We start from the raw sequence: 186,078 nt of genomic DNA on the forward strand, positions 1-186,078 counted from the left end.
GCAACAAGGACTTCTCCTGCCTGAAGGGATTCTGCCCCAGCTTCGTCACGATCGAGGGCGGCGGTGTTCGCCGCGCGCCCAAGCCGGACCTCAAGGTCGTCGGCGCGGAGGCCGATCCCTTCGCCGGCCTGCCCGAGCCCGAGCGGCGGGAGCTGACCGAGCCCTACAGCATTCTGGTCACCGGCATCGGCGGTACGGGCGTGATTACCGTCGGCGCGCTGATCGCCATGGCCGCCCATGTGGAGGGCCGCGGTGCGACCGCGCTCGACTTCACCGGTCTGGCGCAGAAGAACGGCGCGGTGATGAGCCATGTCCGCCTGGCGCCGGAGCCCGAGGACATCCATGCCGTCCGCATCGCCGCGGGCGGCGCCGACGTGATCCTCGGCTGCGACATGGTGGTCGCGGCCAGCCCCAAGGCCATCGGCACGATGGAGCAAGGTGTCACCCGCGCGGTGCTCAACAGCGCCGTGCAGCCGACCGCCGCCTTCGTGCAGAACAACGACATCGATCTGGGCGAAGCCGAATCGGCCGACCGTATCCGCGAGGCTCTGGGCGACGACCACGCGGACTTCATCGACGCCACCAGCCTGGCGGGCCAGATCATGGGCGACACGATCTCCTCCAATCCCTTCCTCCTCGGCTTCGCCTGGCAGAAGGGTCTGATCCCGCTCAGCCTGGAGGCCATCGAGCGGGCCATCGAGATCAACGGCATCGCCGTCGAGGCCAACAAGCAGGCTCTCTCCTGGGGCCGCCTGGCGGCTCACGACCCGGACGCGGTGCGCGCCGCCGCCGAGCCCAGCCAGACTGCGCCGAAGAAGCGGCCGCAGGGCTTCGAAGAGATCGTCGCCGACCGCGTGCGCCGGCTCACCGACTACCAGGACGCGGCCTACGCCGCGCGCTACCGCACCTTCGTGGAGCGCGTCGCCGCCGCCGAGAAGGCGAAGGCGCCGGGCCGGACCGATCTGGCCGAAGCGGTCGCCCGGTCGCTTTTCAGGCTGATGGCCTACAAGGACGAATACGAGGTCGCCCGGCTCTATACGGACCCGACTTTCATGGCCAAGGTGCGCCGCCAGTTCGCCGGCAATTACCGCCTGAAGTTCCATCTTGCGCCGCCCATCGCTTCGGCGCGCGATCCGGAGACGGGCGAGCTGCAGAAGCGTGAATACGGCCCCTGGATGATCCATGTCTTCCGCGTGCTGGCGAAACTGAAGGGGCTGCGGGGCACGCGCTTCGACATCTTCGGCCGCACGGAGGAGCGCCGCATGGAACGGCAGCTCATCGCCGACTACATGGCGACGATCGAGAACGTGCTGAGCGAACTTGGCGCTGGCAACCACGGGCTGGCGGTCCAGATCGCCGAGGTGCCCGATGAGATGCGCGGCTTCGGGCACGTCAAGGAACGCAACGTGGCGAAGGCGAAGCGCAAGGAGCAGGCGCTGCTCGCCGGCTTCCGTGAACCGTCTGCCGGCGTTCAGGCAGCAGAGTAGCCTCGGCCTATCCGGTGGGGGTGTCGGAGGGTTCCGGCCTGGCGCGTCCCGCTTCGCCGAGGCGGATGAGCGTCAGCCGTGTGACGATCGGCCCGAGCAGTTCGAAGACCACCGTTGTCGCCACCGTCACTGCCGTCACGGTCACTGCGTGTTCGGGGACGGCCACGCTGGCGACCAGCGCCATGCCGAGCGCCACGCCGGCCTGGGGCAGCAGGGTCAGCCCCATCATCCGCGCCTGAGAGTCCGGCATTCCGCCCAGCCGGCCGCCCAGCCAGCCGCCGCCGACGCGACCGCCCAATCGCAGCAGCAGGAAGGCGAGGCCGAGGGGGCCGGCGATGATCACCGAGGAGAGGTCGACGGCTGCGCCGGCGAGGACGAAGAAAAGCACCAGAACCGGGCCGCTGATATGCTCGATCTCGTGGAAGGCGAAGTTGTGATGGCGGGCCAGGTTCACGATGACCGCTCCCGTGGTCATGCCTGTCAGCAGGAACGAGATCTCCAGCCAGAGCGACATGCCCGCACAAAGCAGAACCAGCCCCAGCGCTTCGGCCAGGGTCGGTTCTCCCGGCCTGACCCGTCCCGTCAACAGCGCCGCCGGGAGGCCGATCGCGAGGCCGAGGCCTATCGCTCCGAAGACCTCGACCAGTCCGTCGCCGAGCCCGTCGACGATGCCGCCGGGACCGACGAAGCCGAGCACGACGCTGAACACGATCACGCCCCAGGCGTCGTCGATCGCCACGACCCCCAGCAGTGTCGTCGTTGCCGGTCCGTCGGCGCGGATCTCCCGCACCACCTCGCGGGTTGCGGCGGGGTCGGTCGCCAGCGCGATGCCGGCCAGCAGCAGCGCGAGAACCGGCGGCGCGCCGGCGAACGTCAGTCCGGCGGCCATGACCGCGAAGGAGACGGTCATGACCGAGAGCGAGACGGCGAGAATCGCCCTGCCATGGGTCCTGAGCGATGCCCAGGCCAGTTCGCCGCCCAGCAGGAAGGCGATCATCGTCAGCGCCAGAACCGAAATCGTGTCCAGCCAGCCCTCCGCGCTGACGGGCAGGATGTCCAGCGCCGACGGACCGATGACGAGTCCGAACAGCACCAGCAGCGTGATGCGCGGCAGCCTGGTCAGCCGCCCCAGGGCGTCGAGCGCCAGCCCCACAAGAAGGAGCAGTCCGAAGGTGACGAGTGGTGTCGCCAGTTCCATGCCGTGCCGCGCCCTTCCCGTTTCGGGTTTCAGCCCGAGAGACGGTCCCTGAATGGGGCCAGCAGCGCGCGACTGATCACCACGTTCTGGATCTCGGTCGAGCCGTCCATGGTCTTGGCGATCTTGGCCGCCGCGAACAGCCGCGGCAGGGGCGTGTCGTGCTTCAGGCCGTTGGAGCCCATTTGGCCCATGCAGATGTCCAGGCCCTCCATGGCCGCACGGGTGGCGAACTTCTTCGCGTGCGCCGCTTCGACCGAGGCCTTGCCCTCGGCCTCCAGCCGGGCGGCGGCGTCATAGGTCATCAGCCGCGCGGCGTGCAGGTCGGTGGCGACCTCCGCGAGTTGCCACTGCATGCCCTGGAACTGCGCCACCTCGGCGCCGAAGGCGCGCCGCTGCGTGGTGTAATCCAGCGCGGTCTCCAGGCCCACGGCGAGCGCGCCGCAGCACATGGCCGCGACGTTGATCCGAGCCATGTCGATGGCCGAAAGCGCAGCCCGAAGCCCCTCGCCGGGCGGCACCACCATCCGCTCCGGCGCCAGGGCGACGTCCCGGAACGTGACGTCGGCGATAGAGGCGACATGACCGCTCAGCATGTCGTAGGGGCGGCCCACCTCGACGCCGTCGGCCTCGCGCGGCACCAGGAAGCCGGCGATGCCCTTCGCTCCGCTGCCCGGTTCGGTCTGGGCGAAGACGAAATACTCGTCGATATGCGGGGCGTTGGTGACCCAGGCCTTGGCGCCGTTCATCACCCAGCCGCCGGCGTCCTTCGCCGCCGTGGTGGTCATGGCGGTAGCGTCGGAACCGGCCGCTGGCTCTGTCAACAGGAAGCCGGTCGAGACCTCCGCCGCCATCAGTCGCTTCAGCATCTCCTCATGCCAGGGATGGTGGCCATAGCGGTCGATCGCCGCCATGCAGTATTCCTGCGGCACGAAGGTCAGCGCCGCGATGGGGTCGGCGCGGCCGAGAACTTCGGACATGCTGGCCATCACCGTGGCGCGGACGGCGAGGCCGCCCTTTTCCTCCGGCACCAGCATGCCCTTGAGCCCGGCTTCGGCATAGGCCTGCCAGACTTCCCGCGGCGGCCGTCGGCCGGTTTCGCAGTCGCCGGCGACCCTGGCCGCCACCTCTGCGACCTTCTCGTTCGCGGCCAGCAGCTTCTGTTCTCCGTCGGTGAATACTTCGCTCATGCCTCTCCCCCCAAACGATGATCGTGTCAGCGGCCCGCGCCGCCATCTCCCCGGGTCAGTAATCGTATGCCCTCCGGCAAGTTGCGGCCAGCGCGGAGCCGCATTCCCGGGCGCGGCGTCCCGCCGCTCCGCCTCAGGGTTGCCATCCGGGGCCGGACGATCCAGAACACCGCCAGTGATTTTGGCGTCCGGCCAGGTTTGGCCGATCCGGGTTGATCGGGACGCCGTCAGGAGGATTGGGATGATGCTGAAAACCCTCGCGCCGGCGGCGCTCGCCGCCCTCTTGCTCGCCGCAGGTCCGGCCCTTGCCGAAGGCGACCCGGCCGCCGGGGAGAAGGTCTACAAGAAGTGCAAGGTCTGCCACATGGTCGGCGAAGGCGCGAAGAACCGCGTCGGGCCGCCGCTCAACGACATCATCGGCCGGCAGGCAGGAACCCTGGGGGGCTTCAACTACTCGCCGGCGATGAAGAAGGCCGGCGAGGAAGGGCTGGTCTGGACCGAGGAGGCGATGGCCGAATACCTCGAGGCGCCGCGCAAATATGTGAAGGGCACCAAGATGGCCTTCCCGGGCCTGAAGAAGGAACAGGAAATCGCCGACGTCATCGCCTATCTGAAGCAGTTCTCCGAATAGCCGCGGACCGGCCGGGCCCGGTTCAGGCGGCGTTCGCGGCGAACCACCGCCCCAGCCGCTCCCGGCCGTCCTCGTCGAGGTGGAGCGCCAGCTTCGTGCGCCGGTAGAGCACGTCCTCGGCCGATCGCGCCCATTCCCTCTCCACCAGATAGCGGAGTTCGGCTTCCGTCAGTCCGGCGCCGAAATCCTCGCCGAGCGCGTCCGCGGTTTTCGCCTGACCGAGAATCGTCCGGCTCCCGGTTCCATAGGTGTGCACCAGCCGCGCCGCCGCCGCCTGCGTCAGGAAGGGGTGGGCGGCCGACAGTTCCGCGATCAGCCGCTCGACGCCGTCCACGCCCATGTCGCCGCCGGGAAGCGTCGCGCCGGCCGTCCATGCGCTGGTGCGCCGGCCGCTGAGATCGTCGACCCTGTCCGCCACTTCCTCCGCCAGGCGGCGGTAGGTGGTGATCTTGCCGCCGAAGACGTTGATCAGTCCCGCGCCTTCGATCTTCTCCGAGGTCAGAACGTAGTCACGAGTCGCTTCCTGAGCGCTGGAAGCGCCGTCGTCATAGAGCGGCCGCACCGCCGAATAGGTCCAGGCGATATCGTCCGTCGTCACCGGCCGGGAGAAGTACTCGCTCGCGGCCTCGACCAGATAGCGCTTTTCCTCCTCGCTGATCTCGATGGAGGCCGGATCGCCTTCGTAGTCGCGGTCGGTGGTGCCGATCAGGGTGTAGTCGCCCTCATAGGGTATGGCGAAGACGATGCGGCCATCGGCGTTCTGGAAGATGTAGCAGCGGTCGTGGTCGAACAGCTTGCGCACCACGATGTGGCTGCCCTGGACCAGGCGAACGTTATGCACCGCATTGCGGCCCAGCACGCCGGCCAGCACCCGGTCCACCCAGGGTCCGGCGGCGTTGACCAGGACGCCCGCCGACAGGCGCTCCCGCGCGCCGCCGGCGCGGTTCTCGGTTTCGATGGTCCAGCGCCTGTCCGCGCCGGGCCGCGCCGAGACCACTTCCGTGCGGGTGCGGATGTCGGCGCCGCGGTCCGCTGCGTCGCGGGCATTGAGCACCACCAGCCGCGCGTCGTCGACCCAGCAGTCGGAATACTCGAAGCCCTTCACGAAGACCGGTTTCAGGGGCGCGCCGGCGGGATCGTTCCTGAGGTCGAGCGTGCGCGCCGCCGGCAGGCGCTTCCGGCCGCCCAGATGGTCGTAGAGGAACAGGCCCAGGCGCAGCATCCAGGCCGGGCGCAGCCCGCCGTGATGCGGCAGCACGAACCGCAGGGGCCAGATGATGTGCGGCGCCATGGCCCAGAGCCGCTCGCGCTCGATCAGCGATTCCCGGACCAGACGGAACTCGTAGTGCTCCAGATAGCGCAGGCCGCCGTGGATCAGCTTGGTGGAGCCCGAAGACGTGCCCTGGGCCAGGTCCGCCATCTCGGCCAGGGCGACCGTGTAGCCGCGGCCGGTCAGGTCGCGCGCGACCCCGCAGCCGTTGATGCCGCCGCCGATGACGAATACGTCGACCTCCCGCACGGCGGCGCTCAGGCCACGCCGATCGCAGCCAGCGGCGCGATCCGCAGCTGCACGCCGCAGGTGGCGCAGCACTCGACGATGTCCGCGGGCGGCTGGCGGTCGGTGACGAAGACGTCGATGTCGGACAGATGGCCGATGCGCACCGGCGCGCTGCGCTGGAACTTCATGTGGTCGGCGACGAGTATGGTGCGCCGGGCATGGCCGATGATCGCCTGGGCGACGCGGACCTCGCGGTAGTCGAAATCCAGCAGCGTGCCGTCGGCGTCGATGGCGGAGGCGCCCACGACGGCAAAATCCACCTTGAACTGGCTGATCAGATCGATGGTGGCCTCGCCCACGATGCCGCCGTCGGAGGCGCGCACCACGCCGCCGGCGATGATGACTTCCGCGGCCGGGGCCTCGCGCAGGATGTTGGCGACGTTGAGGTTGTTGGTGATCGCCATGATGCCGCGGTGCTGGCGCAGGGCGACCGCGACCTGTTCGGTCGTGGTGCCGATGTTCAGCATGATGGAGGAATTGTCGGGAATGAGCGCCGCCGCCGCCGCGCCGATGCGCGTCTTTGCCTCGGCCGCCAGCACCCTGCGTGAATCATAGGCGAAGTTGGTGACGTTGGATGGATAGACGGCCCCGCCGTGAACGCGCTGCAGCAGGCCGCGCTCGCTGAGCTCGTTGATGTCCTTGCGGATGGTCTGGGGCGTCACCTCGAACAGCGCGGCGAGGTCATCGACGTCGACGCGCCCGCTCTCGCGCGCCCGGGCCAGGATATCGGACTGGCGGGGGGTCATCTTGAGAAGTTCGATTTCTTTCATTTTGGTTCGCAATTGCGAGACGCGCCCGCAACATCCGATTGGCAACGCAATTTTCCATCATATCCATGCGAATAGGCAAGCATGGAATTTCGTTCTGGTTCGTATTGACTTTCGATTTGCTTCATTTGATGATCGGAACGTTCGCCACTAGGGAGGGTTGAATCAATGAAAAGGAACCTGCTCGCCGCTGTCGCGGCCGGCGCGCTTCTCGCAACATCCGGGCCGGCTTTCGCCGGTATGGAGGAGGCGAAGAAGTGGATCGACAACGAGTTCCAGCCATCGACGCTGACCAAGGAAGAGCAGCAGGCGGAGTTGGAATGGTTCATCAAGGCCGCGGAGCCTTTCAAGGGCATGGAGATCAACGTGCTGTCGGAAACCATTCCGACACACGAATATGAATCGAAAGTGCTCACGAAGGCGTTCGAGGAAATAACCGGTATCAAGGTCAATCACCAGCTTCTGGGCGAGGGCGAGGTCGTGCAGGCCGTGCAGACCCAGATGCAGACCAACCGCAACCTCTACGACGCCTACATCAACGATTCGGATCTGATCGGCACGCACTCCAGACTGCAGCTCGCCGTCAACCTCACCGACTGGATGGCCGGCGACGGCAAGGACGTGACCCTGCCGACGCTGGACATCGACGATTTCATCGGCAAGTCGTTCACCACCGGCCCGGACGGCAAGCTCTACCAGCTTCCCGACCAGCAGTTCGCCAACCTCTACTGGTTCCGCAAGGACTGGTTCGACCGTCCGGAACTGCAGAAGCAGTTCAAGGAGATGTACGGCTACGACCTGGGCGTTCCGGTCAACTGGTCGGCCTATGAGGACATCGCCGAGTTCTTCTCCGAGCACGTCAAGGAGATCGACGGCGTCCGCGTCTATGGCCACATGGACTATGGCAAGCGCGCGCCGGATCTCGGCTGGCGCATGACCGACGCCTGGCTGTCGATGGCCGGCGCCGGCTCCAAGGGCCTGCCCAACGGCCAGCCCATCGACGAATGGGGCATCCGCATGGAGGAAGGCTCGTGCAATCCGGAAGGCGCCTCGGTCAGCCGCGGCGGCGGCGCGAACGGCCCTGCGGCCGTCTACGCCATCCGCAAGTGGGACGAATGGCTGCGGAAGTACGCGCCTCCGGGCGCCGCCGACTACGACTTCTACCAGTCGCTGCCGGCGCTGAGCCAGGGTAACGTGGCCCAGCAGATCTTCTGGTACACGGCCTTCACCGCCTCCATGGTCGCGCCGAAGTCGGAGGGCAACAACACCGTCGACGATGAGGGCAAGCCGCTCTGGCGGATGGCGCCGTCGCCGCACGGACCCTACTGGGAGGAAGGTCAGAAGCTGGGCTATCAGGACGCGGGTTCCTGGACCCTGTTCAAGTCGACCCCGGTCGACCGCCGCAAGGCCGCCTGGCTCTACGCCCAGTTCACCGTCGCCAAGACGACCTCGCTGAAGAAGAGCCACGTCGGTCTGACGATCATCCGCGACAGCGACATCAACCATCAGTCCTTCACCGACCGCGCGCCGAAACTGGGCGGCCTGGTGGAGTTCTACCGTTCGCCCGATCGCGTTCTCTGGTCGCCGACCGGCGTCAACGTGCCCGACTATCCGAAACTGGCCCAGATCTGGTGGCAGCAGATCGGTGACGTGAACTCCGGCGCCTTCACGCCGCAGGAGGCCATGGACCGGCTGGCTCAGGAGATGGACACGACCATGGCCCGCATGGAGCGTGCGGACAAGGCGAACAACACCTATGGCGGTTGTGGCCCTCGTCTCAACGAGCCCAAGGATCCTTCCGAGTGGATCGGCAAGGGCGGCGCCAAGGCAAAGCTCCCCAACGAGAAGCCGCAGGGCGAGACCATCGCCTATGACGAGCTGATCAAGCGCTGGCAGGCCAACTGAGGTCTGTCGGAAACTGAACCCGGCGCGTCCCCCGGGGCGCGCCGGGCATTTCCGCCCCGCCCCGGGGCGTTTCTTTTGAGTATATTCACGAGATGGCGCTGGAACTTAAATCTGTGGGCAAGCGCGTCGAGGGCGTGACGCATATCCACCCGACGGACCTGACGCTGGAGCCGGGCAGCTTCAACGTGCTGCTGGGCACGACCCTCGCAGGCAAGACCACGCTGATGCAGCTCATGGCCGGTCTGGAGCGGCCGACGGAAGGCGAGATCCATTTCGACGGCCGGGACGTCACCGGCGTGTCGGTCCAGAAGCGCAACGTCTCTATGGTCTATCAGCAATTCATCAACTATCCGAACTTCTCCGTCTACGACAACATCGCCAGCCCGCTGAAGCTGGCCCGGATGGCGAAGGCGGAAATCGACCGCCGGGTTCACGAGATGGCGGAGCTGATGCGGCTGACGCCGTTCCTGAAGCGCCGTCCCTCGGAACTCTCCGGCGGTCAGCAGCAGCGTACGGCCATGGCCAGGGCATTGGTGAAGGACGCGAATCTCGTCCTGCTCGACGAGCCGCTGGCCAATCTCGACTTCAAGCTGCGCGAGGAACTGCGCGACGAACTGCCGAAGCTGTTCGCGGACCGCAACTGCATCGCCGTCTACGCCACCACGGAACCCATGGAGGCGCTGCTGTTCGGGGGCAACACCGCGACGCTGCACGAAGGCCGGGTGACCCAGTTCGGCCCGACCATGGAAATCTACAAGTGGCCGATAGATCTGGTCAGCGCCCAGGTCTTCTCCGAACCGCCGATGAACGAGGCGCCGGTGCAGAAGGCGGGCCGCCGCTTCAGCCTGGGCGATCTGGCCTGGGACGCCGATCCGGCCCTGGACGACATGCCCGACGGCGAGTACCGCCTGGGCATCCGGCCGCACCGCGTCACCATCGAGCCGCGCGGCGACCAGCCCGTGGCGGTGACCGGCGCCGTCAAGATCGCCGAGCTGAGCGGCTCCGAAAGCACGGTGCATTTCGTGCTGCAGGGCAATGACTGGGTTTCGCTCAGTCACGGCGTGCACGATTTCGAGATCGGCGCGCCGGCGACATTCCACGTCGACATGTCCCGGGCGATGTACTTCGACGCCGACGGCCACATGGCCGGCGCGGCCGGCGACAGGGCGGGCTGAGCATGGCGCGGATCACGCTCGACGGCCTCGGCCATGCCTACGCGCCCGACCCGCAGACGCCCGAGGACTGGGCGCTGAAGCAGCTCGATTTCGAGTTCGCCGACGGCGGGGCCTACGCCCTGCTGGGGCCGTCCGGCTGCGGCAAGACCACGCTGCTCAACATCATCCCCGGCCTGCTGACGCCCAGCCGGGGCCGGGTGCTGTTCGACGGCGAGGACGTGGCGGGCAGGGGACCGGCGGAGCGCAACATCGCCCAGGTGTTCCAGTTTCCGGTGATCTACGACACCATGACCGTGCGCCAGAATCTGGCCTTCCCGCTGCGCAACCGCGGCGTGCCGGCCGCCGAGATCGCCGCCAGGGTGGCCGAGATCGCGGACATGACCGACCTGACGGAGATGCTGGACCGCCGTGCATCCGGGCTGACCGCCGACGGCAAGCAGAAGATCTCGCTGGGGCGCGGGCTGGTCCGCGACGACGTCAATGTCATCATGTTCGACGAGCCGCTGACGGTGATCGATCCGCATCTGAAATGGCTGCTGCGCTCCAAGCTGAAGGAGCTGCACAGGCGCATCGACCGGACCATGATCTACGTCACCCACGACCAGGTCGAGGCGCTGACCTTCGCCGACCAGGTGGTGCTGATGAAGGATGGCGAGGTGGTCCAGATCGGCACGCCGGTCGACCTGTTCGAACGCCCCGCCCACACCTTCGTCGGCCATTTCATCGGCTCGCCCGGCATGAACCTGCTGCCATGCGCCATGGACGGCGGCCGGGCCGTGGTCTGCGGCGCGCCGGTGGAGGCGGAGAATGTCACGGCGGTCACCGCCAACTCAGGCCTGGAACTGGGTGTCCGCCCGGAGTTCGTACGTTTTGCGGACAGCGGCCTGCCCGTGCGGGTGACCCGGGTCATGGAAACCGGCCGCTACCGTGTGGTGGAGACGGCGACGCGTGAGGGGCAGACGGTCAAGCTGCTGGTTTCCAACGAGGAGCCGCTGCCTTCCGAGGAAGCGCATCTGGCGTTCGAGCCCGCGCGCACCCGTATCTACGAGAACGGCTGGCTTGCCGGCGGGAGGGCGGCGTCATGAGAAAGACGGTCAACCAGCGCGCCTGGTTCTTCGTGCTGCCGGTCCTCGTACTGGTGGCCTTCAACGCGATCGTGCCGCTGATGACGGTGGTCAACTATTCGGTGCAGGAGACCTTCGGCAACAACGAGTTCTTCTGGGCCGGCATGATCTGGTTCGAGCAGGTGATCAGTTCGCCGCGCTTCCACGATTCGCTGACGCGGCAGATGATCTTCACCTTCTCCATCCTGGCCATCGAGGTGCCGCTGGGCGTCGTCATCGCGCTGGCCATGCCGCGGCGCGGCTTCTGGGTCTCGGTCTGCCTGGTGCTGATGGCGCTGCCGCTGCTCATACCTTGGAACGTCGTCGGCGCGATGTGGAACATCTTCGCCCTGCCCGAGATCGGCCTGATGGGCTGGGGGCTCAACGAGCTCGGCTTCGACTACAACTACACCCGCCAGCCGACCGCGGCGTGGTTCACGCTGCTGCTGATGGACGTCTGGCACTGGACCTCGCTGGTGGTGCTGCTGGCCTATGCCGGCCTCGTCTCGATACCCGACGCCTACTATCAGGCCGCCCGCATCGACGGCGCCAGCTCCTGGGCCATCTTCCGCTATATCCAGCTGCCCAAGATAAGCGCGTGCTGACCATCGCGGTGCTGCTGCGGTTCATGGACAGCTTCAACATCTATACCGAGCCGGTGGTGCTGACCGGCGGCGGCCCGGGCAACTCGACGACGCTGCTTTCCATCGACCTGGTGAAGATCGCGCTGGGGCAGTTCGACCTCGGCCCTGCGGCGGCCATGTCGCTGATCTACTTCGTCATCATCCTGCTGCTGAGCTGGGTCTTCTACACCCTGATGATGCGGAACGAGGAGTAATGCGATGCGCACGCGCTGGCTGATTCCGACTGTCTACATCGTCTTTCTGATGCTGCCGATCTACTGGCTGCTGAACATGTCGTTCAAGACCACGAACGAGATCCTGGGCGGGCTGACGCTCTGGCCCGAGACCTTCACGCTGGACAACTACCGGGCCATCTTCTCCGATCCGACCTGGTACATGGGCTATGTGAACTCGCTGGCCTATGTCTCGATGAACACGGTGATCTCTGTCGCCGTGGCGCTGCCGGCGGCCTACGCCTTCTCCCGCTACCGCTTCCTCGGCGACAAGCACCTGTTCTTCTGGCTGCTGACCAACCGCATGGCGCCGGCCGCCGTCTTCGCGCTGCCGTTCTTCCAGCTCTATTCGGCGGTCGGGCTGTTCGACACCCACATCGCCGTGGCCTTGGCCCACACCCTGTTCAACATCCCGCTGGCCGTCTGGATCCTGGAAGGCTTCATGTCCGGCGTGCCGAAGGAACTGGACGAGACCGCCTATATCGACGGTCACAGCTTCTGGAGCTTCTTCACCCGCATCTTCATGCCCACGATCGCCGCCGGCATCGGCGTCGCCATGTTCTTCTGCTTCATGTTCTCGTGGGTGGAACTGCTGCTGGCCAAGACGCTGACCTCCGTGGAAGCCAAGCCGATCGCGGCGGTCATGACGCGGACGGCCTCGACCTCGGGCTACGAGCTCGGCCTGCTGGCCGCGGCCGGCGTGCTCACCATCGTGCCCGGCGCCTTCGTGATCTATTTCGTCCGCAACTACATCGCCAAGGGCTTCGCCCTGGGGAGGGTCTGATATGGGCCTGTCGTGGATGGCCTGGACGTGGCCGACCGCCGCCTTCTTCGTCTTCATCGCGCTGGCCATCGCGGCGATGGGCGTGTGGGAGTATTACTCGCCCGGCGGCGCGCCGCGGCGCGGCGTCTTCGGCCTGGACACCACCCGCGGCGACCGGCTGTTCATGACGCTGCTGGGCAGCGCCTTCATCTTCATCGGCTGGATGGCGTTTCAGGGCACGCCGCTGTGGGGCGGACTGGCGATCGCCATCGCCTGGGCGCTGTTCGTGTTCTGGAAGGTCTGAACGCGCACCGGAATTCGGCGCCGCATTTGAGATAGGTCAAAAGGCCCCGCAGCGGGACATGCTGGACTCGCGTCCGAAAGATCAAGGAGCGAGGCCCCAGACATCATGTCCGCGAACCGAACGGAGCTCATTCTCGCGCACGCCGACAAGCGAATTCCGCGCTATACGAGCTATCCCACCGCACCTCATTTCGGCCCCGGGGTCACGCAGGACACATACAGGACCTGGCTCTCCGGGATCCGGCCGGGCACCCCGGTATCGCTCTACGTCCACGTGCCGTTCTGCCGGACGATGTGCTGGTACTGCGGCTGCAACACCAGGGCGACGCTGCGCAACGAGCCGCTGGAGCGCTATCTCGACACGCTGGAAATGGAACTCAACCTGCTCGCCCGCGCGCTGCCGTCGGTGCTGCCGCTGAAGCATCTGCACTGGGGCGGCGGCAGCCCCAGCCTCGTCCGCGCGGCACGGTTCCGGGGGATCATGCAGCGCATTCGCCGCAGCTTCGCCTTCAAGCGCGACGCGGAGGTCGCTCTCGAGGTCGATCCGCGCCACCTTTGCGATGAACTGGTCGACGCCATGGCCGAGACCGGTGTCAACCGCGTCAGCCTTGGGGTCCAGACCTTCGACGAGAAGGTCCAGCGGGCGATCAACCGCGTGCAGCCCTTCGAGGTGGTCGCCGACGCATTCGCGCGGCTGCGGGCGGGCGGCATCGAGGGTGTGAACGCCGATCTGCTCTACGGTCTGCCGCTGCAGACTGTCGACGGCGTGATCGAGACCACGGACCGGCTGCTCGAGCTTGCGCCGGAGCGCATCTCGGTTTTCGGCTATGCTCATGTGCCGCACATGAAGCCGCATCAGCGGATGATCCGCGAGGAAGACCTGCCGGACGCCGCCGGGCGGCTGGCACAGGCCGACGCCATTGCGGAACGCCTGGTTTCCGGCGGTTACCGGCAGATCGGACTGGACCATTTCGCCCGCGCCGATGACCCGATGGCCCGGGCGCTGGAGAGCGGCCGCCTCAGGCGCAACTTCCAGGGCTACACGACGGACGAAGCGCCCGTGCTGCTCGGCGTTGGCGCGTCCGCCATCGGCAGTCTGCCCGAGGGCTACGTTCAGAACGAGGCCGCGACCGAGAACTGGCGCCGGGAGATCGTCGACGGGCGTTTCGCCATCGCGCGCGGCGTCGCCCTCGATGACGATGACCGCATGCGCCGGGAGATCATCGAGCGGATCATGTGCGATCTGACGGTGGATCTGGCCGCGCTCGCCGCGGCTCATGGCCGCCCTGCGCCGGAGGCGGACCTCGGCGCTCTCGAGGCCGACGGGATCGTCAGGCGTGACGGCGACCGCATCGTCGTCGCCGAGGCGTTCCGCCCGCTCAGCCGGGTCGTCGCGGCCGCCTTCGACGCCCGTCTGAACCTGGGCCCGGCCCGGCACGCCGTCGCCGTCTGAACACCCCGGACGTCGCCGCCCGTCCGGATCGAGGTGGCAATCTCCCCCCGCCCTGCCTACCTGCCCGGGTACGGCCGGAAAGTCGCGGATGGAGAAGAAGACGGCGTGCGGGCTGCGGACATGGAAGGATCGGATGGAACCGCCGGCGCGGCGACGGGAGATGTGGTCTCGTGATCGATCTTGCCGGTCTCTCCGTGCCGCTGATCCTCACCGCCTTCGCGGCGGCGGGGATCGTGGTGCTGCTGGCCGGCGCGCGGCTGACGCGGCTGGCCGACCGCTTTGCCGATGTCAGCGGCATCGGGGAGGCGCTGACCGGCGCGGTCTTTCTCGGCCTCATCACCTCGCTCTCGGGCAGCGTCACGTCGGTCTGGACGGCGGCCACGGGGCACCCGGAGCTGTCGCTCTCCAACGCGCTGGGCGGCATCACCGCGCAGACCGCCTTCCTGGTGGTCGCCGACCTGTCCTACCGGCGCGCCAATCTGGAACACGCGGCCGCCTCGCTGCCCACAATGGTCAGCGGCGCAGTGCTGATCGTGCTGCTGACCATGCTGCTGGCGGCCGAGGCACTGCCGCCGGTGTCCATCCTGGGGGTGCATCCGGTGACGCCGCTGCTGCTCATCGTCTACGGCCTTGGAATGCGCATCGCCGCAGAAGCGGGCGCCCGGCCGATGTGGGGACCGGCGCAGACTGCCCTCACCAATCTGGACGAGCCTGACGAACCCGAGCGCGGCGGGGAATCCGTGCTTCGCCTTGGCGGCTGGATCCTGCTGCTCGGCGCGCTGGTCGGCGTGGCAGGACTGCTGATCGCGGAGGCCGGCATCGCCATGGTCGAGAAGGCAGGGGTGCGCGAGGGCGTCGTCGGCGCGCTGATGACCGCTATCGCTACCTCGACGCCCGAACTGGTGACGACGGTGGCGGCCGTTCGCCGGGGCGCGCTGACGCTCGCCGTCAGCGGTATTCTTGGCGGCAACGCCTTCGACGTCCTGTTCGCGGCGTTTTCCGATGTCGCCTACCGCCCGGGGTCGATCTACCACGCCATGGCGCAGGATCAGCGTCTCATCGTCCTGGTCGCGATCCTGATGACCGCGGTTCTGCTGATCGGCATGCTGCGGCGGGAGCGCTATGGCCTGGCCAATGTCGGCTTCGAGAGCGTCACCATGCTGGGTCTCTATGTCGCCAGCGTGGCGGCCCTGATCTGGCTGTTCTGAGGAGAGGAGAGGTGCACGGACCGGCCTTCCAGGAGGGACATCGCGTACAGCCCCTGATCGAGGCGGAGGAGACCTACGCTGCGATCGAGACGGCGATCGACCGCGCTGAGGACGAGGTACTGATGGCCTACTGGACGCTTACGCCGGACCTGGACCTGGTGACCGACAGGGCCGAGAACTGGGAGGCTCTGCTCAGCCGCGCCGTGGGTAGGGGCGTCCGTTTCCGCGTCCTGCTGGCCGATTTCGATCCCGTCTTCACACCCACGCTTCACCGCAGCGCCTGGCGGACCTACCGGCGTCTGATGGACCTGTCGGGTCCGTCGAACCGCGCGGAGGCGACGCTCCAGGTAATGTGCTCGCAGAATCCCGTCCGGCCCGGCCTGCCCGAGATTGTTGCCGGCAACGTTGCCGCGCAATTCAGGATCGGAAGACTCATCGAGCGCCTGGCGGCGAGCGCGGAGGAGGGCGGCGGCGGCGGCGACGCGGCGCGCCGCGCCTTCGCGACCGCGCCCGGACTCTGGCGGCACATCGTCCGCCGCGGGGACCGTTTCGTGCGCCGCCAGCCGCGGCCGGCGAACCTGTTGCCCGGCACCCATCACGAAAAGCTCTGCATTGTCGACCGGCGGACGGCTTTCGTGGGCGGACTGGATATCGGAGAGCGCCGCTACGACACGCTCCGCCATGACCGCGAGACGCCCTGGCACGATCTCGCCTGCCGGCTCGAGGGCCCGGCCGTCGCCCTGCTCACGCATCATTTCGTCGACCGCTGGAACGTCGAGCTGGAGGCCTTCAGGGACTTCATGGACGACTTGCCGGATTTCGAGGAGAAGGCCGACGTCAGGCCGGCCGAGCTTCGTCCGATGACCGACGGCGCCGAAGCGGCCGGCGGGACCGGCGCCGAGGGCGAGGTGGCCGTGGCGACCTCCCGCTCCGGCGGCGAGAGCCCCGCCGCGCTGGACGTTGACCGGCGCATCACCTCGATTTCGGCGGCGATCGAAGAGATTGTCGGCGCGGCGCGGCGCTTTCTCTACATCGAGACGCAGTATCTCCGCGCACGAAGCGTGACGGACCGGCTGATCCGGGCGGCCCGGGAGAACCCCGAACTGGAGATCATTCTTCTGCTGCCGCTGGCGCCGGACCGGCTGGATCCGGATGCCGGCTGGAGTACGCCCACGCGTCACGGCCACTGGCTGCAGTACCGCAACATCCGCCGTCTGCGCCGGGCGCTGGGCGAACGTGTCGGCGTCTTCACTCTGGTCAGCCGACAGCCGGCCGGCGATGACGACGCGCCCGAGGATACCGTCCTTGGCGCCAGGGGAATCTACGTTCATGCCAAGACGATCGTCGCCGACGACCGTATCGCCATGGTCGGGTCGGCCAACCTCAACGGGCGCAGCCTGGCGCTCGATACGGAGGCCGCGATCCTCTGGCGGCAGCCTGCGGCGGTGCGTGAGTTCCGGCAACGGCTCTGGCATCACCATCTGGGCTTCGCCATGCCCGACGACTTCGACCCCGCCCGTCATTCTGCGCTGGCGCTGTGGAACAGGGCGGCTGCGGTAAACATGCGCGCGGGGATTACCGCACGGCCCGGCTTCGCCATCGCCTTGGAGAACGGCCGGGCGCGGCGCAAGGCGCGGCCATCGCCGTTCGTACGCAGCCGCTATGTGTGACGCGGGCGCGTCAGAATAACGCTGACATGGGCCGCCGCCACGGCCTTGCGCGCGGTCGGCGGCTCGCCATCTGCGAGGCTGAAAAGAACGGCAAAGAACCAGGCGAGAGAACCATGGACATCCTGCGAATAATCCTGGCCATCATCCTGCCGCCCCTCGGCGTTTTCCTGCAGGTCGGCCTCGGCCTTCACTTCTGGCTCAACATCCTGCTGACCCTGCTCGGCTATATCCCGGGGATCATCCACGCCATCTGGATCATCGCCACGAGATAGCCGCCGCCGTCAGGCCGCGTCCGGCGGATCGGGCGAATCGAATGCCTGGAACTCGGCGCAGGGAATGCGCAGCATGTCGTCCCATACCGGCCGGATGAGATCCCGGTCGGTCTGGCTGACGCTGTAGAGGCTGATGCCGATCGTGTGGTCGACGATATCGATCGCGGTCGCCAGCGGCAGCACCAGCCGCTCGGCGACCGGGCGGCCGTCGGCGTCTTGCCGTTCGGGGCCTATGGCGCCGTAGAGAATGCAGGGCGTCTCGATCACGCCCCGCCAGCGGCGGATGGCGGCATCCCTGTGGGTGGGGCCCACCACGTCGCTCAGCATCCGCCCTTTCAGCCGGCCGCCCCAGGCTTCGTTGACGTTCTCTCCGGCCAGCTTGCAGACGAAGTCGTCCCTGTCCGGCAGGTACTGGTAGAGCCAGACATGACGCAGCAGTCTGGGCGCCTGGAAGGGATCGAGTTCGCGCCGGAGCGGCACCAGGGCGCCATGACGGGAACGGTTCCAGAGTTCGAGGAATTCCACGACGGGCTGGCTGGCGCCGCCAAAGCGCGCGCGTATCGGCTCCGGCAATTGCGGCGTGGCTGGCAGCATTGTCCCGCACCACCCCCTTGAATCGTGTCCCGCCGATTATCCGCTGGCGCGCGGTTTCACGCCACCCCTTCCGCATCCGGATCGTACCGGGGGCAATGCCCCTTCGATTCGGCGGCTACGCATCGGGCACCGAGCGGCGCAGTTCCTCCAGCCACACGGTGGCCTTGGCGTCCGAAGGCGCGCGCCAGTCGCCGCGGGGCGAAAGCGCCCCGCCGGAGGAGATCTTGGGCCCGTTGGGCAGCGCCGAGCGCTTGAACTGGCTGAACTCGAAAAAACGCCACAGAAAGCTTTCCAGCCACTTGCGGATGGCCGCCAGGTCGTACTGGTTGCGCGCATCGTCGGGAAAGCCGATGGGCCAGAGTCCCTGTGTCACGTCGCGCCAGGCGTGAAACGCCAGGAAGGCGACCTTGGAGGGCGGCTGGCCGTAGCGGATCGTGTGATAGAGGAAGAAGTCGTGCAGCTCGTAGGGACCGATCTTGTCCTGCGTGCTCTGCAGTTCCTCTTCCTCGCCCGTGGGGACCAGTTCCGGCGAGATCTCCGTATCCAGGATGGCGTCAAGCACCGCATTCGCCGCCTCGTCGAACTGGCTGGTGCGCTCGGTCCAGCGGATCAGGTACTGGATCAGCGTCTTCGGCACGCCGGCGTTGACGTTGTAGTGGCTCATCTGGTCGCCCACGCCGTAGGTGCACCAGCCCAGCGCCAGTTCCGAGAGGTCGCCCGTGCCGATGACAAAGCCGCCGCGCTGGTTGGCGAGCCGGAACAGATAGTCCGTCCTGAGTCCGGCCTGGACGTTCTCGAAGGCGATGTCATAGACCGGCTCCCCTTGCGAGAAGGGATGGCCCATGTCCTTGAGCATCTGCTCGGCGGCGGGCCGGATGTCGATCTCCTCGGCCGTCACGCCCAGGGCGTCCATCAGCTTCCAGGCGTTGCTTCTGGTGCGTGTGCTGGTGGCGAAACCGGGCAGGGTGAATCCCAGGATCTTCTTGCGCGGAACCTCCAGCCGGTCGCAGGCCTTGGCCGCGACGATCAGCGCATGGGTCGAATCGAGCCCGCCCGAGACGCCGATCACCATGCTGCCGCCCCCGGTAGCCTGAAAGCGCCGGCACAGACCTTCCACCTGGATGTTGAAGGCCTCGTAGCAGTCCTGATCGAGGTGGCTCTGGCGGTTGGGCACGAAGGGGAAGCGGCGGATCGGGCGGATCAGCCCGATGTCGCGGTAGCAGGGCCGATGCGTGAAGGCGATGCGGCGGAATTCGCGTTCGGGGCGGTGCTGGTCGTTGGCCGAATCGTTGAAGGTCTGGTGCCGCATCCGCTCGCCCAGGATGCGGGCGGTGTCGATGTCGGCGATACAGAGCTGCGGTTCGGTGGGAAAGCGCTCGGACTCGGCCATCAGGTCGCCCAGCTCGTAGATCATGCCCTGGCCGTCCCAGGCCAGATCCGTGGTGCTCTCGCCCGGCCCGGCGGCGGAATAGGCGTAGGCCGCGACCGCGCGCGCCGACTGCGACTTGCACAGCATGTGGCGCTCGTCGGACTTGCCGATGGTGATGTTGGAGGCCGACAGGTTGGTCAGGATCGTCGCGCCCGCGAGGGCGGCGGCCGAGGACGGTGGCACGGCGGCCCAGAAGTCCTCGCAGATCTCGATGTGGAAGAAGAATCCTGCCAGATCCTCGGCCTCGAAGATCAGGTCGCTGCCGAACGGCGCCTCGACGCCGCCGGCCCGGATGGTCTCGTTCCGGATGTTCCGGCCATGGGCGAACCAGCGCTTCTCGTAATATTCGCGGTAGTTCGGCAGGAAGGACTTGGGCGCCACGCCGAGCAGCCGGCCGCGCGAGATGGCCAGGCCGCAGTTGTAGAGCCGACCGCGATGGCGCAGCGGCGCACCGATCAGCAGCACGGGCGACAGCTCCGCGCTCGCCGAGATGATCTCGGCGATGGCGTCCTCGACCGTGTCGAGCAGCGCCGTCTGGAGGTGCAGGTCGTCGAGCGCGTAGGAGGAGACGCAGAGTTCTGGGTAGATCAGCAGGTCGACGTTCGCCGCGTCGGCCCGCCGGGCTTCAGCCAGTATTGCGTCGCGGTTGAAGCCGACATCGGCGGTCAGCACGCGCGGCGTGCTGGTCGCCACCCGCACGAAACCGTGGCGGTGCATGGCATGGAAATGATCGGGGCCGGTCCGCTCTCTGCTCATTTCAGCATCTCGCTCATCATCGCAATCGCAATCTCTATACACGCCACGCGCACCTGTCCGCGACCGATCGGTCCGAAGTGCTCCTCGCGATGGCGGGTCTCGCGCCCCTTCCGCGCGCAGGCGAAATGCACCAGTCCCTCCTCGTCGTCCACCCCCGCCGGGCCGGCGAACCCCGTCACCGCCATGGCGATGTCGGCCGCGGTCCGACGCAGCGCCCCCTCGGCCATGGCGATGGCGGTCGCCTCGGCCACGGCGCCGTGACGCTCAAGGACCGCCGCCGGCACGGCCAGGATGTCGCGTTTCGCCTTGTCGGTATACACCACCAGACCGCACTCGAAGGCATGGGAGGAGCCCTCGATGTCGGTCAGCAGCGATGCAAGGAGACCGCCGGTGCAGCTTTCGGCGGTCGCTACCTGAAGCCCCTGGTCGCAGGCAGCGTCCAGGAACTCGTGCACCGCCGCCTCGATGCGGTCGGGCAGGTGGATGGCGAGGATACTGCTCATGGGCCTGTTTCCGGCTCTTCGTTCCCGCCTACTTGGTCACGGCGGGCCCGACCGCACAAGCCCCGAGGTTCGGGCGGCAGAGAGACGCGGAAGTCCGGCGCTTCGGCGTCCTCTGCCGCCGCCGTTGAGGTGGCCGGGCCTCAGGAACGGGGTGCGGCGACCTCGATCTCGTCTCGCACCCACACCGCCCCGCCTTCCCAGGCGTTCTCGATCGCGGCCTGACGCGCACGCACGGAATTGACGGTTCCACCAAGCGTCGCCCGGCCGTCCTGCACGACGATCTCCACGTTCTCCGCAAGCACGAAGGGACTCCACGAGAGCTCATCCCGAATGGCCGCGGCGATTTCGGCGTCGCTCTTCATCGTCCGCGGCTCCCGGTAGCCGGACCACCAGTCATAGCTCTCGTAGCGGACGTTGTCGGCGTAGAGGTCGCTGACGAAGGGCCTGACATTGTCCCGCACATCCATGTGGTTCTCGACCCGCGCGACGCCGCCCACGCGGCTCGCCGCCTTGTAGGCCTGCGACTGTTCGAAAAAGCTGTCCACGTTGCCGTAGAGACTGACGACGCCGTTGCGGACCTTCACCACGAAATCGCTGGCCTCGACGTCCGGATGCCGGATGAACGCGTTGACGATGTCCTGTTCGAGTTCCGGGTCGCTCATCGGTTTCGAGCGGTTGACGTGCATGCGGTTCTCGACCCGTTCGACGCCGATGATCTTGCCCGCGGCATCGCCCGCGGCCTCCTTGGCCGCGAGATTGTCGACCCCGCCCCGCAGCGTCACGACCCCGTCGTCGACGAAGGTCTCGGTGCCGCCCCGGTCGACGCGGGGATTCGTCATCAGCGCGGACTGGACGGCCTGACGTATCGCCGCATCGTCCCGCGGCCGGCCCGGCTCCGCCTTCGCCGGCGCGCGCCCGTTCTCGGCGAATGCGACCTTCAGCCCGCTCGCGTCGACCCCGGTCACGCCCCGCACATGGGCCTCCGAGACGGCGCGCGCCCGTTCCGCTGCACTGAAGACGTCGCCGCTCAGATGCACGACGCCGTCGGCCACCGCAACGTCGATGTACTCGTCACCGATCAGGGCCGACCAGTCGAGGCGGGCAGCGACATCCTCGCGGATCTCGCTGTCGGACCGGGTCACTGCCGGTTCGATGGTCAGCGCATTGGTCACCCCGGTGACGCCGGCGACGCTCATGGCGACGCGTTCGGCCAGACGCGCTTCAGCGCCGGACTGAACCTTGCCGGACAGGGTGACATGGCCTTCACTGTCGGTCTCGACTTCGATTTCCCAGCTCTCCGTGGCCGGATCGGCGGCCAGCGCTGCGACGACCATGGTCCCGACCCGGTCGGGCTGCAGATCGTCCGGCGGATTCACTGTCAGTTCGTTCTCCACCGCCTTCACGCCCAGGACCGTTCCCGCGATGGTCTCGGCGCGGCGCTTCGCCAGCAGATCCTGAACGGTCCCCGAGAGAGTCACTACGCCATCCTCCGCGGTCGCCTGGATGGTGCTGCTCTCGACGCCCTGCTCGTGGGCGATCTCGTCGGCCACGGCATCGGCCAGGTTGGGATCGTCGATTTCCGCGGCGCTCTGCGGCGCAGATGTTGCGCCGCCCGACAGCATCGTGGCTGACAGGGCTGTAACGATCAGAGCGGTGCGCGCGCCGCTGAATGTCGGGATCGTTCTCACGGGATCCTCCCAGTGTTCTTCTTCGAATGCGTTCTACCTGGCGCGGCTGTCATCTGCAGGACGCCGCAGGGGCGGCCGATAGTTCCCGCCGCCTGTAACAATCCGCGACATAACTCCACGAAATCGGCAAACAAGGGCGACACGAGGTCGCCAGATTGATGACAGGCGGCGCGATCCGCCGGACCCATCAACGGAAAGGACCCGAGATGAAGAAATCGATCATTCTGGCCGGCGCGGCGGCGATGCTGCTGACCGGCTCGCTGGCCGCCCAGGCCGGCGGCAAGTTCCCTGCAGACGCCGACGGCGACGGCAATCTGACCCGCGAGGAGATGACGGCCAGCGTCGAGAAGCACTTCGCACGGCTGGACACCGATGGCGACGGCCTGATCTCCGGCGAGGAGATGAAGGCGGCCTGGAGCCGGCATGCGGAGAAGCGCGGCGACGGCCATGGCGGCAAGCATGGCAAGATGGACCCGGACGGCGACGGCACGATCTCGCGTGCCGAGTTCGACGCCCGCGCCGACGACAGGTTCGCCCGCATGGACGACAATGGCGATGGCGTCATCGCTTCTGACGAGATGACGGGCCGCCATGGCAAGCGTGGCGCCAGGATGGACAGCGACGGCGATGGCTCGGTCACCCGCGGCGAGTTCGACGCGGCCCGCGCCGAGAAGTTCGCCCGGCTCGATGCCGACGGCGACGGCGCCGTCAGCCGGGAGGAGATCAAGGCCGCCTGGGCCGAGCATCACGGCGAGCGGAGCGGCAAGGGCGGCCACGGCAAGCGAGGCATGATGGATTCCGACGGCGACGGCCGTGTGTCCAAATCGGAGTTCGAGGGCCGCGTGCTGGGCTTCTTCGACAGGATGGACGCCGACAATGACGGCGTCGTCACCGAAGCCGAACGCCAGAGCGCGCGCGAGAACTGGAAGAAGCAGCACCGTCAGTAGGCGCGGCCGGTAAACGGGGGCGGCGGCGCGCCGTCGCCCCCGGACACTGGATTTCCCCCCGGCGGCGACCGATCTGATGACAAGCGATAGACCATGCCGTGCCGGGAGCGCATGAACGACGCCAAGCCGCATATCCTGCTGGTCGATGACGAGCGCGCCATCCGCGAACCGCTCGCCGCGTTCCTGTCGCGCAACGGTTTCCGTGTCACCCAGGCGGCGGATGCGGGCGCGGCGCGGGCGCGGCTTGCCGCTTACGCGGTCGATCTTGTCGTGCTGGACATCATGATGCCGGGCGAGGACGGCCTCAGCCTCTGCCGCCACATCCGGGTCAACGGCGAACTGCCCGTGGTCCTGCTGACGGCGCGCAGCGACGAGACGGACCGTATCGTCGGCCTGGAGATGGGCGCCGACGACTATGTGGTGAAGCCTTTCAATCCCCGCGAGCTGGTGGCGCGCATCCGCGGCATATTGCGCCGCGCCGGTGGCGGGCCACGGCTGCAGCGGGCGCCGGAGACGGCGAGCTACCGTTTCGGCAGCTGGGTGCTGAAGGCGGGCGAGCGGGCGCTGGTCGACCGCGACGGCGTCTCCGTGGCGCTGTCGACCGGCGAATTCAATCTGCTGCTCGCGCTGGTCACGCGCCCGCGCCAGGTGCTGTCGCGCGACCACCTCCTCGATATCACCCAAGGCCGTGAGGCCGGCGCGTTCGACCGCGCCGTCGACAATCAGGTCAGCCGTCTGCGTCGCAAGATCGAGGCGGACCCCCGCAATCCAGAGCTGATCCGTACCGTCCGCGGGGGCGGTTACTCGCTGGCCGCCGAGGTGGAGCGGCTGTGAGACTCGCCCGCCCCAGGACGCTGGCCGCCCAGCTTGCACTGCTGGTCGCCGCGGCGCTGTTCGTGGCTCAGGCGATCAACTTCGCCCTGCTCTATGGCGAGTGGCGGGAGCGCAGCCTGAACGCGATAAGCGCGCCTGCCATCGCCCGTATACATGACGCGGCCGAACGTCTGCAGCAGGGCGTCGGGGAGCGGCGGGGACCATTCGGCCGACGCGTCCGGATCAGCGCCGAAAGCGCGGTCGACGCCGGCGCGCCGCGGGAGCCGGCGCTGGAGGCGCGCATCGCTGACGGGCTGGGCGCGCTTGGCGCGGACATTGCCGAGGTCCACGTGACCCGGGCCGGTGAATGGCGGGGCAATCCGCGCCGACAGCCGCCCGGGCCGGATGGTGAGCCGGAACCCCGTCAGCTCTATCTGGTCTCGGCGAAGGCCGGACCGGAACTCTGGATCAACGTGCCAACGATCGCGCCGCGCGAGGATGACTGGCTGCTGGGGCGGCTGCTGGTGCAGACGGCGGTCATCTATGCCGTTGTGCTGCTGGCGGTGCTCTGGCTCGGCCGCCGCGCAGCCCGCTCCCTGGACCGGTTGACCGATGCGGCCGCCGGGTTCGGCGCCAGTGTCGGCGGCGGTCGGGAACTGCATGTGGAAGGTCCGGCGGATGTCCGCCGGCTGACCGAGGCGTTCAACGGCATGCAGCGCCGGATCGCGGCCATGCTCACCGAGAAGGACCGCATGCTCGGCGCCATCGGCCACGACCTGCGCACGCCACTCGCCTCGCTCCGCCTGCGCGCGGAGGGCGTCGAGGATCCGGAAGAGCGCGAACGCATGATCGCCACCTGCGAGGAGATGAGCGCGACGCTGCATGACATCCTTACCCTGGCCCGCGTCCACCAGTCGGCGGAAGCACCGACGACCGTCGATCTCTCGGCGCTGGCGGACGCCGTGGCAGACGATTTCGCCGAACTCGGCGCCGATGTCGTCTTCGAGCCGTCGCCACGCGTGATCATCTCGCTCCGACCTGTACTGACGCGCCGTGCGATCCGCAATCTCGTCGAGAACGCGGTCAAATATGGCGGTGGCGCGCGGCTGCGCGTCGCCGCCGGGGCGGACGCCGCCGTGGTCGAGGTGGATGATGACGGGCCGGGCTTGCCGGAGTCGCGGCTGGAGGAGATGTTCGGCGATTTCGCGCGTCTCGAAGGTTCGCGCAGCCGCGCCACCGGTGGCGCGGGACTGGGGCTCGCCATCGCCCGCGAGATTGCGCGGGGGCAGGGCGGCGACATCGTGCTGCAGAATCGGCAGGGCGGCGGCCTGACGGCGACTCTCCGCCTGCCGGCGGCCTGAGCTCCCTTGCGCAGGGGAAAGGTCTGGCGCGGCGCGGATTCGACCGGTTCTCGCCGATCGTGAATGTAACCCCTTTGCAAATTATCCTACCCGCGAGTATCTTCCGCTCCGGCGGTCTGATCTTGGGGAGGAGAGGGGCGCGTATCGCTGGGCGCACGTCGGGGCCTCTGGCCCGGCGTGCGCCCCCCGACGCACCCGACGAATTTTCCCGGAACGGATTGCTCCACGGCCCTGCTAGGATATCCACGGGCCGTCGGGATACGGTCAAACAGGGAGGAAAACAAAGATGAAGCACATCCGGAACATGATCATGGCGGCGGCGGGCGCAGCCATGCTGGGCGGCGTCGCGACGGCGCAGGCTCAGGATCTGAAGATCGCGGTGGGCTTTCCGCCGGGCAGCGCCGCGTTCTACGCGCTGGACAACCTGGCGAAGAACATCGAGGCGAACAGCGACATGAAGGCGAAGGTCTTCGCGCTTTCGCTGCTGAACCTGAAGGAGACGCCGCCGGGCATCCGTGACGGCATCGCCGACATGGGCTTCGTTCTTCCGCCATATTACCCTGCGGAATACGCGGAAACCAATCTGGCGGCCAATCTTTCCATGCTGGCGACCACCGGCGAGCAGATCGAGAGCCCCGGGACGGCCATGGGCGCAGCCATGACGGAATATGTCTTCCTGCATTGCCCCGAATGCCTCACCGAGCACAAGCGGATGAACCAGGTCTATCTGGGCACCGGCACCAGCCCGACCTACATCCTCCATTGCACGACGCCGATCCGCACGATGGCGGATCTGAAGAACAAGAAATACCGTTCCGGCGCGGCCAATTTCGGCCGCTGGGCCGAGGCGGTCGGCGGCACCAAGGTCTCGGTGCCGGGCAACGATATCTACGAAGCGATGGCCCAGGGCGTCGTGGACTGCGGCATGTTCTCGGCGACCGAGCTGACCAACCTGCAGCTCTTCGACGTGACCAAGTACATCACCACGAAGATTCCCGGCGGCGTCTTCGCCGGCGTTGCGACCAACAACATCAACCGTGACACCTGGGCCGATCTGACGCCCGAACAGCGCGAGGTGATCTTCAAGGCCTCGGCGCGCTCGAACGCCGACGTGACCTGGAAGTACTACGCCGACGCGAAGCGCAACCTCAATGACGCGCCGGACAAGGGCATCGAGATCATCGAGCCGACCGAGGAGATGGTGAAGTTCTCCAATGACTTCGTGGAGAGCGATCTGAAGGTGATCGCCGAACAGTTCACCAATGACTACGGCGTCGACAACGCCCAGGCGAAGATCGAAAAGGTCGCGGAACTCGTCGACAAGTACAAGAAGCTGACCAAGGACATGGCCGACGATCCTGAGGCCCTGGCCCAGCTCTACTGGGACGAGATCATGTCGAAGGTCGACCTCACGACCTACGGCCTGGACTGAGGCAGTCCGGCAGGGACGGCGGCCGAGGCCGCCGTCCCTGCCGCCGACCTGTCAGAACGTCACGAATTCCGGAACCGCAACATGTCTTTCATCGATAGGTGGCTCGCCAGGGCCACGAATCTGACGACGGTCATAGGCGCGATCGCCGTGGTCCTGATGATGGTCCACATCACGGTCGACGTGGTGGGCAAGTTCATCCTGTTCCTGCCCGTGCCGGCGACGATCACGCTTGTCTCCAACTACTACATGGTCGTGGTGGCGTTCCTGCCGCTGGCGTTGGCCGAACGGCGGAACTCGCACATTTCCGTCGAGGTGCTGACCGAACAGTTCTCGCCGGGCGTGCAGCGCCACATTCACGGCTGGACCTGCCTCTATTCGGCGGTGATCTTCAGCCTGCTGACCTATCGCAGCTTTCTGGACGCCGTCGACAAGTACGAACTCGGCTCCTTCATCATGGAGCAGAGCACCAAGGTGCCGATCTGGCCCGGCCACTTCCTGCTGCCGCTGGGCGCGGGGCTGATGGTCCTGATGCTGCTGCTCCGTTTCGCCAACTATCTTTCCGGCCGCCCGCAGCCTGGCGGATCCGGCACTGTCGCCGAATAGGAGGCCGCCCTGTCTGACGTACAGATCGGATTCGCCGGAATCGGCATCCTGCTTGCTCTCATCGCCCTGCGTGTGCCCATCGGGGTCTCGCTGATCGGCGTATCTTTCTTCGGTATCTGGGTCCTGGTCGGCGATCGCGCGGCCTGGGGTTCGCTGGGGGTCATTCCCTACAGTTTCGCCGCGTCCTGGCATCTCAGCTCGGTGCCGATGTTCCTGCTGATGGGCTTTCTCTGCTACCATGCCGGCCTGACCAAGGGCATGTTCGACGCCGCCCGGATGTGGCTGTCGCGGTTGCCCGGCGGTCTCGCCATCGCCACTGTCTTCGGCGCCGCCGGCTTCGCCGCGGTCACCGGTTCCTCGGTCGCCTGCGCCGCCGCCATGGGCCGGATCGCGGTGCCGGAGATGATGCGTCACCGCTACGCGCCGTCGCTGGCCACGGGCACGGTGGCCGCCGCCGGCACCATCGGTGCGCTGATTCCGCCATCGATCCTGATGATCCTCTACGGCATCATCGCCGAAGTGCCGATCAGCCAGCTCTTCCTCGGCGGCGTCGGCGCCGGCCTGCTCACGACCTTCGGCTATATCGCGGTGATCGTGATCCGCGCCAAGCTGAACCCCGAACTCGCGCCGCCGCTCCACGAGGAAGTCACCTTCCGCGACAAGGTTCTGGCGTTGCGTGAAACCTGGCCGGTGTTCCTGCTGATGCTCGGCGTTTTCGGGGGCCTGTTCTCCGGCGCCTTCACGCCCAGCGAGGCCGGCGCCGTCGGCGCGGCGCTGGCGACCATCATCGCCGCGGTGAAGGGCTCGCTCACCTGGGCGAGTTTCCGCGACGCGCTGGTGGAGACGCTGCTGACCTCGGCGTCGCTGTTCATCATCGCCATCGGCGCCTCCATGCTGACGCGGTTCCTGGCGTTCTCCGGCGCCGGCGACTATCTGTCGGACAGCGTCTCGGCCATCGGCGCGGATCCGCTGATGCTGCTGATCGGCATTTCGCTGATCTATCTCCTGCTGGGGATGTTCCTGGAGCCGATCGGCGCCATGCTGCTGACCCTGCCGATCCTGCTGCCGATCCTGGACACGGCCGGGTTCAGCCTGATCTGGTTCGGTGTGCTGCTCACCAAGTTCCTGGAGATCGGGATGATCACGCCGCCAATCGGCCTGAACGTCTTCGTCATCAAGGGAGTGGTGGGCGACCTGGCGTCCACGGGGCTGATCTTCCGCGGCATCGCGTGGTTCCTGGTGGCGGATCTGTTCGTCGTGGTCGCCCTGATCGCTTTTCCGCAGATCATTCTCTACCTGCCGAACCTGCTGGGCTGAGAAGGGGAGAATGGACATGCGGATATCGAGCGCACGCGTGGGAGAGAAGCTCGGAACGATCGAGACCGAGCTGACGCCGAGGCGTCTCCTGGCCTATTCGGCCGGACTGGAACTGGGCGACGATTGCTATCTGGACGACGCCCGGCCCGGCGGGGCGGAGATGATGCCGGCCATGTGTGCGGCCGTCGAATGGCCGCTGGCCGATGGCGTCCGCATCTCCGAACTGATCGGCGTGACCCTGGCCCAGTATCGAAAGGTCGGTGTCCATGCCGAGCAGGACAGCCGCTATCACCGTCCGCCCCGAATGGGCGAGACCCTTACGACCACGGGCTGGCTGGAGGTGCTGCGCCAGACTCGGGCGGGCGTGCTGATGACCTGCCGCTACGACACCGTGGACCGGGAGGGTGCGCCGGTCTTCACCAGCTACAATTCGGGCATGTTGCGCGGCTGGGAACTGGACCGCCCCCGGGCCGGCGACTCCGACGCCGGCGCGCTGCAGCCGGTCGCTCTCGATGAAGGTCAGGCGGCGAAGACCGATGTGCCCGTCGCCCGCCATCTGCCGCACATCTACTCGGAGGGCGGACCGATCTGGAACCCGATCCATACCGAGCGGCTGGTTGCGCTGGCCGCCGACCTGCCTGATATCATCCTGCACGGGTCGGCCACCTGGGCGCTGGCGATGGACCGGGTGATCCGGGCTCATGCCGGCGGCGATCCCAGGCGGCTGAAGCGCTTCGCCTGCCGGTTCACGGGCATGGTGATCCCCGGAGAGACGATCACCGTCCGCCACCGCGCAGCGGGCGACGGAATAGAGTTCGACACGGTCAACGCCGACGGCCGCCCGGTGCTCTCCTGCGGCGTCGCGGAACTGCATTCCGTCTGAGCGCCGCCCGTCCGACAATCACTGGAGCAGATTGACGATGAGCATCGACATCCAGACCGAGCCGGTCGAGGCGTCGCCGGAGACCGCCGATCCACGCATCCCGCCGCGCGACGATGTCGTCGTGCGCAACCTGATCGAGCGCTGGAACCGCGAATGCCCCGACAAGGCCTTCGTGGTGTTCGAGGACGGCGCGAACTGGACCTATGCCGAACTCCGCGAGAAGGTGCTGCAGACGGCGCTCGGGCTGCAGCAGATGGGTGTGGGCCAAGGCGATCACGTCATCGTCTGGCTGCCCAACTCGCCCGAGAACCTCCGTGTCTTCCTGGCGTTGAACTATCTCGGGGCGGTCTATGTCGGCATCAACACCAGCTATCGCGGCAACCTGCTGGCCCATGTCGTCAACATCTCCGACGCCCGGCTGATCGTCGCCCACGCGGACCTGGCGCCGCGGCTGGCGGAAATCGACACGGCGAAGCTGGAGCGGCTGATCGGCGTCGCAGGGACGGCGGAGATCGAAGGGTTGGACTGCCGCGCCTATGCGGACGTTCTGCTGCCGGAGAAGGGGACGATTGCGGCGCCCGAGCGCACCATCGAACCCTGGGATCCGCATCAGATCATCTTCACGTCGGGCACCACCGGACCATCGAAGGCAGTGCTGTGCTCCTATCTGCATCTCTATTCCAACGCGGGACCGGAGAGCTGGCCCTGCGTCACCGGCGAGGACCGCTATCTGGTGAACCTCCCGATGTTCCACATCGGCGGTTCCGGCATCACCTACAACATGCTGGTGCGCGGTGGCTCGATCACGCTGGTGGACCGTTTCGATACCGCCTCCTTCTGGGAAGTGATCCGGAAGACGGAGACGACGGCGACCTTCCTGCTTGGCGTCATGGCGCAGTTCATCGAGAAGCTGCCCGAGACTGCGAGCGACGCCGACAACCCGTTGCGCGTGATGTTCATGGTGCCGCTGGCCGGCGACATCAGGAAGTTCGCCGCGCGCTTCGGCGTCGAGGTCTATACGATCTTCAACATGACCGAGGTCTCCACGCCGATCTTTTCGGAGCCGAACCCCGAGATCCGCGGCACCTGCGGCAAGGCCCGCGCGGGCGTCGAGGTCCGGCTGGTCGATGACAACGACTGCGAGGTGCCGGTCGGCGAGATCGGCGAGATGATGGTCCGCACCGACCGGCCATGGGCCATGAACTCGGGCTACTACAACAACGCGGAGGCGACGGCGAAGGCCTGGCGGAACGGCTGGTTCCACACCGGCGATGCCTTCCGCATGGACGGCGAGGGGAACTTCTACTTCGTCGACCGCATGAAGGACGCCATCCGCCGGCGCGGCGAAAACATCTCCTCGTTCGAGGTCGAGGCCGAGGTCGGCGCCCACCCGGCCGTGCGGGAGGTGGCGGCGATCGCCGTGCCCAACGAGATGAGCGAGGACGAGGTCATGGTGGTCTGCGCGCCCGTCGAGGGCCGGGAGATCGACCCGGTCGACCTGATCGAGTTCCTGAAACCGCGCATGGCCCACTTCATGGTCCCGCGCTATGTGCGCGTGGTCGCCGAACTGCCCAAGACGCCGACGGCCAAGGTCCAGAAGGCGGAATTGCGCAAGGAAGGCGTCACCGACGACACCTGGGACCGGGAGGCCGCCGGCATCCGGCTGAAGGGCGACCGGTTGGCGCGCGCGTGCTGATTACCACATGGTGAAACTTCAGCCGCCTTCCTGACGCCCCAGGTCCGTCACGATCCGGTGGCATGAAGGCGCCGGCGGGCGATCCCGTCCGTCGCGCAACCGATGGAGCGAGCCATGTTGTTATCGACATTGAGAGCGGGCGCCGCCGGCGTCGGGCTGATCGTGCTGACCCTTGCCCCGGCCGCGATGGCGCAGCCTCAGGAGCGGGAGCCCGGCCAACTGCATATCTCCGTCGAGGGTACGGCCAGCGCCATACCCGACATTGCCCGGGTCTCCGCCGGCGTGGTGGCGGAGGCCAACAGCGCCAGCGAGGCGATGACGGAGCAGCGCGCGCGGATGAACCGCATCATCGCGACGGTTCGGGATTCGGGCGTCGACGAACGCGATATCCAGACCGCCGGCATCAGCCTGTCGCCGATCTACCATCGCAATCCCGAGCGCAGCAGCCCGCGGATCAACGGTTATCGCGCCTCGAACAGGGTGAACATCACGGTGCGTGACCTGAAAAAGGTCGGTGCGGCGCTCGACGCCCTGGTGGCCGCGGGCGCCAATGACATCGGCAACATCTCCTTCGCCTTCAGCGAACAGGAGCAACTGCTGACCGAGGCACGTACGAACGCCGTCGCGGCGCTGGAGGCGCGCCGGGATTTCTACGCCCGCACGGCCGGGCTGAAGATCGGCCGGCTGCTCAGCCTCTCCGAATCGGGCGGCATGCGTCCGCCGCGGCCGATGGAGTACGCGATGCGCGCCGAGGCGATGGATTCGGCGCCGACACCTGTCTCGCCGGGCGAATCCGAAGTCAGCGTCGGTCTGAGCGCGGTCTACGAGATCAAGGAATAGCGGAGCCGTGGGGGCGCGGCCGGCGGCTTCGCGAGCCGCCCCCCACAGCGAGCCCGTCAACTGAGCTGCTGGCGCAGCTTGTACTTCAGGATCTTGCCGCCGACGGTGGTCGGGAACTCCTTGACCGGGACAATCCGTTTCGGCGTCTCGAAGCCGGCGAGCCGCTCACGGCAGAACGCGATTACCGCCTTCTCGTCCATGTCCTGGCCGTCGGCCACGATGACGCAGGCCGTGACGGCCTCGCCCCAGCGGTCGTCGGGCAGGCCGATCACGGCCGCGCGTTCGATCGCCGGATGCTGCTGCAGCACCGATTCGACGCGGATCGAGGAGACGTTCTCGCCGCCGGACTTCACGATGTCCTTGTAGCGGTCGACCATGATCCGCAGTTCGTCGGTCTCGTCGAATGCGAAGCTGTCGCCGGAGCGGAACCAGCCGAACTTCAGCGATTCCCGGGTGGCTTCCTCGTCCTTGTAGTAGCCCGAGAAGATGGCCGGTGAGCGGTAGACCGCTTCGCCCGCCACGCCCGGCTGACCGCGCAGATCGTTGCCTTCCTCGTCCATGATCGTGGAGGCCAGAACCGGCGACGGCAGGCCCACGTGATTGACGGCTGGCGCGTTGCGCATGAAGACGTCCAGGTGCCGGTCGATGAAGAAACGGTGGCAGGGCACGCATTCCGTCTGGCCGATGATCTCGAAGAACGAGGCGTTGGGTGCGCACAGCTTGCGGAATGCGGCGAGAGATCCCGGCGCAAGGGGCGCCCAGCCGTAGTACATCACCGTCAGCGAGGAGAGGTCGTAGGACTTCGGGTTCTCATGGCAGGCCCGGATGAGATCCTCGACGAATTGCGGCGAGCCGCCGAACAGGCAGGTAATCCGTTCCCTGGTGATTGCGCTCGCCATGTTGTGGCCCTCAGGCTTGCGGCCCATGACCACGGTGCCGCCGCAGACCAGCGGCGCGAAGATGCAGATCTGGTCGCCGATGTGATAGGTCATCGGCGTGAAGACGCCCTGGCGCAGGTCGGATTCGTGCGCCAGACCGCGGGTGATCGGCAGCGCGTAGCTGTAGGCGGCCATGTAGGTGTAGGTGTGGGAAATCATCACCGCCTTGGGCGCCGCCGTGGTCCCGGAGGTGAACAGGATCTGCCAGATGTCGTCGCCGTGGATCCGGACGTCCGGCTCCTCGGCGGTCTGCTTCTCGATGAACTGATCGAAGTTCGGGACGTCCCCGTCCTCCGGGCCGCCGACCAGCATGACCGGCTTCACGCCGGCAGCATCGAAGGCGCCGGAGAGTTTCTCCCAGAGGGTGGCGTCGGCGATGGCGCACGCCGCGCCGACCCGTCCCAGCGCGTCGGTGATCACGTCGGGCGCCATCATGGCGTTGACCGGTGCGGCGACCATGCCTGCCTTGCCGATCGCCACCTTGGACAACCAGGCCTCATTGGAGTTGTCGCAGAGCAGGGCGACGACCGTGCCGCGCTTCAGGTTCAGCGACAGCAGGCCGTTGGAGATCCTGTTCATCAGGTCGTTCGCCTGACGGTAGCTGAGGCGCGCATGCGCCGGATTGATGGTCGCGTCCAGCGTGGCGATGAGGGCGGTCTTGTCCGGCTCGTTCCAGGTGAAGCGCTCCAGGACGTCACCTACCGAGACGCGGTTCCAGCGCTGATCGTTGCGGCGGTTGTGGAAGTTCTCGACATCGATTTCCAGGGATTTCAAAGGGTTCATCGGATTCATCGGGGCCAGTGCCTCCTTGGTCTGCGCCACTTGCCGGCATCATCTGAGGCCAGCGTGCGGCGTTGGTTCAGCGGTTGCTGTAGGCGTCGTGCAGGGCGAGAACCTGCTGCGCCTGCTTCAGGTGCGGGATGTCCAGCATCTTGCCGTCGAGACCGACCGTCCCGGCATCCGGTTGCGCCGCGAAGGCGTCCACCACGCGGCGGGCGAAGTCGACGTCCTCGGTATCGGGCGTGAAGCTCTCGTTGATCGGCGCGACCTGGGCGGGATGGATGGCCATGCGGCCGGTAAAGCCCTCGCGCTGGGCCTCCCGGGAGGAGCGGCGCAGCGCCTCCTCGTCGCGGAAATCGGTAGCGACCGTCTCCAGCGCCTGCACACCTGCCGCCTTCGCGGCCAGCAGGCAGAGCGAACGGATGGTGCGGTAGGTCAGCGCCCAGCGACCGTCCGGCGCCATATTCGTGGTGGCGCCGATGGCCGTCGAGATATCCTCCGCGCCCCAGGTCAGACCCAGCAGGCGGGTGAGACCCGCGTCGGCGAAGTCGCCCAGCGTGAAGGGTGCCCGCGCCGTCTCGGTGGCCACCGGAATGATCCGGATGGAACCGCGTTCGGTGCCGTCCCGGGCCTCCAGCGCGTCCAGGTAGTGGCCAAGCTGGCGGACATCCGCCGGGCCGTTGGTCTTGGGCGCGATGATGCCGTCCGGCCTGCCCTTCACGATGGCCGCAAGGTCGTCGAGCACGAACTCCGTGTCCAGCGGGTTGATGCGGACCCAGAGTTCCGGGCCTTCCGGCCGGCGCTGGGCCAGCATTTCCAGCACGGTGTCCCGCGCGCCCGGCTTCTTCGCGGGCGAGACCGAGTCCTCCAGGTCCAGGATCAGCGCGTCGGCGCCGATATCCATCGCCTTGGCGAACTTCTTCTCGCTGTCGCCGGGGACGAACAGCATGGAGCGGAGCGGCGCCTCCGTCATGACGGCTTCTTCAGCATCATGCCGGCGCGCTTGCAGTGGGCGACCAGGGTGCCGTCCTGCTTGTAGGCGCGGTGCAGGAAGGTGACGATGCCGCGGTCGTCCTTGGACTTGCTCTCGCGCATGTCCACGATCTCGGTTTCGACACGGATGGTGTCACCGTGAAACAGCGGTGCGGGAAAGCGCACTTCGTCCCAGCCGAGATTGGCCGCGGTCGTCCCCAGCGTCGTGTCGCCCACCGAGATGCCCACCATCAGCGCCAGCGTGAAGCCGGAATTGACGATGCGCTGACCGTATTCCGTGTGCTCCCGGCAATACTCTTCGTCGAGATGCAGCAGCGCCGGATTGTGCGTGATCGCCGTGAACCAGACATTGTCCGTTTCGGTGATCGTGCGGCGGATCGGGTGCTGGAACACCATCCCGATCTCGAACTCGTCGTACCAGAGTCCAGCCATCGTCTCCTACCTCCCCAGATCAAGACGCGATTTCAGATGGGAAGGAAAACAAGCACAAACTCCGGCGCAACGCCAGCCGATCCGGCGCTCATCCCACCAGATGGGTGTTGAAAAAGGCGATGGTGCGCCGCCACGCCAGCTCGGCGGCCGCCGGATCGTAACGGGGCGTGGTGTCGTTATGGAAGCCGTGGTTCACGTCCGGATAGAAGTGGACCGAGAATTCCTTGCCGTGCTCGATCAGCGCTGCCTCGTAGGCGGACCAGCCCGCGTTGATGCGTTCGTCCAGACCGGCGTAGTGGATCATCAGCGGCGCCTCGATCGCCGGCACGTCCCCGGCGGCCGCCTGGCGGCCATAGAAGGGGACGGAAGCGCCGAGCCCTGGATAGGCCACGGCCAGCGCGTTGCAGACCCCGCCGCCATAGCAGAAGCCGACGGCGCCCACGCGGCCGGTCGCGTCCGGATGGCCGGCCAGGAATTCGTAGGCGGCGAAGAAGTCCTCCATCAGTTTCGCCGCGTCCAGTGTGCGCTGCATCTCCCGGCCCTCGTCGTCATTGCCCGGATAGCCGCCGAGCGGCGAGAGCCCGTCCGGGCCGAGGGCCAGGAAGCCGGCCTTCGCCGTCCGCCGCACCACGTCCTGGATGTAGGGGTTCAGGCCCCGGTTCTCGTGCACCACCAGCACCGCAGGCAGCTTTCCGGCCGCCTCCGCCGGCCGCGCGGCATAGGCGCGGATCGTGCCGTGGCCTTCCGGCGATGGGTACTCGATCCATTCGGTGACGATGACGGGATCGTCCGCTGCGACCTGTTGCGCCAGGGCGTAGTCCGGCTTGAGACTTTCCAGCATGGCCACGGCGGCGGCGCCGGTGACGGCGTACTTCGCCGCGGCGTCGATGAAGCCGCGCCGGCTGAGCTCGCCATGCACGTAGCCGTCATAGAGTTCCAGGATACGCTGGTCGAAATCGCGGGCGCGCTTGCGTTGCATGGCTGGCCTCCGGTCCTGCGGGTTATGGTTTACCTTAGGTTAACCACGAGGGCGTCGGGCTGGCGTTCACATTCGCGCGCGGCGCGTTGCCGGGCGGGCGCTTGCCGCCCACCTTCAGGCGGAGCGTTCCGTCGGAGCAATGGAGATCGATCATGAAACGGATTCTCGCCGCCGCCGTCCTGGCGCTCGGCCTCTTCTGGCAGACCGGGGCCGCGATCGCCCATCATGGCTGGGCCTGGACGACGGGCGGCAACATCGATCTGACCGGCGTGATCACCGAGGCCGAGCTTGGCAACCCGCACGGCGTGCTCACGGTCGAGGTCGACGGCGAGACCTGGACGCTGGAAGTCGGCCAGCCCTGGCGCAACGAACGCGCCGGCGTGAGGGACGGCGATCTGGCGCCGGGCGTCGAGATCCGCGCCATTGGCGAACCGGCGGCCGACAAGTCGGAGAAGTTGATGAAGGTGGAGCGCTTCTGGCTCGGGGACCGGGAGTATGTCCTCTACCAGGGCCGCGACTGACCGCGCGTGGAGGCGGCGCTCCAGGCGCTCGAGGGCGCCGGCTTCGCGCAGTACTTCCGGTCGGCGCGCTGGGGCTACGCGGCGCTGAACGCAGGCCACATCCTCGGCTTCGCACTGCTGGTGGGCGCGATTGTGCCGCTCGACCTGCGCCTGCTCGGATTCTGGCGGTCCGTCGAGCGCGCTTCGCTGGTCCGCGTGCTGGTTCCCGCCGCCGCGGCAGGACTGGCCCTGGCTGTCGTCGCCGGCTTCCTGCTCCTTTCCGTCCGGGCGGGCGAGTATGCCGGCCTGGCCGTTTTCCGCGTCAAGCTTGCGCTGATCCTGGCCGGCGTCATCGCGGCGCTGCTCGCCCATCTCCGCCACGGCTTTCTCCTGCAGGATGCGTCCGAGGCGACGCTCCGCCGTCATGCGCTGCTGTCGTTGGTCTGCTGGCTGGGCGCTCTGATCTGCGGGCGGCTGATCGCCTTCATGGGCGACTGAACTCCGACTGGCTGGACGCGGGCCCGTGCGCCTGTTCCAATCGGCGGCGCAGATCGCAAGGGGGAGGGCAGACGACATGCGTCTCGACAGGCCGCGGATCGAACCGCTGAAGGACGAGGAATTCACCGAGGAGCACAAGGACGCTCTCGGTTATTTCCTGAAACAGGGCTGGGTGCTGAACATCTTCCGTACGCTGGTGCGCGCGCCGCGGGCCTTCAAGCGCTTCAATGTCTGGGGCGGCTATGTCCTGTCGGAGCGCAACGACCTGCCGCCCAGGGCGCGCGAACTGATCATCCTGCGCACCGGCTGGCTCTGCAAGGCGGGCTATGAATGGGGCCAGCATGTCGAGATCGGCCGCGACTGCGGTCTGACCGACGCTGAGATCGAACGCATCAAGCAGGGGCCCGACGCGCGGGAATGGACGCCGCTGGAGCGGGCGCTGCTGCAGGCCACCGACGAACTGGTCACCGACCACTTCATCACCGACGCGACGTGGCAGGCGCTGTCCGGACTGACCGAGAAGCAGCGCATGGACGTGGTCTTCACCGTCGGCCAGTACACCCAGGTCTCCATGATCCTCAACAGCTTCGGGATCCAGCTCGACGCGGGCATGGAACTGGATCCGGACCTGAGGAAGCGATGAGCGTCGCCGGCCGTCTGGAGGGCCGGACGGCAATCGTCGTCGGCGCCGGGCAGACGCCGGGCGAGACCATCGGCAATGGCCGCGCCATCGCCGTCCTGTTCGCCCGCGCCGGCGCCGAGGTGCTCTGTGCCGACCTCCACCTTGACCGGGCCGAGGAGACCGCGGCGCAGATTCGCGAAGAAGGCGGCAAGGCAGCGGCGGCCACCGTCGACGTGCGCGACCGCCAGTCCTGCGCGGCGTTGATCGCGGACGCGGCGGCGCGCTGGGAGAGGATCGACATTCTGGTCAACAATGTGGGCATCGGCGGCGGTGGCGACGCCCCGGCCCACCGCGCCGATCCGGAGGCGCTTGACCGCATCATCGACGTCAATCTGAAGGGCGCATGGCGGGCCATTGCCGCGGTCGTGCCGGCGATGCGGGAGAAGGGCGGCGGCGCCATCGTCAATATCTCCTCGCTGGCCGCCCGGGCCGGCGGGAACATGGTCGCCTACGAGATGTCGAAGGCCGGCCTCGACCGGCTGACCGCCCATGTCGCGCTTTCCAACGCGAAATACGGCATACGCTGCAACGCCGTGGCGCCCGGCCTGATGGACACGCCCATGGCGATCGTGGGAACGGCGGCGGCGCTGGGCATCCCGGCCGAGGAGGTGCGCCGGGCCCGGAATGCCCGCGTGCCGCTCGGCGGGCGCATGGGCACGGCCTGGGACACCGCCCATGCGGTGTTGTTCCTGGCTTCCGACCAGGCGCGCTTTGTCACCGGTGCGGTGCTGCCGGTCGACGGCGGCGGGGGGCTGCGCGCCACCTGAGGCCGGAACGGAAAGGGCCCCGCCGGGCGAACCCGGCGAGGCCCAGTGTCCTGACCCGATCAGGTGGCGGTTACGCCGCCTGCGGGAGGCTCTTCTGCTTGCCGCCGTTGATCTCGATCTGCCGGGGCTTCTCGGCCTCCGGGATCTCGTTGACCAGATCGATGTGCAGCAGGCCGTTCTCCATCTTGGCGCCGGTCACCCTGACGGTGTCGGCCAGATGGAAGCGACGGGTGAAGGCACGGCGGGCGATGCCGCGATAGAGGAACGAGGTCTGCTCGCTCTCCTCCTGGCGTTCCTCCACCTTGCCGCTGACGGTCAGCGTGCGGCCTTCCTGGGTAATGTCGATATCGTCTTCGTCATAGCCGGCCACGGCCAGGCTGATGCGGTAGTCGTCGTCGCCGGACTTCACAATGTCATAGGCCGGGAAGGCCGGACCTTCGTTGGAATTGAAGGCGACGTCGAACAGCCGGTCGAACCGGTCGAAGCCGACGGAATTGCGGAAAAGGGGGGTAAGATCAAAGGTGCGCATATCACATCCTCCATTCGAAGCAATGCGTCTCAGCACGACACCCCGGCTCTCGGGGTGACCAGTCTGTCCACCGGCCCGGATGCTCCGGCGCCGGCAGGGTTCGGGAAGGATTCCCGTGGCGGGACATCGCTTCCGGAAGCGGATATGTGGTGGCTTCGCCGGGGTTCAAGAGGTTTGGGCGCACAAAAAAACCCGCCGGTGCGGACCGGCGGGCTTCTCTCGCAACCCCTTGGCAGGGCTGAATGATTTGAAGGCTACTTGATGCCGAAATTGGCGTAGCGGGCGCGGAACTTGGCGACCTGGCCCTTGTCGAGGACGCGCTGCTGACCGCCGGTCCAGGCGGCATGGCTGGAGGGATCGATCTCCAGCACCATGGTGTCGCCCTCGCTGCCCCAGGTGGAGCGGGTCTTGTAGGTCTCGCCGTTGGTCAGCTGGACCGTGATCTCGTGGTAGTCGGGATGGATATCGGGCTTCATCGCTGGGCCTCGGTTTCTCTGCCGCCGCAGCGGCGCGGCGCATGCTCGGTTGTTCGGGAGCGGGGCTTATAGCGAAGCCGCGGCAACGGAGCAAGTGGGCAATGTCCTCGCCGTTCGCTCTCCCTTGAAGGGCGCGGTCTGTTCGCTATGATCCGCCGGCCCTGCCCCAGTGGCGGAATCGGTAGACGCGACAGACTCAAAATCTGTTTCCGGCAACGGAGTGCCCGTTCGAGTCGGGCCTGGGGCACCAACATCCTCGCCCGCGCGGTTGCGGCGGGCGGCGCGGGAGGCAGACATGATCGTCGGCACGCCGAGGGAGATCAAGAATCACGAATACCGCGTCGGCCTGACGCCCGAGAGCGCGGCCGAGCTGGTCAGGCACGGCCACCGGGTGCTGATCGAGCGCGGCGCCGGCGAGGGGATCGGCGCCCACGACGCCGAGTACGAGGCCGCGGGCGCCGCGCTGGTCGCCGACGCGGCGCAGATCTTCGCCGAGGCCGACATGATCGTGAAGGTGAAGGAGCCGCAGCCGGCGGAGCGGGCCATGCTGCGCGGCGGCCAGATCCTGTTCACTTATCTCCATCTCGCCCCCGACGCCGATCAGACCCGCGACCTCGTGGCCTCCGGCGCCATCTGCATCGCCTATGAAACCGTCACCGACCGCCATGGCGGGCTGCCGCTGCTGAAGCCGATGAGCCAGGTCGCGGGCCGCATGTCCGTGCACGCCGGCGCGAACGCGCTGGAAAAGGCCCATGGCGGCCGCGGCGTCCTGCTGGGCGGCGTGCCGGGCGTCATGCCCGGCAAGGTCGCGATCATCGGCGGCGGTGTGGTGGGCTTCAACGCCGCGCAGATGGCAGCCGGCCTGGGCGCGGACGTCACCATTCTGGACCGCAGCCCCGAGGTGCTGGAGCGCCTCGGCATCCATTTCGAGAATCGGGCCAAGACCCGCTTCTCCAACGCCCACAATCTGCACGAATGCGTCACGGAGGCCGATCTTGTGATCGGCGCGGTACTGATTCCCGGCGCGGCGGCGCCGAAACTGGTGACCCGCGAGATGCTGGGCGACATGAAGCGCGGCGCGGTGCTGGTGGACGTCGCCATCGACCAGGGTGGCTGCTTCGAGACGTCGCGCCCCACGACCCACGCCGATCCGACCTACGTGATCGACGAGGTAGTTCATTACTGCGTGGCCAACATGCCCGGCGCGGTGGCGCGCACGTCCACCTACGCGCTGAACAACGTCACCCTGCCGCACACGCTCAGGATTGCCGACGACGGCTGGAAGCAGGCGCTGAGCGACGATCCCTGCCTGGCCGAGGGTCTGAACGTCTGGAACAACCAGGTTACCTGCCAGCCGGTCGCCGAGAACCTCGGCTATCGGCACGTGCCGGTGACGCGCGCCCTCAACGCCTGATTCCGCGGCCTGTCGGGCGAGCTGGCGAGATTGCGTCTTGATATTGCGAATTGTTTGCAATAAACACTTGCCAGCAAGTCGTATGAAAGGCGTGAGGGAGAGCAGTCATGTTCATCGCAATGAACCGCTTCAAGATCGTCAAGGGCGAGGAAGAAGCCTTCGAGCAGGTCTGGCGTGAGCGGGACCGGCACCTTGACCAAGTGCCTGGCTACAAGGAGTTCCAGCTTCTGAAGGGACCGGAGGAGGAAGATCACACCCTCTATGCCTCCCACACTGTCTGGACCTCGCGCGAGGCGTTCGAGGCATGGACCAAGTCCGAGGCGTTCCGCAAGGCGCACGCCGGCGCCGGTGATCGGCGCGGTCTCTATATCGGCCACCCGATGTTCGAGGGCTTCGAGGTGGTGCTGGATGGCTGACCCTGTCGCGCCCTGCCAGCGTCCGCCGACAGGCGGGCCCGGCGCCCAGGGGCGGCCGCGCTTCCGCAGCGAGGAGCTGCTGGGCGACGCCAGCGAGATCGAGATCGACCATGGCGGCGAGGTCTACCGCCTGCGCCGCACCCACAGCGGGAAGCTGATACTGACAAAATAGACCGCGGGGCGCGCCTGTCCCCGACGCAACCGGATCCACGCCAGCCACCAAGGCCGACCGCCCAGGCAGCCAGCTTCAGGGATTCCGTCTCAAGACACTTGAGAGGAACCAGACATGCTGCCGAGACTATCATCCCTTGTTTTGCTTGCCGCGCTGACGCCCGCCGCCGTCCTGGCCCAGGAAAAGCCGACCGAAGCGCCGGAATCGACCGAGAGCGAGAAGGCCGGGAGCGCGGAAGGACAGAGCGAACTGGTGTTGCCGCCGATCTCGGTCACCGCGACCCGGACCCCGATCGAGGCGTTCGAGTATCCGGGCATGGTGACCGTCATGCCGCAGGAGGAGATCGACCTGCGCCAGGCCTCCTCGCCGGACGATCTGCTGAACTTCATACCCAATGTCGAGTTCACCGGCGGGCCGCGGCGGACCGGCGAGACGCCGAGCATCCGCGGCTTCTCGGGCAGCGACATCGTGGTCCTGATCGACGGCGCGCGCCAGAACCTCAACGCCGGCCATGACGGCCGCTTCTTCATCGACCCGATGATGCTGCGGGAGGTCGAGGTCCTGCGCGGGCCCGCCTCGGCGCTCTACGGCTCGGGCGGCACGGGCGGCGTCATCGCCTTCCGCACACTGAGGGCCGAGGACGTGCTGGAGCATGGCGAAACCGCCGCGCTCCGGCTCACGGCGGGCTACCAGGACGTCGATGATGAGGAACTGTTCGGCGTCGCCGGCTTCACCCGACCGACCGAGAACTGGGATCTGACCGCCAGACTGGTGTACCGCGATCCGGGGACCATCCGCCTGGGCGACGGCAGCGAGCTGAGGCGCGCGGACGACGACATTCTGAGCGGCCTGTTCCGGTCGTCCTACGAGGCGGGCGGCGGCCATGAGCTGGAACTCTCCCTGCTGCATTTCCGCAATGACGCCACCGAGCCCAATGTCGGCCAGGGCGCGGCCGGCACCGACGAAGTCGACAAGGACATCACCAACGACACCGCCCGTCTGAGCTGGCGCTACGACGCGCCGGACGATCCGCTGATCGATCTGGACGCGCAGATCTACTACACCCGTTTCCGCATCGACGAGACGCGCCTGGACAACGCCGGCGCCGGCGCCCAGGGCGACGAACTGAAGCGCGACGTCGACACGCTCGGCTTCCGAGCCGACAACCGCTCGGCGCTCGACTGGATCGACGACGGCGCGGTGACCTTCGTCTACGGACTGGAGGGATATCGCGACGTCCAGGACGGCGCGGAGAACGGCGGCGAGCGCGACGGCGTGCCCGACTCGACGAATCTGTTCGGCGGCGTCTTCGGGCAGGCGGAGTTCCGCTTCTACGAACCCTTCGGGGCGGGCACGGGGGATTTCGTCCTGCTGCCCGGCATGCGCTTCGACTATTTCCGCACCACCAGCGCGATCTCCAGCGACGTCACCGATGTCGCGCTGTCGCCGCGCTTCGGCGCGACCTGGTTCCCGACACCCTGGGCCATGGTCTTCGGCAACTATTCCCGTGCCTTCCGCGCCCCCAGCTTCGACGAGGCCTTCCTGGACGGCGTGCATTTCGAGATCCCGGTCGGCGCCGGCGTCGTCAACCGCTTCGTCCCCAATCCCGACCTGCAGTCGCAGCGCACTTCCACGGTGGAGATCGGCTTCGGACTGGAGTTCACCAGCGTGCTCGCACAGGGCGACCGCGTCGAGTTCAAGGCGACGCGCTTCCGCACCCGGGCCGACGACTTCATCGACCTGCAGGTGAACCAGCCGACGCCCTTCGTCGACTGCAATCCCTTCATCCCCGGGGCATGCGACGGCACCACCCAGGCGGTCAACATTCCCGAGGCCCTGCTGGAGGGCAACGAGATCGAGGCGCGCTATGACAGCCGCCGCGCCCGCGTCGCCTTCGGCTTCGGCAATCTCGACGGCGACGACCTGACCAACGGCGGCAAGCTGGGCGTACTGACGCCGGCGCAGGTGACCCTGGACCTCGGCGTCAAGTTCCCCGAGTTCGGCGCTATCGCCGGCGTGCGCACCCTGGGGGCCTTCGACTTCGACAAGGTCGACGCAGCCGCCGACGAGCGTGCGGGCTACGTCGTCCACGACCTCTACTTCGCCTGGGCGCGGAATCTGGCGGAGGACACCGAGCTCCGCGTCGATCTCGGGATCGATAACGTCACCGACCGCGCCTATTCCCGCGTCTTCAACGACGCCTTCGAACCCGGCCGCAACGTCAAGGGTCGCGTGACCCTGACCCGGCGCTGGTAGCCCGACAAGGAGAACTTGCATGCCACTCCACGCCGCACGCACCGGACGGATCCTTCTTGCCCTCGGATTGCTGTTCGGCAGCGTGGCATCGGCAGTGGCCGAGCCCCGGCGCATCGTTTCCGCCGGTGGCTCGGTCACCGAAATCGTCCATGCGCTGGGCGCGGGCGACCGGCTGGTGGGCGTGGATTCGACCAGCTTCCATCCGCCGGAAGTCCGCAACCTGCCCGATGTCGGCTATCTGCGCGCCCTGTCGGCGGAACCGGTGCTCTCACTCTCCCCCGACATGGTGCTGGCAGAGGCCGACGCCGGTCCGCCCGAGGCGCTGACCCAGCTTCGCGCCGCCGGCGTCGAGGTGGTGACCGCGCCGGACAAGCCCGACATCGAGGGCGTTGCGGCCAAGATCGAGACCGTCGCCGCTGCGCTGGGCCGGGAGGCGGCGGGCGAAGCGTTGAAGAGCGAAATACTGGCGCGCTGGGCCGAGGTTCGTGAAGCCGTTGCCGCGACCGGAGAAAGGCCGCGGGTGCTGTTCGTGCTGTCGACCGGGTCCGGCGCCCCGCTGGTCGCGGGGCTGGAGACCTCCGCCGCCGGCATCATCGAAATGGCCGGCGGCGGGAATGCGATCCGTGATTTCACCAATTTTCGCCCACTCACACCCGAAGCCGGCGTGGCGCTGGCGCCCGACGTGATCCTGGTGACGCGGCGCACGGTCGACATGCTGGGCGGGGAGGCCGCCCTGCTGGCGCTGCCCGGCCTCGCGGCGACGCCGGCGGCCGAGGCGGGACGTGTGGTGGCCATGGACGGATTGCTGCTGCTCGGCTTCGGCCCGCGCACGCCGGAGGCGGCGGCGCGGCTCGCCCGCGCGCTGCATCCGGATATCGAGCTCCCGGCCGGTCCCTGGGACGCGGAATGAGCGGCGTGGCCGGCGTGGCGCGGGGCGGCTTCGATCTGGCCGAACGGGCGCGCGGCCGCGCCCGCGTCCGCCGCCTCTGGATCGCGGGATTCGCAGCGGCGCTCGCGGTGGTGGCGCTCGGCGCCGCCGGGACCGGCGCCATCGACGTGCCGGCGGTCCACATCCTGGCCATCCTCGCGGATCGGCTGCTGGGACTGGATCTCGGCATCCCGTATGAAGGGCGCGAGGAAGCGGTCCTCATGGCAATCCGTCTGCCGCGACTGGTCCTCGGTCTCTGCGTGGGCGCGGCGCTCGCCGTATCCGGGGCGGTACTGCAGGGCATGTTCCGCAATCCCCTGGCCGACCCGGCGCTGATCGGCGTCTCCAGCGGCGCCTCCATGGGCGCGGTGATGATGATCGTGCTGGGCGGGCCGCTGCTGACCGGCGCGGCGGCGGGCCTGTCAGCCTACGCGATCCCCTTCGCCGCATTCCTCGGCGGACTGCTGATCGTCACCCTGGTCTACGGCATTGCCCAGCGCGGCGGCGGTACGGATGTCGCCACGCTGCTGCTCGCCGGCATCGCGCTCAACGCGCTCGCTGCCGCCGTGGTCGGGCTGATGATGTTCCTGAGTGACGACCGGGAACTGCGCGACCTGAACTTCTGGCTGCTGGGGTCCATCGCCTCGGCCACCTGGCAGAAGGTGACGATCCTGCTGCCCTGCGTGGCCATCGGGCTTGTCGGGCTGCAGCGGCTGACGCGCTTTCTCAACGCCATCGCGCTCGGCGAATCGGAGGCGCGGCATCTCGGCATCGGCGTCGAGGCGGCCAAGCGTTGGGCAATTGTGCTCGTCGCGCTGGCGACCGGGGCGGCGGTCGCCATGTCCGGCGTCGTCGCCTTCGTCGGCCTGACGGTGCCGCACCTCGTGCGCCTGATGATCGGGCCCGACCACCGCTACCTGCTGCCGGCCTCGGCGCTGCTGGGCGCGCTGGTCATCACCCTGGCCGATACCGTGGCCCGTACCGCCGCCTCGCCGGCCGATCTGCCCATCGGCGTGGTCATGAGCCTGATCGGCGGACCCTTCTTCATCTGGCTGCTCTACCGCCGCCGGCAAGCGGGCTTCTAGGTCATGCTCACGGCCCGAGATATCACCGTCGTTCGTCAGAACCGGAAGCTGCTGGACGGCGTTTCGCTCCGTCTCGACGGCGGCAGCCTGCTCGCCGTCGTCGGCCCCAACGGCGCCGGCAAGTCGACCCTGATCCGCTGCCTGAGCGGCGACATGAGCCCCGAGGACGGCGTCGCCGAACTGGATGGCCGGCCGATCGGCAGCTACGCCGCCGCAGACCTCGCCCGCCGCCGCGCCGTCGTCGGGCAGGAGCAGCATCTGGCCTTCGGTTTCAGCGTAATGGAAGTCGTGCTGCTGGGCCGCATCGCCCATGCCGGGCGCTCGGGCCGCGACGATGATCTGTCGGCCGCTGCAGCGGCGATCGGCGCCATGGGGCTGGAGGCGCTCGCCGAACGCGACTTCCGCACCCTCTCGGGCGGCGAGAAGCAGCGCTGCCATCTGGCACGCGCCCTGGCGCAGCTCTGGCCCTTCGCCGGAGCGGCGGCCGAAGGCAAGGTGCTGGTGCTGGACGAGCCGACGAACAACCTCGACCTGCGGCATCAATACAGCCTGATGGATCAGGTCCGGCGCATGGCCGACAGCGGGCTCGGCGTCATCGCCGTGCTGCACGACCTCAATCTCGCGCTGCGCTATGCCGACCGGGTCGCGGTGCTCTGCGATGGCCGGCTGGCCGGATGGGGCCCCCCGTCGGAGGCGATGTCGGGCGCGTTGCTGAGCGAGGTCTTCGGGCTGGAACTCAGGCGTGTCGAGTCGCCGGACGGGCCGCCGCTGATCGTCCCGGCCGCGCAGTTCGCCGACGCGGTGTGACCGCTACCCCTTCTTCACGCCGAAGCAGTGTTCGGGGCCGGGGAAGCGCCGCGCGCGCACGTCCTCTCCATAGGCGCTCACCGCCTCGCGGATCGTCGCCGAGGTCTCGGCGTAGCGCTTGACGAATTTCGGCATGTAGTCGCTGGCCAGGCCCAGCAGGTCGTTGATCACCAGGATCTGGCCGTCGCAGGCCGGCGAGGCGCCGATGCCGATGGTGGGGATGGCGATCTTTTCCGTGATCTCGCGCGCCAGCGGCTCCACCGTGCCCTCGATCACCGTGGCGAATGCGCCGGCGGCGGAAACCGCTTCGGCGTCCCGCATAACCTTGTCGGCCAGTTCCGTGTTGCGGCCCTGGGTCCTGAACCCGCCCATCATTGCGACCTTCTGCGGCATCAGGCCGACATGGGCGAGCACCGGCACACCGCGCTCGGTCATGAAGCGGATGGTCCGTTCCATTTCGGTCCCGCCTTCCAGCTTGACCGCGCTGCATCCCGTCTCCCGCATCAGCCACATGGCGTTGCGGATCGCCGCTTCCGGGCTTTCCTCGTAGCTGCCGAAGGGCATGTCGACCACGACGAGGGCGCGCTTCGCCCCGCGCATCACGGCCTTGCCGTGCATCGCCATCATCTCCAGCGTCACGCCCTGGGTCGTCGGCAGGCCGTGCACCACCATGCCCAGCGAGTCGCCGACCAGGATGAAATCGACCAGATCGTCGATGGCCTGGGCTGTGGGGTAGTCGTAGGCGGTCAGCGAGACGATGGGTGTTCCGCCCTTGCGGGCGCGGATCGCGGGTACGGTGACGGGACCGGCGGACATCGGATCGGGGCTCCCCTGGTTCTGGTTCAGCAGCCGGCGGCGCTTTCCGCCGGCACGACGTCAAAGGCGCTCCGTCCTTAGCACGGTGCGGGGACGCAGTGTCACCCCGATCGCCGCATGCGCCTCAGCACCGCTCCGTATAGCCGCCGGAATAGCCTTCGCAGGCGGGGTTGGTGTCGCTGGCCGGCAAGGGCTCGTGCCCGGCGCAGGCCGCCAGGGCAGTCATCAGGACCGCCGCCGCGAGCCGGCGGCATCCACGGACGCCGCCGCGCCGTATACTCTTGATGATATCCCGCATCGGTTGCTCCCGTTTCGCGACCGATACGCCACGGAACCCGGAGAGGATTACCCCATGAAGCTGAAAGGCCCCTGGTCGAGAACGGAGATCGAGGATCATCTGGCGCGGACTGCCCTGCCGCTGCGCCTTTCCGCCGCCGGGGCCACCGGCTGGCCGATGGTCGTCTCGGTCTGGTACCTGTGGCGGGACGGCGCGCTCTGGTGCGCATCGGCCCGCTCCGCCGCCATCGTGCGGGCGTTGGAATCCAACCCCCGCTGCGGCTTCGAGATCGCCGGCGACGCGCCGCCCTATTTCGGCGTCCGCGGGCAGGGCCGGGCGGAGATCCTGCCCGATGGCGGGCCGCTGCTGCGGGAACTCTATGGCCGTTACGGCGGCGACGAGGATCACGCCTTCGGCCGCTGGCTGCTTGGCAGGGACGCCGAGGAGGCGCGAATCCGCATCACGCCGGAGCGGATGATGAGCTGGGATTACCGCGTCAGGATGGCCGGCGCCTTCGGCTGAGCGGCGTAATTTGCTGCACCGCGACGAAATCAAGCACCCGCCGTCGCTTTCGGACCCTTCTAATATGCACCCGGCACCGTATATTCGCGCGGTTTGTTTCATGGAGGGGCCGTCCGCATGGCAATGAAGATCGGCGTTCCGAAGGAAGTGCACGACGGTGAGCGGCGTGTGGCGCTGACGCCGTCCGTCGCGCGGCAGATCGCGAAGCTCGGCTACAGCCTCGCCGTCGAGAGCGGCGCAGGCGAACATGCCGACTTCTCCGACGAGGCCTATCGCGAAGCCGGGGTCGAGGTGCTGGAGAGCGCCCGCGACGTCTGGGCCAGTTCCGACATCGTCCTGAAGGTGCGCGCGCCCGAGCAGCATCCGTCCGGCGTCCACGAGACCGAGATGCTGCGCGAGGGCCAGACCCTGATGAGCTTCGTCTGGCCGGCGCAGAATCCGGAACTGATGGAGAAGATGGCGGCCCGCAAGGCGAGCGTGATCGCCATGGACGCCGTGCCGCGCATCAGCCGGGCGCAGAAGCTGGACGCCCTGAGTTCGATGGCCAACATCGCCGGCTATCGCGCCGTCGTCGAGGCCGCCAACCATTTCGGCCGCTTCTTCACCGGCCAGATCACCGCCGCGGGCAAGGTGCCGCCGGCCAAGGTCATGGTCATCGGCGCCGGCGTCGCCGGTCTCGCCGCGATCGGCGCAGCGCGCGGCCTGGGCGCGGTCGTCCGCGCCTTCGACACCCGCCCCGAAGTCAGGGAGCAGATCGAAAGCATGGGCGCGGAGTTTCTCGAACTCGACTTCGAGGAGGAAGGCTCCGGTCAGGGCGGTTACGCCAAGGAAATGTCGAAGGAGTTCATTGACGCCGAGATGGCGCTGTTCCGCGAGCAGTGCGCCGACGTCGATATCGTCATCACCACCGCCCTGATCCCGGGCAAGCCGGCGCCGAAGCTGATCCTTGCCGACATGGTGGAAACCCTGAAGCCGGGCTCGGTCATCGTCGATCTGGCCGCCGAGCAGGGCGGAAACTGCGAACTGACGGAACCGGGTCAGGTGGTGGTCCGTCATGGCGTCACCATCATCGGTCTGGTCGATCTGCCCAGCCGTCTGGCGGCGCAGTCGAGCCAGCTCTACGCCTCCAACCTGCGGCACTTCCTGGACGACCTGACGCCGGCGAAGGACGGGCAGCCCAACCACAACATGGACGACGTGGTCATCCGCGGCGCGACCGTGATCAAGGACGGCGAGATCACCTGGCCGCCGCCGGCCGTCGAGGTCGCGGCGAAACCGAAGGCTGCGGCGCCATTGCCGAAACCGGAGGCCAAACCCGAGAAGAAGCGGCCGGGGGCGGGATCGCTTGTCGCCATGGCGGCGGGCGCCCTCGCGCTGCTCGGACTGGGGACCGTGGCGCCGGCCGACTTCATGGCCCATCTCACGGTCTTCGTGCTGGCCTGTTTCGTCGGCTATCAGGTGATCTGGAACGTCACACCGGCGCTGCACACGCCGCTGATGTCGGTCACCAACGCCATCAGCGGCATCATCGTCATCGGCGCCCTGCTCCAGGTTTCCAGCCCGTCATGGATCGTGACGGCGCTGGCCTTCGTCGCGGTGCTGATCGCCACCATCAACATCTGCGGCGGGTTCTGGGTAACCCAGCGCATGCTCGGCATGTTCCGCAAGGACGAGGCGAAGGAGTAGAGACCCATGGCTCAAGGGCTCGTTACCGTCGCCTATATCGCGGCGAGCATCCTGTTCATCCTCGCGCTGGGGGGCCTGTCGAAGCAGGAAACCGCGCGCCGGGGCAACATCTACGGCATCGTCGGCATGGCGATCGCCATCATCGCAACCATCGCCGCGCCGCAGGTCGCGAACTACGCGGTGATCGCGCCGGCAATGATCATCGGCGCGATCATCGGCGTCTACGTCGCCCGCCGCGTCGCCATGACCGGCATGCCGCAGCTGGTCGCCATGCTGCACAGCTTCGTCGGTCTCGCCGCCGTGCTGGTGGGCATCGGCAGCTATATCGATCCGAACAACGTCTTCATCGGCGTCGAGAAGACCATCCACGAGGTGGAGATCTTCGTCGGCGTCTTCATCGGCGCGATAACGTTCACCGGATCGATCATCGCCTACGGCAAGCTGGATGGCCGGATATCCGGCAAGCCGCTGATGCTGCCATTCCGCCACGGGCTGAACCTGATCGCCGTACTGATCTGCATCTGGCTGGGCTACATGTTCCTGGGCGTCGAGGATCATGGCGGGGTCTGGGCGCTGCTGATCATGGCCGTAATCGCCTTCATCGTCGGCGCGCACCTGATCATGGGCATCGGCGGGGCCGACATGCCCGTCGTCGTCTCCATGCTGAACAGCTATTCCGGCTGGGCTGCGGCGGCGACCGGCTTCATGCTGGGCAACGACCTGCTGATCGTCACCGGCGCGCTGGTGGGCTCCTCGGGCGCGATCCTGTCGTACATCATGTGCCGGGCGATGAACCGTCACTTCGTTTCGGTCATCCTGGGCGGCTTCGGCACCGCGGGCGGCGCGTCCGCCGACGTCGAGGGCGAGACGGTGGCGACCAGCCACGACAACGTCGCCGAGATGCTGACAGAAGCCAACGAAGTCATCATCATCCCGGGCTACGGCATGGCCGTGGCGCAGGCGCAGGGCACGGTCTCCGAGATCACCCGGCGGCTGCGGGCGAAGAACGTCAACGTGCGCTTCGCCATCCACCCGGTCGCGGGCCGTCTGCCCGGCCACATGAACGTGCTGCTGGCCGAGGCCAAGGTGCCCTACGACATCGTGCTGGAGATGGACGAGATCAACGAGGACTTCCCGAAGACGGACGTCGTTCTGGTGATCGGCGCCAATGACATCGTCAACCCGGCCGCCCAGGACGATCCCAACAGCCCCATCGCCGGCATGCCGGTGCTGGAATGCTGGAAGGCGCGGACCACGGTGGTGCTGAAGCGCTCCATGGCCACCGGCTATGCCGGCGTCGACAACCCGCTGTTCTACAAGGACAACACGCGGATGCTGTTCGGCGACGCCAAGGAGAGCCTCGACATGGTGCTGTCCAGGCTGGAGAGCTGATCAGACGCGGCCCATCCGGATCGTGACCCGGAGGCCCCCCAGCGGCGAGGGCGTCAGTTCCAGCGAGCCGCCATAGCTCTGCACGATGTCCTGGGCCAGGGTCAGACCCAGCCCCGTCAGTCCCGGCGCGCCGTCGAGGCTCTGGCCGCGCGACAGCGCCTGGCGGACCTGTGCGGGCTTGAGGCCCGGCCCGTCGTCGTCGACCTGGACGACGTCCCCGGTCCCGTTGGCGAAGGCGCTGACGTGGATCGAGCGCTCGGCGTGGCGCGCGGCGTTGTCCAGCAGGTTGCCCAGAACGTCGTAGAGATCGGCCTCCTCGAGCGGCAGGCGGAAGGCGTCCGGAGCGGAAATTTCCAGCGCGACACCGGCTTCGTCGAGCCGGGGACCCAGTACCCGCGCGATCCCGTCGAGCACCGGGCCGACCTCGGTGGCGGCGTTGCGGTGGGCGCCCCCGGCGGACCGGGCCAGGGCGAGGTGCAGGTTGACCTGCCGCAGCGCCTGGTCGGCCTGGGTCCGGACCAGTTCGGACGGCACCCGGTCGTCGCTCTCGGCGGCCTGGATCATCACGGCCAGCGGGGTCTTCAGCGAATGGGCCAGTCCCGCCGCCTGGTCGCGCGCGCGTGCGAGAAGCCGGTTCTGCGCCGCCTTGAGGGCGTTGACCTCCTGCGCCGCGGGGGCGATCTCGGCCGGCACTTCCTCGCTCAGCTCCTCGCGCTCCCCATTGCGCAGCGCCTTGATTTCGCCGGCGAAGCGCCGCATCGAGCGCAGGCTCATGAAGCCCAGCACCGAGACCGCGAGCACCGCAAGCACACCCTCGGCGATCATGGCGCCGGTGGCGAGACGGGTCATCAGCCGGCCGATCCGGTCGTAGTCGGCGGTGTCGGTGGCCACCTGCACCAGAAAGTCACCCTCGGGCCGGCTCACACGGCCGATCCAGATCCTGAGGCGCTGGTCCAGCGGGCCGGTGGCGAAGCCGAAGCCCGACGCTCCGTCGGGTACCGCTGCCGCAGGCAGCGCGGTGTCCCACAAGGAACGCGAGCGCAGCGGCTCACCGTCGCCGGCGAGCGGGCGCACCTGCCAGTAGGCGCCAGAGAAGATCTCGGCGAACTGGGGTGGACCGATACTCTCGCCCGCTCGGATGGCGGCGAGATCCTGCTCGCGCAGATCGTGGACGATGTGATCGGCGAGACGGCCGAGTTCCCGGTCCCTGAGGCCGTCCAGTTCCCGTTCCAGCAGACGGGCGCCGATCCAGGCCGACACCGCGGTGACCAGCAGCACCCCGGCGACCGAAAGCAGGATCATGCGCCGGGTGAGGGACGGCCGGCGGGCCGCTGCCGTCATTCGGCCGGTCCGGGATCGGGGCGGAAGGAATATCCCAGGCCGCGGATGGTCTCGATCCAGTGACGGCCGATCTTGCGCCGGATGCGGCTGATCAGGACCTCGGCGCCGTTGGAGGTTGTCTCCGAGTTCTCGTCCTGGACGTGATCGATGATCTGCGACTGGGACATGACGCGTCCGGCATTGTGGGCCAGGTAGCTCAGGATCTTGTATTCCTGACCGGTCAGCCGGACGTCCTGGCCACCGATGAAGACGCGTTGTGCGGTGGTGTCGATCTCGAGGTCGCCGAAGGTGAGGACGGAAACGCCCTTGCCGGCGGCGCGGCGGATTTGCGCGCGGATCCGCGCCAGCAGTTCTTCCTGATGGAACGGCTTGGTGACGTAGTCGTCGGCCCCGGCGTCCATGCCGGCTACCTTCTCGCGCCAGCCGTCCCGCGCGGTCAGCAGCAACACCGGCGTCGTCACCCCCTTCCGCCGCCAGTTCTTCAGCAGGCTGACGCCGTCCAGGCCAGGCAGGTTCACGTCCAGCAGCACCAGGTCATAGGGCGCGACATCCATGCGGATATCGGCCTCGTCGGCGTCTTCGGCGGTATCGACGGCATAGGCGACGCGCTGCAGGGTCGACTTCAGCCCCTCCCTGAGGGAGGCCTCGTCCTCGACGACAAGTATCCGCATGGTCCTACCTTCCCTGGCTCACACGTCCGGTCCGGGCGTCGGCGATCAGCCGTTGCAGCCGGCCGTCCGGATAGCGCCACATGATGACATAGCGGCCGTCCGCGTACTGGATCTGCTCGGCCTGCCCGCCCTCGCTCTGCTGGATGCGCCGGAGTATCTGAGACAGCGGCAGTTCGTCCGCCTTCCGCCGGCCGTTCTCGGCGCGCCGCTCCCAGGGGTTGCCGCCGCCGCGCCGTTCGGGCTCGGCGAAGCGCTCCGCGAACCCCCGTGCGGGCGAATGGCGGCCGTCGTCAGGCTTCGCGAACCCGGTCCCGCCCGCCGCGAGGGCGGCGAGCAAGGCCAGCGCGAATGTGAGACTGCGGTGCAATGTACGCCTCTCTCTTCGTCAGGGTCCGACGTCGCGCGGATTCTCGCGGCGGCGTTCGTCGCCTCGCCGCCGGTCGTCGTCATCGTCGCTGTTCCGGACGATAATATCCAGTCCGCCCCTGCGCCTTTCAAGGTGGTCGGCGTCCCGGTCCCGGTGGCCGAAGCGGGAGCCATGAGGCCCGCGGGCGTAGTCGACATCCTCGATGCGGCCCGTGAAGCGGTCGACCTTGACCGTGACGGGGCCGTGCGCTCGGCTGAAGCCCCGGACCTCGTAGACGCGGCCGCGCGGCGCGATGGCGTTGACCCGCATGGGCAGCCGGGCGGTGGCGATGTCGGCGGCGCGCCCGGCCGAGATACCCCGGTGGCGACGTGCCCGGCGGTCGTGGCCGAAGTCGACGTCGATGATCTTGCCTGTGAAGCGGTGCACCGACACGGAAACGGGACCCCGTCGGGTCATGCCGTGAACGACGAAGGCGCGGCCGGTGCGGTCGACGGAGCGGACCCGCATCGGCACGCGGGCGTTGGCGATGCGGACGGCGCGGCGCGGCGTGATCAGGCGGCGGTCGGTGCGGTCGTCGTGGCGCTCCAGACCCGGAATGCCGAGGCGGATTTCGAAGTCGACTTCCGCGGCCTCGGCCAGGGCCGGTACGGGAGGGGGCTGCGATGGTGCGGCGGACGCGCCGCCGGCGAGGCCGAGACCCAGAAGGATCGCGAGGGACTTCAGCGGTTTCATGGCGAATTCTCCTTCTTCCCGTCTTGTCGGCAGGGAGAATGGCCATCGCGCCTGAACCCCCTTCCAACCGACGGTTCATTCTCGGTTCAGACGGGGCTCAGAACTCGGCCGACGGCTGGCTGCATGGCCGCCGTGCCCGCCGGCGCAAGGCGGGTTCCCTATTCGCTGCGGCCGATCTAGGTTTCGCAGCGAAACGTGATCCGAGACGGCAACCGGGAGGATATCGCCATGGCCGAAGCTTTCGTCTGCGAGGCGGCGCGCACGCCGTTCGGCAGGTTCGGCGGGGCGCTGAAGTCGGTCCGGGCGGACGATCTGGCTGCGCATCCGATCGCGACGCTGGTGCAGCGGAATGCTGGCGTCGACTGGGAGGCGCTGGACGACGTGATCTACGGCTGCGCCAATCAGGCCGGCGAGGACAACCGCAACGTGGCCCGCATGGCGCTGCTGCTGGCCGGACTGCCCCAGTCCGTGCCGGGCTCCACGGTCAACCGGCTCTGCGGTTCCTCAATGGACGCCGTCGGCACCGCCGCCCGAGCCATCAAGGCCGGCGACGCCGGTTTCATGATCGCCGGCGGCGTCGAGAGCATGACCCGTGCGCCCTTCGTCATGGGCAAGGCGGAGACGGCCTTTTCGCGCTCGGCGGACATCTACGACACGACGATCGGCTGGCGCTTCGTCAATCCGAAGATGAAGAAGCAGTTCGGCATCGATTCCATGCCGGAGACGGCCGAGAACGTCGCCGAGGAATTTCAGGTCAAGCGCAAGGACCAGGACGCCTTCGCCGCCCGCAGCCAGCAGCGCGCCGCGAAGGCGCAGAAGGATGGGATTTTCGCCGAGGAAATCGCGCCGGTCACGATCCCGCAGCGCAAGGGCGACGCCATCGTTGTCGAGCATGACGAGCATATCCGCGGCGAAACCACGGTCGAGAGCCTGGCGAAACTGCCGACGCCGTTCCGCGAAGGCGGCACCGTCACCGCCGGCAACGCCTCCGGCGTCAATGACGGCGCCTGCGCCATGTTCGTGGCCAGCGAGGCGGCGGCGGCGAAGCACGGGCTGACGCCCCGGGCGCGCATCCTGGGCATGGCGACCGCTGGCGTCGCGCCGCGGATCATGGGCATCGGTCCGGCCCCGGCGTCGCAGAAGGTGCTGGAGAAGGTCGGCCTGAGCATTGCCGACATGGACGTGATAGAGCTGAACGAGGCCTTCGCCGCGCAGGCGCTGGCGGTGACGCGCCAGCTCGGCCTGCCCGACGACGCCGATCACGTGAATCCCCATGGCGGCGCCATTGCGCTGGGCCATCCGCTCGGCGCCTCCGGTTCGCGGCTGGTGCTGACCGCGGTGAATCAGCTTCACCGCACCGGCGGGCGTTACGCGCTCTGCACCATGTGCATCGGCGTCGGCCAGGGCATCGCCGTGGTGCTGGAACGCGTGTGACCTGATTGCCCCTGCGGCGACGCGGGTTGCGCCGGGCGAGTCTTTCGGCTCAAAATCCTTCCAACGAGACGCGGTCGAACAAAAGAACCGCCTCAGGGAGGTAACGATGATGTCCAGGGCTGGTCCGGCCGCGCGCCGAACCAACGGGGCGGGTACGTGAACTTCGTCGCGCGCAAGCTGCTGCGCCTTGTCGGCGTGGTGTTCGCCGTCTCCGTCCTGACATTCCTGATGATCAGCCTGCTGCCCGGCGACGTGGCCTATGCCATCGCCGGCGAGGACGCGACCCTGGAAGAGATCAATCAGATCCGCGAGGAACTGGGCCTCAACGATCCGCTGCCGATCCGCTATCTGGAATGGATCGGCAATTGCCTCACCGGCGATTTCGGCGCGAGCATCCGCACCGGCGAGCCGGTGCTGGAAGCAATCTTCGCCCGCCTGCCGGTGACGCTGGAACTGATGGTCCTGTCGCAGATCATCGCCGTTCTGCTGGCGATACCGCTGGGACTCTACTCGGCGTACCGGGCCAACACCGCACGGGACAAGGCGATCACAACGATCGGCTTCGTCTTCGTCTCTGTGCCGAATTTCGTCTTCGGTCTGATCCTGATCTATGTCTTCGCCCTGCAACTCGATCTGCTGCCGGCCACCGATTATCAGCGCATCTCCGACGGCCTGTGGGCGAACCTGCGTTCGATGATCCTGCCGGCGCTGGCCATCGCGGCCGCCGAATGGGTGGTGCTGATGCGGGTGCTGCGCTCCGACATGATCGGCGTGCTGCGCGAGGACTACATCGCCATGGCGCGCTCCAAGGGCCTGCCGCCGGCGAGCGTGCTGTTCCGCCATGCGCTCCGGCCGGCCTCCTTCACCCTGCTGACGATCCTCGGGCTGCAGGTCGCCAACGTGATGAGCGGCGCGCTGGTCATCGAGACGCTGTTCGCGCTGCCCGGGCTGGGGCGGCTGCTGGTGGAGAACATCTTCGCGCGCGACTTCATGATGGTGCAGGGCTGCGTGCTGTTCATCGCGGTGTTCTACACGGTGATCAACTTCACCGTGGACATGCTCTACGCTGCCATAGATCCGCGCGTCAGGGTCGAGCGCGGTCATGGCTGAGGCCGTCGAGGAAGTCGCCCTGCGGCCGCGGCGACGGCGCCTTGGCCTCGCCTTCTGGCTTTCGGTGGTCTGGCTGAGCCTGATGTGTCTCGGCGCCCTGACGGCGGATTTCCTTCCCGTGGCGCAGCACGACAGCATGGATTTTCTCTCGCCTGCCGCGCCGCCGGGCGCCGTCGGCGAACAGGCGCTTCAGGGCTCGGAGGAATTCGTCGAATACACCTACTGGCTGGGCGCGGACAATCTCGGCCGGGACATTCTCTCGCGCCTGCTGAAGGGCAGCCAGACCTCGCTGATGATCGGCCTGCTGGCGCCGCTGATCGGCCTGCTGATCGGCGGCACGCTGGGCATGACCGCCGGTTACTACCGGGGCTGGATCGAGGCCGCGGTCGTCGCCGGCATCGACGTCATCCTTGCCTTTCCGGCGCTGGTGCTGCTGACCGCCGTGATCTTCTACGCCGGGGCGACGATCCCCAACGTCATCATATCGCTGGGCTTTCTGTCGGTGCCGGCCTTCACCCGCGTCGCCCGCGCAACGACGCTCTCCTTCGCCCAGCGCGAGTTCGTGCTGGCCGCCCGGGCCAGCGGGGCCAGCGACCTGCGCATCCTGGTGCGCGAACTGCTGCCCAACGTGCTGGTCCCGATGCTGGTCTATGGTCTGCTGGTGACGGCGGTGCTGATCGTGGTGGAGGGCGTGCTGAGCTTCCTGGGCCTCAGCGTCCAGGCGCCGGCCGTGTCCTGGGGCAATCTGATCGAATCGGGGCGCGACTATCTGCAGGAGGCGCCGCACATCACCTTCATCCCCGCCGGCGTGATGTGCCTGACGGTCCTGTCCTTCAACCTGATCGGCGATCAGCTCCGCAATCTGGGCGACACCCGGGAGAGCCGGCTTTGAGCGCGCCGCTGCTGTCGCTGGAGAATGTCAGCGTCCATTTCGAGACCCCGATGGGCCGGCTCAGGGCCGTCGACGGCGTCGACCTGGAGCTTGGCCACGGCCGCACCGTCGGCATCGTCGGCGAATCGGGCTGCGGCAAGTCGGTGCTGTCGCGGACGATCATGGGGCTGTGGCCGTCGAATGCGCGGATTGGCCGTGACAGCCGCATCGTGCTGGACGGCCGCAACCTGCTGGAAATGCGGGAGCGGGACCTGCGGCGGATCAGGGGGCCGGAGGTCGCGATGATCTTCCAGGATCCGATGTCCTCGCTGAACCCGGTGATGACCGTCGGCCGGCAGATCTCCGAAGGGCCGATCCGGCATCTCGGCATGTCGAAGTCCGCGGCCCGCAATCTGGCGGTCGACCTTCTTCAGGCGGTGGGCATCCCGCAGCCCGAGGAGCGCGTCCACGCCTATCCGCACCAGCTCTCGGGGGGCATGCGCCAGCGCGTCGCCATCGCCATGGCGCTGGCCTGCCAGCCCAAGCTGCTGATCGCCGACGAGCCGACGACCGCTCTCGATGTCACCGTGCAGGCGGAGATCCTCGACCTGCTGGCGCGGCAGTCCCGCGAGCGGCAGATGGCGATGATCCTGATCACTCACGATCTGGGCGTGGTCGCCGGACGGACCGACGACGTCGCGGTGATGTATGCCGGCCGGGTGGTGGAGCGGGCCGCGACGTCGGAACTGTTCGCCGACATGCGCATGCCCTACACCGAAGCCTTGCTGCGCTCGATTCCCCGGCTGGAGGATCCGCCTCACAAGCGCCTGGAGACCGTCGGCGGCCGGCCGCCTAATCTCATCGCGCCGCCGCCCGGCTGCCGCTTCGCGCCGCGCTGTCCCTATGCCGATGAGGTCTGCCGCCAGTCGGAACCCCGGCTGGAGCGCGTCTCCAACGATCCGAACCACATGTTCGCCTGTTTCAAGCCCCTGAAGCAGGAGGCGCCGGCATGACGGAGACCATGCTGGAGGTCGAGGACCTGGTGGTCGAATTCGGTCCGGTTCAGGCCGTCTCGGGGGTGAGTTTCACGCTGCGCGCGGGCGAAACGCTGGGGCTGGTCGGCGAATCGGGCTGCGGCAAGTCATCGACGGCGCGGGCGGTGATGCAATTGCCGCGCCCCACCTCGGGTTCGGTCCGGCTGCAGGGCATGGAACTGACCAGGGCCCGCGGGGAGGCGCTGCGCGCGGTCCGCCCGAAGCTGCAGATGATCTTCCAGGATCCGGTCTCCTCCCTCAATCCGCGGCGCACGGTGCTGGAAATTGTCGCCGCGCCGCTGGAAGTGGTCGGCTGGGGCGACCGGGGTTCGCGCCGGGAAAGGGTCGTCCAGGCGCTGGAGGCGGTCGGCCTGGACTCGGAAATCTCCCTGGACCGCCGCCCGCACGAGTTCTCCGGCGGCCAGTGCCAGCGCATCTCCATCGCCAGGGCGCTGGTGCTGGACCCGGAAGTGCTGATCTGCGACGAGCCGGTTTCGGCGCTGGACGTCTCGGTGCAGGCGCAGATTCTCAACCTGCTGCACGACATGAAGGATCGCTACAACCTGACCATGCTGTTCATCAGCCACGACCTGGCGGTGGTGAAGAACATCTGCGACCGGGTGGCGGTGATGTATCTCGGCAAGGTCGTCGAGGAGGCGGATTCGGAGGCGCTCTACCGCCATCCACGCCACCACTACACCCGCGCGCTGCTTGCGGCGGTGCCGGAACCCGACCCCGGCGTCCGGCCCGACCCGGTCAACCTGATGTCGGGCGAACTGCCCTCGCCGATGAATCCGCCCTCGGGCTGCCGCTTCCGCACCCGCTGCCCCAGGGCAGAGCGGAAATGCGCGGACGTCGAGCCGCCGCTGGCCGAAATCGCGCCCCGCCACCGCGTCGCCTGCCATTTCCCCATTGCCGAGCCGGCCGCCGGCGCGTAGGTCTCCGCCCATCCGGACGGAGGCGCAACATGACGGAAAAGCCGGGTTTCATCGACGAGATCGCGTTCAACGACGACGGCCTGGTGCCGGCGATCGCCCAGCAGCACGACACCGGCGAGGTGCTGATGATGGCATGGATGAATGCCGCGTCCATCGCCGAGACGCTGGCCACCGGCCGGGTCTGCTACTGGTCGCGTTCGCGGCGCTCGTTCTGGCGCAAGGGCGAGAGTTCGGGCCATGTGCAGCGCCTGGTCGAATTGCGCTACGACTGCGACGGGGACACGCTGCTGTTGCTGGTCGATCAGACCGGCCCGGCCTGCCACACCGACCGCCGGAGCTGTTTCTACCGCGCCGTGCGCGGCGGGGAGACGGTGGAAATCATGGCGCCGGAGCAGCCCTGATCCACGCCTACTGCGCCGCCGCGTCGACCCGGCGCTCGGCCGGCAGGAACAACGTGACCGTCGAGCCCCGGCCGGGCTCCGAGCGGAACTCGATGCGTCCGCCATGCAGTTCGATCAACTGCTTGACCAGATAGAGCCCGAGGCCGGTCCCTTCCTGCTCGTGACGGTTGATCACGGATTCGACCTGCCCGAACGGCTGGAGAATCCTTGGGATGTCGGCGGCGGCGACGCCGATGCCGCGATCGGCGACCGCGATGGCCACCTCGCCGCTGTCCGTCAACTGGGTGCTGATGCGGATGTCGGACGGCGTGCGGCTGAACTTGATGGCGTTGCCGACCAGGTTGATGACCATCTGCTTCACCGTCCGCTGGTCCGCGACGACGGGCGGAACCTGGGGGTCGAAGTCGGTGACCAGCCGCAGGTGCTTGCGGTCGGCGCGCTCGTGCAGCATCCGCACGACCGAGCGGACCGGCTCGGTCAGGTCGACGATGCTCTCCTGCAGCTCGAAATAGCCTGCCTGCATCTTCGACAGGTCGAGGATCTCGTTGATGATCTCAAGCAGGTGGGCGCCGCTGGCGTGGATATCGCTGGCGTGCTTGCGGTAGCGCGGATCGGGCAGGGGACCGAAACCTTCGTCCATGAACAGTTCGGCGAACCCGAGAATGGCGTTCAGCGGCGTGCGGAGTTCATGACTCATCAGCGCCAGGAACTCCGACTTGGCGCGGTCGGCCGCTTCCGCTTCCACCTTGGCGCGGACCAGTTCCGTCTCGTTCTGCTTCATCGCAGTCAGGTCGACCACGGTGGATACCATGCCGCCACGGCTGGTGCGGTTGTGGTACACGCCGACCCAGCGGCCGTCGGCCATCTCCTCCACCTGTGCCGAGCCCGGACCGCTGCGCGCGGCCATCGTCTCCTCGATCCAGGACGTGCGGCTGACCTCGCCTTCCTCCACCCGCCGGGGCAGGGCGGCGTGGCGCAGCATGTCGACAAAGGCCGTGCCCGGCTTCATCCGCTCGTGGTCGATACCCAGAAAGTCGGCGAAGCGGTCGTTGGCGACGACCATGCGGTCGTCCTCGTCGAACTGGGCGAATCCCTCGGAACTGTGCGCGATGGCGTCGAGCAGGCTCATGCGGGCCTCGGACAGTTCCGTCAGCAACTCGTCGTTGGCAACCCTCGCGCGGATCGAATCGACGAAGGAGATATAGACGCTGCGCGCCATCACCAGCAGGACCGGAATGAACAGCAGGTTCATCGCCGTCAGCATCAGGTAGATGGCGTCGCCGATCAGTGCGAACCGGATCGCCACCGGCAGCACGCAGCCCACCGTGAAGCCGATGGCCGCCAGCGGCACCACCGACAGCACCGTGGCCCCGCCCGCGCCCATGCCGGCGACGATGAGGCCGATGATGACCTGTTCGGGGACGGGCGCCTCCGGAATCAGGATGGCGGCCCCTCCGCCCCATAGCAGGCCCTGCACCGCCGCGATCCTGGCCAGGCGGCGCGGCCCGCGGTCGCTGACATAGTCCGGCGTCTGCGAAAGGCGCCGCGTGCGCCATTGCAGGTAGCCGATCCCGGAGAGCACCGTGAGCATGCCCGCCCAGGCGATGGCGATTTCCCGGTCCTGCGCGTCGGCGCCGATGGCGGCCGTCAGGATGGCGTTGACGGCGACGGCCAGGAACATCAGCGGCGCGCGGCGGACGATAACCGCCATCTGCTGGACGCGGATCTGCACGGCCTCGGGCGACTCGCCTCGATCGTGCGCCACCCAGAATGTGCTCAATCCGGCCATTCGCGATCCCGGTCCTCCCATGCTGTTTCCGATCCTAACAGCAATTTCGCATGCGCTAGGTCACCGCCTGCAGCCGATATCGTCTTCCTTCGCCGTGGCGGAGGCCAGTGCGAGTTCCTATGGTGCTGCGCGCAACGGGTGCAGAGTACGGTGGGAAGTTCGCATGGGTGCCAGGGAAGTGGACAGGGCCTGTCTGCTGAGGCTGTTCGAGGCTGCGGTCGATCGTGCGCGGCCGGCGAACTGCCTTGGCGGTCACCTGCCATCGCCGGGGGACGGACGGACCGTGGTCGTGGGCGCGGGCAAGGCCGCGGGCGCCATGGCGGAGGCATTCGAGGCCGCATGGCACGGCGACGTGGAGGGACTGGTTGTCACCCGCGACGGCTACGCCCGCCCGACCCGCCATATCCGGGTGGTCGAAGCCGCACATCCGGTCCCGGACGAGCGGGGTCTGACGGCGGCGCGCGAGATACTCGATCTGGTCACCGGCCTGGGCCCCGAGGACCAGGTCATCTGCCTGCTGTCCGGCGGCGGTTCCGCCTTGCTGACCTGCCCGGTGGAAGGCGTCAGCCTGGCGGCCAAGCAGCAGGTCACGCGGGAGCTGCTCCGCTGCGGCGCCCCGATCGGGGAGATCAACACCGTCCGCCGCCGGCTTTCGGCCATCAAGGGCGGCGGTCTGGCCCGCGCCGCGGCGCCGGCGAAGGTCGTCACCCTGGCGATCTCGGACGTGGTCGGCGACGATCCGGCGGTGATCGCGTCGGGACCCACCGTACCCGACCCGACCTCCCCGGCCGATGCGCTGGCGGTGCTGGCGAAATACGGGATAGAGGCGCCAGCCGAGGTGCGCCGTCATCTCGAGGCGTCGTCCGACGCGCCCGATGGCGTCTTCCCACTGACCGACTACCGCCTGATCGCGCGGCCCCGCGATGCTCTGGATGCCGCGAAGGCGCTGGCCGAAGCCGAAGGGCTGCGGGTGATCGATCTGGGTGACACGCTGGAAGGGGAAGCCCGCGACGTCGCCCCCGGCCACGCCGACATGGCGCGCAGACTTCAGCACGAACCGGGCGACAGCCTCATCCTCTCGGGCGGCGAGCTGACGGTCACGGTGCGGAACGCCGAGGGGCTCGGCGGCCCGAACCGTGAATACGCCATGGCGCTGGCCCTGGCGCTGGATGGCGCAGGCGGGATAAGCGCGCTCGCCGCCGATACCGACGGCGTAGACGGGGCCGGCGAAGCCGCCGGAGCGATCGTCGATCCGTCGACCCGGTTCCGGGCGCGGGAAGCCGGAATCGATCTCGGCCGGGCGCTGGCGGACAACGACACGCACCGGGCCTTCGAACGGCTGGGCGATCTTGTCGCAACCGGCCCGACATTCACCAACGTCAACGACTTCCGTGCGATCATCATTCGTTCAAGAGCGGGAAAGTTCCATGCACCGTAACCGCCAGACCAAGATCCTCGCCACGCTGGGGCCCGGCACCTCGACGGCGGCGCGCATCGCCAGCCTGTTCGACGCCGGCGTTGATGTCTTCCGCTTCAATTTCAGCCATGGCAGCCATGCCGATCATCGGCGGCGGCACCGCGTCGTGCGCGCGCTGGAGGAGGCGCGGGGTCATCCCATCGGCATCCTGGCTGACCTGCAGGGGCCCAAGCTCAGGATCGGCGAGTTCCAGCATGATGGCATCGAGCTGAAGCGCGGCCGCAAGCTGCGTCTCGATCTGGATGAGGCCAAGGGCGACGAAAAGCGGGTGCAGCTTCCCCATCCCGAGATCTTCAAGGTGCTGGAGAAGGGATCGCACCTGCTGCTGGACGACGGCCGGGTGCGGCTGAAGGTGCTGGACTGCGATGGCAAGTCGGCCGAAACCGAGGTGCTGCAGGGCTCGAAGCTCTCCAACCACAAGGGCGTCAACGTGCCTGACGTCGTGTTGCCCCTGGCGGCGCTGTCGGACAAGGACCGCAGGGACCTGGAGTTCGCGATCTCACTGGGCGTCGACTGGCTGGCGCTGAGCTTCGTGCAACGTCCCGAGGATGTGGCCGAGGCGCGCAAGCTGGCCGGCGGGCAGGCCCTGGTCATGGCCAAGATTGAGAAGCCGTCGGCCGTCGAGCACTTTCAGGAAATCCTCGACCTCTCCGACGGCGTCATGATCGCGCGCGGCGACCTGGGCGTGGAAACGCCGGTGGAGCGTGTGCCGGTGCTCCAGAAGTCTCTGGTGCGCCAGGCCCGGGCCGCTGGCAAGACCGTGGTGGTGGCGACCCAGATGCTCGAATCCATGATCAGCAGCCCGTTTCCGACCCGGGCCGAGGTTTCCGACGTCGCGACCGCCGTCTATGACGGCGCCGATGCGGTGATGCTGTCAGCCGAGACGGCGGTGGGCGAGTTCCCCGTCGAGGCGGTCACCACGATGAACGACGTCATCCAGGCGACCGAGAACGACGTCCACTACCGCACCATGATGGAGGCCGACCGCGCAGTGCCGGAGGCGACCGCCGCCGACGCCATCACCGCCGCCGCCCGCCAGGTCGCGGAGACCGTCAATGCCGCGGCCATCGTCACCTACACCACATCCGGCTCGACCTCGTTCCGCGCTGCCCGGGAACGCCCGGCCAAGCCGATCCTCTGCCTGACGCCCAGGCTGGAGACCTCCCGGCGGCTGGCGCTGGCCTGGGGCGTCAGGCCGGTCCTGACGGAGGACGCGCGCGATTTCGCCGACATGGTCGACCGCGCCTGCCGCATCGCGAAGCGGGAGAAACTGGCCGAATCCGGCCAGCGCCTGGTGATCACGGCGGGCGTGCCCTTCGGGACGCCGGGGGCGACGAATATCCTTCGCATCGCCTGGGTGGAAGGTTAGACAGGGCGCGTAGCCATTCACCTGGGGAGGAAATGATGGGCTGGAAATTCTGCGAGATCGAGAAACGGGGACCGGTCGCGGTCGTCACCATGGACCGGGGCGAGAAGCTCAACGCCTTCAACCCGCCGCTGATCCGGGAAATGACCGAGGTGGCGAAGAGCTTCCATGACGATCAGGAGACGCAGGCGGTCGTGCTCGCCGGCAACGACAAGTACTTCTCGTCCGGCGCAGACCTGACGGACACGGAGATGTGGCAGACCGAGGGGATGACGGACGTGCAGATCCGCGACCGCTTCTTCCTCGGCGGCAAGATGTGCGACGCCTGGGAGACTATGCCGCAGATCACGGTCGCGGCGATGGAAGGCCTCGCCGTCGGCGCCGGCCTCGCCCTGCCGCTGGCGATGGATTGGCGGGTGATGGGCAAGTCCTGCTACTTCTACGTGCCCGAGATCAAGATCGGCCTGAACCTGCAGTGGAACGCGCAGCCGCGGCTGACGCGCCTGGTGGGGCCGGCCCGGGCCAAGCGCATCATCATCCTCTGCGAGCGGATGCAGTCGGATCAGGCGCTCGACTGGGGCCTGGTCGACGAGGTCGCCGAGGACGGCAAGGCGAAGGACAAGGCGATCGAACTGGCCGAGCGCGCCGCCTCCATGCCGGCCGTCGCCGTGCGCATGGTCAAGGAGGCGGTCAACAACACCGCCAATGCGCTGAACAAGACCGCAAGCTATGCCGATGCCGACCAGAGCTGGCTCGCCGGGGGGCTCTCGGCGGCGCGGGCCGCGCGCGACGACTTCGCGAAGTGACCGGGGGCGCCGTCCGGATCGGCTGCGGCGCGGGGTTCTCCGCCGACCGGCTGGACGGCGCCGTCGATCTCGCCCGTGACGGCCGGCTCGATGCGCTGGTCTTCGAATGCGTGGGCGAGCGGACGCTGGCCTTCGGCCATCGCGACCGCAGGCTGGATCCGGCGAAGGGTTTCAACCCGCAGCTCGAAGCCCGGCTGAAGGCCGTCTGGCCGCTCTGCATCGCTGGCGGCTGCACCATCGTCACCAACATGGGCGTCGCCAATCCGCGCCGCGCGGCCGAGGTCGCCATGGCGCTTGGCGTCGACGGCGGCCGCACCGCCGCGGTGCTGGGCGATGATGTCACCGCGCTGATCGGGCCGGAGACGCCGCTGGACGGCGGCCGGCTGAGCGTCGCCGACGTTGACCGGGAACTGTTCGGCGCCAACGCCTATCTCGGTTCCGACGCCCTGCTGCCGGCGCTGGAAGCCGGCGTCTCGCTGGTGATCGGTGGGCGCATCGCCGATCCGGCGCTGTTCCTCTCGGTGCTGCGCCACAGCTTCGGCTGGGCGGCGGACGACTGGCCGCTGTTGGGCGCAGGCACCCTGGTCGGGCACCTGCTGGAATGCGGCGCCCAGGTCACGGGCGGCTATTTCGCCGATCCCGGCCACAAGGAGGTGCCCGGCCTCGCCCGGGTCGGCTACCCGCTGGCCGAGGTCGCCGCCGACGGCACGTTCGAACTGACCAAGCTGCCGGACGCGGGCGGCATGGTCACGGCGGCGACCGTCAGGGAACAGCTTCTCTACGAGGTCCATGACCCGGGGCGCTACCTGACGCCGGACGTGACCGCCGACTTCTCGGGCGTGCATCTCGATGACCGGGGCGGCGACGTTGTGGCGCTCTCCGGCGCGGACGGAACCGCCCGGCCGGAGACGCTGAAGGTCACCGTCGCCTTCGACGGCGGCTTCCTGGCCGAGGGTGAGGTCTCCTATGCCGGCCGCGGCGCCGCCGGCCGGGCCCGGCTGGCCGGCGAGGTGGCGGAGGAACGGCTCCGCCGCGTGCACGGCTTCACCGAGGAACTGCGCCTCGACCTGATCGGGGTGCAGTCACTGCACCGGCATCACGACCATGGCGTCGCGCCCGAGGGGACCGATGTGCGTCTCCGCGTTGCCGGCCGCTTCCGCGAGCGCGAACGGGCGGAAATGCTGCTCTGGGAGGTTGAATCGCTGCTCTGCTGCGGCCCGGCGGGCGGCGGCGGCTTCCGCGGGCGGGTCACGCCGTCGGTCGTCACCCACGACGCCTTCCTGCCGCGCTCCGACGTGCCCACGCGCGTGGAGGTGTTCGGGTGAGCGTCCCGCAATTCTTTCCCGGCGCCCCTGGACTTGATCCAAGGGTCCAGCGAACACAAAGACTGGGTCCTGGGGTCGAGCCCCAGGACGCCGTGTCATTTGCCATCCCGGTGCGGACCCGATGACCCGCCGGATCGAACTGCGCGAGATCGCTCACGCCCGCGCGGGCGACAAGGGCGACACCTCCAACATCTCGCTCTGGGTGTTCGACCCCGCCGACTGGGGACTGGTCCGCGGCCAGGTCACCGCCGAGGCGGTGAAGGCCCATTTCGGCGCTCAGGTGAAGGGACGCGTCACGCGTTACGAACTGCCTCACCTGCACGGCCTGAACTTCGTTCTCGAAGGCGCGCTGGACGGCGGCGTCAACGGCTCGCTGAACCTTGACGGCCACGGCAAGAGCTGGAGCGCGATCCTGCTCGCGCTCGAGATCGAGGTGGATCAATAGGCTTGCGGCCCGCGCCGGCATCTGCATTCAGTCGGATGACCGCATCAACGGAGCCCCGCCCATGCCCCTCGAACTCTGGATCGCCTTCGTCCTCGCCAGCGCGGCGTTGCTCGCCGTGCCGGGACCGACGGTCATGCTGGCGGTCTCGCACGCGTTGAACGGCGGCCGGCGGACCGCGCTCGGCACCGTGCCGGGCACCATGCTGGGCGATTTCACCGCGATGACGGTCTCGCTGGCCGGGGCGGGCGCGGTGCTGGCGGCCTCGGCGACCCTGTTCACCGTATTGAAGCTCGCGGGCGCCGCCTATCTGATCTGGCTCGGCGTGAAGCTGTGGCGGTCGAAGCCCGATCCGGCGGTGCTTGAACAGAGCATCGCTCCGGCCAGCATGCGGTCGGTCTTCCTGCAGAGCTTCGTCGTCACGGCGCTCAACCCGAAGGGCATCGTCTTCTTCGTTGCCTTCGTGCCGCAGTTCGTCGACCCGGCCGCGCCGGTGCTCATGCAGTTCGTCGTGCTGGAGGCGACTTTCGTCATCCTCGCCGGGGTCAATGTCGCACTCTGGGCCATGGCGGCGGGGACGCTCCGCTCCCGCTTCCGACGGCCCGCGACCATGCGCCTGGTCAACCGCATCGGCGGCGGCTTCCTGATCGGCGCGGGGCTGCTGACGGCAGCGGTGCGAAGGGCGTAGGGCGCGGCGGTAAAGTATCGCCGCACTTCCCGCGCGGGCCGAAATCCACTATGTCCCCCGCCATGACCACCATCCAGACCGAGACCGCCCGGCGGCGGACCTTCGCCATCATTTCCCACCCGGACGCGGGCAAGACGACGCTGACCGAGAAGCTGCTGCTGTTCGGCGGCGCGATCCAGGCCGCGGGCGCCGTCCGCGCGCGCGGCGAGCAGCGGCGCACCCGCTCCGACTGGATGAAGATGGAGCGTGAGCGCGGCATCTCGGTCTCCGCCTCGGTGATGACCTTCGACTATGGCGGCCACGCCTTCAACCTGCTGGACACGCCGGGCCACGAGGACTTTTCCGAGGACACCTACCGCGTACTGACGGCCGTCGACTCGGCGGTGATGGTGATCGACGCCGCGCGCGGCATCGAGCCCCAGACGCGCAAGCTGTTCGAGGTCTGCCGCCTGCGCGACGTGCCCATCATCACGTTCATCAACAAGATGGACCGGGAGGCGCGCGATCCCTTCGAGCTGATGGACGAGATCGAGCAGGATCTTGCCCTCGACGTCACGCCGGCCAACTGGCCGATCGGCATGGGCCGCGATTTCCAGGGCTGTTACGACCTGATGGGCGACCGGCTGGTGCTTATGGAGCGCACCAAGGACAAGCAGGGCGACCGCATCGCCGAGGTGAAGGGCCTGGAGGACGCGCAGCTCGACCGGCTGCTGGGCGAGGCTCCGGCGGCGGAACTGCGCGAGACCGCAGAGATGGCGCGCGGTCTCTGCCCGGCCTTCGACCGCCAGGCCTATCGCGACGGCACCATGACACCGGTCTTCTTCGGCAGCGCGCTGAACGCCTTCGGCGTGCAGGACCTGCTGGACGCGCTGGGCGCCTTCGCGCCGCCGCCGCGCCCGCTGCAATCGGACGTCCGCATGGTCCAGCCCGAGGAGGACAAGGTCTCCGGCTTCGTCTTCAAGATTCAGGCGAACATGGACCCCAAGCACCGCGACCGCGTCGCCTTCGTGCGCATGGTCTCGGGCCATTTCAAACGCGGCCAGCGGCTGAAGCACGTGCGCACGGGCAAGTCGCTCGCCGTCTCCAACCCGGTGATGTTCCTGGCCGGCGACCGCGCCACCACCGAGGAAGCCTGGCCGGGCGATATCATCGGCATTCCGAACCACGGCCAGCTTTCCATCGGCGACACGCTGACCGAGGGCGAGGACCTGCGTTTCCGAGGCGTGCCGAGCTTCGCGCCGGAACTGCTGCAGCGGGTCCGGGCCACCGACCCCATGCGCGCCAAGCATCTGGGCGCGGCGTTGCAGCAGCTGGCGGAGGAGGGCGTGGCGCGCGTCTTCAAGCCGCGCTTCGGCGCCGACTGGGTGGTCGGGGTGCTGGGCGCGCTGCAGTTCGACGTGCTGCAGGAGCGGATCAGCTCGGAATACAACGTCCCGGTCCGCTTCGAGCCGGCCGAGCTGTATACCGCGCGCTGGGTTTCCGCCGACAGCCATGCCGAGCTGAAGAAGTTCTGCGACGCCAACAACACCGCCATCGCCGACGATCACGAGGGCGACCCGGTCTACCTGGCGCGCAACGCCTGGCACCTGGACAGGGGCCAGAAGGACTGGCCGCAGATCCGCTTCACCGCCACCAAGGATCCGGGCGTGGCCGAGAAAGCAGCCGCCTGAGAGGCGCCGCCGCCCCGGTTCAGCCCGTGCCGCCGACCGTCAGGCCGTCGATGCGCAGGGTCGGCTGGCCGACGCCGACCGGCACGCCCTGGCCGGCCTTGCCGCAGGTGCCGATGCCGGGATCGAGTGCCATGTCGTTGCCGATCATGGCGACCTTCTTCAGCACTTCCTCGCCCGAGCCGATCAGCGTCGCGCCCTTGATCGGCCGGCCGATGCGGCCGTCTTCGATCTCGTAGGCCTCCGTGCAGGTGAAGACGAACTTGCCGGAGACGATGTCGACCTGGCCGCCGCCGAAGCTGGTGGCGTAGACGCCCTTCTTCACGCTGCGCAGGATTTCCTCCGGATCGCGGTCGCCGTTCAGCATCACCGTGTTGGTCATGCGCGGCATGGGCATGTGGGCGAAGCTCTCGCGCCGGCCGTTGCCGGTGGGTTTCATGCCCATCAGCCGGGCGTTCATGCGGTCCTGCATGTAGCCGGTCAGGATGCCGTCCTCGATCAGCACCGTGCGGCTGGACGGCGTGCCTTCGTCGTCGATGGTGAGCGAGCCGCGGCGGTCCTCGATGGTGCCGTCGTCGACCACCGTCACGCCCGGCGCGGCGACGCGCTGGCCCATCAGGCCGGAAAAGACCGAACTCTTCTTGCGGTTGAAGTCGCCCTCCAGACCGTGGCCGATGGCCTCGTGCAGCAGGATGCCGGGCCAGCCGGGGCCGAGCACCACGGTCTGCTCGCCGGCCGGGGCGGCGACGCTTTCCAGATTCACCAGCGCCTGGCGCAGCGCCTCGTCGACTTCCGCCTGCCAGCGGGCCGGGTCCAGATAGGCTTCGAAGCCGGTCCGGCCGCCGGTGCCCGCGGAACCTGTTTCCTGACGATCGCCGTCGCCGACGACGACGGAGACGTTGAGGCGCACCAGCGGACGGATGTCGGCGGCGCGCTGGCCATCGGCGCGGATGATCTGCACCGCCTTCCAGGAGCCGGCAAGGGAACAGGTGACCTGCTGCACGCGCTGGTCCTTCGCGCGGGCATAGGCGTCGATCTCCTGCAGCAGCTTCACCTTCTCCGCGAAGCTGGGCGAGCCGATGGGGTTCTCGTCGCCGTAGAGCAGGCGGTTGGTGCCGGCAGGGCCGTCGGCCATGGAGCCGGAATGGCCGCGGCGCACGGCCTGCACCGTGCCGATGGCGCGCCCGATAGCCTCCTCCGACAGGTCCGAGGCATGGGCATACCCCTGAGCCTCCTCGGCGACTGAACGCAACCCGAAGCCCTGGGCGGTGTCGAAGCTGGCGTTGCGCAGGCGACCGTCATCGAAGGCCAGCATCTCCGACTGGCTGTACTCCAGATACAGCTCGCCGTCGTCCATCCCCTGCAACGCCTCCGATACCTGCCGTTCGGTCTTCGCGCGGTCGAGCCCGGCGCGGGCGAAGAACAGCTCGTCGGTCTGCGAAAGGTCGGACATGCGGGAAAACTCCTGAGGCGGGAAAGACGTTACCCGGAGAATAGGGATGGCTCGGCCGCGCTCCAAGTGCCGCCGTGCGGAAGGCAGCCCATCCGGCCCATGGTTTCCTCGACCGCCGCGTCGATCGCGGTGCGCGGCTCCGGCCCGATCAGGGCCTCCAGGCGGGTATTGTCCAGCCGCACGTCGGTGAACCATAGATAGCGCATTTCCAGCAGTTCCCGGCACAGCGGCACGAATGGCGCGGCCAGGCGCACCGCCCACCAGGGGAAGGCCTTGATCTTCCGCGACTCGAGGCCGGCGGCGTGGGCCGCAATTTCGGCCAGGCGAATGCCCGGGTCGAGGTAATGACCGGCGAAATTCAGGTCCTCCACATCTTCCATGCGGTCCTCCTGTTCGATCAGGCGCATGAACGCCTCCGCATAGTCCGGGAGGTACGCGAAGGCGTGACCGCTCGCCCGGTCGCCGGGCCAGTAGATGCGCCGGGGCGTGCGCCCGGGCTTCGCCATCACGTTGGAGAACCAGGACGCCGGCGCCTGCACGCCGAAATAGTCGCCCGCGTGCAGGATGGTCACGCGCGCGCCGCTGGCCTTCACAGCCTGCTCCATCGCCTTGCGCACCGCGCCCTTGGCCGAGATGGGGTTCTGGGGGGCGTCCTCGTGGATGAGCGGGAACTGGTCGGGGCCGAAATTGTAGACATTGCCCGGCAGCAGCAGCCGCGCGCCGGCGGCCTTCGCCGCCATGGCGGCGTTCATGGCCATGGGCTCCACCAGCCTGTCCCAGTGCCGGTAGCCCGGCGGATTGGCGCCGTGGAAGATGAAGTCGGCGCCGCGTGCTGCCTCGGCCACATCGGCGGCGTTCATCGCGTCGCCCCGGCGGATCTCGATGCGGCGGTCGAGTTCGGCAGCCTCGGGCCGGCGCTGCAGCGCCCGGACATCATGCCCGCGTGCCAGGGCGGCGTCGGCCACGGCGCGGCCCGCGCCGCCGGTGGCTCCGATGATCAGGATGGTTCTTGTCATGGCTCGCTCCTTTCGTGTTCCCGAAGGCCTGACGGGAAGATGCGCATGACTGTGACGAATGGAAATTGACTGAATTCGTGAGTTATCTATTCATTTTCGTATGAAAGCGGAATTCGACTGGAATCACCTGCAGAGCTTTCTCGCGGTCCTGAAGGAAGGCGGGCTCTCCGGGGCGGCGCGGGCGCTGGGGCTTTCGCAGCCCAGCGTCGGCCGCCACATCGACGCGTTGGAAGCGGAACTGGGCGGGGCGCTGTTCACGCGGTCCCGCTCCGGCATGAGACCGACGCCGCTGGCGCTCCGCCTGGCGCCGCATGCCGAGGCGATGGCTGCCGCCGCCTCGGCGCTGAAGCGCTCGGCGGGCGGTTCGGAGAGCGCGATCGCCGGACCGGTACGGCTGACGGCCCCGGCGGTGATGGCGGAGGCCGTCCTGCCGCCCATGCTCACCGCCTTCGCCGAGGATCATCCCGGCATCGAGATCGAGCTGGTCTCGACCAACGAGCCGCTTAACCTGCTGACGCGGGAGGCGGATGTCGCCGTCCGGACCGTCCGGCCCGAACAGCTCGCCGTGGTCGCGCGGCGTGCGGCGACGGTCCGGCTGGGTCTCTACGCGCATCGAAGCTACATCGCCCGCCACGGGCTGCCGGCCGGCATCGGCGACATCGCCGGGCACCGGTTGATCGGCTATGACCGCAATCCGCGCATCCTGCAGCTGATGGCCGCGAAGGGCGTGCCGGTCTCCGCCGAGACCTTCGCCTTCCGCACCGATTCCGAGACCGCCCAGCTCGCCATGCTGCGTGCAGGCTACGGTATCGGCGGCTGCCAGGCGCCGCTGGCCGCCCGCGACTCCGAGCTCGAGCCGGTGCTGCCCGGCGTGCTGGACCTGGAGCTGGAGATCTGGCTGGCGACCCACGAGCGGCTGCGCAACAGCCCGGCCGTGCGCGCGCTGATCGATCATCTCGCCGCCGGACTGGCCGCCTATGCGGGGGCGGCCTGAGCCGCGTTCCAGCCGCGCCAGTCCGGTCCCGATTGCGCGAGCATACCGCGCAGGTCCGACGCCGAGCAGGGCCGTGCCATGAGATAGCCCTGGCCGAAGTCGCAGCCAAGTTCGGCAAGCTCGGCGTATTCCGCCTCGGTCTCGACGCCCTCGGCCACGGTCTGCAGGCCGAGATCGGCGGCGAGGTCGACGATCGCGCGCACCAGCAGGCGGCTGGCCATGTCGTGGTCCATGCGGCTGACGAAGGAGCGGTCGATCTTCAGCGTGTCCAGCGGGAAGCGATGGAGATAGCTTAGGCTGGAGTATCCGGTGCCGAAATCGTCGATGGCCAGCGTGACGCCCAGATCCTTGAGTCGCCCGAGGGCCTCCGCGGCATGCTCGGGATCGTCGGCCATCAGGCTCTCTGTGATCTCCAGCTTGATCTGATCCGGCTCGACGCCCGCGGCCTCGATGATGCCCGCGAAGCGGTCGATTTCCGAAAGATCGTGCAACTGGGCGGCGGAGACGTTGATGCTGATGAAGGGCGGCGGCTGGCCGGGATGGACGGTGCGGTAGACCGCGGCGATCGCGGCATGTTCCTGCAGGCCGCGCTCCAGCGCCCAGCGCCCCATCTGCACCACCATGCCGCTTTCCTCGGCCAGGGGGATGAAACGGGCGGGGGGCACGAAACCCTGCTCGGGGTGGTTCCAGCGCATCAGCGCCTCGTAGCCGGCCAGACTGCCGTCGGCGATACCGACGATCGGCTGGTAGTGGAGCGCCAGCTCGTCCTTCTCGATGGCGCGGCGCAGCTCGCGTTCGGTGCGCACGCGCCGCAGCGCCAGTTCGCGCACCTCGGCGAAGGCCCGGCGCTGGGCCTCGCTGCCCTGGCTGATCAGCGGCTGGCCGGCCTTCCAGCGGGAGGCGTCGTTGAGCCGCTCCACCATCATCTGGATGGTCAGCCGCATGATCGGGTCGGCGGTCTCGATCGGCTTCATCAGGCGGTTGCGGCGCAGCACCAGCAGCGTGCAGGGCTCGATCGTGGTGGCGGTGGCCGAGCGCGGGGCGTTGGCGATCAGGGCCATTTCGCCGAAAATCTCGCCCGGCTCCAGCACGGCGATCACGCGTTGCGCATCGCCCTCGCCCATGGATATCTCGATCCGTCCGCTCTCCAGGATGTAGGCGTCGTCGCCGGCTTCTCCCTCGCGGAAGATCACCTGGTTCGCCGCCATCTCCCTGGCATGTATGTGCTCAGACAATCCGCGCCTCGCCGCGCCGTTCCCCGACCCGCGAACAGCATCATCCCGCTCCGTGGTTACCGAATCGTGCACACGTCAGTATCGGATGTCTGTCGCCGCCGACACGCAATGGACGCGAGGCGCGGGGGCCGTCAGGCGTCGACGTGCTCGGCGAAATGCTTCAGCGTCAGTTCCCTGGCGACCCGGGCGTTCTCGGCGTGATAGTCGGCCCGGTGGTCGCAGTTGAAGCCGTGGCCGGTGTCCTTGTAGAGGTGCACGCCGACTTCCGGATGGGACTCGGCGATGTTGCGCACGTCCTGCAGCGGGATCGACTTGTCGTTCTCGCCGAAGTGCAGGATCAGCGGCGCTTTCACCTCCTCGGTGATGTGCGGCATGATCTGGCCGCCGTAATAGCCCGAGCCGGCCGCCACCTTGTCGCCCATGCGGCAGCAGGAGATGTAGACCAGCGAGCCGCCCCAGCAATAGCCGACCATGCCCACCTTGCCCGCCTTCGACGCCTCGTCCACCGCTGCCTCGATGTCCAGCAGCACCTTGTCCAGGTCGCAGGCGGCGCGCCATTCGCGGGCCTTGGCGATTTCCTCGGGCGTGTAACCGCATTCCAGGCCGGGCTCGATCCGGTCGTAAATTGCCGGCGCGATGGCCAGGTAGCCTTCCGCGGCATAGCCCTCGGCCACGTCCCGGATGTGCGCGTTGACGCCGAAGATCTCCTGGATCACCACGACCGCGCCTTTCGGCGTGCCGGCGGGCGCGGCCCGCCAGGCGTCGAATTCGTGGCCGTCCGAGGCCTTCAGCTTGATCCACTGGCCCATGTCGTCCTCCCGCGTCGATCCGGATTCCGGCGATGATAACGGCTGGCCGTCGCCGGCGAAACGGTCGTGTCAGTCGGCGCCGCGCTTGCGGTAGATGCCGATCAGTTCGGCGTCGAGCACCACTTCGCCCTTCTGGTTGACCACCTCGGTCTTCCAGCGGGCGGAGCCCCGGTCGGGCTTCGAGCGCGACGGCGTCTTGTCGATGCAGGTGGCGCGGACGTGGATCGTGTCGCCGGGCCGGAGCGGCTTCAGCCAGCGCAGGTCGTCGAACCCCGGCGAGCCCAAGGAGTAGTCCGACTTCCAGGCGTCCATCTGCAGCCGCATCATCAGCGAGGCCGTGTGCCAGCCGCTGGCGCAGAGACCGCGGAAGACGGTCTGTTTCGCGGCCTCCTCGTCCAGGTGGAAGATCTGGGGATCGAACTCCTCGGCGAAGGCGAGGATCTCCGCCTTCGTCACCGTCCGTCTCGCCGTCTCCCGGGCCTCGCCGACCTCGATATCCTCGAACGCGCCTTTCATGATCCGTCAGCCGTACTTGCGGCCGACGATGAATTTCAGGCCGTCGGCGCCCACGTCTTCCGTGTGCTCGCGGTCGGCGGCCATGGTCAGCACGTCGCCTGGCCCGCACTCGCGGGTCTCGTCGGCACAGGCGACCGTGATATGCCCTTCCAGCACCAGCGCCCGCACCTCGAAGTCGTGGGCATGCGCGTCGTTGTGACAGCCGGGCGGCATTTCCCTGACCCCGGCATTGTCGAAGCCGTCGCGGGCGAGGCCCGCCTCGAATGCATTCCTGTCCATCGCGTGCTCTCCTTTCTCAGGCGTCGCTCTTGGGATCGAAGACCGGCTGGCGCTTCTCCAGGTGCGAATTCAGTCCCTCGACGACCTCGGGCGAGGTGAAGCCCAGCATCTCCAGCGCCACCGAGGCGTCGAAGGAGGGGCCGGCCATCCGGTACCAGTTGTTCAGCGCGTACTTGGTGAAGCGCAGCGCCGAGGGCGCGCCGTTGGCCAGCCGCGTCGCCACTTCCAGCGCCTTGGCCTCCAGTTCCTCCGGCTCCACGGCCAGGGAGACGAGACCCATGCGCTCGGCCTCCTCGCCGGTCATCGGCTCGCACAGCATCAGGTGGTACTTGGCCTTGGCCATGCCGCAGAGCAGGGGCCAGTTGATCACCGCGTGGTCGCCCGCGGCCACGCCGAGGCGCGTGTGGCCGTCGACGATCCTGGCGTTCTTCGCCGCGATGGAGATGTCGGCAAGCAGCGCCGACACCAGTCCCGCGCCGACGGCGACGCCGTTGATCGCGGAGACGATGGGCTTGCCGCAGTTGATGATGTTGTAGACGAGGTCCTTGGCTTCCTTCCAGGAGCGGACGCGGGCGTGATAGTCCTTCACCATCGCGTCGATCATCTTGAAGTCGCCGCCCGCCGAGAACGCCTTGCCCTTGCCGGTCAGGATCACCGCCGAGATATCCGGGTCCTTGTCGACCTCGTTCCAGACATAGGTCAGGTGGTTGTGGCCCGTCTGGTCCAGCGAGTTCATGGACTTCGGGTTGTTGATGGTGAGCCGCAGCACGCGCTCGGCCGGATAGTCGACCTCGAAGGTGCTGAACTCGGCGTAGCGATCGGTCATCTTCATTCCTCCTCAGGATGCCGGTCCGGGATGGTGCACCGTCCGCGCCGCCGGCTCAAGAGACCCCGCGCCAACCTGCTAACGCGCCGCGGTGGTGCCGCGCCGGCCGCGTCTCCGCCGGCGGAGCGCGGCATGGAGGGCGCCGGCCAACCAGAGCGCATAGGCGAACAGTTCGATCGCCTCCTCGAGCACCTTGTCCTGATGGAGCTGAAGCACCCCCTTCTCGAAGAGCAGGTCCGCGGCCAGGAAGCAGCCTACGCCGATGATCAGGAACTCGAACTCCATTGAGGCAAACGCCTTGCGTAGCCCTTCCAGTCTCGAGGGTTCCCGGAACAGCCAGCGATAGAAGGCGGCCAGGACCAGGGCGGCGGCGGCAGGCCAGCTGACCAGATGGGCCGCCAGCACCGCGTCGGCGGGCCAGTCCCAGATCTCGCCCCAGGTGATCTCACGCCCCAGCCCGGCAATGCATGCCGCCGCGACGCCGAGGGCGAAGGCGCGGAATGTTTCCGCGAACTCGGGGCGGGGACGGGCCGCCGCAAGCAGCCAGAGCGCGCCGGCCGCGCTCAACGCGACAAGCTGCAGGTTCTCGACCGCGCCCTGTTCCGTATCGTCGAGGCCGAACAGCCTGTCCAGGATGGCGATGGCGGCGATCCAGAGCAGCAGTCCCCCTGCGACCGCCATCCGGACTCCCCATCGGGAGAGAATGAACGCGTCGGCATCCCCGAATCTTTCCAGCAATACGGTGAGCGTGCCGGAACTGTATCTCATCGACCCGGAAACCTGATGGCCGCACCTCTCCCTGAACGGGCGTAATGTTGCAGTATTGTTACCAAGTCCGGCCGGACACTGGCCACAGGAAAACATGACGCGCCGTTTCCGGGCCGTCGAAGACAGGACCCGTCACGTCTGGCCGGTGATCCCCAGTTCGGCGCATTTCGCCTGCAGGGCCAGCAGGTCGGACCAGCTTTCCTTCTTGGCCGCCGGATTGCGCAGCAGATAGGCGGGATGGAAGATCGGCAGGACAGGCGCCGGGCCGAAACTGGCTTCGTAGACCCGCCACTTGCCGCGTTCGCGGGTGATCCGCGCCTCCACGTCATAGAGGGCCGACAGCGCAGTGCCCCCAGCCAGCACCATGACTTTCGGGCGGACCAGTTCGATATGGCGCTTCAGGAACGGCAGCATGGCCTGGATCTCGGCCGGGTTCGGCTTTCGGTTGCCGGGCGGGCGCCACAGAATCGTGTTGGTGATGTAGACCGAATCCCGGTCCAGTCCGATCGCGCCCAGCATCCGGTCCAGCAGCCGTCCCGCCTCGCCGATGAAAGGCTTGCCGTGCCGGTCCTCCTCGCGTCCCGGGGCCTCGCCGATGATCATGATCTCGGCTTCCGGATTGCCGTCGGCGAACACGAGTTGCGTCGCGGTCTGGCGGATGGCCAGTCCCTCGAACTGCTCAAGCGCGGCCCTGAGGTCTTCCAGGGTCTCGCAGGCCGGTGCGATCCGCTGCGCGCTTGCCACCGCCCGGCGGTCGCTGTCGATCTCCGATGCCGGGGTCTGCCGCGGCGTCCCGGCGGTGACCACACGGGCCGGCCGGACGTCCTCGACCTGCGGCGCCGGCACGGGCGGCGGGGGGGCCAGGCGGTCGTGAGGCTCGGCCTCGATCGCCACGTCCACGCCGGCGTCGACGTAGAACTGCAGCACCGCGAGGTCAGACTTGAATCGGGCTTCCCGGTCGTCCATAGGCCCCATTCTAAGGCGTTTCGGCGTCGGATGGCACCGCCGGAGGGCTGATCCGCCCGCCATTGCCGTGCGTTTGAAATTGTGGGAACTGTCATTACTGTGATGAAGGCCGCCGGTACAGCGCCATCGGCGGCTCTGCCAGGGAGTTGGGGATGGAACGCGATTCAATGGAATATGACGTCGTCGTTGTCGGCGGCGGACCTTCGGGGCTTGCGGCGGCCATCCGGCTGAAGCAGATGGCCGAGGAAGCCGGCAACGAGATCGCGGTCTGCGTGCTCGAGAAGGGTTCCGAGATCGGCGCACACATCCTTTCCGGCGCCGTGGTGGATCCGAAGGGCATCGGCGAGCTGTTTCCGGACTGGCAGGAGCGGGGCGCACCGCTGAACGTGCCCGTCAGCGCCGAGAAGTTCCTGCTGCTGACCGAACCGAGCAGCATCAGCGTGCCGGTCAAGCTGCTGCCGCCGCCGATGCAGAACCACGGCAACTACATTGTCAGCCTGGGCAATGTCTGCCGCTGGCTGGGCGAGCAGGCCGAGGCGATGGGCGTCGAGATCTACCCGGGCTTCGCGGCCGCCGAAGTGCTCTATCACGAGGACGGCTCGGTGAAGGGCGTGGCCACGGGCGACATGGGCATCGGCCGCAGCGGCGAGAAGAAGGAAAGCTACACCCCCGGCATCGAACTGCATGCGAAGTACACCTTCTTCGCCGAGGGTTGCCGCGGGTCGCTGACCCGGCAGCTGATGAACAAGTTCAGCCTGCAGGAAAGCTGCGAGCAGCAGACCTACGGCATCGGCATCAAGGAACTCTGGGAGATCGACCCGGAGAAGCACCAGGAGGGCCTGGTCGTCCACACCACCGGCTGGCCGCTGGACCGCGGAACCTATGGCGGGTCGTTCATGTACCACCTGGAGGACAACCAGGTGGCGATCGGCTTCGTCATCGGGCTGGACTACACCAACCCGTATCTGTCGCCCTATGACGAGTTCCAGCGCTACAAGACCCATCCCGATATCCGGCACTATCTGGAAGGCGGCAAGCGCATCTCCTACGGCGCCCGCGCGCTCAACGAGGGCGGCCTGCAGTGCGTGCCCGACCTGGCTTTCCCGGGCGGCGCGCTGATCGGCTGTGCCGCCGGTTTCATGAACGTGCCCAAGATCAAGGGCAGCCACACGGCGATCAAGACAGGCATGATGGCCGCAGAGGCCGCCTTCGAGGCGCTGCAGGCGGCGGGCGAGGGCGGCGAGCCGGCCAGGGTGCTGGAGGCCTATCCGGAAGCCTACCGTGAAAGCTGGGTCTACAAGGAACTTCACCAGGCCCGGAATGTCCGCCCGAGCTTCGCCAAGTGGGGTCTGATCGGCGGCATGCTCTACACCGGCATCGAGCAGCTGATCTTCCGTGGCAACGTGCCCTGGACCTTCAGCCACGGCCACAAGGACAACGAGGTGCTGAAGAAGAAGTCGGACGCCAGGCCGATCGAATATCCGAAGTACGACGGCGTCCTGACATTCGACAAGCCGTCCTCGGTCTATCTCTCGAACACGAATCACGAGGAAGACCAGCCGATCCATCTGACGCTGAAGGACGACAGCGTGCCGGTGGAGCACAATCTGAAGTACTATGACGCGCCGGAGCAACGCTATTGCCCGGCCGGGGTCTACGAGATCGTCCGCGACGACGACGGCTCCAATCCGCGGCTGCAGATCAACGCGCAGAACTGCGTGCACTGCAAGACCTGCGATATCAAGGACATCACCCAGAACATCGTCTGGGTGACGCCGGAGGGTGGCGGCGGACCGAATTACCCGAACATGTGACGGCGGGGGAACGCGGGGCCGGCAGAAGGCCGCGCCGCGCCGGAGACCCGCCTGACGGAGGGCGCCGGCCATGAGGCGGCTCGGCTTTGGGATCGCGGTGATCGTGCTCCTGGCGACGGCGGGCAGTTTCGTCTTCGCCGACATCTGGTATTTCGACGTCCTGGCGAGCCTGCGGCTTCAGCTTCTGATCGCCTGCGCCGCCTTGTGCCTTCTCGCGCTGCTGCTGGGCAGCCGCCGCACTTCCGCGGTGCTGGCGGCGGCGGTGTTGCTCAACGGCTTTCCGGTCGCGCGCGCGGCGCTGCAGTCGCCCCCGCCGCCGCCGGCGATGGCGGCGCATGACGTCTCGATCCTTTTCTACAATACGGCCAGGCGCACGGTGGACCTGTTCGAATTCCGCGCCTTTGTCCGCGCCCGGCAGCCCGACGTGCTGGCGCTGACGGAGGTTTTCGCCTGGAACATCGCCGACATCCGCCGGACCTTCCCCGAGTTCCCCTACTCGGTGGGCGAGCCCGGCGTGTTCGGCGCCGTCATCCTCAGCCGCACGCCGATCCGCGATTTCCGCATCCACGAGCACGCCGGAGGACCTTCCGGCCGCACGCTCGGGATCCGGCTCTGCGGCAAGCTCGACGCTGACAAGTGCATGGCGCTGCTGGTGCTGCATCCGCCACCGCCGCTGTCTGCCGACTATCACCGTCTCCGGGATCAACAGATCATGGCCGCCGCCATGCAGGCGGGCATGGCGAGCGAAGAACGCGCCGTCAGCGGACGGGTCGCGATGATCGGGGATTTCAACCTGACGCCGTGGAACGCCGTCTACCACAAGTCGCTGAAGGCTGGCGGGCTGGCCGACGCCTTCGCCGGCGGGCCGCCGCACAGCACCTGGTTCTCGACCTTCGCCGCCGCCGGTCTGGCGATCGATCACGTCTGGCTGGGCCCCGGCCTCGGTATCCGTCGCGTCGATATCGGGCCGCCGACAGGTTCCGACCACTTCGCCGTCTACGTGGAGCTTGCCGTCGACGTCGACCTGCGCTGGTGACGTCAGCAAGAAAAAAGAAAGGGGCCGGAGCGGAACTCCGACCCCTTGCAGAGGTGAAGTGCTTCGGTGCGCGTCTATCTGGGCTCGGACCTGAGCCCCTTGACGATGGCGAAGCATGCCAGCAGCAGCACGATGGTGAACGGGAAGCCCGTTGACACCGCCATGGCCTGCAGCGCGGCGAGGCCGCCGCCCAGCAGCAGCGCGATCGCCACCAGGCCCTCGAAGATGCACCAGAACACGCGCTGGGAGACCGGGGCGTTGACCTTGCCCCCGGCGGTGATCGTGTCGATGACCAGCGAACCGGAGTCCGACGAGGTCACGAAGAACACGATCACCAGGATGATCGCGACCAGCGAGGTGATCTCGGCAAGCGGCAGCGCGCCCAGCATCTCGAACAGCTTGATCTCCAGGCTGGCCTCCTGCACCGCGGTGTAGCCCTGATCGACGATCTGGTGGATCGCGGTGCCGCCGAAGGCGGTCATCCAGAACACCGACACGATCGACGGGATCAGCAGCACGCAGACCATGAACTCGCGCACGGTGCGGCCGCGGCTGACCCGGGCGATGAACATGCCCACGAACGGCGACCAGGAAATCCACCAGGCCCAGTAGAAGGCGGTCCAGCCCTGGCTGAAGTTCGCGTCCTCACGCCCGAACGGGTTCGACAGCGGCGCCAGCTCGGTGACATAGGCGCCGAGATTGGTGAAGAAGCCGGTGAAGATGGCCAGGGTCGGCCCCACGATGACGACGAAGCCCAGCAGCAGGATCGCCAGCAGCATGTTGATCTCCGACAGCCGCTTGACGCCCTTGTCCAGGCCGGCGAGCACCGACACCAGCGCCGCCGCGGTAATCAGCAGGATCAGGACGACCTGTGCGCCGGTCGATGTCGTGATGCCGAACAGGAAGTCGAGGCCGGCATTGGCCTGGGTGGCGCCGAGACCCAGCGACGTGGCGAGGCCGAACAGCGTTGCGAACACCGCCAGGATGTCGATGACGTGACCGGTCCAGCCCCAGACCCGCTCCCCGAAGATCGGGTAGAAGATCGAGCGGATGGTGAGCGGCAGGCCCTTGTTGTAGCTGAACAGCGCCAGCGCCAGCGCGACGATGGCGTAGATCGCCCAGGGGTGCAGACCCCAGTGGAAGATGGTCGCCGCCATGCCCAGCGAAAGCGCGGCCTGCTGATCGCCGGCCGCGGCGCCCAGCGGCGCCCAGTCGGTGCGCGCGCCGCCCTCGCCGACCGCCGTTCCGCCCACGGACGAACTGAAATGCGAAATGGGTTCGGAGACGCCGTAGAACATCAGGCCGATGCCCATCCCGGCGGCGAACAGCATCGAGAACCAGCCGAGATAGGAATAGTCGGGCTTCGAATCCTTGCCCCCCAGGCGGACTTTCCCCAGCGGGGTGAAGATCAGCACCACGCAGAGGATCACGAAGATGTTCGCCGAAAGCAGGAAGAACCAGTCCAGCGACGATGTCAGCCAGGCTCTCAGGCTCTCGAAAGCGGGCGCCAGGCTGTTCTGGAAGGCCAGTGTCAGCACGACGAAGGCGACGATCACAAGTCCCGAAACAAGAAAGACCGGGTTGTGAATGTCCAGACCGAACGGTCCGAGCCTTGTCTGAATGTTGTGTTGGCCGATCTCGTATTCTGTATCGATGAGGTCGGCCGGTCCTTCCGGCGCCCGAATGGCGTCGGCTGTGGAATCGCTCATGTTCCCCCCTCCGTTTCTGTTGGGTCGGGCTTCTGCGCGCAGCGGTGTTCTGCCACCTTTACCGAATCATGACATTGTGCCTGCGGAATAGGCAGATGTAACCCCCCATTGCGACACGGCGAAGCCGCATCCCGACAGGCTTTCGGCTTGGAAACCGGCCTGGTCAGTCGGCCAGATGAGCGATCAGGCGGTCCATCAGGTCCATGCAGCGGCTGATCTGGTCGACGTCCACGAACTCGTTCGGCTGGTGGGCGACGCCGATGTCGCCGGGGCCGCAGATCACCGTGGACATGCCCGCCTCCTGGAAGATTCCGCCCTCGGTGCCATAGGATACGGCTTCGGTGTCGTTGCGGACGGCCAGGCGCTTGAACAGCGTCTCCGCCGCGCCGTCCGGCTCGGGCGCGAGGCCCGGCACGTCGGCCTTGACGATCGTTTCCACCGACGCTTCCGGGAAGCCCTTGCGCATGCGCGGCAACAGGTTTTCCTCGATGAAGGCCTGAACGCGTTTGCGGATGTCGGCGCCGTCGTCGCCGGGGACAGCGCGGTATTCCCAGCGGATCTCGCAGTGGTTGGGCACGATGTTGACCGCCGTGCCGCCATGCATCAGGCCGACATGGACGGTCGTGTAGGGCGGATCGAACGCCGGCGCGGGGCGCTGCATCCGCTCTTCGGCCAGTCCGGCGATGAAGCTGACCAGTTCGGCGCCGTAGTAGACGGTGTTGACGCCCCGGTCGATCTGGGAGGAATGCACTTCCCTGCCCTTCAGGGTGGTGTGGAACACCGTGCAGCCCTTCTGGGCGTTGACGACGCGCATCATGGTCGGCTCGCCGACCAGGCACATGGCGGGTCTCAGGCCGGCGGTGGCGAAGTGGTCGATGATGCCGCCGACGCCCAGGCAGCCGACCTCCTCGTCGTGTGAGAAGGCGAAGTGGACGGGCCGCGACAGCCGGTTCTCCTTCAGGCGGGGCGCGGCCGCCAGCGCGCAGGCGATGAAGCCCTTCATGTCGGAGGCGCCGCGGCCATAGAGCCGGTCGCCCTTGCGGGTGAGGCGGAAGGGGTCGGTATGCCAGTCCTGGCCGTCAACCGGCACCACATCGGTATGGCCGGAGAGCACGATCCCGCCGTCACCCTCCCCGCCGATGGTGGCGACCAGGTTGGCCTTTCGGCCGTCCTCGCTCATCACCTTGCGGCTTTCGATGCCGAGGCCGTCCAGGTAATCCCGGGTCCAGTCGATCAGGGGCAGATTGGAATCCCGGCTGGTGGTATCGAAGCCCACCAGCCGCTCGAGAATCTCGATGGCGTTGTCAGTCTGGCTGTTCATGGCGTCACGTTAGTTATCCGGGCCGGACGATGATAGGGTCCGGTGCAGTTACGAATTGTTGCGTACCGGGTCGTTGTTTCACATCTGCGCCGCATCCATATCTGCGGCGTGATTGACGGGAACGTAAAGCAAGTGGCGCCCGATTCCAGCAAGAGCGAATGGACCGAGACCAGACCGACGGCGCGCGACGGCGACCTCCTCCGCGTCTCCGGTGTGCCGGAAGCGTCCGGCGGCGTGCGCTCTGGCCGCCGTCGGCGGATGGTGAACTATGTCGGCCTGATCGCGCTCATCCTGGCGGGCGTCGCCGGCGCCGTGGCGCTGTTCATGACCCGCTCCACGCTGACGCCGGCCGAACGCGGCGAAACGGTTTATTCGGTTTCGACCATGCCGGCCGAACGCAGCGACAATTTCCCGGTCATCACCGCGTTCGGAGAAATCGCAGCGGGCCGGGAGGCCGACATGCGGGCCCTTGTCCAGGGCGAGGTCGTGGAGGTCGGCGATTATTTCCGCAATGGCGGAACGGTGCGTCAGGGCGATCTGTTGCTCCGCATCGACCCGTTCGACTACGTCGCCGCCGTCGACGAACTCAAAGCGCAGATCGCCGAGACCAGGGCGCGCGTCGCCGAGGCCCGCGCGCGGCTCGCCTCCGAGCGCTCGGCCCTCATAGAGGACCGCTCGATCCTCGAGATCAAGGCCCAGGACGTCGAGCGTTTCGAGCGCCTGAACCAGAAGGGCACGATTTCCGACCAGTCGCTCGGCAATGCCCGGATCGAGTATCAGACGCAGCAGCAGAAGGTCACCCAGCGGGAAGCGGCGATCGAGGCCGAGCAGGCGCGCATGCAGCAGCAACAGGCCGCGCTTGAGCGGCTGCAGGTCTCGCTTGCCCGCGCCGAGCGCGACCTCGCGCGCACGGAGCTGCGCGCACCCTTCGACGGTTTCCTTTCCCAGGTTTCGGCGCAAGTCGGATCCCTGCTCGGCCCCAGCGACCGCGTCGCCCACCTGGTCGCCGCCGACTCGCTGGAGGCCCGCGGGCACCTCTCGGACGCCCAGTACGGCCGCCTGCTCGCCGATGGCGGGCTGGATGGCCGGCCCGCCACGGTGACCTGGAAGATGGGACCGGAGCGTCTGGCCTACGAGGCCGTGATCTCCCGCATCACTTCCGAGATTGATCCGGGTTCCGGCGGCGTGACCTTCTATGCCCTGCTGGCCGCCGACGGCCTGGATCTGCCGATCCGTCCCGGCGCCTTCGTCGAGATCGAGCTGCCCGACCGGCGCTTCCCGGACACGATCCGCCTGCCGGCCGTCGCGGTCCATGACGACAATCGCGTCTTCGTCATCGAGGAGGGCCGCCTGGTCCGCCGTGACGTCGAGGTGCTGGCGCGGCAGGGCGACGATGTGATCGTCGAAGGCGAACTGCAAAGCGGCGCCCGGGTGGTGCTGACCCGGTTCAACGAGATGGCGCCCGGCGTGCGGGTGCGCGACGCGGCCGCCGGCGGCGATGACGGGGCCGAAGCCGCGAGCGGCCGATGAATCCCGCCCAGCTCGTCTCGATCTTCGTTCGCCACCGCAACGCGGCGAACCTGCTGATGGCGCTGATGCTGATCAGCGGCATCTTCGCGCTCGACCGGCTGAATACGCAGTTCTTCCCCGATACCGGCCTGGACTTCGTTACTGTTTCCATCGCCTGGCCCGGCGCCAGCGCCGAGGACGTCGATTCCAACATCGTTTCGGCGGTGGAGCCGGAGGTGCGTTTTCTCGACGGGGTGAAGGAAGTCAACTCCTACTCCAGCGAAGGCGCGGCGACCATCGTCGTGGAGTTCCAGGCCGGCACCGACATGCAGTCGGCGCTTTCCGACGTGGACGCCGCCGTCGCCGGGGTGACGACCCTGCCCGAGGATGCGGAAGAACCGCTGGTCAAGCGCGTGGTGCGTTATGACGAGATTTCGCGGCTGGTGATCAGCGGCGACGTCAGCGAGGCCGAGCTGAAGACCGTCGCCAAACGTATCCGCGACGACCTGCTGGCGCGGGGTGTCGACAAGATCGACTTCTTCGGCATGCGCGACGAGGAGGTCCAGGTGAAGGTGCCGCCGCAGGCGCTGCGCCGGCTGGACATGACCATCGGCGACATCGCCCAGCGGATCGCGGACACGTCCGTCGACCTGCCGTCGGGGGAACTGGGCGGCGCCTCGCAGATGCAGGTACGCGCCCTGGGCGAGCGCAAGACCGCGCCCGGCTTCGGCGAGATCGAGCTGCGCGCGACTGCCGGGGGGCAGTCGATCCTGCTGCGCGACGTCGCTCGGGTGACGGAAGGCTTCGATGACGATCAGCCCGTCGGGCGGCTGGGCGATGACCTGGCGATCGAGATGATCGTCAAGCGCGCGACCACCACCGATGCCCTGGAGGCCGCGGCGATCGTCGAGAGCTACGTCGCCGACATCCGGCCGACCTTGCCGCCCACGGTCCAGATCACCGAATACAGCGTCGCCGCCGCCCTGATCGAGGACCGCATCAGCCTGCTGGTCAACAACGGCCTGGGCGGGCTGGTTCTGGTGCTGGTGGTGCTGTTCATCTTCCTGTCGGCGCGCGTCGCCTTCTGGGTCGCGATGGGCATTCCCGTCGCGATCTTTGCCACCGCCGCGGTCATGCTGCTGACCGGGCAAAGCATCAACATGGTGAGCCTCTTCGCGCTGATCATGACGCTGGGTATCATCGTCGACGACGCCATCGTGGTCGGTGAACACGCCGCCACCCTGCGGCGGCGCGGCCACGGTGCGCTGGAGGCGGCGGAAAAGGGCGCGCTGCGGATGCTGGCGCCCGTGACCGCGGCGGCGCTGACCACCATCGCCGCCTTCATGCCGCTGTTCCTGATCGGGGACGTGATCGGCCAGATCATCGTCGCGATCCCGCTGGTGGTGGTTTCCGTGCTCGTCGCCAGCCTGATCGAGTGCTTCTTCGTGCTGCCCGGTCATCTGCGCGAGGCGCTGCATGGCGACAGCCGCCGCGCGGGCTGGTACGGGCGATTCCGCGAGCGTTTCGATGCGGGGTTCGACCGGCTGCGCGATGGACCCTTCACGGCGGCGGTGCAGCGCGCCGTGGATTACCGCTATGTCACCATCGGCGCCATTGTCGCCGCGTTGATCCTCTCCATCGGCCTGGTCGGCAGCGGGCGCGTCGGCTTCAACTTCTTCCCCAGCCCCGAGTCAGACACCATCGAGGGCAATATCGAGATGGCCGCCGGCACCCCGCGCGAGGACGCGCTGGCGGCGCTGGACGAGCTGGTCGATGCTCTGCGCCGCGCCGAGCAGCGCCTGACCGACGGCGAGGGCGGCCTGGTCAGGATCGCCTTCCAGCGGGTGGGCCGCAGCCAGGGCCGTTCCTTCGAGAGCGTGCCGGGCGACAATCTGGGCGGCATCCAGGTGGAGTTGGCGCCGTCCGACAGCCGTGACGTCCGCACCACCGAGGTGGTCGAGGCCTGGCGCGAGGAGTTCCAGCCGGTCCCCGGCCTGAAGCGCTTTTCGATGCAGCAGCCGGCCGCTGGCCCGCCCGGGCGCGAACTGGACATCCGCCTGTTCGGCGGCGACGTGCAGAGCCTCAAACGGGCGGCCCAGGCGGTGAAGGAGGAACTGGACCGTTTCGCCGGCGTCAGCGACGTCGAGGACGACCTGCCCTACGGCAAGCAGGAGCTGATCCTGGAACTGACGCCGCGGGGGCGGGCGCTCGGCTATACCACCGAAACCGTGGCCCGCCAGGTCCGCGACGCGTTCCAGGGCGCCATCGCCAAACGCTTCGCGCGCGGCGACGAGGAGGTCACGGTCCGCGTGCAGCTGCCCGACGAGGCCGCGACGGAGGCCGCGATCCGGACCATGTACATCCGCAGTCCCTCCGGCGCCGAGACGCCGCTGGAGGAGGTGGTCCGCTTCCGCGAGGACGCCGGATTCGCGCGCATCCGGCGCAATGACGGCCACCGGGAAGTCGGGGTGTACGCCGAGATCGACGAGACCGTGACCGGCGCCGGGCCTGTCATCGACGCGCTCGAGGACGGACCGCTCGACCGCATCGCCCGGCAGTACGGCGTCGACTACCGCTTCGCCGGCAAGGCCGAGGAGCAACAGCAGACCTTTGGCGACATGAAGGTGGGCGCCGCGGTCGGCCTCGCCGCGATCTACATCATCCTGGCGTGGGTCTTCGCCTCCTACAGCCGGCCGATCATCGTCATGTCCATCATTCCCTTCGGCCTGATCGGCGCGGTTCTCGGACACCTGCTGCTGGGTTACGACCTGTCCATTCTGTCGCTGGTGGCGCTGATCGGCCTGGCCGGCATCCTGGTGAACAACTCGATCATCCTGGTCGCCGCCATCGACGACCGCGTGGCCGAGGGCGAGGGCGCAATGGAAGCCATTGTCTCGGGCGCCGGTGACCGCCTCCGGGCGGTGACCCTCACCTCGATCACCACCATCGTCGGGCTGACGCCGCTGATGTTCGAGACCAGCCTGCAGGCCCAGTTCCTGATTCCGATGGCGATCACCATCGTCTTCGGCCTCGCCACCGCGTCGATGCTGGTGCTGTTCGTGGTGCCGGCGCTGCTGGGCATGCTGATCGACATCGGCGAAGGCCGCCGCCGACTCCTCCGCCGGTTGCGCGGCGCGGAAGGGGCCGATTGAGATCGGTCGGCCAGTGACGCCGTGCCCGCCCTGTGCGGGCATCCGGTCAGTCTTGAAGCCGGAACGGTCAGCAACCCGCATCAGGTTCTTGCCGCACCCCCGCACAGGGCGGGGGCGGCGGCGAGGGGAGCTGGGAAGGGGTTACCTGAGCGCCTTGGACAGGTATTCGCGCGGTTCGGGCCCCCGATTGGCCTCCTCGAAGGCGTCGATGGCGGCGCGGATCGCGGCGTCGATGGGCATGTTCTCCCATGCCCGGATCAGCTTCTTCTGCTGGCGCACGGCCTTCGGGCCGGAAGCGAGGATGGAGCCGAGCCAGGCGTCGACCTGCTCGTCCAGCCTGTCCTTCGTCGTGACCTTCTGCACCAGTCCGCAGAGACGCGCGTCCTCGGCATCGATCATGTCGCCGGTCAGCAGTATTTCGGCGGCCTTGCCCCAGCCCATGACATGGGGCAGCAGCACCGCTTCGATGACGCTGGGCAGGCCGACGCGGACCTCGGGCATGCCGAACTTCGCGTTGTCGCTGGCGACGCGGAAGTCGCAGGCGGCGACCAGTTCCAGTCCCGCGCCCAGGCAGTAGCCATGGATGCGCCCGATCACGGGCACGGGCATGCGGCGCACCTCGTCGATGGCCAGATGCAGGTTGGTGATGAATTCCCGCGCCGAGGGGCCGTCCATCTGCGACATCTCGCCGATGTCCGCGCCGCCGACGAAGGCGCGGTCGCCCGCCGCCTGCAGGACGACGGCGCGCAGGTCCCGATCCTGCGACAGCTCGCGGGCCGCCTCCCGCAGTTCCCGGTTCATCTGCCGCGACATGGCGTTCAGCTTGCCCGGCCGGTTCAGAATCAGCCGTGCGATCGGGCCGCCGTCACGCGCCTCGCGCTCGACACGCACCAGTTCGTGGTTGCTCATGCGCCTATCCCGTGATGTCGGGCCAGAACATGTCCGGCCCGCGCCCGACCGACCGTTCGCCCAGCCGGCGCCACCAGAAGCGCTGGCCGCCGAACTCGGATCGCCAGGACCAGAGCCGGCGCGTGGCGAAGTGCAGGCTGTGCTCGTAGGTGAAGCCGATGGCGCCGTGCGTCTGATGACCCACCGAGGCGGCGATCCCGGCTGCCTCCGATGCGCGGGCCTTCGCCGCCGCGATCAGGAACTCGGCCGGCCGGCCCTCGTCCAGCGCGGCGAAGGGCGCTTCGGCGATGACGCCGGAGGCCGCCGCTTCTCCGGCGGTCTTCGCCAGTTCCTGCTGGATCGCCTGGAACTTGCCGATGGGACGGCCGAACTGGGTGCGTTCGTTGGCGTATTGCACAGCCTGCTGCAGCACCTTCTCCAGCGCGCCGGCAAGCTGCGCGGCGCGGATCATGGCGCCGTAGAGCAGCACGCCGTCGGCCGGCATGTCGTTGGGCAGGGGGACGGTCTCGACCGGCACACCGTCGACGGTGACGTCGTCGCGCGGCTCCTTGGCGACGTTCTCGCCTTCCCCGATCTTCGCCTGCGAGAGGTCGAGCAGGCCGATCTTGGGCCCGCCCTCGTCCTCGGCGACGAAGATGGCGTGACCGGCCTTCCGCGCCCAGGGCACGCGGCCCGCAGCGCCGGAGAGCTTGCCGCCCGCCAGCTTCAGCGTGTCGCGGCCGTCGATGACGGTAGAGACGCCGTCCGGCACCGGCAGGCCGGCCTTCTCGGCCAGCCAGGTCGCCAGGATCGTCTCGCCCATGGGCACCGGCGCGCAGTGATAGCCGCTGGCGTAGAGCAGCACATGCGCATCGCGCCATTCGCCGCCGACGCCGCCGTTCTCCTCGGAGACCAGCGGCCGGGTCAGGCCCTGCGCCTCGACCTCGTCCCAGAGGCCGCCGTCATTGCCGTCGGCATCGAACTGCGTCAGCAGCTCCTTCGTCACGCGGTCGCCGAAGAGGCCGTTGACGCTGTCGGTCAGGATGTTCCGCAGTTCGCTCATCTGAGGCCGAGCCCCCGGGCGATGATGCCGCGCAGGATCTCGCGGGTGCCGCCACGCAGGGAGAAGCTGGGCGCTTCCTGCATCAGGAAGGCGAGCACTTCCTGGAAGTCCGTGCCGTCCTGCAGCGTCGGTTCCTCGTCGATCAGGCGCTGGGCGATTTCCGGGATGGACTGCTCGAAGACGCCGCCGACGTCCTTGACCACACTCGCTTCAAGGGCCGGGTTCTCGCCGCGCTGCAGCTTGCCGGCGACCGCCAGCGACATGCGCCGGAGCGTCATGACATGGGCCGTCATCCGGCCCAGCTCCTCGGTCAGCGCCGGGTCGCCGCGGTGCTGCGCCACGGCCAGCATCTCGTAGATGAGCTGGATGCAGGAGAGATAGCGTTCGGGGCCGCTGCGTTCGAAGGCGAGTTCGCTGGTCACCTGGTGCCAGCCGTCGCCTTCCTTGCCGATCAGCCGCTCGTCGGGCACGAAGACGTCCTCGAAGACGCATTCGTTGAAATGGTGCTCGCCGGCCAGGTTGATGATCGGCCGGATCGACAGGCCTTCCGACTTCGTGTCGATCAGGAACTGGGTCAGACCCTGGTGTTTGCTTTCCGGATTGGGATCGGAACGGAACAGCCCGATCATCCAGTCGGCGGTGTGCGCGCCGGACGTCCAGACCTTGGTGCCGTTCAGATGCCAGCCGCCGTCGACCTTCGTCGCCCGCGAACGCGTGGCGGCGAGGTCGGAGCCCGAATCCGGCTCCGACATGCCGATGCAGAAGCTGAACTCGCCGGCGGCGATCTTCGGCAGGAAGAATTCACGCTGCTCCTCGGTGCCGACGGACAGGATCATCGGCCCGCTCTGCCGGTCGGCGACCCAGTGGGAGGCCACCGGCGCACCCGCGGCCAGCAGTTCCTCCATGACGACATAGCGCTCCAGGAAGGTGCGCTCGTGTCCGCCGTATTTCTTCGGCCAGGTCATGCCGATCCAGCCGCGCTGACCCAGCTTGCGCGAGAAGTCGCGGTCGCGGCCCATCCAGTTGAAGGCCCGGTCCACGGGCTTCATGTGGGCGGTGTTTTCCTTGATGAACTCGCGCACCTCGCCGCGCAGGGCCTCGGCCTCGGGCGGCAGCGTGAGCGGCTCGAAATTGAAGAATCCCATCGGTCTGTCCCTGATTTCTCCCCGGCCGCCAAACCTATCAGCAGGCGCGGTCCGGTCAATCTTGCTTACGCGCCGGTCTTGCGCGCGGATCGGCCGGGCCGTAGCGTCGCTGGGCTTCGGAGGCTTGGCGGAGAGGCGGGGGATGACCACGAACACCAATCGGCGCACGGGCGGGCAGCTTCTGGTCGACGCGCTGGCCCATCACGGCGCGGACCTGGCCTTCTGCGTGCCGGGCGAGAGCTATCTGGCCGCCCTGGACGCCCTGCACGACCGGCCCGACATCCGCCTGATCACCTGCCGCCAGGAAGGCGGGGTCACGATGATGGCCGACGCCTACGCCAAGCTGACCGGCAAGCCCGGCATCGCCTTCGTCACCCGGGGCCCCGGCGCGACCAACGCGACGCCGGGGCTGCACATCGCGCATCAGGATTCCTCGCCGGTCATCCTTTTCATCGGCCAGGTCGCCCGCGACCAGACCGAGCGCGAGGCCTTTCAGGAACTCGACTACCGCCGCTTCCTCAGCCAGGTCACCAAGTGGACCGGCGAACTGCAGGACGCCGGCCGCGCCACCGAGTTCGTCAGCCACGCCTTCCATACCGCCGCCGGCGGGCGGCCCGGGCCTGTGGCGATCTCGCTGCCCGAGGACATGCTGCGCGATCACGCCGAAGGTGCGCTGGGCACGCCCTTCCACGCGCCGGACTACGCGCCGGTGCGCGAGGACATCACCCGCTTCGAGGCGATGGTCGCGGCGGCCGAGCGGCCGGTGATTATCGTCGGTGGCGGGCGCTGGTCGGAGGAGACCGGCCGGAAGCTCTCGAAGTTCGCCGAGGCCAATGACATCCCGCTGATGACCTCCTTCCGCTGCCAGGACTATGTGGACAATCGCGGGCCGGCCTATGCGGGCTGCGCCGGCATCGCGCCCGACCCGGAACTGGTCGAGCGGATCAGGACAGCCGATCTGGTCATCGTCGTCGGCGCCCGCATGGGCGAGATGACCAGCGGGCGTTATTCCTACCTGGCCATTCCGCGCCCCGTGCAGCGGCTGGTGCATGTCCATCCGGACCCGGAGGAGATCGGCCGGGTCTACCAGGCGGATCTCGGGCTGGTGGCGACCCCCGCGGGCTTCGCCGGCGCCATCGGAAACATCGTCGTGCGCAAGGACAGGGGCGTGGCGAAGGCGGCGCACCGGCGCTTCCTGGAATTCACGACGCCGGTGCCGATGTCCGGCGACGTGCAGATGGCCGATATCGTCAACTGGATGTCGGAGAACCTGCCCGAGGACACGATCTACGCCAATGGCGGCGGCAACTGCACCGTCTGGCTGCACCGCTTCATGCGCTACAAGCGCTACCGCACGCAGCTCGCGCCGACTTCCGGCTCCATGGGCTATGGCGTGCCCTCGGCGGTGGCGGCGAAGCTGGTGCACCCCGACCGCCATGTCATCAGCTTCTCCGGCGACGGCTGTTTCATGATGAACGGCCAGGAGTTCGCGACCGCGGCCCAGTACGACCTGCCGATCGTGTTCCTGGTCATCAACAACGCCATGTACGGCACCATCCGCATGCACCAGGAGCGGGACTACACCGGCCGCGAGATCGCGACGGTGCTGAAGAACCCGAACTTCGCCGATCTCGCGCGGGCCTATGGCTGCCACGGTGCGGTCGTCGAAAAGACGGAGGACTTCCGGCCGGCGCTGGAGACGGCGCTGCAGCAGAACGGCCCGTCGATCATCGAGGTCCGCATCGACCCCGACGTGCTCTCGCCGACGGTCACCATTTCCGGCCTGCAGTCGAAGGGATAGACACGGGCCACGGCGGACGAGATGCGGCGAAGCCAGGGCTTGCCCAAACGCGGCCCGCTCTCTAGGTGAAGGGCTTCGTCACCCACGCGGCACCGGGCCGCTCTCCGGGAACCGTCATGCAGCCCAAGCCCCAGGACATCGGACGCGTCAACTGGATCGGTCTCTGGACCCTCTACTCGAAGGAGGTCCACCGCTTCGTCAAGGTCGCGGGGCAGACCATCTTCGCGCCGATCATCACGACGCTGCTGTTCCTCGCCATCTTCAACCTGGCGCTCGGCGACATGCGCGGACCGGTGGGCGGCGTGCCCTTCGAGGTGTTCCTGGCGCCCGGCCTGGCGATGATGGCGGTGACCCAGAACGCCTTCGCCAACTCGTCGTCGGCGCTGCTGATCGCCAAGATCCAGGGCAATATCGTCGATCTGCTGATGCCGCCGCTCAGCCCCGCGGAGATGGTCTCCGCCATGGCCGCGGCGGCCGTGACCCGGGGCTTCGCCGTCGCCGTGTCGGTGATCGTGGCGATGTCCTTCTTCGTCGAACTGCCGATCCATTCGATTGGCTGGTCGGTGCTGTTCGTGCTGCTGGCCTCGCTGATGATGGGGCTCATCGGCCTCCTGACCGGGCTCTGGGCCGACAAGTTCGATCATCTGGCCTTCATCACGAACTTCGTGATCACGCCGCTTGCCTTTCTTTCCGGCACATTCTATTCGATCGAGCGACTGCCCGAATTCGCACAGGCGATTGCACACGTGAACCCGTTCTTCTACGCCATCGACGGTTTCCGCCACGCGCTGGTCGGCCAGGGGGACGCGCCCCTGGGCCTCGGCGCCGCCGTGCTGTTCGCGATCGACGCCGTTCTGGCGGTCTGGGCCTACGCCCTGGTCCGACGAGGCTACAACCTCAAGGCTTGACCGTAGGGCAAGCGCCCGATACACCCCCGCCTTTTCCCGCTCAGGCCAGTCCCGCGGGCGGTGAACAGGTACTCCAAACCCGCCATAGTCTGTATCGACACAGCAGAACCGCCGTTGGAGGCGAGAATGATCGAAGCCGTAATGCCCACCTATGCCCGGATTGGAATTTCCTTCGAGCGGGGTGAGGGCGCTGCCCTCTTCACGGCGGACGGCCGACGATTCCTCGACTTCGGCAGCGGCATCGCCGTCAGCCTGCTGGGCCACAGCCATCCGGCGCTGGTCAAGGCGCTGACCGATCAGGCCGGCAAGCTCTGGCACACATCCAATCTCTACGAGATCGAGGGCCAGAAGCGGCTGGCGAAGAAGCTGGTCGACAACTGCTTCGCCGACACCGTGTTCTTCTGCAACTCCGGCGCCGAGGCGATGGAGGGCTGCATCAAGACCGCCCGAAAGTATCACAGCGCCAACGGCAATCCCGAACGCTACCGCGTCATCACCTTCGAGGGCGCCTTCCACGGCCGCACGCTCGCCACCATGGCGGCCGGCGGCCAGAAGAAGATCCTCGACGGCTTCGGCCCGGTCGTGGACGGCTTCGATCAGGCGCCCTTCGGCGACCTGGCGGCGACCGAGAAGCTGATCGGCCCGAACACCGCCGCGATCCTGGTGGAGCCGGTACAGGGCGAGGGCGGCGTCCGCGTCGGCGAGCGGGCCTTCCTGACCGGCCTGCGCAGGCTCTGCGACAAGCACGGCATCCTGCTGCTGATGGACGAGGTCCAGTGCGGCATGGGCCGGACAGGCAAGCTGTTCGCGCACCAGTGGACCGACATCGCCCCCGATGTCATGGGCCTGGCCAAGGGCATCGGCGGCGGTTTCCCGCTGGGCGCCTTCCTCGCCACCGAGGAGGCCGCGAAAGGCATGACCGCCGGCAGCCACGGCACGACCTATGGCGGCAACCTGCTGGCCATGGCCGTGGGCAATGCGGTCATCGACCAGGTGCTGGCCGAAGGCTTCCTGGAGCGCGTGAACGTGGTCTCCAGCCGCCTGAAGCAGGGCCTGGCCGCCATCGCCGACAGCTATCCGACGGTGATCAAGGGTATCCGCGGCACGGGCCTGATGCTGGGCCTGGAATGCGCCATGACCAATGGCGACGTGGCGACGGCGCTCAGGGAGCGGCAGCTGCTGACCGTGCCGGCCGGCGACAATGTCGTCCGTATCCTGCCGCCGCTGGTGGTGACCGACGCAGAGGTCGACGAGTCCCTGGAGTTGATCGAGAGCGCCTGCCGGGATCTGGCTGGCGGGGAATCCGCGTCATGATCCAGGGCGCGCATTTCCTCTCCATCGCGGAGACGCCCGAGGCCGAGCTTCGGGCGGTGCTGGAGGACTCGGGCCGCCGCAAGGCGGCCCGGCAGGGCAGACCGAAGGCGGCGCCCGACGACGACCGGCCGATGGACGGCCGTCTGCTGGTGATGATCTTCGAAAAGCCTTCGACGCGCACGCGAGTGTCGTTCGACGCCGCCATGCGCCAGCTCGGCGGCGAGACCACAATCCTGAACGCCGGCGATCTCCAGCTCGGCCGCGGCGAGACCATCGCCGATACCGCGCGGGTGCTGTCCGGCTATTGCGACGCCATCATGCTGCGCACCTACGCCCAGCAGAATCTGACGGAACTGGCCGAACACGCGACCGTGCCGGTGATCAACGGCCTGTCCGATTCCGGCCATCCCTGCCAGCTCGTCACCGACGTGCTGACGCTGGAGGAGTATCGCGGGCCGTCCCGCGGCCAGATCGTGGCCTGGTGCGGCGACGGCAACAACATGGCCAACAGCTGGATCGAAGGTGCCGCGCGCTTCGGCTACCGCCTGCGCCTGGCCTGCCCGGTGGGCCTGGAGCCCGATCCGAAGGTGCTGCGGTGGGCCCGCGACAATGGCGGGGACGTGATCCTGACGAACGATCCCAGGGCGGCGGTGGACGGCGCGGACTGCGTCGTCACCGACACCTGGGTCTCGATGGGCGACGACGCCGCTGACCGGCACAATCGCCTGGCGCCCTTCCAGGTCGACAGCGCGTTGATGGCGGCGGCCAGGCCCGACGCCATATTCATGCACTGCCTGCCCGCCCACCGCGGCGAGGAGGTCACGCCGGAGGTGATCGACGGCCCGCAGTCGGTCGTCTTCGCCCAGGCGGAGAACCGCGTCCACGCACAGAAGGGCATTCTCAATTGGTGTCTCTCGACGACGACCTGATCCAGCCTTTCCACCTCAACGGCCGAGAGATCCGCGGCCGGCTCGTGCGTCTCGGGCCGGTCGCGGACGCCATCCTGAACCGTCACGACCTGCCGCCGGCGCCGGCGGCCCTGCTGGGCGAGGCCCTGGCGCTGTCGGCGATGATCGGCAGCGCACTGGACTTCGACGGCATCTTCACCTTCCAGGCGGAGGGCGACGGCCCGGCCAACATGCTGGTCTGCGACTATCGGGGCCGCGGCGACCTGCGCGGCTATGTCCGGCTGCGCCGGCAGGAGGGCGAAGCCGTCGGAGCCAGTCCCGCCGCGAGCCTGCTTGGGCGGGGCAGCCTGGCGCTGACCATCGACCGGGAGGGCGACCGCCAGCGCTATCAGGGTCTTGTGGAACTGCTGGGCGACGATCTGCCGAGCTGCGCCGAGCACTATTTCCAGCAGTCCGAACAGCTTCCGACCCTGTTCCGGGCGGTATCGACGCGTGGCCCGGATGGCGCCTGGCGGGTCGGCGGTCTGATGCTGCAGTCCCTGCCCAAGGACCCCGACGAGGACAAGGCGGCCGAGGACTGGAATACGGCCCAGGTTCTGGCGCGGACGGTGAAGCCGCAGGAACTGCTGGACCAGTCCCTGACGGCGCCGGAGCTGCTCTACCGGCTGTTCCACGAGGATGGTGTCTGGCTGCACGACGTGCAGCCGCTGAAGGACCGTTGCACCTGCTCGGCGGATCGGGTGGTGAGCGTGGTGCGGCGCTTCCCGGAAGAGGAGATCAGGAACCTTGCCGACGAATCGGGTAAGGTCACTGTCACCTGCCAGTTCTGTGCGCGGGCCTATGATTTCTCCGCCGGGGAGTTGCTGGGAGAGACGGAATGATCCTGACGAGGCGCGGTTTTCTGGTCCTGTCCGGCGGTTTCGCCCTCGTCGCTTGTGAAGGCGGCGCGCCAGATGAGTTCACCGAGCCGGTGCCCCAGGTCACGTTCCGGCACCTGCCGCCGATCCGGCTGGACACCGCGACGCTGGACGTCCGCCAGCCCTTCGTCGCCCCGGGACAGCCGCCCAACATCGAGCATCTGCTGCCGACGCCGCCGGCCCGGGTCGCGGCCAACTGGGCTCGCGACAGGCTCCGGGCCGCCGGGTCGGGCGGGCAGGCCACCTATGCCGTCCTGGACGCGTCGATCACGGAAACCGATCTGGCGACGGACAAGTCCCTGCAGGCGCTGTTCAAGACCCAGCAGGGCAGCCGGTTCGCCGGCCGTATCGAGGTGCGCATCGACGTCGCCAACGCGCGCGGCCGCGGCTTCGCCCATGCGGTCGTCGAGCGTTCCCAGACGATCCGCGACGACCTGACCCTGAACGAACGCGATGTTGTGCTGGTGGAATTCGTCGAGCAGATGGGTCGCGACCTCAACCGCCGCCTTGAGGACGAAATCGCGAAACACCTGGGCGACTTCGTACTCTGAGCGGCGGCAAGGGGGTCAGTCCGCCGCGTCCTTCACCATGTGGACGGTGCGCTGCGGGAAGGGAATCTCGACGCCCAGCTCGTCCATCTTCTCCTTCAGCGCGCGGGTGAATTCCCACTTCAGACCCCAGTAGTCGGTGGCGTTGCACCACAGCCGGATGGTCAGATCCACCGAGCTCTCGCCCAGGTTGGAAACCACCACCATGGGGGCGGGATCTGGATGGACGCGCTCGTCGGCGTTCGCCATCTCCCTGATCGCCTCGATCGCGGCGCCGATGTCCGCGCCGTAGCCGATCCCGAGCAGCAGATCGAGCCGCCGCGTGGGATGGAAGCTGTAGTTCTTGATCGCGGTGTTCCACAGCTGGCCGTTGGGCATGATGATCTGCACGTTGTCCGGCGTCTTCAGCTCGGTCATGAACAGATGCACGTCTTCGACGGTGCCGGAGGTGCCGCCGCCCTCGATGTAGTCGCCCTGCCGAAACGGCTTGAAGACGAGGATCATCACGCCCGCTGACAGGTTGCCCAGGGTGCCCTGGAAGGCCAGGCCGATGGCGAAACCGGCGGCGGCGAGCACGGCGACGAAGCTGGTGGTTTCCACGCCGAACTGGTCGAGCGCGGCGATGACCGCAAAGACGAGGACGCCATAGCGGGCGATGGTCGCCGTGAAGCGCGCGACCATCGGGTCCATCTTGCCGGTGCGCATCAGGCCGGCCCGCACCAGCCGTGCCGCCCAGTTGGAGGCGAAGTAGCCGGCGATCAGGATGATCACCACGCCGATTACCGCGAGGCCGTACTCGATGAAGTAGGCCGTCAGGAACTCACCGATGTTCGATGCTTCCATTTCCGTCATTGAATGGCTTCTCCGATTTCTTGTTGTCGTTGCCCCTGTCTCAGTCGCCGAACAGGCCCTTCAGCTTCTTCGTGGCGCCGGAGACGGGGTCATCGCCCTTCTCCGAACCGCTATTATTGCCGGTCACGCTGTCGAGCACGCCCTTGACCGCGCCCGCGCCGCCTTCGCCGACGTTCTTGACCGTGTCCGCCACGCCCTTGGCTGCATCCACCGGCGATTCCAGAACGCCCCTGACGACGCCTTCCATGTCCGGCTGCACGGAGGGATCGTCCCAGGAGCCCCTGATCAGGATCGGTACCGAGATGCCGCGGTCGTCGCCGCCGCCCTGACCGGTCAGGCTGGCCACCACTTTCGGCACCGCACGGTAGTCGATGGTGCGCGGCGGCAGGGCGATGTCGCCCGAGCCCGTGACCCGGAGCAGCGGCGCATTCATGGCCAGGTCCGGATTGTGGATCAGACCGTTCTTTGCCGTGAAGCTGCCCGACAGTTCGGCGAAGTCCGTCTTCTCCGACTTGTCGTAGGTCATGTCGAGTCCGCCGGTGGAGACATTGCGCACCGCCGCGGCGAGGTTGTAGCCGATGATGGCGCCGTCGGTGACCGTGATCCGGCCCGCACCGTTCAGCGCCGAGACCAGCTTCCGCTCGGTGTTGCCGCGGGTGGTGAGATCGAAGTCCGCGTTCACCGTGCCGAGGAAGTCGCCGAAATCGGCGAACTGCTGCAGCGCCGGGCGCGCCTGCACGCCGGCGAGTTCCAGCTTCACCGACATGCCGGGCTCCGCGCCGCGCAGGTCGATCTTTGCGCTGCCGGTGGCATTGCCCTCGTAGAGCGCGAGCTGGCGCAGCGTCACTTCGGCGCCGTTGCCGCGGCCGGTCACGGCGATGTCGGTGGCGCCGACATCCAGCATGCCCGTCGTGATCGAACTGGCCTTGAGCGACAGGTCCACGTCCGCTGCGCCGAGCGCGCTCAGATCGATGGGGTCGTCGGACCAGTCGGCGCTTCCCGCCGGGGCCGCGCCGTCGCCTCCCGGCGCCGTCGCGCCGCCGCCCTCGGGCAGGTAGGCGCGGAAGTCCAGGTCGCCGGCCGTGAGCTCGGCGGTGACCGCCGGGCGCTGGCCCGAGAGTTCGGCGGCGATCGAGCCCTCGATGCGGTTCTTGTCGAAGAGAATGGCGGCCTCGGCGATGGCCAGGCGCGTCGGCGACGCCGTCATGTCGCCTTCCAGGGACAGGGTGCCGGGCAGCCTGACGTCGGGACCCAGCGCGATGTCCGCCCAGGCGAGCAGTTCCGCCACATTGGCGACGGAAACCGCGCCGCGGCCGGCGGCCTCCGGCGCGGCGCCGGCCGTGGCGGCGCCGTTGAAGGCGATGGAGAACAGGTCGTCGCTGGAAACCTCGGTGTTGATCGCTGTCTGACGGCCCGCCGTGATTGCCGACGGGTCGTCGACATGGGCCACGATGTTGACTCTTCGCCCGCGCCATTCGGCATCGGCGGTCATGTCGAAGGGACCGGACATGGAGGGCAGGGACATCGTCGTGTTCAGACCGCTGATGTCGTGGCGCTCGCCGGTCTGGGCGTCGATGTAGACCACTGTCGCATTTTCCATCCGGAAATCGTCCAGCGAGAGCACCAGGTCGCCGCCGCCCGATTCGCCGCTGCGCTCCAGCTTCTCACCGTCGCCGGCGGCGGCCGTGGCGCCCCCGAAGTCGAAGTTGAAGCGGCCCTCCGCGTTCTTCTCGATAACGATCACCGGCTCCACGAGCACGAAGCGGCGGACGACCACTTCGCCGGAGAGCGCCGCCATCAGGTCGACCTTGATATCGGCAGAGCGGATCTCGGCCATGTTCTCGGTCGAGCCGCCTTCGAAATTGGAAAGCGAGACCTGATTGATCGACAGGGTGACGTCCGGAAAGACCGAGAACTCGGGTTCGCCGCCCACGGTGACCTTCCGGCCCGTCGCCTCCTCCATCTTGGCGACCACGAAATCGACCATGGCGCTCTTGGGCACGACGAATGGCAGCGCGACCACGGCGGCGACAAGAATGACCAGAATGGCCGCGACGATGATCAGGAACCGTTTCACGAGGGATGTCCTCCTGCTTCTGCGACGATGGGCCCGGCTGCCGCCGGACCCGCGATGACGCCCGATACAGTCTAAACATGCCGGCGCGGTAGGCGGATATCACAAGATGAGACAATTCCCGTTCCCCGGTCACGATTTCGCCGCCGCCGACCCCTACATAGCACGTCGCATGCCGGATCGCCGGGCCGTCATGGGCCCCGCGCCGAAACAGCGTTTCACCCGGCGCGGCGGATATGCGATAGCCTCCTCGCACCTGACATGAAACGGGGGAGTGTGGATGTCCGGTCCCGATCTGAGCGGCAAGTTCGACCATGTGAAGCCAAGGCCTGCGAGCAGCCTCCTGCTGATCCGCGACGGGGTGGAGGGGCTGGAGGTCTTCATGGTCCGCCGCCATCACGAGATCGACTTCGCCTCGGGCGCGATGGTCTTCCCCGGCGGCAAGGTCGATCCCGAGGATTCCGATGTGCGGGTCCGGTCCCGCGCGCTGGACGCCGATCCGCTGGACGACATCGCCCTCGGCTTCCGCGTGGCTGCGATCCGTGAAGCCTTCGAGGAGATCGGCGTGCTGCTGGCGCTCGAGGCCGATGGCAGCGCCCTTGGCGCCGCGCGGAGCGGACAGCTGAAGGACCGCTATGCGGCGGACCTGGAAGCCAATCGCGTCACCATGGGGGAGATGGCCGAGCGCGAGGATCTGCGCTTTCCGTTGCAGAGTCTGGTGCCGTTCGCCCACTGGATCACCCCGCCGGTACTGCCGAAACGCTTCGACACGCCGTTCTTCATCGCGGAAATGCCGGAGGCCCAGTCGGCCCTGGCCAGCCATGACGGCACCGAGGCTGTCGACAGCGTCTGGGTCCGGCCCGGGGAGGCCATCCGCCAGGCCGAAGCCGGACAGGTCACGATGGTGTTCGCCACGCGGCTCAATCTGGTCCGGCTGGCACGGACGGAGAGTGTGGCCGACGCACTGGAGCACGCCCGGCGCAACCCGCCGGTGGTGGTCACGCCGCACGTCTACCGCCGCGGCGATCGGCGCATGATCGACATTCCCGTGGAGGCGGGTTTCGGCGGGCCGAGCTTCGACGTCGGCGCCGCCTGAGACGCTTACTCCGCCGCGTCGGCCTTGGGCTGAAGCTGCAGGCCGAGGCGCTCCCACACCATCAGCAGCGCATCGACCAGCTGATCCATCATGGCGTCGTCATGGCCGGGTCCCGGCGTGATCCGCAGCCGCTCCGTGCCCCTCGGGACCGTCGGGAAATTGATGGGCTGGATGTAGATGCCGTAGTCGTCCAGCAGCATGTCGGTGGCCTGTTTGCACAGCGCCGGTTCGCCGACCAGCACCGGCACGATGTGCGTCACCGAGGGCATCACCGGCAGTCCCGCCGCGGCCAGCCGCGCCTTCAGCGTCGCCGCCCGTTCCTGCTGCTTCTCGCGCTCCGCGTCGCTGGTGCGGAGATGGCGGATGCTGGCCGTCGCCGCCGCCGCGATTCCCGGCGGCAGGGCGGTGGTGAAGATGAAGCCGGGCGCGTAGGAGCGCACGGTATCCACCAGATCGGCCGAGGCGGCGATATAGCCGCCGATGACCCCGAAGGCCTTGGCCAGCGTGCCCTGGATGATGTCGATTCGGTCCATCACGCCGTCGCGCTCGGCGACGCCGGCGCCGTGCGGACCGTACATGCCCACGGCATGGACCTCGTCCAGATAGGTCATGGCGCCGAACTCGTCGGCCAGGTCGCAGAACTTCGCCAGCGGCGCGATGTCGCCGTCCATCGAGTAGACGCTTTCGAAGATGATCAGCTTCGGCCGCGCCGGATCGGTTTCCTGCAGCAGCTCGCGGAGATGATCGATGTCGTTGTGGCGGAAGATCTTCTTCTCCGCCCCGGAATGGCGGATGCCGGCGATCATGGAGGCGTGGTTGAGCTCGTCGGAGTAGATCACACAGCCGGGCAGGAAGCGCGCGATTGTCGAGATCGCCGCCTCATTGGCGACGAAGCCCGACGTCAGCACCAGCGCCCGTTCCTTGCCGTGAAGGTCGGCCAGCTCCTTCTCGAGCTCGACGATGGCGTGATGCGTGCCGGAGATGTTGCGGGTGCCGCCGGCGCCCGCGCCCATGCGGTCGACCGCCGCCTTCATGGCCTCCACCACCTTCGGGTGCTGGCCCATGCACAGATAGTCGTTCGAGCACCAGACGGTGACGCCGGGCCGACCGTCGCGGGAGTGGTTGGTCGCCCGGGGAAATTCGCCCAGGTGACGCTCCAGCTCGGTGAAGATCCTGTAGCGACGCTCGTCATGGAGCTGCCGCACGGCATCGGAGAAGATCTGGCCGTAGTCCATGATACCGTTCCTTCTCGGCGTCGTGTTGGCCTTGCGCCGCGGCGGGCCGCAGCCGGCGTTCCGCTTCCCGCGCGCGAACAAGCGCGCTGGTTGTGGAAATCACAATAACGGATTGACGTCGAACGGCAATGTGACACAGGCCACGCGGACGTGGCGAAACGGCGCTGCCGGCGCCGCTGGCGCGGCCGTCAGCGGCGGCGCTGGGTCAGCTTGTGCAGGCTGTCGACGATTTCCACGCCGATGGGGTCGTCGCTGCCGCGTACGTCGTGCTTCAGGATCGCCCTCAGCGCCTCGACATGCGGCGCGATCACCGTGAGGTCATCCACGGACGGAGCGGAGAGATTGTCGATGAAGTGGCAGAGATTGTCGCCGACGCTGGTCAGCAGGGTATAGCCGAAGGTGCCGCCCTGACCCTTCAGGTCATGGACGACGCCGAAGATGCGGTCATAGTGCTTGTCGAGATCGCCGGTCTGGTTCGGCGTGTCCGCCACCATCTCCTGGACCTTCATGATGTCCTTCTCGGCCCAGACGCGGAACTCCTCCGCCATCTCGTCGATGGCGTCCTGGGCCTTCCTGATCAGCTCCGGGTCGACGCCGCTGCCCGAACCGACCTTGGCGCGCAAAGTGTTCGGCACGTGAATGATCTGATGATCCTTCGGCTTTTTCTCGTCGACCTTGGTCGCAGGCTCACTCATGGCGTACTCCTTGCCTCCGAAACCTTTGCGAGGCGATTTGTCATGCCGATCTATAGCGTCATGGCAGTAAACAGAACGATAACGGAGCCGGCGGATGACAACATTGGTAGTATTGTACCGGCTGCTGTTGATAGTGGCAGTTGCAGCTATGGGGCCGGGCATGGCGCGGGCCGCTGACATCGCCGATGCGCGGTCCCTGACCTACTGGTTGTCGGGGCCGGACCCGGCACTGGTCGCGGCCAGCGGGTTCGACCTGGCGATCGTCGACTATTCCCGCGACGGCAGCGGCGCCCGGGCGCTGGCGCCCGAGGACGTGGCCCTGATGAAGCGCAAGCCCGATGGCGGCCGGCGCATCGTGCTCGCCTATCTTTCGATCGGGGAGGCCGAGGACTACCGCTACTACTGGAAGCGGGCATGGTCGCGGAATCCGCCGCTCTGGCTGGAGGCGGAGAACCCCGACTGGGCCGGCAACTACAAGGTCCGGTTCTGGGATGAGGACTGGCAGCGCCTCATCTTCGGCGGACCCGAGGCCTATCTCGACCGGATCATCGACGCCGGCTTCGACGGGGTCTACCTCGATATTGTCGACGCCTACTGGTACTTCCAGGAAAAGGGCCGGAAGAACGCCGAAGCGGAAATGGTCGCCTTTGTCCGCGCTCTGGCCCGGCATGCCCGCAGCCGCGAGCCCGGCTTTCTGATCGTGCCCCAGAACGCCGAGGATCTGCTGGCCAACGAGGCCTATCGCCGGACCATTGATGCCCAGGCCAAGGAGGATCTGTTCTTCGGTCTGGACGGTCCCGACACGCCAAACGCCCGGGAATCCTTCGACTGGGCGAAGAAGCACCTGGACATGGCGCGCGCCGCCGGCAAGCCGGTCCTGCTGGTCGAATATCCCGAAACCGCCGCCAATATCGCACGGGTCTACGAAAAGGGCCGGGCCGCCGGCTATCTGCCCTATGCGACGGTCCGGCCGCTGGACAGGATGACGGTCAACGCCGGCTTCGACCCGCCCGTCCCCGATCTGCTGTTGCGGGACTGAGAGCCGGGTTCACCCGGCGTCCTGCTCGGCGCGGTAGGCGTCGGCCTCGGCGATCAGCCAGTCCCGGAACGCCGCCACCTTGGGCTGTTCGGCCACCCGCGGGACATGCACCAGGTAATAGGCGAAGTCGGACGCCAGGGTGATCGAAAACGGCCGGACGAGACGGCCCGCCAGCAGGTCGGCATAGGCCAGTGCGTGGCGCGCCATCGCAACGCCCAGGCCCTCGGCGGCGGCCTGCAGCAGCATGGCCGAGTTGTCGAAGGTGGGACCGCGCTTCGGGTCGACACCGCTGACTCCGGCCGCCGCCAGCCATTCCGTCCAGCCCACGGGGTAGTCGTCGTGCAGCAGCACGTGTCCCGCCAGGTCCTGGGGACGGCGCAGGGGCTTGTCGCCGTTGAGCAGGCCGGGACTGCAGACCGGAAAGACCGCGTCGTCGAACAGCCGGTAGACCGTCAAGCCGGGATACTGGCCCCAGCCCGAACGGATGCCGATGTCGAAGGGTTCGACATCCAGGTCGACCATCCGCTCTTCGGTCGACAGCAGTACGTCGATGTCGGGGTAAAGGGTCCGGAAGTGCGACAGGCGGGGCACCAGCCATTTGGAGGCGAAGGAGGGCATGCAGGTGATGCGCAGCTCCGAGCCGCCGTCGCTGGCCGACAGGCGCTGGGTCGTCGATTCCAGCAGGTCGAGCGCGTCCCGCACGCCCGGCAGCAGCATCTGCCCGGCCTCCGTCATCAGAATCTCGCGGTTGCGGCGCTTGAACAGTTTCAGCCCGAACCAGTCCTCCAGTCCCTTGACCTGATGGCTGATCGCCGCGGGGGTCACGTTCAGCTCTTCGGATGCCCTCGTGAAACTTAAATGACGGGCCGCGGCCTCGAAGGCGCGAATTGCGTTAAGCGGCGGTAAACGGCGGGCCATGGCGATTCTTCCGTAATAGATTTTCTCATACATACCCTGAGAAACTGTCGTTTGTCAGTACCCCTTGACGCCCCTAGATGAGCCCCTGCGCCGAAGACGTCGGCGCGACCTGACTGGAGTAGTTAAGATGGCGAAGATCATTGAAACCGCTGGACCCGCCGTCCACCACAACCCCCTGAGCTCGCTGGTTGACGGCGTGCTGCGGCGTGGCAACACTCTCTCGCTCTGGCATCAGCGCCAGTCCGAGCGCTCGCAGCTCGCCAAGCTGGACGACCGTCTGCTGGCGGATGTCGGCATCGACCGCGAGGCGGCCTGGCGCGAAAGCCGCAAGCCCTTCTGGAGGCGTTGATCCGTTGAGTGCGAACGGACGGCACGACTATCGCATCGAACTGCGCTGGACGGGCGCGGCAGGCGGCTTCCGGTCCTACGAGGATTTTGATCGGACTCACCGTATCGCCGCGCCCGGAAAGCCGTCGCTGACGACGTCGTCCGATCCGGCCTTTCTGGGCGTTCCCGAGCTCTGGAACCCCGAGGACATGCTCGTCGCCGCCCTGTCGAGCTGTCACATGCTGAGCTATCTCGCCTGCTGCGCCCGCGCCCGCATCGAAGTTCTGGACTACAGCGACGAAGCGCGCGGCACGATGGTCGAGGACGGCAAGGGCGGCGGCCGCTTTACCGAAGTGGTGCTCGAGCCGCGGGTGGTCATCGCCGACGCGGTCAGGCTGGACCACGCCAGGCGCCTGCACGGCACGGCCCACCGCGTGTGTTTCATCGCCAATTCCGTCAATTTCGACGTCATTCACAATCCCGAGGTCGTGGCGCGCTGAGCCGTGCGCGGCGCTATTGCTTTTTTGTGACCCCCCGTGGTAGCGGGATTACATGCTGAGCCGACGTCGATTCCTTGTCGCATCCACGGCGATGCTGGCGATGCCGACGGCGGTTCACGCCGAAGTGCGTCTGCCGGCGCGCAACGCCGTGCGCGCCCTGGCCGGCCTCCCCGGTATTGACGGTCCCGCCCTGGCGGAGGCTGATATCGAGGACCGTCCGGTGCTGGTGACGTTCTGGGCGAGCTGGTGTCCGCCCTGCCGCAACGAATTCGCTCATTTCAACCGCATCCACGATCTCTATGCCGGCAAGGGGCTGCTGGTCGTCGGCGTGAACGTGCATGAAGACTTCGGCGGCCGGTCCAGCCCGGAGCAGCGCGCGCGCTTCATCGAACAGACCGCGCCGCGCTTCCGGCTGGTCGAGGGCGACGGGGAGACGCTCTCCACCTTCGGCGACGTCCGCGGCGTTCCGGCGGTCTTCCTCTTCGACCGCAATGGCGAGGTTACTTACCTGTTCGTCGCCGAGGACGGCCCGTCCCAGACCCACGTCACCTATGGCGACCTGCGTCCCGCGCTTGAGCGGCTGTTCTGACTCCACGCTTCCGACTCGCGGCCTTGCCGGTATCATGAGGCGCTGAACGGCGGAGAGGGCGGGCCATGCATCAGATCGCGATCATCGGCGCCGGCGGACACGCCCGGGAATGCCTGGAGACGGCGCGCGCCATGGGCCTGGAGGTCGTCTGCCTGTTCGACGACGACCGCATGCTGTGGGACACCGAAGTGCTGGGCGCGCCGGTCCGCACCGGTGGTCTCGATGCCGTGTCGGACCTGGACCGCAACACGGCGCTGGTCATCGGCGTGGGCGACAACGCCCGTCGCCGTGACATCGCCGGCCGCTTCGAAGGCCGCTCCTTCGCCACGCTGGTTCATCCCTTCGCCTGGGTTTCGCCCAGCGCCGAACTGGCCGAGGGCGCCGTCGTTCATCCCGGCGCGGTGGTGCAGGCGGAGGCGCGCATCGGCCGCCACGCGATCCTCAATACGTCCGCGAGCGCCAGTCATGGCGTCGTCATCGGCGACTTCGCCCACATCGCCGTCGGCGCGCGCCTCGCCGGTATTGTCACGGTGGGGCAGGGCGCACTTGTGGGCGCCGGCGTCGCCGCCCGGCCCGGCGCGCGGATCGGCGACTGGGCGACCGTCGGCGCGGGCGCCGCGGTCATCGGCGACGTGGCCGACGGCGTCACCGCCTACGGCGAGGGCCGCGCCCGGCCGCGCTGACGGCCCGGCCAGCTATTTGTTCAGGAAGTTCAGCGCCAGTCCCGGCCGGGCCCATTCCACCGCGGCCAGCCGGCCGGTCGAGCTCAGCGTGATGAAGGCCGTCTTCAGGTCCGCGCCGCCGAAACAGATGTTGGTCGTGATCTCGTCGGGCATGGGCACGTGGCTGACATGGCTGCCGTCGGGCGGCACGACCGTGATGCCGCCATTGTGGATGGTCGCCACGCAGACATTGCCGGCGCTGTCGACGGCGAGCGAGTCGAGGAGCTGGTGGCCGGGCAGCCCGACCAGCAGCCGGCCCTGGGCCCCGCGCACGGGACGTCGGCCGCCGGCGATCTCCCCGGGACCGCTCAGCGTGTAGGCCCAGACGCGGCCGGTGTGGGTCTCCGCCACATAGAGTTCGTCCTCGTTGGGCGACAGCCCGACCCCGTTCGGTCCGTCGGAGGGAAAGATCGCCTCCACGATCTTCGATCCGTCGGGCAGGGCGTAGTAGACCCCCGTGGTGTCCCGTTCGCGCTTGCGCATCTTGCCGTGATCGGTGAACCAGAAGCCGCCGGCCTTGTCGAAGACGATGTCGTTCGGTCCCTTCAGCGCCACGCCGCCGCAATGGGTGTAGAGCACCTCGACTTCGCCGGTCTCGATGTCGATGCGCTCGATCCGGCCGCCGGAATAGTCGTCCGGCTGATCCAGGGGAATGATGCGGCCGTCGCGTTCGAAGATGCGGAAGCCGCCATTGTTGCAGACATAGCACTTGCCGTCGGGGCCCATCGCGGCGCCGTTGGGGCCGCCGCCCGGTTCCGCGACGACGGTCGTCGAACCGTCCGGGTGGCAGCGGGTCAGCCGGCCGGCGGCGATCTCCACGACCAGCACGTCGCCGTCGGGCAGGGCGATGGGGCCTTCGGGGAACCGCAGTCCCTCGGTGACGATACGGATCTCTGACATGTCGTTCCGGCCTCCCCTCCGGTTAACGGATCGTACAATGTTACCGCCCCAGTATCGTGGCGGACGCAATACCGGTACAGGTCGGCAGGATGAATGCAAACCCCCATGTTCGGCTGGGCAAACCCTCGGTCACGTTGAAGCTCTCCGCCGAGGACCATATCCGCGAGCTCTCGGGCGAGGTGGAGGCGCTGTTCGGCGCGTCGGCAGTGGAACTCTGGCGCAAGCCACTCCGCCGAGCCTTTCAGGCCCCGGTCGCCGAAGCCATGGCGCGGGTGGCGCTGGGCATCCGCCAGGGCGGCGACGAGCCGCAGGTCTGTGGCGACGGCCATGGCGGCGAGTACATGCTGGTCGGCCGGCCCGCGGGCCGCGAGGAGCCGGGCGGTGTGGTGCTTTTCGTCTACCGTCTTTCGGGCGATGCCGAGTGGTGGGAACACGATGCGGCGGCGGCGCGTCCGGACGGGCAGGCCGACCGCGACGGCTTCCTTGACGAAGCGGCGCTGACGCTGAAGGACGGCGACGGGTCCGTCACCATGTTCTCGGTCCACGGCGGGCTGGACGCGGAAGCCGACGGGCGCATGAGCCGCGTCGTGGAGGATCACGCCCGGCGCAGCGGCGCGCGGCGCACCGCGCGCCTCGACAACGCCCTCTACGGCATCCTCCACGGCCGCGACGCCGACGCCGAGAAGATGCTTCACGAGATTTCGGGTGCGGCGCTGGACGCCGGCCTGGTGAAGGATCGGGACGTCTTCTCCGCCGAACAGATCGAGGCGGATGGCGCCGATCTCGCCGCCGACGCCGTGCGTGCGACCCTCAGCCATGGCGCGCGCGGCCTTCGCGGCCGCATTGCCTCAGGCTTCCGGCGCTTCGGGCTCGGCCGCCGGTACGACGAGGCCCGCTCGGAGACGGCGGCGCTGGCGAATGCCGTGCGCCAGGCGATCAAGGCCGGGACGATGGCGGTCGAGACCCGGCCGATTCTCAGTCTCAAAAGGCAGGCGGTGGCGATCCGTCAGGTGCGGGCGCATCCGCTGGTCGATGGCCGTCCGGTCGACAGCGACGTTCTGCTCACGCTCGGCGGTGACAATGCCCTCGCAAGGGAGCTGGAACTGGCCGTGATCGGACAGGCGCTGGCGCAGCATCGCGACTGGAAGCTGTGGCGCGGCGTTTCATTGAGAGTAATGGCGTCGGTTCGCGCCGAAACGCTGCGCGAGCCGGACATGCAGATGGCGATCGGCAGGCTGATCGGCCGCGCCGAGGTCTCGCCGGGACGGCTGATCCTGCGTCCCGAGGCGCCGCTCGGCGGCACGCTTGCCGGCAAGGGCGATGTCTTCCTGGACAGTCCTTCGGCCCACGCATGGCGGATCTCGGTACCCGATTTCTACGCCTTCCTGAAGGGCGAGGTCGCTCTCGACAGCGCCGGACTCGCGCCTTCGGAGCCCTCGGCCTATATCGAGGTCGCCGCCGACCGGCTGAAGGGATTGATCGGACAGAAGGACGGACGCTTCCTGGTGCGTACCCTGCTGAAGACCTGGCGCGATCAGGGCACGGAGATCATCGCCACCTCGGTCGATCATCACGACCAGTTCGCCATGCTGGAGGATCTGGAGGTCCGTTACGCCAAGGGTGCCCGCATTGGCGACTGGACGTCAAATTGACTTGAAGTCGCCGCCGGACCGTGGTCAACGGTCGGACATGAGCGACGACACGCCAGCCATCCCTTCGCCCTGCATCTCGGTCTGCAAGCTGAACCCCGGGCGCGACTACTGCCTCGGCTGCTACCGCAGCCGTGCAGAGATCGCCGAATGGCGCAAGGTCGACGATGACCGCCGCCGCGAAATCCTGGAAAGCGCCGGCGCTCGCCGGGTCGAGATCGTCAGCCGCTCGATTTCCGCGCCGCGTCGATGAACTGACGGAACTGCTCGGGGCTGATGGCCCCGGGCACCACCTCCGTGCCGATGACGAATCCGGGCGTGCCGCGGATGCCCAGCAACTGCGCCAGTTCGTAGTTGGCGGAAATCTCGGCCTCGGTCGTGGAACTGAACATCTGCCGCTTGAGCTCTGCTGTATCGAGGCCCAGATCGCCGGCGATCGACATGATCTTCGCTTCGGTCAGCCCGCCGCGGGTCTGCATCAGGGCCAGGTGCATGTCGCGGTAGCGGCCCTGGGCCGCCGCGGCGATGCCGGCACGGGCCGCCAGTACCGAATCGTCACCCAGCACCGGGAACTCTTTGAACACCAGGCGGACATTGCCGTCGCGCTCGACCTCGTCGAACAGCGTCGGCATCACCCGCTTGCAGTAGCCGCAGCGGTAGTCGAAGAACTCCACGATGGTGACGTCGCCCTCCGGATTGCCGGCGACGAAGCGCCCCGTCGGATCGTCCAGCCGGTCGGCGTGGGCGATGATCATGCGGCGCGTCCGTTCGGCCTGCGCCATCTCCTCGCGCTCCTGCATCTTCTGCAGGGCTTCCACGATCACCTGCGGATGTTCGATCAGGTATTCGCGGACGATGGTTTCGATCTCGGCCCGGCTCAGGCCGGCGGCAGGATCGGAATCCTCCGCCTCTGACGTGAAGGGCAGGACGAGGCACAGCGCGAGCGCCGCGCAGAGGGATCGCAACATGTAAGGCTCCTTGAATGCAGCACCCTCAATGCCCGAGCGCCGGGGCCCGGACAAGGCACATGGGCGTGAAACCGGTTGTCGGGGACCCGCGCGCTACCCGTTGAGCGCCCGGATCGCGTTGTCGAGGTCCTGGGCGCGGAAATGCTCGGGCGTGCCGGGTTTCAGGGTCCTGAGCGCCCGGTCGATCTGCTCGCGCGCGTATTTCGGCTGACCGGAGTGATAATATTGCTCGGCGCTGGCGAGCATCGACTTGCCGATTTCGCCCTGGCGGCCATAGGCGACGGCGAGCTGCTGCCAGGCGCCGGGAAACTCCGGGTCCTCGCGCACCAGCCCCTCCAGCATCTCTACCGCTTCCGCATCGGTCGTCTCGAGCTTGCGGGCAAGCAGGGCCTGTCCCAGCATGACCTTGATCGCGCCGTGACCGGTCGCCTCGGCGGCGCGGCGCAGCGGCGGCAGGCTCTCCTCCACGCGACCGCCTTCCAGCAGGATCTGCCCGCGCAGCTCGTGGAAATAGGGATTGTCCGGCTCCGCCTCCAGCAGAGGCTGCAGTTCCGCCAGCGCCTCGGCGGTGCGCGCCTGGCGCATCAGCGCCACAGTCCGGGCGTAGTGCGCCGGGTCTGAATTGTCGGAAACCGGGAACTCCCGGAAGGTCTCGGCCGGCGGCTTGGTGAAGCCGAACAGCTTCGCCTTGATCATCTCGTGGGCGTGGACCAGTTCCGGCGGATAGGGTTTGTCGACGATCGGGGAGTTCCGGACCATGTGCTCGACGGCCTGGATGCGCTCGTAGCCCAGCGGGTGGCTGCGCATGTAGGGGTTGCCCCGCAGACCCATCATCAGCTCCTCCTGGTCGAGGACTTCCATGAAGGTCATCAGCCCGCGCGGCGACCAGCCGGCCCGCTCCATCAGGTCGATCGCGGCCTGGTCGGCCGCGGACTCCTGGGTGCGCGAATAGCTGAGGAACATCTGCTGGCCCGCGCCCTGGCCGCCCAGTATGCCGGCCCCGGCGGCGTTGCCTTCGCCGGAGGCTGCGGCCGCGATGCCGCCCAGCAGGGTCGCCAGGATGGCGATGGTCTGCGAATTGGCGATGGCGTCGCGGGTGCGCGACAGGTGTCCGCCGCGGATGTGGCCGGTCTCGTGCGCCATCACGCCGATCAACTCGCCGGGACTGCGCGTGCGCAGGATCAGACCGGTGAAGACGAAGATGCGCTGCCCTCCGGCGACGAAGGCGTTGATGGTGTCGTCGTGCACCAGATAGACCTTGACCGCCCCGGCCTGCAGATTCGCGGCCTGGAACAGCGGCTTGGCGTAGATCGAGAGGATATGCTCTATTTCCGCGTCGCGCACGAGGGCGAGGCCGCGGTCCTGCGCGGCGGCGGGACCGGAAATGAGGGTGACCATGCAGATCAGGGCGGCCGCGATGATGCGGCGTGAATATCGCACGCCTTTTTGCTCCCACGAATTGGCCGGCGCGCCGCCCGCGGGGCGGGACGGCAGCGTCTCGTTCACCTTATGTAAGTGGAATTGGGCATGAAAGTGTCAAAGCGCGGCGCGGTGCCGCCCTTCTACGTGATGGAGGTCATGAAGGCCGCCGCCCGGCGGGAGGCCGAGGGCAAGGACGTGCTGCACCTGGAGGTGGGGCAGCCCTCCACCCAGGCGCCGAAGGGCGTGATCGAGGCGGCGACGACCGCGCTCCGGGAGGAGCGTCTGGGCTACACGGATGCGCTCGGCATGCCGGAGCTGCGCACCCGGATCGCGCGCCACTACCGCGACTATTACGGCGTCCGGGTGCCGGCGGAGCGGATCGCGGTGACCACCGGCTCGTCGGGCGCCTTCCTGCTCTCCTTCCTTGCCTGCATGGACGCCGGCGACCGGCTGGCGCTGGCCGAACCCGGCTATCCCGCCTACCGCAACATCCTGACCTCGCTGGACGTCGAGGCCGTCGGCGTGCCCGTGGGGCCGGAGACGCGCTTTCAGCCGACGCCGGAGATACTGGATGGGGTGCCGGGCCGGCTCGACGCGCTGCTGGTGGCGACGCCGGCCAACCCGACCGGCACGATGCTGGGCGCCGACGATCTGCGCGCCCTGATCGCCTGGTGCGACGGGCGGGAGACGCGGCTGATCGTCGACGAGATCTATCACGGCATCACCTATCACGGCCGGGCCGTGACCGCGGCGGCGCTGTCCGATCGGGTCATCGTCATCAACTCGTTCTCGAAATACTTCTCCATGACCGGCTGGCGGCTGGGCTGGATGGTGGTGCCGCAGGACCTGCACCGCTCCGTCGAGTGCCTGGCGCAGAACCATTTCATCTCGCCGCCGGCGCACTCCCAGAGGGCCGCGATCGCCGCCTTCGATTGCGCCGAAGAACTGGAGGCGAACGTCGCGCGTTACCGCGCCAACCGCGAGGTGCTGCTGCGGGAACTGCCGAAGGCCGGCTTCGACCGGCTCGCGCCGGCAGACGGGGCCTTCTACATCTACGCCGACGTGGCGGGGCTTACCAACGACTCGGCGGAGTTCTGCAAGCGCATGCTGGCCGAGACGGGGGTCGCTGCGACGCCGGGCATCGACTTCGACCCGCCGCGCGGCCACCGCTATGTCCGCTTCTCCTTCGCCGGCTCGACGGAGGAGATGGAGGAAGCGGCCGAGCGGCTGAAGAAATGGGTGGGGTGAGGGAAGTGAAGATGGACTGGCGCCCTTGGACTTGATCCAAGGGCCCAGCGGGCAGCGAAACTGGGTCCTGGGGTCAAGCCCCAGGACGCCAAGGTGTTTGTTGGCGCCGGCCCTGGCGGTCTCTCAGTACGCCACCGGCGTCGTGTCCCAGCCCTCGCCGTGGCGGCGCCAGTATTCTTCCTTCAGCTTCAGCGAGATCGGGCCCGGCCGGTCGTTGCCCATGATGCGGCCGTCGACGCGGCTGCAGGGCATCACCCCGCCGGCGGTGGTCGAGGTGAAGACCTCGTCGGCCTCGCGCAGCTCGTCCGCCGTCAGCGCCCGGATCTCGGCAGGGATGCCGAGCTCGGCGCAGAGATCGAGCACCGAGCGCCGCGTGATCCCTTCCAGCGCGCCGCGGTCGGGGCTGACCACCACGCCATCGATCACGGCGAAGACGTTGAAGCCCGGCCCCTCGGTGACGTGGCCTTCCGCGTCCAGCAGCACGGCGGTGTCGGCGCCGGCGTCCTCGGCCTCGAACAGCGCCCGGATCATGTCGCCCCAGTGGTAGTTCTTGATCGTCGGATCGACCGAGGCCGACGGGATGCGCGGCGTCCGGGCGATGATCAGGTGCGCGCCACGCTCCTGGATCTCCGGTGAGATCACGTCGACCCATGGAACGGCGTAGGCGATGAAGCGGTTCTCGATCAGACTCGGCTTGCGCGGCGTCCCCGGCGCCGGCACGCCGCGGGTGGTGACCATGGCGACATAGGCGTCGCGCAGCCCCGCCTTGCGGACGCACTCGGTCAGGATCTCCGCGATTTCCTCCCGGCTGTAGGGGATCGACATGCGCAGCCCCTTCATCGAGGCCCGGAAACGGTCGAGATGATGGCCCAGGCGGAAGAACGCGCCATCCTTCACGTGCACCACGTCATAGGTGACGTCGGATTTGTTGAAGCCCCAGTCGAGCACACTCACCGTGACTTCGTGGATCGGCTTGTAGACCCCGTCCTGGAAGCCGCAGCCCTTCGCGAAGGGGTTGTCCGCGTCCGTCTCCCGCATCGGCCGGTTCTCGTTCATCGCTGCCTCCTGTTCGACCATGGCGCCCTTGGACCCCGGATCGTGTCCGGGGCAGGCTTGATCCAAGGGCCCAGCGAACCAAAAAACTGGGTCCTGGGGTCAAGCCCCAGGACGCCGCATCCTCTCTGCCCCGCCGCTACACCGGCAGTATCCGCCGTGCCTGCAGGTCGCGGAACCACTCGATCATGGCGTCCTCGCTGTCCATGCAGTCGTGGAAGCCCGCCTGCTGCAGCTTGATGGTAGACAGCACCGTCGCCGAGGGCTTCTTGCCGAAGCCCAGCACGAAGTCCGCGAACAGCCACGACGCGCCGACGGTCTCGGCGAGACCGAGCGGTTTCAGCCCGTGCTTCTCCACGATCCGCCGCCAGACATCCTCCTTCGCCGGCATGGTCGCGGCCAGCGGGAAGGGGCGCGGCGGGGCCAGATCGACGCCGAAATGCCGCGCGATCGCCGGGTAGAGATGCTGCCAGATGACGATATCGCCGTTGGCGATGTTGAAGTGCTGGTTCGCCGCCGCCGGGTTGTCGGCGGCCCATTCGAAGCCGCGCGCGATCAGCCGTGAATCCGACATCTGCTGGATGAAGGGCGGCCCGCCGGAGAATTCCATCTGCCGGCCTTCCTCCCGGCAGATTGCGGCGTAGGCGCCCATGGCGAACAGCATGTTGATCGGGCTGCCGGGCGAGAAGCCGGTGACCAGATGCGGCCGCCAGATCGTCCAGGTCCAGCCGTGGCCCGCCTGCTGGCGTTCCTTCAGGTAGTCTTCCTGCAGCCAGTAGAAGTTGTCGTGGGGGTCGCGCGGCCAGCGTTCCTTCGCCGGGCTTTCCAGATGGTGGACGTGCACGCCATAGGCCTTCGCCCCCTGCATCAGGGATACGTGCCGCAGGCCCTTCGCTTCGCGCTCCAGCGGTCCGAGCAGATTGCGCAGCATCCGGTCGTTGACCGCCATCTGCTCCGGGTCGCGCCAGCCCGCGATCACGTCCTCCTTCTCGTAGAGCGCCGCATAGACCAGGTGCGTGACGTCGCCGAAGCGCTCCGCGGCCGCCTTCTCGCAGGCTTCCGCGTCCATCAGGTCGAGGGAGAGGTGCCGGGCCGAATGTTCGTAATCCGGCGCGCGCCGCGACAGCGCCACCACCTCCCATCCGGGCAGGGAACAGAAATGGCGCACCGCCGCGCCGCCGACGATGCCGCTCGCTCCGGCGATGAGGACCTTGCCGCCCATCGCCGCGGTCCCTACAGGTCCTCGGGCGGGTTGGGGCCGTCATAGACGGTGCCGGCGTCGCCCAGATGCGCCAGCCGGAAGCCGATGGGCCGCTCCAGTTCCTCGACGCAATGGCCGATCAGTCCGGCCGTGCGGCAGAGGATGGAAATGCCCTTCAGCGCCGCCTCGGGGAAGTCGAGGTCCAGCAGGATCGCCGGCAGGGGACCGTTGACGTTCATGACCATCTCGCGGCCGTAGATCCCGTCGGCGACGCCGGCCACGGCCTTCAGGAAGGCGACGTGATCGCCCGACGCGCCCTTCTCGTCGGCCAGAGCCAGCAGCTTGACAGCGCGCGGGTCGACCGGCCGGTGCAGCGGGTGGCCGAAGCCGGGCAGGAACTTCTTCTGATCGCGCAGCCCCTGCACCATCGCGCGGGCGACCTCGTCATTGCTCTCCCCGGCGCGGACCCGGGCGACGCCCTGCGAGAGGAACCGCCCGCAGCTCTCCGCCGAGCCCAGGATCACCGAGCCGCAGCCCAGGATGCCGGCGGCGACCGCGCCCTGCATCGCGTCGGGACCGGCCTGCAGGGTCATGCGCGCGGCCTGGGCGCTGGGCGTCAGGCCGTGCTCGGCCAGCGCCACCAGCATGGCGTTGAGGAAGAAGACCTGCTTCTCGTTCGGCATCTCCCCGGTCAGATGCAGGAAAAAGAAGGTGGTGAAGTCCACCTTGCCGATCAGGTCGTCGCAGAGATCATGGCCGCGGATGCGGATCTTCGTCCGGCTCGCCTTGGCGATGGCTGTGGCGCCGGCGCCCTTGGCGCCCATCATTTGCCGGCGGTCTGCCAGCCCGCCGAGAAGCCCGCCGACATGCCGCCGTCGACGATCAGGTGATGGCCGTTGACCCAGCCCATCTCGCCCTCGGCGAGGACCACCAGCGCTTCGGCGATGTCTTCGGGCTGGGCGGCGCGGCCGGCCATCCCGATCATGGTCTTCATCGTCTCCGCGCCGGCGAACTCGGTGAAGGCGGGCAGCAGCGGCGTGTCCACCGGGCCCGGGCCTACGTCGTTGACGCGGATGCCGCGGGTCAGGCCGCGGCCGGCCAGCGCCATGGTGTAGACCACGACCGCTTCCTTGGAGAAGGTGTAGGGGTCGGTGCCGACCGCGTCCTTGTTCTTGCGCCACCAGTCCATGCCGGTCTCGAAACCCTCGGTCGCCAGCAGCTCGCTCAGCGGACCGCGGCGCTTGCGCCAGTTGTTGCCGGCGATGGAGGAGACGCTGACCACGGTGCCGCCGTCGGCGATGCGGTCGAACAGCGCGTCGGTCAGCATGCGCAGGCCGAAGAAGTTGATCGCCATGCAGGTGTCGCCGCCGACGGATTCAGGCACGCCCGCCACGTTCAGCAGCGACGAATAGGTGCCGTCGAGCTTCTTCACCAGCGCGTCGATCGCCGCCGGGTCGCCCATGTCGCAGTGATGATGCTCGGCGACCTTCTGCTTCGGCTCCTTGATGTCGACGGAAATGACCTTGCAGCCGCGGTCCAGCAGCCGCTTGGCCGTGGCGTCGCCGATGCCAGAAGCCGAGCCCGTCAGGATGACCGGATGTTCCAGCGCCATGTGTCGTTCCTCCCCAGGTGATTGGCGTTGATCGGGGGAGACTAGAGGAGGGCGAACCGGTTGGCGATGGGGTAGCTCAGGCGCGGATTGCCTCGGCGTGGACGATCAGGCGCAGCGGTCCCGGCGTCTGAGCGTCCAGCGGCCAGCAGGTGGACAGCGCCAGCCGCGGCCGACCGTCCCGTTCCGCAGGGAAGCGCCAGGTCCGGCTGTCGACGACCTCGGCGCCGGTGACGCGGAAGCGGTGGGTCTCGCCGCCGCGTTCGATGACGACCTCCGATCCCGGCCCGAGATCGCCGAGAAAGGCGAGATGGGAATCGCGGTGTCCGGCGATCGCGGCCAGCCCCGGCGCGCCCGGCAGCGCGGTGCCGCGCACATGACCCGGTCCCCAGGCCATGGCCTCGCCGGAGGCGCTGTCGAGCACGATCGTCTCGACGCCGAGCGCGGGCGCCGTGAGGCGCGCCAGCGGACTCATGTCGGCGCCGGACCAGGGCGCGTCCCGGTTCCCGTCCCAGGCGCGCTGCAGCAGCACCTGTCCCAGTTCCGCCTTGGCGGCCATCCACGCGCCCTCGCCGGCGAGCCAGAGGCCGCCGATGGCGGACGCCAGCACCGCGCTCCGCGTCAGCCAGCGCCGCCGGCTCATGCGGTCCCCGGTCATCAGGTGGTCCGGCCGGCTGGCCAGCGGCGGTGCAGCCGCCAGCCGGCGATGGCCATCAGGAGAAGAAGAAGCCCGGCCAGCACCCGCGCCCGCCAGTCGAGCGAGCCGCGGGGAACCGGCGCGCCGGAGGGCTGGGGCGCGGCGGCGGTGCTGAGCCGGGCAAGTTCCGCCTGCGGCAGGGCCGCCTTGCGAAGTTGCGGGGCGGGGGCCGGGGCGTCGAGGAAACGCTCCGCGTTCCAGCCGGCAGGCAGGTTGAGCGGTACTTCGGTGGCGGTCGATTCCACACCGTCGGGACGGCTGGGGGTGACGTCGACGGCGACCAGCGAGGTCAGCCGGCTGACCAGGCGATGGTCCAGCGCCGCCTGCAGGATCGTCGCGTCCAGCTTCTCTCGGCCCATCTCCCAGCCCACCTGGCTTGACGCCAGAGCCTCCAGTTTGCGGATGTGCTTGCGCGCCCACAGCTTCGCGATGCCGGCGCGGGGCGCGGCCTGGGCCAGATCGATCCGCCATTCGAAGGCGTCGCCGCCGCGGCCGGCGGTGAGCGACACCGTGCCCGCTTCGCCTTCCGGCGTGTGGAAGGCGAAGACGACCGGGTCGCCGGCGTAGAGATCGGGCAGGGGGTCGGGAGAGAGGTCGCCCGCGCCGTCGGGCAGGGCGGCCCGGAGATCGGTCAGCACAGGGTTCTCGATTTTCGCGAACAGCGCCGCCATCTGGCCGGCCACCTCGGTCGGATCGTCGACATAGACCACCGCGCCGCGGCCGAGTTCCGCCGCCCGGGTCATGAAATAGCTGTTGGGCGCAGAACCGATGCCGACCGTGAACAGCCTGGACCGCCCGAGGCCGGCGGTGATGGCCTGCAGCATCTGCGCCTCGTTGCCCACCGCGCCGTCGGTCAGGAAGATCACCTGGCGCAGCCGGTCCGTCTCGCCGGGCGTCGCGTCGGCCAGCGCCTCCTCCAGCGCCGGCAGCATCTCCGTGCCGCGGTCGGCGCGCATGGCTGCGACCGCCGAGAGCGCCTTCGCGATATTGCCGGGCGTCGCCGGCACCATGTCGGGCGCGTAGCGCCACATGCGGTCGTTGAAGAAGACGATGTTGAAGCGGTCCTCGGCCTCCAGGCGGCGCAACGCCTGCGCCAGTCCTTCCCGGGCCTGGCGGATCGATTCGCCGTCCATCGAGCCGGAGACGTCCTGCACGAAGATCACGTCGCGCGCCGGCGCGTCCGTCACCGCTTCGGGTTCGGGCGGCGTCAGCAGGGCGAGGTAGTAGTCGCGGCCGCCGGCGCTTTCCCGGAACAGGGCCGCGTGGGGCGCCGCGCCGACGTCCGGCGTCCAGCGCAGCACGAAATCCCGGTCCGCCGGCACCGCGCCGTCCAGGGTGACCGTCGCGGCTTCGTCGCCGTCCCGGGCGACCGTCACGTCATGGTGGCGGCTCTCGACCGCGCCCAGTGGGAAGCCGGCCTGCAGGTCGACCGAAATGATGACGGGATTGTAGATGGTTCCTTCCGGCTGTTCGCGCGGATCGGCGAGCGGCGATTCGATCGCCTCCCGACCGGGCACACGATCGCGGATCGCCCAGCCGCCCGGACCGAAATCGACGGCATGGACGACCGGCTTGGGATTGTAGCGCGGCGCGACCACCAGCGGCAGGCGCAGTTCGAACGCGCCGTCGGCCGGCGCCAGGGTCTGCAGCCAGGCGATTTCCACCACCACAACATCGCCGGGACCGATATTGGCCACGTCGTTGGTGAACAGGTTCGGGCGCTGCTGCTCCACCAGGGCGGCCTTGCGGCCTTCGGTGCGGGCCTGCTCATAGTCGCGGCGCGCCTGATCCCGCTCCTTGACCACGCCCTCGATGAAGCGGCCGCCGATCCGCATCTTCAGGCTGTCGACGGCGGATTCGTCGGGCAGGGGGAAGGCGTAGCGGCCGTCCACCCATTTGTCCGACACGTTCCGGAACCGCTGGGTGACGGTGGCCCGGACGACCGGACCGGAGATGTCGATGTCGAAGCTGGATGCGACCAGCGGCGCGCGGACATAGCGGCCGGGCTCGTCCGTCCGGAGCAGCAGGCTGCCCGAGGCCACATCGTTCAGCGCGACCAGCCCGCCGCCCGGCGTCTGGGCCAGCGCCGGTGCGGCAACCACCGCGAGCAGCGCCGCCCGCATCCCCTGCCGCAGCAATTCCCGAATCCCGATCCGCATGGCCCGCCTCCATCGTTTGTCCTCGTGCGGGCACCATGGCACTACGGCAATGGGGCGAAGCCGTGCCGAACTGAGGCGAAGTCGGGGTCATGTGCGGGCGGGGCCGCCGCAATTGGCCGCCCTGACGCAGCTACTCAGTCGGGGCCGCCGCTCCCGGGCGCGAAGACAATACGGTCGGCGCCGATGAAGCGGCGGACGCGATCCAGTTCCGCCTCCAGCCGCTGCCGCCGGCCGCTCGAGACCCGCACACCCGGCTCCCACCAGATTCGGCGGACGGCGAGCGCGCCGTCCTCGCGCTTCATGTCGATGCGGCCGACCAGGCGGTCCCCCTCCAGCATGGGAAAGACGTAGTAGCCGTAGCGGCGATTCGCAGCTGGTACGAAGACCTCGATGCGGTAGTCGAAGCCGAACAGCCGCAGCGCGCGCTTGCGGTCGCGCAGCACCGGATCGAAGGGGCTGAGCATGCGCAGGCGCGGCGGCAGGGCGATGTCGTCGGCGTGCGTGTCCAGCACCGCCGGCTCGGCCAGCGCCTCCCGGGGGCGGCTGCCGTCGACGGCGCCGACCAACACGCGCGGGAAGCCGCGGCCCGCCGGGCCCGAGGCCCACGTCTTTGCCTCCTCGACCGAAGCCAGCCCCCAGAACTGGGCGAGTTCCCCCGGCGTTGCGACGCCGAGCCGCTCCAGCGCGCCGCGGCAGAGCCAGTCGACCCAGGTGTCGTGGTCCGGCGCGTCGGCCCGGTGCTCGGCCGGGATGACCCGTTCGCTCAGGTCGTAGGCGTTCTGGAAGCCGCGGCGGTGACAGATCGCCAGGTCGCCGGTGCGCCAGAGATATTCCAGCGCGGTCTTGGAGGGATGCCAATCCCACCACGCGCCGCCGGGCCGCCTCTCCGTCGTCATGTCGCGGGCCATGACGGGGCCGTTCCGTTCGACATGCGCCAGTACATCGTCCAACCGCTCCTCGAAGCCCTCGCGGCGCCAGGTGCGCCAGCGTTCGACCAGACGATCCCGGTCGCGGGCGAACTTGCGCCGCCAGAGGGGATAGAAGCGGGTAGGGATGACGGCGGCGTCGTGGGTCCAGTTCTCGAACAGGTCCCGTTCGCGCTCCAGCAGGCGCTGCAACAGGTCCGGCCGGTAGGTCTGGTTGCGCGCGAACAGGATCATGTGGTGGGCGCGCTCGACGGTGTTGATGCTGTCGACCTGGACGAAGCCCATGCGCTCGATCAGTTCCCGAACGCCGCCCGCATAGATCTTCCGTCCCGGCGCATCGGCGAGACCCTGGCGTTGCAGCAGCACCCGTCGGGCCAGCGCTGCACTGACCGATGGTTTCGTTTCGTTCCCTTCCATGAGGCCATTTGGGACCGTGGCGCTGATTCCCGCAAGCGCCGGATGGGAACGCCGGCTGCCGAGAGCCTCAATGATTAATAATGATTATCAATATTGAAAATTATCGACTCCGATCATATTTGCCCGAGAGTACGCGATTGACAGTCATTCGCAATCGCAGGAAAATGCCCGGGTCCGTTGGGGAGTCGACGAAGTATGTATGTGTGTATCTGCAACGCCCTTTCCGATGATCAGGTGACCGGCGCCATCCGCCAGGGTGTGGACTGCGCCGAGGATCTCCACCCGCATCTGGGCTGCGAGGTGCGCTGCGGCCGTTGCGTATCGACAATCGTGGAAATGATGGATGCGGAACTCAACGGCGCAGGCGATGCGGCAATGATGGCCGCGGAATAGCGTTGTGTTCGCCAGCCGCCAGATGTTTCACTGGTTTGCCGCGGCGCGGGAAATCCGCGCGCAGGGCCAGGCGCTGAAGGCGCAGGCCGAGGCGGCGGACCGTGCGCAGCCAAGGCCACGGCCCGAGACCGAACCAGAAAACAAGAAGGGCGGGTCATGAAGGGCAACCGCGACATCATCGATCACCTCAACAAGATCCTTTTCAACGAACTGACGGCCATCAACCAGTATTTCCTCCACAGCCGAATGCTGAAGGACTGGGGCATGCATCGTCTCGGCGATGTCGAGTACGACGAATCGATCGACGAGATGAAGCACGCCGACAGGCTGATCGAGCGGATCCTGTTTCTGGAGGGCCTGCCGAACCTGCAGGATCTCGGCAAGCTGCGCATCGGTCAGAATGTCAAGGAAGTGCTCGAAGGCGATCTGGCGCTGGAGATGTCCGGCCATGACGATCTCAAGGCGGCGATCGCCGCCTGTGAGGGCGCGCAGGACTATGTCAGCCGCGAGATCCTCGCCGACATCATGGAGTCCGAGGAAGACCACATCGACTTCCTCGAGACACAGCTGGGCCTGATCGAGAAGGTGGGCATGCAGAACTATCTGCAGGCCCAGATGGGCGAGGGCGCCGCCTCGTCCTGATCCGGTTTCCGGCCGCGGCTGTCGTCCGCCGGCGCGAATTCGTCTCTTTCCCGACAGCGCCCGGCGCTTCAGGATGCCGATCATGCCGCGCGGGCATGGAGGGATCGGCGGATGGGCTATTCCGCGTTCAGGATTGTCAGGGAGGCGCTGACCGGCCATCGGGGCTGGAAGCCGGCCTGGCGCGATCCCGAACCGAAGGCGGAGTATGACGCTGTGGTGGTCGGCGGCGGCGGGCACGGGCTGGCCACCGCCTTCTACCTGGCCAGGGAACATGGGCTGGCGAACGTCGCGGTTCTGGAGAAGGGCTGGCTCGGTTCCGGCAATATCGGCCGCAACACCACGATCATCCGCTCCAACTACCTGCTTCCCGGCAACCAGCCCTTCTACGAATGGTCAATGAAGCTCTGGGAGGGGCTGGAGCAGGCGCTCAACTTCAACGCGATGGTTTCCCAGCGCGGGGTGCTCAACCTCTGCCACAGCGACGCCCAGCGCGACGCCTATGCGCGCCGCGGTAACGCCATGATCATGTCCGGCGCGGATGCCGTACTGCTGGACCGGGACGGCGTCCGGCGCATGTGCCCCTTCCTCGACTTCGACAACGCGCGCTTTCCGATCACCGGCGGGCTCTGGCAGCCGCGCGGCGGCACCGCCCGCCATGACGCCGTGGCCTGGGGCTATGCCCGCGCCGCCGACCGCCGCGGCGTGGACATCGTGCAGAACTGCGAGGTCACCGGCTTCCTGATCGAGGGCGGCGTCTGCCGCGGCGTCGAGACCACGCGGGGGCCGATCCGGGCGCGCCGTGTGGGCGTGGCCGTCGCCGGCTCGTCCTCCCGGGTCATGGCGCTGGCGGGGCTCCGTCTGCCCATCGAGAGCCATGTGCTGCAGGCGTTCGTCACCGAGGGGCTGAAACCCGTCCTGCCCGGCGTCGTCACGTACGGCGCGGGCCATTTCTACGTCTCCCAGTCCGACAAGGGCGGACTGGTCTTCGGCGGCGACCTGGACGGCTACAACACCTACGCCCAGCGCGGCAACCTGCCGGTCGTGGAGGACGTCTGCGAGGGCGGCATGGCCATGATGCCGTCGATCGGCCGCGCCCGCGTGCTGCGCATGTGGGGCGGCGTGGTGGACATGAGCATGGACGGCTCCCCCATCATCGACCGCACGCCGGTGGAGGGGCTCTTCTTCAACGGCGGCTGGTGCTATGGCGGCTTCAAGGCGACGCCGGCGAGCGGCTGGTGCTTCGCGCATCTGATGGCGACGGGCGATCCGCATCCCGTCGCCGCCGCCATGCGCCTGGACCGCTTCCGGACGGGCGCGCCGATCGACGAACGCGGCGCTGGCCCGCAGCCCAACCTGCACTGAGGCCCGAGCGATGATCATCGACCATCCGCTGCTCGGTCCCCGCGACATTGCCGAGTTCATCTGCCTGGGCGACGCTGTACTGATCGAGCGCCCGGACCCGGCCGCCGGGGACGCCATGGACCGATTCCACGACTGGCTCCACCTGCGCGACAATCCCGCCGGCGAGCATCGGGAACTCTGGTATCACGAGCACGGCGACCGATCATGGCTGGTGGTCACGCGCGACACGCTGACCCACGAGATCAGACGCGTCGAGCTGGCCCGCGACGTCGCCCGCGCCAGAGGCCGGGGCGTATGAACCAGCCCTTCCGCCTGCATGACGGGTTGATCGACCGCAGCGCGACGCTCTCCTTCACCTTCGACGACCGGGCGTTCGAAGGACACCCGGGGGACACGCTAGCCTCGGCGCTGCTGGCCAATGGCGTGCGGCTTGTCGGCCGGTCGTTCAAGTATCACCGCCCGCGCGGCATCTTCGCCGCCGGATCGGAGGAGCCGAACGCGCTGGTGGAAGTGCGCGCCGGCGCCCGGCGTGAACCCAATACAAGGGCGACGGTCGCGGAGCTGTTCGAGGGGCTGGAGGCCCGAAGCCAGAACCACCGCGGTTCTCTGAAACGGGATCTGCTGGCGGTCAACGACCTGCTGGCGCCATTCCTCACGGCCGGCTTCTACTACAAGACGTTCATGTGGCCGCGGCGCTTCTGGGAGAAGGTCTACGAGCCGGCGATCCGCAACGCGGCGGGGCTGGGGCGCCTTTCAGGCGAGACCGACCCGGACAGTTACGACAAGGGCTTCCTGCACTGCGATCTGCTGGTGATCGGGGCCGGACCGGCCGGACTGACGGCGGCGCTGACCGCTGCCCGCGCCGGCCGGCGCGTGATCCTGGCGGATGAGGATTTCCGTCTCGGCGGCCGGCTCAATGCGGAGACGCTCGAGGTGAACGGACGCGCCGGGGCCGAATGGGCCGCCGCGGTGGCGGGCGAGCTCTCGGCCATGGAAAATGTCCGCGTCATGGCGCGGACGACCGTCATCGGCGCCTTCGATCATGGCGGCTATGGCGCGTTGCAGCGCATGACCGATCACCTGCCCGATCCGGGCGCCGCGCCGCGGCAGGTGTTCTGGCGCATCCGCGCCCGCCATGCGGTGCTCGCCGCCGGCGCCACCGAGCGGGCCATCGCCTTCGGCGGCAACGAGCGGCCCGGCGTGATGCTGGCCGGGGCCGTGCGGACCTATCTTAACCGCTACGGCGTCGCGCCCGGCCGGCGCGTGGCGGTGTTCACCAGCAACGATGATGGCTGGCGCACGGCATCCGACCTTCGCGAACAGGGCGTCGAGGTCGCGGCGGTGATCGACGCGCGCGACTGCAATGCGCCGCTGGAACTGCCGGGCGTGGAAGCCGTGCGTGGCGGGAGGGTGGTCGAGACCAGGGGACGTCATGCCCTGAAGGAGGTCCGCCTGGCGGACGGCCGGCGGATCGAGGCCGATTGTCTCGCCGTCTCCGGCGGCTGGAACCCCAACGTCCACCTGACCTGCCATCACCGCGGGCGCCCGGTCTGGCGCGACGACATTGCCGCCTTCGTGCCAGGTCCGGACCTGCCGCCCGGCATGATGGTCGCGGGCGCCGCGGCGGGCGATCTCACCCTGGCGGCGGCGCTGCGCGCGGGCCGGGAGGCGGCGCTCTCGGCGCTGGACCTGGACGGGCCCGGGCCGGACCTGCCGCAGGCCGAGGACGAGCCTGCCCGGGTGACGGCGCTCTGGCATGTCGCGGAAACCAGGGGCCGGGCCTGGCTGGATCTGCAGAACGACGTCACCGTCAAGGATGTCCGGCTCGCCGCGCAGGAGGGCTACCGTGCCGTCGAGCAGGTCAAGCGCTATACCACCCTCGGCATGGCCACCGATCAGGGCCGCACCGCCAACGTGCCGGCGATCGGCGTGCTGGCGGAGACGCTTGGCAGGTCCATCGCGGAGACGGGAACGACGATCTTCCGCCCACCCTACACCCCGGTTCCCGTCGGCGCCTTCGCCGGCCGGTCGCGCGGCCCGGATCTCCGGCCGATACGCCGCACGCCCAGCCATGACTGGGCCGTCGAGCAGGGCGCGGTTTTCGTGGAGGCAGGCCAGTGGCTCCGCGCCCAGTGGTTCCCGCGGACCGGCGAAACGCACTGGCGAGAGAGCGTCGACCGGGAGGTCCGGCAGGTGCGCTCGGCCGTGGGCGTCTGCGACGTCACGACGCTCGGCAAGATCGAGGTGCAGGGCCGTGACGCCGCGACTTTCCTCAATCGGATCTATGCCAATGGCTTTGCCAGACTGCCCGTCGGCAGGGTCCGTTATGGACTGATGCTGCGCGAGGACGGCTTCGTCTGTGACGACGGCACCGCGGCGCGGCTGGCCGAGGATCACTTCGTCATGACCACCACGACCGCCAATGCAGGGCTGGTGTTCCGCAATCTGGAGTTCTACCGCCAGTGCCACTGGCCGGACCTCGACGTGCACCTGATCTCCGGCACCGATCAGTGGGCGCAGTTCGCGGTCGCCGGCCCGCGTTCGCGCGAGTTGCTGGGCAAGCTGGTCGACGCGGATACCGACATCTCCAACGAAGCCTTTCCCTTCATGGCCTGTGCCGAAATCACGGTCTGCGGCGGCGTGCCGGCCCGGCTGTTTCGCATCTCCTTTTCCGGCGAACTGGCCTATGAGGTCGCCGTGCCGGCGCGTTATGGCGACGCCCTGATCCGGGCGCTGATGGCGGCGGGCGGGCCGCTCGGCGGCGTCCCCTACGGCACCGAGGCGCTGGGGGTGATGCGTATCGAGAAGGGGCATCCGGCCGGCAACGAACTGAACGGCCAGACCACGGCGCTGGATCTCGGCATGGACCGGCTGGTCAACAGGAAGAAGGTCGCCATCGGCAATGTCCTCTGCGACCGGCCGGAGATGAAGCGCGAGGACCGCTCGCGCCTGATGGGCTTCCGGCCCGTGGACCGCACGCGGGAGCTGCGTTCGGGCGCGCATTTCGTCGATCGGGGCGAAGCGGTGACCACCGGGAACGATCTCGGCTGGATGAGTTCGGCGGCGTGGTCGCCGACGCTGGGCCATTCGATCGGTCTCGGTTTCATCCGCCGCGGGGCAGCGCGCCTGGGCGATGTGGTTGTCGCGGCCGATCCGCTGCGGGACGAGATGATCGAGGTCGAAATCGTCTCGCCGCATTTCGTCGATCCGGACGGGGAGCGGCTGCGTGGCTGAGTTCGAACTGGCTCCGCGAAGCCCGCTCGGCGGCATCCGACAGGATTTCGGCGGTGTGAGCCTGTCGGAGCCGGCCGGGCTGGGTATCGCCGCGATCGCCGTGCCACGCGGCGGCGATGCGGCGCTGGCGGACGCCGTGCGCGCGGTCTGGGGCATGGAGTTGCCGACTGTCGGCCGTTATTCGATCGGAACGGACGGCCTTCGGCTCATCGGCATGTCGCCGGACCAGTTTTTCGCGGTCTTCCCGTGCGAGGGACCCGACGCGGCGCGGATCGTGGCGACGGCGTTGGGCGAGGCGGCCTGGGTCACTGAACAATCCGACGCCTGGGCCGTGCTCGACCTGGAGGGGCCAGGGGTGCGCGCCGCCCTGGAGCGTGTCTGTCCGCTGGACCTGCATCCGGACCTCTTTGCCGCCGACTTGGCCCAGCGCACGCTGATGGAGCATCTCTCGGTCATCGTCATGCGCCTGGCGGAAGACCGCTTCCGCCTGATGTCGCCCTCGTCGTCGGCCCTGTCGTTCCTGCACATGGTCGAGACGTCGGCGCGGAACATTGTGCGCGGCGGGGATCACGGGGCATAAAGGGCGTCCCGAAGGCTAGGAGACTGCCGGTGCAGGGCGAGGCTGAACGCAAGGGCGTCTGGAAATCCGGAAAGGGCAAGGGGCGCCGTACGCCGAAGGGCCGTCAGCTCGACGACGACGCCCTGGCCGAGGTGCGTAGCCTGCTGGGCGAACGGCCGCGCCGCCGCGACCTGCTGATCGAGCATCTGCACCTGATCCAGGACGCCTTCGGCCATCTTTCGGCCGCCCATCTCCGCGCTCTGGCGGAGGAGATGAAACTGGCCCAGGCCGAGGTCTACGAGGTCGCCACCTTCTACGCCCATTTCGACGTGGTGAAGGAGGGCGAGACCCCGCCGCCGCCGCTGACCATCCGGGTCTGCGACTCGCTTTCCTGCGAACTGGCCGGCGCGCAGGGTCTGATGCGGGCTCTGGCGGACGATTTTCCCGCGGATCGGGTCCGGGTCGTCCGCGCGCCCTGCATGGGCCGCTGCGACACCGCGCCGGCGCTGGAGATCGGCCACAACCATATCGACGCCGCGACGCCGGCGAAGGTGAAGGCGGCGATCACGGCCAACGACGTCTACCCGCATATTCCCGACTACCAGAATCTCGCCGCCTACACCGCCAGGGGCGGCTATGTGGAACTGACCGACCTCCGCGGCGGCGCGCGTTCGCCCGAGGAAGTGCAGCAGACGGTGCTCGAGTCCGGCCTTCGCGGTCTGGGCGGCGCGGGTTTTCCATCGGGCCGCAAATGGTCTTTCGTCCGCAGCTACGAGGGGCCGCGCTATCTCGCCGTCAATGGCGACGAGGGCGAGCCCGGCACCTTCAAGGACCGCTATTTCCTTGAGCGGACGCCGCATCTCTTCCTGGAGGGCGCGCTGATCGCCGCCTGGGCGGTCGAGGCCGAACGGATCTTCGTCTACATGCGCGACGAATACCCGGCGGTGCTCGAGATCCTGCGGCGGGAGATCGCCGCCCTGGAGAAGGCGCGGCTGATCGAGCCCGGGTATATCGACCTCCGTCGTGGCGCGGGCGCCTATATCTGCGGCGAAGAGAGCGCGATGATCGAGAGCATCGAGGGCAAGCGCGGCCTGCCGCGTCACCGCCCGCCCTATGTCGCCGAGGTCGGCGTCTTCGTCCGCCCGACGCTTGTCCACAATGTCGAGACGCTCCACTGGGTCGCGCGCATCGTCCGGGAGGGTCCGGAGATTCTGAGCTCGGTCGAGAAGAACGGCCGCAAGGGGCTGCGCGCCTACTCCGTCTCCGGTCGGGTGAAGGAGCCGGGGGTGAAGCTGCTGCCCGCGGGCTCGACCATCCGCGATCTGATCGAGGCGTCCGGCGGCATGCTCGACGGTCATGTCTTCAAGGCCTACCAGCCCGGCGGTCCGTCATCCGGCCTGCTGCCGGCGGCGCTGGACGACGTGCCGCTCGACTTCGACATGCTGCAGCCTCACGGCAGTTTCATCGGCTCGGCCGCCGTGGTCGTCCTTTCCGACAAGGACAGCGCCAGGGCCGCGGCGCTCAACATGCTGCGCTTCTTCGAGGACGAGAGCTGCGGCCAGTGCACGCCCTGCCGCGTCGGTTGCGAGAAGGCGGTCAAGCTGATGGAGGCGGATCGCTGGGACGGCGACCTGCTGGAAGACCTCTGCCAGGCCATGGCTGACGCATCGATCTGCGGTCTGGGCCAGGCCGCGCCGAACCCGATAAGATCGACCCTGAAGCATTTTCCGGGGGAAGTCTGATGCGTCTCGTCCTTTTCGCGTTCGGTTGTCTGACCTATGCCGCCGCCGCCGCTGCCGATCAGGCGCAGCCCTATGCCGGGCAGCAGCACCGGGCGGTGAGCAGCTACAGCGAACGTGAAGTCGCCGCCCTGCTCGCCGGTGAGGGGCGGGGCATGGCGAGGCCGGCGGAGCTGAACGGCTATCCGGGACCGTCGCACCTGCTGGACATGCAGGAGGAACTGGAACTCAGCGGCGAACAGATCGCCGTCATCCGCGCCGCCTTCGAGCGGATGCAGTTGAAGGCGCGCGATCTCGGCGCGCGGCTGGTCGAGGCGGAGGCGGAGCTGGATGCGCTGTTCCGCGACCGCCGCGCCGATCCGGACACACTCGTCGTGGCGCTGCGGAAGGCGGCGGACCTGCGGATGGAACTGCGGGAGACGCACCTGCGCGCCCACCTGGAAGTCACGCCCCTGCTGACCGCGCACCAGCGCGAGGCCTATGCGCTGCTGCGGGGCTACGGGGCCGGACACGGCAAGCACGGAAGGCACTGACATGACAGTTTCCTTCACGCTCGACGGCCGGGTCGTCACCGCGGCCGAGGGCGAAAGCATCTGGGACGTGGCCAGGCGCGAGGGAACGCTGATCCCGCATCTGTGCCACGCCGACCAGCCCGGCTATCGCGCCGACGGCAATTGCCGCGCCTGCATGGTCGAGATTGATGGCGAGCGGAATCTCGCCGCTTCCTGCATCCGCGCGCCCGCCGAGGGAATGGTCGTGCGGACCGCGACCGACCGCGCCGCGAAGGCGCGGAAGCTGGTGATCGAGATGCTGATGGCCGACCAGCCGCCGCGTGAGGCGGCGCACGATCGCTCCTCGCACTTCTGGAAGATGGCGGATCTGCAAGGCGTCGCGGAAAGCCGCTTCCCCGCGCTGGCGCCGGACCGCGTGCCGCTGCTGGACGACAGCCATGTCGCCATGCGCGTCAACCTGGACGCCTGCATACACTGCAATCTGTGCGTCCGCGCCTGCCGGGAAGTCCAGGTCAACGACGTCATCGGCATGGCCTTCCGCGGTCATGACGCGGAGATCGTCTTCGATTTCGCCGATCCCATGGGCCAGAGCACCTGCGTCGCCTGCGGCGAATGCGTGCAGGCCTGCCCCACCGGCGCACTGATGGAATCGACGGCCCTCGATGCCGCCGGTCACGGCGACAGCGCGGCCTTCGACGAGGAAGTGAAGTCGGTCTGCCCCTATTGCGGCGTCGGCTGCCAGCTCAGCTTCAAGCTCCGCGACGGCCGCATCGCCTGGGTGGACGGCGTCGACGGGCCGGCCAACGAACAGCGTCTCTGCGTCAAGGGCCGCTTCGGCTTCGATTATGTCGATCATCCCCACCGGCTGAAGACGCCGCTGATCCGCCGCGACGACGCGCCGCCCAAGGGGCTGAACGTCGATCCGGCCGACCTCTCGACGCATTTCCGCGAGGCGACGTGGCAGGAGGCGCTGGACCGCGCTGCCGGCGGGCTTGCCGCCCTTCGCACGGACCATGGCGGCCCGGCGGTGGCCGGTTTCGGTTCGGCCAAGTGCTCCAACGAGGAGGCCTACCTTTTCCAGAAGCTGATCCGGCAGGGCTTCGGCCACAACAATGTCGATCACTGCACCCGGCTCTGCCACGCCTCGTCGGTGGCGGCCCTGATGGAGAATGTCGGTTCCGGCGCGGTCACGGCGACCTTCAACGAGATCGAGAACGCCGACTGCGCCATCGTCATCGGCGCCAATCCGGTCGAGAACCATCCGGTGGCGGCGACCTATTTCAAGCAGTTCGCGAAACGCGGCGGCAAGCTGATCGTCATGGATCCGCGCGGCGTCGGCCTGGGCCGTTACGCCAGCCACATGGTCCGCTTCCGGCCCGGCACGGACGTGGCGATGCTGAATGCCGTCATGCACGTGATCGTCGAGGAGAGGCTCTACGACGAGCAGTACATCCAGGGCTTCACCGAGAACTGGGAGGCGATGAAGGCCCATCTGAAGGGCTTCCCGCCCGAGAAGATGGCCGAGATCTGCGGCGTCGAGGCCGAGACCCTGCGCACGGTGGCCCGGACGTTCGCCGGCGCCCGCGCAGGCATGATCTTCTGGGGCATGGGTATTTCGCAGCACATCCATGGCACCGACAATTCCCGCTGCCTGATCTCGCTGGCGCTGATGTGCGGGCATGTCGGGCGGCCCGGGACCGGGCTGCATCCCCTGCGCGGACAGAACAATGTCCAGGGCGCCTCCGACGCCGGGCTGATCCCGATGTTCCTGCCCGACTACCAGTCCGTCGGCGACGATGGCGTCCGCTCGCGGTTCCGCGATATCTGGGCTTCCGGGGATTTCTCCGCCGAGAAGGGACTGACGGTCGTCGAGATCATGGACGCGGTTCACGACGGCCGGATCCGCGGCATGTACATCATGGGCGAGAATCCGGCGATGTCCGACCCGGACGTGGAGCACGCGCGCGAGGCGCTGGCGAAGCTGGAGCATCTGGTGGTGCAGGACATCTTCCTGACGGAGACGGCGAACTACGCCGACGTCATCCTGCCGGCGACCGCATGGGCGGAGAAGGCCGGCACGGTCACCAATACCAACCGCCAGGTTCAGATGGGGCGGCCCGCCGTGGCGCCGCCGGGGCAGGCGAAGCCGGACTGGTGGATCACCGTCGAACTGGCCAGGCGCCTCGGCCTGGACTGGGACTACGGCCACCCGCGCGACGTCTTCGCCGAGATGAAGCGGTCCATGAAATCGCTCGACAACATCACCTGGGAGCGGCTGGAGCGGGAGGCGGTGACCTATCCCAGCCTGTCCCCGGACGATCCGGGCCAGCCCATCGTCTTCGGCGACGGCTTTCCGCGTCCCGAGGGGCGCGCGCGCTTCACCCCGGCGGCCATCGTGCCGCCCGACGACACCCCGGACGCCGAATACCCGATGATCCTGATCACCGGACGGCAGCTGGAGCACTGGCACACGGGCTCGATGACCCGCCGCGCGCAGGTGCTCGACGGGCTGGAGCCCGAGGCGAGCTGTTCGATGCATCCGAAAACGCTCCGCAGGCTGGGCGTCGGGCCGGGCGACATGGTCCGGCTTTCGACCCGGCGGGGCTCGCTGTTGGTGATGGCCCGCGCCGACCGCGCAATCTCGGAAGACAACGTCTTCATGCCCTTCGCCTTCGTCGAGGCGGCGGCCAACATCCTGACCAATCCGGCCCTGGACCCTTACGGCAAGATCCCGGAGTTCAAGTTCTCCGCCGTCCGCGTCGAGAAAACGGCAGGCGCTGTCGCGGCGGAGTAAGCCGCGCGCCTGTACATCATTTAGTCGAGGTTCCGTGACGCCGACCCGGCGGGGCGGGCGGCGACCAGGCGCCAGCAGGAGCAGCGAGCCATGGCCCACAAGAGCGACATCGAGATCGCCCGCGCGGCGACGAAGCAGCCCATTCAGGAAGTCGGCGCGCGGCTCGGCATTCCGTCCGAGGCGCTGCTGCCCTTCGGCCACGACAAGGCGAAGATCAGTCAGGACTTCATCAACGCCCAGAAGGACCGCGAGGACGGCAAGCTGATCCTCGTCACGGCGGTCAACCCGACCCCGGCGGGCGAGGGCAAGACCACGACCACCGTGGGTCTCGGCGACGGCCTCAACGCCATCGGCCGCAAGGCGGCGATCTGCATCCGCGAGGCCTCGCTCGGTCCGTGCTTCGGCATGAAGGGCGGCGCCGCCGGCGGCGGCTATGCCCAGGTGATCCCGATGGAGGACATCAACCTCCACTTCACCGGCGACTTCCACGCCATCACCGCCGCGCACAACCTGCTGGCGGCGATGATCGACAACCACATCCACTGGGGCAACAAGCTGGGCATCGACGCCCGCCGCGTCGCCTGGCGGCGGGTGCTGGACATGAACGACCGCGCGCTTCGCCAGGTGGTGCATTCGCTGGGCGGCGTCGGCAACGGCTATCCGCGCGAGAGCGGCTTCGACATCACCGTGGCCTCCGAAGTCATGGCGATTCTCTGTCTGGCCAACGACCTGGAGGATCTGCAGGCGCGGCTGGGCGGCATCATCGTCGCCTACACCCGCGACCGGAAGCCGATCTACTGCCGCGACCTGAAGGCCGACGGCGCCATGACGGTGCTGCTGAAGGACGCGATGCAGCCGAACCTCGTGCAGACGCTGGAAAACAATCCCGCCTTCGTCCACGGCGGCCCGTTCGCCAACATCGCCCATGGCTGCAACTCCGTCGCCGCCACCCGCACGGCGCTGAAACTGGCCGACTACGTCGTCACCGAGGCCGGCTTCGGCGCGGATCTGGGTGCCGAGAAGTTCTTCGACATCAAGTGCCGCAAGGCCGGTCTGTCGCCCGACGCCGTGGTCATCGTCGCCACGGTGCGCGCGATGAAGATGAACGGCGGCGTCGGCAAGGACGACCTGGGCCGGGAGAACGTCGAGGCGGTCGAGAAGGGCTGCGCCAATCTGGGCCGCCACATCGAGAACGTGAAGTCCTTCGGCGTGCCGGCCGTGGTCGCGATCAACCACTTCGTCACCGACACCGAGGCCGAGATCCAGGCGGTGAAGGACCATGTCGAGTGGATGGGCTCGGAGGCCATCGTCTGCCGCCACTGGGCCCAGGGTTCGGCGGGAATCACCGAACTGGCCGAGCGCGTGGCCGAAATCGCCGACAGCGGCATGGCGCAGTTCAGCCCGCTCTATCCCGACGACATGCCGCTGTTCCAGAAGATCGAGACCATCGCCAGGCGCATCTACCGCGCCGACGAGGTGCTGGCCGACAAGAAGGTCCGCGACCAGCTCCGCAAATGGGAAGCCGAGGGCTTCGGCGACCTGCCGATCTGCATGGCCAAGACGCAGTACAGTTTCTCGACCGACCCGAACCTGCGCGGTGCGCCCGACGGCCATTCGGTGCCGGTCCGGGAGGTCAGGCTCTCGGCCGGCGCCGGCTTCATCGTCGTGATCTGCGGCGAGATCATGACCATGCCCGGCCTGCCCCGGGAACCGGCGGCCGAGCAGATCATGCTCAACGACGCCGGCGAGATCGAAGGACTGTTCTAGGGAGGTCGGCGCGCGGGGGATGGCGGGGCCGGCCCGCGCGCTGACGCACCCGAGATTGCGGTCCTCGGGTCAGGCCCGAGGACACCATTTGTTTGTTCAGAACTTCGGCGCGGTCTCGGTGACGGCCGGATTGACCATCATCTCGTTGAACCAGGCGGCGAGCCCGGGGCGGCCTTCGCGCCAGTTGTCGTCGGCGTGGCGCCATTCGGCGTAGCCCAGTGCGGAGATCGCGGCGATGGTGCCGAGGTTCAGCACCGTCGGCTGGTGCGTCAGCCGCTGGCTCAGCGCATCGTAGCAGCGGGCGGCCCGCTCGGCCTCCCTGTCGATCACCGCCTGGGACTTTTCGCCAGCCTCGCGGCGATTCTCCTGGGAGCGCTGGAAGAGCGAATCCATCAGCAGGGAGCCGATCCCCTCAAGTTCCATCACCTTTTCCGCCGCCTGCGCATCGCGCGGCGTCAGCTTGCCGCCGGCCGCGTCGTTCAGGTAACGGGTGATCAGCAGCGTCTCGCAGATGAAGACGCCGGTGTCGGTCAGCAGCCCCGGCACCTTGCCGCCCGGGCCGTGTTCCAGCAATTCGCCGGCGCGTTCGGCGAGTGGCGACATGTCGACTTCCTCGATGTCCAGCCGGCAGGCGCGGGCAACGAGGCGCGCGCGGCGCGCATAGGGTGAGTTCTGCGTATGAAACAGCTTCATGTGTCCTCCCGGAAATGCCAGTAACTTGCGAAGCCCCGTGCGGACCGGACGGTCCGGGGCGAATTGGCCGCTACGATAGCTGCCATGGACGGATTGAACAGGGGAGAGCCGAAAATGAGTGAAAAGAGCATCAGCCGGTTCCCGGTGCCGCAGCTGGCCAACCTGCCCGAAGACATACGCGAGATGATCCTGAAGGTGCAGGAAAAGTCGGGCTTCGTGCCGAACGTCTTCCTCGGCATGGCCCACCGGCCGGAGGAACTGCGGGCATTCTTCGCGATGCACGACGCGTTGATGGAGCGGGAAGGCGGCCTCACCAAGGCCGACCGGGAGATGATCGTCGTTGCCACCTCGGGGGCCAATGGCTGCCAGTACTGCGTCGTCGCCCATGGCGCAATCCTGCGCATCCGGGCGAAGGACCCGTTGATCGCCGACCAGGTGGCGATCAACTACCGAAAGGCCGACATCACGCCGCGCCAGCGGGCCATGCTCGACTTCGCCATGAAGGTGGCGCTGGATTCTCGGACGATCGGGGACGCGGACTTCGAGCCGCTGCGCGAACACGGCTTCGACGACGATGACATCTGGGACATCGGCGCCACGGCGGCCTTCTTCGCCATGTCGAACCGGATCGCCAATTTCAGCTCCATGCGACCGAACGACGAATTCTACACCATGGGCCGCAACATGGGCTGAGGTCCGCGGAAGGTTTCCGCCCCGCGCCGAAACCCGGACGGGTATTCCACCGTTTGACTGAACCGCCGCCCGCTCAGCGTGTCACCCCCGCCTCTGTGCGGGGGTCCGGAGCGGCTTCGCCGCAAGTCGACAGCCTGACCGGATGCCCGCACGGGGGCGGGCATGACACGGAAACAGCGGTGGCGATTCAATCTCCCCGGGGATTGATCTAGGCTGGTCGGGTAGGGCGCAGCGAGGGGGAACGGGCCGATGGCGGGCAATCTGGACTTCGAGCAGCTCCGGGTGCTGGCGGAGACCGGCGAGATCGACACGGTCGTCGCCGCCCAGACAGACATGCAGGGACGGCTGGTCGGCAAGCGCTTCCACGCGCAGCATTTCGTCGACGAGGCCTGGGCGGAAACCCACAGCTGCAACTATCTGCTGGCGACAGACATGGAGATGCAGACCGTCCAGGGCTACGCCGCGACGAGCTGGGCCGGAGGCTATGGCGACTACGTCATGCGGCCCGACCTGACGACACTGCGCCGCATCCCCTGGCTGCCGGGTACGGCGCTTGTGCTCTGCGATGTGCTGGATCATCACGGCAAGGCGGCGGTGCCGCACAGCCCGCGCGCGGTATTGCAGCGCCAGCTCGCCCGGCTGGAGGCCATGGGCTACCGGGCCATGGCGGCGACGGAGCTGGAGTTCTTCCTCTTCCGCGAAAGCCTGGACGACATGCGGGATCTCGACTGGCGCGGCATGACGCCGATCAGCGCCTACAATGAGGATTATCACGTCTTCCAGACGACGAAGGAGGAGGAGGTGATGCGCGCGGTGCGCAACGGCCTGTACGGCGCGGGCGTGCCCGTCGAATGCTCCAAGGGCGAGGCCGAGGCGGGCCAGGAGGAGATCAACGTCCGCTACGCCGACGCCCTGACCTGCGCAGACCACCATGTCGTCACCAAGAATGCCGTCAAGGAAATCGCCTGGGCGCAGGGCCGGGCCGTGACCTTCATGGCCAAATGGAGCCATGACCACGCCGGTTCCTCCAGCCACATCCATCAGTCGCTCCAGACCATGGACGGCCGGCCCGCCTTCCTCGATCCGGATGCCGAGCATGGCATGTCGGGCGTAATGCGGTCCTGGCTCGCGGGCCTGCTTGCCCATTCCGCGGAGATCACCTGGTTCCTCGCGCCCTATGTCAATTCCTACAAGCGCTTCACCGAGGACCTGTTCGCGCCGACGCGCGCGGTCTGGTCGGTCGACAACCGGACCGCCGGTTACCGGGTCGTGGCGCCGGGCGGCTCCGGCATCCGAGTCGAATGCCGCATCGGCGGCGCCGACCTCAATCCCTATCTGGCGCTCGCGGCCCTGATCGCAGCCGGCATCGCCGGGCTGGAACAGGAACTCGAGCTGGAGCCGGCCCTGCGCGGCAACGCCTACCAGGCGCGCCGGGCGCGTCGGGTGCCGGGGACGCTGCGCGAGGCGGAGCGGCGCCTCAGCCGTTCGAAGATGCTGCGCCACGCCTTTGGCGAGGAAGTCGTCGACCACTATGTCCGAGCCGCGCGCTGGGAACAGGAAGATTTCGACCGCAAGGTCACCGACTACGAGGTCAGGCGCGGCTTCGAGCGGGCCTGAACGTCAGGCTCAGGCGTCGAGGAACGGCCGGTCGCCCTTGATGGTCACGCGATGGCCCTTGCGCTCCTCCGGCCAGTAGTCCCACAGCGCGAAGTGCTGCAGGCAACGGTTGTCCCACAGCGCCACGTCGTTCGCCGCCCAGCGCTGGCGCGCCTGGAACAGCGGATTCTCGACATGGCGGAACAGGAACCCCAGCAGGTTCTTGCTTTCCGCCGGGCTCAGCTCGTTGATATGCGTGGTGAAGCCGGCATTGACATAGAGCGCCTTGCGGCCGGTCTCCGGATGGGTGCGGACCACCGGATGCACGGCGGACGGATAGGTCCGTTCGGCGTCGTCGACGCCCCGGTCCTTGTAGCGGCCGCGATAGACATGCTCGGAATCGTGGGTGGCCGTCAGCTCAAGCAGGAAGCGCTGCATGGGCTTCGAAAGCGCCTCATATGCCGCGTACATGCTGGAAAACAGCGTATCGCCCCCGCTGGACGGCAGGACATGGAGCTGCAGCATCGTCGCCGCCGGCGGTTCGGTCTCGCAGCTCACGTCGGTGTGCCAGCCGCCGCCGTTGACGATCTTCGAATCCCGGTGGGCGTGGATGACGAAGACTTCCCGGTGGCCGTCCAGGTGCGGCGCCGCCGGATGGACATGCAGTTCGCCGAACATGCGGCCGATCTCGATCTGGCGTTCAGGCGTCATCGGCGACTGCTCCTTGAAGAACAGCACCTGGTTCTCCAGGAAGGCGCGCCTGACCTCGGCGAAGGCGTCGGAGCTCAGACCGTTGGCAAGGTCGATGCCGCGGATCTCGGCGCCGATGGCGGGCTGGACGGGCGTCACCTCGATCAGGCGGTAGTCGTTGGCGAGGGCCATGGCCGGTTCTCCTCTCTCCCCAATTGCCTCAGCGTAATTCAGCGACAGGGGGGCGGCAACGCTGCGACCGCCGGCCACATCCCCTTTCAGGATCCATGACCGATATTTGCGCCATGAACATCGAAACCATCGAAGATGCGGAGCCGCGGTCCGTCTGGCAGGCCATCCGCCGCGGATTCGGACAGCGCTGCCCGAGCTGCGGCGAGGCCGGCCTCTACCGGGCCTATGTGAAGGTGCGCGACGACTGCCCGTCCTGCGGTGCGGCGTTGCATCATCACCGGGCCGACGACATGCCGCCCTATCTGACCATCCTGCTGGTCGGCCATATCCTTATCCCGCTGGTGCTGATGACCGAGCAGGCGTGGCATCCGGAGACCTGGGTCCACTGGGCCGTCTGGATACCGTCGCTGGTGCTCTCGTCGCTCTGGCTGCTGCCGCGGCTCAAGGGCGCGGTGATCGGCCTGCAATGGGCCAACCGCATGCACGGCTTCGGCGGCGAGGAAGATCAACCGGTCGAACCGTAAGACATTGGCCTGACTTCTGATTCCAATGGCGCCCTTGGACTCGATCCACGGGCCCGGCGAACCGAAGGACGCCGTATACAACAGACTCCCCGTCCAACTAGCACTCCGTGACGGCGACGGGGATGCGCAGCGCCAGCCCGCCGCGCGAGGTTTCCTTGTACGTCGCCGCCATGTCGCGGCCGGTCTCCCGCATCGTATCGATCACCTGGTCCAGGCTGACGAAATGCTTGCCGTCGCCCTTGAGCGCCAGCCGTGCGGCATTGATCGCCTTCACCGCGCCCATCGTGTTGCGCTCGATGCAGGGGACCTGAACCAGCCCGCCGATGGGGTCGCAGGTCAGGCCCAGATTGTGCTCCATGCCGATTTCCGCGGCGTTCTCCGCCTGCCGCGGCGTGCCGCCCAGCACCTCGGTCAACGCGCCTGCCGCCATGGAGCAGGCGACGCCCACTTCGCCCTGACAGCCGACTTCCGCCGCGGAGATCGAGGCGTTCATCTTGTAGAGCGCGCCGATGGCCCCCGCCGTCAGCATGAAGCGCGCGACGCCGTCGTCGGTCGCCCCCGGCACGAAGCGGACGTAATAGGCGAGCACCGCCGGGATGACGCCGGCGGCCCCATTGGTCGGCGCCGTGACGACGCGACCGCCGGCGGCGTTCTCCTCGTTCACCGCCAGGGCGTAGAGATTGACCCAGTCCATAACCGTCAGCGGATCGCGCATGCTGGCTTCCGGCCGCGCCACCAGGCTTTCGCGGATGGCGCGGGCGCGGCGCTTCACCTTCAGTCCCCCCGGCAGGATGCCGTCCTCTCGGCAGCCGCGCTCGATGGCGCCTTCCATCATTTCCCAGATACGGAACAGGCGGGCGCGGATTTCGCCTTCCGGGTGGAGGACGCGCTCGTTCTCCAGCATGACCTGGGAGATGGGGGCGCCGGCGGCGTCGCAGCGCGCCAGCAGTTCCTCGGCGCTGGCGAATTCGTGGGGCACGGCGGCGTTGTGGCCCGACAGGATCGGCGTCTCGCCGCGCATCTCGGCCAGATCCTGCACGAAACCGCCGCCGATGGAGAACAGGGTCTCACGGTGAAGTTCCGCGCCGGTCCCGTCCTCGGCGACGAAGATCATGCCGTTGGGATGCTCGGGCAGGATCTCCTCGGCGCGGAAGTCGAGGTCGTGGCGCGGATCGAACGCGATCTCGCGCCGGCCGGCCAGTGACAGGCGGCGCTCCCGGCGGATGCGCGCGACCGCCGCGTCGGCCAGGTCGGGATCGACTGCATCCGGCGTCTCGCCCGCCAGCCCCAGCATCAGCGCCTTGTCCGTCGCGTGGCCGAGGCCGGTCAGCGCCAGCGAACCATAGAGTTCCACCCGCACCCGTTCGGCCCGATCGCACAGCCCGCGGCTGTCCAGTGCGAGCAGAAAGCGGTGCGCGGCCCAGATCGGCCCCACCGTGTGGGAACTCGACGGGCCGATGCCGACCTTGAACAGATCGAAGACGCTGATCGCCATGACGGGCCTCGGTGAAGCGTTGCTCGTGCACTATCCGGCGGCGGCAATGGCCGGGCGGGCCGTTGCGCGGCGATCTGCCGACCGGAAAACGACATATTAAACATCCCCGTGTTGTGCTATCGATCCGGAGCTGCGGGCCGCGCCCCGCGGTCTTCGGGGGCGGGGATCGAAAATGCGTGTCCAAGGGGCTTCCATGACGTCATCTCCTCTGGAACAGACGCGCTCGGTCTTCACCAGGGCCTTTCTGGTCATCGGGCTCTTCAGTATCTGCACCAGCCTGTTGATGTTGGCCGGCCCAATCTACATGCTCCAGATATACGACCGGGTGATCAACACCGGCAATATCGACACGCTGACGGCACTGACCATCATCATCTTCGCGGCGCTGGCGGTCTTCACCCTGCTGGAGGGCGTGCGGACGCTGGTGGCGCAGCGGGTCGGGGTCTGGCTGGACCGCAAGCTTTTCGGCCCCACCCTGGCTGGCGGCGTGTCCCAGGCGCTCAGCGAGAGCGGCGCCTCTGCGCAGGGCCTGCGCGACGTCACGGCCGTGCGCTCCTATCTCGCCTCGCCGGCGATCTTCCCGCTGTTCGATGCGCCCATGGCGCCGCTGTTCCTTTTGATCCTGTTCGTCATGCATCCACTGCTGGGCATCGTCGCCAGCGTCGGCGCGGTCTTCCTGTTCGTGCTGGCGCTGGTCAACGAACTCAGCACCCGCAAGGCGCTGCAGCAGGCTTCCGGCGCGTCGGCGAAGACCTTCAACGCCGCCGACGCGGCAGTGCGCAATGCCGACGTGGTCGCCGCCATGGGCATGATGCCGGCGCTGGCGCGGCGTATCGACGACGGCGCCGAGCAGTGGCGGGCCTTGCAGCTCCGCGCCGGCGGCCGTTCCGGCATGCTGGGCGCCGTGGCCAAGGGCATGCGCCTGTTCCTGCAGTCGGCGATCCTCGGCACCGGTGCGTGGCTGGTGCTGGGCGCCGAAATCACGCCCGGCATGATGATCGCGGCGTCGATCATGATGTCGCGGGCCCTGGCGCCGGTGGAGCAGTCCATCAGCGCCTGGCAGGGTCTGATCAACGCCCAGGCGGCCTGGCGCCGGCTGAAGGAAGTGCTCGCGCACCGCCCGGCGCTGGGGCAGGGCACGCGCCTGCCCGAACCGAAGGGTGAACTGGTCGCCGACAATGTCGTCTACCAGCCCCGGACGGCCGACACGCCGGTGCTGAAAGGCGTGTCGTTCCGCGTGCCGGCCGGTACGGCGGTGGGACTGATCGGCCCCACCGGCTCCGGCAAGACCACGCTGGCCAGGGTGATCGTGGGCACCCGCTTGCCACAACGCGGCGGCGTCCGCCTCGACGGCGCGGACATGGCGGTCTGGGATCCGCTCGACCGGGCGCGCCATGTCGGCTACCTGCCCCAGGATGTGGAACTGTTCGACGGCACGGTGAAGGAGAATATCGCCCGTCTCGCCGAAGCCGATGACGACGATGTCGTCGCGGCCGCGCAGCTCGCCGGGGTGCACGATCTGATCCTGCATCTGCCGCAGGCCTACGAGACGCCGATCGGCGAACGGGGCTCCTATCTTTCCGGCGGTCAGCGCCAGCGCATTGCTCTGGCCCGCGCGGTCTTCGGGAGGCCGCGCCTGCTGGTGCTGGACGAGCCCAATGCCAGCCTGGACGCGGAAGGCGAGGATGCCCTTGTCCAGGCGATCACCTCGCTGAAGGAGGCCGGCCACACCATTGTGATGGTTTCCCACAAGCCCGCCCTGCTGGCGGCGGTGGACCGGATCATGGTGATGCAGGACGGCCGGGTGACCGATTTCGACGAACGCGACAAGGTGATGGCGAAATTCGGCGCGAACGCGAAGCGCGCGGCGATCCGCCAGGTGCATCCCGTGGAGCCCGGCCAGTGAGCCAGGCGCTGGGCCGTGTCGATCCCGTGCCGGCGCCGGCCGGCGGGAACCCGCTGGACCGTCAGCCGAAACTGGGCATCGGGCGGCTCACTCTGTTCGGGTGCCTTGTCGTGGCCGCGTTCTTTCTCGGCATCGGGGGCTGGGCCGTCTTCGTACCGCTGCAGAGTGCCGCCATCGCGCCGGGCACCGTGATCGTGGAGGGGCGGCGCAAGACGCTGCAGCACCTGGAAGGCGGTATCGTGCGCGAGATTCGGGTCAAGGAAGGCGACCTGGTCGAGCAGGGCAAGGTGGTCGTCGTCCTCGACGACATCCGGGCGCGCTCCGAGGTGGAACAGCTGCGTGGCCGCCTCGCCTCCGCCATGGCCGCGAGGGCGCGGCTGGAAGCTGAGCGCGACCGGGCCGAGAGCATCGCGTTCCCGGAAGCATTGACCCAGCTGGTGACGGACCGCCAGGAACGCGAGGCGCTGATCGAGGGGGAGCGCACCGTCTTCGGCGAGCGCCGCAATTTCCTGACCAGCCAGACCAACATCAACCGCGAGCGCATCAGCCAGTTCGGCGAGGAGATCACCGGCCTGCGCGAGGAAATCCAGGCGGTCGAGCGCCAGCTCGAACTGACCCGGGAAGAGGAGCAGGGGCTCGCCGACCTGGTGGAAAAGGGGCTGGCTCGCCGTCCGCGCCTGCTGGACCTGCAGCGCCAGCAGGCGGCCCTGCGCGGCGAACTGGCGCGCAACCGCGCCGCCATCGCCCGCGCCGAACGCCAGATCGGCGAGACCGAGCTGACGATCCTGGATATCCGGACCCGCTTCCTGAACGAGGTCGTGGGCCGCATGCAGGAAGTTCAGGCAGAGATTGCCGACCTGCGGGACAGGCTGGCCGCCGCCGACGACGTCATCCGCCGTACGGAAATCGTCGCGCCCGTCTCCGGCATCGTGGTCAATGTGCAGGTCAACACCACGGGTGGTGTCGTCTCCCCGGGACAGCCGCTGCTCGACATCGTGCCGGCCAGCGAGAGCCTGACCGTGGAGGCGCGGGTGAGCCCGGCCGACATCGACGTGGTGCACGCCGGATTGCCGGCCCGGGTGCGTATCGCCGCCTTCAAGATTGCGGAGAACCCCATACTCGACGGACGGGTGCTCACGGTTTCCGCGGATGCGCTGCAGGACGAGCGCACCGGCGAAACCTTCTATGTCGCGCAGGTGGAACTGACGGACCTGTCGCCGCTGCCTGAAGGCGCCGAACTGCTGCCCGGCATGCCCGCCGAAGTCATGATCGTCACCGGCGAGCAGACCCCGCTCGAATACCTGCTGGAGCCCATCCGTATCTCGCTCCGACGGGCGATGCGGGAATCCTGAACGGGCGTGCGGCGTCTACTCCTTGACCGGCTCCCAGACCTGCTCCCTGCAGAGAAACAGCACGCAGCCCTCGACTGCCAGGTTGCCGTTCTCCTGGATTGCCATGTTGGAGCTGTAGGTGTTGCCGTCCTCGGGATTGTAGATTTCGCCGTCGTCCCAGACGCCGGGCGCTTCCTTCTCGAAGCCGCCAATGATCTGCAGGCCCTGGATCGTGCGGTCGCGGAGCGTTTCGTCGTCGTTGTTGACGTCGCGCTTCGGCGTGCCGTCCGCGTTGTTCGGCTCCTGCATCCAGACGATGTTGCCGCAGACACTGTCGCCGCAGGGCGCGATCTCGATATGCGCGGTCTTCTTGACGTTCCACCATTTGCCGATGACCGGGTCGATCTGCGCGGCCGCAGGTGCGGCCAACACCGCAACCGCGGCGGAAGCGAGCAGGAAGTCCTTCAATTTCATCATGTTACCTCGTTCGTTCGAGAGGATCCGTCCTAGAACGTGCCCGGATAGGCGCCGCCGTCAAGCAGGACGTTCTGACCGGTCATGTAGCCGGTATGGACGGAACACATGAAGGCGCAGACCCGTCCGAACTCGTCCGCCGTGCCGAAACGGCCGGAGGGGTTGGAAGCGGCGGCTTCGGCCTTGTGTTCGGCCGCCGGCCGGCCGTCCTTCTGTGCGCGGAAGGCGAAGCCGGAGTTCAGCCGGTCGGTGTCGAAGGGGCCGGGCAGCAGATTGTTGATGGTGACGTTGCGATGGACGGTGGTGCGGCTGACGCCTGCGACGAAGCCGTGCAGTCCCGCCCGCGCGCCGTTGGAGAGGCCGAGGATGTCGATCGGCTGTTTCACGGACTGGGAAGTGATGTTGACGATCCGCCCGAAGCCGCGGTCCATCATGCCGTCCACGGTCGCCTTGATGAGTTCGATGGCGGTGATCATGTTGGCGTCGAGCGCCTTGATCCAGTCATCGCGCGTCCAGTCGCGGAAATTGCCCGGCGGCGGTCCGCCGGCATTGTTGACCAGGATATCCGGATCGGGGCAAGCGGCCAGTGCGGCCCGGCGGCCGGCCTCGGTGGTGATGTCGCCGGCGACGGGCGTGACATTGACGCCCGTGCGGTCGCGGATCTCCTTTGCCGTCGCTTCCAGCACGTCCTCGCTGCGGGCGGTGATGACGACGTTGACGCCTTCTTCCGCCAGGGCCGTGGCGCAGCCCTTGCCCAGTCCCTTGCTGGCCGCGCAGACGATGGCGCTGCGGCCCCTGATGCCGAGATCCATGGCTATTCCCCCCTGAGTTCCCTTGTTACCTGGCCGGCCAGCGGCACCGTCACCGCGCGCTTGTCGCCAAGCGCGGCGCGGTCGATGGCCGAAACCACGGTCTCGGCCGCTTCGAAGGTGCGTTCCAGCCTTTGCGTCAGATAGTGCACCACCTCCGGAGGCATGGAAAGCTGGCGGTCGGCGGCCAGCTTGACCAGCAGCGGACCGAACAGCGCGTCGTCCGGTTGATCGATCGCCACGGCGGGTGCGGCCTGAAGCCGGGAGGTGAGGTCGGGCAGGTCGTGGGGCCAGCGCGCCGGCGCGGTCCGCGACAGCAGCAGCAGGTGCGTCCGCGCCTCCCGCTGCAGGTTGTAAAGGTGCAGCAGCGCCCTGGGCTGGGCCACGCGTTCCGCGCGCTCCAGCGCCACCGGCGCGCCGGCGTACTCGGCCACGCTCTCAAGCGTCAGATCGTCGGCGTCGACGATCCGGGCGCCGGCGATCTCGGCCCAGATGTGGGCCAGGTGAGACTTGCCGCTGCGCGCGGGGCCATAGAGGGCGAGGGCCGGGGCCGGCCAGTCCGGCCAGCGCAGCACCCAGTCGTGCGCCGCGGCGTTGCAGGCCGCGCGCAGATAGTGGTCGCGGGCAAAGATCGGACGGCCGCCGAAATCCAGTCCGAGTTGCCGGGCCGCCGTCATACCGGGTTCTCGGGGTCGTAGAGCCGGCTGGCCATGTAGCGCTGCAGGCCGTGACGCGCCAGCACGCCGATCACGGCGCTGACCGGCAGGGCCAGCAGCATGCCGACGAAGCCGAAAAGCACGCCGCCGGCCAGCACGCCGAACATCACCCAGACCGGATGCAGACCGACCTTGTCGCCCACCAGTTTCGGCGTCAGAACATAGGCTTCCAGCAGCTGGCCGACGACATAGATCGCCGCGACCGGGACGATGGGCCAGATGCTGTCGACGCCGAACTGCATGATCGCCAGTCCGATCGAGGAGACCGCGCCGAAGATCGCGCCGACGAAGGGAATGAAGGACAGCAGCCCCGAGAACAGGCCGATCAGGAAGCCGAAATTGAGGCCCGCCATCTCGAGCAGCGCGGCGTAGTAGACGACCAGCGTGATACAGACCAGGCCCTGGCCTCGTATGAACCCGGCCAGGGTGCGGTCGATCTCGCGCGTGACGGTCTTGATCTCGTCGGCATGCTCCCGGGGCAGCCACCGGCCGATCGCGGCGACCATCCGGTCCCAGTCCAGCAGCAGGTAGAAGGCAACGACCGGCGTGATGATCAGAAGCGAGAAGAAGTTGAGCACCGCTACGCCGCCGCGGACCAGGTTTCCGGCCAGTTGACCGAAGAAGTCGATGGCCTGCTGCGCGTAGCGCCGGATCGCATCTTCCTTTTCCGCTTCCGATACCTCCACGCCGCGCAGTTCGGCCGCCTGCTGAATGTCGTAGACCAGGGTGCGCATCATCTCCGCCGCCCGGTTGGCGTATTCCGGCAACTGGTTCAGCAGCGCCGCCGACTGCTCAACGATCATGGGGACCAGCACGACGAGGATCACGAGGAACAGCACGAAGGCGAAGCACGTGATGACCGTGGTCGCCATGGTCCGGTTCAGCCCGATCCGCTCCAGCCGGTCGGCCAGCGGGTCGAACAGATAGGCGACGCCCATGCCCACGACGAAGGGCAGCAGCATGTCCCGCAGCAGATAGACCGAGAGGACGAAGCCGATCAGAATGGCGGCCCACCAGGCCGTCTTGCGGCCTGCGGTCACCTGACGTCGCCCCGGGGGGTGATGATCCAGAAGCCTTCCGGCCGTTCCTCCAGGCCGAGGCCCTGCCGTTGCGCGGCGCGCCCGAGCCGCTCGGCATCGCCGGTATGGTAGATGGCGACCAGTGCCCCGCGCGCGTTCAGCGCTTCGAGCTGCAGGCGGCGGACGAGATGGATCGCCTCGATCCGGGCCGAGATGTCGACCCAGTCGGCCAGCGAGCCGAGCGGCACCAGGGCGCTCAGCGCCTGCTGCTCACGGCCGGCGCCGGCGATCGCGGCGTCCTTCCAGAGATCCTCGATTTCACCGACCATCTCGATCACCGCCTGTTCGAGGAACAGCGGCACGTCCTCGGCCGTATCGGCTCTGAAGCCGCGGGTGACCAGCGGATAGGGGTCGGGACCGTAACTCATCATGGAGACGTCCATGTCCGTGCGGCCGGCTTCCTGATCTATGGTCAGCGCCGCGTCGAACACCAGCACGGTCTCCACGCCATAGCGGTCGGCCAGCGCCTCGATGGCGGCCTCGTCGCCCGCCAGCGCCTGTTCGGCCGAAAGGGACAGGACATCCTCCACGTCGCCGAAGGGCGTGCGGATCGGGGTCAGCCGGGTGCTGCTGTCGTATCGTTCCCAGGCTTCCAGCCAGGGGTTGGGGTCTGCCCAGAGCGCCGGTTCGCCGGCCGTCCGCAGCACCGGCAGCACCAGCATCGGGCCGGAACGCGCCTCGGTGAAGGGGATCTGCTGCAGCCGCAGCAGGCCGCGAACCGCCTCCGGTTCGAACTCGAAACTGAAAACGCCGCGATAGCCGTCGGGCGCGGTCTGTTCGTCCGCAACCTGGGTCGAGGCGATCATGGCGTCGATGGCGTCGTCGTCCGGATACTGCACGGCCGCCTGGTCGCCGCGCCGCGCCAGTTTGGCGGTCAGCGCCTCCAGCGCCTGCCGGCGGGCGTCGACCAGCGCCTGCTGCTTGGCCGCCTCGGTGCTCTCGGCCCGGGCTTCGACGGCAATGCCTCTGACCGTGAACAGATCGGCCGCCGCGGCGGGCGCCGCGGCCGAAAGGATCAGGCATATCAGCACAGCCAATCGGGTGACGCCGGCAGGCATTGCAATCCAGCTCCATTGACGGAATAGTCGCCGCGCACCTTAAACCGCGGGCGGACGGACGTCATCACCAACGGCCTCACATATCGCGACGCCGGCGTCGATGTCGATGCCGGCGCGGACCTGGTGGACCGCATCAGGAACGACGCGGATTCGACGGCCCGTTCGGGCGTCGTCGGTTCCCTGGGCGGTTTCGGGGGGCTGTTCGACCCGAAGGCTGCGGGTTATGTCGATCCGCTTCTGGTGGCGGCGACCGACGGCGTCGGCACCAAGCTGACCCTGGCCGGGCAGGTCGGCCGACATGACACGGTGGGCCAGGATCTGGTGGCCATGTGCGTCAACGACCTGGTGGTGCAGGGCGCCGAGCCCCTGTTCTTCCTGGACTATTTCGCCACCGGCAAGCTGTCGGTCGAGCAGGCGGCGGACGTGGTCCGCGGCATTGCCGAGGGTTGCCGGCTGGCCGGCTGCGCCCTGATCGGCGGAGAGACGGCGGAAATGCCCGGCCTTTACCGTCCGGGCGAATACGATCTGGCCGGATTCTGCGTCGGCGCGGTGGAGCGCGACCGGGTTCTGCCGCGGATCGACGCCATCCGCCCGGGCGACGCGGTGCTGGGGATCGCGTCGAGCGGTCCGCATTCCAACGGCTATTCCCTGATCCGCCGCATCGTCGAACACAGCGGCGCGGACCTCACGGCTCCGGCGCCCTTCGACGATACATCAAGTCTGGGCGAGGCGCTGCTGACCCCCACCCGGATCTACGTGAAGCCTTTGCTCTCGGCGCTGAAGCTGGACCAGGTTCGGGCGCTGGCGCACATTACGGGGGGCGGGCTGACCGATAACATCCCGCGCGTCCTGCCGGAAGGAACGGGCGTTGCGCTGGATGCGGCGAGCTGGGAGCTGCCGGCGGTGTTCCGCTGGCTGGCCCGGGCCGGCGGCGTCGCGCCCGCCGAGATGGCGCGCACCTTCAATTGCGGCGTCGGCATGGTCGCCATCGTGCCCGAGGCCGAGGCCGAGAAGGTGATCGCATTCCTGAAATACAAGAAGGAGCGGGTCTGGCGCATGGGCGAGGTCACCGCCACGCCCGGCGTCGAGATCGCGGGGATCGAGGCGTGGCAAGTCTGAAACTGGGCGTTCTGATCTCGGGGCGCGGCACCAATCTGCAGGCCCTGATCGACGCCTGCGCGGCAGACGCCTTTCCGGCGGAGATCGCGCTGGTGGTTTCCAATGTCGGGGGCGCGGCCGGGCTGGAGCGGGCCCGCAAGGCCGGCATTCATACCCTCGTCATCGATCACCGGGAGTTCGAGTCGCGGGCGAAGTTCGACGAGGCAGTGGCTTCCGCGCTGGAGACCCACGACGTCGGCCTGGTCTGTCTCGCCGGTTTCCTGCGCATCCTGTCGAAGGCCTTCGTCGACCGCTGGCGCGACCGGATCATCAACATCCATCCCTCGCTGCTGCCCGCCTTCAAGGGCCTGCATGTGCACGAACGCGTGCTGGAGGCCGGCGTCCGCATCACGGGCTGCACGGTGCACTTCATCCGGCCCGAGATGGACGAAGGGCCGATCATCGTCCAGGGCGCCGTGCCGGTGCTGGCCGATGACACGCCCGAGACGCTGGCCGGCCGCGTGCTGGAGGTCGAGCACCGGATCTATCCCCTGGCTGTGCGGCTGATCGCCGAGGGCAAGGCGCGGGTCGTCGGCGACATCGTCAACCTGCCTGCCCTCGACGCCGGCGACGGGCCCCTGCTCAATCCGGGCGACTGAAGCGTTCCCCCGCAGGGCCGCAATGCGGCCATGCCAACTGGACAACACCGCCTGCAGCGGTCATTTTCGCCCCGCTGCTTGCAGGGGAGAGAGCATCAGACCATGGCCGAACCGCCGAAAGACCACAACGACAAGAATCTCAGAAAGCCGGGCACGAAGGCGCTGCGCCCGCGCGACGCCGCCACGCTCGTGCTCTACCGCAAGGCGGGCAGGAAGATCGAAGTCGTGATGGGTGAACGGCATGGCAAGCACAGCTTCATGCCCAACAACTGGGTCTTTCCCGGCGGGGGTGTCGAGCGCACCGACTGGCGGGTGCGCGGCGCCAACGATCTGCAGCCCCACGTCGCCGCCCATCTGGGAAAGGCCGCGACGGCGGCGCGCGTCCGCGCCCTGGCGGCGGCGGCGATCCGGGAGACCTTCGAGGAGACGGGCCTGATCCTGGGCAAGCCGGACCCGGAACCGGAAAAGTCCGTGCCGCGCAACTGGCGCGATTTCTTCGCCACGGGGCACGCGCCGGACTTCGAAGCCCTGGAATATGTCTATCGCGCGATCACGCCGCCCTATCGCCCGCGCCGCTTCAACGCGCGCTTCTTCATGGCCGATGCGGACCGCCTGGCCAACGAGGTGATCGAATCCTCGGGCGAACTGCTGGACATACACTGGGTGACGATCGAGAAGGCGTTGACGCTGCCGATCCCGCGGATTACCGGCGTCGTCCTGCGCACCATCGAGGACAATCTGGAAAATCCCCCGCCCAGGTCCGGGGAGCACAAGGTGCCGCTGTTCCGCTATCTGCACGGCAAGCATCTGGATCTGGAGGAATGAGCGGGCAGGGCATGCGGCCCGTCCGGCCGCGCGACGCCGCCTCCCTGGTCATCCTGCGGGGCGAGGGCGAGGATGCCGAGGTGCTGATGGGACGGCGCGCCAGCCGGCACCGCTTCATGCCGCACATGTATGTCTTCCCCGGCGGTCGTCTTGACCGGGAGGACCGCATGGCGGAGGTGCTGCGCGACCTGCCGCCGAAGCCGAAGAGCCGCCTGACGAGGCAGGTCGGAGAGGACGTGGCCCGCGGGCTTGCCGTCGCCGCCGTCCGCGAAACCTGGGAGGAGACGGGCTTCATCTTCGGCGAACTGGAGGGAGACCGTCTGAAGCCGGACCTCTCGCCGCTGGACTACATGGCGCGCGCCATTACGCCGCCGCCCTCGCCGATACGGTTCCACGCGCGCTTCTTCGTGGCCGACGCGGCACATGCGCATGGCGGCCCCGGAACGCCACTCGGCGGCTCCGGGGAGCTGCTGGATCTCGCCTTCCGTCCGGTGCGGGAGGCGCTGACGATGCCCATCGCCGACGTCACCGAGTTCGTGCTGGAGGAACTCCTGCGCCGGCTGCGGGGCACCTCGATCGAGGCGATTCCCATCTTTTCCTATCAGAACAACGCCCCGATCATCCGTTACCAGCACCTGGATCCGGAATGATCCAGGCGGCGCTGGCGCGGCGCGAACGCGTCGTCGGCGTCACCGTCGCCATCAGTTCCATCGCCGTCGCCGCCATGGCGCTGGGCCTCACCTTTCCGCTGATCGGCCTGATCCTGGAGGGCGAGGGCTGGAGCCGCACCGCCATCGGGGTCAATTCCGCCATGGCGCCATTGGCGATCCTGATCACCGCGCAGTTCATTCCGCTCTGGGTCAACCGGCTCGGCGCGAAGAAGGTGATTCTGGCGGCGGTGCTGACGGACGTCGTCCTGTTGGTGGCGCTGAAGGCGTTCCAGAACTACTACATCTGGCTGCCCATCCGCTTCGTCATGGGCGTCGCCGTCGCGGCGCTGTTCGTGACCTCGGAAAGCTGGATCAACCAGGTCACGGAGAACCACAATCGCGGCCGGGTCATGGCGCTCTACAACACCGTGCTCTCCGCCGCCTTCGCCAGCGGGCCGCTGCTGATATGGGTCGTCGGCGTGGACGGCTGGACTCCCTTTGTCGCCGGGGCGGCGATCATGGCGGCGGCGGCGCTGCCGATGGCCTTCGTGCCCGTCGTCGCGCCGGTCTTCGAGGGCCGGCCGAGTTTCAGCGTCTGGCGCTATCTCTGGATCGCGCCCACCCTGGCCGGCGCCATGCTGCTCTACGCCATGATCGAGAACGGCTCGACGGCGTTGATGGCGGTGTTCGGCCGCCGGTCCGGCCTCCCCGACGCCGAGGCCGTGACCCTGATTTCGGCGGTGGTCTTCGGTGGCATGGTGTTCGCCTTTCCCGTCGGCTGGCTGGCCGACCGCATGGACCGGATCAAGCTGCTGGTGATCCTGGCCGCGGCGGCCACGTTCCTGATCGTGCTGCTGCCCGGCCTGATGGACAGCCGGCCGGCGCGGCTGCTCGACCTGTTCCTGTGGGGCGGCGCGGCGGCGTCGATCTACACCGTGGCCATGGCGATCCAGGGCGAGCGATTCTCGGGCGCCGATCTGGTGACCGCCAACGCCGCATTCGGCACGCTCTATGGCTTCGGCGCGCTGGCCGGGCCGATGGTCCTCGGCGCCAGCATGGACTACCATGATCCGGAAGGTTTCGTCTGGGCCATGGTCGCCATCTGCGGGACCTTCACGGTATTCACGATCGTGAGACAGCGTCTGAAGCGCGGTTGAGAGCGTCAGGGGAGGAAACCTTGCTGAGAATCTGGGGCCGGCGGAACTCGATCAATGTCCAGAAGGTCATGTGGACGGTCGCCGAACTGGGCCTTGCCCACGAACACAAGGATGCCGGCGGCAGCTTTGGCGGGCTGGATGATCCGGCCTATCTGACGATGAATCCCAATGGCCGGGTGCCGGTGATCGACGACGACGGCGTCGTGGTGTGGGAAAGCAACGCCATCGTGCGCTATCTCTGTGCCAGGCACTCGGCGGGCGAGCTCTGGGCCGACGACCCGGCGGCGCGCAGCCTGGCCGACCGCTGGATGGACTGGCAGAACTCGAGCCTGATCGCCGACCTGGTGACGGTGTTCCTGGGGCTGATCCGCACGCCGGAAGCCGAGCGGGACTGGATCGCCATCGGTGACGCGGCGCGGCGGCTCAACGGTCACATGGGTGTTCTGGACGACCATCTCGGCCGCAATGAATGGGTCGCCGGCGGTAGGATGAGCATGGGCGACATCCCCGTCGGCGCGCTGGTTCACCGCTGGCTGCACCTGCCGATGGAGCGGCCGGACCTGGGCCATGTCGCCGCCTATTACGAGCGGCTGCAGCAGCGCCCGGCCTATGCCGAGCATGTCATGATACCGCTGAGCTGAGGGGAGACGACGACATGGACAGCCCGCGCAACAGCCGACCGCCGCTGGACGCCGACTGCCAGGCGCTGCTGGACGGCCTGGCCGCCGGGGGCGGCGGCATCGACAAGCCGGACCATCACCAGATGCGCGCCGGCTACAATGCGGCCAATCCGGCCTTCAATCCGCCGACGCCCGATCTCGCCTCGGTCGAGAACTCGACGGCCCCCGGCGACGGGGCAGGACAGCCGGACGTGCCCATCCGCATCTATCGTCCGCGCTTCGCGCCCGCCGTGGCGCCTGCCCTGGTCTTCTTCCACGGCGGCGGCTGGGTCATGGGCGATCTGGAATCGCATGACGCGCTCTGCCGCATCGTGGCCGCGCGCAGCGATGCTGTCGTGATCGCCGTCGACTACCGTCTGGCGCCGGAGCATCGATTCCCGGCGGCGGTCGAGGACTGTGAACATGCCTGGCGCTACATCGCGGAGAACGCGCGGCGCCTCGACGTCGATCCGGCCCGCCTCGCCGTCGGCGGCGACAGCGCCGGTGGCAATCTGGCGGCGGTGATCGCACGCCGCCTGCGCGATGCCGGCGGGGCGCAGCCAGTTTTCCAGGCGCTGATCTATCCGGCCACCGACTTCACCGCCGAGGGCGGATCGCTGGTGGAGAATGCGACGGGCTATTTCCTGACAAAGGCGGCGATCGACCTGGTGAGTTCGATGTACGTGCCCGACGCCGGGGCGCGAAGGAACCCCGACGCCTCGCCGCTGCTGGCCGACGATCTCTCCGGCCTGCCGCCGGCGCTGGTGCAGGTCGCCGGCTATGATCCGCTGCGCGACGAGGGCGTGGCCTACGCCGATCGCCTGCGCGAAGCCGGGGTGACTGTCGAACTCATCGAATACCCGACCGTGGTTCACGGATTCATGCGGATGATCAAGCCGGTCGCCATGGCCCAGGCGGCCCTCGACGACTATGCGGCGGCGCTGAGGCGGGTGTTCAGAGAGGCGTAAGCCGCGTCTCGCCGGCCCGGAGTTCGCCGTCGGGCCGCTCGATCCGCAGCATGGCCAGCGCCCGGTCGCCGAGGCCCGAACGCACAGCGCCGACTTCCTTGCCGTCGATCGTGACCGGGGTTCCGGGGTCGGGCAGTTCACCGTCCACCGTCACCGGCGTCAGGCGCTTGCGGACATTGCCGCGGTATTTGGTGCGCGCCGTCAGCTCCTGGCCGACATAGCAGCCCTTCTTGAAGTCGATGCCGTGGAACTCGTCGATGCGGTTCTCCAGCAGGAAGGAGCGTTCGACCTCCATGTCGCGGCTACCGTCGGGCACGCCGCATTCCAGCCGCCGGCGCTCGTAGTCGGCGAAGGGCCGCTCCTCGCCGGGGATATCCGCGCCGGCGGGCAGCAACGCGCGGCGGCCCATGTCTGCATGGCGGGGATCCTGGAATTCGATCGGCGCCCCGGCGCTGCCCGCAAGCAGGGCAATCACCGTCCAGCCGGCGCTGACGTCCGCGAGTTCGACCTTCGCACGCAGCTTGTAGAGCGTCAGCCGCCGCTTCAGGTCCTCCAGCCGGTCGGCCTCGCAGTCGAGAAGGATCGCGCCTTCGCCATCGCGGACGACGAAGAAGTCATGCAGGAACTTGCCCTGCGGCGTCAGCAGCGTGGCGTAGACTCCGGTCTCCGGCGATGCCGGCGCAACATTGTTGGAGACGAGGTTCTGCAGGAAGCTTTCGGCCTCCGCTCCGGCGACGCTGAGGACGCCCCGGTTCGGCAGCTTCACATGTGTCGGTTCGGTCGCGGTCATGGGCGTTGATGTGTTCGGGCCGGGGCGGAAATCAACTCCGTCTCATGTCCTGCCGAAGACCTTGAGCAGGAAGACGTAGTTCAGCGCCACTTCCTTCAGCTTGTCGAAGCGGCCGGCCGAGCCGCCATGGCCCGATTCCATGTTGATCTTCAGCAGAAGCAGATTGTCGTCGGTCTTGCTTGCGCGCAGCTTCGCCGCCCATTTCGACGGCTCCCAGTAGGTCACGCGCGGGTCGGTCAGCCCGCCATTGATCAGCATCGCCGGATAGGCCTTCGCCTCGACATTGTCGTAGGGGCTGTAGGACAGCATAAGGTCGTGGACCGCCTTCGTCGTGATCGGGTTGCCCCATTCGGTCCATTCGGGCGGGGTCAGCGGCAGGCTGTCGTCCAGGATCGTCGTCAGGCAGTCGACGAACGGCACCTCGGCGACGACGGCCTTCCAGAGGTCGGGGCGCATGTTGGCGACCGCGCCCACCAGCATGCCGCCGGCGCTGCCGCCGTGGATGGCGATCTCGCCGGCCCGGGCCCAGCCGCGTCCGATCAGGGCCTCGGCGGCGGAAATGAAGTCGCGGAAGGTGTTGGTCTTCTTCTCCAGCTTGCCGTCGAGGTACCAGCGGTAGCCCTTCTCCATGCCGCCGCGGATATGGGCGATGGCGTAGACGAAGCCGCGGTCGACCAGGCTGAAACGGTGCGGACTGAAGCTCGCCGGGATGGAGATGCCGTAGGAGCCGTAGCCGTAGAGCATCAGCGGTTCGTTCCCGTCCAGCCGCGCGTCGGCGCGATGGAGGACGGTCACCGGGATTTCCTCGCCGTCATGGGCCTTCGCCTGGATGCGCCGGACGACATAGTCGGCCGGGTTGTGGCCGGAGGGGATTTCCTGCTCCTTCAGCAGTTCCCGCTCCCGCACGACCATGTCGTAGTCGAACACCCGTTCCGGCGTCGTGGGCGAGGAGTAGGAGAACCGCAGGCGGCCGCTCTCGTACTCCTGCCCGCCGCCGATGCCGAGCGAATAGGCCTCCTCGTCGAAGGCGATCTCGTGGCTTTCGTTCGTCGCCGTGTCGGTGATGACGATGCGGGGCAGGGCGTCCACGGTCTCCAGGCGCGCCAGCCAGCCCGAAAATGCCGTGACACCGCGCAGCAGCACGCCCTCGCGCGCCGGCACGAGTTCGCGCCAGTTCTCCTCGCCCGGCGCCGCCAGCGGCGTCTCCATCAGCTTGAAGTCCACGGCGCCGTCGCGGTTGGTGCGGATGATCAGCCGGTCGCCCTGATCGGTGACATCGTATTCATGGCCCTCGCGCCGCGGCGCGATCACGACCGGATCGGCGTCGGGGCGATCGGCGGGGAGAATCCGCACTTCGGTGGTCTCGGAAGCGTGCGAGACGATGTAGACCAGTTCCCGGCTGTCGCCCTCGTCGACCCCCAGGTAATAGCCGTTGTCGGTCTCGTGATAGACGAGACGGTCCTTCGACGGATCGTCGCCGATGCGATGGCAGTAGACCCGGTCCGGGCGCAGATCCTCGTTCAGCGCGGTATAGAAGTAATGGGCGTTGTCCTTCGCCCAGACAATGTTGCCGTGTGTGCCTTCCGGGCCTTCGTCGACGACCCTGCCCGAATCGATGTCGCGCACCCTGACCCGATAGAGTTCGGAACCCTTCACGTCCTCGGCCCAGGCCAGCAGCCTGTGGTCGAAGGACTGACGCACTGCGCCGAGACGGTAGAAAGCGTGCTCCTTCGACAGCGCGTCACCGTCCAGCAGGATCTCTTCCGGGCCGCCTTCGCGCGGTTGCCGGCAATAGAGCGGATGCTCGCCGGCCTCCTCGAAGCGGACGTAGTAGGCGAAGGGCCCGTCCGGCAGCGGCGGGGACGAATCGTCGGCCTTGATGCGGCCCTTCAGTTCCTCGAACAGCTTCCCGCGCAGGTCGGCGACGTCGGCCAGCATCGCTTCGGTGTAAGCGTTTTCGGCTTCCAGATAGTCGCGGATGTCCCGCCGCAGAACCGACGGGTCGCGCATCACCTCGCGCCAGTTCTCGTCGCGCAGCCAGTGGTAGGGATCGTCGCGCTCCACCCCGTGGGCGGCCAGCCTGTGCGGGCGGCGTTCGGCGATCGGCGGAGAAATCGTCATGGTCTGGCTCATTCCGGGCTTTGAGGGAAGCGGGCGCGGCGACTATAACCGGCCCGTTGGCGTGACAGGAGGGGATATGGGATGAAGCCCGAACGAGACCACCCCATGGCGATCGAGGCGGCGCGTCTGGTCAGCCGGATGCTGATCGAGACGAACTCCGTGCATTTCAACGCGGACAAGCCGTTCATCTTCACCGCGGGCTGGGCCAGTCCCGTCTACATCGACTGCCGCCGGCTGATTTCCTTCCCGCGCGTCCGCCGGAAGATCGTCGAGCTGGCCGGGGAGAATCTCGGCCGTGAAGTCGGCTTCGAGAGCTTCGACAGCGTCGCCGGCGGCGAGACCGCGGGGATTCCCTACGCCGCCTGGATCGCCGATCATCTGATGCTGCCGATGCAGTATGTCCGCAAGAAGCCGAAGGGCTTCGGCCGGATGGCGCAGATCGAGGGCGAACTCAACGAAGGCGACCGGGTCCTTCTGGTGGAGGACCTGACCTCCGACGGCGGCTCGAAGGTCAATTTCTGCGAGGCGATCCGGAAGGCCGGCGCAAAGGTCGATCACGCCTTCGTCGTCTTCTATTACGCCATCTTTCCCCATGCGGCGGCGAACTTCGAGAAGGCGGGAGTCGAACTCCACCATCTCGCCACCTGGTGGGACGTGCTGGATGCGGCCCGGGCCAGCGGCTATTTCGAGGCCCGGACGCTCGACGAGGTGGAAAAATTCCTGAGCAATCCCATCGGCTGGTCGGCCGCGCACGGGGGACGTTCAGAGGCGCCTGCCTGAGCGGTGGATCCGCTTTGTCGCAGTGCAATAAATATCATTGTGCACTGCGATAGAAACGCCTATGTCTGATAGACGAAGCGCGGGGCGTTCGACGCCCGCCCGTCGTTCATCAGGACATGGGACATTTCGATGACTGACCAGAACAAATCCGAGCAGGCGGACGTGAAGACCGCCGAGACGGCTTCCAAGCCGGCCGAGACCGCCGCCGATACCGCTGCCGATACCGCCGCAGATTCCGCGAAGGTCGCCGAGACAACCGTTGCGAAGACGGCGGCGGCGACGAAGACGGCTGCGGCAGCCGTACAGAAGGCCGCGCCGAAGAAGACCGCCGCCACCGCGCGGAAGGCTGCGCCGAAGAAGGCCGCCGCCGCGAAGCCGGCCGCGCCGAAGAAGACTGCCCCCGCTGCGAAGTCCTCTGCCGTCAGGAAGCCGACCCCGGCGAAGGCCGCCGCGGCCACCGCGCAGAGCTCCGCCAGGGCCGCCGACCATGCGGCAACTGCGGCGCTGTCGATCTCCAACGAGATCGGCGAGTCGATCGCGGAGTTCGTGCGCATGCGGATCGACGACAACATGGATTTCGTCAACGAACTCAGCCAGATCGAGTCGCCCGCCGACCTGATCAAGGCGCAGCAGAACTATTTCGAGGATGCGGCCAAAGCCTACAGCCAGCATCTCACGGCCCTGAACGACAAGTATCAGAACATGTTTACCCGCTCCTTCGAGCCGTTCATGAACGGCTTCAAGGATCAGGCCGATCAGTGGCGCCGCTTCGCGGGCGTCTGAGCCATCAATTCGCCTTGCACGGCGAGGGCCGTTGTCTTCCGGGACAGCGGCCCTTCTTTTTTGCATTTTGCGAAGATTGCGTTTGAAACGCGGCCCGCGCTCGGCAATAGTCGTAGCCCTATCAACGGCATGGTGGACGGTCCCCGGCGATGACGGAAGGCGGCAATCGACGCGTATTGCTGATCGAGGACAGCCGATCTCTGATCCGCGCCTATGAACACTATCTCGCCGACGAACCCTTCGAACTGACGACGGCGGAAACCGGCGGCGAGGCCGTGCAGGAACTGGAACAGCGCCGGTACGACGCCGTGCTGCTCGATCTCAGGCTGCCCGACATGGACGGCATGGAGATCCTGAAGCGTCTGCAGCAGCGCGGTGACAAGACGCCGGTGGTGGTGATCACCGCCCATGGCTCCATCAACATCGCGGTCGAGGCGATGCGCCTTGGCGCCTACGACTTCCTGGTCAAGCCGTTCAACAAGGAGCGGCTGGTGCTGACCCTGCGCAACGCCACCGATCTGGGGCGCCGGGTGGAGACCGGGGAACTGCAGGAAGCCGCTGACGACGGCAACGAGTTCCATGGTTTCGTCGGCGGCTCCGGGGCCATGCAGCAGGTCTACAAGACATTGAAGATGGCCGCGGCCAGCAAGGCCACCGTCTTCGTGGTGGGCGAATCGGGTACGGGCAAGGAACTGGCCGCCCACGCCGTCCATGCGCTGAGCCCGCGGGCCGCCGGGCCGATGGTCGCCATCAACTGCGCCGCGATTCCGAAGGGGCTGATCGAGAGCGAGATCTTCGGCCATGTGCGCGGGGCCTTCACCGGCGCCGTCCAGGACAGGGAAGGCGCGGCCTCGCGGGCCCACAACGGCACGCTGTTCCTCGACGAGATCTGCGAGATGGACCTGGACCTGCAGAGCAAGCTGCTGCGCTTCGTCCAGACGGGCAGTTTCGAGAAGGTCGGCGACAGCCGCACGCGCCATGTCGACGTGCGCTTCGTCTGCGCCACCAACCAGGACCCCATGGAGGCCGTCCGGGAAGGGCGTTTCCGCGAGGATCTGTTCTACCGCCTGCACGTCATTCCCCTCAGCCTGCCGCCGCTGAGGGAGCGCGGGGACGACATCATGCTGATCGCCGAACGCTTCCTGCAGCAGTTCGCCGAGGAAGAGCGCAAGGATTTCTGCCGCTTCAGCGCCGATGCGGCAGCGGCGATGACGGCCTATCACTGGCCCGGAAATATCCGGGAACTGCAGAACATCGTCCGCTCCATCACCGTGCTCTACGATGGCGACGAAGTGACCGCGGAGATGATGCCGCCGGCGATCAAGGCCGGTCGGCCTGCGTCAGGGCCGGGCGCGGCCCATGACATCGCGGCGCCGGCTCCGGCTGCGGCCCCGCGCACCGAAGCCGACATCCGGCCGCTGGAGGACGTCGAGCGCGAGGCCATCGAGCAGGCGGTGGAATTCTGCCAGGGCAATATCGCCCGCGCCGCCTCCCTGCTCGGCGTCAGCCCCTCCACGATCTACCGCAAGAAGCAGGTCTGGGAGGCCCGGGAGGAGGGCTGAAAGCTTCAAGCCGCCGCGGATATCACCAGATAAGAGTGCAGTCCGCATCACGCAGGAGAAGAACATGCCCCGCAAACGCGACGACGCCGGCAAGTGCATCCAGGCCGCCATGACCCTGGCGGGCCTGTCCGGCTGGCGCAATGTCAGTCTCTACGACATCGCCGAGGAGGCAGGGCTGGAGGTCGGCGAGGTTGTCGCCGCGGTCGGCAGCCGCCATGGCGTCATCCGGGAAATGGCGCGCAGGGCGGATGCGGCGATGCTGGCTGCGGTCGACGAGGACTGGCGCGATGAGGGCGTACGCGATCGCCTGTTCGCGCTGCTGATGGCCCGTTTCGACCATCTCAGGCCGCATCGGGAGGGGCTGCGCGCCGTCCTCACGTCCCTGCCGGCGGATCCGCTCGGCGCGCTGACGCTGGCGGCGGAGCCCGGAATGCGCTCGATGAAGCTCGCTCTCGAGGCTGCCGGCGTATCGTCGGGTGGCCCTCTCGGGCGCATGCGGGCGCGCGCTCTGGCGCTGGCCTATGGCGACGCCTTCCGGACGTTTCTCGACGACGACAGCGACGACCTCTCGCGCACCATGTCGGCGCTGGACCGGCGGCTCAAACGCCTAGAAAATCTCGCCGAGCGGTTCAGCCGCAGCCGTTTCGGACGGAGCGGCCGGACGGGACGCCCCGAAAGCGACACGCTTCCCGACGCCGTCTGAAGCCCGCGGGGGACCTTTCCGGCTTCCCGGTTCAGGTCGTCGCGGCCTCGCCGACATTGTCGACGCCGCGCTCCTCGAGCACCGTCGTCAGCCAGTCCGGATCCATCTCCGGCACCGATGAGAGCAGCAGGTCCGTATAGGGATGGTGCGGCGGGGTGAACATCTCGGTCTTCGGCCCCTGCTCCACCACGCGGCCCTGTTTCATGACGACCACCTCGTCGGCGATGGAGCGCACCGTCGCCAGGTCGTGGGTGATGAACATGTACGCCAGGTCCAGTTCCCGCTGCAGGCGGTCAAGCAGCCTCAGGATGCCTTCGGCGACAAGCTGGTCAAGCGCGCTGGTGACCTCGTCGCAGATGATGAATGCAGGTTCCGCCGCCAGCGCCCGCGCGATGCCGATACGCTGCTTCTGGCCGCCGGAGAGCTCCGGGGGGTAGCGGTTGTAGAACTTCGACGGCTCCAGTTCGATCAGATCGAGCAGTTCGTCCACCCGGCTCTTCAGCGCCGTGCCCTTCAGGCCGCTGTAGAACTGCGCCGGACGGCCGATGATCTCGCTGATGCGCACCTTCGGATTCAGCGCGGTGTCGGCCATCTGGTAGATCATCTGCGCCTGGCGGAGCTGGTCCTTGGTGCGCTGCTTGTAGCTTGGCGGCAGCTCCTCGCCCTTGAACAGGATCTTGCCCTTGGTCGGCGGCAGCAGGCCGGTGATGCAACGGGCCGTGGTGGACTTGCCCGAGCCGGATTCGCCCACGACCGCGACCGTCATGCCCGAATAGACGTCGAAGGAGACATCCTCCAGCACCTTCGTCGTGCCATAGGCGGCGTCGATGTCCTGCACCGAGACTACGGGCACGGCGTCGCCGCCGGGCCGCGGCTTCTGCTCGCGCTTGAAGCTGCGTACCGCCCAGAGGCTCTTGGTGTAGTCCTCCTTCGGATTGTCGAGCATTTCCGCCGTCGGCGCCTGTTCGACCTCATCGCCCTTCAGCAGCACCTTGATTGTGTCGGCCATCTGCGCGACCACCGCGAGATCGTGGGTGATGTAGATGGCTGCGGTGTTGAACTGGTCGACGATGTCGCGGATCGCGGCCAGCACCTCGATCTGCGTGGTCACGTCCAGCGCCGTGGTGGGTTCGTCGAAGATGATCAGGTCGGGCCTGCAGGCCATGGCCATGGCCGTCATGGCGCGCTGGAGCTGGCCGCCCGAGACCTGGTGCGGATAACGGAAGCCGATCTCCCGCGGGTTGGGCAGGCGCAGGCGCTCGTAGAGCTCCATGGCGTCTTCCTGCGCCTGCAGCCGCTTGTTGATGCGGTAGTGCACCGGCGCTTCGGTGTGCTGATCGATCAGCTTGTGAGCCGGGTTGAACGAGGCCGCCGCGGACTGGGCGACATAGGCGATGCGGGAGCCGCGCAGCGCCTGCCGCTCCGACTCGGTCGACGTCGTCAGCTCCATGCCGTCGAACTCGACCGAGCCGCCGGAGATGCGGCAGCCATCGCGGGTGAACCCCATCGCCGCCAGGCCGATGGTGGACTTGCCCGCGCCCGATTCCCCGATCAGACCCATGACCTCGCCGCGATGCAGGGTGAGATCGATGCCGTGGACGATCTCGATCCACTTCTCGTCGGCATAGCCCTCGATGCGAAGGCCCTCGATCTCCAGAAGCACGTCCTTCTTCTTGTCGTTCATCGCAACTACTCCTTCAGGCCGGACGAGCGGTACAGCATCCAGTCGACCACGAAATTGACCGCCACGGTCAGCAAGGCGATCGCCGCGGCGGGAATGAGCGGGGTGAGCTCGCCGAACGAGATCAGCGTCGCGTTCTCGCGGACCATCGAGCCCCAGTCCGCGGTCGGCGGCTGGACGCCGAGACCGAGGAAAGACAGGCCCGCGATCAGCAGGAAGACGAAGCAGAACTCCAGACCGAACTCCGCGATCAGCGGCGCGGTGGAATTGGGCAGGATCTCCCGGCGGATCAGATACCACATGCCCTCGCCCCGCAGCCGGGCCGCCTCGATGTAGTCCATCACCACCACATTGCCGGCCACTGCCCGGGTGAGGCGGAAGACGCGCGGGCTGTAGATGATGGCGACGATGACGATCAGCACCGGCACGCTGGTGCCGAAGATCGACAGCAGCAGCAGGGCGAAGATCAGCGACGGGATCGACATGATGACATCGGCGACACGGCCCATGAACTGGTCGAACCAGCCGCCGCGCGTCGCCGCCAGCAGGCCTGCGAACGCGCCCATGAGGAAGGCCAGCAGAGTGGCGGTCAGCGCCAGGCCGACGGTATTGCGCGCCCCGTAGACGATGCGGCTGAACATGTCGCGGCCGAGCTGATCGGCGCCAAGCAGCATGACTTCGTCCGCCGGCGCGAAGGACTGCGAGACCACTTCCGCTTCGCCGAACGGCGCGATGATCGGCGCGAAGACCCCAAGGATCACATAGACGAAGATGACGAACAGTCCGAACGCCGCGGTCAGCGGCGCGGTGCGCAGCATCTTCGCCGTTTCCGGCCCGGAGATGGTGACCAGGAACTCGCGGAAGGCGTAAGACGTGCCTGCCGCCAGGGCCAGCACGCCGGCGCCGATGGTCACCGCCCAGAGTGCAGGCTCCCCGCCGACGATGCCCATCACGAAGGAGGCCAGCGTCAGCGAGAAAAGCAGCAGGAAGACCGTACGCTTCTTGTAGTACGCAGCTCCGCAGGAAGCACCGATCAGGAGCGCGTAGTAACCGATGACGAAATAGTTCATGGCGCGCCCCTCACTTCGGATGCCGCAGACGCGGGTTGGTCAGGATCGCCCCGACATCGGCCGCGAGATTGAGCAGGATGAAGGTCGCCGCGAAGATCAGGCAGCAGGCCTGCACCACCGGGAAGTCGCGCTTGGTGACCGCGTCGACCAGTAACTGGCCGATGCCGGGATAGACGAAGACGACCTCCACCAGTACCACGCCGGTGATGAGATAGGCGAGATTGAGCGCCACCACGTTGATGATCGGCGCCCAGGCGTTGGGCAGGGCGTGGTGAACGATTACCTTCCAGGCCGGCGTGCCCTTCAGCCGCGCCATCTCGATATAGGGCGAGGAGAGCAGGCTGATGATCGCGGCCCGGGTCATACGCATCATGTGCGCCATGACCACCAGGACCATGGTCAGGGCCGGCAGGAACGTCCTGTTCAGAACTTCCCAGAAACTCATGTCGTCGCTGATCTTGGCAAGCGCCGGGAAATATCCGGTCTTCACCGCGAAAAACAGGATCAGGATATAGCCGAGGAAGAACTCCGGCGAGGAGATGGAGGTCAGCGTCGCCACGTTCGCGACGCGGTCGAACACCGAGTTGCGCAGCAACGCGACGACCACGCCCAGCATGATCGCGATGGGCACGGCGATGACCGCCGCGTAGGCCGCCAGGAACAGCGTGTTGGCGAAGCGCGGGCCGATGGATTGGCTGACATTCGCGCCTGAAACCAGCGAGACGCCGAAGTCGCCGACGACGGCGCCGGAAAGCCATTCCAGGTAGCGGACCGGCGCCGGCCGGTCGAGACCGAGCTGCTCGCGCATGGCCGCGACGTTCTCTTCCGTCGCGCCCTGGCCGAGCACGGCCTGCGCAATGTCGCCGGGCAGCATTTCCACGGCGCTGAAGATCAGGATCGAGATGACGAACAGCGTCAGCAGCCCGAGGCCCAATCGTTTCAGAACGATTCTTGCAACATCGCCCATGTCACCCCCTCCGATGGGACCGCCACGATATCCGGGCGGTGCTTCCCCCTCTTCGAACCCCGGACAGCCCTGGCCGGCCGGAATTGAAATCGATTAACGAATTCGACGGACCACAGCGGTCCGGAACCGGTCCGCCGGGTCCTCGAGCAAGACGGGCCGGCGCCCCCCGGCGCCGGCCCCCCGGTGCATGATCAGCCTTCGAACCACCAGCGGCTCGGCGCCCGGGCGCCGTCGCACGACCAGCTCGCGGCCAGGTTCGGGCCGTGCTTGACGTTGTTGCGCCGCGCGTAGACGAAGTTGTTGAAGAACGGGATGATGGTCCCGCCGTCATTGCGCATGAGCAAGCACATCTCGTGGTACATCTCCTCGCGGAGACCCTCGTCCAGTTCGGCCTTCGCCTGCAGCAGAAGCTCGTTGAAACGTTCGTTCTGCCAGTGGCTTTCGTTCCAGGCCGCGTCCGACTTGTAGGCCAGGGTGAACATGACGTCCGGCGTCGGCCGGGCGCCCCACGACACCGCCGTGAATTCTTCCTTCAGCCACACGTCGGAGTAGTAGCCGTCGTTCGGTTCGCGCACGACATTGATGTTGATGCCCGCCTTCTTGGCATGCTCGGCGTAAAGCACGCACAGGTCGACGGCGCCCGAGAAGACGCTGTCGGCTGTGTGGATGTCGACGGTCAGCCCCTCGGCGCCGGCCTTCTTCAGCAGGGATTTCGCCTGATCCGGATCGTACTCCCGCTGCGGGATGTCCTTGGGGAAGTACGGCTGCGACGGCGCCAGATGGAAGTCGTTGCCCATCGTCGCCGCGCCGAAGGCGATCTTGTCGATGATGCTCTGGCGGTCGATCGACAGCTTCAGCGCGTTGCGGACGTTGACATCGTCGAATGGCGGTGTGTCGCAGAACATGGGCAGGGTGATCGCGGCGCCGGAAGGCACGTTGTCGACCACGATGTTCGGATTGCGCTCCAGCAGCGCCAGCGTCTTCAGATCGACCAGCGAAACGCAGTCCACGTCGCCCGTGACCAACGCCGTCTGGCGTGCGTTCGGGTCGTTGAGGATGATCATCTCGACGCCGTCGAAATAGGCCCCCTCGCCATGCCAGCCATCGTGGCGGCTGAGGCTCCAGCTGACGCCGAACTCCCCGTTGTCGATCTTGTAGGGGCCGCAGCCGTCGCCCGACTGCCAGTCGATGGTGCCGTCGTCATTGGCCGGGCAGATGGCCAGATGGTAGTCGGTCATCAGCCAGGGCAGGTCGGCGTTGCCGCGGGACATCTTGACCACCACCGTGTGATCGCCGTCGGCCATCACGTCGGCGACGTCGGTCAGCAGCGCCTTGGCGGCCGACGTGGTCTTCTCGCCGCGATGGTGATTGATGGAAGCGACCACGTCGTTGGCTGTCACCGGCTTCCCGCTGTGGAAGGTGGCATTCTTGTTCAGCTCGAACGTCCACTGCTTGGCGTCCGGCGTTGCCTCCCAGGAGGTCGCGAGATCCGGACCGAGGCCATTGGTCGGCGTGATCTGGGTCAGATAGCTCCGGTACTGATGCGCCAGGAAGATCATCTGGCGCGTAACATAGGTGCCCGGATCGTGGGTGTCCGAGGTGTTGCCGTCGTGAATGCCCCAGCGGAAGGTGCCGCCCTTGCTGGGCGCAGCATGGGCGATCTTCGTCGACCAGAGTCCGGTTGCGGTTGAGGCCGTGATGCCGGCGGCGAGGGCGAAGTGCATGAAATCCCGGCGGGACAGACGGCCCTGCTTCGCTTCACGCGCCATGCGCTCGATGAGTTCGGATTCGGTTCTCTTGTCCATGATGTCTCCCAGTTAGCTCGGTCGGGCTCTTCGGTGTGTTTCCGCCCGTCTTGGATCCTGGCCTGATCGACCGGCCCCGCCCTGTCGCTCGAGGGCCGATGCTCAACGCCGGAACGCGCGCGGAACTGAACATCGCGGCGCGCCCTCGACATGGCCCATGCCAAATCCTTCTCATTGCCGGACCGATAGTCAAGCGCGAGGATCATAAGACCCTTGTTCGAATGAGATACATGCATGTCGCTTCGAGAGAAATGGATGTCGTTGGACAGCATTGCTGACCCAGAGGGTGCCCGCTTTGGCCTTCGAATATACGCGGTGGAGGCCGGCTCTGACATTGCTTTGTATTCAAATATTCGAGGTATGCCGCGTCAATACTGATCAGTCTGTTCTGTGGTTTGCTGATCAGGGCGAGAAAACGGATGGCGATGACCGCCGGTTGTTGGTTTACGACGCGTCAACCATTGCCGCCCGCGCGGTCAGCCGTTGCCGCCTGTGCCCTCGGGCCGATGGTCACTGCTTGCCGCGCGCCGATCTTTTTCCGCCGGAAGAACCCGCCAGGGGCCCGCGCCTCAGTCCGCCGTCGAGAGACGGAAGCCCTCATAGCCGTTGGCGACAACGTCGCGGATCTTCTCGGCATAGGCGGGGAAGCCGCCGATATAGGGCATGAAGACCCTGGGCTTGCCGGGCACGTTGGCCCCCACATACCAGGAACTGCAGGTCGAGCGCAGCGACAGGCCGGAGACCTCGTTGACATGGTCCACCCAGGAATCCTCGGCCTCCGGCTCCGCCTCGATGAGGTCGCGGCCGTTCGCGTCCATGTGGCCGATGCAATCGGCGATCCACTCCACATGCTGCTCGATGGAGGGCAGCATGTTGGTCAGCACCGACGGGCTGCCCGGCCCCGTGACCGTGAACAGGTTGGGGAAGCCGTGCATGGACAGGCCGAGATAGTTGCGCGGGCCGCCGTCCCACTTGTCCCGCAGGCGTTCGCCGCCGCGGCCCCGGATGTCGATGTTGAGCAGCGCGCCGGTCATGGCGTCGAAGCCGGTGGCGAAGACGATGGCGTCGAACGCGTAGTCGCGGCCGTCCACCCTGAGCCCGGTCGCGGTCAGCCGTTCGACCGGGGTTTCGGCGATGTCGACCAGGCTGACATTGTCGCGGTTGAAGGTGCGGTAGTAGCCGGTGTCCACACACAGGCGCTTGCAGCCGATGATGTTGTCGGGACAGAGCATCTCCGCGGTCGCCGGATCGTGCACGATCTCGCGGATCTTCTCGCGCACGAAGTCTGCGGCGAAGCGGTTCGCCTCCTCGTCCAGCAGCAGGTCGTTGAAGCAGCCCAGGAAGGTCAGGCCGCCATAGTCCCAGCGGCTCTGGAACTGGCGGCGTCGTTCGGCGTCGTCAGCCTCGAAGGCGGAGACGTCGCGCAGGTCGAAGGCGATGCCGGCCGGCATGGTCTTGGCTTTTTCGCGTATCTCGCGGTAGTTCGCCTTGACCTGCTCCACCATCTCCGGGTCGATCGGGCCGTTGTGGGCGGGCACGGCATAGTTCGGCGTGCGCTGGAAGACCGTCAGATGCCCGGCCTGTTCGGCGATGATCGGGATCGCCTGGATCGCCGACGATCCGGTGCCGACGACGCCGACGCGCTGGCCGGTGAAGTCGACGCCTTCCTTCGGCCATTCGCCGGTGTGGTATATCGGACCCCGGAAATCGTCCATGCCCTCGACGCCTGGTTTGTTGGGCTGGGAGAGGCAGCCCGTCGCCATCACCACGAAGCGGGCGGTGAGCGTCTCGCCCGAACCGTTGCCGTCGCCCACGGTGACCCGCCAGAGCGCCGCCTTCTCGTCGAAATGCGCCGCCCGGACCGGGCAGGACAGGCGGATGTCGGACCTGAGTTCGTAGCGGTCGGCGATGTGGTTGGCGTAGTCGAGGATCTCGGGCTGGGGGGCGTAGCGCTCCGTCCACTCCCATTCCTGCTCCAGGTCCGGATCGAACTGCATGGAGTACTGCATGCTTTCCACGTCGCAGCGCGCGCCGGGATAGCGGTTCCAGTACCAGGTGCCGCCGACGCCGTCGCCGCGTTCGAACACGCGGCCCTTCAGGCCCAGCTTGCGCGCCCGGTAGAGCATGTACATGCCGGCGAAACCGGCGCCCACGATGAGGACGTCCAGGTCCGCCTCGCGCTTCGGATGGCTCATGGCTTCAACGCTCCCCTTCGTTGAAAGACGTATTCAACCATGGCCGCGCCGGCCCGTGAACCCGCCCGAAGGACATGGCGGCCGTCAGTCGAAGCCGTGGTAGCGGACGAAGTTCTCGTTCGGCTCCCGGTCGGAGCGGACATGATTGGCGGCGAAGCCGTCGTCGGGCCAGCCCATGGCGATGGCCGTCATGATCACCTCGTCGTCCGGCACGCCGATGACGTCGCGGACGATGTCGGAGCGCATGATGCCCTGGCCGTTGGTGACGCAGCCGAGACCCTTCGACCAGGCGGCCAGGACGATGCCATAGGCGATGGCGCCCATGTCGAAATGCACCACGGCGCCCGGGTCGAGATCGCGGTCGTAGGTCAGGATCAGCGAGACCGGCGCATCGAACTGGCGGAAACCGCGCAGCACCCAGTCCTGCCGCCCGTCCTTGTCGTCGCGTTCAATGCCCATGGCGGCGAACAGGCGCTTGGCGATGTCGACCTGACGGAAGCGGTGGATGCCCTCATAGGGCTTGTGTGTGTTGATATCGCGCTTCACCTCGGCGCCGGCCGACATGGCCTCCATGTTGCGTCGGCGGACCTCGTCCAGGGCGTCGCCGGTCAGCACGTGAACATGCCAGGGCTGGGTGTTCATGGAGGATGGCGCGAACTTGGCGAGGGTGATGATCTCCTCGATCAGCTCGCGCGGGACCGGGTCCTTGCGATAGCCGCGCACGCTGCGGCGCGTGGCGACGAGGGTTTCGAAGTCCATGCCCTCGGCCGGATCGGGGAGTTTGGAGATCTGCGCCTGCTGGTTCATGCCACATCCTCGAAGCGGGGGTCGCGTCCGGCCAGGCCGGCCTTCACCGCCTCGACCTGATTGAGGCTGCCGATCAGCTTCTCCTGCTCGGCCGATTCGGCCAGCAGGATGGACGCCGCATCGCCGTCGGCGGCCAGATTCAGCAGCCGCTTGGCGGCGCGCACGGCGTCCGGGCTCTTCGATGCGATTTCCCGCGCCATGGCCAGGGCCGCCGCGTGCGGGTCAGCTTCGACCCGGGTTGCGAGACCGAGATCGACGGCGTCCTGCCCCGTCACCTGCCGGCCCGTGTAGGTCAGTTCCCGGGCGACGTCGTCGCGGATCAGGCCGCGCATCAGCGCCAGCCCCGCCATGTCGGGCACCAGGCCCCACTTGATCTCCATCACCGACATGCGCGCGTCCGGCGCGATCAGACGGACGTCGGCGCCCAGCGCGATCTGGCAGCCGCCGCCGAAGGCGACGCCGTGCACGGCCGCGATGACAGGGACGGGCAGTTCCCGCCAGGCCCAGGCGACATTCTGGGCGTGGTTGGCCAGACCGTGTGTGCGGTCGGTCAGCCGGTTGACCAGTTCGCGGTCACCATCGCCCATCTGCCGGAAGCTGCCGAAGTCGAGTCCGGCGCAGAAGGCCCGGCCCTCGCCGGAGAGCGCCACGGCGCGCAGGCCCTTCGTATCGGCGAGGCGGGCCGCCGCGTCGTTCAGGGCCTGGAACATCTCGCGGTCCAGGGCGTTCATCTTTTCGGGCCGGGCGAGCCTGACGTCGGCGACGCCCTCCGAGATTTCGATGCTGATCCTGTCGCCCATGGCTGCCTGCTCCCCCCGCGCTGTTGAAAGATTTGCACTGACTGTGCCCCCGCGCCATGTTGGACTGCAAGCAAAGCGAACCGACACGGTCAGGAGGCCCATCGCGATGATCGTCGAGCAGATCTGGACCGGCAACGCCTATCGGAACTTCAACTACCTGATCGCCTGCCCCGAGACCGGCGAGGCGATGGCCATCGATCCGCTGGACCATGAGAAATGCCTGGCCCGCGCGAAGGAGAAGGGCTGGGACATCACCCAGGTGCTGAACACCCATGAACATCCCGATCACACCGGCGGCAACCGCCAGGTGATCGAGGCGACAGGCGCGAAATTGCTGGCCCACGCCAACGCCAGGGACAAGATCCGCGGCATCGACCGCGGCCTGAAGGCCGGCGATGTGATCAAGGTCGGCCGCACCGTCGATATCGAAGCGCTGGATACGCCCGGCCACACCATGTGCCATGTATGCCTGCTGACGAAGACGGATCAGCCGGCGCTGATCAGCGGCGACACCCTGTTCAACGCCGGGGCCGGCAATTGCCACAATGGCGGCCACCCCGATGAGCTCTACGACACCTTCGTCAACCAGCTCGATCGGCTGCCCGAGGACACGCTGGTCTACCCGGGCCACGACTACATCACCAACAATCTGCAGTTCACTCTGGACCGCGAGCCCGACAACGCCAGGGCGAAGTCGCTGCTGGGCGAGGTCGAGGGCCAGGATCCGGCCGAGGCGATGCTGACCACGCTGGCGCTCGAGAAGGAGGTCAACACCTTCTTCCGTCTGCGCAGCCGGAGCGTGATCGACGCCCTGCGCGAGAAGTTCCCGGATCTGCCGAAAGAGCCGAGCCCGCGCGAGGTGTTCCTGAAGCTGCGCGAGCTGCGCAACAGCTGGTAGCGGCCGCGTCGTCGCCACCGGTATCCTGACCCCCTGATTTCCCGGCGCCGGCCCGGCTGGTCGGCGCGTGAATTTGCGCGTCCCGGGGCCGTGAATTCTTGCGTACGGCCACAGATATTCGCAAACGCGAATCCAATAGGTTGCAACTAACTCTTGTACTCATGGTTAATTTTTGGTTGAGAATTGAAACGAGTTTCCATGGGGGCATGGTGAGGGGTAATGAAGCACTACGAGAGCCTGGCCGGCGGCAGCGGCCGGAGCGTGTATTATCGCGCCAGGCGACTCCGGGCAGCCGAAGTATTCTCGTCGGAGCTGGCGGTCGCCCGCCTGGACGGGCGGCCGGTCCAGATCGAGAATCTCTCCATGTCGGGCATCGCCCTTATCGACGGCGACGCCAATGCCGACTGGTCCGAACGCGCCGGTGACAGCGTGCCCGTCGAGATCACGCTCGGCGGCGAGACGGCGTTCAGCAGTCCCGGCCTGATCTGCCGTGTCGAGGAGGCCGCGCGCGGCCAACTCGTCGGCATCCGTTTCGTGGACGATTTTCTGGACATGGCGGCGCTGATCCGCCGCCACGAACAGCTTCTGCTCAAGTTCGATCTCGACCGGCCCGCGGACGTCGAACTTGAGGCGGTGCCGGGCGCCTACCGGACGCTGTGCGCGGACGTCATCCACCTGCTGCGCCGCCAGAAGGCGCTGCTCGCCCGTTTCCGGGTGCGGGCGAATGGCCATGCGCCGATTCCGCCCGAGGACATGGAGGATGCCTACCGCGCCTGCGAGGCCGGGCTCCTGCGCGACTGGAAGACCCTGTGGCAGCGCGGCGAGGACATTGTCGGGGCGTTCGCCCACGACAGTGTTCAGGTCCGGGCGATCAAGCGCTTCACCGAACAGGTGCTGACGCCGGAATTCATGGACGGGCCGATCTGGCAACGCAGTTTCGAGAAGCCGCTGGGCTATCCGGGTGACTTCAAGATCATGCGCATGGTCTACGCCTGGGCGCGGGAGGGGAAGGATCCCTACGGTCAGCTTCTCCATCGTCTCGGTCTGGAGGTCGCCGAATGCATCGCCACCCGCATGGTGCTGGTGCAGCAGTCCATCGCGGAAACCATCCGGCGGCGCGCGAAGGCGGGCGAGGTGGCGCGCATCGCCAGCCTCGGCTGCGGCCCTGCCAAGGAGGTCCAGAACATCCTGCAGGCCTCCCGCCTGGACGGCGCCGCCGCCTTCACCCTGATCGATCAGGAGGAGGAGGCTCTGGCCCACGCCTATGAGGAGGCGATGCCGAATCTCGCGCGGCTGGGCGGCCAGGCCAGCGTCAACTGCCTGCACCTCTCCTTCCGTCAGCTCCTGTCCGGCCGCGCCGTCGCCGAGGCGCTCGGGCCCCAGGACATGATCTATGCGGTGGGGCTGGTCGACTATTTCCGCGAGCGCCAGGCGCAGCGGCTGATCGCCGGCCTTTATGGTCATGTCGAGCCCGGCGGGCTGCTGATGATCGGCAACATGGCCGACAGCGCCTTGAGCAATTACTGGCCGATGGAATTCATCGCCGACTGGAACGTCATCTACCGCAGCCGCGAGGAGATGCAGCGTCTCGCCGCCGATTGCGCGGGCGCCGAGGTGACGGTCCGGCCCGATCGCACCGGCCGCGTCTGGATGCTGCAGCTCCGCCGGCCGGACGCGGCCTGAGCGCGCTCAGGCGGACTTCAGCGTCCGCACCGGCGTGTCCTGAAGTTCGGCGAAGCCGGCGGTGCGGGACTTCGGCAGTTCCACCACCACCTGCGTGCCTTCGCCCAGGCGGCTGCTGAGCCACACCCGGCCGCCGTGCAGTTCCGTGATCCGCCGCACCAGCGGCAGGCCGAGCCCGGTGCCGCCATGGTCGCGCGCAAAGGCGTCCTGGAGCTGGGTGAAGGGTTCGAAGACCCGTTCCTGGTCTTCGGCCGGAATGCCGATGCCGGTGTCGGTGATGGCGATGCGGCAGGCGCCGCCGTCCTCGAAGTAGAGGCGCGCGTTCACTTCGCCGGCCGAAGGCGTGAACTTGATGGCGTTGGACAGCAGGTTGACCACGACCTGCTGCATCAGGCGCTTGTCGACCCGAACCACCGGCGTCCATTCGGGGAACTCGGTGGTGACGCGCACGCCCTTCTTGGCCGCAAGGTCGTAGCAGATGCGGATGGCGTTGCGCAGGATGTTGCTGGCGTCGACATCGTGCTCTTCCAGTTCCATGCGGCCCGCGTCCGCCTTGGTGATGTCGAGGATATCGTTGATGATCGCCAGCAGGTGCTCAGCGCTGTTGTGAATGTCGCTGGCGTATTCCCTGTAGCGGGGCGATCCGATCGGTCCGAACATTTCAGCTTTCATGACTTCCGAGAATCCAAGGACGGCGTTGAGAGGGGTCCGCAGTTCGTGGCTCATGGTGGCCAGGAACTCGGTCTTTGCGTTGTTGGCGGATATGGCTTCGTTCCTCAGCCGGATCGCGACATCCGTCGCGCTTTCCAGCGCGACGGTGTGGGCGAACTTCTGGCGTGACGACAGTTCGAGGGCGTAGGATGCGAAGATGCCCACGCCGACGGTCATCGTCAGGAAGAACATGTTGCTCACCAGCGCCCATCGAGGGATGGGGTTGATCAGCGTCGCCACCGCGAAGTAGGCGGCGGCGATGATCAGCGAGACCGCGATGACGTGCACGAAACGTATGCGCACCAGCGTCGCGGCGTAGATGATCACCATGATCAGCCCGGCGTAGTAGGTCTCCGCCGCCGGCCGGTCGATGATCGCGGTCATGGCGACGATGGCGAGCCCCGCCGAAAGCATGGCCAGCGACAGGACGATCTGGGCGTAGTCGAGGAACCGCCGGGAATAGGTGAGACCCACGAAGATCGACATCAGACCGATGCCGAAACAGAAGCGGATCGCCAGCACGATGTCGAGATTGCGCTCGATCAGGTACCAGTCAAGAACACCGAACAGGGCATAGAGGACGATGCCGCAGAACAGCGCCAGGCGGATGACGGGCAGGGAACGCTGAAGCTGTTCGTGGCGAAAACGGGACTCGAGCTCGCTGTCCCGAAAAACCAGCGTGAGTTTCCGTATTGCCGCGTATTCGGTGGCGCCGTACTGAACCGGCGATGCAGCACTTACCGAACCGGGCGTGGTATCCCTTGATTTATCATGCATCTTGTTGATCACGCCTACCCGTTCTGGACTCTGCGATCTTGAAGTAAACAATACGTTAATATTTGACTGAAGGCACGTTCACGAATCGGTCCCTGTACCGGTCGCGCATGCTCGGGCCTCCGGCAGGACCCGGCCTGTTCCAACGGTCGCGATCTTGTTCTATGACAACGGGCCCTGTCCCGGCCGGCCCGAGTTCCCCGCATGTCACGCAGCGTCCGCATCAAGATCGTCGCCAAGAATCGCCTCGAGCCGGCACACTTCACGGACCTGCCGCGGCGCTATCCCGGCCATGAGTTCGTGCTCGACCCGGCGGCGCGGGACTATGACTGGTTCGTCGTCTATGACGACCTGCCGCGCCGCAGCGGTGAGAAGCTGAGCCTCAACCGCGAGGTTCTCGCCTGCCCGCCGTCGAACACCATCCTGATGACCTACGAGCCGTCGTCGATCCGCTATTACGGTCCCGACTACCTGGCGCAGTTCGCCCATGTGCTGACCAGCCACGAGCCGTCGGCCCTTGCCCATCCGGGCCGGCGCGACATGCCCCCGGTCGGCATCTGGTACTATGGCGGCGTGGCGGATGCGGTGCGCCATCCCGTCCCGCCGGAGAAGACCATCGGGCTCTCCACCTTCATGTCCCCCAAGCAGGCGAAGCACACGCTCAACTACCGCCGTTACGTCTTCCTGGAGGCGCTGTCGAAGGCGTTGCCGGAAATGGAGCACTACGGACGTCATTTCCGGCCGGTGGAGAAGAAGGCGGAGGCGCTGGATGTCTCCCGCTACCATGTCGCCGTCGAGAACCACATCGGCCCCCATCACTGGACGGAAAAGCTCTCCGACGCCTTCCTTGGCTATTGCCTGCCGTTCTACGCCGGCTGTCCCGATGCCGGGGACTACTTCCCGCCCGAAAGCTTCATCCCCATCGACATCGACGATCCGGCGGGCGCCGCGGCGGTCATCCGGGAAGCGATGGCGGCGGGCGAATATGAACGACGCCTGCCGGCGATCGTCGAGGCGCGGCGGCGCGTGATGGAAGAGTGGACCATTCCGAACTTCGTCGGCGAGGTGGTCGAGCGCGCCGCCGACCTGCCGGCCGGCCCGGGTCGGGCAGAGATCCTCAGCCGCCACATGCTGTTTCGCGAACAGCCGGCGGCGCTGTTCCGCTACGTGCTGGGGAAGACGCGCTGGCGGCGCGCCAACATCAGGCGCTGGCGTTGAGCCGCAGGTCCACGGTCTTCAACATCCAGTCATAGGTCGCCGCCAGTCCCTCCCGCAGGCCAATCGCCGGCCGCCAGCCGAGGCCGCGGAGCCGAGACGAATCGGCCAGCTTTCGGGGCGTCCCGTCCGGTTTCGTGGTGTCGAAACGAAGCTCGCCATCGAATCCCACCACCTCGCAGATCAGCCGGGTCAGGTCGGCGATGGAAATCTCGTCGCCCGTGCCGACGTTGACCATGGAGTGCGGCACGTCGTTCTCCAGGCAGAAGCGCACGGCCGAGGCCATGTCGTCGACATGGAGGAACTCCCTCAGGGGGCTGCCCGTGCCCCAGACCTCCATCGCCGGCGCGCCGGCCAGCTTCGCCTCGTGGGCCTTGCGCATCAGCGCCGGGATGACGTGACTGCGTTCCAGGTCGAAGTTGTCGCCGGGTCCGTAGAGATTGGTCGCCATCAGCGTGACCGACTGCAGGCCGTACTGCTTGCGGTAGGCCTCGCACATCTTCAGACCGGCGATCTTGGCGATGGCGTAGGCCTCGTTGGTCGGCTCCAGCGGACCGGTCAGCAGATGCTCCTCCCGGATCGGCTGGGGCGCCATCTTCGGATAGATGCAGGTGGAGCCGAGATAGATCAGCTTCCGCACGCCGGCCGCGCGGCAGTTCTCGATGACGTTGGTCTGGATGGCGAGGTTGTCGTGGATGAACTCGCCCGGATAGTCGTTGTTGGCGACGATGCCGCCGACCTTCGCCGCCGCGCAGACCACCCAGGCCGGCTTCTCGGTGCCGAAGAAGTCGCGCACGGCCTGCTGCTCGCGCAGGTCCAGTTCCCAGGAGGCGCGGGTGATGATGTTGCGGTAGCCCGCTGCCTCCAGATCGCGCAACACCGCCGAGCCGACAAGGCCGCGGTGGCCGGCGACGTAGATCGGATCGTCCCTGCCGGGAGCGGTCATCTCAGCGCTCCGCCTGGGTCGACACCAGGTGGCCGGCGTCCTTCAGCGTGCGCTCGCGCCGCGCCAGTTCCATGTCGTTATCGACCATCATGCGCACCAGTTCCTCGAACCCGACTTTCGGCGTCCAGCCCAGCTTCTCCCGCGCCTTCGAAGGGTCGCCCAGCAGGTGGTCGACCTCTGTCGGGCGCAGGTAACGCGGGTCGAACTCGACATGCGCCTCGGGGGCCAGGCCGGCATGGGCGAAGGCGAGGTCCAGGAATTCGCGCACCGAATGCGCCTCGCCGGTGGCGAGGACGTAATCGTCGGGCTCGTCCTGCTGCAGCATCCGCCACATGCCCTCGACAAAGTCGCCGGCGAAGCCCCAGTCGCGCTTCGCGTCCAGATTGCCGAGGAACAGCCTGTCCTGCAGGCCCATCTTGATGCGTCCGACAGCACGTGTGATCTTGCGCGTGACGAAAGTTTCGCCGCGGCGCGGGCTCTCGTGATTGAACAGGATTCCATTGCAGACGAACAGGCCGTAGGCCTCGCGGTAGTTCACGGAAAACCAGTAGCCGGCGACCTTGCCCACGGCATAGGGACTGCGCGGATAGAAGGCCGTCGTCTCGCCCTGCGGCGGCGGCGCGGCGCCGAACATCTCCGAACTGCCGGCCTGATAGAGCTTCACCTGCCGCCCGGTGTTCTGGGTGTAGTCGCGCAGCGCCTCCAGCAGCCGCAGCGTGCCGGTGCCGACGATGTCGGCGGTGTATTCGGGCTGGTCGAAGCTCACGCGGACGTGGCTCTGGGCGCCCAGATTATAGACCTCTTCGGGCCGCGCCATCTCGAGGACGCGCCTGAGCCCGGTGCCGTCGGAGAGGTCGCCATAGTGCAGCTTCAGCCTCAGATGACTTTCGTGCGGATCCTGGTAGATGTGGTCGATGCGCTCGGTGGTGAAGGTCGACGCGCGCCGGACGATGCCATGGACCTCGTAGCCCTTGGCCAGCAGCAACTCGGCCAGGTAGGAGCCGTCCTGCCCCGTGATGCCGGTGATCAGGGCCCGCCGGATGTCGGTCATCTGCCGTCTGCCTTTCTGCGCTCGGTCGAGCGCGCGTGATGCCACGCGCGGCGCAAATAATCCAGAGCGTGCGCCGCTCTGTTATGATGGGCCGCGGCGGCAATCAAGGGGAGGGCGGTCATGGATATCCTGGCGGGAACCAGCAGGGGCATCTTCCGGATCAATGGCGGGGCGCCGATCCAGACGCTCACGGCGCGCGGCGTGCGCGACATCGTGCGCGCCGGCGGCCGGCTCATGGCCGGCACCGCGGAAGGCCTGTGGATCTCCGATGACGACGGCGGGCGCTGGCGCTGCGCGGCGCTGGCGGACCGGGAAGTCTGGCAGATCCGGCAGGCGGGCGACGGCGCGATCTATGCCGGCACCCAGCCGGCGGGCCTGTTCCGCAGCGAGGATGGCGGCGAAAGCTGGGCCGAGATCGAGAGCTTCACGCGGTCGCCCGAGGCGTCGCGCTGGTGCGTGCCGGTCGACCCGCCGCTGCCCGGCCGGGCGCGGGCCATCGTCGTCGACCCGGACGATCCGAAGCGGATCGCCGTGGGCGTCGAGGTCGGCGGCGTCATGCTGAGCGAGGACCGCGGCCGGAGCTGGAACCTCGTCATGCCCGGCGGCAATCCGGACCTGCACATGATGTTCGCGGATCCGGCGCAGCCGGGTGTCTTCTACGCCTCCACCGGCTATGGCCGCTTCGACGGCATTGCGGAAATGGTGGAGGGCAATGCCGGCGTCTTCCGCTCCGACGATGGCGGCCGGAACTGGGCCTATGCCTGGAAGGGCATCACACCGCGCTATGCCCGGCCCATGTGCGTCGACGGCCGCGGCGGCGTGGCGCTGACGGTGGCCAGCGCGCCGACGGCGTTCTCCCACTACAGGGACGAAGGCGGGGCGGGGGCCATGCTCTACCGCTCCGAGGACGGCGGCGGAAACTGGCGCTCGCTCTGCGACGAAGCCCATTCGCCTTCCGCGCCGAACTTTCACGGCCTCACCACCGATCCGGAACGCCCGGGCGGCGTGCTGGTCGGCACCGACAACGGCGAGCTCTGGCGGGTCTCTGCGTCGGCCGGGTGGTCGAAGCTGGGCGAGGGGATGCCGTCGGTGCTCGCGATCCACGCCGACTGAGGGTCTGCCGGCCCCGCCCGTCACTCCGGTCCCGCCACGAACAGCTTGCGCGCGCTGGCCAGCAGGGTCGCCTCATAGGTCGGCTGCGACCAGCCGCTCCTGAGCACCAGCAGTTCCCAGTTCCGTACGGACAGCAGGGTCCAGAGCATGTCCGTTGCCGCGTCCGCCGTGAAACCCGGCGAAAGCATGCCGTCGCGCGCCAGCGCCCCGATGGCCGCGGCGCAGCCTTCCTTCATGTCCGCCATTCGCTGGTCCCACGCCGCGGCGGCCTCGGGGTCTGACTCGTAGATCGCCAGCAGCGCCCGCGCCGCCGGATAGACCTCCGGAATGTAGGCCGTCCAGGCGGCGACGAAGGCGTCCAGCCGTTCGGCGCCGGTCTGCGCCGTGCGGCTGGGGGCAAGACGCCGTGCCGTGCCCTTCTCCTCGTCCTGGAAGCGCGTCGCCGCCACCAGCAGGTCGGCGCGGCTGTCGAAGTGGAGATAGAGCGCCTGGCGCGAGACGCCCGCCTTCCGGGCGATGTCGGCCATGCGCAGCCTGGCGGTCTCGCCGCTTTCCAGCAGCTCGATCGTGGCCCGGAATATCCGGGTCTTCGTGTCGGTATCGGGACTTGACATGCTGTAAAGTCATCTCTAATTGACACGATGTCAATTGACACAGTGTCAAGTGACCGGACATGGAGAAGGGAAATGAACATCATCGTCTTCGGCGCCACCGGCTCGATCGGCCGTCACGTCGTCCGCCAGGCCTTGGCCGAAGGGCATCGCGTCACCGCCTTCCAGCGCACGGCGCCGGCACGCGAACCGGAGAACCCGAATCTCGTCCACCAGCTGGGCGACGTGCTGGATGCGGAGGCCGTGGCCCGCGCGGTGCATGGCCAGGACGCGGTGGTGGTCGCCCTGGGCGCCGGCCGGCACGGCAATGTGCGCGCGGCGGGGACCCGCAACATCATCGCCGCCATGGAACGGCACGGCCCGAAGCGGCTGGTCTGCCTCTCCACGCTCGGCGCGGGGGACAGCCGTCACCTGCTGAACTTCTTCTGGAAGCGGATCATGTTCGGTCTGCTGTTGCGGGCGGCCTATGCCGACCATCAGACGCAGGAGCAGGCGGTGCGCGAGAGCGATCTCGACTGGACCCTGGTGCGGCCGGGCGCCTTCACCGACGGCGATCTGACCGGCGACTACCGTCACGGCGCGCTCTCGGCGGCGGACCGGCTGCAGTTGAAGGTCTCCCGCGCCGATGTCGCCCATTTCATGCTGGGCGCGTTGTCTGGCGGCGGCTATCTGCGCCGCGTGGCGGCGCTTTCCTACTGACCGGATGGTTCAGACGCCGGGCGGGAAGCAGAGGAAGATGACGGAGACCGTCGCCACCGACAGCACCGTGCTGGCCAGGATCACGGAGGACGTGCGCAGCACGTAGATTCCGTAGGCCTGCGCCAGCACGAAGCTGCCGGCGCCCGTCGGCAGCGCCGCCATCAGCACCGCGACCTTGGCCCAGAGCGGATCGGCGGGGAAGACGAGGAAGACCAGAACCGCCGTCAGCGCCGGCTGGACCAGCAGCTTGGTGGCGGTCATGACGCCGACCTCGATGCGCCCTTCGCTGGTCGGCTTGCCGACCATGAACAGTCCGATGGCGAACAGCGCGCAGGGTCCGGCCGCTGCGCCCAGGATGCCGGTGAAGGCGTCCACGGGAACCGGCAGATCGAGCCCGCCGGCGGCCCAGAGAAGCCCCAGCACCGGCGCGGCGATCATCGGGTTCTTCACCACCGCGCCGGCGGCGGTCAGCGCCACCCGGCCGGGACTTGCCGCGCCGCGGCCGCCGGCCTCGATCAGGAAGATGGCGACGCCGACGATGAGCGCGGCGATCACCGTCGCCATGATCGCCGGCAGCGCCGCCGCCTCGCCCCAGGCGGCGATGGCCAGCGGAATGCCCATGTAGCCGGTATTGCCGTAGACGCCGTTCATGCCGTGGAGCGCGGCCTCCGCCAGGCTGCGCCCGAAGACGAACTTCGCCACCAGGATGGAAGCCGTCCAGAGAAGGACGATCGCGCCCGCGAAGCCCAGCAGGAAATCGGGCTCGTGGATGCTGTCCAGGTCCACGGTCGCCATGGCGCGGAACAGCAGCGCCGGCAGCGCCACCCAGTAGACGAAGCTGTTGAGTGCGCGCGAACTGTCGTCGCCCAGCAGGCCGCGCCGGCCGCAGAGATAGCCCGCGGCGACGATGGCGAAGACCGGCAGGACGATGTTGACGATGGGCTCCATGGCCCGCCAATAGCGTTGCCTCCGCGCCCGCGCCATGCGGCGCATCGGCCCCGGGGGCATTGCAACGGCGCGCCGGCCGCCTAGCTGGAATCAATGGTCCGAACCATTCACCGCAGGCCCGCGATCGCCGCCGCCGCCCGCGGGGCCGGCCGGTCATGAGCGCGCTCCGCCGTCTGATCCGCCGCCTCGCGCGGCCCGCGCGGACCAGCGGGGGCCGCGGCGGTCCCGTTATCCAGGCCTGGCGCGGCTGCGGCAATGGCGGGGAGGTCATGGTGCTGGGGCGCGTCCTGCGCCAGCCGCCCTTCGGCCTGGGAGAACGGTCCGACCCGGCCAGCCGCGACCTGGTCGACGTTCTGCGCCGCTTCCTGCGCCGCGGCTACCGCCATGCCGAACTCGAGGCCCGCTTCGCCGGCGCCACGGTGCGGGTCACCGCCGACCGGTCCGGCTTCTTCGCGGTGCGGCTGAAGCCCGCCCGGCCGCTGCCGCGGGACGGGATGTGGCATGCCATGAAACTGACCCTGAACCACCGGGGGGAGACGGTGGAAGACGAGGCGCATGTCTTCGTGCCGCCGCCCGCCGCGCGGCATCTGGTGATCAGCGACATCGACGACACGGTGATGTTCACCGGCGTCGGCAACACGCTGGCCATGCTCTGGCGGCTGTTCGTCGCCGGCGCTGAGAGCCGCACCGCCTTTCCCGGCGTCGCCGCCTTCTATCAGGCGCTGCACCGCGGGCCCTCGGGCGAGGAGCGCAACCCGATGGTCTATGTCTCGCGCGGGCCCTGGAGCCTCTACGAGGTGCTGGAGACCTTCTTCCGCCTGCACCGGATCCCCGAGGGGCCGGTGCTGTTCCTGCGCGACTGGGGCCTGACGCTGCAGCGGCCCCTGCCGCGCCGCGCCGTCGACCACAAGCGCGGCCTGATCGAGGCCATGCTGGCGATCTACCCCGACTACCGCGTGGTGCTGATCGGCGACAGCGGCCAGCACGATCCGGAGATCTACGCCCGCATCGTGCGCGACCATCCCGGCCGCGTCGCGGCGGTCTACATCCGCGACGTCACCCGCCCGAAGCGCGACCGCGCCGTCGAGGAACTGGCCCGGCGCCTGGACGCGGACGGCCACAGCCCGCTGGTCCTCGCTGACGACAGCTTCGAGATGGCGCGCCACGCCGCCGGGCTCGGCCTGATCTCGGAGGCCGACCTGCAGGACGTGCTGGCGGAAAAGGCGGCCGAAGGCGGGATGAAGCCGGCTCCGGCGGCTGCGGACTAGCCGCGGTCGGGCGCCGCCGCGCCGGATGGGGCGGGGGCGGCGGGCGCGTGCGGCTTGCCGCCGTCGAGGCCCAGGACGAACAGCGCCAGCACGCCGGCGGCGAGCGTCAGGATGACGCCCTGGGAGAGGATCGCCTCGACGCGGGCGGCGCGGTCGGAACGGGTTCCGGTATCGGACATGGCGGGACACTCGAAGCTGGAGGGGAAGCCGGAAGACGCCCATATCTGGTATCGGTTGAGGATTCGTGAAGGGGCGTGCGGAAATTTTCCCGCGCGCCGTCTCGCCCGCGGCCCGGAGCGGTCGTCATTGCCTGCGCGACCCGGAGCCGGGCGGGGGTGATGCGACAGGTGTCTGACGCTGCCGCCGGATGGCGGAACGCCCTAGAACCGGATGCCGTAGCGCACGCCGATGGTGTCCTGGCCCTCGTTGAAGTCGGCGAGGAAGCCGTTGGAAACATGATCGAAATAGGCCGAGACGCTGTGGCGGCCGGCGAAGCGGAAACCGATCTCCAGGGGGATGTGGAACAGCACCCGCGAGCCCAGCGCCTTGCGGTCCGCGCTCCGCGGCGCCAGGTCGCCGTTGTGGACCGCCGCGCCGAGGCCGAAGGCGACGAAGGGTCCGGCCTCGAAATCGTACTGCCAGCGGGCGTCGAGATAGGCCTTGGAGGTGTCGCCGGCGGTGTTGATGGTGGCGCCCAGCGCAGGCCGGAGCCGCCCGCCCAGCACTTCCCAGTGGCGCGAGAACTGCAGTTCCAGGCTGATATCCAGCCCGTCCTCGCGGCGGAAGCCGCTCCACAGGCCGCCCGTGTCGTGGTGCAGCAGGCCGATCTTCGCCTCGTGCAACAGGCCCTCCGACGGCGGGTCCGCCGCCGCGGGCTGTGCGGCCGTCCAGCCCAGGCAGGCCAGCGCCGCGGCGCAGGATAGGGCCAGTCGATGCAAGGCGCGCCTCCACTGTCGGCCAGCGTCCGATGATAGGGCATCGCCGCGGCGGCGGGAACCGTTCGTCCGGCCCTGTCCCGGCGGGGCGGAACGCGGTATCATGGGCGGACAGTCCGACGCAGCGAACGGAGGGACCGACGATGATCCAGGGCCTGCACCACAACGCCTGGCGCTGCAGCGATTCCGGGGAGACCCGCGCCTTCTACGAGGATTTCCTCGGCCTGCCGCTGGTGGGCTCGCTCTGGATTGAGCGCACCCAGACCGGCCGCCGGGCCGACGTCCTGCACACCTTCTTCCGGATGGAGGACGGCTCCTGCCTCGCCTTCTTCGAGGCGCCGGAGCAGCCCTTCGAATTCAAGGACCAGCACGATTTCGACCTGCACATCGCGCTGAAGGTGCCGCGGGAGGCGCTGGAGCCGATGATGGAAAAGGGCCGCGCCGCCGGCATCGAGACCCGCGGGATCTCCGATCACGGCTTCATCGATTCGATCTATTTCCGCGATCCCGACGGCTATGTCGTCGAGCTGACGGCCGTGCGCGACAACCATGACGCGGCGCTCGACCCGGCGAAGAACGACGCCCGCGGCATTCTCGACCGCTGGCAGGCGGCGAAGCGGGCCTGAAACGCGGGAGCGGCTTTCCCGTCCGCCCACGCCGGGTTAGCCTCTGGGCCGTGAACGACAGGAGAGGGGCAAGCATGATCCGCGTCACCACCATCGCCGCGCTGGCGGCCATCGCCGCCGGGCTCGCCGCCTGCGGCCATCCGGAACCGGAATTCGGCAACAGCGAATTCGTCCGCTTCGACGAGATCGCGCTCTGGCAGGACAAGGAAACCGCGGCGCGCGCGGCCGAGCACTGCGCCGAATACGGCAAGACCGCCCGCCTGGCGCCCGACAACGTCCTGGATGGCACCGTCACGTACCGGTGTGAGTGACTTGAGACCTTAGATGGACGTTAGGTTGTATCGGCGGTTAGTCTTCGTCTAGTAGTTTTGCGTCCTCAACATCTAGATCCCACGATCGAGCCGTATTCGACATTCTGCTACCCTTGGCTGTTGCTCTTGCCGAAAGGCCATTCCGGCTCGCACCGATATGAAGGTCAACCTTCCCAAAAAGAACGCCGAAAATCGTGGCAAGTGAAAGTATCCCGACGCCAATAACCGCTACCAAACGGGGCGACACACTGACTGTGTCTGGTCCCGTGGTAATGTGCAGCGCATTGGCTGTATCAACAAAAATCCACACACTGAAAACAATAGGGCTTACGATCACCGCCGATAGCACAAAACCGAGCCAGTGGTCACTGTGAACCGCGCCGAGTTTCCCGGAGGCAGTTTCGTTTGAGTCATGCGGCCACGGCGGATTGCTCCGGCATGGCGTAGTAGCGCTCCTCGGCTTCGGCCGGCGGGATGTTGCCGATGGGCTCCAGCAGCCGGCGATTGTTGAACCAGTCGACCCATTCGAGGGTAGCGAACTCGACGGCCTCGAACGAG

175 protein-coding genes, 1 tRNA gene and 3 pseudogenes (1 of these 179 running past the window's edge) are annotated in these 186,078 nt (G+C 67.8%); 104 read left to right on the forward strand and 75 right to left on the reverse strand.

All coding sequences use genetic code 11. The annotated features are described in order from the left end of the window. Positions 1-1,487, forward strand: a pseudogene (locus CWC60_RS17385) (indolepyruvate ferredoxin oxidoreductase family protein); it begins 2,007 nt to the left of the window's first position. 7 nt (positions 1,488-1,494) lie between these two features. Here CWC60_RS17385 and CWC60_RS17390 read toward each other — a convergent pair. After that, a complete protein-coding gene (locus tag CWC60_RS17390) occupies positions 1,495-2,685 on the reverse strand; it encodes a cation:proton antiporter (RefSeq protein ID WP_109795188.1) in 1,191 nt (396 codons plus the stop codon). A 29-nt stretch (positions 2,686-2,714) separates the two neighbouring features. Further along, positions 2,715-3,872, reverse strand: coding sequence for an acyl-CoA dehydrogenase family protein (locus CWC60_RS17395; protein ID WP_109795189.1), 1,158 nt, complete (start codon positions 3,870-3,872; stop codon positions 2,715-2,717). A 241-nt stretch (positions 3,873-4,113) separates the two neighbouring features. Between CWC60_RS17395 and CWC60_RS17400 the strand changes: the two genes are divergently transcribed. Further along, positions 4,114-4,503: a c-type cytochrome gene (locus CWC60_RS17400; RefSeq protein ID WP_206420000.1), complete on the forward strand. Its 390-nt coding sequence runs from the start codon at positions 4,114-4,116 to the stop codon at positions 4,501-4,503. 22 nt (positions 4,504-4,525) lie between these two features. Here the strand turns inward: CWC60_RS17400 and glpD are convergent, their stop codons facing one another. Both glpD and CWC60_RS17410 read right to left on the reverse strand, forming a co-directional pair. Continuing rightward, positions 4,526-6,022: a glycerol-3-phosphate dehydrogenase gene (gene glpD, locus CWC60_RS17405; RefSeq protein WP_109795190.1), complete on the reverse strand. Its 1,497-nt coding sequence runs from the start codon at positions 6,020-6,022 to the stop codon at positions 4,526-4,528. A gap of 8 nt (positions 6,023-6,030) precedes the next feature. After that, positions 6,031-6,831, reverse strand: coding sequence for a DeoR/GlpR family DNA-binding transcription regulator (locus tag CWC60_RS17410; protein ID WP_109795191.1), 801 nt, complete (start codon positions 6,829-6,831; stop codon positions 6,031-6,033). Between the two features lie 165 nt (positions 6,832-6,996). On the opposite strand from CWC60_RS17410, the gene CWC60_RS17415 reads away from it, so the two are divergent. From CWC60_RS17415 to CWC60_RS17460, 10 genes and pseudogenes are all read left to right on the forward strand, one after another. Next, a complete protein-coding gene (locus CWC60_RS17415) occupies positions 6,997-8,733 on the forward strand; it encodes an ABC transporter substrate-binding protein (protein ID WP_109795192.1) in 1,737 nt (578 codons plus the stop codon). Positions 8,734-8,825: 92 nt separating this feature from the next. Then, positions 8,826-9,908, forward strand: coding sequence for an ABC transporter ATP-binding protein (locus tag CWC60_RS17420; protein ID WP_109795193.1), 1,083 nt, complete (start codon positions 8,826-8,828; stop codon positions 9,906-9,908). A 2-nt stretch (positions 9,909-9,910) separates the two neighbouring features. Continuing rightward, positions 9,911-10,993 carry an ABC transporter ATP-binding protein gene (locus tag CWC60_RS17425; RefSeq protein WP_109795194.1) on the forward strand — a complete coding sequence of 361 codons (1,083 nt, stop codon included), beginning with the start codon at positions 9,911-9,913 and terminating at the stop codon, positions 10,991-10,993. Beyond that, a pseudogene (locus CWC60_RS17430) lies at positions 10,990-11,849 on the forward strand (carbohydrate ABC transporter permease). The gene CWC60_RS17425 and the pseudogene CWC60_RS17430 overlap by 4 nt, the downstream one beginning before the upstream one ends. A gap of 4 nt (positions 11,850-11,853) precedes the next feature. Next, on the forward strand, positions 11,854-12,651 hold the full coding sequence (locus CWC60_RS17435; RefSeq protein WP_109795195.1) for a carbohydrate ABC transporter permease: 798 nt from the start codon (positions 11,854-11,856) through the stop codon (positions 12,649-12,651). 1 nt (position 12,652) lies between these two features. Further along, a complete protein-coding gene (locus CWC60_RS17440; RefSeq protein WP_109795196.1) occupies positions 12,653-12,934 on the forward strand; it encodes a DUF2160 domain-containing protein in 282 nt (93 codons plus the stop codon). Between the two features lie 105 nt (positions 12,935-13,039). Continuing rightward, complete coding sequence (hemN, locus tag CWC60_RS17445) at positions 13,040-14,386, forward strand: oxygen-independent coproporphyrinogen III oxidase (RefSeq protein ID WP_109795197.1); 1,347 nt, start codon at positions 13,040-13,042, stop codon at positions 14,384-14,386. Between the two features lie 170 nt (positions 14,387-14,556). Continuing rightward, positions 14,557-15,594 (forward strand): sodium:calcium antiporter, encoded by a 1,038-nt coding sequence (locus CWC60_RS17450; protein WP_109795198.1) that lies wholly within the window; start codon positions 14,557-14,559, stop codon positions 15,592-15,594. Positions 15,595-15,605: 11 nt separating this feature from the next. Then, complete coding sequence (locus CWC60_RS17455; protein WP_109795199.1) at positions 15,606-17,264, forward strand: phospholipase D-like domain-containing protein; 1,659 nt, start codon at positions 15,606-15,608, stop codon at positions 17,262-17,264. Positions 17,265-17,377: 113 nt separating this feature from the next. Further along, positions 17,378-17,536: a YqaE/Pmp3 family membrane protein gene (locus CWC60_RS17460; protein ID WP_109795352.1), complete on the forward strand. Its 159-nt coding sequence runs from the start codon at positions 17,378-17,380 to the stop codon at positions 17,534-17,536. A 9-nt stretch (positions 17,537-17,545) separates the two neighbouring features. On the opposite strand, the gene CWC60_RS17465 is transcribed toward CWC60_RS17460, so the two are convergent. The 4 genes from CWC60_RS17465 to CWC60_RS17480 form a co-directional block, all read right to left on the reverse strand. Next, positions 17,546-18,130, reverse strand: a complete 585-nt coding sequence (locus tag CWC60_RS17465; protein ID WP_109795200.1) for a PAS domain-containing protein — start codon at positions 18,128-18,130, stop codon at positions 17,546-17,548. A gap of 115 nt (positions 18,131-18,245) precedes the next feature. Further along, positions 18,246-20,315: an NAD(+) synthase gene (locus tag CWC60_RS17470; protein WP_109795201.1), complete on the reverse strand. Its 2,070-nt coding sequence runs from the start codon at positions 20,313-20,315 to the stop codon at positions 18,246-18,248. After that, positions 20,312-20,818, reverse strand: coding sequence for a CinA family protein (locus tag CWC60_RS17475; protein ID WP_109795202.1), 507 nt, complete (start codon positions 20,816-20,818; stop codon positions 20,312-20,314). The genes CWC60_RS17470 and CWC60_RS17475 overlap by 4 nt, the downstream gene beginning before the upstream one ends. A gap of 140 nt (positions 20,819-20,958) precedes the next feature. After that, positions 20,959-22,506: a BON domain-containing protein gene (locus tag CWC60_RS17480; RefSeq protein ID WP_109796437.1), complete on the reverse strand. Its 1,548-nt coding sequence runs from the start codon at positions 22,504-22,506 to the stop codon at positions 20,959-20,961. Between the two features lie 206 nt (positions 22,507-22,712). Here CWC60_RS17480 and CWC60_RS17485 point away from each other — a divergent pair, with 206 nt between their 5' ends. From CWC60_RS17485 to CWC60_RS17525, 9 genes are all read left to right on the forward strand, one after another. Then, a complete protein-coding gene (locus CWC60_RS17485) occupies positions 22,713-23,453 on the forward strand; it encodes a CREC-EF hand family protein (protein ID WP_164516615.1) in 741 nt (246 codons plus the stop codon). Positions 23,454-23,564: 111 nt separating this feature from the next. Then, positions 23,565-24,287 carry a response regulator gene (locus CWC60_RS17490; RefSeq protein WP_109795205.1) on the forward strand — a complete coding sequence of 241 codons (723 nt, stop codon included), beginning with the start codon at positions 23,565-23,567 and terminating at the stop codon, positions 24,285-24,287. Further along, positions 24,284-25,627: a sensor histidine kinase gene (locus tag CWC60_RS17495; protein WP_109795206.1), complete on the forward strand. Its 1,344-nt coding sequence runs from the start codon at positions 24,284-24,286 to the stop codon at positions 25,625-25,627. Before CWC60_RS17490 ends, CWC60_RS17495 begins: the two co-directional genes overlap by 4 nt. Before the next feature lie 286 nt (positions 25,628-25,913). Next, positions 25,914-27,059, forward strand: a complete 1,146-nt coding sequence (locus CWC60_RS17500; RefSeq protein ID WP_109795207.1) for a C4-dicarboxylate TRAP transporter substrate-binding protein — start codon at positions 25,914-25,916, stop codon at positions 27,057-27,059. A gap of 81 nt (positions 27,060-27,140) precedes the next feature. Further along, positions 27,141-27,662 carry a TRAP transporter small permease gene (locus CWC60_RS17505; protein ID WP_109795208.1) on the forward strand — a complete coding sequence of 174 codons (522 nt, stop codon included), beginning with the start codon at positions 27,141-27,143 and terminating at the stop codon, positions 27,660-27,662. Positions 27,663-27,671: 9 nt separating this feature from the next. Continuing rightward, positions 27,672-28,979, forward strand: coding sequence for a TRAP transporter large permease (locus tag CWC60_RS17510; protein WP_109795209.1), 1,308 nt, complete (start codon positions 27,672-27,674; stop codon positions 28,977-28,979). 16 nt (positions 28,980-28,995) lie between these two features. Then, positions 28,996-29,862, forward strand: a complete 867-nt coding sequence (locus tag CWC60_RS17515; RefSeq protein WP_164516616.1) for a MaoC/PaaZ C-terminal domain-containing protein — start codon at positions 28,996-28,998, stop codon at positions 29,860-29,862. A 37-nt stretch (positions 29,863-29,899) separates the two neighbouring features. Next, positions 29,900-31,558, forward strand: a complete 1,659-nt coding sequence (locus CWC60_RS17520) for an AMP-binding protein (RefSeq protein ID WP_109795211.1) — start codon at positions 29,900-29,902, stop codon at positions 31,556-31,558. 114 nt (positions 31,559-31,672) lie between these two features. After that, positions 31,673-32,398: an SIMPL domain-containing protein gene (locus CWC60_RS17525; protein WP_164516617.1), complete on the forward strand. Its 726-nt coding sequence runs from the start codon at positions 31,673-31,675 to the stop codon at positions 32,396-32,398. 56 nt (positions 32,399-32,454) lie between these two features. Here the strand turns inward: CWC60_RS17525 and CWC60_RS17530 are convergent, their stop codons facing one another. The 4 genes from CWC60_RS17530 to yghX form a co-directional block, all read right to left on the reverse strand. Beyond that, entirely contained in the window at positions 32,455-34,128 is a 1,674-nt protein-coding gene (locus CWC60_RS17530; protein ID WP_206420004.1) for a class I adenylate-forming enzyme family protein, read from the reverse strand. Positions 34,129-34,195: 67 nt separating this feature from the next. Beyond that, positions 34,196-35,089 carry an HpcH/HpaI aldolase/citrate lyase family protein gene (locus tag CWC60_RS17535; RefSeq protein WP_109795213.1) on the reverse strand — a complete coding sequence of 298 codons (894 nt, stop codon included), beginning with the start codon at positions 35,087-35,089 and terminating at the stop codon, positions 34,196-34,198. Then, on the reverse strand, positions 35,086-35,541 hold the full coding sequence (locus CWC60_RS17540; RefSeq protein WP_109795214.1) for a MaoC family dehydratase: 456 nt from the start codon (positions 35,539-35,541) through the stop codon (positions 35,086-35,088). The genes CWC60_RS17535 and CWC60_RS17540 overlap by 4 nt, the downstream gene beginning before the upstream one ends. 88 nt (positions 35,542-35,629) lie before the next feature. Continuing rightward, entirely contained in the window at positions 35,630-36,520 is an 891-nt protein-coding gene (gene yghX, locus CWC60_RS17545; RefSeq protein ID WP_109795215.1) for a YghX family hydrolase, read from the reverse strand. Positions 36,521-36,672: 152 nt separating this feature from the next. On the opposite strand from yghX, the gene CWC60_RS17550 reads away from it, so the two are divergent. From CWC60_RS17550 to CWC60_RS17565, 4 genes are all read left to right on the forward strand, one after another. Next, complete coding sequence (locus CWC60_RS17550) at positions 36,673-37,041, forward strand: DUF6152 family protein (RefSeq protein WP_109795216.1); 369 nt, start codon at positions 36,673-36,675, stop codon at positions 37,039-37,041. A gap of 6 nt (positions 37,042-37,047) precedes the next feature. Further along, positions 37,048-37,518: a hypothetical protein gene (locus CWC60_RS17555; protein WP_109795217.1), complete on the forward strand. Its 471-nt coding sequence runs from the start codon at positions 37,048-37,050 to the stop codon at positions 37,516-37,518. Between the two features lie 76 nt (positions 37,519-37,594). Then, a complete protein-coding gene (locus CWC60_RS17560; protein ID WP_109795218.1) occupies positions 37,595-38,161 on the forward strand; it encodes a carboxymuconolactone decarboxylase family protein in 567 nt (188 codons plus the stop codon). After that, complete coding sequence (locus CWC60_RS17565; RefSeq protein WP_109795219.1) at positions 38,158-38,967, forward strand: SDR family NAD(P)-dependent oxidoreductase; 810 nt, start codon at positions 38,158-38,160, stop codon at positions 38,965-38,967. Before CWC60_RS17560 ends, CWC60_RS17565 begins: the two co-directional genes overlap by 4 nt. 70 nt (positions 38,968-39,037) lie before the next feature. Here the strand turns inward: CWC60_RS17565 and CWC60_RS17570 are convergent, their stop codons facing one another. Together CWC60_RS17570 and rpmE are read right to left on the reverse strand one after the other, a co-directional pair. Continuing rightward, complete coding sequence (locus CWC60_RS17570; RefSeq protein WP_109795220.1) at positions 39,038-39,496, reverse strand: Hsp20 family protein; 459 nt, start codon at positions 39,494-39,496, stop codon at positions 39,038-39,040. Positions 39,497-39,750: 254 nt separating this feature from the next. Further along, positions 39,751-39,972: a 50S ribosomal protein L31 gene (gene rpmE, locus CWC60_RS17575; protein WP_109795221.1), complete on the reverse strand. Its 222-nt coding sequence runs from the start codon at positions 39,970-39,972 to the stop codon at positions 39,751-39,753. 163 nt (positions 39,973-40,135) lie between these two features. Here rpmE and CWC60_RS17580 point away from each other — a divergent pair. The 8 genes from CWC60_RS17580 (at position 40,136) to CWC60_RS17615 (ending at position 47,050) form a co-directional block, all read left to right on the forward strand. Further along, positions 40,136-40,222 (forward strand) — tRNA-Leu (locus tag CWC60_RS17580). Positions 40,223-40,267: 45 nt separating this feature from the next. Further along, complete coding sequence (gene ald, locus CWC60_RS17585; RefSeq protein ID WP_109795222.1) at positions 40,268-41,386, forward strand: alanine dehydrogenase; 1,119 nt, start codon at positions 40,268-40,270, stop codon at positions 41,384-41,386. A gap of 107 nt (positions 41,387-41,493) precedes the next feature. Continuing rightward, a complete protein-coding gene (gene hmuQ, locus CWC60_RS17590; RefSeq protein WP_109795223.1) occupies positions 41,494-41,802 on the forward strand; it encodes a heme-degrading protein HmuQ in 309 nt (102 codons plus the stop codon). Next, on the forward strand, positions 41,795-41,974 hold the full coding sequence (gene hemP, locus CWC60_RS17595; protein ID WP_109795224.1) for a hemin uptake protein HemP: 180 nt from the start codon (positions 41,795-41,797) through the stop codon (positions 41,972-41,974). Before hmuQ ends, hemP begins: the two co-directional genes overlap by 8 nt. Before the next feature lie 114 nt (positions 41,975-42,088). After that, the gene (locus CWC60_RS17600; RefSeq protein ID WP_109795225.1) at positions 42,089-44,230 is read left to right on the forward strand and encodes a TonB-dependent receptor domain-containing protein; all 2,142 of its coding nucleotides are present in this window, start codon (positions 42,089-42,091) and stop codon (positions 44,228-44,230) included. Positions 44,231-44,249: 19 nt separating this feature from the next. Then, positions 44,250-45,140, forward strand: coding sequence for a heme/hemin ABC transporter substrate-binding protein (locus CWC60_RS17605; protein ID WP_109795226.1), 891 nt, complete (start codon positions 44,250-44,252; stop codon positions 45,138-45,140). After that, complete coding sequence (locus CWC60_RS17610) at positions 45,137-46,243, forward strand: FecCD family ABC transporter permease (protein WP_109795227.1); 1,107 nt, start codon at positions 45,137-45,139, stop codon at positions 46,241-46,243. The genes CWC60_RS17605 and CWC60_RS17610 overlap by 4 nt, the downstream gene beginning before the upstream one ends. Positions 46,244-46,246: 3 nt before the next feature. Continuing rightward, complete coding sequence (locus CWC60_RS17615) at positions 46,247-47,050, forward strand: heme ABC transporter ATP-binding protein (RefSeq protein ID WP_109795228.1); 804 nt, start codon at positions 46,247-46,249, stop codon at positions 47,048-47,050. Positions 47,051-47,053: 3 nt separating this feature from the next. On the opposite strand, the gene panB is transcribed toward CWC60_RS17615, so the two are convergent. Further along, positions 47,054-47,866 (reverse strand): 3-methyl-2-oxobutanoate hydroxymethyltransferase, encoded by an 813-nt coding sequence (panB, locus tag CWC60_RS17620; RefSeq protein WP_109795229.1) that lies wholly within the window; start codon positions 47,864-47,866, stop codon positions 47,054-47,056. Between the two features lie 124 nt (positions 47,867-47,990). Beyond that, on the reverse strand, positions 47,991-48,164 hold the full coding sequence (locus CWC60_RS23730) for a hypothetical protein (RefSeq protein WP_164516618.1): 174 nt from the start codon (positions 48,162-48,164) through the stop codon (positions 47,991-47,993). Between the two features lie 54 nt (positions 48,165-48,218). Between CWC60_RS23730 and CWC60_RS23735 the strand changes: the two genes are divergently transcribed. The 3 genes from CWC60_RS23735 to pntB all read left to right on the forward strand — a co-directional run bounded on the left by CWC60_RS23735 (position 48,219) and on the right by pntB (position 51,743). Continuing rightward, positions 48,219-48,665 carry a pyridoxamine 5'-phosphate oxidase family protein gene (locus CWC60_RS23735; RefSeq protein WP_164516619.1) on the forward strand — a complete coding sequence of 149 codons (447 nt, stop codon included), beginning with the start codon at positions 48,219-48,221 and terminating at the stop codon, positions 48,663-48,665. 123 nt (positions 48,666-48,788) lie between these two features. After that, complete coding sequence (locus CWC60_RS17630) at positions 48,789-50,351, forward strand: Re/Si-specific NAD(P)(+) transhydrogenase subunit alpha (protein ID WP_109795230.1); 1,563 nt, start codon at positions 48,789-48,791, stop codon at positions 50,349-50,351. A gap of 6 nt (positions 50,352-50,357) precedes the next feature. Next, positions 50,358-51,743, forward strand: a complete 1,386-nt coding sequence (pntB, locus tag CWC60_RS17635) for a Re/Si-specific NAD(P)(+) transhydrogenase subunit beta (RefSeq protein ID WP_109795231.1) — start codon at positions 50,358-50,360, stop codon at positions 51,741-51,743. Here pntB and CWC60_RS17640 read toward each other — a convergent pair whose 3' ends face one another. The 4 genes from CWC60_RS17640 to CWC60_RS17655 are packed head-to-tail and all read right to left on the reverse strand — an operon-like array spanning position 51,744 to position 54,854. Next, positions 51,744-53,084: an ATP-binding protein gene (locus CWC60_RS17640; protein WP_109795232.1), complete on the reverse strand. Its 1,341-nt coding sequence runs from the start codon at positions 53,082-53,084 to the stop codon at positions 51,744-51,746. It lies immediately after the preceding gene. After that, positions 53,081-53,755, reverse strand: a complete 675-nt coding sequence (locus CWC60_RS17645; RefSeq protein ID WP_109795233.1) for a response regulator transcription factor — start codon at positions 53,753-53,755, stop codon at positions 53,081-53,083. Before CWC60_RS17645 ends, CWC60_RS17640 begins: the two co-directional genes overlap by 4 nt. A 4-nt stretch (positions 53,756-53,759) precedes the next feature. Then, positions 53,760-54,122, reverse strand: a complete 363-nt coding sequence (locus CWC60_RS17650) for a PepSY domain-containing protein (protein ID WP_109796438.1) — start codon at positions 54,120-54,122, stop codon at positions 53,760-53,762. 18 nt (positions 54,123-54,140) lie between these two features. Continuing rightward, a complete protein-coding gene (locus CWC60_RS17655) occupies positions 54,141-54,854 on the reverse strand; it encodes a hypothetical protein (RefSeq protein WP_109795235.1) in 714 nt (237 codons plus the stop codon). Between the two features lie 228 nt (positions 54,855-55,082). On the opposite strand from CWC60_RS17655, the gene pcaF reads away from it, so the two are divergent. The 6 genes from pcaF to hisI all read left to right on the forward strand — a co-directional run bounded on the left by pcaF (position 55,083) and on the right by hisI (position 60,642). After that, the gene (gene pcaF / locus CWC60_RS17660; RefSeq protein ID WP_109795355.1) at positions 55,083-56,288 is read left to right on the forward strand and encodes a 3-oxoadipyl-CoA thiolase; all 1,206 of its coding nucleotides are present in this window, start codon (positions 55,083-55,085) and stop codon (positions 56,286-56,288) included. A 156-nt stretch (positions 56,289-56,444) separates the two neighbouring features. Continuing rightward, on the forward strand, positions 56,445-57,398 hold the full coding sequence (locus CWC60_RS17665) for an ABC transporter permease (protein ID WP_206420005.1): 954 nt from the start codon (positions 56,445-56,447) through the stop codon (positions 57,396-57,398). Beyond that, a complete protein-coding gene (locus CWC60_RS17670; RefSeq protein ID WP_109795236.1) occupies positions 57,391-58,290 on the forward strand; it encodes an ABC transporter permease in 900 nt (299 codons plus the stop codon). Before CWC60_RS17665 ends, CWC60_RS17670 begins: the two co-directional genes overlap by 8 nt. After that, positions 58,287-59,282, forward strand: a complete 996-nt coding sequence (locus tag CWC60_RS17675; RefSeq protein ID WP_109795237.1) for an ABC transporter ATP-binding protein — start codon at positions 58,287-58,289, stop codon at positions 59,280-59,282. The genes CWC60_RS17670 and CWC60_RS17675 overlap by 4 nt, the downstream gene beginning before the upstream one ends. After that, positions 59,279-60,241: an ABC transporter ATP-binding protein gene (locus CWC60_RS17680; RefSeq protein ID WP_109795238.1), complete on the forward strand. Its 963-nt coding sequence runs from the start codon at positions 59,279-59,281 to the stop codon at positions 60,239-60,241. Before CWC60_RS17675 ends, CWC60_RS17680 begins: the two co-directional genes overlap by 4 nt. A gap of 29 nt (positions 60,242-60,270) precedes the next feature. Then, positions 60,271-60,642: a phosphoribosyl-AMP cyclohydrolase gene (hisI, locus tag CWC60_RS17685; protein WP_109795239.1), complete on the forward strand. Its 372-nt coding sequence runs from the start codon at positions 60,271-60,273 to the stop codon at positions 60,640-60,642. Positions 60,643-60,649: 7 nt separating this feature from the next. Here the strand turns inward: hisI and CWC60_RS17690 are convergent, their stop codons facing one another. Continuing rightward, positions 60,650-62,422 (reverse strand): sensor histidine kinase, encoded by a 1,773-nt coding sequence (locus CWC60_RS17690; protein ID WP_125182820.1) that lies wholly within the window; start codon positions 62,420-62,422, stop codon positions 60,650-60,652. A gap of 172 nt (positions 62,423-62,594) precedes the next feature. On the opposite strand from CWC60_RS17690, the gene CWC60_RS17695 reads away from it, so the two are divergent. The 7 genes from CWC60_RS17695 to CWC60_RS17725 all read left to right on the forward strand — a co-directional run bounded on the left by CWC60_RS17695 (position 62,595) and on the right by CWC60_RS17725 (position 70,205). Further along, positions 62,595-63,869 (forward strand): glycerate kinase type-2 family protein, encoded by a 1,275-nt coding sequence (locus tag CWC60_RS17695; protein ID WP_109795241.1) that lies wholly within the window; start codon positions 62,595-62,597, stop codon positions 63,867-63,869. Beyond that, positions 63,859-65,277, forward strand: coding sequence for a pyruvate kinase (gene pyk / locus CWC60_RS17700; protein WP_109795242.1), 1,419 nt, complete (start codon positions 63,859-63,861; stop codon positions 65,275-65,277). The genes CWC60_RS17695 and pyk overlap by 11 nt, the downstream gene beginning before the upstream one ends. A 35-nt stretch (positions 65,278-65,312) precedes the next feature. Next, positions 65,313-66,080 (forward strand): enoyl-CoA hydratase/isomerase family protein, encoded by a 768-nt coding sequence (locus CWC60_RS17705; RefSeq protein ID WP_109795357.1) that lies wholly within the window; start codon positions 65,313-65,315, stop codon positions 66,078-66,080. Then, the gene (locus CWC60_RS17710; RefSeq protein ID WP_109795243.1) at positions 66,077-67,405 is read left to right on the forward strand and encodes an acyclic terpene utilization AtuA family protein; all 1,329 of its coding nucleotides are present in this window, start codon (positions 66,077-66,079) and stop codon (positions 67,403-67,405) included. The genes CWC60_RS17705 and CWC60_RS17710 overlap by 4 nt, the downstream gene beginning before the upstream one ends. 121 nt (positions 67,406-67,526) lie before the next feature. Beyond that, the gene (locus tag CWC60_RS17715) at positions 67,527-67,850 is read left to right on the forward strand and encodes an AtuA-related protein (RefSeq protein WP_164516620.1); all 324 of its coding nucleotides are present in this window, start codon (positions 67,527-67,529) and stop codon (positions 67,848-67,850) included. Positions 67,851-67,911: 61 nt separating this feature from the next. Further along, a complete protein-coding gene (locus CWC60_RS17720) occupies positions 67,912-68,535 on the forward strand; it encodes a LysE family translocator (RefSeq protein WP_109795244.1) in 624 nt (207 codons plus the stop codon). A gap of 62 nt (positions 68,536-68,597) precedes the next feature. Beyond that, a complete protein-coding gene (locus CWC60_RS17725) occupies positions 68,598-70,205 on the forward strand; it encodes a peptide chain release factor 3 (RefSeq protein ID WP_109795245.1) in 1,608 nt (535 codons plus the stop codon). A 19-nt stretch (positions 70,206-70,224) separates the two neighbouring features. On the opposite strand, the gene tldD is transcribed toward CWC60_RS17725, so the two are convergent. After that, complete coding sequence (gene tldD / locus CWC60_RS17730) at positions 70,225-71,655, reverse strand: metalloprotease TldD (RefSeq protein ID WP_109795246.1); 1,431 nt, start codon at positions 71,653-71,655, stop codon at positions 70,225-70,227. Positions 71,656-71,684: 29 nt separating this feature from the next. Then, a complete protein-coding gene (locus CWC60_RS17735) occupies positions 71,685-72,671 on the reverse strand; it encodes an NAD(P)H-binding protein (protein ID WP_109795247.1) in 987 nt (328 codons plus the stop codon). A 100-nt stretch (positions 72,672-72,771) separates the two neighbouring features. On the opposite strand from CWC60_RS17735, the gene CWC60_RS17740 reads away from it, so the two are divergent. Continuing rightward, complete coding sequence (locus CWC60_RS17740) at positions 72,772-73,665, forward strand: LysR family transcriptional regulator (protein WP_109795248.1); 894 nt, start codon at positions 72,772-72,774, stop codon at positions 73,663-73,665. Here CWC60_RS17740 and CWC60_RS17745 read toward each other — a convergent pair. From CWC60_RS17745 to CWC60_RS17775, 7 genes are all read right to left on the reverse strand, one after another. Then, a complete protein-coding gene (locus tag CWC60_RS17745) occupies positions 73,647-74,900 on the reverse strand; it encodes an EAL domain-containing protein (RefSeq protein WP_125182821.1) in 1,254 nt (417 codons plus the stop codon). The genes CWC60_RS17740 and CWC60_RS17745 overlap by 19 nt on opposite strands. 131 nt (positions 74,901-75,031) lie before the next feature. Then, on the reverse strand, positions 75,032-75,709 hold the full coding sequence (locus tag CWC60_RS17750; RefSeq protein ID WP_109795250.1) for a dienelactone hydrolase family protein: 678 nt from the start codon (positions 75,707-75,709) through the stop codon (positions 75,032-75,034). Positions 75,710-75,778: 69 nt separating this feature from the next. After that, on the reverse strand, positions 75,779-76,225 hold the full coding sequence (locus tag CWC60_RS17755) for a MaoC family dehydratase (RefSeq protein ID WP_109795251.1): 447 nt from the start codon (positions 76,223-76,225) through the stop codon (positions 75,779-75,781). 6 nt (positions 76,226-76,231) lie between these two features. Continuing rightward, complete coding sequence (locus CWC60_RS17760; RefSeq protein ID WP_109795252.1) at positions 76,232-76,504, reverse strand: cupin domain-containing protein; 273 nt, start codon at positions 76,502-76,504, stop codon at positions 76,232-76,234. Between the two features lie 16 nt (positions 76,505-76,520). Further along, a complete protein-coding gene (locus tag CWC60_RS17765; protein WP_164516621.1) occupies positions 76,521-77,330 on the reverse strand; it encodes an enoyl-CoA hydratase/isomerase family protein in 810 nt (269 codons plus the stop codon). A 78-nt stretch (positions 77,331-77,408) separates the two neighbouring features. Next, on the reverse strand, positions 77,409-78,011 hold the full coding sequence (locus CWC60_RS17770) for a hypothetical protein (protein WP_109795254.1): 603 nt from the start codon (positions 78,009-78,011) through the stop codon (positions 77,409-77,411). Positions 78,012-78,230: 219 nt separating this feature from the next. Next, positions 78,231-79,064 carry a uracil-DNA glycosylase gene (locus CWC60_RS17775; protein ID WP_109795255.1) on the reverse strand — a complete coding sequence of 278 codons (834 nt, stop codon included), beginning with the start codon at positions 79,062-79,064 and terminating at the stop codon, positions 78,231-78,233. A 152-nt stretch (positions 79,065-79,216) separates the two neighbouring features. Here CWC60_RS17775 and CWC60_RS17780 point away from each other — a divergent pair, with 152 nt between their 5' ends. Next, on the forward strand, positions 79,217-80,878 hold the full coding sequence (locus CWC60_RS17780; protein ID WP_109795256.1) for an electron transfer flavoprotein-ubiquinone oxidoreductase: 1,662 nt from the start codon (positions 79,217-79,219) through the stop codon (positions 80,876-80,878). A gap of 70 nt (positions 80,879-80,948) precedes the next feature. Then, complete coding sequence (locus CWC60_RS17785; protein ID WP_109795257.1) at positions 80,949-81,914, forward strand: endonuclease/exonuclease/phosphatase family protein; 966 nt, start codon at positions 80,949-80,951, stop codon at positions 81,912-81,914. A gap of 74 nt (positions 81,915-81,988) precedes the next feature. On the opposite strand, the gene CWC60_RS17790 is transcribed toward CWC60_RS17785, so the two are convergent. Together CWC60_RS17790 and argE are read right to left on the reverse strand one after the other, a co-directional pair. Continuing rightward, positions 81,989-83,623: a BCCT family transporter gene (locus CWC60_RS17790; RefSeq protein ID WP_109795258.1), complete on the reverse strand. Its 1,635-nt coding sequence runs from the start codon at positions 83,621-83,623 to the stop codon at positions 81,989-81,991. A 163-nt stretch (positions 83,624-83,786) separates the two neighbouring features. Further along, on the reverse strand, positions 83,787-84,944 hold the full coding sequence (gene argE, locus CWC60_RS17795; RefSeq protein ID WP_109795259.1) for an acetylornithine deacetylase: 1,158 nt from the start codon (positions 84,942-84,944) through the stop codon (positions 83,787-83,789). Between the two features lie 132 nt (positions 84,945-85,076). Here argE and CWC60_RS17800 point away from each other — a divergent pair, with 132 nt between their 5' ends. Further along, complete coding sequence (locus tag CWC60_RS17800) at positions 85,077-86,474, forward strand: efflux RND transporter periplasmic adaptor subunit (protein ID WP_109795260.1); 1,398 nt, start codon at positions 85,077-85,079, stop codon at positions 86,472-86,474. Further along, positions 86,471-89,605 carry an efflux RND transporter permease subunit gene (locus tag CWC60_RS17805; protein ID WP_109795261.1) on the forward strand — a complete coding sequence of 1,045 codons (3,135 nt, stop codon included), beginning with the start codon at positions 86,471-86,473 and terminating at the stop codon, positions 89,603-89,605. The genes CWC60_RS17800 and CWC60_RS17805 overlap by 4 nt, the downstream gene beginning before the upstream one ends. Positions 89,606-89,746: 141 nt before the next feature. Here the strand turns inward: CWC60_RS17805 and CWC60_RS17810 are convergent, their stop codons facing one another. Genes CWC60_RS17810 through CWC60_RS17820 form a run of 3 tightly spaced genes read right to left on the reverse strand, consistent with a single transcriptional unit; the run spans position 89,747 to position 92,701 of the window. Next, positions 89,747-90,514, reverse strand: coding sequence for an enoyl-CoA hydratase (locus tag CWC60_RS17810; RefSeq protein WP_109795262.1), 768 nt, complete (start codon positions 90,512-90,514; stop codon positions 89,747-89,749). Between the two features lie 4 nt (positions 90,515-90,518). Beyond that, entirely contained in the window at positions 90,519-91,556 is a 1,038-nt protein-coding gene (locus CWC60_RS17815; RefSeq protein WP_109795263.1) for an acyl-CoA dehydrogenase family protein, read from the reverse strand. Next, positions 91,553-92,701 (reverse strand): acyl-CoA dehydrogenase family protein, encoded by a 1,149-nt coding sequence (locus CWC60_RS17820; protein ID WP_109795264.1) that lies wholly within the window; start codon positions 92,699-92,701, stop codon positions 91,553-91,555. Before CWC60_RS17820 ends, CWC60_RS17815 begins: the two co-directional genes overlap by 4 nt. 142 nt (positions 92,702-92,843) lie before the next feature. On the opposite strand from CWC60_RS17820, the gene CWC60_RS17825 reads away from it, so the two are divergent. The 6 genes from CWC60_RS17825 to CWC60_RS17850 all read left to right on the forward strand — a co-directional run bounded on the left by CWC60_RS17825 (position 92,844) and on the right by CWC60_RS17850 (position 99,100). Next, positions 92,844-94,502 carry a thiamine pyrophosphate-binding protein gene (locus tag CWC60_RS17825; protein WP_109795265.1) on the forward strand — a complete coding sequence of 553 codons (1,659 nt, stop codon included), beginning with the start codon at positions 92,844-92,846 and terminating at the stop codon, positions 94,500-94,502. A gap of 116 nt (positions 94,503-94,618) precedes the next feature. Then, positions 94,619-95,410, forward strand: a complete 792-nt coding sequence (locus CWC60_RS17830) for an ABC transporter permease (RefSeq protein ID WP_109795266.1) — start codon at positions 94,619-94,621, stop codon at positions 95,408-95,410. 126 nt (positions 95,411-95,536) lie between these two features. Next, on the forward strand, positions 95,537-96,724 hold the full coding sequence (locus CWC60_RS17835; protein WP_109795267.1) for an aspartate aminotransferase family protein: 1,188 nt from the start codon (positions 95,537-95,539) through the stop codon (positions 96,722-96,724). Beyond that, entirely contained in the window at positions 96,721-97,653 is a 933-nt protein-coding gene (gene argF / locus CWC60_RS17840) for an ornithine carbamoyltransferase (protein ID WP_109795268.1), read from the forward strand. Before CWC60_RS17835 ends, argF begins: the two co-directional genes overlap by 4 nt. Beyond that, positions 97,632-98,513: an Hsp33 family molecular chaperone HslO gene (gene hslO, locus CWC60_RS17845; RefSeq protein WP_241147950.1), complete on the forward strand. Its 882-nt coding sequence runs from the start codon at positions 97,632-97,634 to the stop codon at positions 98,511-98,513. Before argF ends, hslO begins: the two co-directional genes overlap by 22 nt. Next, positions 98,510-99,100, forward strand: coding sequence for a hypothetical protein (locus CWC60_RS17850; protein ID WP_109795270.1), 591 nt, complete (start codon positions 98,510-98,512; stop codon positions 99,098-99,100). Before hslO ends, CWC60_RS17850 begins: the two co-directional genes overlap by 4 nt. Positions 99,101-99,115: 15 nt before the next feature. On the opposite strand, the gene CWC60_RS17855 is transcribed toward CWC60_RS17850, so the two are convergent. Next, positions 99,116-99,949 carry a mechanosensitive ion channel family protein gene (locus CWC60_RS17855; protein ID WP_206420007.1) on the reverse strand — a complete coding sequence of 278 codons (834 nt, stop codon included), beginning with the start codon at positions 99,947-99,949 and terminating at the stop codon, positions 99,116-99,118. A 40-nt stretch (positions 99,950-99,989) separates the two neighbouring features. Then, a complete protein-coding gene (locus CWC60_RS17860) occupies positions 99,990-102,092 on the reverse strand; it encodes an AsmA family protein (protein WP_478212112.1) in 2,103 nt (700 codons plus the stop codon). Between the two features lie 211 nt (positions 102,093-102,303). Here CWC60_RS17860 and CWC60_RS17865 point away from each other — a divergent pair, with 211 nt between their 5' ends. Beyond that, the gene (locus CWC60_RS17865) at positions 102,304-103,119 is read left to right on the forward strand and encodes an NUDIX hydrolase (RefSeq protein ID WP_109795272.1); all 816 of its coding nucleotides are present in this window, start codon (positions 102,304-102,306) and stop codon (positions 103,117-103,119) included. A 5-nt stretch (positions 103,120-103,124) separates the two neighbouring features. Here CWC60_RS17865 and hemA read toward each other — a convergent pair whose 3' ends face one another. Both hemA and CWC60_RS17875 read right to left on the reverse strand, forming a co-directional pair. Further along, complete coding sequence (gene hemA / locus CWC60_RS17870; protein WP_109795360.1) at positions 103,125-104,354, reverse strand: 5-aminolevulinate synthase; 1,230 nt, start codon at positions 104,352-104,354, stop codon at positions 103,125-103,127. 188 nt (positions 104,355-104,542) lie between these two features. After that, positions 104,543-105,049, reverse strand: a complete 507-nt coding sequence (locus CWC60_RS17875; protein ID WP_109795273.1) for a hypothetical protein — start codon at positions 105,047-105,049, stop codon at positions 104,543-104,545. Between the two features lie 160 nt (positions 105,050-105,209). On the opposite strand from CWC60_RS17875, the gene CWC60_RS17880 reads away from it, so the two are divergent. Beyond that, a complete protein-coding gene (locus CWC60_RS17880) occupies positions 105,210-106,088 on the forward strand; it encodes an MJ1477/TM1410 family putative glycoside hydrolase (RefSeq protein ID WP_164516622.1) in 879 nt (292 codons plus the stop codon). Positions 106,089-106,097: 9 nt separating this feature from the next. On the opposite strand, the gene CWC60_RS17885 is transcribed toward CWC60_RS17880, so the two are convergent. Continuing rightward, positions 106,098-107,039 (reverse strand): transcriptional regulator GcvA, encoded by a 942-nt coding sequence (locus CWC60_RS17885; protein WP_338133093.1) that lies wholly within the window; start codon positions 107,037-107,039, stop codon positions 106,098-106,100. 94 nt (positions 107,040-107,133) lie between these two features. On the opposite strand from CWC60_RS17885, the gene CWC60_RS17890 reads away from it, so the two are divergent. The 4 genes from CWC60_RS17890 to CWC60_RS17905 all read left to right on the forward strand — a co-directional run bounded on the left by CWC60_RS17890 (position 107,134) and on the right by CWC60_RS17905 (position 109,105). Next, positions 107,134-107,355: a DUF1127 domain-containing protein gene (locus CWC60_RS17890; protein WP_109795275.1), complete on the forward strand. Its 222-nt coding sequence runs from the start codon at positions 107,134-107,136 to the stop codon at positions 107,353-107,355. A 4-nt stretch (positions 107,356-107,359) separates the two neighbouring features. Beyond that, positions 107,360-107,833 (forward strand): OsmC family protein, encoded by a 474-nt coding sequence (locus CWC60_RS17895; RefSeq protein WP_206420008.1) that lies wholly within the window; start codon positions 107,360-107,362, stop codon positions 107,831-107,833. A 52-nt stretch (positions 107,834-107,885) separates the two neighbouring features. After that, positions 107,886-108,422: a TlpA family protein disulfide reductase gene (locus CWC60_RS17900; protein WP_109795277.1), complete on the forward strand. Its 537-nt coding sequence runs from the start codon at positions 107,886-107,888 to the stop codon at positions 108,420-108,422. A 65-nt stretch (positions 108,423-108,487) separates the two neighbouring features. Beyond that, complete coding sequence (locus tag CWC60_RS17905; RefSeq protein WP_109795278.1) at positions 108,488-109,105, forward strand: acetyltransferase; 618 nt, start codon at positions 108,488-108,490, stop codon at positions 109,103-109,105. 12 nt (positions 109,106-109,117) lie between these two features. Here the strand turns inward: CWC60_RS17905 and CWC60_RS17910 are convergent, their stop codons facing one another. Continuing rightward, a complete protein-coding gene (locus CWC60_RS17910; RefSeq protein WP_109795279.1) occupies positions 109,118-110,044 on the reverse strand; it encodes an SMP-30/gluconolactonase/LRE family protein in 927 nt (308 codons plus the stop codon). An 89-nt stretch (positions 110,045-110,133) separates the two neighbouring features. On the opposite strand from CWC60_RS17910, the gene CWC60_RS17915 reads away from it, so the two are divergent. Beyond that, the gene (locus CWC60_RS17915; protein WP_125182822.1) at positions 110,134-111,696 is read left to right on the forward strand and encodes an EAL domain-containing protein; all 1,563 of its coding nucleotides are present in this window, start codon (positions 110,134-110,136) and stop codon (positions 111,694-111,696) included. Between the two features lie 37 nt (positions 111,697-111,733). Then, positions 111,734-111,946: a DUF1289 domain-containing protein gene (locus CWC60_RS17920; RefSeq protein ID WP_109795281.1), complete on the forward strand. Its 213-nt coding sequence runs from the start codon at positions 111,734-111,736 to the stop codon at positions 111,944-111,946. On the opposite strand, the gene CWC60_RS17925 is transcribed toward CWC60_RS17920, so the two are convergent. After that, the gene (locus CWC60_RS17925) at positions 111,915-112,661 is read right to left on the reverse strand and encodes a DsbA family protein (RefSeq protein ID WP_109795282.1); all 747 of its coding nucleotides are present in this window, start codon (positions 112,659-112,661) and stop codon (positions 111,915-111,917) included. The two genes, CWC60_RS17920 and CWC60_RS17925, sit on opposite strands and share 32 nt — an antisense overlap. 93 nt (positions 112,662-112,754) lie before the next feature. Beyond that, positions 112,755-114,101: a M48 family metalloprotease gene (locus CWC60_RS17930; RefSeq protein ID WP_109796439.1), complete on the reverse strand. Its 1,347-nt coding sequence runs from the start codon at positions 114,099-114,101 to the stop codon at positions 112,755-112,757. Between the two features lie 87 nt (positions 114,102-114,188). On the opposite strand from CWC60_RS17930, the gene CWC60_RS17935 reads away from it, so the two are divergent. Then, positions 114,189-115,331, forward strand: a complete 1,143-nt coding sequence (locus CWC60_RS17935; protein ID WP_109795284.1) for a pyridoxal phosphate-dependent aminotransferase — start codon at positions 114,189-114,191, stop codon at positions 115,329-115,331. 123 nt (positions 115,332-115,454) lie between these two features. Here the strand turns inward: CWC60_RS17935 and CWC60_RS17940 are convergent, their stop codons facing one another. From CWC60_RS17940 to CWC60_RS17970, 7 genes are all read right to left on the reverse strand, one after another. Then, positions 115,455-116,387 (reverse strand): aminotransferase class IV, encoded by a 933-nt coding sequence (locus CWC60_RS17940; protein ID WP_206420009.1) that lies wholly within the window; start codon positions 116,385-116,387, stop codon positions 115,455-115,457. A gap of 136 nt (positions 116,388-116,523) precedes the next feature. Further along, positions 116,524-117,606, reverse strand: coding sequence for an SDR family oxidoreductase (locus CWC60_RS17945; protein ID WP_109795285.1), 1,083 nt, complete (start codon positions 117,604-117,606; stop codon positions 116,524-116,526). 11 nt (positions 117,607-117,617) lie between these two features. After that, on the reverse strand, positions 117,618-118,412 hold the full coding sequence (locus tag CWC60_RS17950; RefSeq protein WP_109795286.1) for a citryl-CoA lyase: 795 nt from the start codon (positions 118,410-118,412) through the stop codon (positions 117,618-117,620). Then, positions 118,409-119,197 carry a coniferyl-alcohol dehydrogenase gene (locus CWC60_RS17955; protein ID WP_109795287.1) on the reverse strand — a complete coding sequence of 263 codons (789 nt, stop codon included), beginning with the start codon at positions 119,195-119,197 and terminating at the stop codon, positions 118,409-118,411. Before CWC60_RS17955 ends, CWC60_RS17950 begins: the two co-directional genes overlap by 4 nt. 76 nt (positions 119,198-119,273) lie before the next feature. After that, complete coding sequence (locus CWC60_RS17960) at positions 119,274-119,852, reverse strand: class D sortase (protein WP_206420010.1); 579 nt, start codon at positions 119,850-119,852, stop codon at positions 119,274-119,276. Further along, positions 119,852-122,050, reverse strand: coding sequence for a marine proteobacterial sortase target protein (locus tag CWC60_RS17965; RefSeq protein ID WP_109795289.1), 2,199 nt, complete (start codon positions 122,048-122,050; stop codon positions 119,852-119,854). Before CWC60_RS17965 ends, CWC60_RS17960 begins: the two co-directional genes overlap by 1 nt. Positions 122,051-122,184: 134 nt before the next feature. Then, on the reverse strand, positions 122,185-123,393 hold the full coding sequence (locus CWC60_RS17970; RefSeq protein WP_109795290.1) for a winged helix-turn-helix domain-containing protein: 1,209 nt from the start codon (positions 123,391-123,393) through the stop codon (positions 122,185-122,187). Positions 123,394-123,588: 195 nt separating this feature from the next. Between CWC60_RS17970 and CWC60_RS17975 the strand changes: the two genes are divergently transcribed. From CWC60_RS17975 to CWC60_RS18020, 11 genes are all read left to right on the forward strand, one after another. Next, positions 123,589-123,786, forward strand: a complete 198-nt coding sequence (locus CWC60_RS17975; protein WP_109795291.1) for a (2Fe-2S)-binding protein — start codon at positions 123,589-123,591, stop codon at positions 123,784-123,786. Between the two features lie 4 nt (positions 123,787-123,790). Next, a complete protein-coding gene (locus CWC60_RS23740; RefSeq protein WP_164516623.1) occupies positions 123,791-123,946 on the forward strand; it encodes a hypothetical protein in 156 nt (51 codons plus the stop codon). Next, positions 123,943-124,428, forward strand: a complete 486-nt coding sequence (bfr, locus tag CWC60_RS17980) for a bacterioferritin (protein WP_109795292.1) — start codon at positions 123,943-123,945, stop codon at positions 124,426-124,428. The genes CWC60_RS23740 and bfr overlap by 4 nt, the downstream gene beginning before the upstream one ends. A gap of 111 nt (positions 124,429-124,539) precedes the next feature. Beyond that, complete coding sequence (locus CWC60_RS17985) at positions 124,540-125,790, forward strand: sarcosine oxidase subunit beta family protein (protein ID WP_109795293.1); 1,251 nt, start codon at positions 124,540-124,542, stop codon at positions 125,788-125,790. Positions 125,791-125,800: 10 nt separating this feature from the next. Continuing rightward, entirely contained in the window at positions 125,801-126,088 is a 288-nt protein-coding gene (locus CWC60_RS17990; protein WP_109795294.1) for a sarcosine oxidase subunit delta, read from the forward strand. Continuing rightward, entirely contained in the window at positions 126,085-129,024 is a 2,940-nt protein-coding gene (locus CWC60_RS17995) for a sarcosine oxidase subunit alpha family protein (RefSeq protein ID WP_109795295.1), read from the forward strand. Before CWC60_RS17990 ends, CWC60_RS17995 begins: the two co-directional genes overlap by 4 nt. Then, on the forward strand, positions 129,017-129,604 hold the full coding sequence (locus tag CWC60_RS18000) for a sarcosine oxidase subunit gamma (RefSeq protein WP_109795296.1): 588 nt from the start codon (positions 129,017-129,019) through the stop codon (positions 129,602-129,604). Before CWC60_RS17995 ends, CWC60_RS18000 begins: the two co-directional genes overlap by 8 nt. A gap of 29 nt (positions 129,605-129,633) precedes the next feature. Beyond that, complete coding sequence (locus CWC60_RS18005; RefSeq protein WP_109795297.1) at positions 129,634-131,325, forward strand: NAD(P)H-dependent oxidoreductase subunit E; 1,692 nt, start codon at positions 129,634-129,636, stop codon at positions 131,323-131,325. Next, entirely contained in the window at positions 131,325-131,855 is a 531-nt protein-coding gene (locus CWC60_RS18010; protein ID WP_109795298.1) for a Spy/CpxP family protein refolding chaperone, read from the forward strand. Before CWC60_RS18005 ends, CWC60_RS18010 begins: the two co-directional genes overlap by 1 nt. A 1-nt stretch (position 131,856) precedes the next feature. Then, entirely contained in the window at positions 131,857-134,628 is a 2,772-nt protein-coding gene (gene fdhF / locus CWC60_RS18015) for a formate dehydrogenase subunit alpha (protein ID WP_109795299.1), read from the forward strand. Positions 134,629-134,718: 90 nt separating this feature from the next. Then, on the forward strand, positions 134,719-136,395 hold the full coding sequence (locus tag CWC60_RS18020) for a formate--tetrahydrofolate ligase (RefSeq protein WP_109795300.1): 1,677 nt from the start codon (positions 134,719-134,721) through the stop codon (positions 136,393-136,395). Positions 136,396-136,491: 96 nt separating this feature from the next. Here the strand turns inward: CWC60_RS18020 and CWC60_RS18025 are convergent, their stop codons facing one another. Further along, positions 136,492-137,088 carry a glutathione S-transferase family protein gene (locus CWC60_RS18025; protein ID WP_109795301.1) on the reverse strand — a complete coding sequence of 199 codons (597 nt, stop codon included), beginning with the start codon at positions 137,086-137,088 and terminating at the stop codon, positions 136,492-136,494. Between the two features lie 114 nt (positions 137,089-137,202). On the opposite strand from CWC60_RS18025, the gene CWC60_RS18030 reads away from it, so the two are divergent. After that, positions 137,203-137,781 carry a peroxidase-related enzyme gene (locus CWC60_RS18030; protein WP_109795302.1) on the forward strand — a complete coding sequence of 193 codons (579 nt, stop codon included), beginning with the start codon at positions 137,203-137,205 and terminating at the stop codon, positions 137,779-137,781. 249 nt (positions 137,782-138,030) lie between these two features. After that, a complete protein-coding gene (locus CWC60_RS18035) occupies positions 138,031-139,398 on the forward strand; it encodes a glutamine synthetase family protein (protein ID WP_109795303.1) in 1,368 nt (455 codons plus the stop codon). 9 nt (positions 139,399-139,407) lie between these two features. On the opposite strand, the gene CWC60_RS18040 is transcribed toward CWC60_RS18035, so the two are convergent. Beyond that, positions 139,408-140,259, reverse strand: a complete 852-nt coding sequence (locus CWC60_RS18040; RefSeq protein ID WP_109795304.1) for a TauD/TfdA dioxygenase family protein — start codon at positions 140,257-140,259, stop codon at positions 139,408-139,410. Between the two features lie 113 nt (positions 140,260-140,372). On the opposite strand from CWC60_RS18040, the gene CWC60_RS18045 reads away from it, so the two are divergent. Then, positions 140,373-140,783 (forward strand): DUF983 domain-containing protein, encoded by a 411-nt coding sequence (locus tag CWC60_RS18045; protein ID WP_206420011.1) that lies wholly within the window; start codon positions 140,373-140,375, stop codon positions 140,781-140,783. 97 nt (positions 140,784-140,880) lie between these two features. Here CWC60_RS18045 and CWC60_RS18050 read toward each other — a convergent pair whose 3' ends face one another. Next, on the reverse strand, positions 140,881-142,278 hold the full coding sequence (locus CWC60_RS18050; RefSeq protein ID WP_109795306.1) for an L-serine ammonia-lyase: 1,398 nt from the start codon (positions 142,276-142,278) through the stop codon (positions 140,881-140,883). 193 nt (positions 142,279-142,471) lie between these two features. On the opposite strand from CWC60_RS18050, the gene CWC60_RS18055 reads away from it, so the two are divergent. Together CWC60_RS18055 and CWC60_RS18060 are read left to right on the forward strand one after the other, a co-directional pair. Next, the gene (locus CWC60_RS18055; protein WP_164516624.1) at positions 142,472-144,184 is read left to right on the forward strand and encodes a type I secretion system permease/ATPase; all 1,713 of its coding nucleotides are present in this window, start codon (positions 142,472-142,474) and stop codon (positions 144,182-144,184) included. Further along, positions 144,181-145,536, forward strand: coding sequence for an HlyD family type I secretion periplasmic adaptor subunit (locus CWC60_RS18060; RefSeq protein WP_164516625.1), 1,356 nt, complete (start codon positions 144,181-144,183; stop codon positions 145,534-145,536). Before CWC60_RS18055 ends, CWC60_RS18060 begins: the two co-directional genes overlap by 4 nt. A gap of 15 nt (positions 145,537-145,551) precedes the next feature. On the opposite strand, the gene CWC60_RS18065 is transcribed toward CWC60_RS18060, so the two are convergent. Genes CWC60_RS18065 through CWC60_RS18085 form a run of 5 tightly spaced genes read right to left on the reverse strand, consistent with a single transcriptional unit; the run spans position 145,552 to position 149,624 of the window. Next, positions 145,552-145,989, reverse strand: a complete 438-nt coding sequence (locus CWC60_RS18065; RefSeq protein WP_164516626.1) for a DUF2147 domain-containing protein — start codon at positions 145,987-145,989, stop codon at positions 145,552-145,554. A 32-nt stretch (positions 145,990-146,021) separates the two neighbouring features. Beyond that, complete coding sequence (locus CWC60_RS18070; protein WP_109795310.1) at positions 146,022-146,801, reverse strand: SDR family oxidoreductase; 780 nt, start codon at positions 146,799-146,801, stop codon at positions 146,022-146,024. A 2-nt stretch (positions 146,802-146,803) separates the two neighbouring features. Continuing rightward, positions 146,804-147,475 carry an HdaA/DnaA family protein gene (locus CWC60_RS18075; RefSeq protein ID WP_109795311.1) on the reverse strand — a complete coding sequence of 224 codons (672 nt, stop codon included), beginning with the start codon at positions 147,473-147,475 and terminating at the stop codon, positions 146,804-146,806. Further along, positions 147,472-148,554, reverse strand: a complete 1,083-nt coding sequence (locus CWC60_RS18080) for an AI-2E family transporter (protein ID WP_109795312.1) — start codon at positions 148,552-148,554, stop codon at positions 147,472-147,474. Before CWC60_RS18080 ends, CWC60_RS18075 begins: the two co-directional genes overlap by 4 nt. Beyond that, a complete protein-coding gene (locus CWC60_RS18085) occupies positions 148,551-149,624 on the reverse strand; it encodes a DUF2066 domain-containing protein (protein WP_241147951.1) in 1,074 nt (357 codons plus the stop codon). The genes CWC60_RS18080 and CWC60_RS18085 overlap by 4 nt, the downstream gene beginning before the upstream one ends. 90 nt (positions 149,625-149,714) lie before the next feature. Between CWC60_RS18085 and purM the strand changes: the two genes are divergently transcribed. From purM to CWC60_RS18120, 7 genes are all read left to right on the forward strand, one after another. Further along, complete coding sequence (purM, locus tag CWC60_RS18090) at positions 149,715-150,770, forward strand: phosphoribosylformylglycinamidine cyclo-ligase (protein ID WP_109795314.1); 1,056 nt, start codon at positions 149,715-149,717, stop codon at positions 150,768-150,770. Continuing rightward, the gene (purN, locus tag CWC60_RS18095) at positions 150,758-151,408 is read left to right on the forward strand and encodes a phosphoribosylglycinamide formyltransferase (RefSeq protein ID WP_109795315.1); all 651 of its coding nucleotides are present in this window, start codon (positions 150,758-150,760) and stop codon (positions 151,406-151,408) included. The genes purM and purN overlap by 13 nt, the downstream gene beginning before the upstream one ends. Positions 151,409-151,510: 102 nt before the next feature. Further along, complete coding sequence (locus CWC60_RS18100) at positions 151,511-152,233, forward strand: NUDIX hydrolase (protein ID WP_164516628.1); 723 nt, start codon at positions 151,511-151,513, stop codon at positions 152,231-152,233. Next, the gene (locus CWC60_RS18105) at positions 152,230-152,883 is read left to right on the forward strand and encodes an NUDIX hydrolase (protein WP_109795317.1); all 654 of its coding nucleotides are present in this window, start codon (positions 152,230-152,232) and stop codon (positions 152,881-152,883) included. The genes CWC60_RS18100 and CWC60_RS18105 overlap by 4 nt, the downstream gene beginning before the upstream one ends. Continuing rightward, entirely contained in the window at positions 152,880-154,040 is a 1,161-nt protein-coding gene (locus CWC60_RS18110) for an MFS transporter (RefSeq protein WP_109795318.1), read from the forward strand. The genes CWC60_RS18105 and CWC60_RS18110 overlap by 4 nt, the downstream gene beginning before the upstream one ends. A gap of 20 nt (positions 154,041-154,060) precedes the next feature. Then, positions 154,061-154,681, forward strand: coding sequence for a glutathione S-transferase family protein (locus CWC60_RS18115; protein ID WP_109795319.1), 621 nt, complete (start codon positions 154,061-154,063; stop codon positions 154,679-154,681). Between the two features lie 14 nt (positions 154,682-154,695). Further along, entirely contained in the window at positions 154,696-155,667 is a 972-nt protein-coding gene (locus CWC60_RS18120) for an alpha/beta hydrolase (protein WP_206420012.1), read from the forward strand. Here CWC60_RS18120 and ygfZ read toward each other — a convergent pair. Further along, complete coding sequence (gene ygfZ / locus CWC60_RS18125; RefSeq protein ID WP_109795320.1) at positions 155,654-156,457, reverse strand: CAF17-like 4Fe-4S cluster assembly/insertion protein YgfZ; 804 nt, start codon at positions 156,455-156,457, stop codon at positions 155,654-155,656. The genes CWC60_RS18120 and ygfZ overlap by 14 nt on opposite strands. Positions 156,458-156,499: 42 nt before the next feature. Beyond that, positions 156,500-158,578: a S9 family peptidase gene (locus tag CWC60_RS18130; RefSeq protein WP_206420013.1), complete on the reverse strand. Its 2,079-nt coding sequence runs from the start codon at positions 158,576-158,578 to the stop codon at positions 156,500-156,502. 105 nt (positions 158,579-158,683) lie between these two features. On the opposite strand from CWC60_RS18130, the gene CWC60_RS18135 reads away from it, so the two are divergent. From CWC60_RS18135 to CWC60_RS18150, 4 genes are all read left to right on the forward strand, one after another. Then, the gene (locus CWC60_RS18135; protein WP_164516630.1) at positions 158,684-159,358 is read left to right on the forward strand and encodes an orotate phosphoribosyltransferase; all 675 of its coding nucleotides are present in this window, start codon (positions 158,684-158,686) and stop codon (positions 159,356-159,358) included. Positions 159,359-159,487: 129 nt separating this feature from the next. Next, positions 159,488-160,141, forward strand: a complete 654-nt coding sequence (locus tag CWC60_RS18140) for a phasin family protein (RefSeq protein WP_109795323.1) — start codon at positions 159,488-159,490, stop codon at positions 160,139-160,141. Between the two features lie 149 nt (positions 160,142-160,290). After that, a complete protein-coding gene (locus tag CWC60_RS18145) occupies positions 160,291-161,703 on the forward strand; it encodes a sigma-54-dependent transcriptional regulator (protein WP_109795324.1) in 1,413 nt (470 codons plus the stop codon). A 64-nt stretch (positions 161,704-161,767) separates the two neighbouring features. Then, positions 161,768-162,406 carry a hypothetical protein gene (locus CWC60_RS18150; protein ID WP_109795325.1) on the forward strand — a complete coding sequence of 213 codons (639 nt, stop codon included), beginning with the start codon at positions 161,768-161,770 and terminating at the stop codon, positions 162,404-162,406. A gap of 31 nt (positions 162,407-162,437) precedes the next feature. On the opposite strand, the gene CWC60_RS18155 is transcribed toward CWC60_RS18150, so the two are convergent. The 7 genes from CWC60_RS18155 to CWC60_RS18185 form a co-directional block, all read right to left on the reverse strand. Next, the gene (locus tag CWC60_RS18155; RefSeq protein WP_109795326.1) at positions 162,438-164,090 is read right to left on the reverse strand and encodes an ABC transporter ATP-binding protein; all 1,653 of its coding nucleotides are present in this window, start codon (positions 164,088-164,090) and stop codon (positions 162,438-162,440) included. Positions 164,091-164,095: 5 nt separating this feature from the next. Beyond that, positions 164,096-165,157: an ABC transporter permease gene (locus CWC60_RS18160; protein WP_109795327.1), complete on the reverse strand. Its 1,062-nt coding sequence runs from the start codon at positions 165,155-165,157 to the stop codon at positions 164,096-164,098. Positions 165,158-165,167: 10 nt separating this feature from the next. Further along, positions 165,168-166,124, reverse strand: coding sequence for an ABC transporter permease (locus CWC60_RS18165; protein ID WP_109795328.1), 957 nt, complete (start codon positions 166,122-166,124; stop codon positions 165,168-165,170). A gap of 191 nt (positions 166,125-166,315) precedes the next feature. Further along, on the reverse strand, positions 166,316-167,929 hold the full coding sequence (locus CWC60_RS18170) for an ABC transporter substrate-binding protein (RefSeq protein ID WP_109795329.1): 1,614 nt from the start codon (positions 167,927-167,929) through the stop codon (positions 166,316-166,318). A gap of 569 nt (positions 167,930-168,498) precedes the next feature. Next, positions 168,499-170,124 (reverse strand): flavin-containing monooxygenase, encoded by a 1,626-nt coding sequence (locus CWC60_RS18175; protein WP_109795330.1) that lies wholly within the window; start codon positions 170,122-170,124, stop codon positions 168,499-168,501. A gap of 84 nt (positions 170,125-170,208) precedes the next feature. Further along, positions 170,209-170,883: a nitroreductase gene (locus CWC60_RS18180; protein WP_109795364.1), complete on the reverse strand. Its 675-nt coding sequence runs from the start codon at positions 170,881-170,883 to the stop codon at positions 170,209-170,211. A 44-nt stretch (positions 170,884-170,927) separates the two neighbouring features. Further along, complete coding sequence (locus CWC60_RS18185; protein ID WP_109795331.1) at positions 170,928-171,731, reverse strand: crotonase/enoyl-CoA hydratase family protein; 804 nt, start codon at positions 171,729-171,731, stop codon at positions 170,928-170,930. 106 nt (positions 171,732-171,837) lie between these two features. Here CWC60_RS18185 and CWC60_RS18190 point away from each other — a divergent pair, with 106 nt between their 5' ends. Both CWC60_RS18190 and CWC60_RS18195 read left to right on the forward strand, forming a co-directional pair. Beyond that, positions 171,838-172,629 carry a hydroxyacylglutathione hydrolase gene (locus CWC60_RS18190; RefSeq protein WP_109795332.1) on the forward strand — a complete coding sequence of 264 codons (792 nt, stop codon included), beginning with the start codon at positions 171,838-171,840 and terminating at the stop codon, positions 172,627-172,629. 219 nt (positions 172,630-172,848) lie between these two features. Then, positions 172,849-174,312 carry a PilZ domain-containing protein gene (locus tag CWC60_RS18195; protein ID WP_109795333.1) on the forward strand — a complete coding sequence of 488 codons (1,464 nt, stop codon included), beginning with the start codon at positions 172,849-172,851 and terminating at the stop codon, positions 174,310-174,312. 6 nt (positions 174,313-174,318) lie between these two features. Here the strand turns inward: CWC60_RS18195 and CWC60_RS18200 are convergent, their stop codons facing one another. Then, positions 174,319-175,800 carry a sensor histidine kinase gene (locus tag CWC60_RS18200; RefSeq protein ID WP_125182823.1) on the reverse strand — a complete coding sequence of 494 codons (1,482 nt, stop codon included), beginning with the start codon at positions 175,798-175,800 and terminating at the stop codon, positions 174,319-174,321. Between the two features lie 201 nt (positions 175,801-176,001). Here CWC60_RS18200 and CWC60_RS18205 point away from each other — a divergent pair, with 201 nt between their 5' ends. Then, positions 176,002-177,015 carry a hypothetical protein gene (locus CWC60_RS18205; protein WP_109795335.1) on the forward strand — a complete coding sequence of 338 codons (1,014 nt, stop codon included), beginning with the start codon at positions 176,002-176,004 and terminating at the stop codon, positions 177,013-177,015. On the opposite strand, the gene CWC60_RS18210 is transcribed toward CWC60_RS18205, so the two are convergent. Next, complete coding sequence (locus tag CWC60_RS18210; RefSeq protein ID WP_109795336.1) at positions 176,999-177,958, reverse strand: GDP-L-fucose synthase family protein; 960 nt, start codon at positions 177,956-177,958, stop codon at positions 176,999-177,001. The genes CWC60_RS18205 and CWC60_RS18210 overlap by 17 nt on opposite strands. A gap of 1 nt (position 177,959) precedes the next feature. Continuing rightward, positions 177,960-179,009 carry a GDP-mannose 4,6-dehydratase gene (gmd, locus tag CWC60_RS18215; RefSeq protein WP_165787550.1) on the reverse strand — a complete coding sequence of 350 codons (1,050 nt, stop codon included), beginning with the start codon at positions 179,007-179,009 and terminating at the stop codon, positions 177,960-177,962. Between the two features lie 120 nt (positions 179,010-179,129). Between gmd and CWC60_RS18220 the strand changes: the two genes are divergently transcribed. After that, positions 179,130-180,122, forward strand: a complete 993-nt coding sequence (locus CWC60_RS18220; RefSeq protein ID WP_109795337.1) for a WD40/YVTN/BNR-like repeat-containing protein — start codon at positions 179,130-179,132, stop codon at positions 180,120-180,122. 20 nt (positions 180,123-180,142) lie between these two features. On the opposite strand, the gene CWC60_RS18225 is transcribed toward CWC60_RS18220, so the two are convergent. After that, the gene (locus CWC60_RS18225; protein WP_109795338.1) at positions 180,143-180,736 is read right to left on the reverse strand and encodes a TetR/AcrR family transcriptional regulator; all 594 of its coding nucleotides are present in this window, start codon (positions 180,734-180,736) and stop codon (positions 180,143-180,145) included. Between the two features lie 72 nt (positions 180,737-180,808). Between CWC60_RS18225 and CWC60_RS18230 the strand changes: the two genes are divergently transcribed. Then, positions 180,809-181,432 (forward strand): NAD(P)-dependent oxidoreductase, encoded by a 624-nt coding sequence (locus CWC60_RS18230; protein ID WP_109795339.1) that lies wholly within the window; start codon positions 180,809-180,811, stop codon positions 181,430-181,432. A gap of 9 nt (positions 181,433-181,441) precedes the next feature. On the opposite strand, the gene CWC60_RS18235 is transcribed toward CWC60_RS18230, so the two are convergent. Further along, positions 181,442-182,380 carry an AEC family transporter gene (locus tag CWC60_RS18235; protein ID WP_165787551.1) on the reverse strand — a complete coding sequence of 313 codons (939 nt, stop codon included), beginning with the start codon at positions 182,378-182,380 and terminating at the stop codon, positions 181,442-181,444. Between the two features lie 155 nt (positions 182,381-182,535). On the opposite strand from CWC60_RS18235, the gene CWC60_RS18240 reads away from it, so the two are divergent. Continuing rightward, on the forward strand, positions 182,536-183,648 hold the full coding sequence (locus CWC60_RS18240; protein WP_109795341.1) for an App1 family protein: 1,113 nt from the start codon (positions 182,536-182,538) through the stop codon (positions 183,646-183,648). On the opposite strand, the gene CWC60_RS18245 is transcribed toward CWC60_RS18240, so the two are convergent. After that, positions 183,645-183,827, reverse strand: coding sequence for a hypothetical protein (locus tag CWC60_RS18245; RefSeq protein ID WP_109795342.1), 183 nt, complete (start codon positions 183,825-183,827; stop codon positions 183,645-183,647). The two genes, CWC60_RS18240 and CWC60_RS18245, sit on opposite strands and share 4 nt — an antisense overlap. Before the next feature lie 201 nt (positions 183,828-184,028). Further along, positions 184,029-184,586, reverse strand: coding sequence for an acyloxyacyl hydrolase (locus CWC60_RS18250; protein ID WP_206420015.1), 558 nt, complete (start codon positions 184,584-184,586; stop codon positions 184,029-184,031). A gap of 140 nt (positions 184,587-184,726) precedes the next feature. Between CWC60_RS18250 and CWC60_RS18255 the strand changes: the two genes are divergently transcribed. Continuing rightward, positions 184,727-185,209 carry a VOC family protein gene (locus CWC60_RS18255; protein WP_109795344.1) on the forward strand — a complete coding sequence of 161 codons (483 nt, stop codon included), beginning with the start codon at positions 184,727-184,729 and terminating at the stop codon, positions 185,207-185,209. 74 nt (positions 185,210-185,283) lie between these two features. Further along, a complete protein-coding gene (locus tag CWC60_RS18260) occupies positions 185,284-185,520 on the forward strand; it encodes a hypothetical protein (RefSeq protein ID WP_109795345.1) in 237 nt (78 codons plus the stop codon). A gap of 410 nt (positions 185,521-185,930) precedes the next feature. On the opposite strand, the pseudogene CWC60_RS18265 reads toward CWC60_RS18260, so the two are convergent. Continuing rightward, positions 185,931-186,078 (reverse strand): annotated as a pseudogene (locus CWC60_RS18265) (IS3 family transposase); the annotation flags it as partial.

Origin of the sequence: Minwuia thermotolerans (assembly GCF_002924445.1) — a bacterium.
GTDB classification, from domain to species: Bacteria; Pseudomonadota; Alphaproteobacteria; order Minwuiales; family Minwuiaceae; genus Minwuia; species Minwuia thermotolerans.

What these genes read in the sequence shown, in the direction of transcription:
- ygfZ (WP_109795320.1), bottom strand. Translation starts at nt 156,457, where the DNA reads ATGACCGCGACCGAACCGACACATGTGAAGCTGCCGAACCGGGGCGTC.
- CWC60_RS18075 (WP_109795311.1), bottom strand. Translation starts at nt 147,475, where the DNA reads ATGACGGCGGCCCGGCAACTCGGACTGGATTTCGGCGGCCGTCCGATC.
- CWC60_RS17970 (WP_109795290.1), bottom strand. Translation starts at nt 123,393, where the DNA reads ATGGAAGGGAACGAAACGAAACCATCGGTCAGTGCAGCGCTGGCCCGA.
- CWC60_RS17855 (WP_206420007.1), bottom strand. Translation starts at nt 99,949, where the DNA reads ATGACGGAAATGGAAGCATCGAACATCGGTGAGTTCCTGACGGCCTAC.
- CWC60_RS17420 (WP_109795193.1), top strand. Translation starts at nt 8,826, where the DNA reads ATGGCGCTGGAACTTAAATCTGTGGGCAAGCGCGTCGAGGGCGTGACG.
- argF (WP_109795268.1), top strand. Translation starts at nt 96,721, where the DNA reads ATGATCCAGGGCGCGCATTTCCTCTCCATCGCGGAGACGCCCGAGGCC.
- CWC60_RS18020 (WP_109795300.1), top strand. Translation starts at nt 134,719, where the DNA reads ATGGCCCACAAGAGCGACATCGAGATCGCCCGCGCGGCGACGAAGCAG.
- CWC60_RS17535 (WP_109795213.1), bottom strand. Translation starts at nt 35,089, where the DNA reads ATGACGGAGGCGCCGCTCCGCTCCATGCTGTTCGTCCCCGGCGACAGC.
- CWC60_RS18070 (WP_109795310.1), bottom strand. Translation starts at nt 146,801, where the DNA reads ATGGATCTCGGCATCAGGGGCCGCAGCGCCATCGTCTGCGCGGCCAGC.
- CWC60_RS18220 (WP_109795337.1), top strand. Translation starts at nt 179,130, where the DNA reads ATGGATATCCTGGCGGGAACCAGCAGGGGCATCTTCCGGATCAATGGC.
- CWC60_RS18035 (WP_109795303.1), top strand. Translation starts at nt 138,031, where the DNA reads ATGGCGGGCAATCTGGACTTCGAGCAGCTCCGGGTGCTGGCGGAGACC.
- rpmE (WP_109795221.1), bottom strand. Translation starts at nt 39,972, where the DNA reads ATGAAGCCCGATATCCATCCCGACTACCACGAGATCACGGTCCAGCTG.
- CWC60_RS18190 (WP_109795332.1), top strand. Translation starts at nt 171,838, where the DNA reads ATGATCGTCGAGCAGATCTGGACCGGCAACGCCTATCGGAACTTCAAC.
- CWC60_RS17600 (WP_109795225.1), top strand. Translation starts at nt 42,089, where the DNA reads ATGCTGCCGAGACTATCATCCCTTGTTTTGCTTGCCGCGCTGACGCCC.
- CWC60_RS17425 (WP_109795194.1), top strand. Translation starts at nt 9,911, where the DNA reads ATGGCGCGGATCACGCTCGACGGCCTCGGCCATGCCTACGCGCCCGAC.
- CWC60_RS18030 (WP_109795302.1), top strand. Translation starts at nt 137,203, where the DNA reads ATGAGTGAAAAGAGCATCAGCCGGTTCCCGGTGCCGCAGCTGGCCAAC.
- CWC60_RS17520 (WP_109795211.1), top strand. Translation starts at nt 29,900, where the DNA reads ATGAGCATCGACATCCAGACCGAGCCGGTCGAGGCGTCGCCGGAGACC.
- CWC60_RS17540 (WP_109795214.1), bottom strand. Translation starts at nt 35,541, where the DNA reads ATGGCTGGACTCTGGTACGACGAGTTCGAGATCGGGATGGTGTTCCAG.
- CWC60_RS17815 (WP_109795263.1), bottom strand. Translation starts at nt 91,556, where the DNA reads ATGAGCGAACTGCGGAACATCCTGACCGACAGCGTCAACGGCCTCTTC.
- CWC60_RS17900 (WP_109795277.1), top strand. Translation starts at nt 107,886, where the DNA reads ATGCTGAGCCGACGTCGATTCCTTGTCGCATCCACGGCGATGCTGGCG.
- CWC60_RS17785 (WP_109795257.1), top strand. Translation starts at nt 80,949, where the DNA reads ATGAGGCGGCTCGGCTTTGGGATCGCGGTGATCGTGCTCCTGGCGACG.
- CWC60_RS17940 (WP_206420009.1), bottom strand. Translation starts at nt 116,387, where the DNA reads ATGAACGAGAACCGGCCGATGCGGGAGACGGACGCGGACAACCCCTTC.
- CWC60_RS18175 (WP_109795330.1), bottom strand. Translation starts at nt 170,124, where the DNA reads ATGAGCCATCCGAAGCGCGAGGCGGACCTGGACGTCCTCATCGTGGGC.
- CWC60_RS17750 (WP_109795250.1), bottom strand. Translation starts at nt 75,709, where the DNA reads ATGGGCCAGTGGATCAAGCTGAAGGCCTCGGACGGCCACGAATTCGAC.
- CWC60_RS18255 (WP_109795344.1), top strand. Translation starts at nt 184,727, where the DNA reads ATGATCCAGGGCCTGCACCACAACGCCTGGCGCTGCAGCGATTCCGGG.
- CWC60_RS17630 (WP_109795230.1), top strand. Translation starts at nt 48,789, where the DNA reads ATGAAGATCGGCGTTCCGAAGGAAGTGCACGACGGTGAGCGGCGTGTG.
- CWC60_RS17850 (WP_109795270.1), top strand. Translation starts at nt 98,510, where the DNA reads ATGATCCTGACGAGGCGCGGTTTTCTGGTCCTGTCCGGCGGTTTCGCC.
- CWC60_RS17995 (WP_109795295.1), top strand. Translation starts at nt 126,085, where the DNA reads ATGAACCAGCCCTTCCGCCTGCATGACGGGTTGATCGACCGCAGCGCG.
- CWC60_RS18055 (WP_164516624.1), top strand. Translation starts at nt 142,472, where the DNA reads ATGACGTCATCTCCTCTGGAACAGACGCGCTCGGTCTTCACCAGGGCC.
- CWC60_RS18195 (WP_109795333.1), top strand. Translation starts at nt 172,849, where the DNA reads ATGAAGCACTACGAGAGCCTGGCCGGCGGCAGCGGCCGGAGCGTGTAT.
- CWC60_RS23730 (WP_164516618.1), bottom strand. Translation starts at nt 48,164, where the DNA reads ATGCGGGATATCATCAAGAGTATACGGCGCGGCGGCGTCCGTGGATGC.
- CWC60_RS18245 (WP_109795342.1), bottom strand. Translation starts at nt 183,827, where the DNA reads ATGTCCGATACCGGAACCCGTTCCGACCGCGCCGCCCGCGTCGAGGCG.
- CWC60_RS17470 (WP_109795201.1), bottom strand. Translation starts at nt 20,315, where the DNA reads ATGAGCAGAGAGCGGACCGGCCCCGATCATTTCCATGCCATGCACCGC.
- CWC60_RS17490 (WP_109795205.1), top strand. Translation starts at nt 23,565, where the DNA reads ATGAACGACGCCAAGCCGCATATCCTGCTGGTCGATGACGAGCGCGCC.
- CWC60_RS17990 (WP_109795294.1), top strand. Translation starts at nt 125,801, where the DNA reads ATGATCATCGACCATCCGCTGCTCGGTCCCCGCGACATTGCCGAGTTC.
- CWC60_RS17695 (WP_109795241.1), top strand. Translation starts at nt 62,595, where the DNA reads ATGGGTGCCAGGGAAGTGGACAGGGCCTGTCTGCTGAGGCTGTTCGAG.
- CWC60_RS18150 (WP_109795325.1), top strand. Translation starts at nt 161,768, where the DNA reads ATGCCCCGCAAACGCGACGACGCCGGCAAGTGCATCCAGGCCGCCATG.
- CWC60_RS18185 (WP_109795331.1), bottom strand. Translation starts at nt 171,731, where the DNA reads ATGGGCGACAGGATCAGCATCGAAATCTCGGAGGGCGTCGCCGACGTC.
- CWC60_RS18200 (WP_125182823.1), bottom strand. Translation starts at nt 175,800, where the DNA reads ATGCATGATAAATCAAGGGATACCACGCCCGGTTCGGTAAGTGCTGCA.
- CWC60_RS17615 (WP_109795228.1), top strand. Translation starts at nt 46,247, where the DNA reads ATGCTCACGGCCCGAGATATCACCGTCGTTCGTCAGAACCGGAAGCTG.
- hemP (WP_109795224.1), top strand. Translation starts at nt 41,795, where the DNA reads ATGGCTGACCCTGTCGCGCCCTGCCAGCGTCCGCCGACAGGCGGGCCC.
- CWC60_RS17920 (WP_109795281.1), top strand. Translation starts at nt 111,734, where the DNA reads ATGAGCGACGACACGCCAGCCATCCCTTCGCCCTGCATCTCGGTCTGC.
- CWC60_RS18145 (WP_109795324.1), top strand. Translation starts at nt 160,291, where the DNA reads ATGACGGAAGGCGGCAATCGACGCGTATTGCTGATCGAGGACAGCCGA.
- CWC60_RS17740 (WP_109795248.1), top strand. Translation starts at nt 72,772, where the DNA reads ATGAAAGCGGAATTCGACTGGAATCACCTGCAGAGCTTTCTCGCGGTC.
- CWC60_RS17965 (WP_109795289.1), bottom strand. Translation starts at nt 122,050, where the DNA reads ATGCGGATCGGGATTCGGGAATTGCTGCGGCAGGGGATGCGGGCGGCG.
- CWC60_RS17525 (WP_164516617.1), top strand. Translation starts at nt 31,673, where the DNA reads ATGTTGTTATCGACATTGAGAGCGGGCGCCGCCGGCGTCGGGCTGATC.
- CWC60_RS17805 (WP_109795261.1), top strand. Translation starts at nt 86,471, where the DNA reads ATGAATCCCGCCCAGCTCGTCTCGATCTTCGTTCGCCACCGCAACGCG.
- CWC60_RS17755 (WP_109795251.1), bottom strand. Translation starts at nt 76,225, where the DNA reads ATGAAAGGCGCGTTCGAGGATATCGAGGTCGGCGAGGCCCGGGAGACG.
- CWC60_RS17905 (WP_109795278.1), top strand. Translation starts at nt 108,488, where the DNA reads ATGCATCAGATCGCGATCATCGGCGCCGGCGGACACGCCCGGGAATGC.
- CWC60_RS17415 (WP_109795192.1), top strand. Translation starts at nt 6,997, where the DNA reads ATGAAAAGGAACCTGCTCGCCGCTGTCGCGGCCGGCGCGCTTCTCGCA.
- CWC60_RS17465 (WP_109795200.1), bottom strand. Translation starts at nt 18,130, where the DNA reads ATGCTGCCAGCCACGCCGCAATTGCCGGAGCCGATACGCGCGCGCTTT.
- CWC60_RS17645 (WP_109795233.1), bottom strand. Translation starts at nt 53,755, where the DNA reads ATGCGGATACTTGTCGTCGAGGACGAGGCCTCCCTCAGGGAGGGGCTG.
- CWC60_RS18130 (WP_206420013.1), bottom strand. Translation starts at nt 158,578, where the DNA reads ATGACGATTTCTCCGCCGATCGCCGAACGCCGCCCGCACAGGCTGGCC.
- CWC60_RS17945 (WP_109795285.1), bottom strand. Translation starts at nt 117,606, where the DNA reads ATGGGCGGCAAGGTCCTCATCGCCGGAGCGAGCGGCATCGTCGGCGGC.
- CWC60_RS17825 (WP_109795265.1), top strand. Translation starts at nt 92,844, where the DNA reads ATGACCACGAACACCAATCGGCGCACGGGCGGGCAGCTTCTGGTCGAC.
- CWC60_RS18120 (WP_206420012.1), top strand. Translation starts at nt 154,696, where the DNA reads ATGGACAGCCCGCGCAACAGCCGACCGCCGCTGGACGCCGACTGCCAG.
- CWC60_RS17775 (WP_109795255.1), bottom strand. Translation starts at nt 79,064, where the DNA reads ATGGACGACCGGGAAGCCCGATTCAAGTCTGACCTCGCGGTGCTGCAG.
- argE (WP_109795259.1), bottom strand. Translation starts at nt 84,944, where the DNA reads ATGAACAGCCAGACTGACAACGCCATCGAGATTCTCGAGCGGCTGGTG.
- CWC60_RS18110 (WP_109795318.1), top strand. Translation starts at nt 152,880, where the DNA reads ATGATCCAGGCGGCGCTGGCGCGGCGCGAACGCGTCGTCGGCGTCACC.
- CWC60_RS18225 (WP_109795338.1), bottom strand. Translation starts at nt 180,736, where the DNA reads ATGTCAAGTCCCGATACCGACACGAAGACCCGGATATTCCGGGCCACG.
- CWC60_RS17610 (WP_109795227.1), top strand. Translation starts at nt 45,137, where the DNA reads ATGAGCGGCGTGGCCGGCGTGGCGCGGGGCGGCTTCGATCTGGCCGAA.
- CWC60_RS17935 (WP_109795284.1), top strand. Translation starts at nt 114,189, where the DNA reads ATGAAAGTGTCAAAGCGCGGCGCGGTGCCGCCCTTCTACGTGATGGAG.
- fdhF (WP_109795299.1), top strand. Translation starts at nt 131,857, where the DNA reads ATGACAGTTTCCTTCACGCTCGACGGCCGGGTCGTCACCGCGGCCGAG.
- CWC60_RS17680 (WP_109795238.1), top strand. Translation starts at nt 59,279, where the DNA reads ATGACGGAGACCATGCTGGAGGTCGAGGACCTGGTGGTCGAATTCGGT.
- CWC60_RS17565 (WP_109795219.1), top strand. Translation starts at nt 38,158, where the DNA reads ATGAGCGTCGCCGGCCGTCTGGAGGGCCGGACGGCAATCGTCGTCGGC.
- CWC60_RS17505 (WP_109795208.1), top strand. Translation starts at nt 27,141, where the DNA reads ATGTCTTTCATCGATAGGTGGCTCGCCAGGGCCACGAATCTGACGACG.
- CWC60_RS17975 (WP_109795291.1), top strand. Translation starts at nt 123,589, where the DNA reads ATGTATGTGTGTATCTGCAACGCCCTTTCCGATGATCAGGTGACCGGC.
- CWC60_RS23735 (WP_164516619.1), top strand. Translation starts at nt 48,219, where the DNA reads ATGAAGCTGAAAGGCCCCTGGTCGAGAACGGAGATCGAGGATCATCTG.
- CWC60_RS18235 (WP_165787551.1), bottom strand. Translation starts at nt 182,380, where the DNA reads ATGGAGCCCATCGTCAACATCGTCCTGCCGGTCTTCGCCATCGTCGCC.
- CWC60_RS18240 (WP_109795341.1), top strand. Translation starts at nt 182,536, where the DNA reads ATGAGCGCGCTCCGCCGTCTGATCCGCCGCCTCGCGCGGCCCGCGCGG.
- CWC60_RS17915 (WP_125182822.1), top strand. Translation starts at nt 110,134, where the DNA reads ATGAATGCAAACCCCCATGTTCGGCTGGGCAAACCCTCGGTCACGTTG.
- CWC60_RS17475 (WP_109795202.1), bottom strand. Translation starts at nt 20,818, where the DNA reads ATGAGCAGTATCCTCGCCATCCACCTGCCCGACCGCATCGAGGCGGCG.
- CWC60_RS18100 (WP_164516628.1), top strand. Translation starts at nt 151,511, where the DNA reads ATGGCCGAACCGCCGAAAGACCACAACGACAAGAATCTCAGAAAGCCG.
- hmuQ (WP_109795223.1), top strand. Translation starts at nt 41,494, where the DNA reads ATGTTCATCGCAATGAACCGCTTCAAGATCGTCAAGGGCGAGGAAGAA.
- CWC60_RS18045 (WP_206420011.1), top strand. Translation starts at nt 140,373, where the DNA reads ATGAACATCGAAACCATCGAAGATGCGGAGCCGCGGTCCGTCTGGCAG.
- CWC60_RS17400 (WP_206420000.1), top strand. Translation starts at nt 4,114, where the DNA reads ATGATGCTGAAAACCCTCGCGCCGGCGGCGCTCGCCGCCCTCTTGCTC.
- CWC60_RS17560 (WP_109795218.1), top strand. Translation starts at nt 37,595, where the DNA reads ATGCGTCTCGACAGGCCGCGGATCGAACCGCTGAAGGACGAGGAATTC.
- tldD (WP_109795246.1), bottom strand. Translation starts at nt 71,655, where the DNA reads ATGTCCGACCTTTCGCAGACCGACGAGCTGTTCTTCGCCCGCGCCGGG.
- CWC60_RS18230 (WP_109795339.1), top strand. Translation starts at nt 180,809, where the DNA reads ATGAACATCATCGTCTTCGGCGCCACCGGCTCGATCGGCCGTCACGTC.
- hemA (WP_109795360.1), bottom strand. Translation starts at nt 104,354, where the DNA reads ATGGACTACGGCCAGATCTTCTCCGATGCCGTGCGGCAGCTCCATGAC.
- CWC60_RS17390 (WP_109795188.1), bottom strand. Translation starts at nt 2,685, where the DNA reads ATGGAACTGGCGACACCACTCGTCACCTTCGGACTGCTCCTTCTTGTG.
- CWC60_RS18160 (WP_109795327.1), bottom strand. Translation starts at nt 165,157, where the DNA reads ATGAACTATTTCGTCATCGGTTACTACGCGCTCCTGATCGGTGCTTCC.
- pcaF (WP_109795355.1), top strand. Translation starts at nt 55,083, where the DNA reads ATGGCCGAAGCTTTCGTCTGCGAGGCGGCGCGCACGCCGTTCGGCAGG.
- CWC60_RS17435 (WP_109795195.1), top strand. Translation starts at nt 11,854, where the DNA reads ATGCGCACGCGCTGGCTGATTCCGACTGTCTACATCGTCTTTCTGATG.
- CWC60_RS18050 (WP_109795306.1), bottom strand. Translation starts at nt 142,278, where the DNA reads ATGGCGATCAGCGTCTTCGATCTGTTCAAGGTCGGCATCGGCCCGTCG.
- CWC60_RS18165 (WP_109795328.1), bottom strand. Translation starts at nt 166,124, where the DNA reads ATGGGCGATGTTGCAAGAATCGTTCTGAAACGATTGGGCCTCGGGCTG.
- CWC60_RS17640 (WP_109795232.1), bottom strand. Translation starts at nt 53,084, where the DNA reads ATGACGGCAGCGGCCCGCCGGCCGTCCCTCACCCGGCGCATGATCCTG.
- CWC60_RS17950 (WP_109795286.1), bottom strand. Translation starts at nt 118,412, where the DNA reads ATGATGGGCGCCAAGGGCGCCGGCGCCACAGCCATCGCCAAGGCGAGC.
- CWC60_RS17985 (WP_109795293.1), top strand. Translation starts at nt 124,540, where the DNA reads ATGGGCTATTCCGCGTTCAGGATTGTCAGGGAGGCGCTGACCGGCCAT.
- CWC60_RS17925 (WP_109795282.1), bottom strand. Translation starts at nt 112,661, where the DNA reads ATGTTGCGATCCCTCTGCGCGGCGCTCGCGCTGTGCCTCGTCCTGCCC.
- CWC60_RS17820 (WP_109795264.1), bottom strand. Translation starts at nt 92,701, where the DNA reads ATGGGATTCTTCAATTTCGAGCCGCTCACGCTGCCGCCCGAGGCCGAG.
- CWC60_RS17500 (WP_109795207.1), top strand. Translation starts at nt 25,914, where the DNA reads ATGAAGCACATCCGGAACATGATCATGGCGGCGGCGGGCGCAGCCATG.
- CWC60_RS17725 (WP_109795245.1), top strand. Translation starts at nt 68,598, where the DNA reads ATGACCACCATCCAGACCGAGACCGCCCGGCGGCGGACCTTCGCCATC.
- CWC60_RS17605 (WP_109795226.1), top strand. Translation starts at nt 44,250, where the DNA reads ATGCCACTCCACGCCGCACGCACCGGACGGATCCTTCTTGCCCTCGGA.
- CWC60_RS17410 (WP_109795191.1), bottom strand. Translation starts at nt 6,831, where the DNA reads ATGAAAGAAATCGAACTTCTCAAGATGACCCCCCGCCAGTCCGATATC.
- CWC60_RS17395 (WP_109795189.1), bottom strand. Translation starts at nt 3,872, where the DNA reads ATGAGCGAAGTATTCACCGACGGAGAACAGAAGCTGCTGGCCGCGAAC.
- CWC60_RS18135 (WP_164516630.1), top strand. Translation starts at nt 158,684, where the DNA reads ATGGCGATCGAGGCGGCGCGTCTGGTCAGCCGGATGCTGATCGAGACG.
- CWC60_RS17705 (WP_109795357.1), top strand. Translation starts at nt 65,313, where the DNA reads ATGGGCTGGAAATTCTGCGAGATCGAGAAACGGGGACCGGTCGCGGTC.
- CWC60_RS17865 (WP_109795272.1), top strand. Translation starts at nt 102,304, where the DNA reads ATGTCCGGTCCCGATCTGAGCGGCAAGTTCGACCATGTGAAGCCAAGG.
- CWC60_RS17460 (WP_109795352.1), top strand. Translation starts at nt 17,378, where the DNA reads ATGGACATCCTGCGAATAATCCTGGCCATCATCCTGCCGCCCCTCGGC.
- CWC60_RS17835 (WP_109795267.1), top strand. Translation starts at nt 95,537, where the DNA reads ATGATCGAAGCCGTAATGCCCACCTATGCCCGGATTGGAATTTCCTTC.
- CWC60_RS17910 (WP_109795279.1), bottom strand. Translation starts at nt 110,044, where the DNA reads ATGTCAGAGATCCGTATCGTCACCGAGGGACTGCGGTTCCCCGAAGGC.
- CWC60_RS18170 (WP_109795329.1), bottom strand. Translation starts at nt 167,929, where the DNA reads ATGGACAAGAGAACCGAATCCGAACTCATCGAGCGCATGGCGCGTGAA.
- CWC60_RS17715 (WP_164516620.1), top strand. Translation starts at nt 67,527, where the DNA reads ATGACCCGCCGGATCGAACTGCGCGAGATCGCTCACGCCCGCGCGGGC.
- CWC60_RS17955 (WP_109795287.1), bottom strand. Translation starts at nt 119,197, where the DNA reads ATGGCGCTGGAACATCCGGTCATCCTGACGGGCTCGGCTTCTGGCATC.
- CWC60_RS17720 (WP_109795244.1), top strand. Translation starts at nt 67,912, where the DNA reads ATGCCCCTCGAACTCTGGATCGCCTTCGTCCTCGCCAGCGCGGCGTTG.
- CWC60_RS18180 (WP_109795364.1), bottom strand. Translation starts at nt 170,883, where the DNA reads ATGGACTTCGAAACCCTCGTCGCCACGCGCCGCAGCGTGCGCGGCTAT.
- CWC60_RS17880 (WP_164516622.1), top strand. Translation starts at nt 105,210, where the DNA reads ATGGCGCGGGCCGCTGACATCGCCGATGCGCGGTCCCTGACCTACTGG.
- pntB (WP_109795231.1), top strand. Translation starts at nt 50,358, where the DNA reads ATGGCTCAAGGGCTCGTTACCGTCGCCTATATCGCGGCGAGCATCCTG.
- CWC60_RS17765 (WP_164516621.1), bottom strand. Translation starts at nt 77,330, where the DNA reads ATGACCGATCGCTACGCCGAGTTCAGCACCTTCGAGGTCGACTATCCG.
- CWC60_RS18025 (WP_109795301.1), bottom strand. Translation starts at nt 137,088, where the DNA reads ATGAAGCTGTTTCATACGCAGAACTCACCCTATGCGCGCCGCGCGCGC.
- CWC60_RS17960 (WP_206420010.1), bottom strand. Translation starts at nt 119,852, where the DNA reads ATGACCGGGGACCGCATGAGCCGGCGGCGCTGGCTGACGCGGAGCGCG.
- CWC60_RS18010 (WP_109795298.1), top strand. Translation starts at nt 131,325, where the DNA reads ATGCGTCTCGTCCTTTTCGCGTTCGGTTGTCTGACCTATGCCGCCGCC.
- CWC60_RS17885 (WP_338133093.1), bottom strand. Translation starts at nt 107,039, where the DNA reads ATGTATGAGAAAATCTATTACGGAAGAATCGCCATGGCCCGCCGTTTA.
- CWC60_RS18105 (WP_109795317.1), top strand. Translation starts at nt 152,230, where the DNA reads ATGAGCGGGCAGGGCATGCGGCCCGTCCGGCCGCGCGACGCCGCCTCC.
- CWC60_RS17790 (WP_109795258.1), bottom strand. Translation starts at nt 83,623, where the DNA reads ATGAGCGATTCCACAGCCGACGCCATTCGGGCGCCGGAAGGACCGGCC.
- CWC60_RS17760 (WP_109795252.1), bottom strand. Translation starts at nt 76,504, where the DNA reads ATGGACAGGAATGCATTCGAGGCGGGCCTCGCCCGCGACGGCTTCGAC.
- CWC60_RS17875 (WP_109795273.1), bottom strand. Translation starts at nt 105,049, where the DNA reads ATGAGTGAGCCTGCGACCAAGGTCGACGAGAAAAAGCCGAAGGATCAT.
- ald (WP_109795222.1), top strand. Translation starts at nt 40,268, where the DNA reads ATGATCGTCGGCACGCCGAGGGAGATCAAGAATCACGAATACCGCGTC.
- CWC60_RS18210 (WP_109795336.1), bottom strand. Translation starts at nt 177,958, where the DNA reads ATGACCGCTCCCGGCAGGGACGATCCGATCTACGTCGCCGGCCACCGC.
- CWC60_RS18260 (WP_109795345.1), top strand. Translation starts at nt 185,284, where the DNA reads ATGATCCGCGTCACCACCATCGCCGCGCTGGCGGCCATCGCCGCCGGG.
- CWC60_RS18065 (WP_164516626.1), bottom strand. Translation starts at nt 145,989, where the DNA reads ATGAAATTGAAGGACTTCCTGCTCGCTTCCGCCGCGGTTGCGGTGTTG.
- CWC60_RS17830 (WP_109795266.1), top strand. Translation starts at nt 94,619, where the DNA reads ATGCAGCCCAAGCCCCAGGACATCGGACGCGTCAACTGGATCGGTCTC.
- CWC60_RS17780 (WP_109795256.1), top strand. Translation starts at nt 79,217, where the DNA reads ATGGAACGCGATTCAATGGAATATGACGTCGTCGTTGTCGGCGGCGGA.
- yghX (WP_109795215.1), bottom strand. Translation starts at nt 36,520, where the DNA reads ATGCAACGCAAGCGCGCCCGCGATTTCGACCAGCGTATCCTGGAACTC.
- CWC60_RS18155 (WP_109795326.1), bottom strand. Translation starts at nt 164,090, where the DNA reads ATGAACGACAAGAAGAAGGACGTGCTTCTGGAGATCGAGGGCCTTCGC.
- hisI (WP_109795239.1), top strand. Translation starts at nt 60,271, where the DNA reads ATGACGGAAAAGCCGGGTTTCATCGACGAGATCGCGTTCAACGACGAC.
- CWC60_RS17770 (WP_109795254.1), bottom strand. Translation starts at nt 78,011, where the DNA reads ATGGCGGTCGCAGGGGGACTGCTGCTCTGGATCGCCGCCATCGCCATC.
- panB (WP_109795229.1), bottom strand. Translation starts at nt 47,866, where the DNA reads ATGTCCGCCGGTCCCGTCACCGTACCCGCGATCCGCGCCCGCAAGGGC.
- CWC60_RS17550 (WP_109795216.1), top strand. Translation starts at nt 36,673, where the DNA reads ATGAAACGGATTCTCGCCGCCGCCGTCCTGGCGCTCGGCCTCTTCTGG.
- hemN (WP_109795197.1), top strand. Translation starts at nt 13,040, where the DNA reads ATGTCCGCGAACCGAACGGAGCTCATTCTCGCGCACGCCGACAAGCGA.
- CWC60_RS18040 (WP_109795304.1), bottom strand. Translation starts at nt 140,259, where the DNA reads ATGGCCCTCGCCAACGACTACCGCCTGATCGAGGTGACGCCCGTCCAG.
- CWC60_RS17515 (WP_164516616.1), top strand. Translation starts at nt 28,996, where the DNA reads ATGCGGATATCGAGCGCACGCGTGGGAGAGAAGCTCGGAACGATCGAG.
- CWC60_RS17530 (WP_206420004.1), bottom strand. Translation starts at nt 34,128, where the DNA reads ATGAATCCGATGAACCCTTTGAAATCCCTGGAAATCGATGTCGAGAAC.
- gmd (WP_165787550.1), bottom strand. Translation starts at nt 179,009, where the DNA reads ATGACCGACATCCGGCGGGCCCTGATCACCGGCATCACGGGGCAGGAC.
- pyk (WP_109795242.1), top strand. Translation starts at nt 63,859, where the DNA reads ATGCACCGTAACCGCCAGACCAAGATCCTCGCCACGCTGGGGCCCGGC.
- CWC60_RS17670 (WP_109795236.1), top strand. Translation starts at nt 57,391, where the DNA reads ATGGCTGAGGCCGTCGAGGAAGTCGCCCTGCGGCCGCGGCGACGGCGC.
- CWC60_RS17485 (WP_164516615.1), top strand. Translation starts at nt 22,713, where the DNA reads ATGAAGAAATCGATCATTCTGGCCGGCGCGGCGGCGATGCTGCTGACC.
- CWC60_RS17810 (WP_109795262.1), bottom strand. Translation starts at nt 90,514, where the DNA reads ATGAGCAACCACGAACTGGTGCGTGTCGAGCGCGAGGCGCGTGACGGC.
- CWC60_RS17735 (WP_109795247.1), bottom strand. Translation starts at nt 72,671, where the DNA reads ATGACAAGAACCATCCTGATCATCGGAGCCACCGGCGGCGCGGGCCGC.
- CWC60_RS17570 (WP_109795220.1), bottom strand. Translation starts at nt 39,496, where the DNA reads ATGCGCACCTTTGATCTTACCCCCCTTTTCCGCAATTCCGTCGGCTTC.
- CWC60_RS17440 (WP_109795196.1), top strand. Translation starts at nt 12,653, where the DNA reads ATGGGCCTGTCGTGGATGGCCTGGACGTGGCCGACCGCCGCCTTCTTC.
- bfr (WP_109795292.1), top strand. Translation starts at nt 123,943, where the DNA reads ATGAAGGGCAACCGCGACATCATCGATCACCTCAACAAGATCCTTTTC.
- CWC60_RS18205 (WP_109795335.1), top strand. Translation starts at nt 176,002, where the DNA reads ATGTCACGCAGCGTCCGCATCAAGATCGTCGCCAAGAATCGCCTCGAG.
- CWC60_RS18140 (WP_109795323.1), top strand. Translation starts at nt 159,488, where the DNA reads ATGACTGACCAGAACAAATCCGAGCAGGCGGACGTGAAGACCGCCGAG.
- CWC60_RS17890 (WP_109795275.1), top strand. Translation starts at nt 107,134, where the DNA reads ATGGCGAAGATCATTGAAACCGCTGGACCCGCCGTCCACCACAACCCC.
- CWC60_RS17655 (WP_109795235.1), bottom strand. Translation starts at nt 54,854, where the DNA reads ATGAAACCGCTGAAGTCCCTCGCGATCCTTCTGGGTCTCGGCCTCGCC.